This window comes from Burkholderia sp. Bp8991 (assembly GCF_003853795.1).
In the GTDB taxonomy this organism is placed as follows: Bacteria; Pseudomonadota; Gammaproteobacteria; order Burkholderiales; family Burkholderiaceae; genus Burkholderia.
In genome coordinates, this window is record NZ_QTQJ01000005.1 from 55,534 (window position 1) to 277,142 (window position 221,609).

The 221,609-nt window shown below is 67.5% G+C and carries 197 protein-coding genes, 2 tRNA genes and 1 riboswitch (1 of these 200 running past the window's edge); of the genes, 66 read left to right on the forward strand and 133 right to left on the reverse strand.

Annotated elements, in window-relative coordinates:
- Positions 1-171, reverse strand: the 5' end (the start) of a protein-coding gene (locus DIE02_RS07445) for an ABC transporter substrate-binding protein (RefSeq protein WP_124488389.1). The gene continues 1,491 nt to the left of window position 1, outside the view; 171 of the gene's 1,662 nt are visible here — the first part of the coding sequence; the start codon lies at positions 169-171; its stop codon lies beyond the left edge, outside the window.
- A gap of 360 nt (positions 172-531) precedes the next feature.
- On the opposite strand from DIE02_RS07445, the gene DIE02_RS07450 reads away from it, so the two are divergent.
- Together DIE02_RS07450 and DIE02_RS07455 are read left to right on the forward strand one after the other, a co-directional pair.
- The gene (locus DIE02_RS07450; RefSeq protein ID WP_124488388.1) at positions 532-939 is read left to right on the forward strand and encodes a DUF427 domain-containing protein; all 408 of its coding nucleotides are present in this window, start codon (positions 532-534) and stop codon (positions 937-939) included.
- A 207-nt stretch (positions 940-1,146) separates the two neighbouring features.
- Positions 1,147-2,139, forward strand: a complete 993-nt coding sequence (locus DIE02_RS07455) for a sulfonate ABC transporter substrate-binding protein (protein WP_124488387.1) — start codon at positions 1,147-1,149, stop codon at positions 2,137-2,139.
- Positions 2,140-2,159: 20 nt separating this feature from the next.
- Here the strand turns inward: DIE02_RS07455 and DIE02_RS07460 are convergent, their stop codons facing one another.
- Complete coding sequence (locus tag DIE02_RS07460; RefSeq protein ID WP_124488386.1) at positions 2,160-2,744, reverse strand: putative glycolipid-binding domain-containing protein; 585 nt, start codon at positions 2,742-2,744, stop codon at positions 2,160-2,162.
- 184 nt (positions 2,745-2,928) lie between these two features.
- On the opposite strand from DIE02_RS07460, the gene DIE02_RS07465 reads away from it, so the two are divergent.
- The gene (locus DIE02_RS07465) at positions 2,929-3,837 is read left to right on the forward strand and encodes a LysR family transcriptional regulator (protein WP_124488385.1); all 909 of its coding nucleotides are present in this window, start codon (positions 2,929-2,931) and stop codon (positions 3,835-3,837) included.
- Positions 3,838-4,010: 173 nt separating this feature from the next.
- Here DIE02_RS07465 and DIE02_RS07470 read toward each other — a convergent pair whose 3' ends face one another.
- Both DIE02_RS07470 and DIE02_RS07475 read right to left on the reverse strand, forming a co-directional pair.
- Complete coding sequence (locus DIE02_RS07470) at positions 4,011-5,168, reverse strand: iron-containing alcohol dehydrogenase (protein ID WP_124488384.1); 1,158 nt, start codon at positions 5,166-5,168, stop codon at positions 4,011-4,013.
- A complete protein-coding gene (locus DIE02_RS07475) occupies positions 5,165-5,500 on the reverse strand; it encodes a putative quinol monooxygenase (RefSeq protein WP_124488383.1) in 336 nt (111 codons plus the stop codon). Before DIE02_RS07475 ends, DIE02_RS07470 begins: the two co-directional genes overlap by 4 nt.
- 158 nt (positions 5,501-5,658) lie before the next feature.
- On the opposite strand from DIE02_RS07475, the gene DIE02_RS35445 reads away from it, so the two are divergent.
- The 4 genes from DIE02_RS35445 to DIE02_RS07495 all read left to right on the forward strand — a co-directional run bounded on the left by DIE02_RS35445 (position 5,659) and on the right by DIE02_RS07495 (position 8,310).
- The gene (locus DIE02_RS35445) at positions 5,659-5,880 is read left to right on the forward strand and encodes a hypothetical protein (RefSeq protein ID WP_185702604.1); all 222 of its coding nucleotides are present in this window, start codon (positions 5,659-5,661) and stop codon (positions 5,878-5,880) included.
- 134 nt (positions 5,881-6,014) lie between these two features.
- Positions 6,015-7,403 carry a nucleobase:cation symporter-2 family protein gene (locus tag DIE02_RS07485; RefSeq protein WP_124488382.1) on the forward strand — a complete coding sequence of 463 codons (1,389 nt, stop codon included), beginning with the start codon at positions 6,015-6,017 and terminating at the stop codon, positions 7,401-7,403.
- A gap of 98 nt (positions 7,404-7,501) precedes the next feature.
- A complete protein-coding gene (locus DIE02_RS07490; RefSeq protein WP_124488381.1) occupies positions 7,502-7,924 on the forward strand; it encodes an NUDIX hydrolase in 423 nt (140 codons plus the stop codon).
- An 86-nt stretch (positions 7,925-8,010) separates the two neighbouring features.
- On the forward strand, positions 8,011-8,310 hold the full coding sequence (locus DIE02_RS07495) for a hydrogenase maturation factor (protein WP_124488380.1): 300 nt from the start codon (positions 8,011-8,013) through the stop codon (positions 8,308-8,310).
- Between the two features lie 58 nt (positions 8,311-8,368).
- On the opposite strand, the gene DIE02_RS07500 is transcribed toward DIE02_RS07495, so the two are convergent.
- Positions 8,369-8,581, reverse strand: a complete 213-nt coding sequence (locus DIE02_RS07500) for a hypothetical protein (RefSeq protein ID WP_044843850.1) — start codon at positions 8,579-8,581, stop codon at positions 8,369-8,371.
- Between the two features lie 362 nt (positions 8,582-8,943).
- Here DIE02_RS07500 and DIE02_RS07505 point away from each other — a divergent pair, with 362 nt between their 5' ends.
- Positions 8,944-10,104, forward strand: coding sequence for a DUF4382 domain-containing protein (locus DIE02_RS07505; protein ID WP_124488379.1), 1,161 nt, complete (start codon positions 8,944-8,946; stop codon positions 10,102-10,104).
- Between the two features lie 291 nt (positions 10,105-10,395).
- On the opposite strand, the gene DIE02_RS07515 is transcribed toward DIE02_RS07505, so the two are convergent.
- The 7 genes from DIE02_RS07515 to fdnG form a co-directional block, all read right to left on the reverse strand.
- Positions 10,396-10,491: transfer RNA gene (locus DIE02_RS07515), tRNA-Sec, on the reverse strand.
- A gap of 31 nt (positions 10,492-10,522) precedes the next feature.
- Positions 10,523-12,448, reverse strand: a complete 1,926-nt coding sequence (gene selB / locus DIE02_RS07520; RefSeq protein ID WP_124486366.1) for a selenocysteine-specific translation elongation factor — start codon at positions 12,446-12,448, stop codon at positions 10,523-10,525.
- A complete protein-coding gene (selA, locus tag DIE02_RS07525; RefSeq protein WP_124486367.1) occupies positions 12,445-13,884 on the reverse strand; it encodes an L-seryl-tRNA(Sec) selenium transferase in 1,440 nt (479 codons plus the stop codon). Before selA ends, selB begins: the two co-directional genes overlap by 4 nt.
- A 73-nt stretch (positions 13,885-13,957) precedes the next feature.
- Entirely contained in the window at positions 13,958-14,893 is a 936-nt protein-coding gene (gene fdhE / locus DIE02_RS07530; protein ID WP_185702605.1) for a formate dehydrogenase accessory protein FdhE, read from the reverse strand.
- Between the two features lie 107 nt (positions 14,894-15,000).
- The gene (locus DIE02_RS07535) at positions 15,001-15,627 is read right to left on the reverse strand and encodes a formate dehydrogenase subunit gamma (protein WP_124486369.1); all 627 of its coding nucleotides are present in this window, start codon (positions 15,625-15,627) and stop codon (positions 15,001-15,003) included.
- Positions 15,624-16,538 (reverse strand): formate dehydrogenase subunit beta, encoded by a 915-nt coding sequence (gene fdxH, locus DIE02_RS07540; RefSeq protein ID WP_124486370.1) that lies wholly within the window; start codon positions 16,536-16,538, stop codon positions 15,624-15,626. The genes DIE02_RS07535 and fdxH overlap by 4 nt, the downstream gene beginning before the upstream one ends.
- Positions 16,539-16,548: 10 nt before the next feature.
- Entirely contained in the window at positions 16,549-19,620 is a 3,072-nt protein-coding gene (fdnG, locus tag DIE02_RS07545) for a formate dehydrogenase-N subunit alpha (RefSeq protein WP_148093142.1), read from the reverse strand.
- A 139-nt stretch (positions 19,621-19,759) separates the two neighbouring features.
- Here fdnG and DIE02_RS07555 point away from each other — a divergent pair, with 139 nt between their 5' ends.
- From DIE02_RS07555 to DIE02_RS07565, 3 genes are all read left to right on the forward strand, one after another.
- Positions 19,760-20,692: a YihY/virulence factor BrkB family protein gene (locus tag DIE02_RS07555; RefSeq protein ID WP_124486372.1), complete on the forward strand. Its 933-nt coding sequence runs from the start codon at positions 19,760-19,762 to the stop codon at positions 20,690-20,692.
- 421 nt (positions 20,693-21,113) lie between these two features.
- The gene (locus tag DIE02_RS07560; protein WP_124486373.1) at positions 21,114-22,274 is read left to right on the forward strand and encodes a porin; all 1,161 of its coding nucleotides are present in this window, start codon (positions 21,114-21,116) and stop codon (positions 22,272-22,274) included.
- Positions 22,275-22,753: 479 nt separating this feature from the next.
- Positions 22,754-23,227, forward strand: a complete 474-nt coding sequence (locus tag DIE02_RS07565) for a VOC family protein (RefSeq protein WP_044843835.1) — start codon at positions 22,754-22,756, stop codon at positions 23,225-23,227.
- 139 nt (positions 23,228-23,366) lie between these two features.
- On the opposite strand, the gene DIE02_RS07570 is transcribed toward DIE02_RS07565, so the two are convergent.
- Together DIE02_RS07570 and DIE02_RS07575 are read right to left on the reverse strand one after the other, a co-directional pair.
- A complete protein-coding gene (locus DIE02_RS07570) occupies positions 23,367-23,591 on the reverse strand; it encodes a hypothetical protein (RefSeq protein WP_185702606.1) in 225 nt (74 codons plus the stop codon).
- Positions 23,592-23,850: 259 nt separating this feature from the next.
- The gene (locus DIE02_RS07575; protein ID WP_011548077.1) at positions 23,851-24,300 is read right to left on the reverse strand and encodes an HU family DNA-binding protein; all 450 of its coding nucleotides are present in this window, start codon (positions 24,298-24,300) and stop codon (positions 23,851-23,853) included.
- Between the two features lie 268 nt (positions 24,301-24,568).
- Here DIE02_RS07575 and DIE02_RS07585 point away from each other — a divergent pair, with 268 nt between their 5' ends.
- A complete protein-coding gene (locus DIE02_RS07585; protein ID WP_124486374.1) occupies positions 24,569-25,687 on the forward strand; it encodes an acyltransferase in 1,119 nt (372 codons plus the stop codon).
- Between the two features lie 175 nt (positions 25,688-25,862).
- On the opposite strand, the gene galU is transcribed toward DIE02_RS07585, so the two are convergent.
- Complete coding sequence (gene galU / locus DIE02_RS07590) at positions 25,863-26,750, reverse strand: UTP--glucose-1-phosphate uridylyltransferase GalU (protein WP_124486375.1); 888 nt, start codon at positions 26,748-26,750, stop codon at positions 25,863-25,865.
- 229 nt (positions 26,751-26,979) lie between these two features.
- Positions 26,980-27,231: a hypothetical protein gene (locus tag DIE02_RS35785; protein ID WP_124486377.1), complete on the reverse strand. Its 252-nt coding sequence runs from the start codon at positions 27,229-27,231 to the stop codon at positions 26,980-26,982.
- A 105-nt stretch (positions 27,232-27,336) separates the two neighbouring features.
- On the opposite strand from DIE02_RS35785, the gene DIE02_RS07605 reads away from it, so the two are divergent.
- A complete protein-coding gene (locus DIE02_RS07605; protein ID WP_124486378.1) occupies positions 27,337-28,512 on the forward strand; it encodes an acyltransferase in 1,176 nt (391 codons plus the stop codon).
- A 539-nt stretch (positions 28,513-29,051) separates the two neighbouring features.
- Here DIE02_RS07605 and DIE02_RS07610 read toward each other — a convergent pair.
- The 4 genes from DIE02_RS07610 to DIE02_RS07625 all read right to left on the reverse strand — a co-directional run bounded on the left by DIE02_RS07610 (position 29,052) and on the right by DIE02_RS07625 (position 35,527).
- Positions 29,052-31,517, reverse strand: coding sequence for a glycosyltransferase family 4 protein (locus DIE02_RS07610; protein ID WP_124486379.1), 2,466 nt, complete (start codon positions 31,515-31,517; stop codon positions 29,052-29,054).
- Positions 31,514-32,980: a flippase gene (locus DIE02_RS07615; RefSeq protein WP_124486380.1), complete on the reverse strand. Its 1,467-nt coding sequence runs from the start codon at positions 32,978-32,980 to the stop codon at positions 31,514-31,516. The genes DIE02_RS07610 and DIE02_RS07615 overlap by 4 nt, the downstream gene beginning before the upstream one ends.
- A 46-nt stretch (positions 32,981-33,026) precedes the next feature.
- Entirely contained in the window at positions 33,027-35,219 is a 2,193-nt protein-coding gene (locus DIE02_RS07620) for a hypothetical protein (RefSeq protein ID WP_185702609.1), read from the reverse strand.
- Between the two features lie 104 nt (positions 35,220-35,323).
- Positions 35,324-35,527: a hypothetical protein gene (locus DIE02_RS07625; RefSeq protein ID WP_124486382.1), complete on the reverse strand. Its 204-nt coding sequence runs from the start codon at positions 35,525-35,527 to the stop codon at positions 35,324-35,326.
- Between the two features lie 185 nt (positions 35,528-35,712).
- Here DIE02_RS07625 and DIE02_RS07630 point away from each other — a divergent pair, with 185 nt between their 5' ends.
- From DIE02_RS07630 to DIE02_RS07640, 3 genes are read left to right on the forward strand one after another with little or no spacing between them, the layout of a single operon-like run.
- Positions 35,713-36,777, forward strand: a complete 1,065-nt coding sequence (locus DIE02_RS07630; protein ID WP_124486383.1) for an acyltransferase — start codon at positions 35,713-35,715, stop codon at positions 36,775-36,777.
- Between the two features lie 35 nt (positions 36,778-36,812).
- Positions 36,813-37,859: a GDP-mannose 4,6-dehydratase gene (gmd, locus tag DIE02_RS07635; protein WP_044843827.1), complete on the forward strand. Its 1,047-nt coding sequence runs from the start codon at positions 36,813-36,815 to the stop codon at positions 37,857-37,859.
- Positions 37,846-38,799, forward strand: a complete 954-nt coding sequence (locus DIE02_RS07640) for an NAD-dependent epimerase/dehydratase family protein (protein ID WP_124486384.1) — start codon at positions 37,846-37,848, stop codon at positions 38,797-38,799. The genes gmd and DIE02_RS07640 overlap by 14 nt, the downstream gene beginning before the upstream one ends.
- A 103-nt stretch (positions 38,800-38,902) precedes the next feature.
- Here the strand turns inward: DIE02_RS07640 and DIE02_RS07645 are convergent, their stop codons facing one another.
- The 20 genes from DIE02_RS07645 to DIE02_RS07745 all read right to left on the reverse strand — a co-directional run bounded on the left by DIE02_RS07645 (position 38,903) and on the right by DIE02_RS07745 (position 59,447).
- Positions 38,903-40,093 carry an O-succinylhomoserine sulfhydrylase gene (locus DIE02_RS07645; RefSeq protein ID WP_124486385.1) on the reverse strand — a complete coding sequence of 397 codons (1,191 nt, stop codon included), beginning with the start codon at positions 40,091-40,093 and terminating at the stop codon, positions 38,903-38,905.
- A 259-nt stretch (positions 40,094-40,352) separates the two neighbouring features.
- Positions 40,353-41,885, reverse strand: a complete 1,533-nt coding sequence (gene purF / locus DIE02_RS07655) for an amidophosphoribosyltransferase (protein WP_044843824.1) — start codon at positions 41,883-41,885, stop codon at positions 40,353-40,355.
- 51 nt (positions 41,886-41,936) lie between these two features.
- Positions 41,937-42,431: a CvpA family protein gene (locus DIE02_RS07660; RefSeq protein WP_044843823.1), complete on the reverse strand. Its 495-nt coding sequence runs from the start codon at positions 42,429-42,431 to the stop codon at positions 41,937-41,939.
- Positions 42,432-42,437: 6 nt separating this feature from the next.
- Positions 42,438-43,286, reverse strand: a complete 849-nt coding sequence (locus DIE02_RS07665) for an SPOR domain-containing protein (RefSeq protein WP_124486386.1) — start codon at positions 43,284-43,286, stop codon at positions 42,438-42,440.
- Between the two features lie 29 nt (positions 43,287-43,315).
- Complete coding sequence (gene folC, locus DIE02_RS07670) at positions 43,316-44,626, reverse strand: bifunctional tetrahydrofolate synthase/dihydrofolate synthase (protein WP_124486387.1); 1,311 nt, start codon at positions 44,624-44,626, stop codon at positions 43,316-43,318.
- Positions 44,627-44,726: 100 nt separating this feature from the next.
- A complete protein-coding gene (accD, locus tag DIE02_RS07675; RefSeq protein ID WP_044843820.1) occupies positions 44,727-45,599 on the reverse strand; it encodes an acetyl-CoA carboxylase, carboxyltransferase subunit beta in 873 nt (290 codons plus the stop codon).
- Positions 45,600-45,663: 64 nt separating this feature from the next.
- The gene (trpA, locus tag DIE02_RS07680; RefSeq protein WP_044843819.1) at positions 45,664-46,482 is read right to left on the reverse strand and encodes a tryptophan synthase subunit alpha; all 819 of its coding nucleotides are present in this window, start codon (positions 46,480-46,482) and stop codon (positions 45,664-45,666) included.
- Between the two features lie 41 nt (positions 46,483-46,523).
- On the reverse strand, positions 46,524-47,375 hold the full coding sequence (locus tag DIE02_RS07685; protein ID WP_124486388.1) for a site-specific DNA-methyltransferase: 852 nt from the start codon (positions 47,373-47,375) through the stop codon (positions 46,524-46,526).
- 9 nt (positions 47,376-47,384) lie between these two features.
- Positions 47,385-48,578 (reverse strand): tryptophan synthase subunit beta, encoded by a 1,194-nt coding sequence (gene trpB / locus DIE02_RS07690; protein ID WP_044843817.1) that lies wholly within the window; start codon positions 48,576-48,578, stop codon positions 47,385-47,387.
- Positions 48,579-48,633: 55 nt separating this feature from the next.
- Entirely contained in the window at positions 48,634-49,335 is a 702-nt protein-coding gene (locus DIE02_RS07695) for a phosphoribosylanthranilate isomerase (RefSeq protein WP_124486494.1), read from the reverse strand.
- Entirely contained in the window at positions 49,332-50,144 is an 813-nt protein-coding gene (truA, locus tag DIE02_RS07700; RefSeq protein WP_185500371.1) for a tRNA pseudouridine(38-40) synthase TruA, read from the reverse strand. Before truA ends, DIE02_RS07695 begins: the two co-directional genes overlap by 4 nt.
- Positions 50,144-52,246 carry a FimV/HubP family polar landmark protein gene (locus DIE02_RS07705; RefSeq protein ID WP_124486390.1) on the reverse strand — a complete coding sequence of 701 codons (2,103 nt, stop codon included), beginning with the start codon at positions 52,244-52,246 and terminating at the stop codon, positions 50,144-50,146. Before DIE02_RS07705 ends, truA begins: the two co-directional genes overlap by 1 nt.
- A gap of 563 nt (positions 52,247-52,809) precedes the next feature.
- Entirely contained in the window at positions 52,810-53,931 is a 1,122-nt protein-coding gene (gene asd, locus DIE02_RS07710; protein WP_057923940.1) for an aspartate-semialdehyde dehydrogenase, read from the reverse strand.
- A gap of 84 nt (positions 53,932-54,015) precedes the next feature.
- A complete protein-coding gene (locus DIE02_RS07715) occupies positions 54,016-54,135 on the reverse strand; it encodes a hypothetical protein (protein WP_006756675.1) in 120 nt (39 codons plus the stop codon).
- 118 nt (positions 54,136-54,253) lie between these two features.
- Positions 54,254-55,321, reverse strand: coding sequence for a 3-isopropylmalate dehydrogenase (gene leuB / locus DIE02_RS07720; protein WP_124486391.1), 1,068 nt, complete (start codon positions 55,319-55,321; stop codon positions 54,254-54,256).
- A gap of 75 nt (positions 55,322-55,396) precedes the next feature.
- Positions 55,397-56,047 carry a 3-isopropylmalate dehydratase small subunit gene (gene leuD, locus DIE02_RS07725; protein ID WP_044843811.1) on the reverse strand — a complete coding sequence of 217 codons (651 nt, stop codon included), beginning with the start codon at positions 56,045-56,047 and terminating at the stop codon, positions 55,397-55,399.
- A gap of 65 nt (positions 56,048-56,112) precedes the next feature.
- Positions 56,113-56,259, reverse strand: coding sequence for an entericidin A/B family lipoprotein (locus tag DIE02_RS07730; RefSeq protein ID WP_011658379.1), 147 nt, complete (start codon positions 56,257-56,259; stop codon positions 56,113-56,115).
- Between the two features lie 3 nt (positions 56,260-56,262).
- Entirely contained in the window at positions 56,263-57,672 is a 1,410-nt protein-coding gene (leuC, locus tag DIE02_RS07735; RefSeq protein ID WP_044843810.1) for a 3-isopropylmalate dehydratase large subunit, read from the reverse strand.
- 162 nt (positions 57,673-57,834) lie between these two features.
- Positions 57,835-58,593 (reverse strand): Tat pathway signal protein, encoded by a 759-nt coding sequence (locus tag DIE02_RS07740; RefSeq protein WP_124486495.1) that lies wholly within the window; start codon positions 58,591-58,593, stop codon positions 57,835-57,837.
- 32 nt (positions 58,594-58,625) lie between these two features.
- Positions 58,626-59,447: a hypothetical protein gene (locus DIE02_RS07745; RefSeq protein ID WP_124486392.1), complete on the reverse strand. Its 822-nt coding sequence runs from the start codon at positions 59,445-59,447 to the stop codon at positions 58,626-58,628.
- Positions 59,448-59,856: 409 nt separating this feature from the next.
- On the opposite strand from DIE02_RS07745, the gene DIE02_RS07750 reads away from it, so the two are divergent.
- Together DIE02_RS07750 and DIE02_RS07755 are read left to right on the forward strand one after the other, a co-directional pair.
- Complete coding sequence (locus DIE02_RS07750) at positions 59,857-60,189, forward strand: cupin domain-containing protein (protein WP_124486393.1); 333 nt, start codon at positions 59,857-59,859, stop codon at positions 60,187-60,189.
- 128 nt (positions 60,190-60,317) lie between these two features.
- Positions 60,318-61,043, forward strand: coding sequence for a glutathione S-transferase (locus DIE02_RS07755; RefSeq protein ID WP_124486394.1), 726 nt, complete (start codon positions 60,318-60,320; stop codon positions 61,041-61,043).
- A 120-nt stretch (positions 61,044-61,163) separates the two neighbouring features.
- Here DIE02_RS07755 and DIE02_RS07760 read toward each other — a convergent pair whose 3' ends face one another.
- From DIE02_RS07760 to DIE02_RS07780, 5 genes are all read right to left on the reverse strand, one after another.
- Entirely contained in the window at positions 61,164-62,696 is a 1,533-nt protein-coding gene (locus DIE02_RS07760; RefSeq protein WP_124486395.1) for an amino acid permease, read from the reverse strand.
- 137 nt (positions 62,697-62,833) lie between these two features.
- The gene (locus tag DIE02_RS07765; protein ID WP_124486396.1) at positions 62,834-63,298 is read right to left on the reverse strand and encodes an Lrp/AsnC family transcriptional regulator; all 465 of its coding nucleotides are present in this window, start codon (positions 63,296-63,298) and stop codon (positions 62,834-62,836) included.
- A gap of 101 nt (positions 63,299-63,399) precedes the next feature.
- Positions 63,400-64,158: a dimethylarginine dimethylaminohydrolase family protein gene (locus DIE02_RS07770; protein WP_124486397.1), complete on the reverse strand. Its 759-nt coding sequence runs from the start codon at positions 64,156-64,158 to the stop codon at positions 63,400-63,402.
- A gap of 229 nt (positions 64,159-64,387) precedes the next feature.
- Positions 64,388-65,641 (reverse strand): DUF1479 domain-containing protein, encoded by a 1,254-nt coding sequence (locus DIE02_RS07775; protein WP_124486398.1) that lies wholly within the window; start codon positions 65,639-65,641, stop codon positions 64,388-64,390.
- A gap of 110 nt (positions 65,642-65,751) precedes the next feature.
- Positions 65,752-66,141, reverse strand: coding sequence for a VOC family protein (locus DIE02_RS07780; RefSeq protein WP_124486399.1), 390 nt, complete (start codon positions 66,139-66,141; stop codon positions 65,752-65,754).
- 72 nt (positions 66,142-66,213) lie between these two features.
- On the opposite strand from DIE02_RS07780, the gene DIE02_RS07785 reads away from it, so the two are divergent.
- A complete protein-coding gene (locus DIE02_RS07785) occupies positions 66,214-67,203 on the forward strand; it encodes an AraC family transcriptional regulator (RefSeq protein ID WP_124486400.1) in 990 nt (329 codons plus the stop codon).
- A 90-nt stretch (positions 67,204-67,293) separates the two neighbouring features.
- Here the strand turns inward: DIE02_RS07785 and gltA are convergent, their stop codons facing one another.
- From gltA to DIE02_RS07820, 7 genes are all read right to left on the reverse strand, one after another.
- Positions 67,294-68,595: a citrate synthase gene (gene gltA / locus DIE02_RS07790; protein ID WP_014899964.1), complete on the reverse strand. Its 1,302-nt coding sequence runs from the start codon at positions 68,593-68,595 to the stop codon at positions 67,294-67,296.
- A gap of 65 nt (positions 68,596-68,660) precedes the next feature.
- On the reverse strand, positions 68,661-68,933 hold the full coding sequence (locus tag DIE02_RS07795; RefSeq protein ID WP_044843801.1) for a succinate dehydrogenase assembly factor 2: 273 nt from the start codon (positions 68,931-68,933) through the stop codon (positions 68,661-68,663).
- 8 nt (positions 68,934-68,941) lie between these two features.
- On the reverse strand, positions 68,942-69,643 hold the full coding sequence (locus tag DIE02_RS07800) for a succinate dehydrogenase iron-sulfur subunit (RefSeq protein ID WP_011658352.1): 702 nt from the start codon (positions 69,641-69,643) through the stop codon (positions 68,942-68,944).
- Positions 69,644-69,664: 21 nt separating this feature from the next.
- Positions 69,665-71,440 carry a succinate dehydrogenase flavoprotein subunit gene (sdhA, locus tag DIE02_RS07805; RefSeq protein ID WP_044843800.1) on the reverse strand — a complete coding sequence of 592 codons (1,776 nt, stop codon included), beginning with the start codon at positions 71,438-71,440 and terminating at the stop codon, positions 69,665-69,667.
- 3 nt (positions 71,441-71,443) lie between these two features.
- Entirely contained in the window at positions 71,444-71,812 is a 369-nt protein-coding gene (gene sdhD / locus DIE02_RS07810; RefSeq protein WP_006399546.1) for a succinate dehydrogenase, hydrophobic membrane anchor protein, read from the reverse strand.
- A 4-nt stretch (positions 71,813-71,816) separates the two neighbouring features.
- Positions 71,817-72,233 carry a succinate dehydrogenase, cytochrome b556 subunit gene (gene sdhC, locus DIE02_RS07815; RefSeq protein WP_012365678.1) on the reverse strand — a complete coding sequence of 139 codons (417 nt, stop codon included), beginning with the start codon at positions 72,231-72,233 and terminating at the stop codon, positions 71,817-71,819.
- 170 nt (positions 72,234-72,403) lie between these two features.
- Positions 72,404-73,234: a GntR family transcriptional regulator gene (locus tag DIE02_RS07820; protein WP_082088449.1), complete on the reverse strand. Its 831-nt coding sequence runs from the start codon at positions 73,232-73,234 to the stop codon at positions 72,404-72,406.
- Between the two features lie 288 nt (positions 73,235-73,522).
- Here DIE02_RS07820 and DIE02_RS07825 point away from each other — a divergent pair, with 288 nt between their 5' ends.
- From DIE02_RS07825 to acnA, 5 genes are all read left to right on the forward strand, one after another.
- Positions 73,523-74,509: a malate dehydrogenase gene (locus DIE02_RS07825; RefSeq protein ID WP_044843799.1), complete on the forward strand. Its 987-nt coding sequence runs from the start codon at positions 73,523-73,525 to the stop codon at positions 74,507-74,509.
- Between the two features lie 184 nt (positions 74,510-74,693).
- Positions 74,694-75,698, forward strand: a complete 1,005-nt coding sequence (locus tag DIE02_RS07830; RefSeq protein ID WP_124486401.1) for a CoA ester lyase — start codon at positions 74,694-74,696, stop codon at positions 75,696-75,698.
- Positions 75,699-75,921: 223 nt separating this feature from the next.
- On the forward strand, positions 75,922-76,431 hold the full coding sequence (locus tag DIE02_RS07835) for a hypothetical protein (RefSeq protein ID WP_044845313.1): 510 nt from the start codon (positions 75,922-75,924) through the stop codon (positions 76,429-76,431).
- 22 nt (positions 76,432-76,453) lie between these two features.
- Positions 76,454-77,905, forward strand: a complete 1,452-nt coding sequence (locus tag DIE02_RS07840) for a bifunctional 2-methylcitrate dehydratase/aconitate hydratase (protein ID WP_124486402.1) — start codon at positions 76,454-76,456, stop codon at positions 77,903-77,905.
- 52 nt (positions 77,906-77,957) lie between these two features.
- On the forward strand, positions 77,958-80,675 hold the full coding sequence (acnA, locus tag DIE02_RS07845) for an aconitate hydratase AcnA (RefSeq protein WP_044845311.1): 2,718 nt from the start codon (positions 77,958-77,960) through the stop codon (positions 80,673-80,675).
- 117 nt (positions 80,676-80,792) lie between these two features.
- Here the strand turns inward: acnA and DIE02_RS07850 are convergent, their stop codons facing one another.
- Genes DIE02_RS07850 through DIE02_RS07860 form a run of 3 tightly spaced genes read right to left on the reverse strand, consistent with a single transcriptional unit; the run spans position 80,793 to position 81,981 of the window.
- Positions 80,793-81,230: a DUF1801 domain-containing protein gene (locus DIE02_RS07850; RefSeq protein ID WP_124486403.1), complete on the reverse strand. Its 438-nt coding sequence runs from the start codon at positions 81,228-81,230 to the stop codon at positions 80,793-80,795.
- Entirely contained in the window at positions 81,227-81,658 is a 432-nt protein-coding gene (locus tag DIE02_RS07855) for an SRPBCC domain-containing protein (RefSeq protein ID WP_124486404.1), read from the reverse strand. The genes DIE02_RS07850 and DIE02_RS07855 overlap by 4 nt, the downstream gene beginning before the upstream one ends.
- Positions 81,655-81,981 carry a helix-turn-helix transcriptional regulator gene (locus DIE02_RS07860; RefSeq protein ID WP_044845308.1) on the reverse strand — a complete coding sequence of 109 codons (327 nt, stop codon included), beginning with the start codon at positions 81,979-81,981 and terminating at the stop codon, positions 81,655-81,657. Before DIE02_RS07860 ends, DIE02_RS07855 begins: the two co-directional genes overlap by 4 nt.
- A gap of 700 nt (positions 81,982-82,681) precedes the next feature.
- Between DIE02_RS07860 and DIE02_RS07870 the strand changes: the two genes are divergently transcribed.
- Positions 82,682-84,421, forward strand: a complete 1,740-nt coding sequence (locus DIE02_RS07870) for a protease pro-enzyme activation domain-containing protein (protein WP_124486405.1) — start codon at positions 82,682-82,684, stop codon at positions 84,419-84,421.
- 82 nt (positions 84,422-84,503) lie between these two features.
- Here the strand turns inward: DIE02_RS07870 and DIE02_RS07875 are convergent, their stop codons facing one another.
- The 5 genes from DIE02_RS07875 to DIE02_RS07895 all read right to left on the reverse strand — a co-directional run bounded on the left by DIE02_RS07875 (position 84,504) and on the right by DIE02_RS07895 (position 90,717).
- A complete protein-coding gene (locus DIE02_RS07875) occupies positions 84,504-85,994 on the reverse strand; it encodes an MFS transporter (RefSeq protein WP_260427255.1) in 1,491 nt (496 codons plus the stop codon).
- A 261-nt stretch (positions 85,995-86,255) separates the two neighbouring features.
- On the reverse strand, positions 86,256-87,092 hold the full coding sequence (locus tag DIE02_RS07880; protein ID WP_044845306.1) for an ABC transporter permease: 837 nt from the start codon (positions 87,090-87,092) through the stop codon (positions 86,256-86,258).
- A 37-nt stretch (positions 87,093-87,129) separates the two neighbouring features.
- A complete protein-coding gene (locus DIE02_RS07885) occupies positions 87,130-88,404 on the reverse strand; it encodes an ABC transporter permease (protein WP_044845305.1) in 1,275 nt (424 codons plus the stop codon).
- Positions 88,405-88,497: 93 nt separating this feature from the next.
- Positions 88,498-89,544, reverse strand: coding sequence for an ABC transporter substrate-binding protein (locus DIE02_RS07890; RefSeq protein WP_044845304.1), 1,047 nt, complete (start codon positions 89,542-89,544; stop codon positions 88,498-88,500).
- 78 nt (positions 89,545-89,622) lie between these two features.
- Entirely contained in the window at positions 89,623-90,717 is a 1,095-nt protein-coding gene (locus DIE02_RS07895; protein WP_044845303.1) for an ABC transporter ATP-binding protein, read from the reverse strand.
- 108 nt (positions 90,718-90,825) lie between these two features.
- Here DIE02_RS07895 and DIE02_RS07900 point away from each other — a divergent pair, with 108 nt between their 5' ends.
- Entirely contained in the window at positions 90,826-92,352 is a 1,527-nt protein-coding gene (locus tag DIE02_RS07900) for a PLP-dependent aminotransferase family protein (protein WP_124486406.1), read from the forward strand.
- Between the two features lie 21 nt (positions 92,353-92,373).
- Here the strand turns inward: DIE02_RS07900 and DIE02_RS07905 are convergent, their stop codons facing one another.
- From DIE02_RS07905 to DIE02_RS07930, 5 genes are all read right to left on the reverse strand, one after another.
- A complete protein-coding gene (locus tag DIE02_RS07905; RefSeq protein WP_124528862.1) occupies positions 92,374-93,408 on the reverse strand; it encodes a lipase secretion chaperone in 1,035 nt (344 codons plus the stop codon).
- A 3-nt stretch (positions 93,409-93,411) separates the two neighbouring features.
- Positions 93,412-94,506, reverse strand: a complete 1,095-nt coding sequence (locus tag DIE02_RS07910) for a triacylglycerol lipase (protein WP_124486408.1) — start codon at positions 94,504-94,506, stop codon at positions 93,412-93,414.
- 232 nt (positions 94,507-94,738) lie between these two features.
- On the reverse strand, positions 94,739-96,871 hold the full coding sequence (locus tag DIE02_RS07915) for a TonB-dependent copper receptor (RefSeq protein WP_124486409.1): 2,133 nt from the start codon (positions 96,869-96,871) through the stop codon (positions 94,739-94,741).
- 83 nt (positions 96,872-96,954) lie between these two features.
- Positions 96,955-97,323: a DUF2946 domain-containing protein gene (locus DIE02_RS07925; protein WP_044845298.1), complete on the reverse strand. Its 369-nt coding sequence runs from the start codon at positions 97,321-97,323 to the stop codon at positions 96,955-96,957.
- Between the two features lie 156 nt (positions 97,324-97,479).
- Positions 97,480-98,016: a cytochrome b gene (locus DIE02_RS07930; RefSeq protein ID WP_124486410.1), complete on the reverse strand. Its 537-nt coding sequence runs from the start codon at positions 98,014-98,016 to the stop codon at positions 97,480-97,482.
- A 231-nt stretch (positions 98,017-98,247) separates the two neighbouring features.
- On the opposite strand from DIE02_RS07930, the gene DIE02_RS07935 reads away from it, so the two are divergent.
- Positions 98,248-98,886, forward strand: a complete 639-nt coding sequence (locus tag DIE02_RS07935) for a Pr6Pr family membrane protein (RefSeq protein WP_124486411.1) — start codon at positions 98,248-98,250, stop codon at positions 98,884-98,886.
- A 54-nt stretch (positions 98,887-98,940) separates the two neighbouring features.
- On the opposite strand, the gene DIE02_RS07940 is transcribed toward DIE02_RS07935, so the two are convergent.
- Positions 98,941-99,675, reverse strand: coding sequence for a peptidoglycan DD-metalloendopeptidase family protein (locus DIE02_RS07940; protein ID WP_124486412.1), 735 nt, complete (start codon positions 99,673-99,675; stop codon positions 98,941-98,943).
- Positions 99,676-100,103: 428 nt separating this feature from the next.
- On the opposite strand from DIE02_RS07940, the gene DIE02_RS07945 reads away from it, so the two are divergent.
- A complete protein-coding gene (locus tag DIE02_RS07945) occupies positions 100,104-100,424 on the forward strand; it encodes a hypothetical protein (protein ID WP_044845295.1) in 321 nt (106 codons plus the stop codon).
- Between the two features lie 115 nt (positions 100,425-100,539).
- Here the strand turns inward: DIE02_RS07945 and DIE02_RS07950 are convergent, their stop codons facing one another.
- The 4 genes from DIE02_RS07950 to DIE02_RS07965 form a co-directional block, all read right to left on the reverse strand.
- The gene (locus DIE02_RS07950; protein WP_044845294.1) at positions 100,540-100,884 is read right to left on the reverse strand and encodes a DUF4148 domain-containing protein; all 345 of its coding nucleotides are present in this window, start codon (positions 100,882-100,884) and stop codon (positions 100,540-100,542) included.
- A 200-nt stretch (positions 100,885-101,084) separates the two neighbouring features.
- Positions 101,085-102,497, reverse strand: coding sequence for an NADP-dependent phosphogluconate dehydrogenase (gene gndA / locus DIE02_RS07955; protein WP_044845293.1), 1,413 nt, complete (start codon positions 102,495-102,497; stop codon positions 101,085-101,087).
- A gap of 97 nt (positions 102,498-102,594) precedes the next feature.
- Positions 102,595-103,236, reverse strand: a complete 642-nt coding sequence (locus tag DIE02_RS07960; protein WP_124486413.1) for a DUF938 domain-containing protein — start codon at positions 103,234-103,236, stop codon at positions 102,595-102,597.
- On the reverse strand, positions 103,233-104,129 hold the full coding sequence (locus tag DIE02_RS07965) for an NAD-dependent protein deacetylase (protein WP_124486414.1): 897 nt from the start codon (positions 104,127-104,129) through the stop codon (positions 103,233-103,235). The genes DIE02_RS07960 and DIE02_RS07965 overlap by 4 nt, the downstream gene beginning before the upstream one ends.
- Before the next feature lie 1,182 nt (positions 104,130-105,311).
- On the opposite strand from DIE02_RS07965, the gene DIE02_RS07975 reads away from it, so the two are divergent.
- Both DIE02_RS07975 and DIE02_RS07980 read left to right on the forward strand, forming a co-directional pair.
- On the forward strand, positions 105,312-106,271 hold the full coding sequence (locus DIE02_RS07975) for an LLM class oxidoreductase (protein WP_185702607.1): 960 nt from the start codon (positions 105,312-105,314) through the stop codon (positions 106,269-106,271).
- 352 nt (positions 106,272-106,623) lie between these two features.
- On the forward strand, positions 106,624-109,113 hold the full coding sequence (locus DIE02_RS07980; protein WP_124486416.1) for a mechanosensitive ion channel domain-containing protein: 2,490 nt from the start codon (positions 106,624-106,626) through the stop codon (positions 109,111-109,113).
- Between the two features lie 73 nt (positions 109,114-109,186).
- On the opposite strand, the gene DIE02_RS07985 is transcribed toward DIE02_RS07980, so the two are convergent.
- Positions 109,187-109,762, reverse strand: a complete 576-nt coding sequence (locus tag DIE02_RS07985) for a hypothetical protein (protein WP_124486417.1) — start codon at positions 109,760-109,762, stop codon at positions 109,187-109,189.
- A gap of 195 nt (positions 109,763-109,957) precedes the next feature.
- Here DIE02_RS07985 and DIE02_RS07990 point away from each other — a divergent pair, with 195 nt between their 5' ends.
- Both DIE02_RS07990 and DIE02_RS07995 read left to right on the forward strand, forming a co-directional pair.
- A complete protein-coding gene (locus DIE02_RS07990) occupies positions 109,958-110,143 on the forward strand; it encodes a hypothetical protein (protein ID WP_124486418.1) in 186 nt (61 codons plus the stop codon).
- Between the two features lie 241 nt (positions 110,144-110,384).
- Positions 110,385-112,220 (forward strand): protease pro-enzyme activation domain-containing protein, encoded by a 1,836-nt coding sequence (locus tag DIE02_RS07995; protein ID WP_124486419.1) that lies wholly within the window; start codon positions 110,385-110,387, stop codon positions 112,218-112,220.
- Positions 112,221-112,356: 136 nt separating this feature from the next.
- Here DIE02_RS07995 and DIE02_RS08000 read toward each other — a convergent pair whose 3' ends face one another.
- The 10 genes from DIE02_RS08000 to DIE02_RS08050 all read right to left on the reverse strand — a co-directional run bounded on the left by DIE02_RS08000 (position 112,357) and on the right by DIE02_RS08050 (position 126,595).
- Entirely contained in the window at positions 112,357-113,907 is a 1,551-nt protein-coding gene (locus DIE02_RS08000) for a phospholipase D family protein (RefSeq protein ID WP_124486420.1), read from the reverse strand.
- Between the two features lie 410 nt (positions 113,908-114,317).
- Positions 114,318-116,768 carry a glucose/quinate/shikimate family membrane-bound PQQ-dependent dehydrogenase gene (locus DIE02_RS08010; protein WP_124486421.1) on the reverse strand — a complete coding sequence of 817 codons (2,451 nt, stop codon included), beginning with the start codon at positions 116,766-116,768 and terminating at the stop codon, positions 114,318-114,320.
- Positions 116,769-117,398: 630 nt separating this feature from the next.
- A tRNA-Ile gene (locus tag DIE02_RS08015) sits at positions 117,399-117,477 on the reverse strand.
- Between the two features lie 138 nt (positions 117,478-117,615).
- Complete coding sequence (gene rpoD, locus DIE02_RS08020) at positions 117,616-120,033, reverse strand: RNA polymerase sigma factor RpoD (RefSeq protein ID WP_124486422.1); 2,418 nt, start codon at positions 120,031-120,033, stop codon at positions 117,616-117,618.
- A gap of 88 nt (positions 120,034-120,121) precedes the next feature.
- On the reverse strand, positions 120,122-121,993 hold the full coding sequence (gene dnaG, locus DIE02_RS08025; protein WP_124486423.1) for a DNA primase: 1,872 nt from the start codon (positions 121,991-121,993) through the stop codon (positions 120,122-120,124).
- 72 nt (positions 121,994-122,065) lie between these two features.
- Positions 122,066-122,512 carry a GatB/YqeY domain-containing protein gene (locus DIE02_RS08030; protein WP_059524656.1) on the reverse strand — a complete coding sequence of 149 codons (447 nt, stop codon included), beginning with the start codon at positions 122,510-122,512 and terminating at the stop codon, positions 122,066-122,068.
- Positions 122,513-122,697: 185 nt separating this feature from the next.
- Positions 122,698-122,910, reverse strand: a complete 213-nt coding sequence (gene rpsU, locus DIE02_RS08035) for a 30S ribosomal protein S21 (protein ID WP_006479415.1) — start codon at positions 122,908-122,910, stop codon at positions 122,698-122,700.
- A gap of 105 nt (positions 122,911-123,015) precedes the next feature.
- The gene (locus DIE02_RS08040; protein WP_124486424.1) at positions 123,016-124,236 is read right to left on the reverse strand and encodes an NAD(P)/FAD-dependent oxidoreductase; all 1,221 of its coding nucleotides are present in this window, start codon (positions 124,234-124,236) and stop codon (positions 123,016-123,018) included.
- A gap of 630 nt (positions 124,237-124,866) precedes the next feature.
- Positions 124,867-125,943: a TIGR03118 family protein gene (locus DIE02_RS08045; RefSeq protein ID WP_124486425.1), complete on the reverse strand. Its 1,077-nt coding sequence runs from the start codon at positions 125,941-125,943 to the stop codon at positions 124,867-124,869.
- Between the two features lie 235 nt (positions 125,944-126,178).
- Complete coding sequence (locus DIE02_RS08050) at positions 126,179-126,595, reverse strand: sulfocyanin-like copper-binding protein (RefSeq protein WP_124486426.1); 417 nt, start codon at positions 126,593-126,595, stop codon at positions 126,179-126,181.
- 777 nt (positions 126,596-127,372) lie between these two features.
- Between DIE02_RS08050 and tsaD the strand changes: the two genes are divergently transcribed.
- Positions 127,373-128,413 carry a tRNA (adenosine(37)-N6)-threonylcarbamoyltransferase complex transferase subunit TsaD gene (gene tsaD, locus DIE02_RS08055; protein ID WP_124486427.1) on the forward strand — a complete coding sequence of 347 codons (1,041 nt, stop codon included), beginning with the start codon at positions 127,373-127,375 and terminating at the stop codon, positions 128,411-128,413.
- A gap of 135 nt (positions 128,414-128,548) precedes the next feature.
- Here the strand turns inward: tsaD and folE2 are convergent, their stop codons facing one another.
- The 4 genes from folE2 to DIE02_RS08075 form a co-directional block, all read right to left on the reverse strand.
- Complete coding sequence (gene folE2 / locus DIE02_RS08060) at positions 128,549-129,358, reverse strand: GTP cyclohydrolase FolE2 (protein WP_124486428.1); 810 nt, start codon at positions 129,356-129,358, stop codon at positions 128,549-128,551.
- Positions 129,359-129,512: 154 nt separating this feature from the next.
- Entirely contained in the window at positions 129,513-131,417 is a 1,905-nt protein-coding gene (gene dxs, locus DIE02_RS08065; RefSeq protein WP_044845272.1) for a 1-deoxy-D-xylulose-5-phosphate synthase, read from the reverse strand.
- A gap of 80 nt (positions 131,418-131,497) precedes the next feature.
- Positions 131,498-132,382: a polyprenyl synthetase family protein gene (locus tag DIE02_RS08070; protein ID WP_124486429.1), complete on the reverse strand. Its 885-nt coding sequence runs from the start codon at positions 132,380-132,382 to the stop codon at positions 131,498-131,500.
- A complete protein-coding gene (locus DIE02_RS08075) occupies positions 132,379-132,672 on the reverse strand; it encodes an exodeoxyribonuclease VII small subunit (RefSeq protein WP_044845270.1) in 294 nt (97 codons plus the stop codon). Before DIE02_RS08075 ends, DIE02_RS08070 begins: the two co-directional genes overlap by 4 nt.
- Before the next feature lie 270 nt (positions 132,673-132,942).
- Between DIE02_RS08075 and DIE02_RS08080 the strand changes: the two genes are divergently transcribed.
- Complete coding sequence (locus tag DIE02_RS08080; protein WP_044845269.1) at positions 132,943-134,049, forward strand: aromatic ring-hydroxylating dioxygenase subunit alpha; 1,107 nt, start codon at positions 132,943-132,945, stop codon at positions 134,047-134,049.
- A 116-nt stretch (positions 134,050-134,165) separates the two neighbouring features.
- Positions 134,166-135,035, forward strand: coding sequence for a sulfurtransferase (locus tag DIE02_RS08085; protein ID WP_124486430.1), 870 nt, complete (start codon positions 134,166-134,168; stop codon positions 135,033-135,035).
- A 49-nt stretch (positions 135,036-135,084) separates the two neighbouring features.
- On the opposite strand, the gene DIE02_RS08090 is transcribed toward DIE02_RS08085, so the two are convergent.
- From DIE02_RS08090 to polA, 3 genes are all read right to left on the reverse strand, one after another.
- Positions 135,085-135,960 (reverse strand): dienelactone hydrolase family protein, encoded by an 876-nt coding sequence (locus tag DIE02_RS08090; protein ID WP_124486431.1) that lies wholly within the window; start codon positions 135,958-135,960, stop codon positions 135,085-135,087.
- A gap of 438 nt (positions 135,961-136,398) precedes the next feature.
- On the reverse strand, positions 136,399-137,733 hold the full coding sequence (locus DIE02_RS08095) for an NAD(P)/FAD-dependent oxidoreductase (RefSeq protein ID WP_044845266.1): 1,335 nt from the start codon (positions 137,731-137,733) through the stop codon (positions 136,399-136,401).
- 280 nt (positions 137,734-138,013) lie between these two features.
- Positions 138,014-140,767: a DNA polymerase I gene (gene polA / locus DIE02_RS08100; RefSeq protein WP_124486432.1), complete on the reverse strand. Its 2,754-nt coding sequence runs from the start codon at positions 140,765-140,767 to the stop codon at positions 138,014-138,016.
- A gap of 1 nt (position 140,768) precedes the next feature.
- Here polA and DIE02_RS08105 point away from each other — a divergent pair, with 1 nt between their 5' ends.
- Both DIE02_RS08105 and DIE02_RS08110 read left to right on the forward strand, forming a co-directional pair.
- Entirely contained in the window at positions 140,769-141,527 is a 759-nt protein-coding gene (locus DIE02_RS08105; RefSeq protein WP_044845264.1) for a TIGR00730 family Rossman fold protein, read from the forward strand.
- A gap of 394 nt (positions 141,528-141,921) precedes the next feature.
- On the forward strand, positions 141,922-142,212 hold the full coding sequence (locus DIE02_RS08110) for a hypothetical protein (RefSeq protein ID WP_044845263.1): 291 nt from the start codon (positions 141,922-141,924) through the stop codon (positions 142,210-142,212).
- Positions 142,213-142,331: 119 nt separating this feature from the next.
- On the opposite strand, the gene DIE02_RS08115 is transcribed toward DIE02_RS08110, so the two are convergent.
- On the reverse strand, positions 142,332-143,858 hold the full coding sequence (locus DIE02_RS08115) for an AMP nucleosidase (protein WP_044845316.1): 1,527 nt from the start codon (positions 143,856-143,858) through the stop codon (positions 142,332-142,334).
- A 140-nt stretch (positions 143,859-143,998) separates the two neighbouring features.
- Between DIE02_RS08115 and DIE02_RS08120 the strand changes: the two genes are divergently transcribed.
- The 5 genes from DIE02_RS08120 to DIE02_RS08140 all read left to right on the forward strand — a co-directional run bounded on the left by DIE02_RS08120 (position 143,999) and on the right by DIE02_RS08140 (position 147,497).
- Positions 143,999-144,406 carry a hypothetical protein gene (locus DIE02_RS08120; RefSeq protein ID WP_044845262.1) on the forward strand — a complete coding sequence of 136 codons (408 nt, stop codon included), beginning with the start codon at positions 143,999-144,001 and terminating at the stop codon, positions 144,404-144,406.
- Positions 144,407-144,513: 107 nt separating this feature from the next.
- Entirely contained in the window at positions 144,514-145,512 is a 999-nt protein-coding gene (locus DIE02_RS08125) for a homoserine kinase (RefSeq protein WP_124486433.1), read from the forward strand.
- Positions 145,503-146,312 carry a BPSS1780 family membrane protein gene (locus tag DIE02_RS08130; protein WP_124486434.1) on the forward strand — a complete coding sequence of 270 codons (810 nt, stop codon included), beginning with the start codon at positions 145,503-145,505 and terminating at the stop codon, positions 146,310-146,312. Before DIE02_RS08125 ends, DIE02_RS08130 begins: the two co-directional genes overlap by 10 nt.
- Before the next feature lie 159 nt (positions 146,313-146,471).
- Positions 146,472-146,924 (forward strand): MarR family winged helix-turn-helix transcriptional regulator, encoded by a 453-nt coding sequence (locus tag DIE02_RS08135; RefSeq protein WP_044845259.1) that lies wholly within the window; start codon positions 146,472-146,474, stop codon positions 146,922-146,924.
- A gap of 153 nt (positions 146,925-147,077) precedes the next feature.
- Positions 147,078-147,497 (forward strand): organic hydroperoxide resistance protein, encoded by a 420-nt coding sequence (locus DIE02_RS08140; RefSeq protein ID WP_040139352.1) that lies wholly within the window; start codon positions 147,078-147,080, stop codon positions 147,495-147,497.
- A gap of 108 nt (positions 147,498-147,605) precedes the next feature.
- On the opposite strand, the gene DIE02_RS08145 is transcribed toward DIE02_RS08140, so the two are convergent.
- Positions 147,606-147,782, reverse strand: a complete 177-nt coding sequence (locus DIE02_RS08145; protein WP_006753395.1) for a DUF3563 family protein — start codon at positions 147,780-147,782, stop codon at positions 147,606-147,608.
- Between the two features lie 96 nt (positions 147,783-147,878).
- Positions 147,879-148,973: a PHB depolymerase family esterase gene (locus tag DIE02_RS08150; RefSeq protein ID WP_124486435.1), complete on the reverse strand. Its 1,095-nt coding sequence runs from the start codon at positions 148,971-148,973 to the stop codon at positions 147,879-147,881.
- Positions 148,974-149,221: 248 nt separating this feature from the next.
- Between DIE02_RS08150 and DIE02_RS08155 the strand changes: the two genes are divergently transcribed.
- The 4 genes from DIE02_RS08155 to DIE02_RS08170 all read left to right on the forward strand — a co-directional run bounded on the left by DIE02_RS08155 (position 149,222) and on the right by DIE02_RS08170 (position 152,350).
- On the forward strand, positions 149,222-149,920 hold the full coding sequence (locus DIE02_RS08155; RefSeq protein WP_124486436.1) for a phosphatase PAP2 family protein: 699 nt from the start codon (positions 149,222-149,224) through the stop codon (positions 149,918-149,920).
- A 136-nt stretch (positions 149,921-150,056) separates the two neighbouring features.
- A complete protein-coding gene (gene modA / locus DIE02_RS08160; protein WP_124486437.1) occupies positions 150,057-150,854 on the forward strand; it encodes a molybdate ABC transporter substrate-binding protein in 798 nt (265 codons plus the stop codon).
- Between the two features lie 10 nt (positions 150,855-150,864).
- Positions 150,865-151,542: a molybdate ABC transporter permease subunit gene (gene modB, locus DIE02_RS08165; RefSeq protein WP_124486496.1), complete on the forward strand. Its 678-nt coding sequence runs from the start codon at positions 150,865-150,867 to the stop codon at positions 151,540-151,542.
- A 106-nt stretch (positions 151,543-151,648) separates the two neighbouring features.
- Positions 151,649-152,350, forward strand: coding sequence for a sulfate/molybdate ABC transporter ATP-binding protein (locus DIE02_RS08170; RefSeq protein WP_124486438.1), 702 nt, complete (start codon positions 151,649-151,651; stop codon positions 152,348-152,350).
- A gap of 182 nt (positions 152,351-152,532) precedes the next feature.
- Here DIE02_RS08170 and DIE02_RS08175 read toward each other — a convergent pair whose 3' ends face one another.
- The 3 genes from DIE02_RS08175 to DIE02_RS08185 form a co-directional block, all read right to left on the reverse strand.
- Positions 152,533-153,378 carry a TOBE domain-containing protein gene (locus tag DIE02_RS08175; protein ID WP_124486439.1) on the reverse strand — a complete coding sequence of 282 codons (846 nt, stop codon included), beginning with the start codon at positions 153,376-153,378 and terminating at the stop codon, positions 152,533-152,535.
- A gap of 48 nt (positions 153,379-153,426) precedes the next feature.
- Complete coding sequence (locus tag DIE02_RS08180) at positions 153,427-155,064, reverse strand: CHAD domain-containing protein (RefSeq protein WP_124486440.1); 1,638 nt, start codon at positions 155,062-155,064, stop codon at positions 153,427-153,429.
- Between the two features lie 139 nt (positions 155,065-155,203).
- Positions 155,204-155,587 carry a tautomerase family protein gene (locus DIE02_RS08185; RefSeq protein ID WP_124486441.1) on the reverse strand — a complete coding sequence of 128 codons (384 nt, stop codon included), beginning with the start codon at positions 155,585-155,587 and terminating at the stop codon, positions 155,204-155,206.
- A gap of 109 nt (positions 155,588-155,696) precedes the next feature.
- Between DIE02_RS08185 and DIE02_RS08190 the strand changes: the two genes are divergently transcribed.
- From DIE02_RS08190 to DIE02_RS08210, 5 genes are all read left to right on the forward strand, one after another.
- The gene (locus tag DIE02_RS08190) at positions 155,697-156,554 is read left to right on the forward strand and encodes a LysR family transcriptional regulator (protein WP_124486442.1); all 858 of its coding nucleotides are present in this window, start codon (positions 155,697-155,699) and stop codon (positions 156,552-156,554) included.
- 41 nt (positions 156,555-156,595) lie between these two features.
- The gene (locus tag DIE02_RS08195) at positions 156,596-157,519 is read left to right on the forward strand and encodes a DMT family transporter (RefSeq protein WP_124486443.1); all 924 of its coding nucleotides are present in this window, start codon (positions 156,596-156,598) and stop codon (positions 157,517-157,519) included.
- A 67-nt stretch (positions 157,520-157,586) separates the two neighbouring features.
- The gene (locus tag DIE02_RS08200) at positions 157,587-158,366 is read left to right on the forward strand and encodes a sensor histidine kinase KdpD (protein ID WP_124486444.1); all 780 of its coding nucleotides are present in this window, start codon (positions 157,587-157,589) and stop codon (positions 158,364-158,366) included.
- Between the two features lie 76 nt (positions 158,367-158,442).
- On the forward strand, positions 158,443-159,783 hold the full coding sequence (locus DIE02_RS08205) for a hemolysin family protein (protein WP_124486445.1): 1,341 nt from the start codon (positions 158,443-158,445) through the stop codon (positions 159,781-159,783).
- A gap of 22 nt (positions 159,784-159,805) precedes the next feature.
- Entirely contained in the window at positions 159,806-160,390 is a 585-nt protein-coding gene (locus tag DIE02_RS08210) for a thiamine phosphate synthase (RefSeq protein WP_124486446.1), read from the forward strand.
- 37 nt (positions 160,391-160,427) lie between these two features.
- Here DIE02_RS08210 and DIE02_RS08215 read toward each other — a convergent pair whose 3' ends face one another.
- Positions 160,428-162,077, reverse strand: a complete 1,650-nt coding sequence (locus DIE02_RS08215) for a DUF3459 domain-containing protein (RefSeq protein ID WP_124486447.1) — start codon at positions 162,075-162,077, stop codon at positions 160,428-160,430.
- Positions 162,078-162,378: 301 nt separating this feature from the next.
- Between DIE02_RS08215 and DIE02_RS08220 the strand changes: the two genes are divergently transcribed.
- Positions 162,379-163,089: a class I SAM-dependent methyltransferase gene (locus tag DIE02_RS08220; protein WP_124486448.1), complete on the forward strand. Its 711-nt coding sequence runs from the start codon at positions 162,379-162,381 to the stop codon at positions 163,087-163,089.
- Positions 163,090-163,333: 244 nt separating this feature from the next.
- Here DIE02_RS08220 and DIE02_RS08230 read toward each other — a convergent pair whose 3' ends face one another.
- Positions 163,334-163,987 carry a DUF1345 domain-containing protein gene (locus tag DIE02_RS08230; RefSeq protein ID WP_124486449.1) on the reverse strand — a complete coding sequence of 218 codons (654 nt, stop codon included), beginning with the start codon at positions 163,985-163,987 and terminating at the stop codon, positions 163,334-163,336.
- A gap of 136 nt (positions 163,988-164,123) precedes the next feature.
- Here DIE02_RS08230 and DIE02_RS08235 point away from each other — a divergent pair, with 136 nt between their 5' ends.
- Complete coding sequence (locus tag DIE02_RS08235; protein WP_044846585.1) at positions 164,124-164,849, forward strand: metallophosphoesterase; 726 nt, start codon at positions 164,124-164,126, stop codon at positions 164,847-164,849.
- A 100-nt stretch (positions 164,850-164,949) separates the two neighbouring features.
- Here DIE02_RS08235 and DIE02_RS08240 read toward each other — a convergent pair whose 3' ends face one another.
- Entirely contained in the window at positions 164,950-165,648 is a 699-nt protein-coding gene (locus tag DIE02_RS08240; RefSeq protein WP_124486450.1) for an RES family NAD+ phosphorylase, read from the reverse strand.
- A 2-nt stretch (positions 165,649-165,650) separates the two neighbouring features.
- Positions 165,651-166,070 carry an MbcA/ParS/Xre antitoxin family protein gene (locus DIE02_RS08245; RefSeq protein ID WP_044846587.1) on the reverse strand — a complete coding sequence of 140 codons (420 nt, stop codon included), beginning with the start codon at positions 166,068-166,070 and terminating at the stop codon, positions 165,651-165,653.
- A gap of 233 nt (positions 166,071-166,303) precedes the next feature.
- On the opposite strand from DIE02_RS08245, the gene DIE02_RS08250 reads away from it, so the two are divergent.
- Positions 166,304-167,086, forward strand: a complete 783-nt coding sequence (locus DIE02_RS08250) for an ABC transporter substrate-binding protein (protein ID WP_124486451.1) — start codon at positions 166,304-166,306, stop codon at positions 167,084-167,086.
- Positions 167,087-168,062: 976 nt separating this feature from the next.
- Here DIE02_RS08250 and DIE02_RS36420 read toward each other — a convergent pair.
- Entirely contained in the window at positions 168,063-169,535 is a 1,473-nt protein-coding gene (locus DIE02_RS36420; RefSeq protein ID WP_124486452.1) for a sigma-54 dependent transcriptional regulator, read from the reverse strand.
- A 432-nt stretch (positions 169,536-169,967) separates the two neighbouring features.
- A complete protein-coding gene (locus DIE02_RS08270) occupies positions 169,968-170,885 on the reverse strand; it encodes a metal-dependent hydrolase (protein ID WP_124486453.1) in 918 nt (305 codons plus the stop codon).
- Positions 170,886-171,476: 591 nt separating this feature from the next.
- On the opposite strand from DIE02_RS08270, the gene DIE02_RS08275 reads away from it, so the two are divergent.
- Positions 171,477-171,818: an FKBP-type peptidyl-prolyl cis-trans isomerase gene (locus DIE02_RS08275; protein ID WP_044846591.1), complete on the forward strand. Its 342-nt coding sequence runs from the start codon at positions 171,477-171,479 to the stop codon at positions 171,816-171,818.
- A gap of 26 nt (positions 171,819-171,844) precedes the next feature.
- Positions 171,845-172,612 carry an AraC family transcriptional regulator gene (locus DIE02_RS08280; protein WP_044846592.1) on the forward strand — a complete coding sequence of 256 codons (768 nt, stop codon included), beginning with the start codon at positions 171,845-171,847 and terminating at the stop codon, positions 172,610-172,612.
- Positions 172,613-172,906: 294 nt separating this feature from the next.
- Here DIE02_RS08280 and DIE02_RS08285 read toward each other — a convergent pair whose 3' ends face one another.
- On the reverse strand, positions 172,907-173,365 hold the full coding sequence (locus DIE02_RS08285) for a helix-turn-helix domain-containing protein (protein WP_124486454.1): 459 nt from the start codon (positions 173,363-173,365) through the stop codon (positions 172,907-172,909).
- A 158-nt stretch (positions 173,366-173,523) separates the two neighbouring features.
- Between DIE02_RS08285 and DIE02_RS08290 the strand changes: the two genes are divergently transcribed.
- The gene (locus tag DIE02_RS08290) at positions 173,524-174,759 is read left to right on the forward strand and encodes an MFS transporter (protein WP_124486455.1); all 1,236 of its coding nucleotides are present in this window, start codon (positions 173,524-173,526) and stop codon (positions 174,757-174,759) included.
- A 141-nt stretch (positions 174,760-174,900) separates the two neighbouring features.
- Here the strand turns inward: DIE02_RS08290 and DIE02_RS08295 are convergent, their stop codons facing one another.
- The 10 genes from DIE02_RS08295 to DIE02_RS08340 form a co-directional block, all read right to left on the reverse strand.
- A complete protein-coding gene (locus DIE02_RS08295) occupies positions 174,901-176,025 on the reverse strand; it encodes a glycosyltransferase family 4 protein (RefSeq protein WP_124486456.1) in 1,125 nt (374 codons plus the stop codon).
- Positions 176,026-176,066: 41 nt separating this feature from the next.
- Positions 176,067-177,251, reverse strand: coding sequence for a glycosyltransferase family 4 protein (locus DIE02_RS08300; protein WP_124486457.1), 1,185 nt, complete (start codon positions 177,249-177,251; stop codon positions 176,067-176,069).
- Complete coding sequence (locus DIE02_RS08305) at positions 177,248-178,714, reverse strand: glucose-6-phosphate isomerase (RefSeq protein WP_124486458.1); 1,467 nt, start codon at positions 178,712-178,714, stop codon at positions 177,248-177,250. The genes DIE02_RS08300 and DIE02_RS08305 overlap by 4 nt, the downstream gene beginning before the upstream one ends.
- Before the next feature lie 10 nt (positions 178,715-178,724).
- Positions 178,725-179,861 (reverse strand): glycosyltransferase family 4 protein, encoded by a 1,137-nt coding sequence (locus tag DIE02_RS08310; RefSeq protein ID WP_124486459.1) that lies wholly within the window; start codon positions 179,859-179,861, stop codon positions 178,725-178,727.
- 148 nt (positions 179,862-180,009) lie between these two features.
- Positions 180,010-180,969: a glycosyltransferase family 2 protein gene (locus tag DIE02_RS08315; RefSeq protein WP_044846599.1), complete on the reverse strand. Its 960-nt coding sequence runs from the start codon at positions 180,967-180,969 to the stop codon at positions 180,010-180,012.
- A gap of 62 nt (positions 180,970-181,031) precedes the next feature.
- Positions 181,032-183,257 carry a polysaccharide biosynthesis tyrosine autokinase gene (locus tag DIE02_RS08320; protein WP_124486460.1) on the reverse strand — a complete coding sequence of 742 codons (2,226 nt, stop codon included), beginning with the start codon at positions 183,255-183,257 and terminating at the stop codon, positions 181,032-181,034.
- Between the two features lie 50 nt (positions 183,258-183,307).
- Positions 183,308-184,486, reverse strand: coding sequence for a polysaccharide biosynthesis/export family protein (locus tag DIE02_RS08325; protein WP_044846601.1), 1,179 nt, complete (start codon positions 184,484-184,486; stop codon positions 183,308-183,310).
- Entirely contained in the window at positions 184,480-184,923 is a 444-nt protein-coding gene (locus DIE02_RS08330) for a low molecular weight protein-tyrosine-phosphatase (RefSeq protein ID WP_124486461.1), read from the reverse strand. The genes DIE02_RS08325 and DIE02_RS08330 overlap by 7 nt, the downstream gene beginning before the upstream one ends.
- A gap of 40 nt (positions 184,924-184,963) precedes the next feature.
- Positions 184,964-186,379, reverse strand: coding sequence for a UDP-glucose/GDP-mannose dehydrogenase family protein (locus tag DIE02_RS08335; protein WP_124486462.1), 1,416 nt, complete (start codon positions 186,377-186,379; stop codon positions 184,964-184,966).
- Positions 186,380-186,446: 67 nt separating this feature from the next.
- The gene (locus tag DIE02_RS08340) at positions 186,447-187,820 is read right to left on the reverse strand and encodes an undecaprenyl-phosphate glucose phosphotransferase (protein ID WP_124486463.1); all 1,374 of its coding nucleotides are present in this window, start codon (positions 187,818-187,820) and stop codon (positions 186,447-186,449) included.
- 426 nt (positions 187,821-188,246) lie between these two features.
- Between DIE02_RS08340 and DIE02_RS08345 the strand changes: the two genes are divergently transcribed.
- Positions 188,247-189,773: a mannose-1-phosphate guanylyltransferase/mannose-6-phosphate isomerase gene (locus DIE02_RS08345; RefSeq protein ID WP_124486464.1), complete on the forward strand. Its 1,527-nt coding sequence runs from the start codon at positions 188,247-188,249 to the stop codon at positions 189,771-189,773.
- A 129-nt stretch (positions 189,774-189,902) separates the two neighbouring features.
- Here DIE02_RS08345 and DIE02_RS08350 read toward each other — a convergent pair whose 3' ends face one another.
- From DIE02_RS08350 to DIE02_RS08390, 9 genes are all read right to left on the reverse strand, one after another.
- Positions 189,903-190,844 carry a transposase gene (locus tag DIE02_RS08350; protein ID WP_124486465.1) on the reverse strand — a complete coding sequence of 314 codons (942 nt, stop codon included), beginning with the start codon at positions 190,842-190,844 and terminating at the stop codon, positions 189,903-189,905.
- Between the two features lie 227 nt (positions 190,845-191,071).
- Positions 191,072-191,425, reverse strand: a complete 354-nt coding sequence (locus tag DIE02_RS08355) for a hypothetical protein (RefSeq protein WP_185640889.1) — start codon at positions 191,423-191,425, stop codon at positions 191,072-191,074.
- 151 nt (positions 191,426-191,576) lie between these two features.
- The gene (locus DIE02_RS08360) at positions 191,577-192,158 is read right to left on the reverse strand and encodes a DUF3501 family protein (RefSeq protein ID WP_124486466.1); all 582 of its coding nucleotides are present in this window, start codon (positions 192,156-192,158) and stop codon (positions 191,577-191,579) included.
- Positions 192,159-192,202: 44 nt separating this feature from the next.
- Complete coding sequence (locus tag DIE02_RS08365; protein WP_124486467.1) at positions 192,203-193,540, reverse strand: heterodisulfide reductase-related iron-sulfur binding cluster; 1,338 nt, start codon at positions 193,538-193,540, stop codon at positions 192,203-192,205.
- 125 nt (positions 193,541-193,665) lie between these two features.
- Complete coding sequence (locus tag DIE02_RS08370; protein WP_040140994.1) at positions 193,666-194,088, reverse strand: rubrerythrin family protein; 423 nt, start codon at positions 194,086-194,088, stop codon at positions 193,666-193,668.
- 245 nt (positions 194,089-194,333) lie between these two features.
- Positions 194,334-195,602 carry an RNA polymerase sigma factor gene (locus DIE02_RS08375; protein WP_124486468.1) on the reverse strand — a complete coding sequence of 423 codons (1,269 nt, stop codon included), beginning with the start codon at positions 195,600-195,602 and terminating at the stop codon, positions 194,334-194,336.
- Positions 195,599-196,015 carry a VOC family protein gene (locus tag DIE02_RS08380; RefSeq protein WP_124486469.1) on the reverse strand — a complete coding sequence of 139 codons (417 nt, stop codon included), beginning with the start codon at positions 196,013-196,015 and terminating at the stop codon, positions 195,599-195,601. Before DIE02_RS08380 ends, DIE02_RS08375 begins: the two co-directional genes overlap by 4 nt.
- Positions 196,016-196,050: 35 nt before the next feature.
- The gene (locus DIE02_RS08385; RefSeq protein ID WP_044846609.1) at positions 196,051-196,470 is read right to left on the reverse strand and encodes a YciI family protein; all 420 of its coding nucleotides are present in this window, start codon (positions 196,468-196,470) and stop codon (positions 196,051-196,053) included.
- 125 nt (positions 196,471-196,595) lie between these two features.
- Positions 196,596-196,949 carry a YciI family protein gene (locus DIE02_RS08390; protein ID WP_044846610.1) on the reverse strand — a complete coding sequence of 118 codons (354 nt, stop codon included), beginning with the start codon at positions 196,947-196,949 and terminating at the stop codon, positions 196,596-196,598.
- Between the two features lie 209 nt (positions 196,950-197,158).
- Here DIE02_RS08390 and DIE02_RS08395 point away from each other — a divergent pair, with 209 nt between their 5' ends.
- From DIE02_RS08395 to DIE02_RS08410, 4 genes are all read left to right on the forward strand, one after another.
- The gene (locus tag DIE02_RS08395) at positions 197,159-199,054 is read left to right on the forward strand and encodes an ExeM/NucH family extracellular endonuclease (protein WP_124486470.1); all 1,896 of its coding nucleotides are present in this window, start codon (positions 197,159-197,161) and stop codon (positions 199,052-199,054) included.
- Positions 199,055-199,392: 338 nt separating this feature from the next.
- Positions 199,393-199,779 carry a YqjD family protein gene (locus DIE02_RS08400; RefSeq protein WP_044846611.1) on the forward strand — a complete coding sequence of 129 codons (387 nt, stop codon included), beginning with the start codon at positions 199,393-199,395 and terminating at the stop codon, positions 199,777-199,779.
- Between the two features lie 51 nt (positions 199,780-199,830).
- The gene (locus DIE02_RS08405) at positions 199,831-200,415 is read left to right on the forward strand and encodes a YSC84-related protein (protein ID WP_124486471.1); all 585 of its coding nucleotides are present in this window, start codon (positions 199,831-199,833) and stop codon (positions 200,413-200,415) included.
- A 231-nt stretch (positions 200,416-200,646) separates the two neighbouring features.
- Positions 200,647-201,699, forward strand: coding sequence for an AI-2E family transporter (locus DIE02_RS08410; protein WP_044846613.1), 1,053 nt, complete (start codon positions 200,647-200,649; stop codon positions 201,697-201,699).
- 9 nt (positions 201,700-201,708) lie between these two features.
- On the opposite strand, the gene DIE02_RS08415 is transcribed toward DIE02_RS08410, so the two are convergent.
- From DIE02_RS08415 to DIE02_RS08445, 6 genes are all read right to left on the reverse strand, one after another.
- Entirely contained in the window at positions 201,709-202,212 is a 504-nt protein-coding gene (locus DIE02_RS08415; RefSeq protein ID WP_124486472.1) for a thioesterase, read from the reverse strand.
- A 172-nt stretch (positions 202,213-202,384) separates the two neighbouring features.
- Positions 202,385-203,401: an NADP-dependent oxidoreductase gene (locus DIE02_RS08420; protein ID WP_124486473.1), complete on the reverse strand. Its 1,017-nt coding sequence runs from the start codon at positions 203,399-203,401 to the stop codon at positions 202,385-202,387.
- 34 nt (positions 203,402-203,435) lie between these two features.
- Positions 203,436-204,224, reverse strand: coding sequence for an SDR family oxidoreductase (locus DIE02_RS08425; RefSeq protein ID WP_124486474.1), 789 nt, complete (start codon positions 204,222-204,224; stop codon positions 203,436-203,438).
- A 457-nt stretch (positions 204,225-204,681) separates the two neighbouring features.
- Positions 204,682-205,269 (reverse strand): phosphatase PAP2 family protein, encoded by a 588-nt coding sequence (locus DIE02_RS08435; RefSeq protein WP_124486476.1) that lies wholly within the window; start codon positions 205,267-205,269, stop codon positions 204,682-204,684.
- 80 nt (positions 205,270-205,349) lie between these two features.
- Positions 205,350-206,666, reverse strand: coding sequence for an Nramp family divalent metal transporter (locus DIE02_RS08440; protein ID WP_124486477.1), 1,317 nt, complete (start codon positions 206,664-206,666; stop codon positions 205,350-205,352).
- Positions 206,615-207,688: a helix-turn-helix domain-containing protein gene (locus DIE02_RS08445; protein ID WP_124486478.1), complete on the reverse strand. Its 1,074-nt coding sequence runs from the start codon at positions 207,686-207,688 to the stop codon at positions 206,615-206,617. The genes DIE02_RS08440 and DIE02_RS08445 overlap by 52 nt, the downstream gene beginning before the upstream one ends.
- A gap of 479 nt (positions 207,689-208,167) precedes the next feature.
- Here DIE02_RS08445 and DIE02_RS08450 point away from each other — a divergent pair, with 479 nt between their 5' ends.
- Both DIE02_RS08450 and DIE02_RS08455 read left to right on the forward strand, forming a co-directional pair.
- Entirely contained in the window at positions 208,168-209,088 is a 921-nt protein-coding gene (locus DIE02_RS08450; protein WP_124486479.1) for a LysR family transcriptional regulator, read from the forward strand.
- Positions 209,089-209,206: 118 nt separating this feature from the next.
- The gene (locus tag DIE02_RS08455; RefSeq protein ID WP_063551251.1) at positions 209,207-209,608 is read left to right on the forward strand and encodes an OsmC family protein; all 402 of its coding nucleotides are present in this window, start codon (positions 209,207-209,209) and stop codon (positions 209,606-209,608) included.
- A gap of 100 nt (positions 209,609-209,708) precedes the next feature.
- Here the strand turns inward: DIE02_RS08455 and DIE02_RS08460 are convergent, their stop codons facing one another.
- Positions 209,709-210,590, reverse strand: coding sequence for a Dyp-type peroxidase (locus DIE02_RS08460; protein WP_124486480.1), 882 nt, complete (start codon positions 210,588-210,590; stop codon positions 209,709-209,711).
- Between the two features lie 486 nt (positions 210,591-211,076).
- Here DIE02_RS08460 and DIE02_RS08470 point away from each other — a divergent pair, with 486 nt between their 5' ends.
- Together DIE02_RS08470 and DIE02_RS08475 are read left to right on the forward strand one after the other, a co-directional pair.
- Positions 211,077-212,939, forward strand: coding sequence for an ABC transporter ATP-binding protein (locus DIE02_RS08470; RefSeq protein WP_124486481.1), 1,863 nt, complete (start codon positions 211,077-211,079; stop codon positions 212,937-212,939).
- A gap of 229 nt (positions 212,940-213,168) precedes the next feature.
- The gene (locus tag DIE02_RS08475) at positions 213,169-213,882 is read left to right on the forward strand and encodes a riboflavin synthase subunit alpha (RefSeq protein ID WP_124486482.1); all 714 of its coding nucleotides are present in this window, start codon (positions 213,169-213,171) and stop codon (positions 213,880-213,882) included.
- A 93-nt stretch (positions 213,883-213,975) separates the two neighbouring features.
- Here the strand turns inward: DIE02_RS08475 and DIE02_RS08480 are convergent, their stop codons facing one another.
- The 6 genes from DIE02_RS08480 to DIE02_RS08505 all read right to left on the reverse strand — a co-directional run bounded on the left by DIE02_RS08480 (position 213,976) and on the right by DIE02_RS08505 (position 221,475).
- A complete protein-coding gene (locus tag DIE02_RS08480; RefSeq protein ID WP_124486483.1) occupies positions 213,976-215,217 on the reverse strand; it encodes a voltage-gated chloride channel family protein in 1,242 nt (413 codons plus the stop codon).
- Positions 215,218-215,296: 79 nt separating this feature from the next.
- A riboswitch (Fluoride riboswitch) is annotated at positions 215,297-215,400 on the reverse strand.
- A 60-nt stretch (positions 215,401-215,460) separates the two neighbouring features.
- Positions 215,461-216,480, reverse strand: a complete 1,020-nt coding sequence (locus tag DIE02_RS08485; protein ID WP_044846626.1) for a chemotaxis response regulator protein-glutamate methylesterase — start codon at positions 216,478-216,480, stop codon at positions 215,461-215,463.
- Complete coding sequence (locus tag DIE02_RS08490) at positions 216,477-218,792, reverse strand: hybrid sensor histidine kinase/response regulator (protein WP_124486484.1); 2,316 nt, start codon at positions 218,790-218,792, stop codon at positions 216,477-216,479. The genes DIE02_RS08485 and DIE02_RS08490 overlap by 4 nt, the downstream gene beginning before the upstream one ends.
- Positions 218,789-219,493: a chemotaxis protein CheW gene (locus DIE02_RS08495; protein ID WP_044849304.1), complete on the reverse strand. Its 705-nt coding sequence runs from the start codon at positions 219,491-219,493 to the stop codon at positions 218,789-218,791. Before DIE02_RS08495 ends, DIE02_RS08490 begins: the two co-directional genes overlap by 4 nt.
- A 45-nt stretch (positions 219,494-219,538) precedes the next feature.
- Positions 219,539-220,966 (reverse strand): protein-glutamate O-methyltransferase CheR, encoded by a 1,428-nt coding sequence (locus tag DIE02_RS08500; protein ID WP_124486485.1) that lies wholly within the window; start codon positions 220,964-220,966, stop codon positions 219,539-219,541.
- Positions 220,963-221,475, reverse strand: a complete 513-nt coding sequence (locus tag DIE02_RS08505) for a chemotaxis protein CheW (protein WP_124486486.1) — start codon at positions 221,473-221,475, stop codon at positions 220,963-220,965. Before DIE02_RS08505 ends, DIE02_RS08500 begins: the two co-directional genes overlap by 4 nt.
- Positions 221,476-221,609 lie beyond the last annotated feature (134 nt).

Sequence of the window (221,609 nt, forward strand, 5' to 3'; positions counted from 1 at the left end):
GGCCGGGCTGCCTTCGGTGCAGTACACGAGCGTCTTGCCGGCCGGCGCCGCGAACGCATGCGTGACCGTGCCGGCGAGCAGCAGCGATGCGGCCACGCCGCGCAGCACTGCAACGGCAACGGAGGTGTGCCGCGCACGATGCGCGGCCGATGAAACGAATGGAATCTTCATGGTGGCGGTCAGGGAAGGACTGTCATGCGAATGACGACCGCCGATCTTCGCGCGCCGCCCGCCGATCGCTTACCAATTAATTCCGCGTTGCTTATCGCCGCGGATGCATCCCGCTGCCGCCGCATGGAAACGTCCGCGCGAGCACCGCGGACATGCGTGCGAATGCCGCTGCAGCGGCCCGCCCCACGTCGTGCATCGACGCCGTTCGCGACGCGTCCTTCCGGCCCCCTGCAGGTTCTCCGGAATGGGCGCATCGTATCGGTTGGTCAACGCCGGCAGCGGTGCGCGGGGATACGCCCGGCGCACGCGTTCCGGCGCGGCGTGCCTGCCGGCGCGCCGCCCCTTCCTGGAGGACCCACGATGTCGCTCAACCCCGCTACGCCCTCTCGTCCCGTGAAGTCGCCGGGCCCCGATCATCCGATCACGATCGAACCGCACCCGTCGCGCGTCGTGGTCAAGGTGGCCGGCAAGATCGTCGCCGATACGCGCCGTGCGCTCGCGCTGCGCGAAGCCAGCTATCCGGCCGTGCTGTACGTTCCGCGCGAGGATGCCGACATGGCGCTGCTGCAACGCACCGACCATGCGACGTACTGCCCGTACAAGGGCGATTGCGCGTACTACTCGATTCCCGCCGGCGGCGCACGCTCGACCAACGCGGTGTGGACGTACGAGCATCCGAACCCGGCCGTCGAATCGATCCGCGCGCACCTCGCGTTCTATCCGGATCGCGTCGACGCGATCGAGGAAAGCCCGCTCGGCACCGATTGAGTGCGGCGCCGCGCCGGCGTTCACGTATTGTCCGCCCGCTGATTTGCATATGCGGATTCGTTGGTTGGCCGCCGGCCCGCGCGGCCGTATCGTCGTCCATCCGGCGCGGGCGCGGCCGGCCGCGCGCATCGACCGCATCCGGCTGCGTCCCGTGCCGGTCGCGCCGACAGCCCGCGCGACCCGTGAACCCGCCAGCAGGACGCCTCGATGAACGACCTACCGCACGCAGATCTTGAAACGACCCCGGCAAACCCGCGCCGCCGCCAGTGGCTGCACGGCGCGGCCGCCGGATTGGCCGGGCTCGCGCTCGGCCCGCTCGCGGGCATGCCTGCACTGGCTCAGGGCAGCGACAAGCGGCTGCGCATCGGTTTCCAGAAATACGGCAACTTCGTCATACTCAAGGCGCGCGGCACGCTCGAGAAGCGGCTCGCAAGCCAGGGCGTGGCGGTCCAGTGGCTCGAATTCCCGGCCGGTCCGCAATTGCTCGAGGGGCTGAACGCCGGCGCGATCGACGTCGGCACGGTCGGCGAAACGCCGCCGATCTTCGCGCAGGCCGCGGGCGTCGATTTCGTCTATATCGGCAACGAACCGCCCGCGCCGCACGGCGAGGCGATCGTCGTGCTGCCCGATTCGCCGATCCGCACCGTCGCGCAGCTGCGCGGCAAGAAGGTCGCGTTCAACAAGGGTTCGAACGTCCACTACCTGCTCGTGAAGGCGCTGGAGCATGCAGGCCTCACGTATGCCGACATCCAGCCTATCTACCTGACGCCCGCCGACGCGCGCGCCGCGTTCGTGCAGCGCAACGTCGACGCGTGGGTGATCTGGGATCCGTACCTGGCCGCGGCCGAACGGCAGCTCGGCGCACGCGTGATCGCGGACGGCGACGGGCTCGTGCGCAACACGCAGTACTACCTCGCCGCGCGCAAGTATGCGGCCGCGCAGCCGCAGGTGCTGCGCACGCTGCTCGAGGAAGTCGACGCGGTCGATCGCTGGGGGCGCGACCATGTTCCGGAAGTCGCCGCGCAACTGTCGCCGCTCGTCGGCCTCGATGCGCCGACGCTCGAAGTCGCGCTCAAGCGTGCCGGCTACGGCGTGCAGCCCGTCACCGATGCGACGCTGGCGTACCAGCAGGGCATCGCCGACGCGTTCAGCACGCTGAAGCTGATTCCCGGCAAGGTGACGGTCGCCAACGCGCGCTGACGCACCGCTGCCGCGACGCGTTACGGCGAACGCGTCGCGCCGATGCGCCGCCATTCGTCGTAATCGGTGACGAGCCCCGCGTCGTCGACCGCGATATCGGCTGCATACGTGCCGCTCTCGTAGCGGTACACGTGCTCCGCCGTGCGCGCATAGCGCTGCTCGCCTCGCACGATCTCGAACGACGGAAAACGCAGCCACGCGGTATGTATGACGGCCGATGCGCCGACCGCCAGCCCGAGACGCCGGATCGGCAGCGTATTGGTCGACGGACTAAAGCCGAGATCGATGTCGGTCGCGCCCGCGAGGGCCGGCGCTGCGTCGCCGTCGATCGTCCAGTGCCCCGCGTCGCATTCGATCGCGAGTGGCCGGGGCGGCGCTGCGCCGAGCCAGTATGTCACGCGCACCGAGCGCGTCAGCCAGTCGGCGCCGCATACGATCGCATAGTCGACGCGAAACGGCGTGCCGCCGATCGAGCCCGTCACTACTCCCGACAGGTCGATGCCCGCACGCGTCTCGGCGAGCCGGCACCATTCGGCCGCCTGCCAGGTCTGCGCGATCTGCCATGCGACGCAGCGCGTGCGCGCCGCTTCGTCCCGTTGTGTCATGTCGGCTCCCGTCGATCGCATGAGCCGGATTTTCGCTCACGGCGTCGATGATCTCACGGCCTTTGTCTGGCGCGTGCCTTGGTACCGATACCGAGTATCGGCTCGTCGCGCACCTTCGGTACCGGTCCTGCTTTGGTACCATCACCGCTCGGTATCACCCGAACCGGACAAGGGGCGTGATTTCATGGATTTGCTGGCGACGATGCGCATCTACGTCAGGGTCGTCGAGCGCGGCACGATGTCGGGCGCGGCACGGGATCTGGACATGGGCCAACCGGCCGTCAGCGAGCGCATCGAAAAGCTCGAAAAACGTCTCGGCACACGTCTACTGATGCGCAGTGCGCGTACGCTTACATGCACTGACGAAGGCCGCATTTTCTACGAACACAGCAAGGCGCTGCTCGAAGCGGCCGAAGCGTCGATCGCAGCGGTATCGAAAACGGAAAACACGCTCGGCGGCACGATCCGGCTCGCCGCGCCGCAATGCTTCGGCGAGGTCGTGATTCCGCAGGCGCTGATGCATATCCGCACCGCGTATCCGCAACTGCACATCGACCTGGTGCTGAACGACAACATCGTCGATCCGGTCACGGAAGGCGTCGACATCTCGATCCGCCTCGGCCAGCTCGACGACGGCGGATTCGTCGCGCATCCGCTCGGCCAGGTCGACCGCGTGCTCGTGGCCGCGCCCGCCTATCTCGACCGCCACGGCCCGATCGACACGAAGGCCGATCTGGCGAGCCACCCGTTCATCCGCGTCAAGGGCATCTTCGCGAACGAGCAGTTGCCGCTGCGGAGTGAAGACAAGACGCTCGAATACGCGCGGATCCAGACGGTGATGACGACGAGCCACTGGCGCCCGATGTTCGACACGATCCTGGCCGGCGGCGGCATCGGCGTCGTGCAGGCGCCGGCCTGCGCCCATGCGCTCGCGCACGGCAGGCTCGTCGAGATCCTGCCGCAATACACGATCCCCGCATTCGCGCTCAACGCGCTGGTCCAGGCGCAACGGCCGCTGCCGCCGCGCGTGCGGGTCGTCGTCGATCTGCTGAAGAAGGAGATTCCGGCGCTTTTGGACAGCAGCAAACCCTGAGCGCGCACACCCGCCCGAGCGGTACCGTCTGCTTTCCGGATAACTGAAGCCTCGCCTCGAAACCGTCCGTCGATTCGATCCGATTCGATCCGATTCGATTCCATGCGGCCACGCGTTTGCCGGCGCCGTCGCGTCGTTGCCCGTGCAGCCGCCACGCAGTCACGCGCGCCGCATCACCACGCCTGCCGATAGATCGCCAGCGCGTCGGCTTCCGTCACCTCGCGCGGATTGTTCACGAGCAGGCGCGTCTGCAGCATCGCGTCCGACGCCATCCTCGGCAGGTCGCCCTCGCCGATGCCGACCTCGCGCAGCGTGCGCGGAATGCCCGTCGCGACGATCAGGCGATCGATCTCGTCGATCAGCGCCTGCGTTCTCGCTTCGTCGCTCCCCGCGGCCGACGGCGCGACGATCGCCGCGAGTTCCGCATACAGCGGCGCGGCAGCCGGCGCATTGAAGCGCAGCACGTGCGGCAGCACGAGCGCGTTCGACAGCCCGTGCGGCACGTGGAACATGCCGCCGACCGGATAGGCCAGCGCATGCACGGCCGCGACCGGCGCGTTCGCGAACGCCTGGCCGGCGAACATCGCGCCGACCAGCATCGCTTCGCGCGCGCGGCGATCGTTGCCGTCGTCGCAGGCCTTCAGCAGGTTGCGCGACAGCAGCGTCAATGCGTGCACGGCCAGCATGTCGGACACCGGATTCTTCAGCCGCGACGACGTATAGGCCTCGATCGCGTGCACCATCGCGTCGATGCCCGTCGCGGCGGTTGCCGCGCGCGGCAGCCCGAGCGTCAGCTCGGCGTCGAGAATCGCGACGTCCGCGAACAGCTGCGGCGACACGACGCCCATCTTGCGCGCCTCGCCGACCGTGACGATCGACACGGCCGTCACTTCGGAGCCGGTGCCGGCCGTGGTCGGCATCTGCACGAGCGGCAGCCGGGACGTGGCAACCTTGTCGACGCCGTACATGTCGGCCAGCGCCTGCCGCCCCGGCGCGAGCACCGCGATCAGCTTCGCGACGTCCATCGACGAACCGCCGCCGAGGCCGAGCACGATCTCGGCATCGGCCGCCACCGCCCGCCCGGTCGCCTCGAGCACGACGTGCTCGGGCGGATCGGCAATCACGTCGTCGATCACGGTCACCTGCCAGCCGTGCGCGGCGAGGCTCTCCAGCGCGGGCGCGAGCACGCCGCTGCGATACAGGAACGCGTCGGTGACGACGCACAGCCGCACGAGCGACGGAAAGCGTTCGCGCAACAGCGCGCCGAGCCGGCGCGCGGCGCCGAATTCGACGATCTGCGTCGGCACGGTACGGAATTGAAACGGGTTCATCGGGTGCCTCCCGGTGGCGTCGCCGTGCCGGTGTCCGGCTGCACCATGTACTGCGTCACGTCGCGGCGATCGAGCAACGGAATGATCGCGCCGACACCGAGCCGCTGGAAATGCGGCGTTTCCCGATGCACGTCGAGGCCGTCGGCATCGCGGTAACGCTCGAGGATCACGATGTGGTCGGGATCGACCGGCGAGCGGAAGTACGCATAGTCGAGGTTCTTCGGCTCGGCCCGCGTGGCCGGCGCGAGTTCCGCGAGCAATTCGATCACGCGGTCGCCGTTGCCGGGTTTCGCGAAGAAATGGGCGATGACCTGCAGGTAAGGTTCGTTCATGCTGCGCTCCGTATTCGCCAGCGGCCCGTCATGACGGGCCGTCATTCGACCATGCGTGGTCGCTCGTCGAAGGCGGCAGTCGGCGGCCCGACACGGTGCCGACGCCTCGTCGTCGCATTGTATTGAATCGGTGCCGCTTGCGCCCGCACGCGTCATGCATGCGACGGCACGCTTCGCGCGAAGGGTTCACGGCAGGGCCGTCGAATGCCCGCGCGTCACACCAGCCGGCCGCCCCCGTCGACATGCAGGATTTCGGCATTCATGAAGCCGTTGCCCAGCAGGAACGCGATCGCTCCGTCGACGCGTCCGCCAGCTGTCCGCCGGTGAGCACGATCGAGCCGGTCGCGGGCATCAGCGGCAACGCGGCGCGGATCGCATGAACCGGCCCGGCGATACGCTCCTGCAGCGCAGCGAGCAGAATTCCGAATTCCGGCTATTGCATCGCCCCCGGAGCGGCGCCGGTGGGCCCTTCGGCTAAAATGCCGCACTTTCCACCTTGTCCGGCCCGCTCGCCATGCAACCCGCTTCCCCCGCCCGATCCACTACCCACGGCGCCGACGATGCAGACCTGTCGCACGACCTCGTCTACGGTCCCGACGACCGGCCCGCGCCGATGGTCGCCTTCGTCGCCGCGCTGCAGCACCTGCTGGCGATCATCGTGCCGATCGTCACGCCCGGCCTGCTGATCTGCCAGGCGCTCGGCGTATCGAGTCGGGATACGACCCTTATCGTGTCGATGTCGCTGGTGATTTCCGGCATCGCGACCTTCGTGCAGTGCAAACGCTTCGGCCCGCTCGGCGCCGGCCTCCTGATCGTGCAGGGCACCAGCTTCAACTTCGTCGGCCCGCTGATCGCCGGCGGCAGCGTGATGGTCAAGCAAGGCACGCCGGTCGAGACCGTGATGGCCGCGATCTTCGGCGTCGTGATCGCCGGTTCGTTCGTCGAGATGGGCGTGTCGCGCATCCTGCCGTTCGTGAAGCGCCTGATCACGCCGCTCGTCACCGGCATCGTCGTGCTGCTGATCGGCCTCACGCTGATCAAGGTCGGCCTCATCAGCATGGGCGGCGGCTACGGCGCGATGGCCAACGGCACGTTCGCGAGCGCCCAGAACCTGACGCTGTCGTGCCTCGTGCTCGGCACCATCATCCTGCTGAACCGCGTGCCGATCGTGTGGGTGCGCAGCACCGCACTCGTGATCGCGCTCGTGATCGGCTATGCCGCGGCTGCCGTGCTCGGCCGCCTCGACTTCACCGGCGTGCACCAGGCCGCGCTGTTCCAGGTCCCCACGCCGCTGCATTTCGGCATCGGCTTCTCGTGGTCGCTGTTCGTGCCGATGCTGATCATCTACCTCGTCACGTCGCTCGAAGCGATCGGCGACGTCACCGCCACCAGCAAGATCTCGAAGGAGCCGGTCGAAGGGCCGGTGTGGATGCGGCGGATCAAGGGCGGCGTGCTCGTGAACGGCGCGAACTCGCTGCTGGCCGGCGTCTTCAACACGTTCCCGAGCTCCGTGTTCGCGCAGAACAACGGCGTGATCCAGATCACCGGCGTCGCGAGCCGCTACGTCGGCATCTGGATCGCGGGCATGCTCGTGGTGCTCGGCCTGTTCCCGGTCGTCGCGGGCGCGCTGCAGGCCGTGCCGGAGCCCGTGCTCGGCGGTGCGGCAATGGTGATGTTCGGCGCGGTGGCCGCATCGGGCATCAATATCCTGTCCGGCATCCAGCTCGATCGCCGCGCGCTGCTGATCATCGCGGTGTCGCTCGCACTCGGCCTCGGCGTGTCGCAAGTGCCGGACATTCTGAACAGCCTGCCGCATGCACTGAAGAACGTGCTGGAGTCGGGTGTCGCGACGGGCGGCATCTGCGCGCTCGTGATGAACTGGTTCTTGCCGGAACAGAAGTAACGCTACGGACTCCATGACGACGCGGCCCGGCCGACGGGTCGCGTCGCGCTCGACGAGCCCGGCTTGGCCGGGCGCCCGACTCTCGCTAGAATCGGTTCATGCCTCAAGCCCCCGTCTCCACGAATGCGCCGGAAGCCAGTGCGGTCCCCGTCAAGGAACGCGCGACCGTCGTCTGCTACCGCGAACGGCAGGTCCTGCTCGTCGCGCGCGCATCGTCGCGCTGGGCGCTGCCCGGCGGCACGATCAAGCGCGGCGAAACACCGCTCGAAGCCGCGCATCGGGAGCTGCAGGAAGAGACCGGCATCACCGGCCAGGACCTCGTCTATTCGATGCAGTTCACGGGGCTCGCGAAGGTGCATCACGTGTTCTTCGCCGAAGTCGGCCCGGAGCACACGGCCCAGGCGAGCAACGAGATCGAGAAGTGCAAATGGTTTCGCATCGACAACGTCGACGAACTGCGCGCGAGCATCCCGACGAAACGCATCGTCGAGCTCGTCTACGAGCACGAAATCCTCGAGTAGGTAGACACCCCACCCCCGCCGGCTCGCGCGAGCCGATATGATGCGCCCACGGTCCATCACCGCGTTCCCTTCCGAGCGAGCTGCAGATGAACAGTGCGTACACCTACCGCGGGTACACGATCGATATCCGCTGCGAATTCCGGCTCGACGAATCGCGCGACGACGCGCCGCCCGCCCAGCTGCGGTTCGGGTTCGTCGCGGTCGTGCAGGTGCGCTCGGCCGGCAGCGCGCCGCGCCTGCTCGGACCGATTCGCCTCGCCGACGACGGCGGCCACCTGTTCCGCAACACCCGCAATGCGTTGCGCGCAGGCCGCGCGGCCGGCGAAATCCTCGTCGACGATCTGCTGGTCGATACGGGTCAGGCAAAAGGACGCGCGCATTCCTGAGCCGTCGATCGGCCCGGCATCATCTTTGCGGCGTTTTGCGGAGCGCGCGTGCCGGCGCTCAGTGCAGGCGCTTTCGTCGTAGTTCGTGTGTGGAATAGACGGCGAGGAAGATACCGAGCATCGCAACGCCGGACGCCAGGAAGTCGTTTGCGGTTCCCGTGCTATTCAGCGATTTCGGGAAGATGCCGAGACTCAGTCCTGCGGCAGCCAGAAACACGCCTGCCGCCACACCCCACACCGGTCCGGTGGTCTTTTCGATTGTGTTTTTCATACAGCACCCGTCTACAGTCTTTGCCTGAATGGCGGCGGCGCATGGCGCTCGCATCTACCATTCGTGATTCGACTATAGCGGCGAAATAATCAGGGCGGATTTAGTGCTTTCACCGATCAAGTTTTTGCCGATCGCGAACATGCCGTGTCCCGGCGACTCATGCCCTGCTCGATCGATCCGGACAGGATTCCCTCGCTGTGAGTCTTATTGCCTGCCATTGCGTCGCGAATATCGATCGACGGGCAGCGGTTCTTACGCTCCGACGCAGAATTTACGGTTCGTTTCAAAGCTGCTCATACTGTGGGCGTTCCCCGCGGCTATGCTTCGTTGCACGCACAATAACCTCGAAGGGGGACAAAACAATGAACAACACATTCTGGAAGGCCGCACTATGCGCGGCGGCGGTGCCGTTCGCACTCGCAGGATGCGGCGGCGGCGACGATGGCGGCAGCCCGCAAACCGGCACGCTGCACGTCGCGATGACCGATGCACCGTCATGCGGCTTCGATCACGTATTCGTGACCGTCTCTCAGGTTCGCGTCAATGCGAATGGGAATGCTTCCGATAACGACGCCGGCTGGTCGTCCATCACGCTGGCGACACCGCAGAAGATCGACCTGCTGTCGCTGACCAACGGCGTGCTCGCCGATATCGGCCAGACCGCCTTGCCGGCCGGCCAGTATCAGCAGATCCGCCTCGTTCTCGCGCCGAACCAGGGCAACACCCTCGCGAACTCGGTCGTCCCGACGGGCGGCACGGAACAGGCGCTCGCGACGCCGAGCGCGACGCAAAGCGGTTACAAGATCATCCAGCCTTTCACGGTCCAACCGAACACGCTCGTCGACCTCGTGCTCGACTTCAACGCGTGCAAGTCGATCGTCCAGCGCGGCAACGGCACGTATGCGCTGAAGCCGGTCGTCACCGCGATCCCGACCGTCGTGAGCGGCGCGATCTCCGGCTATGTCGCCTCGGCCGAAGCCGGCGCGACCGTGTATGCGGAACAAGGCGGCAAGGTGGTCCGCGGCACGGTTGCCGACAACACCGGAAAATTCGTGCTGTCGCCGCTGATCCAGAGCTCGACGCAAGGCAACTACGACGTCGTGATCGTGCAGAACAACTTCGCGTCCGGCATCGTCCGCTCGGTTCCGGTCGTGGTGAACACGACCACGGCCGTGTCGGCGTCGACTGCCCCGATCACGCTGCCGGCATCGACGATGAGCACGGTCAGCGGCACGGTGACGGCAAGCGCCAATGCGTTCGTGCGCGCGTTGCAGACCGTCGATGCGAATGCGTACGAGATCACGTCGATCAACGCGAACCTGGATACGGGTACGTATGCGCTCAACGTGCCCACGGCCGCGCCGATCGTCGGCACGTACTCGGGCTCGCTGCCGGTCGCGCTGGCCGCGTCGCCGACCGCCGCGGCACAATACACGATCGAAGCGGACGCAGCGTCGGGCGCAACGCAATCGACGAACGTCAACGCGACGACCAGCCAGTCGAACGTCAATTTCAGCTTCTGACGCATCTGCAGCATCATCGAAAGGGCCTCACGGCCCTTTCCTCAATAAACGGGAGAACGAAGTGAAGAAAGGGGTTATCGCATTGCTCGCCGCGGCGAGCGTGGTCGGCGCGCTCAGCGGATGCGTCGCATACGTGCCGGGGCCGCCGGTCGTCGTGGCACCGCAGGGCGGACCGGGGAACGGGTTCTGCCCGCCCGGACAGGCGAAGAAAGGCAATTGCTGATTGCACGAGGCCCGCGTACGCGGGCCTTTTTCATGGTCGGTCGCTGCATGACGGGCATCGCGGCGGAATGGCGGAAGGCAGCCGGAGTCGAACCGACCCGGGAGTGTCTGACACCCCCAACCGGGTTTGAAGCCCGGCCGTACCACCGGATACGAATGCCTTCCGTGGGGAAAAAAACCAAAGAACGACGAGCGCCTACGCCTGTACACCCACCCAACCGCTGTCAGGCCGCAGGAAGTGAAGATCGCGGTGGAAGCGAGTATACCCAACCCGATCGAAGAACTCGAGAATCTGGATCGCGCGCTTGCGGCCGAGCCCCGTCGCATCGCGAAACGTCGCCGCGTCGAGCCCGCCGCCGCGCGTCGGCGCGAGATGCGCGACCAACCCGGCCAGCTCTCGCACGACATCCGCGTGATAGAACAAGTCGCGCACGATCTGATGCACGTCGCCGCGCCGCGCGAGCTTGCGCAGCAGCGTGCGCACGGCCTCCTCCTGCGCGCCCGTGTCGCGCGCCAGATCGCGGACCCACGGCGGATCGAAGCGCCCCGCATGAATCAGCGGCAGCAATTGCCGCGCCAGCGCTTCCTCGCGCGCATCGAAACTCACCGAATGCGACGGCAGATGCAGCCACGGCCCGCTTCGCGCCACCTCCCCGCCGTCCACCAGCGCATCGACCAACGCACGCCACAGCGCATCGCCGACGAGCGGCGCCGCCATCCGCCGCAGGCGCGCCGCATCGAGCCCCTGCTCGTCCGGCACGCGTTCGTGATACGCGCGCAGCGTATCGATCGCCCGCGCCTGCAGCGCGTCCCAATGCACTCGCGCGATCACCGTGCCGTCGTTCGACGCGCGCTCGCGCTGGCCGATCGCCAGTGCGTCGTCCGGCAACGCCAGCACGTCGGGCGCGAAGCCCGTCAGGTGCGTGAGCATCGCGCGTGCGATCCCGAGCGGCGCCTGCGCGAGCAGCGCATCGAGCCGCCCTTCGTCGAGCCAAGCGGCCAGTGCGTCGAGCCACGCACGGCGCGCGGGCGTGCGACGCTTGCGTGCAGGACCGAACGGATCGAGCACGCGACCGCCGCCGACGGTGCGCGTCGCCTGCGGATTGCGGACGATGAAGCGATCGCCCGGCAGCGCGAACACGGGTTCGTCGAACACCAGTTGCACGCGCATCATCTGGCCCGCCGCGAGCGTATCGCCGTCGAGCAGCGCGACGTGCGCGACGCGATGCAGCGTGCCGAGATGCACGTGCAGCGGCGCCCAGTGCGTCAGCGTGAGCCCCGCATCGGCCAGGAGCGTCAGTTCGACGTCGAGACGCGGCGACGTCGCGACGAGCCGCGCATCCGCGACGGTATCGCCACGCTCGACGTCCGCACGGTCGACGCCAGCCAGGTTCAGCGCGCAGCGCTCGCCCGCGCGGCCCGCGTCGACCGGCCGGTTCTGCGCATGGATGCTGCGCACGCGCGCCGCACCGCCGGTGCGCACGACCGCGAGCGTGTCGCCCGTCGCCACGCGGCCCGCGAACGCGGTGCCCGTCACGATGGTCCCCTGCCCGGCGAGCGTGAACACGCGATCGACCGCGAGCCGGAACAGGCCGTCGTCGCGGCGCGCACGCCACGCGAGTGCCGCATCGGCGAGATGACGCTTCAATGCGGCGACGCCCGGATCGTCGTCGCGCGTCGCGCAGGTCTCGAAGATCGGCGCGCCATCGAGCGTCGAGCCGTGCAGCCACGCAGCGATCTCGTCGCGCACCGCCGACAGGCGCGCGGCGTCGACCCGATCGCACTTCGTCAGCGCGACAGCACCATGCGCGACGCCGAGCAGTTGCAGGATCGCGAGGTGCTCGCGGGTCTGCGGCATCACGCCGTCGTCCGCGGCGATCACGAGCAGCGCGAAGTCGATCCCGCTCGCACCGGCCGCCATCGTATGAATCAGCTTCTCGTGGCCCGGCACGTCGATCAGGCCGAGCACGTCGCCATTCTCGAGCGGCGTGTACGCATAGCCGAGCTCGATCGAGATGCCGCGCGCCTTCTCTTCCTTCAAGCGGTCGGTGTCGACGCCGGTCAGCGCGCGCACGAGCGTCGTCTTGCCGTGATCGATGTGTCCCGCGGTACCGACGATCATGCAGCCGGCCCCGCGGCCTGCACGCATTGCGCGACGAATGCCGCTTCGTCCGCCGCTTCGAGGCAGCGCAGGTCGAGCCGCAGCGCATTGTCGGCGATGCGGCCGATCACCGGGCGCGGCCATTCGCGCAACCGTTTCTCGAGCTGCGCGAGCGCACGGCCGCCGCGCTTGCCGTCCGGCGTGCGCACGACGAGCCCGGCGCTCGGCAACTGGTCGACCGGCAGCGCGCCGCTGCCGATCTGGCTGAACATCGGCTCGACCTGCACGTCGAAGCCGCCGCCGAGCGCGGCCTGCAACGCCGGACGCACGCGCTCGGCGGCCTCGGCGATCTCGCGCTGCGGCCGCGTCAGCAGACGCAGCGTCGTGAGCCGCTCGCGCAGGAATTCCGGTGCCTGGTACAGCCGCAGCACGGGTTCGAGCGCGGCGAGCGTCAGCTTGCCGACGCGCAGCGCGCGCTTGAGCGGATGTTTCTTGATCTTCGCGACGAGCGCGCGATCGCCGACGATCAGCCCGGCCTGCGGGCCGCCGAGCAGCTTGTCGCCGCTGAACGTGACGAGGTTCGCGCCGGCCGCGACGGTTTCCTGCACGGTCGTCTCGTGCGGCAGGCCCCATTGCGACAGATCGGCGAGCGTGCCGCTGCCGAGGTCGACCGCCACCGGCAGGCTGTGCTCGCGCGCGAGCGGCGCGAGTTCGGCCAGCGTCACTTCCTTGGTGAAGCCGCTGATCGCGTAGTTGCTGCAGTGCACCTTCATCAGGATCGCCGTGCGCGGACCGATCGCGTCCGCGTAGTCGCGCAGATGGGTGCGGTTGGTGGTGCCGACCTCGCGCAGTTTCGCACCCGCACGGCTCATGATGTCGGGAATGCGGAACGCGCCGCCGATCTCGACGAGTTCGCCGCGCGACACGATCACTTCGCGTTTCGGCGCAAGCGCCGACAACACGAGCAACACGGCCGCGGCATTGTTGTTGACGACGGTCGCGGCTTCCGCGCCGGTCAGTTCGCACAGCAGATCGTCGATCAGGTCGTCGCGGTCGCCGCGGCGGCCGGTGGCGAGGTCGAATTCGAGGTTGACGGGCTGCGTGAGCGCGTCGACCACCGCGCGCACCGCGTCGTCGGGCAACAGCGCGCGCCCGAGATTCGTGTGCAGCACGGTGCCGGTCAGGTTGAACACCGCGCGCACGGTGCCCGCGCTCTGCTCGGCCAGCGTGCGGGCGACGGCCGCCGCGATGCGCGGCTCGTCGAGCGTCCCGGCCGCCGGCGGATCCTGCTGCGCGGCGGTGCGCCAGCGTTCGAGTTCGGCGCGCACCGCGTTCAGCACGCGCGTACGTCCATAGTCGGCGAGCAGCGGCTGCAGCGGCGCCGACGTCAGCACGCGCTCCACCGACGGCACGCGTGCGAGGACGGCATTCAGTTCATTCAAACCCGGTTCGGTCACGTAATGGTGGCTCCAATTCCATGCGCGGCAGGCAGCCGGCGCAGGCGCTCGCGCGCGCCCCGGCTCCGTACCGTCATTCCGCTTCGCGCGACATGTCCGGCCACAGCAGCGGGTTCGGCGAACTGCGCTGGTAGCCGGCTTCGTTCATCAGCAGGTCGAGCGTGAGGCTCGCGAGATCGTCCGCCAGCGGCTCGAACTCGTAGTCCTTCTCCTGGTAGCCGATCTTGCGATAGGTCTTGCATTCGTCACAGGACTCGGCCTTGACGGCTTCGCTGCCGCCTTCGATCCCGTGGTAAGCGATGCCCTTGGTCGAATCGCAGTGCGAACATTTCGTGCGCACCATGTGCCACTCGGTCGTGCACAGGCCGCACTGCAGGAAACGGTAGCCCTGGTACTGGCCGCCGACGCGCACGACGCTCGCGACCGGATGCGTGCCGCACACGGGGCACAGCCCCGGCTGGTCGAGATACGGGACGTCGGCCGGTGCCACGCGGCTCGCGAGATCGGTCCAGACGACCTGCAGCGCGGCCATCAGGAACGGCGCGGTGGCCGGGTCGACTTCGGCGAAGCGCAACGCGAGGATCGCGTCGGCCTGCGCGTCGAGTCCGGCGGGCGCCATCAGGCGCAGCCGGTCGAGCAGCTTCGCGAGCGACGGATTGACGAGCCCGGCGCTTTCGACGCGGTCGAGCAGTTCGTACAGCACGGCCCGCCACTGCGGGTTGCGCTCGCCGTCGAGCGCCGGCACGAGGGGCATCGAATGCTGTTGCGCGCGTGCGATCGCTTCGGGCGACGGCAGCGGCAGTTCCAGCGCCTGCAGCGTCGCGTGCTGCGCGTCGGCAACGGTCGCCATCAGCCGCAGGTAGCCGCTGATCGGGTTCAGGTCGGCAAGCTTGCGCAGCCGGGCGGCACGCGCGGCGAACGCGGTGCCGCGCTCCGGCAGGCGAAAGCGCGGAATGGCCGAATGATCGAGCGCCGAAATCTCGGTCGGTTCGAGAATGCGTTGTGTCACGAAAATGTCTTCCAAATAAACAAGCGCCGACAGGTCGGCGCTTCAGGCGGTTCCGACGGCTGACGGAACGGCCCGCCGCGATCGGCGAGCCGCCCCGCTCCAGTGCGTTATTTCACGCTTTCACGGAACCACTTCGGGTGATGCTTGCGGGCCCAGCCCAGCGTGACGGTGCCGCGCACCATCGCCCCGATCGAGCCCTTCACCCACAACGCCGCATAAATGTGCACGATGATGCTCGCGATCAGCACGAAGGCCGCCACGGCATGCACGACGGCCGCCGCGCGGATCACCCCGATCGGGAAGTAGAACGAGAAGTAGCGCCGCCAGATCACGATCCCCGACAGCAGGAGCAGCAGCAGGCACGCCACCAACGTGAAGAATAGCAGCTTCTGTCCGGCGTTATAGCGCCCGACAGGCGGCAGCCTGTCTTCCTGGTTGGTCAGCACGTCGCCGATCTGCTTCAGCCATTGGCGGTCGTCCGCGTCGAGCGTGTTGTGATGCCAGAAGCGCACCACGAGAATCGCGAACGACACGAACATCACGAGACCGACGAACGGATGCAGGATCCGCGTCCACTGGCCCCCGCCGAACAGCGCGGTGAGCCAGAACATCGACGGATGGAACAGCGCGAGCCCGGACAGCGCGAGCAGCACGAACGTGATCGCGGTGATCCAGTGGTTCGTGCGCTCGTTCGGCGTGTAGCGGACGATCAGGTTGGGGTCGTCGTGCTTCATTTTGCGTCCTCCTTGATGCGTCGCGCCTCGTCGCGGGCGGCGGCTTCCTCTTCCTCGCTGACCTCGTTCGGACCGACCCGGGTGTAGTGGAAGAACCCGGCCAGCGCGGTCAGCGCGAGGCCGGCGACCGCGAGCGGCTTCGCGATGCCCTTCCACAGCTTCACCATCGGGCTGATCGACGGATTGTCGGGCAGCCCGTGGTACAGCGACGGTTTGTCGGCGTGGTGCAGCACGTACATCACGTGCGTGCCGCCGACGCCCTGCGGGTCGTACAGCCCCGCATGCTCGAAGCCGCGCTCCTTCAGGTCCTCGATCCGCTCGGCCGCGTGCTGCTTCATGTCCTCCTTGGTGCCGAACACGATCGCGCCGGTCGGGCAGGTCTTCACGCAGGCCGGTTCCTGGCCGACCGCGACGCGGTCGGAACAGAGCGTGCACTTGTACGCGCGATGATCCTTCTTCGAGATCCGCGGCACGTTGAACGGGCAGCCGGTCACGCAATAGCCGCAACCGATGCAGTTCTCCTCGTGGAAATCGACGATCCCGTTGTTGTACTGCACGATCGCGCCCGGCGACGGACACGCCTTCAGGCAGCCCGGATCCTCGCAGTGCATGCAGCCGTCCTTGCGGATCAGCCACTCGAGGTCGCCGGCCGAGTTCTCGTATTCGGCGAACCGCATCACCGTCCACGAGTGCTCCGACAGGTCGGCCGGGTTGTCGTACACGCCGACGTTGGTGCCGACTTCGTCGCGCAGGTCGTTCCACTCCATGCATGCCGTCTGGCATGCCTTGCAGCCGATGCACTTCGATACGTCGATCAGCTTCGCGACGCTCCCGGTCACCGGTTCGCGCGCCGTGGGCGGCGGCGTCGTGGTGGCCGAGACGCGCTTGATATCCAGCGATTGCAATGCCATCTCTTCCCCCTTACGCCTTTTCGACCTTCACCAGGAACGACTTGAATTCCGGTGTGTACGAGTTGCCGTCGCCTACGGACGGAGTCAGGGTATTGGCGAGATAGCCGGGCTTCGTCAGACCCTTGAAGCCCCAGTGCAACGGGACGCCGACCGTCTGGACCTTCTTGCCCTCGATCGTCAGCGGCTTGATCCGCTTCGTGACGAGCGCGACCGCGACGATGTAGCCGCGCTTGGACGACACCTTCACGCGATCGCCGTGCGCGACGCCGACTTCCTTCGCGAGGTCTTCGCCGATCTCGACGAATTGCTCGGGCTGGATGATCGAGTTCAGCCGCGCATGCTTGGTCCAGTAGTGGAAATGCTCGGTCAGCCGGTACGTCGTCGCGACGTGCGGGAACTCCGATGCCTTGCCGAACGACGCGCGGTCGTCCGGGAACACGCGGGCAGCCGGGTTGTTCAGCGCCTGCGGGTTGTCAGGGTGCAGCGGGTTCGCCGCGAGCGGCGTCTCGAACGGCTCGTAGTGCTCGGGGAACGGACCTTCGTTCATTCCCGCGCGAGCGAAGAAGCGCGCAACGCCTTCCGGGTTCATGATGAACGGCCCCATCCCGTTCTCGGGCGGTTCGTCCGCCTTGAAGTCCGGAATGTCGGGGCCCTTCCACGCGCTGCCGTTCCAGCCGATCAGCTTGCGGGTCGGGTCGAACGGCTTGCCGGCGACGTCGCACGATGCACGGTTGTACAGGATCCGCCGGTTGGCCGGCCAGGCCCACGCCCAGTTCAGCGTCTGGCCGATGCCGGTCGGGTCCGAGTTGTCGCGCCGCCCCATCTGGTTGCCGGCCTGCGTCCAGGCGCCGCAGAAGATCCAGCAGCCGCTCGCGGTCGTGCCGTCGTCCTTCAGCTGCGCGAACGCGGCGAGCTGCTCGCCCTTCTTCACGAGCGTCTTGGCCGGATCCTTCGGGTCGGGCAGGTCGGCGAGCGCACGGCCGTTGAACTCCATCGCGAGCTCTTCGGGCGTCGGGCTTTCCGGGTTCGCGTACGGCCAGGTGAGGTTCACGATCGGGTCCGGATACTTGCCGCCGTCCGTCTGGTACATCTTGCGCATGCGCAGGAACAGCCCCGCCATGATCTCGAGGTCGCTCTTCGCCTCGCCCGGCGGCTCCGCGCCCTTCCAGTGCCATTGCAGCACGCGGCTCGAACTGACGAGCGAGCCGTTTTCCTCCGCGAAGCACGTGGTCGGCAGCCGGAACACCTCGGTCTGGATCTTCGACGCATCGACGTCGTTGTAGTCGCCGTGATGCTTCCAGAACTCGGACGTCTCGGTCGCGAGCGGATCCATGATCACGAGCCACTTCAGCTTCGCGAGGCCGGCCGCCGTCTTCACCTTCGACGGCGCCGCCGCGAGCGGGTTGAAGCCCTGGCAGATGTAGCCGTTCATCTTGCCGGCATTCATCAGCTCGATCGCCTGCAGCAGGTCGTACTGCTTGTCGAGCTTCGGCAGGTAGTCGTAGGCCCAGTTGTTCTCGGCGGTCGCGGCGTCGCCCCACCACGACTTCATGAAGCTGACGTGGAACGCCTTGTAGTTCTTCCAGTAGCTCAGCTGGTTCGGCCGCAGCGGCAGCTGCACGCGCTTCTTGATGTAGGCGTCGAAATCCTGCTCGGCCTGCATCGGCAGCGTCATGTAGCCCGGCAGCAGGTTCGACATCAGCCCGAGGTCGGTCAAGCCCTGGATGTTCGAGTGGCCGCGCAGCGCGTTCATCCCGCCGCCGGCGATGCCGATGTTGCCGAGCAGCAGCTGCACCATCGCGCCGGTGCGGATCATCTGCGCACCGACCGAATGGTGCGTCCAGCCGAGCGCGTACAGGATCGTGCCGGCGCGGCCTGGCACGGCCGTCGTCGCGAGCATCTCGCACACCTTCAAGAATTTCTCCTTCGGCGTGCCGCAGGTCTGCTGGACCATGTCCGGCGTATAGCGCGCGTAGTGCTGCTTCAGCAGGTTGTAGACGCAGCGCGGATGCTGCAGCGTCGGGTCGACCTTCGCGAAGCCATCGTCGCCCCGCTCGTAGTCCCAGCTCGATTTGTCCGGATACGCGTGCTTCTCGGCGTCGTAGCCGGAATAGATGCCGTCGTTGAACGCGAAATCCTCGCGCACGATGAACGAGAAGTCCGTGTAGTTCTTCACGTACTCATGCTGGATCTTGTCGTTCGTCAGCAGATAGTTGATCACACCGCCCAGGAAGACGATGTCGGTGCCGGTGCGGATCGGCGCGTAGTAGTCGGCCACCGAGGCCGTACGCGTGAAGCGCGGGTCGACGACGATCAGCCGCGCCTTGCGGTGCGCCTTCGCCTCCGTTACCCACTTGAAACCGCACGGATGGGCCTCGGCTGCATTGCCGCCCATCACGAGAATCACGTCCGCGTTCTTGATGTCGACCCAATGGTTCGTCATCGCTCCACGGCCAAACGTCGGGGCAAGACCTGCCACCGTCGGGCCATGTCAGACACGCGCCTGATTGTCGAATGCGAGCATCCCCAGACTGCGGACAGTCTTGTGCGTGAGATAACCGACTTCGTTGCTGCCCGCCGATGCGGCCAGCATGCCGGTGGTCAGCCAGCGGTTGACCTTCGCGCCGTCTTCCGCCGTCTCGACGAAGTTCGCGTCGCGGTCGGCCTTCATCAGCTTCGCGATCCGGTCGAGCGCGTCGTTCCAAGAGATGGGTTCCCACTTGTCCGAGCCGGGCGCACGATACTCGGGGTGCGTCAGGCGGTTCGGGCTGTGGATGAAATCGATCAGGCTCGCACCCTTCGGGCACAGCGTGCCGCGATTGACGGGATGGTCGGGATCGCCTTCGATATGGATGATGCTCGGCTGCGCATTCTTCGCGCCGTCACCGAGGCTGTACATCAGGATGCCGCAACCCACTGAACAATAAGGACAGGTGTTGCGCGTTTCGACTGTGCGCGCCAGCTTGTACTGTCGGACCTCGGCGAGCGCTTCCGTCGGAGAAAAGCCCAGCAGGGCAAGACTCGATCCGGCAAGCGACGTGGCCGTCACCTTCAGGAACTGGCGCCGGGACATTTGTAGCATGATGGTCTCGGCGTTTTTGTGGGGTGGGGTGAAACTGAAAGGAATTATAGACAGTTCAGGCAACTATGATCGATTCGTCGGATCAATACCGATTTGCCGATCCACCGATGTCCTGCGTTCAACGCACAACCGAACCGTCATGAAACGACAGATCACGTCCGAGGCGACCCGCCTCGCGCAACAACAGGCCAACTGGGCACTCAACGCGTTCAGGCGCTTCTCCTCCGACCGCTGCTCGGCGATGGCCGCGAGCATCGCGTTCTTCTCGGCGTTCTCGCTCGCGCCGACGCTCGTGATGGTGATCGCCGTGGCCGGCTGGTTCTACGGCGACGATGCCGCACGCGGCCAGGTGTTCGAGCAGGCCCACCAGCTGATCGGCGACGATGCGGCGGCCAGCATCCAGACGATCGTGCAGAACGCGCATCGCGCGGGCCAGCGCGGCGGCATCGCGACGCTGATCTCGTTCGCCGCGCTCGCGATCGGCGCGTCGGCGACGTTCGCGTCGCTGAACACCGCGCTTTCCGTGATCTGGCCGAGTACGGAAAGCCGCTGGTCGAGCATGCTCGGGCTCGTGCGCGTGCGGCTCATTTCGTTCGGGCTCGTGCTCGGCGTCGCGTTCCTGCTGATCGTGTCGCTCGTGCTCGATACCGCGATCACGTTCATCGGCACCTGGCTGCTCGGCGATTCACCGTATGTCGCGATCACCAACCTGTTGCAGTTCTTCGTCGGCATCGCGGTGCTCGCGGGCGCGTTCGCCGCGCTGATGAAGTTCCTGCCCGATGCGCGCGTCGCATGGCACGACGCGACGATCGGCGGGATCGTGTCCGCGATCCTGTTCTCCGGCGGCAAGAAGCTGTTCGCGCTGTATCTCGCGCACGCGGGCACGGCCAGTGCGTTCGGCGCGGCCGGATCGTTCGCGGTCCTGCTGATGTGGCTGTACTTCTCGGCGGCCGTGCTGCTGCTCGGCGCGGAATTCGCGGCCGCGCGCGGCGATGCGCATCGCCGCAACGGCAACGTCCCGGCCGCGGCCGCGCCGACGGATCGCGCCGCCGATCGCTCAGGCGGCAACTGAATCCCCACGTATTTTTTTCCGCGCGGCCGCGCGTCGCGCGCGCCGCATCGTCGCCCTACGCGACTGCCTTCGCTTGCGCAACCCACCCGGCCGCCGCGCGTTGATGCGCTCTTTGCATCAGCGCGCGATGCAGCCTGCAACAGCAAACGTTTGCACGCGTGAATTTCCGTGCGCCAACCGGCCAAACCCGCCCCTCCGCCGCCGAACGCACCAACCGCTGCAACAATCGCGGCGCAGCAATTGTCAACTATTTCAAAAAGAGGAACAGTCCTTGATGTGCTTGATATATATAGACTTTTTCTCGCTGTTACCTTTTCGAGACACTTTATTTTTTAAGCTTTCTTGCAGGTATGGCACTGAGCTATTCTCCAATCCGCAACAAATAATGAATGACGAATCATTTGCGTGGAGATACTCAACGATGAAGAAACTCGCACTCTCGACCCTCTCGCTCGCCCTGCTGGGCGCCGCTGGCGCTGCTCACGCTCAGTCGAGCGTGACGCTGTACGGCGTGATCGATACGTCGATCGCATGGGTCCACGGCAACGACGGCCAGGCCAACAACTCGTGGCAAATGCTGTCGGGCAACCTGCAAGGCAGCCGTTGGGGCCTGAAAGGTGCTGAAGACCTCGGCGGTGGCCTGAAGGCGATCTTCCAGTTGGAAAACGGTTTTGATCCGGGCACGGGCCACCTGAACCAGGGCGGTCGCATGTTCGGTCGTCAGGCATACGTCGGCCTCGAGAGCGCCCAGTACGGTACGCTGACGCTCGGCCGCCAGTACGACCCGCTGGTCGACCTGGTCCAGGCAGTCACGGCTGACAACTACTTCGGCAGCGTGATGGCAACGCCGGGCGACGTCGACAACAACGACAACTCGCTGCGCGTCAGCAACGCAATCAAGTACACGTCGCCGGTCTGGGCAGGCTTCCAGGTCGAAGGCATGTACGCCCTCGGCGGCGTTGCAGGCAAGACGGGCGCAGGCCAGACGTGGTCGGTCGCAGCTGCCTACAACAACGGCCCGGTCGGCGTTGCAGCAGGCTACTTCTACGCAGCCAACCCGTCGCCGACGACGGCGATTGCACGCGGCGGCTGGGGTTCGACGACCTCGGACAACATCATCGACGGCCCGATCAACTCGGGTTACGCAACGGCGAAGTCGATCGCGATCGCACAAGTCGCAGGCCAGTACGCACTCGGCCCGGTGACGTTCGGCCTCGGCTACAGCAACGCACAGTACAAGCCGGACGCATTCTCGGGCTTCGGCTCGACCGAAAAGTACAACACGGGCCGCGCGTTCGTGACGTACCAGGTCACGCCGCCGCTGCTGCTGGGCCTCGGCTACTCGTACACGAAGGCGAGCGGCGATACGGACGCGAAGTACCACCAGGTCGGTATCGGCGCGGACTACTCGCTGTCGAAGCGCACGGACATCTACCTGGTCGGCGCATACCAGCACGCGAGCGGCACCCAGCGCGTGGACGCGACGACGACGCAAAGCGCGCAAGCGTCGATCGCTTCGTACGGCTTCGCTGGCAAGAGCTCGGCCGAACTGGTCGCACTCGGCATTCGCCACAAGTTCTAAGAAGTACGTTTCCGGTGTGCATGGCGTCTCCGACGCCGTGCCGCCGAACTGCAAAACCAGTCACCGGTTTCGGCCGTGGCTGGTTTTTTTTCGTCCGTTGCCGGCGCCGCCCTGGCGAGCCGCGACCGTGGTCGGCACCCGTGGGTACGGCGACCGGCCGGGAGCGGCGTCTGGGCCATCTGTCGCGCGCCGGAAGCGTGTCCGGAGGCATCCGGATACCCTGCACGGTCGGACCGTGGCATACGGCCGGTCAGGCGCATGCCGCGCTGGCTGCCACCGCGCTCCCATATTCCTCCTGACGCGCGCCTGGAGGATCCGGCGTCGCAACGGACGCATGCGTGTCCACCCTGCCGATTTCGATACCGCGACGCAAAGCACTATGCTTCGACGTGTCGATTTCGACGGCCTTCGTCCGTCGTATCGATGGCGGCACGCAGATTGCCCCGTTCCTCACCGACACACCCGAAAGGAGACGCTCCATGACGATTCAGAAGATCACGCCGTTCCTCTGGTACTCGACGGAAGCCGAAGAAGCCGCGGCCTTCTATGCGGGCATTTTTCCGGACTCGCGCGTCGTGCGCGTCACGGCGGTCGCCGGCACCAGCGGCACCCGGATGGTCGAGTTCGAGCTGTTCGGGCAGCCGTTCATCGCGATGAGCCACCCGCGCACCGAGACGTTCAACCATGCGATCTCGCTGATGATCAGTTGCGCCGACCAGGCGGAACTCGACCGCTACTGGAGCGCGCTGCTCGACAACGGCGGCACGGCCGACGGCTGCGGCTGGCTGCGTGACCGCTTCGGCGTCTCGTGGCAGATCGTGCCCGACGCATTGATTCCGATGATGGCCGACCGCGACGAGGTCAAGGCGGCGCGCGTGGCCGCTGCCATGATGCAGATGACGAAGTTCGACGTCGCCGCGCTGAAGGCCGCATACGCCGGCACGGCGGGCTGACGAAGTCACGGACGCTGCGTGCCCTTCGCGCGGGCAGCAGCACGCATGTGCAGCGCGCGCGGTTCGCGCACGACCGCGGTCGTCCACCGGATTGCATCGCGCCGCGACGCAATCGCAGGAAGCGGTCGCGCGCGCACCGCTACGTCGACAGCATCGCTTCGACGATCCACCGCGCGTAGCGCGCGAACGCGGCGACCGTCACCCGCAGGTCGATGTCGCTGCGCGGTGTCGGCCCGCCGTCGCACGCCGAGCCGAATCCGAACGGATGCATCGCCTGCGGCATCGCGCCGGGATGGCGCTCGATCGCCGCACACGCGGCAGTCGCCTGGTCGGCGATCCCGACGGGAACGATCGCTGCGTTCATCACGCGAGACTCGCGCGACACCCGCGCAATGCGCAGCGATACAAGACCGCGCGCCGGCACGAACACGACGATCCGGCCATCGGCGCAAGCGTCCCGCGACACCGGATGCGCGTCACGTCATGCCGTATCCGCGCTGTGCGATGCCGACGCGGCCGCTCGATTTGCGCGGCGCAATAAAAATCCCCGTACGCTCTCGCGTACGGGGATCGTCGGACATCGCAACGGCCGCCGACCTGCAATCGGCGACCGTTACGCGGCATTACGCAGCCGCGTCCTTCAGCTTCTTCAGCGCACGTGCCTTCACGCGCACGCTGGCCGGCTTTGCCGGGAACCAGCGCTCTTCGCCCGTGAACGGATCCTTGCCGAAGCGCTTCTTCTTCGCCGGCACGACTTGCGCCGTGATCTTCAGCAGACCCGGCAGCGTGAACTCGCCTGCGCCCTTCTTGTGGACCGAGCCCAGCACGACGTTCTCGAGCGCGACGAGCACTGCCTTGACCGCCTTCACTTCGACAGCTGCACGCTCAGCGATGTGCGTTGCGAGCGATGCCTTCGTGAACTTGTCCTTCAGCGGCGTCGGAGCGGCCGGTGCTGCCTTCGCGACAGCCTTCTTGGCCACTACTTTCTTCGCGGGCGCAGCCTTTTTGGCAGCCACTTTCTTGGTGGCCGGTGCGGCAGCCTTCTTGGCCACCTTTTTTGCGGAAGTCGCCATGTTTCTCCTACCAGGTGTGGTCGTTGGATACACGAAGCGTGCAACGCGCGCGCTTCAACGCCGGATTCTACAAGCGCCGTGACGCTTCGTGCAGTACTTTTATGCGTTTTCGCGGGGTTTCCCGCAGGTTTTGTTGCGCGCGACCGACTTCGCCGACGCTCGAGCAACGAAAAACGCCTTCACGTATACGTCGAAACGCGTCCGAACGCGAATTACGTTCGATATTTGCGCACCTATACTGACCTCGCTCAGTGCCCCGGATGCCTTCATGCGCGAAGTCAGATACGTCAAAGGACTCGACGGCCTGCGAGCCCTCGCCGTCATCCTCGTTTTCCTGTCCCACAAGGGCCACGTCCTCGCTGTCGACGTGGGCAAGCTCGGTGTGTGGACGTTCTTCTTCATCAGCGGATTCCTGATCGTCGGCGAACTGCATCGCAACCGTCAGGCAATCGAGAGCGGCACGATGACGCGCCGCCATGCGCTGGCGCTGTTCCTCGCGAAGCGCGCGCTGCGGATCTTTCCCGTCTACTACCTGCTGCTCGCCGCGCTCGCGATCGCGCACGCGCTGTTCTACCAGCGCGGCGTCAATCTCGGGCTCGCGTGGCACGCCACGTTCCTGTCGAACTACTGGATCGGCGTCGTCAAGGACGGCTGGCCAGGCTCCACGTCGCACTTCTGGAGCCTCGCGGTCGAGCAGCAGTTCTATCTGATCGCGCCGCTCACGCTGCTCGCGGTGCCGGCCGCGCGCCACGTCGCGCTCGGCGTCGCGGCCGTCGCGCTGTGCGCGCTCGCGCATCTCGCGCTCTACGCGGTCGACGCATCGCCGGTGCTGATCTACGCGTTTTCCCCGTGGAATTTCGCGCTGATCGCGCTGGGCGGCGTCGGCGCAATGGCTCTCGCCGATCGCGGCGAGGACGTCGTCCGCCGCATTCCGCCCGGCTGGCTCGGCGCCGCCGGCGTCGCGCTTTTCCTCGCGCTGCCCGCGCTCACGACGCTGCCGGACGTCGTCACGGGGCTCACGGATCTCGGCCTGTCCGCGTCGCTCGGCGCGCTGATGCTGTGGATCGTCACCGAACCCGACCACCCGGCCGTGGCACTGCTCGACTGGGCGCCGCTCGTCTATCTCGGCACGATCAGCTACGGCTTCTACCTGTTCCACAACCTGATTCCGGCACGTCTCGGTGAGATGCCCACGCTGTTCGCGCGCGTGCCGATGCCCGCAATCGCCCGGGACGTGCTGCCGGAACTGCTGCAGTTCGCACTCGCCGTGCTGCTCGCGCATCTGTCGTGGCGCTATCTGGAAAAACGCCTGCTCGACTTCAAGAAGCCGATCGCCGCGATGCTGGCCCGGTACTTCGTCGCACGGCCGGGCACGTCGCCGCGCTGAGCGGCACACCGGAATCGTCGCGCACGCACCCGTTCGACGCAGCCCGGATTCAGCACCGCGGATCAGCCGCCGCCCCACGCCTGCGCGGCGAATGCACGCAAAAAAGCCCCGGCGCACAAGGCCGCCGGGGCCAACGGAACAACCACCACCTGAAACAGCGGAGCAGCGCGGCTGCTTATGCGACAGCAGCCAGCGCGGGCAGGCAGGTACGCAGGTACGCCTCGAATTCGCGGCTCACTTCCGGATGCTGGAGCGCGAGTTCGACGGTCGCCTTGAGGTAGCCGATCTTGCTGCCGCAATCGAAACGCGTGCCGTAGTAGCGATACGCGAGCACCTGTTCGTTCGCGAGCAGCGACTGGACGGCGTCGGTGAGCTGCAGCTCGCCGCCCGCGCCCGGCTTGAGCTTGCGCAGGTGATCGAAGATCGTCGGCATGAACACGTAGCGGCCGACCACGCCGAGGTTCGACGGCGCGTCTTCCGGCGCCGGCTTCTCGATGATGCCCGACAGCTTGATGATGTCCTCTTCCCACTCGCGGCCTTCGATGACGCCGTACGAGCGGCTGTCCTCGCGCGGGATCGTCTCGACCCCGATCACCGAGCTGTGATAGTGATCGAACACGTCGACGAGCTGCTTGAGCACCGGCTGTTCGCCATGCAGCAGGTCGTCGGCGAGAATCACCGCGAACGGCTCGCCGTGCACGAGCTTCTCCGCGCACAGCACCGCATGGCCGAGGCCGAGCGCTTCCGGCTGGCGCACGTAGAAGCAGTTCACGTGGCTCGGCTTGATGCCGCGCACGAGTTCGAGCAGCTTTTCCTTGCCGCGCGCCTCGAGTTCGGCCTCGATCTCGTACGACTTGTCGAAGTGATCCTCGATCGCGCGCTTGCTGCGACCGGTCACGAAGATCATCTCGGTGATACCGGCGTTGATCGCTTCCTCGACCGCGTACTGGATCAGCGGCTTGTCGACGACGGGCAGCATTTCCTTCGGGCTCGCCTTCGTTGCCGGGAGGAACCGCGTGCCGAGACCGGCGACGGGGAACACGGCCTTGGTGACTTTCAACATGTTCGCATCCTGATTGCGTTGACTGCGCCGCGTCGCTGGACGACCCGGCGCGATTGTTTTCCGAACGGCATATCGAGAACCGGCGGCACGGCCAATTCCACTCCGCTCATTTTCGATATGGACCGATTGCCCATGTTTTCCGGAAAAGAGATAAACTGCGCATCCGGTCGATATTGCCGAACCCGGCGCCGATACAGAAACAAATTACCGATTTTCCGGATACAAATTCTTACGATTCGAATTCCTCGATATACGGGACGCCGCCCCGCTCGAGACCCGGGCGAATCGGCTCGTTCTTCAGCGCCTCGCGGTACGCCGACAGCACGGCCATGACCAGCAGTACTGCCGCGCTCGCGATCCAATGCATGTCCATCTTGCCGCTCCTTGCATCAATCAACTGGAGCTTCAAACTATCAGAAAAAAATCGGCAAATAATTGTGGCGGCGGCGAAACCGCTTTCAGACCGGAATAACACCACCATCTGAAATACCACTATTTCCCGGCGCGATTTTTTTATTCATTCGAGCGAATTCTTGCGCATTACGATTGGACCATCCCCTTCATCCGTCGCAAGGAATCGAATCGCATGCAAGCTTTCAGCGGATCGTCTTTGACTGCGCCGCCCGTCGCCGACCACAAGGAACACGTGATCGACGCGATGCGCGGGTTCGCGGCGCTGCTCGTCGCCTATTTCCACTGCCGCCAGGTCGTCTGGGTCGGCATGCAGAGCTTCCATCACGCTTACGGTCATGCGCTGAGCCCGAGCGCAATCGCCGGCTACCTGACCTTCCCGTTCGCATGGGGCTCCGCCGGCGTGCCGATCTTCTTCGTGATCAGCGGCTACTGCATCCACCGCAATGCAGCGCTCAAGCTCGCGGCCAACCCCGCGTACCGGCTCGACGCGCCGAACTTCTGGGCGCGCCGCTTCGCGCGCATCTACCCGGTGCTGCTCGCCGCGCTGCTGTTCACGCTCGCGATGGACGCGGTCAGCCTGCAGATCGCGCCGGTCAGCCACAAGATCCGCGACGTCGGCATCACCGCGTTCCTCGTGAACCTGTTCTCGCTGCAAGGCATCGCCGGCTACACGTACGGGTCGAACGGCGCGCTGTGGACGCTGTCGCTCGAAGTGCAGTTCTACGCCATCTACCCGCTGCTGTTCGCACTGCGCCGGCGCATCGGCATGCCGGCCATCGTGGCGGCCGTCGCGCTCGTCAACGTCGCGTCGGCGTGGCTGCTCGAACGGCACGACCTGCAGTTCTTCACGTCGTACTGGCTGTCCTGGACCGTCGGCGCGTGGATCGCCGACGTGCGCGCGCAGCCGGTGCGCGGCACGGCCGCCGTGCCGTCGCGCGCGTGGTACCTCGCGGCGGCCGTGCTGCTGGCCGCGGGCTGCGGCGCGTTCCATTTCGGCCAGTACGGCGCGTTCCAGCTGTGGGCGGCCGGCTTCGCGTGCTTCCTGTACCGCGCGCTCGCCTGCCCGCCGCGCCCGACGCCGCTGCTGCGCGTGCTCGGCTGGTTCGGCGACTTCAGCTACTCGCTGTACCTGATCCATCTGCCGCTGTTCGTCTGCCTCGGCTCGGTGCTGTTCCACTCCGAACTGCAACTGTCGATCTGGCCGTCGATCGCGTTCATGGCCGCCGCGATTCCGGTCGCCTACGTGTTCTACCGGCTGTTCGAACGCCCGGCGATGGTGTGGGCGGCCAGCCTGAAGCCGACCCGCACCGCCCGCGTCGTCGCACCGGCCCCCGAACGGGCCGCCTGAACGGCGCCGTTCGCGCGCTCGCGGCCCCCGCCCGGCGTCAGGCTGGGCGAGGGCTTTTTTACGGGCAGGATGGCGCGGGGATGCATTTGCGCGTCGCGACGCGGCGGGCACGACGTACCGAAGTACGCAAGCCGCGGCGTCATGCGCCGCCTGGGCGGCTGCACGGCGGTCGCGTCGCCCGACCCCTCACGCGATCCGCGGCAGGACCGCACGGCGCCGCTCCTGGCGTCCCGCGCAGCGATTCCGAACCGGGCGGCGGCCGGATTCACGCCCGCTGCGACGCATCGCTCCGCCGCCCGAGTGCATCGTCGTTGCAGCCCGCATCCCGCGACCCGGGCCGGCCCCGCATTCCGCCGCTCACGCTCACGCAATCGCTCGGCTTTGCGCAGATTACGGATTCGTCACGTGCGGCGTGCCCGGTGCGCGACAGCGCTCGGCCGCGCCCAAAGCGCAAAGCCCCCATGCAGCGCAACGCCGCATGGGGGCCCGGTTCCGCCGGTTCACGACGACACGCTTCACATGCCGCAGCAAGCCGCCACCTACCGCTTCTTCGCCTTCGCGGCCTTCGCGGTATCCGCGAGGATCTTCTCGACCCGCGCTACATAGGTTTCGGTGCCGAACCGGCGCACCGCGGTCGCCCGCCCGCTCACGACGAGCCGCTCGCGCAGCGCGGCGTCGCGCTGCAGCCTGCCCAGCGCGTCGGCCAGCGCGGCCGCGTTGCCCGGCTCGCAGAGCAGCCCGTTTTCGCCGTCCTCGATGATCTCGACGACCCCGCCCGCGCGGGCCGCGACCACCGGCCGCCGCGCGAGCATGCCCTCGACGATCACGCGCCCGAACGGCTCCGGCGTGATCGACGTATGCGCGACCACGTCGACCGCCTTCATGCACGCGGCCACGTCGCGCTGGAAGCCGAGGAAATGGACACGGTCGTCCATCCCGTGACGCGCGACGATCTCGTGCAGCTGCGCCGCGTATTCGTCCTCGCCGAACAGCGGCGCGCCGACCAGTACCACGTGCATGCCGGGATGGCGAGCCGCGGCCTCCAGCAGCAGGTGCTGCCCCTTCCAGTGCGCGAGGCGGCTGAACGAGCCGACCAGCCATGCGTGCTCGGGCAGCCCGAAGCGCGCGCGCAGCGCGGCCTGGCTCGCATCGTCCAGCGCGTCGAACGGTTCGGCCGAAATGCCGTTGAACACGACGTCGACGTGCTGCGGCGTGAAGCCCGTCAGCGCACGAAATGCCTGCGCGGACGCGTCGGAGTTCGCGATCACGCGCGTGACGCCGAACCGCGCGCAGTACTTGATCGCCATCAGCTGCTTGCTGCCGAAATGGTCGCCGCTGACGATGTCGCGCAGGTGCCAGACCACCGGCTTGCGCGCGAGCCGCCCGGCCAGCGCGGCGACCACCATCGCGCGCTGCGTGTTCGCGTAGATCACCTCGGCGCGGCGCGCGCGCCGTGCGACGTCGCGCACGAGCGCGACCAGCTGCTTCAACGCGCCGGCCGACACGCCGCCCTGCTTGCGCACCCCGGCGAGCGCGCCCTGGTCGAGCACGTCGACGCGCGCGCCGATCTCGTCGAGCGCCGCGCGGAACGGGCCGTCGTCGAACAGCAGCACATCGGCGTTCGCGCGCATGTGCTTCATGATCTCCAGCAGCGACAGCTCCGCACCGCCGAGCACGCCGCTCTGATCCAGCACGAGCGTCGCCGGGCCGCGCGCGGCCGGCATCGGCGCGACGGCCGTGCCGCGCTGCGCGGTCGAGCCGGGCAGCGCCGTCTCCACGTAATCGAGAAAGCGCCGCCGAAAGGTGTCGGCCGAAAAGCGCTCCGCATTCGCGCGGCACGCGTGCGCCGTGAAGCGCTGCGGTGCGCGCTCGAAATCGTCGACCGCCGCGACGATCGCATGCGGCGTCTGTTCGTCGAAGAACAGCCCGGTCGGCTGCGCGTGCGAGCGCGGCTCGAGCACGGTCTCGAGCGCGCCGCCCTTGCCGTACGCGATCACGGGCGTGCCGCACGCCTGCGCCTCGACCACCGAAATCCCGAAATCCTCCTCGGCCGCGAACACGAACGCCTTCGCGCGGCGCATCCGGTCGTGCAGCACCGCGAACGGCTGGTAGCCCATGATCTCGACGTTGGGGCCCGCCTTCGCGCGGATCTTCTGCATCTCCGGGCCGTCGCCGATCACGACGAGCTTGCGCTCCGGCGTGCGCGAGAACGCTTCGACGATCAGGTCGATCTTCTTGTACGGCACCATCCGCGACGCGGTCAGGTAGAAATCGTCCTTCACCTCGTTCAGCGAGAAGCCGTCCACGTCGACCGGCGGGAAGATCACCGCCGCGTCGCGGTGATACACCTTGCGGATGCGGCGCGCGATGAACGCGGAGTTCGCGACGAAGCCGTCCACCGCGTTCGCGGTGCGCGTGTCCCAGTTGCGGATGTAATGCAGGATCATCCGCGCGAGCAGCGACTTCGGCCCGTGCGTCAGGTTCGACTGTTCCAGATACTGGTGCTGCAGGTCCCACGCGTAGCGGATCGGCGAATGCACGTAGCTGATGTGCATCTGGTCCGGCCCGGTCAGCACGCCCTTCGCGACCGCGTGGCTGCTGGAGATCACGAGGTCGTAGTCCGACACGTCGAGCTGCTCGATCGCGAGCGGCATCAGCGGCAGGTAGCTGCGGTACTTGGTGCGTGCGAACGGCAGCTTCTGGATGAACGAGGTCGTCACCGGCTTGCCGCGCACGAACGCGCGGTCGTCGAGAAAATCGACGAGGCTGAACAGGTCCGCGTCGGGAAAGCACGCGACGATCTGTTCGAGCACGCGCTCGGCGCCGGCGTACGTGACGAGCCAGTCGTGGACGATCGCCACGCGCAGCGGGCGCGACGCATCGCGTGCGCTCGCCTGCCCGGCCGGTTTGCCCCGGCGCAGCGTAGCGGCGTCGCCGGCTTCGGCCGCGGCGGCATCGGCCGTGGCGACGTTCAGGATGGCGTGTTCCGCCAGATCGCGATTCATACGGTTTTCCTCGCATTGAGACGGACGAACAAGTCACGCACCAGCGCGCGCAAGGCCGGCGTCATCGTGAACGACCACGCCAGGTTCAGCGCCAGCACGACCGCGCAGAGGCCGATCGACTCGCCGAGCCCCGACCACGCTTGCGCGAGAAACAGGCTCGCGAGCAGGAAGGCGAGATGCGCGAGCATGTCGAGCACGATCGCGCGCATCCGGATCGCCGACAGGTAAAGCAGCACGCCGTAGTCGACCAGCGCGCGGGTCGCGACGACCACTGCCGCGCCGATCAGCCCGAAGTGATGGATGCCGAACCACAGGCCGCCGACGAAGAACGGCATCTCGATGAGCCCGGCGAACGCGGCGCGCGCCGGGTTGACCTGCGACTGGATCAGGATCCGCGTGACGCTCGCCTGGCCGACGAGCCACACGCTGATCACCAGCACGCGCCCGACCGGCGCGGAATGCGCGGCGAGATCGGCGCCGACCCACAGCGTGAGGAACGGCGCGAGCGCGAAGATCGCGACGATGCCGACCGGCGTGAACACGCCGTTCAGGAATTCGAGCGACTGGCGCGCGAGCGTGTCCGCGTGATCGCGGCCGACCGCCGACAGGCGCGGGAACAGCGTGCGCACCAGCGCGTTCGGCAGCATGTTCAGCCGCGTGACGAGGTTCTGCGGAACCGTGTAGTAGGTGACGAACTTCGCGCCCATGCCGGCGCCGAGCATCACGCGATCGAGCGTGTCGGCGATCATGCTCGCCATGCTCGCGATCAGCATCCAGCCGCCGAAGTTGAACAGCCCTTTCGCGGTGCCCCACTGCGGCAGGTCGATGCGCCGGATCCCGAGCACCTTGATGCTCGCGTGACCGAGCATCACCGCCGCGATCAGCCGCGCGACGACCGCGGCGGCGAGCACCGTCTGCAGGTTCGGCGCGATCCACCACGCGGCGCCGAGCGGCAGCAGCTGGAACAGGAACGTGCCGATCGTCTGGTTCGTGTTGAACACGCCGAACCGTTCGGCGCCGTTGATCGCGCCGGCGAACACCCACGACACGTTCGCGAGCGGAATCGCGAGCGCGAGCCACGGCAGCGCGAGATACACCTCGTGCTGCATCGCCGCCGACACCTTCGTGAAGTACTCGGTGTAGATGAACGCGCCGAAATAGATCAGCAGCCCGCCGACGATGCCGGTGCCGAGATTCAGCCAGAACGCGCTCCAGAACACGCGCGCGCTTTCGTCGGCGTCGCCACTCGCGAGCGCCTTGGAGATGTGGTTCTGCGCGGCCATGCTCATCCCGAGATCGAGGATCCCGAAATAACCGATCAGCGTCCACACGAGGCTGACGACGCCGTAGCGCTCGACGCCCAGCGCGTGGATATACGCGGGCACCGTCACCAGCGACACGAAGGTCGGCAGGATCAGCCCGATGAAGTTGATCGAAACGTTCTTGAGTATGCCTTTGTCCATGCTTCTGCCTTGTGTGACGGCGACTGCGACGACGGTGCGCCGCCCGTCACGGTTTCCAGCGATACATCAGCACCTTGCCGCGCGCGTCTTCCTCGACGAACACCAGGTATTCGCCGTTCTCGCGCCGGAACGCGCTGATGCCGAACGGCACGTCGACCCAGCCCGACGCCTTGCCGACCTCGGCGCCCGGGCTCATCACGCCGACCTCCTTGCCGGTTTCCTTGTCGTACACGTGGATCTTCCCGACCGGCTCCACCGTGAAGATGTAGCGGCCCTCGACCGTGATCCCGATCAGGTCGAGGATCGGCTTCGCGTCGAGCTGCCACGGCAGCGCGACCGTATAGCGCACCACCGGCGAGCCGCTCGACCACTTGTCGAAGCGCACCAGCACGCGGCCGACTTCCTTGTTGATGCCGGGCTGCGGCGGCGCGTCGGCCGTGTAGCCCGTCACGTACAGCGTGTCCGTCTGCGGCTCGTAGATCGCGCGGCGCAGCTGCGTGAACGGCTGCGGCATCGGATAGGTCGTGACCTTGTCGTACGAATAGATCGGGTTGCCGGCCTTGTCGACGCCGCCGTAGCCGAAGCGATGAATCCCGCGCACGTCGCTCGTGCGCCAGATGTCGCCCTTCGTGTCGACCCACCAGCCCCAGCCGCCCGCCTTCGCCTTGCCGGTCGTGTTGGTCGTGAACTCGTCCTCGTCGAGCCGGCCGTTGCCGTTCGCGTCGCGCCAGATCCAGTCGCCGCCCGGCGGCTTGTTCGGCACCTTGTCGACCGGCCGCGCACGGCCCGCGATCAGGCCCGACGGAATCGCGACCTCGCCGTCGCGCTTCGCGTCGAAGCGGTAGATCTTCAGGTGATCGGCGTACATGTCGGTCAGGTACAGGAACGTGCGGCCGTCGACGCGCCGCGCGAACGGCATGCCGGGGTACTGGTCCATGTGGAACACGGGATCGTCCGGATACTTGAAGCGGTTCGACAGGAAGCCGGCGTATTTCCAGTCCTGGCCGGGCGGCTTCGACAGGTCAAGCTCGAAGCGCTTGTTGCCCGTGTACACGCTGTTCGGCCGTGCGGGATCGAGCCACGCGCCGTCGACGAACAGCAGCCCCTGCACCTGCCAGCGCAGCTTGCCGTCCGGCGTGTAGCTCTCGAGCACCGCGCCGAGCCCCGCACCGATCGTGTCGTGGCGCGGCCCGATGCCGTTCATCGACACGTACACGTTGCCCGCGCGATCGACGCCCACGCTCGTCAGCCCGTTGAAGCGTTGCGGCCCGGGGCGGCCCGGCACCGGGCCCGCGAAGATCCCGCCGCGCTCGCCGAGCGTGCCGGACGGCGCATAGCCGTTGCCGCCTTTCGAGAAAATCAGCACCTGCTGGCGCGGGCCGTTGTCCGCGACCAGCACGCGCCCTTTCGCGTCGACCGCCACGTCCACCGCATCGGTCCCCTCGGGCAGCGCGGGCGCGTCGTCGAGCTTGCGGCCGTCCGCGCGCACGTGCACGAGGTGCGCGGGCCCGTTGAGCGTATCGGTGAGCAGCCACAGCGTGCCGTCGCCGGCGAGCGCGATGCGGCCCGGCTCGTGCGCACTCCACGTGCCCTTCTTCTGCATCGTTTCGGCGTCGTACACGTCGACTTCGTCATGCGAAGGATTCGTCGCGAACAACGTCTTGTCGTCGGCCGCGAGGCCGCCCACTTCCGCCTTCAGCTCACCGACTTCCGACCGCGCGGGCGCCGCCACCTCGTTCATCACCATGAAGCTCGCGGCCATCCGCGCCCGGCCGGCATCGGCGCGCCCGCCGGGCGCGACCTGCGGCGCCGCGCGGAACGGCGCGGGCTGCTTCATGTCGCCGATCGTGCGCCGCGAAATGCCGTACCACTGCTTGCCCTTGTCCGGCCAGATGCCCGGCGACTGCAGATGGCCGCGCTCGTTGCCGACGCCGATCGCGACGTACGCATACTTGCCGTTCACCGCGACCGCGTTGCCGCCGAGATTGCCCCAGCCATGCGTGCCGCCGGCGAAGCCGAGCATCTTCCCGTCCTGGTAGACGCTCGCCTCGGCGCCGCTCTCGTCCCACGGCGCGTTCGTATACACCTTGCCGTCGGGCGTCACCGCGATCGCGCGAATGTCGATCTGCGTCCAGCTGCCGTCGCCGTAGCCGAACGTGTTGCCGATCCACGACGTGGTCGCGGGCAACACGGTTTCAGCCGGTGCGGCGCTCGCGGACAGCGCCGCGCATACCGTCATGCCAACCAGAATCAGACGTCGCAATGCGCTCTCCAGACTCGATGCAAAAGCGACCGGCGCCCGCGGCGTGCTGCGTGCCTGGATGACCTGTCGCTAAATGGGTTTCAAACGTCGCGATGCAGGTTACAAGCAAAAATAATCACAAGAAATTTGGAAATATTTGGGGATGTTTCCGCCTGAAATATTGAACCGGAATCGTCCGGAATAACCCCGGCGAAGCGGAAATAACGACCGCCTTTCACGCGACGATCCGTAGAAAATTCCGCTCCGGCCCGCCCGACGGCCTCCCTGGCCTGCAAATCTTTCATCTCGTGATTGAAACGACCGGCATTTGAATGTTTTCAGCCGAATAAATGACATGCGTTTTTTTGCCGATTTCTTTTCCCTAGAATCGATTTCGAATCAATATTCCCTTTAAACGCATGCATTACGTTCACGCATCGAATGCGCGGCGCGCGTCGGCATCGGCCGCGCGTCGCGAAGGAGCGGCGCGATGACGGGCATCTCGCGCACCGCCGACCTCGCCCCGCCGCAACACGGCCGCATCGTGCAGCTCGACGGGCTGCGCGCGATCGCCGTCGGCGCCGTGTTCCTGCAACACGCGCTGAAGGCGCCGCTGTGGATGGGCGTCGACCTGTTCTTCGTGCTGAGCGGCCTGCTGATCACCGGCATCCTGCTCGAGCGCAAGGCGCGCGGACAGTCGTACTTCAGCCACTTCTACGCGCGCCGAGTGCGCCGGATCCTGCCGCCGTACGTGTTGCTGCTGGTCGTGTCGACGCTGCTGTTCGGCGCGAGCTGGCTGCCGCACTGGCCGTGGTTCGCGTTCTTCTCGACCAACATCGGGCTGTCGCTCGGCAGCATCGGCCACGACAGCCTGAACGTGCTGTGGTCGCTCGCCGTCGAGGAGCAGTTCTACATCTTCTGGCCGTTCGTCGTGCTGTGGTGTTCGGAGCGCGCGCTGCTGTGGATCGCCGCCGCGCTGATCGTCGCGGCGCCCGTGCTGCGCGCGATCGCGACGCCGTGGTTCGATTCGTTCTGGCCGATCTACTACCTGACGCCGTTCCGGATGGACCTGCTCGCCGCTGGCGCGCTGCTCGCGATCGTGCTGCGCCGCGACCGGCGCGCGCTGGAGCCGTTCTATCCGCTCGCGATCGTCGGCGCGCTCGTGTCGCTCGCGATCCTCGGCTGGCTGCACCTGTCGTTCCCGCGTTTCCGCGCCGCGAACACGCCGCTGTCGAACGCCGCGCTCTACAGCATCTCGCTGCTGCTGTGCACGTCGATCGTCGTGATCGCACTGCGCGGACGCGGCGTCGTGCAGCGCGTGCTGACGAACCCGCTGCTCGTGTACGTCGGCACCGTCAGCTACACCGTCTACCTGATTCACCTGAGCGTGCTGTACGCGCTGTGGCCGCTGCAGCTGAACCGCTTCGTCACGGCCGCGCTCGCGCTGGCCATCACGCTCGTATACGCCACCGTGAGCTGGTACGGCTTCGAGCGGCGCCTGACCCGCGGCCCCGCGCGCAGCACGGTACCCGCCGCCGCGCGCACGACCGCCTGACTTTCTCAATCCATCGTTTCGACCAGGACATTGCCATGAGCCAAACTCGCAAGAAGGCCATCATCACGGGGATCACCGGGCAGGACGGCGCCTACCTGACCAAGCTGCTGCTCGACAAGGGCTACGAAGTCACGGGCACCTACCGCCGCACCAGCTCGGTCAACTTCTGGCGCATCGCCGAGCTCGGCGTCGACACGCACCCGAACCTGTCGCTCGTCGAGCACGACCTGACGGATGCAGGCTCCAGCCTGCGGCTGCTCGAACGCACGCAGCCCGACGAGCTGTACAACCTGGCCGCGCAGAGCTTCGTCGGCGTGTCGTTCGACCAGCCGGCGACGACCGCCGAGGTCACGGGCGTCGGCCCGCTGAACCTGCTCGAGGCGATCCGCGTGGTGAGCCCGAAGACGCGCTTCTACCAGGCGTCGACGTCCGAGATGTTCGGCAAGGTGCAGGCGATCCCGCAGACGGAAACCACCGCGTTCTACCCGCGCAGCCCGTACGGCGTCGCGAAGCTGTACGCGCACTGGATGACCGTGAACTACCGCGAGTCCTACGGCCTGTTCGGCTGCAGCGGCATCCTGTTCAACCACGAATCGCCGCTGCGCGGCCGCGAGTTCGTCACGCGCAAGATCACCGACACCGTCGCGAAGATCAAGCTCGGCAAGGCGACCCGGCTCGAGCTCGGCAACCTCGACGCGAAGCGCGACTGGGGCTTCGCGCTCGAATACGTCGAAGGGATGTGGCGGATGCTGCAGGCCGACGAGCCCGACACCTACGTGCTCGCGACCAACCGCACCGAGACCGTGCGCGACTTCGTGCAGATGGCGTTCGCGGCCGCCGGCTATCAGATCGAATGGACCGGCAAGGGCGAGCAGGAACGCGGCCTCGACGCGTCGAACGGCGACGTGCTCGTCGAAGTGAATCCGAAGTTCTACCGCCCTGCCGAGGTCGACCTGCTGATCGGCTCCGCCGACAAGGCGAAAGCCAAGCTGGGCTGGGCGCCGGAGACGACGCTCGAACAGCTCTGCCAGATGATGGTCGAAGCGGACCTGACGCGGAACCGGCACCATGACACGTACTGAAGCCAGGCGCCCGTCGCGCCGGGCGTTCGTCACGGGCCTGGCGGGCTTCACCGGCCGCTACATGGCGCAGCGGCTCGCTGCGGCCGGCTACGACGTGTGGGGCACCGTGGCGCCCGGCGCGGCGCGGCTCGACGATCCGGCGCTCGCCCACTGCACGCTGCTGCCGGTCGACCTGCTCGATGCGGACGCGACCCGTGCGGCGCTCGCCGATGCGCGGCCCGATGCGGTCGTGCACCTCGCCGCGCGCGCGCACGTCGCGCAGGACGAGCCGTCGCAGACCTACGCGGTCAACATCGTCGGCACGCGCAACCTGCTGGCCGCGCTCGCGGGCCTCGACCGCCGCCCGTCGGCGGTGCTGCTCGCCAGCAGCGCGAACATCTACGGCAATTCGACGGCCGGCGTGCTCGACGAAAGCGTCGCGCCCGCGCCCGCGAACGACTACGCGGTCAGCAAGCTCGCGATGGAATACGCGGCGAAGCTGTGGGCCGACCGCCTGCCGATCGTGATCGCGCGGCCGTTCAATTACACGGGCGTCGGCCAGGACGACGCGTATCTGCTGCCGAAGCTGGTATCGCACTATGCGCGCAACGCGCCGCGCATCTCGCTCGGCAATCTCGACGTGAGCCGCGATTTCTCCGACGTGCGCGACGTGACGGCCGCCTATCTGAAGCTGCTCGAAGCCGCGCCGGCCGGCGAGACGTTCAACATCTGCTCGGAGCGCGCGTATTCGCTGAAGGAGGTGCTGGCGATGCTGTCGCGAATCGCCGGTTACGTGATCGACGTGACGATCGATCCGCGCTTCGTTCGGCATAACGAAGTAAAGAGCCTGAGCGGGTCGCGCGACAAGCTGCGGCGCGCGGTGGGCGAGCTGCCCGTGACGCCGCTCGACGAAACCTTGCGCTGGATGATGGACGCGATGCGCGACGCGCGGGCCGGCTGATTCCGGCAACGCAACACGCGTTCGTCGCCGACTGAAAAGAAAACGGGCCGCCCTGTCTGAGCGGCCCGTCGTCATGCCGGCCCTGAAACCGGCGTCGCCGCGCTCAGCCCTCGAGGCCGCGCGCGAGATCGTTGCGCAGGTCGCCCGCGTTTTCCAGGCCGACCGCGAGGCGGATCAGCCCTTCGGTGATCCCCGCGGCCGCACGCGCTTCCGGCGTGATGCGCGCGTGCGTCGTCGTCGCCGGATGCGTGATCGTCGTGCGCGTGTCGCCGAGGTTGCCGGTGATCGAGACCAGCTTCGTGCTGTCGATCACGCGCCACGCGTTCGCGCGCTGCTGCTCCGGCGTGTCGCCCTTCAGCTCGAACGATACGATCGCGCCGCCCGCCTTCTGCTGGCGCTTCGCCAGCTCATGCTGCGGATGCGATTCGAGCCCCGGATAGAACACGCGCTTGACCGCAGGATGCGAATCGAGCCAGCGCGCGATTTCCAGCGCGTTCGCCGACTGCTTCTCGACGCGCAGCGACAGCGTCTCCATCCCCTTCAGCAGCACCCACGCGTTGAACGCCGACAGCGTCGGGCCCGCGCTGCGCACGAACGGGAACACCTTGCCCATGATGAACTCCTTCGAGCCGACCAGCGCGCCGCCGAGCACGCGGCCCTGGCCGTCGAGGAACTTCGTCGCCGAGTGCATCACGACGTCCGCGCCGAGCTTCAGCGGCTGCTGCAGCACCGGGCTGCAGAAACAGTTGTCGACGACGAACAGCGCGTTCGCGGCCTTCGCGATCTTGCCGATCGCCTCGATGTCGGCAAGTTCGGTCAGCGGGTTCGACGGCGTTTCGAGGAAGAACATCTTCGTCTCGGGCCGCACCGCTTCCTGCCAGGCGTTCAGGTCGGTCGGATCGACGAAGGTCGTCGTGATGCCGAACTTGCTGAAGATCTGCGAGAACATCCCGAGCGTCGAGCCGAACAGGCTGCGCGAGCTGACGAGGTGATCGCCCGCCTGCAGCGCGGACATCACGACCGACATGATCGCGGCCATGCCCGACGCCGTCGCGATACAGGCCTCGCCGCCTTCGAGCGCGGCGAGACGATCCTGGAACATGGTGACGGTCGGGTTCGTGAAGCGCGAATAGGTGAAATAGTCTTCCGAATTCGCGAAGCGCTCGGCTGCCTCGGCCGCGCTCGTGAAGCAGAAGCTCGACGTGAGGAACAGCGCTTCCGAGTGCTCGTTGAAGTCGCTGCGCAGCGTGCCCGCGCGCACGGCGAGCGTGTCGAAGTTGAGGGAGTCGTCCATGTTCCGTTATCCGTATTCGAGGGTCGCGCCGACGGTCGTGCGTCCGGCGCGCGCCCAGCCACAAAAATCAGGCCAAAACAAAAAGCCCGCTATGCGTCGGCATCAGCGGGCTTCGGTGCGGTACGACAGCGATCGACTCGGGCCGGCTGCCGCCGGCCTTCGCTTTAGCTGTTTTGGGAAGTCGCCCCGCGTCCGCAAGCTGAATCAAATCGACGCAAGGCCACATCCTATCACGCTTCATCCGAAGCGTGCGCCGGTATCACTCGACCGACAGCTGCAGGTTCATCTGCGAACGCGCGGTGTCGCCTGCCGTGTCGCGATCGGCCTGCGACGCCGGTGCGAGACGGGCGCGCTCGATCGCGTCGAGGTACTCGGGCGTAACGGCGCCGGTGATGTAGTTGCCGTCGAAGCACGACGCCTCGAAGCCCTCGAGCTTCGGGTTGATGTCGCGCACCGCGCGGCGCAGGTCGTCGACGTCCTGATAGATCAGGTGGTCGGCACCGATGATCTTCGCGACTTCCTCGTCGGTGCGGCCGTGCGCAACCAGCTCGCCGCGCGTCGGCATGTCGATGCCGTACACGTTCGGGAACTTCACGGGCGGCGCCGCCGACGCGAAGATCACCGACTTCGCGCCCGCATCGCGCGCCATCTGCACGATTTCGTGCGAGGTCGTGCCGCGCACGATCGAGTCGTCGACGATCAGCACGTGCTTGTCCTTGAACTCGATGCTCATCGCATTGAGCTTCTGGCGCACCGACTTCTTGCGCACGGCCTGGCCCGGCATGATGAAGGTACGGCCGACGTAGCGGTTCTTGAAGAAGCCTTCGCGATACTCGACGCCGAGCTTCGCGGCGACCTGCATCGCAGCCGGACGCGACGAATCGGGAATCGGCATCACGACGTCGATCGGCACGTTCGGCAGCTCGCGCTTGATCTTCTCGGCGAGGTAGTCGCCCATGCGCAGGCGCACGTTGTAGACGGGCACGCCGTCGAGGCACGAATCCGGACGTGCAAGATACACGTATTCGAACATGCACGGATTCAGCGTCGGGTTCTCCGCGCACTGCTGGCTGTGGAAGTTGCCGGCCTTGTCGATGAAGATCGCTTCGCCCGGCTGCACGTCGCGCACGAATTCGAAGCCGATGCCTTCGACCGCCACCGACTCCGACGCGACCATCCATTCGGTGCCGTGTTCGGTCTCGAGCTTGCCGATGCAGAGCGGGCGGATGCCGAACGGATCGCGGAACGCGACCAGGCCGTATCCGGCGATCAGCGACACGATCGCGTACGAGCCCTGCAGGCGGCGATGCACGCCCTCGACCGCCTTGAACAACGCGGCCGGATCGAGTTCGAGGCCCGTCGTCGACAGCTGCAGCTCGTGCGCGAACACGTTGAGCAGCACTTCGCTGTCGGAATTGGTGTTGATGTGCCGGCGGTCGATCCGGAACATCTCGTCCTTCAGCTGTTCCCAGTTCGTCAGGTTGCCGTTGTGCGCAAGGATGATCCCGAACGGCGCGTTCACGTAGAACGGCTGCGCCTCGGCTTCGCTCGACGCCGAACCGGCCGTCGGATAGCGGACCTGGCCGATGCCGAAGGTGCCGGGCAGGCTGCGCATGTTGCGCGTGCGGAACACGTCGCGCACCATGCCGTTCGCCTTGTACATGTGGAAATTGCTGCCGTCCGCCGTCGCGATGCCCGCTGCGTCCTGACCGCGATGCTGCAGCAGCAGCAGGCTGTCATAGATCAGCTGATTGACGGGGGCTTGGGAGATAACACCTACGATGCCGCACATGGCATGTCCTTCAAGATGACAAAATCGGTTCCGTCCTGCCCGGCCGCGTCGTCACACGCGTACATACTGGGCCATGCCGTCGGGCAGGAGCTGCTTCAGCTCGTGCACGCCCTGTTCGGCGAAAGGACGCAATAGCGCATTGCGCCAGAAATCCTGTTTGGGCAATTCGGTCAGCCCGGCCGCCGCGACCAGCAGCACCACCAGCACGCAGCCGCGGACGAGCCCGAACATCATGCCCAGCGAGCGATCGACCCCGCCGAGGCCCGTCGCCTGCGCGATCCGCGACAACAGTGCGTTCGCGACACCCGCGACGAACACGACGCCGATCACGATCAGCGCGAACGCGATCACCCACTGCGTCAGCGCGCCGCCCGGCCAGTTCGCCGGGATATACGGCACGACCAGTCCGACATAGCGGGCGGCGATCGCGATCGCCGCGATCCAGCCGATCAGCCCGAAAATCTCGGAGACGAAACCGCGCCACGCGCCACGCAGCGCAGACAACGCGATCACCGCCAATACAGCGTAGTCGAAAGCCGTCAGCATCGCACGTTACTGCGTGAGTCCGGCTTCGCGCACCTTCGCGATCGCGGCGGACGCCGCCGCGCGATCCGCAAACGGTCCGGCACGCAGCTGGCTAGCCGTGCTGCCGTCCGCCTGCTTGCGATGCTCGACATATGCGGGCACGCCCGCCGATTTCAACTTGGTGGCCCACGAACGGGCCGTTGCGTCGTCCTTGAACGAGCCGAGCTGCACCGCGAAGCGCGCACCGGCCGGCGAGGCCGGCGACGACGCATCGCCGCTGTCGGCCGCGGCGTCGGCGTTCGCGACCGCCGCGGGCGCCGGCTTCGGCAAGGCCGGCTTCGGCGCAGGTGCGGGTGCGGCCGCGGCTGGCTTGGCAGCGGGCTTCGGCGGCGTCACGCTCGCCGTGGTCGTCGAGGGTTCGGGCTTCGCGGCCGGCTTGGCCGTGTCCTTCTCGGCGGGGGCCGGAACGGCCGCCACCGCGGCGTCGGGGGCCGGCGGCTCGTCGTGCGCGACGCCCGCCTGCACGTCGGACGCATCGTCGTCACGCGGCGCGACCGCCTGATGCGCGGGCCGGTTCGGAATGTCGATCGCGATGTCGTCCGTCACCGGCTTCGGGTGCGAATCGAGCACCATCGGCAGCACGATCACCGCGGCGACGACGAGCGCGATCGCGCCGACGAGGCGCCGGCGGGCGCGTTGCTTTTCAGGAAGGGTCGGATCGAGGAGCAGCGCGTCCGATTCCGGACGCTCGGTGCGACGCGTGCGCCGCTCGACGCGTTCAGTGCGCTCCGTGCGCACGTTCCGGGAGGCCCCGGTACGACCGCCGCGCCGCGGGGGCGCGTCGTCGTCTTTCTTGCCGAACGAGAAAATTCCCATGAATGGCTGAGTCCGAAACTGCCCTTCAGTCAGTGTTGCTGCGATTTCCGGTAGGCCATCACACCCGCCACCGTATGGAAACTGCCGAAAACCACGATTCTATCATTCTCGGATGCTCTTTTTAGTGCATCGCGAAACGCTTCGGCGGGCGACGCGTACCGCGTCACGCTCGAATCGGCCCCGTCCTCCACGCCGGCCTTCCGCAGCGCGGCTTCGAGCTGCTCCGCGCTCGCCGCGCGCGGCAGCGGCAGGTCGGTCACGCACCAGTGGTCGATCTCGCCCTTCAGGTGCCGCAGCACGCCGTCGATGTCCTTGTCGTGCATCGCACCGAACACCGCGTACGTGTATGGGAAGAAGCCCATGTTGCCCAGATTCTGCTCGAGCACGGCCGCCGCATGCGGGTTGTGCGCGACGTCCAGCACGATCGCCGGCTTGCCGGGCAGCACCTGGAAGCGCCCCGGCAACTCGACGTTCGCGAGCCCGAGCCGGATGTCCTGCGCGGACACCGGCAGCACCGGGCGCAGCGCCTCGAGCGCGGCCAGCGCGGCCGATGCATTGATCAGCTGGTTCGCACCGCGCAGCGCCGGGTAAGCGAGCGCCGGATAGCGCTTCTCGCGGCCGAGGTAGCTCCATTGCTGGCGCTCCGCGCCCGGCTGCGCTTCGTAGCGAAAATCGCGGCCGACCAGCCACAGGTCGGCGCCGATCGCTTCGGCATGCTCGACCAGCGTGTTCGGCACCGCGGGATCGCCGCAGATCGCCGGCTTGCCCGCGCGGAAGATCCCCGCCTTCTCGAACGCGATCTTCTCGCGCGTGTCGCCGAGGTATTCGGTATGGTCGATGTCGATACTCGTGACGATCGCGCAATCGGTATCGATGATGTTGACCGCATCGAGCCGGCCGCCGAGGCCGACTTCGAGGATCACCGCATCGAGCCCGCGCGACGCGAACAGGTGCAGGATCGCGAGCGTCGTGAATTCGAAGTACGTGAGCGACACCGGCTCCGGCAGCGACGTGCGCGCCGCTTCGACGGCTTCGAAGTGCGGCAGCAGCTCGGCGTCGCTGACCTGCTGGCCGTTCACGCGCGCTCGCTCGCCGAATTCGAGCAGGTGCGGCGACGTGTGGCAGCCGACCTTGTAGCCCGCGTGAACGAGGATCGCCTCGAGGAACGCGCAGGTCGAACCCTTGCCGTTCGTGCCGCCGACCGTGATCACGGGGCACGTGAATTCGAGCTGCAGCGCCGCCTTGACCTGCCCGATGCGGGTGAGGCCCATGTCGATGCCGACCGGGTGCGCGCGTTCGAGATGCGAAAGCCACGCGTCGAGAGTGGGAAAAGTGCTCATCGGATCAAATCTGAATCGGTACCGCCACTACGCCAAAAAACGAAACGCGCCGCCCGGCGGTTCAGCCGGGCGACGCGCGCAGTTCACAACGCCGCGCCAATCAGGCCAGCGCGTCGGCCGGCTGTCGCTGCAGCAGCGCGAGCAGTTGCGCGATCTCGTCGCGCATCTTGCGGCGGTCGACGATCATGTCGATCGCGCCCGTCTTCAGCAGGAATTCCGCGCGCTGGAAGCCTTCCGGCAGCTTTTCGCGAACCGTCTGCTCGATCACGCGCGGGCCGGCGAAGCCGATCAGCGCCTTCGGCTCGGCGATCACGACGTCGCCGAGGAACGCGAAGCTCGCCGACACGCCGCCCATCGTCGGGTCGGTCAGCACCGAAATGAACGGCAGCTTGGCTTCGGCCAGCTTGGTCAGCATCGCGGTGGTCTTGGCCATCTGCATCAGCGACAGCAGGCTTTCCTGCATCCGGGCGCCGCCCGAAGCGGTAAAGCAGATGAACGGCACCTGCTGCTCCAGCGCGTTCTGCGCGCCGCGCGCGAAGCGCTCGCCGACGACCGAGCCCATCGAGCCGCCCATGAACGAGAACTCGAAGCAGGCCGCGACGACGGGCAGCGTGTGGATCGCACCGCCCATCACGACCATCGCGTCGGTCTCGCCCGTCTCGTCCATCGCTTCCTTCAGACGATCGGGGTACTTGCGGCTGTCCTTGAACTTCAGCGAGTCGACCGGCACGATTTCCTGGCCGATTTCATAGCGGCCTTCCGGATCCAGCAGCCCGTCGAGGCGCTCGCGCGCGCCGATGCGCATGTGGTGATCGCACTTCGGGCACACGTGCAGGTTCGCGTCCACGTCGTTGCGGTACAGCACGGCCTCGCAGGACGGGCACTTGACCCACAGGCCTTCCGGAATGCCCTTGCGGCTTTTCGGGTCGGTCTGCTTGATCTTCGGCGGCAACAGTTTGTCGAGCCAGCTCATCGTATGGTTTCCTGTTCCGTGGCGGGGCGGGCCGACCGGCCCGTTCCCGCTTCCTGTGTTGTGTTTATCGCGCCGTGTTGCCGGCGCCGTCCAGGGCGGCGCGCAGCTCGGCGATGAAAGTCTTCAGCGCGGCGGCGGCGCCCTCCGGCGCGGCGCTCTCGAGCAGCTGCACCAGGCGGCTGCCGATCACGACGGCGTCCGACACTTCGGCCACCGCGCGCGCCGTTTCGGCGTCGCGGATGCCGAAGCCGACACCCACCGGAACCGGCACGCGCGACTTGATGGCCGGGATTTTACCCGCAATGCTCGAAACATCCAGATTTCCGGCGCCGGTCACGCCCTTGAGCGACACGTAGTACACGTAGCCGCTCGCGATCTTGCCCACGTCTGCGATGCGTTCGTCGGTCGACGTCGGCGCGAGCAGGAAGATCGGATCGATCTGCGCGGCACGCATTTTCTCGGCGAACACGCCCGCTTCCTCGGGCGGATAGTCGACGACGAGCACGCCGTCGACGCCGGCCGCCTGCGCTTCGGCCGCGAACGCGTCGACGCCCATCCGCTCGATCGGGTTCGCATAGCCCATCAGCACGACGGGGGTTTTCTGGTCGGTCTCGCGGAAGCGCTTCACGTCGGCGAGCACGCTCTTCAGCGTGACGCCGCGCGCGAGCGCGCGTTCCGACGAGCGCTGGATCACGGGGCCGTCGGCCATCGGGTCCGAGAACGGCACGCCGAGCTCGATCACGTCGGCGCCGCCTTCGGCGAGCGCGTGCATGAATTCGACGGTCTTCGCGGGATCGGGGTCGCCGGCCGTGATGAACGGGATCAGGCCCTTGCGGCCTTGTTCGGCGAGTGCGGCGAAGGTCTGCTGGATACGGGAGGACATGGCAATTTTCCTTGATGCGATCGGCGACTCGGCGGCGCGACTCACGCGCACGCCGGCGCGACGAGCGCGCTCACGCGCTCATGCGCGATCGCGCAATAACTTTCGTTGATCTCGTAGCCGACGAAGTCGCGCCCCTGCCGTGCGCAGGCCACCGCGGTCGTGCCGCTGCCCATGAACGGATCGAGCACGCGGCCGCCCGGCGGGCAGCTTGCGAGCACCATCCGCTCGATGATTTCCAGCGGCTTCTGGGTCGGATGATCGACGCGCTCCGCATGCTGCCGATGCAGGCGCGAGACCGACCAGACGTCCTTCGGGTTGTAGCCCATCTCCAGCCACTTGCTGCCTTCGAACAACTTGCGCGAGCGGGCCTTCTTCGTGTCGGCGTCGTACGGGATGCGGACCGGATCGAGATCGAAGTAATACGCTTTGGAAACCGCGAAAAAGCCGATGTTGTCGTGCACCGACGTGAAACGGCGCGTCGTGCCGCCCATGCTCGGCACGCGCCGGTCCCAGATGATCTCGTTGACCATCGTGAGCTTCGTCTTCAGGAAGCTGAAGATTTCCGGCGCGTACTGCCACGTGCAGAAGATGTACATCGACCCGCTCGGCTTGAGCTTCGGAATCGCGAGCTCGAGCCACTCGCGCGTCCACGCGAGGAAATCGTCGCCCGAACGCTTGTCCGAGTCGTTGCCGTAGTCCTTGCCGAGCCCGTACGGCGGATCGGCGACGATCAGGTCGATCGACGCATCCGGCAGGCGCGCGGCTTCGGTCATGAAATCGCGGTTGTGCAGCTCGATCCCGGACGGCCGTGCGCGCGGCACGGCGACGGCAGGCTGCACCGCCTCCGCTTCGCTCGCGGCGCCGCCGCCCGGTTGTTCGATCAGGTCACGCATCGGTCGGGGTCAGAGCGCGATGCCCGATCGCTCGGCGACCGTGTGCATGTCCTTGTCGCCGCGGCCCGACAGGTTGACGAGCAGGATCTTGTCCTTCGGCAACGTCGGCGCGAGCTTCACGCCGTACGCGATCGCGTGGCTCGACTCGAGCGCGGGGATGATCCCCTCGATCCGGCAGCAGTCGTGGAACGCCTTCAGCGCCTCGTCGTCGGTGATCGGCACGTACTGCGCGCGACCGCTGTCCTTCAGCCATGCGTGCTCGGGGCCGACGCCCGGATAGTCGAGGCCGGCCGACACCGAATGCGTCTCGATGATCTGGCCGTTGTCGTCCTGCAGCAGGTACGTGCGGTTGCCGTGCAGCACGCCGGGGCTGCCGGCGATCAGCGACGCCGCGTGACGGCCGGTGTCGAGGCCGTCGCCGGCCGCTTCGACGCCGATCAGCTGCACGGAAGCATCGTCGATGTACGGATAGAAGATGCCCATCGCGTTCGAGCCGCCGCCGACGCACGCAATCACCGCGTCCGGCTGCCGGCCGGCGAGTTCCGGCATCTGCACCTTGCACTCGTCGCCGATCACGCGCTGGAAGTCGCGCACCATCGCCGGATACGGGTGCGGGCCCGCCACCGTGCCGATGATGTAGAACGTGCTTTCGATGTTCGTGACCCAATCGCGCATCGCTTCGTTCAGCGCGTCCTTCAGCGTGCGCGAACCCGATTCGACCGGCACGACCGTCGCGCCGAGCAGCTTCATCCGGTAGACGTTCGCGGCCTGGCGGCGCACGTCCTCGGCGCCCATGTAGACGATGCACTCCATGCCGAAGCGCGCGCAGATCGTCGCCGTCGCGACGCCGTGCTGGCCGGCGCCGGTCTCGGCGATCACGCGCTTCTTGCCCATCCGCTTCGCGAGCAGCGCCTGGCCGATCACGTTGTTGATCTTGTGCGCGCCGGTGTGGTTCAGGTCCTCGCGCTTCAGGTAGATCTGCGCGCCGCCGAGCGTCTCGCTCCAGCGCTGCGCGTGATAGATCGGCGACGGACGGCCGACGAAGTACTTCAGTTCGCGCTCGTACTCGGCGACGAAATCGGGGTCGTTCCGGAATTTTTCATACGCCGTGCGCAGTTCGTCCAGCGCGTGAATCAGCGTTTCGGCGACGAACACGCCGCCATACGGGCCGAAGTGGCCGCGATCATCAGGAAGGTTGTACATGGTGTCACTCTCGATCGGTCGGTGCGCCCCGCTGTCGGGGCCGCACCTTCTTGCATCACCCGGCGTCCGCTTCGCGCACCGCGCGTACGAACGCCGCCATCCGGGCGTGATCCTTCACGCCCTTCGCGCCCTCCACTTCGATGCCACTCGAGACATCGACAGCAAACGGACGCAACTGGCGAATCGCATCACCGACGTTTTGCGCGCTCAAGCCACCACTCAAAACGGCCCGATGCGCGAGCTCTGCGGGAATAAGAGACCAATCGAAGACCTTGCCGCTACCACCGTAGTCCGGCACCAGGGTGTCGAACAGGAGGCCGCGCGCTTTCGAATAATGAAGAGCCGATTCTACCAAATCGGCCGGCTGCGTCGAGGGGCCGACGCGCACCGCGCGCAACCACGGCAGGCGCGCCGCGCGGCCGAGGGCGTCGCACTGCTCGGGCGTCTCGTCGCCGTGCAATTGCAGCATCGTGAGCGGCACGTCGCGCACGACCGCCTCGATCTCCGCTTCGGTCGCGTTCACGAACAGCCCGACCACCGACACGAACGGCGGCGCGAGGCTCGCGAGTTCGGCCGCCTGCGCGATCGACACCGCGCGCGGGCTCTTCGGATAGAACACGAGGCCGATCGCGTCGGCACCGAGCGCGGCGGCATGCAGCACGTCCTCGGGGCGCGACAGGCCGCACAGCTTGATGCGCGTGCGCGGCGCGAGGCCGGCCGCGGCAGAGGTCGAAGAAGACACGGCGTGATCCGTCATGGTTGTGGGTCCAGATCGGCCCAGACGCTGCTCCACGGCACGCTGCCGAGCTGCGCGGGCGGGACGGCGAATTCCGCCGGGTAGCCGACATGGGCGAGGTACAGCCCGTCGGCCATGAACGTGGGCGCCGCGAGATTGCGATCGCGCCCGGCCAGCACGTCGGCGAGCCAGTCGGCCGGATAGCGGCCGCGCCCCACCGCGACGAGGCAGCCCATCAGGTTGCGCACCATGTGGTGCAGGAACGCGTTCGCGCGGAAGCGGAAATGAATGAAGTGGCCCGCGCGCCGCACGTCGATCTGGTACAGGTGTTTGACCGGCGTCTTCGACTGGCATTCCGACGACCGGAACGACGAGAAGTCGTGCTCGCCGATCAGATGCGCGGCGGCCGCGCGCATCGCGTCGTCGTCGAGCGGCGTGTGGATCCAGCCCGCGCGGCCGGCCAGCATCGGCGAGCGCACGGGATGCACGTACAGCGCGTAGTAGTACGTGCGTTCGAACGCCGAGAAACGCGCGTGGAACGCGTCCGGCATCGGCTTCGCCCACTGCACGGACACGGTCGGCGGCAGAAATGCGTTGGTGCCGCGCACCCACGAGAAATCCGCGCGATCGAGCTCCGTATCGAAATGCACGACCTGTCCGAGCCCGTGCACGCCCGTGTCGGTCCGCCCCGCGACCGTCGTGTGCAGCGGCACGCATGCGAACGCGCCGAGTGCGCGCTCGAGCGCATCCTGCACGGTCTTGCCGTGCGGCTGCGCTTGCCAGCCGCAGAACGCGGCGCCGTCGTACTGAATCCCGAGCGCGATCCGCATCACGCCTCTTCCGCGAGTTTCGCGAGCAGCGCACGCGCATCGTCGCGCGTGGCGGCGTCGTTCGCGTCGACCACTTCCTGCAGCAGCGTGCGCGCGCCGGACAGATCGCCCAGTTGCACGTACTCCGACGCGAGATCCAGCTTGTTGCGGGCGATGCGGGCGAGTTCTTCCGGCGTCAGCGCGGGCAGCACGGCACCCGGCGCGGACGGCAGGTCGAGATCGAAATCCAGCTTCAGCGCGCCGAACTGCGCGACGCCGAGCGGCGGCAGCGACGACGGCGCGGCGGCACCGCCCGTGTGAGGCGCTGGCGTTGCCGCGTCCGGATCCCAGTCGAACTCGTCGTCGTGGCCGGCCGGATGTTCCGGGGACGGATCGGTCGCGCCAACTGGCGGGTGCGCGGCGGATTGACCGTTAGTTGCGATTTGCTCGCCTTCGGCTTGCCCTTCCCGTGCGGACGGCTCATCGGCCGTACGCGGCGGCAGCGGCATGTCGAGGCTGTTGAGCGCGCTGATCGCGTTCTGCATCAGCGCTGCGTGCTGGGCGTCGTTCGTCGCGGGTGCTGCGGCGGGCGTGACGAGCGGCTCGTCCGCGGCCGGTTCCGCGACAGGCTTCTCGTCGTGCGGGGCCGGCGTTGCTTCGCTGTCGGGTGCGATGCGCGCGGACGATGCTTCCGCCTGAACGTCGTGCGGCTTCGCCGTTTCCAACGGCGACGGGATTTCGGGTTCGGACGTCTCGAACGTCTCCGCCGCTGCGGCCGCGGCCGTGACCAGACTCAGATCGGCGGCCGCGTCGCGGGCCAACGGCGTCTCGGGGAGAATCGGCGGCACTGGCTCGGTGGATGCGACCGGCGACGACGATGCACCGCCGTCGGCAACAGCCGTCCCGCCGGATGCCGGTGCGGTTTCGTCGGTCGGCCGCGCTTTCCGGCGCTTGCGCCACGCAAAACCGGCCGCCAGCACGACCACGGCGGCGCCGGCCGCTGCGGCCGGACGCCAGTCGATCTGTTCCGAACCGCGTGCAGGCGCGGCGGTCGCCGCCGGCACGGCCGGCTGCACGGGCGCCGATGCCGGCTGCACCGCACTCGCGGCCACGCCGGACGACGCTTCGCTCGCAGCCGACGACGACGCGGCAGCTGACGCCGCCGCATCATTCACGCCGTTCGCGACGTTCGCGACGTTCGCGCCGTTCGCAGCGGGACGCGGCGCAGCGGGCGCCGGCCCCGGTGCAACGTTGTTCGTGGCGGCCGGCTTCCCTATCCCGTGCTTCTGCAGTTCCATCAGCACGCGGTTCTTCAGCGCGAGCAATTGCTGCAGGCTCGACGGCCGCGGCTGCGACGCACCCGCGACGGGTGCTGCCGCGGACGGTTCGTGCATCCCTTGAGCCGCACCGCCCGGTCCGGCCTGCGTCACGGCCTCGCTGGCGGACGACGGTGCGGACTGGATCGCGCCGTTCCACACGTGCGGCCCGCTTGCGCCGGCCGCAGCCGCTGGCGACTGGACGGATTCGACCGTCGACGCGCCGTGCGCGGCGGACGCGCCGCTCGAAGCCGACGCGCCTGCCGCTGCCCCGGCTGCGACCGTGACGCTCGCCCCGCTGACCGGCGCCGTATGCGCGGCCGATACGGCCGGCGCGGTTTGCACGGCCGCCCCAGGATGCGGCGCCGACGCGCCATGCTGCGCGCCCGCCGCCGTGCCCGACGCGGCAACCGGCGCGGACGCAGCCGACGCCCCCGACGCAGCAGCCGGCACGAGCGCCGCCCCGGTCGCATCGAGCGCCGGCACCGTCAGCGTCGCGCCGACTTTCAGGCGGCTCGGGTCGTGCTTCATGAACGCCTGCGGATTGGCGTCGAACAGCGCGCGGCCGGCGCGCGCGAGCACGCCCGGATCGTGCGATTGCGTCGCGGCTTTGGCGAGGTCGTTCAACGATTGGCCCGGCTGGACCGTCACGTTGAGCGGCGCGGCACCGCCGGCGGCGGGCGCCGGCAGCTCGCCGGAACCGGCCGCCCAGGCCGAAGCGGCCGCGCCGAGCGCCAGGATCGCCAGCGCGCCACGCACGGCGCGCGACAGACGGGACTGACGCGGAAACAAGGAAATTCGGGACATCGTAGGCTCTATCGCCGCGCGCGGGCGCGGCTCGGATTCGCGTAGGGAAGCGTCAATAAAGTCGCCGCAGAAATGCAAAAGCGTCGCGCAGAACGCGACGCTTTGGGCGGCTCTGCGCGTCGTAACCGCATAGTTTACTTCACACGATCGCGTTCCGGCCGAATTCGTCGCCTGCGGATGCGGCCGTCCGCGCCTGCGCCGCGACCTTACGGCCGACCGCGTCGGGCCGTCGGTGCGCGAATCGCGCGAAGGCATCGCCGATCCGGGCACAGAATCGCACGCGCCGGTTTTGTCAAAAGAGGATCATCAATCGATGAAAAACCGGACGACGGCATCGGGTTCCTGAACGAATTCGGCCCCTCCTTGTACTTCGCGTCGCATCGATTCCTCATGCCAAAGGATGGCGATGCGGAAAAGCCCCGGCCGCGCGAGCGGTTCGGGACTTTCGCGCAATCGGCGGTCCGCACAAGACCTGACGCCGGACAAAAAAAAACGCCTGCCGCCCCGCGAAGGGCTGGCAGGCGTTTCGCGTCACGCGCGCACCGCGCGCGGCGCGGCCCGACTTACTTGTCGAGCAGGATGCGCAGCATGCGGCGCAGCGGCTCGGCCGCGCCCCACAGCAGCTGGTCGCCGACCGTGAACGCCGACAGGTATTCGCCACCCATCGCGAGCTTGCGCAGGCGACCGACCGGCACCGTCAGCGTGCCGGTGATCTTCGCCGGCGACAGGTCGCGCATCGACGCTTCGCGCTCGTTCGGCACGACCTTCACCCAGTCGTTCGCCGACGCGAGGATGCCGTTGATTTCGTCGAGCGGGACGTCCTTCTTCAGCTTGATCGTCAGCGCCTGCGAGTGGCAGCGCATCGCGCCGATCCGCACGCACAGGCCGTCGACCGGGATCGAGCCCGGCTCGCCCATGGCCGGCTTGCCGAGGATCTTGTTGGTTTCCGCGCCGCCCTTCCACTCTTCCTTCGACATCCCGTTGCCGAGATCCTTGTCGATCCACGGGATCAGCGAGCCGGCGAGCGGCACGCCGAAGTGGCTCGTCGGCATCGCGTCGCTGTTCATCGTCGCGAGCACGCGGCGGTCGATGTCGAGAATCGCGGAAGCCGGATCGGCGAGTTGCTCCTGCACCGAACCGTGCAGCGTGCCCATCTGCGACAGCAGTTCACGCATGTTCTGCGCGCCCGCGCCCGATGCGGCCTGGTAGGTCATCGCCGTCATCCAGTCGACGAGGTTCTCGCGGAACAGGCCGCCGAGCGCCATCAGCATCAGGCTGACCGTACAGTTGCCGCCGACGAAGTTCTTCGTGCCCTTGACGAGCGCGTCCTTGATCACGTCGAGGTTGACCGGATCGAGGATGATGACCGCGTCGTCGTTCATCCGCAGCGACGAGGCCGCATCGATCCAGTAGCCGTTCCAGCCGGCCGCGCGCAGCTTCGGGAACACGTCGTTCGTGTAGTCGCCGCCCTGGCACGTGATGATCACGTCGCACTTCTTCAGCTCGTCGACGTTGGTCGCGTCCTTGAGCGTAGTCTCGTTTTTCGCGAACGACGGCGCCTTGCCGCCCGTGTTGCTGGTGCTGAAAAACACCGGTTCGATCAGGTCGAAATCACCTTCTTCCTGCATGCGCTGCATCAGCACGCTGCCGACCATGCCGCGCCAACCTACGAGACCTACGTTCATGACTAACCCTTTGCTTGAATGGAGCTTCCCCGCCATTTCCGTCCCCGCGTGACCGCGCGGGGAAACAGGCGGGCACGACGGCGATCAGCGTTTAATGATCGTTTTCGTGGTAATGGTTTTCGTGATGACGATGGCGCGCGCACCCGCACGGGCAGTGTTGCCGTGGAGTTTCAGGACCGGGGAGATCAGGGAAATCAGCGCCATCGTTCGAGTCTACACAAAGCCGGTTGCCCGCACAACGGCCAACCGCGCGCGAACCGGCCGATTTCCCGGCCCGTTCGCGCCCTTTTCTATCTTGACTGCCTGTTGCCTTGCCGCGCGCTTACAGCGCGGCGACCACCGCGTCGCCCATCGCCGCCGTGCCGACCTGCTGGCAGCCCGGCGTCGCGATGTCGCCGGTGCGGTAGCCTTGTTCGAGCACCGTTTTCACGGCGCGCTCGATGCGATCGGCCTGCTCCGCGCGATTCAGCGAATAGCGCAGCAGCATCGCGGCCGACAGGATCGTCGCCAGCGGATTCGCGATGCCCTTGCCCGCGATGTCCGGCGCCGAACCGTGCGACGGCTCGTACAGACCCTTGTTGTTCTTGTCGAGCGACGCCGACGGCAGCATGCCGATCGAGCCCGTCAGCATCGACGCTTCATCCGACAGGATGTCGCCGAACATGTTGCCGGTCACGATCACGTCGAACTGCTTCGGCGCCTTCGCGAGCTGCATCGCCGCGTTGTCGACGTACATGTGCGACAGCTCGACGTCCGCGTATTCCTTCGACACGTCGATCATGACGTCGCGCCAGAACTGCGACGTCTCCAGCACATTCGACTTGTCGACCGACAGCAGCTTCTTAGCGCGCTTTTGCGCGGCCTGGAACGCGACGTGCGCGATGCGGCGCACTTCCGGTTCCGAGTAGCGCATCGTGTCGAAGCCTTCGCGCGCGCCGGCGAACGGGCCGTCCGGTGCCGCGCGCACACCGCGCGGCTGGCCGAAGTAGATGTCGCCGTTCAGTTCGCGCACGATCAGGATGTCGAGGCCCGCGACCAGTTCCGGCTTCAGCGGCGACGCATCGACGAGCTGCGGATAGCAGATCGCGGGACGGAAGTTCGCGAACAGCTCGAGATGCTTGCGCAGCCCGAGGATCGCCTGCTCGGGGCGCAGCGCGCGCTCGAGCGAGTCGTACTTCCAGTCGCCGACCGAGCCGAACAGGATCGCGTCGGCTTCCTTCGCGAGTTTCAGCGTCGCGTCCGGCAACGGATGACCGCTCGCCTCGTAGCCCGCGCCGCCAACCGGCGCCTGCTCGAGCTCGAACTTCTCGTCGAGGGCGTTCAGCACCTTGACCGCTTCGTTGACGATTTCCGGACCGATGCCGTCGCCGGGCAGCACTGCAATCTTCATGCGTTATTCCTGACTGGATAGGTATGGGTGGCAGGTCGGCGAGCGCGCGTCATGCGCGCCCGCCCGGAGGCAATCTCAGCCGACCAGCTTGTTGTTGAGCCACGGCTGCTTCGCGAGCCGCTCGGCTTCGAACTGGCGGATCTTGTCCGCGTGACGCAGCGTCAGGCCGATGTCGTCGAAACCGTTCAGCAGGCAGTACTTGCGGAACGCGGTGATGTCGAACGCATACTCGCGGCCGTCGCCCGTGCGCACGACCTGCGCATCGAGGTCGATCGTCAGCTGATAGCCGTTGAACGCATACGTGTCGTTGAACAGGTGATCGACCTGCTGCTCGGTCAGCACGATCGGCAACAGCCCGTTCTTGTAGCAGTTGTTGAAGAAGATGTCGGCGAAGCTCGGCGCGATGATCGCGCGGAAGCCGTACTGCTGCAGCGCCCACGGCGCGTGCTCGCGCGAGCTGCCGCAGCCGAAGTTCTTGCGTGCCAGCAGCACCGATGCGCCCTGGTAGCGCGGCTGATTCAGCACGAAGTCCGGGTTCAGCGGGCGCTTCGAGTTGTCCTGGCCCGGCTCGCCGTGGTCGAGGTAACGCCATTCGTCGAACGCGTTCGGACCGAAGCCCGTGCGCTTGATCGACTTCAGGAACTGCTTCGGGATGATCGCGTCGGTGTCGACGTTCTCGCGATCGAGCGGCGCCACGACGCCGGTATGTACAGTGAATTTTTCCATGATCCGTCTATCCGGTTGGAGGGCCGGCAGTCAGCCGGCGCACATCGACAAATTCTCGGTGGGCGTCAGTCCGCGGCGCGCTGCAGCGCATTGCCGGCGGCGTTGACGTCCTGGCCGAAGCCTCGGACGGTATTGCAGCCCGCGAGGCCGAAGCCCAGCCCCGCGAGCGCCAGCGCGGCCACCAGCCGCGCGATGAGCTTCGATGCCGTCACGCGTTACCCCAGCTGGCGAATGTCGACGAAATGGCCTTCGATCGCCGCCGCCGCCGCCATCGCGGGGCTCACGAGGTGCGTGCGACCGCCCGCGCCTTGCCGGCCTTCGAAGTTGCGGTTCGACGTCGACGCGCAGCGCTCGCCCGGCTCGAGCCGGTCGGCGTTCATCGCGAGGCACATCGAGCAGCCCGGCTCGCGCCATTCGAAGCCCGCATCGGTGAACACCTTGTCGAGCCCTTCGCGCTCGGCCTGCGCCTTCACGAGGCCCGAGCCCGGCACGACCATCGCGAGCCGCACGTTCGACGCAATGCGGCGGTTCAGCTTCTTCACGACGTAGGCGGCTGCGCGGATATCTTCGATGCGCGCGTTCGTGCACGAACCGATGAAGATCTTGTCGACCTTGATCGACTCGATCGGCGTGTTCGGCTCGAGCGCCATGTAGGCCAGCGCGCGCTCCATCGCGTCGCGCTTGACCGGATCCTTCTCGCGCTCGGGGTCCGGCACGCGACCGTCGATCGACGTGACCATTTCCGGCGACGTGCCCCACGTGACCTGCGGGACGATCTCGGCCGCGTTCAGCTCGACGACGCGGTCGAACTGCGCGCCTTCGTCGGACTTGAATTCGCGCCAGTACTCGACGGCCTGGTTCCATTCCGCGCCGGTCGGCACGAACGGACGACCCTTCAGGTAGTCGATCGTCGTGTCGTCGACGGCGACCATGCCCGCGCGCGCGCCGGCTTCGATCGCCATGTTGCAGACGGTCATCCGGCCTTCCATCGTCAGCGCGCGGATCGTCGAGCCGCCGAATTCGATCGCGTAGCCCGTGCCGCCGGCCGTGCCGATCTTGCCGATGATCGCGAGCACGATGTCCTTCGCGGTACAGCCGCGCGGCAGCGTGCCCTCGACCTTCACGAGCATGTTCTTGCTCTTTTTCTGCAGCAAGGTTTGCGTCGCGAGCACGTGCTCGACTTCCGACGTGCCGATGCCGTGCGCGAGCGCGCCGAACGCGCCGTGCGTCGACGTGTGCGAGTCGCCGCAGACGATCGTCATGCCCGGCAGCGTCGCGCCCTGCTCCGGCCCGATGATGTGCACGATGCCCTGACGCACGTCGTTCATCTTGAACTGCGTGATGCCGAACGCATCGCAGTTCGCGTCGAGCGTGTCGACCTGCAGCTTCGAGACCGGATCGGCGATGCCGTGGCTTCGATCCGTGGTCGGGACGTTGTGGTCCGACACGGCCAGGTTCGCGCTGATGCGCCACACCGGGCGGTGCGCGACGTTCAGCCCTTCGAACGCCTGCGGGCTCGTGACTTCGTGCAGCAGCTGACGGTCGATGTAGAGCAATGCCGTGCCGTCGTCCTCGGTGTGGACGACGTGGGTATTCCACAGTTTGTCGTAGAGAGTCTGTGCCATGGGTATGCGGGGTCGTTGTGACTACAAGCCTTGCGGATGCGGTCGATTATGCCACGCAGAACGCGCCGCGGCGCGGGCGCGGCGCGAAAAAACCCATTAAAAACAGTGGTTTGGCTGGTAGTGTCAATACCTGTATCGGCATTACCAGCCAAACGGGGAACGTCAGCCGTTCGGGTATTCGCGGTTGATCAGCGCGAGCCGCAGCATGCCGAGCTGCACGCCCGCGCTGCTCAGCAGGTAGAGATCGCGACGCCGCAATGCAGGCAATTGCGCGGCGCTGTCGTAGAACACCGGCAGCGTCAGCCCGGCCGGTACCGCGGCCTGCATTCCCGCAGCGCTCGACACGCGCACGGCGAGCGACGCCTGATCCCGATGCGTGACGATGCCGACCTTGCCGAGCGCCGCGGCCGAGCCGGCCTGTCGGACGATCGCGGCGACGACGCCGTCGGGGGTCGGGATCGGGCTGCCGGCGGCCGGCGCCCGCGTCGCGATCGACGTCACGCCGGCCGTCAGTCCGTACTTCGACGCGAGCACGCTCGCGACTTCCTGCTGCGCGTAAATCGGCGCCGCGGCCTTTTGCCGAAGCTGGAACACCGCATCGGCGATCGCCGCGTTCACCGGGCCCGGGACGGGCGCGGCACCGGACGCGCCCGCGCGGCTGCCGAAGCCGAACGCGGCGATCGTGTTGATGGCGGCCGCATCGACGCCCGGCGGCGTCCATGAGAACGACGTGTCGAGCAGGTAGCCGGTCTCGTCGGCCGCGGTCGCGCGATCGTTCAGTTCGTCGGTCAGCTTGCCGAGCATCTGGCGCTGGAGTTCCGCATCGGACACGGGAGCACCGCTCGCGCGCGCGGGCGCGACGGCGGCGCACGATGCAGCGAGCAGCGAAGAGGAAGCGAGGAAATGGCGGCGGGTCGTCATGGTCATGAGATTCGAGTGGAGAACGGCAGACGTCAGCCCTTCGGAAACGCCTGCATCGTCGCGGCGATCGCGCGGCTCAGCATCTGCGCATACATGTCGTGCACGAGGTAGAGGCTGCGGTTGCGCGTCCACGGCTGGCCCGATTGCGGGTCGTACACGGTCGGGAGCGGCACCTCGGCGACGGCGGCCGCCTTCATGCCGGCCTGCTGCGAGGTCTGGATGCAGCGCTTCGCATGGTCGCGATGGCCGACCACCGCGACGGTGCCCATCGCAGCCGCGCCGCCCGCACGCGTAACCGCCTCGGCCGCGACGCCGGCCGTGCTCAGGTACACGATCGTGCCGTCGCTCGCGATCACCGACTCGACCGACGACAGCACGTCGGCGCCCATCCCGTATTTCGACACGAGAAAGCGCGCGATTTCCCACTGCGCGTAGACCTTGACCGGCTTCAGCTGGCGGATGCGGTACACGGCGTCCGCGAGCGCTTCATTGACGGGCCCCGGATCGGGCAGCGCGGACTGGTTGCCGCCCGTGCTCGACGTGTTGCCGCTCACGGCGTTCGGGCGATTGCCGAAGCTGTACGCGACGATCGCGCCGATCTGCGCGGCCGGCACCATCGGCAGGTCCCAGGTGAAGCCGACATCGGTCAGCGCGGGCAGGATCGCGTCGACCGTCGCCGCATCGCCGAGCTGCGCGTTCAGCTTCGCGGACATCTGCGCGGCCAGCGCCGCATCGGTGAGCGGCGCCGATGCGACGTCGTCGCCACCGCATGCGCTCAACAGCGGCACCGCTGCGATACCGGGTGCGGCGGCAAGGAATTTTCTGCGTGAAGCAGTCGATGCATTCGAATTCATAAGAAATGCGAAACAATGCGAATCGCATGCGGCGGCATGGCGCGGCGGTGCAATTCGCGGGGTCAGGGGAAATGGCAATCTGGCGAATCGCGGAGATCCGCGACGGGCGGCAGCGTCGAAGCGTGAAACGCAGCACGACGCTCCGTCGATTGACGATGCGCGATCGTAGTGCGCGTTTATTAAATTGCGGTGAAGCTGTCGCACACATGCCGACGATCGCCGCGCCGTTTCACCGGCGGACCGATTCGTTTCATCGGTGGTGAGATCGTGGTGCCGCCGTTTCATCGATGGCGCGCGACGCGATTCGCAGGCAGGGTCGCGCACCGCCGGCCGAGCTCCGGATTTCGCGCTACGATGGTGCAATCCGCATGCCCTCGTTCCCACGATCCGTAACCCGGAGCCCACGACGATGAAGCTCGGCATCAACGAATCGCTCGCCCGCCTCGACGATGAAGGCACGCTGTTCACCACGCTGTTTCGACACGGCACGCTCGACATCGAGCTGTACCGGCCGCGCGGCGAGGATCTGCAGACGCCGCACACGCGCGACGAGGTCTACGTGATCGCCGCCGGCACGTCGCGGTTCATCGTGGACGGGCGCGAATGCGGCGTCGCGACGGGCGACGTGCTGTTCGTCCCCGCATTCGCGTCGCACCGCTTCGTCGGCTTCTCCGACGACTTCTCGACCTGGGTGTTCTTCTACGGCCCGGAAGGCGGCGAGCGCGACGAGCGCGATGCGTGATGCGCGGCAAGCACCGCACTTCCCGCACGATCTCCTAGACTGTCTATTCGCAACGGGCGGCGCGCGCCGCCCTTCCCGCCATCACGATGCTGGCATCGCCCGACGCATCGACCGGACAGGAGCATTGCATGCGATACGAACTCTATTACTGGCCCGAAATCCAGGGCCGCGGCGAGTACGTGCGGCTCGCGCTCGAAGCGGCCGAGGCCGACTACGTCGACGTCGCGCGCGAATCGGGGCGCGGCATGGGCGTGTCGGCGATGATGCGGCTGATGGACAGCACGAAGGCCGAATGCGTGCCGTTCGCGCCGCCGTTCCTGAAGGCCGGCGACATGGTCGTCGGGCAGGCCGCGAACATCCTGCTGTTTCTCGGCGCGCGGCTGGGGCTCGCGCCCGACGACGAAGCCGGCCGGCTGTGGGTGCATCAGCTTCAGTTGACCGTCGCCGATTTCGTCACCGAGATCCACGACACGCATCACCCGATCGGCAGCGGCCTTTACTACGAGGACCAGAAGGCCGAAGCCGCCGAGCGCGCGGCCGATTTCCTCGAACATCGGCTGCCGAAATTCCTCGGCTACTTCGATCGCGTGCTCGCGCAGAATCCGCACAAAGGCGGGCACATCGCCGGCAGCGCGCTCAGTTACGCGGATCTGTCGATCTTCCAGCTGATCGAAGGCCTGCGCTACGCGTTCCCGAAGGCGATGAAGCGCGAGGAACGCAAGGTCGCGGGGCTCGTCGGGCTGCACGACCGCGTCGCGGCGCATCCGCCCGTCGCGCGCTATCTCGAGTCGGAGCGCCGCATCCCGTTCAACGACATGGGGATCTTCCGGCACTACCCGGAGCTGGACAAGTAGCGGCGCCACGCCTCCCGCGCGGGTGGATTTCATGAAGGCGCAGCGGCAGCACGCCTGCTTCACCGGAGCCGGCCGCGTTGCGCGAGCCGGCCCCGTCGCCGCGCATGCGCCGCGTCACGCTCAGTGCGGCTGCCCGTGCTGCGCGACCGCCGCATCGACGGCCTCGACCGAGCGCGTGAGCCACGGCCCGATCTCCATCTCCTCGTAGCGCACGAGCCGGCTCTTGCGCACGCGGCGATACGCCCACCAGATCGCGACGAACAGCGGGATCCACACATAGATCGACAGCACTTCCATCCAGTCGACGCGGGCGGCGAAGAACGCCTGGTAATCCTGCCCGAGCGAGATCACGATGCAGATCGCGATCGCGAACAGCGGCCCGAACGGGAACCACTTCGCGCGATACGGCAGCTGCTCGAGCCGGTAGCCTTGTTTCAGAAAGCCCTTGCGGAACCGGTAGTGGCAAACGGCGATGCCGAGCCACGCGATGAAGCCGGTGATGCCGACCGTATTGAGCAGCCACAGATAGATGCTCTGGTTGTTGGTCAACGACGTGAGGAAGCACAGCCCGCCCACCGCCATCGTCGCGTACAGCGCGTTGCGCGGCACGCCGCCCGGCGACAGCGTCGCGAACATCGCGGGCGCACGGCCTTCCGCCGCGAGGTTGTACAGCATCCGCGTGGCCGCATACGTGCCCGAGTTGCCGGCCGACAGCACGGCCGTCAGGATCACGAGGTTCATCGCGCCCGCGGCGAGCGGAAAGCCCGCATGGCTGAACACGAGCGTGAACGGGCTCACGCCGATATCGGTCACGTCGCTCTTGAGCAGGTTCGGATCGGTGTACGGCACCAGCAGGCCGATCACGAAGATCGCGAGCACGTAGAACAGCATGATGCGCCAGAAGATCTGCTTCACCGCGCGCGGGATCGTCTTGCGCGGGTTTTCCGACTCGCCCGCCGTGATCCCGACCAGCTCGGTGCCGAGGAACGAGAAGCCCGCGATCAGCGCGACGCTCATCATCGCGTGCACGCCGCCGACGAACGGCGCGTCGCCGGTCCTGAAGTTGCGCCAGCCGACCGGCTGCCCGTTGCCGAGCAGGCCGACCGCGATCAGCAAGCCCGCCGCGATGAACGCGATCACGGTGACGACCTTGATCAGCGAGAACCAGTATTCGGATTCCCCGAAACCGCGCACGGACAGCGTGTTCAGCAGGAAGATCAGCACCAGGAACCCGGCGCCCCACCACACGCCCGGCACCGCCGGAAACCAGTAGCGCATCACGATCTGCGCGGCGACCAGCTCGATCGCGATCGTCACGGCCCAGCTGTACCAGTAGGTCCAGCCGAGCGCGACGCCGAAGCCTTCGTCGACGTACTTCTCGCCGTAGATCGCGAACGAGCCCGACACCGGCATCAGCGCGGCCATCTCGCCGAGCCCGGTGACGACGAAGTAGACCATCAGCCCGATCGCGATATACGCGGCGATCGCCCCGCCCGGCCCCGCCTGCGCGACCGACGCGCCCGACGCGACGAACAACCCCGTGCCGATCGAGCCGCCGATCGCGATCATCGCGATGTGGCGGCTCTGCAGCCGGCGCTTGAGCGCCGTTCCGGACGGCGCGGCCGTCTGCGCTGCCGCTTGCAAAGCATCCATAGTGTTCACCCTGTTGGATTCGGGCCGCTCGAATTGATTCGGAATACCAATCGATCGGCCCGGTTATCCGCGTCAAAAAATGGTCCTGCCGCCGGGTCGCGCGTCCGATGCCGGCGGCCCGGACGCGCACGGCCGCGTCAGACGACGCTGCGCTTGATCGCCTGCAGCTCGGCCGTCGTCACGATCTTCTCGATCCGGAACCGCGGGCTTTCCAGCCACGCGTTCGCGATCCGCCGGTATTCGTCGAGATCCTCGCACGCGAGCCGCACGAGAAAATCGAACGTGCCGCTGACGAGCCAGCAATCGAGCACGGCCGGATTGGCCCGCATCTCGTCCTCGAACGGCGCCTGCGAACGCCCGTGGTCGGCCAGCACGATCTGCGCGATCACGACGATCGGCTTGGTCGCGCGCGGCGCGTTGATCACCGCGCGGTAGCCTTCGATCACGCCGAGCGCCTCGAGCCGCTCCACGCGTGCCTGGCAGGGCCGCGGCGTGAGGTTCACGAGCTCGGACAGCTTCCGGTAGGAAATCCGCCCGTCGGTACGCAGGATGTCGAGGATCCGGAGATCGATCTTGTCGAGCTGCATCTTCTTGTCGGTCATCCGCGTTCGCTCCGGTCGGGTCGTGGCTGGTGCGCGGAGCGTCTCCTCCGGTTCCGCGCGGGGGCCACATTATCCGGCCGAAGCGGCCGCGCGCCAATCGGCTAGAACCGCAGCGACAGGCAGGTCAGGCCGCCGTCCATCTTGCGGAACTCGCTCGTGTCGATCACGTGCAGCGGCATCCCGAGCGACTGAATCGCGTCGTGCACGCGCGGATAGCCGGCCGGCGTGATCAGCGTGCCGTTCACGCGCAGCGTGTTGCCGGCGTATTCGTCGGCGGCCGAGATCGCGATGCGGCGATAGTCGGCGAACGCCGGATGCGCGGCCAGCGCCTCGGTCACGAGCAGCGTGTCGTCGCCGAGCGCGTTGACGACCGATTTCAGATGCAGCCCCGCGCCAACCGGCACCGCGACGACCGAATAGCCGTAGCGGGCCACCAGCGACTCGAATGCGGCGATGCCCTCGGCATCGGTGCGGCCCGTCAGGCCGATGTAGAAGCGCTTGCCGACCTGCATCACGTCGCCGCCGTCGAGACGGCCTTCCTGCATCGGCAGCAGGTCGCGATGCGCGCCGAGCGCCGCTTCGATGTGCACCGTCTCGCCGCGCCGCGCGGGTGCGCCGGGACGCGTGATCACCGCGAATTCGGGCGTGACGACGGCGACGTCCTCGACGAAGTGCGAATCGGGAAACGCGTCCAGCGGCGGCAGCTCGGTCAGCTCGACGCCGAGCCCGCGCAGCGCGTCGCAGTACGCGTGGAACTGCGTGAGCGTCTTGTCGTAGTCGGGCGCGCCGAGCGCGGCGGTGGTGAGACCCGCGCCGCAGGACGGCGCGGGACGGCGAACGATCGCTTGCGTGAATTGCATCGACTCCTCCATGGTCACGCTGCCCCCGTGCGGCGCACGGGGCAGCTGCGTTGTGTCCGGACCATTATCGGAAGCCAAATTGCGCAATTCGCGTCGAATTCGGGCGCGCCCGCAGCCGATCGCGTCGAATTGCAGGCGGGATGCAGCGGATTCGGCAGACGGCCGCCGGGCGCGGCGCAAACGGCCGTTCCGCGCGGTGCGGATGCGGCCGATGCATGCGGCGCGTCCGTCATGCGCTGACGGGCGCGAACCCCATTTGCGCACGGCCCAGCGGCGTGAGATCGCCCTCGCCGCCGCGTCCGTCGAAGTCGACCTCGAAATGATCGGCCGGGAAATCCGGCGGGCTGTCGCCGCGCAGGAATGCGAGCCGCTGGCGCTGCAGGTACGCGTCGTTCTTCGCGCACCCGGGCGCGGCCGCGATGTACATCACGTTGCTGTCGCCGCTGCCGCGATGCGCATCCTCGACCGCATGCACGACGTCGCCGTGCCAGAACACCGCGTCGCCCGCCTCCATGTGCGGGATCGGCACCAGCGCGTCGAGCAGCAGCGCGTGCCATTCGGGCAGGATCGACAGCGCGCGGCCCGGACGCGCGCCGCACAGGTCGTCGTCGGCGACGTCGTCCTGCAGTGCGCGCAGCACGACATACGCCATCGCGTTCGCGACCGGAATCAGCTGCAGGGTGCCGTCGCCAGGCCCCTGCGGCGTCAGCGCGGTCCAGCCCTGGAACGTGCGGAACATCGAGCACACGGCCGGCGATGGAATCTCCTCGACGTCGGGGCGGAACGCCGCGTCGAACGGATCGTAAGCGCGCCAGCGGCCGGCCAGCACGTGACGATAGACCTGCCGGAAATTCGCGCCGAGCCAGCGCTCGACAGAGCCGCCGTCGACATGCGGCGACAGCCCGAGCGACGTCGAACCCGGCGGCCGGCGGCGGATCCGGTCGGCGTAGGCCGGCACCTGGTCCGGGTCGAAATGCCTGCGCGCGCCGTCGGCATGACGCCACAGGCTGTTCAGGAACACGCGCGCCTGCGTGAGGGCCGGCGACTGCCGCGCGGCCACCTGCGGCTTCGACCAGTAGACGCCGTAGATCTGCGGCTTGCCCGATGCGAGATTGCCGAAGTAGCGGTCCTCGGCGCGTGCATGCAGCCGCTCGGCGAAGCGGTTCGCATCCAGATAGGCGCCGATCTCGTCGTTCCAGTCGCGCGCCTGCTGCGCGTCGAATACGCCGCGGATCACCGCGGCGCCGTGCGTGCGGATCGCGGCGATCGCCTGCGGATCGACGGTGCCGTTCGCGATATCCGCGAATCGCAATACCGGGATCACGTCGCGGCCGTGCGCGTGCGCGCGACGGATCGCGTCGACCTGCCGCGCGATATCGCCCTCCAGTTCGCGGAACGTGGCCGCGTAACCGGGCAGATCGGCGCGCAGCGCCCTTTTCGCCGTGCGGATCGCAACCGGCAGATCGTCAATCGTCAGGTGCATCGTCGTCTCCTCGCTGAATCGTGTGGTGAGGAGCATTCAGCGTACGGCGGACGCATCGCCGCCATCGGCACTATCCGGCCAACTATCGATACAATCCTGACAACCACCTGCTACTCCGGACGATGGCAGACCACGCACAGCTTGTTGCCGTCCGGGTCGCGGAAATACGCGCCGTAGTAGTCGGGGTGATAGTGCGGCCGCAGGCCCGGCGGCCCTTCGCAGGTGCCGCCCTGCTGCAGCGCGAGCGCGTGGCAGCGGTCGACCTGCGCGCGGGTCGGCGCGTCGAATGCGATCGTATGGCCGTTGCCGGGTTCGGGCGCGCGGCCGTCGAGCGGCCGGCCGAAGAAGAACAGCGGCCGGTCGGTGTCGGCCGGCATCCAGCCCGACCAGCCGTCCGGCTCGCTGAACTTCAGCCGCAGCCCGAGTTCCGCGAACAGCGGCGCGTAGAAGTCGTACGCGCGCGCGGTATCGCTGACGCCCACGCAAACATGTGAAAACATGGCATCGCTCCGTCGTGACGATCGATCACGATCATGCCACGGCGCGCTGCCCGCCCTCGCCCGGAGGCCGCGATGAAACCGCAGTACGAGCACGTGACGTTCGCCCCCGGCTGTTCGATCCGCGTGTACCACCGCCAGCTCGCGCGCATTCCGTTCGAATGGCACCGTCATCCCGAGTACGAACTGACGCTGACGCTGAACAGCCGCGGCCAGCGCTTCATCGGCGATCACGTCGCGCGCTATGCGGACGACGATCTGGTGCTCGTGCCGCCCAACCTGCCGCATACGTGGTCGTCGAATGCGCGCATCGATCGCGCGGCGCCGGAAGTCGCGCTCGTCGTCTGGTTCGACGGTGACTGGGCACGACGCGTGGCCGACTGCTGCCCCGAGTACGCGCCGCTGCGCTCGCTGCTGCGGCGCGCGGCGCCCGGCCTTGCATTCGACGCCGATACGGCCCGTGCGATGCGCGCGCGGCTGCCGCAGTTGCTCGACCCTTCGCCGCGCATTCGCCTCGCGGCCGCACTCGACACGCTCGCCGATCTCGCGGACGCCGGCGGAGAACCGCTCGCCACCGCGCAGGCCTACGATCAACCCGATGCAGCGTCGCCGTCCGCGAACGCCGCCGCGCCCGAAGCAGAGCGGCTCGATCGCGTGCTCGACGCGATCGACCGGCAGTTCCACGAGCCGCTGCGCGTCGATGCGCTCGCGGCCGTCGCGCACATGTCCGAACGCACGCTGCAGCGGTTGTTCGTACGGCACCTCGGCGAAAGCGTCGGCCGCTACGTGCAGCGGCTGCGGCTCGCGCATGCGTGCCGCCATCTGGTCGGCACCGACTGGCCGATCGCGACGGTCGCCGCGCGCTGCGGCATTCCGAACGCCGCGAACTTCAACCGCCAGTTCCTCGCCGCGCGCGGGATGACGCCCGGCGCATACCGGCAGTTCTTCGCTCAACACGGCCACGCGCCCGACAGCGACCCCGGCACCGACTCGCCGCCGCTCGACACACGCCCGCCGTCGCTGGAACGCCGCGCCGGCTCGGGCCAGCGTCGGCCGCGCAAATGAAAACACCCCGGCGGGATGTCCCACCGGGGTGTCGGGGCGTTGCAGTTGCCGGACGCGAGCGGCCTTGCGGCCGTTCGCGCCGCGCACGACTTAACGTGCGTTGATCGGCTTCGCTTCGCGCGGCGTGTCGCCGATGAACAGCTGACGCGGACGGCCGATCTTCTGTTCCGGATCCGCGATCATTTCGTTCCACTGTGCGATCCAGCCGACCGTACGTGCCATCGCGAAGATACACGTGAACATCGACGTCGGGATGCCCAGCGCGCGCTGGACGATACCCGAGTAGAAGTCGACGTTCGGGTACAGCTTGCGCGACACGAAGTATTCGTCTTCCAGCGCGATCTTCTCGAGCTGCATCGCGAGCTTGAACAGCGGGTCGTCGTGCAGGCCGAGTTCGTTCAGCACTTCGTAGCACGTTTCGCGCATCAGCTTCGCACGCGGGTCGTAGTTCTTGTACACGCGGTGACCGAAGCCCATCAGCTTCACGCCCGAATTCTTGTCCTTCACCTGCTTGATGAATTCGGGGATGTTGTCCGGCGAACCGATCTGCTCGAGCATGTTCAGCGCGGCTTCGTTCGCACCACCGTGCGCCGGGCCCCACAGACAAGCGATACCGGCCGCGATACACGCGAACGGGTTCGCGCCCGACGAGCCGGCCAGGCGGACCGTCGACGTCGATGCGTTCTGCTCGTGATCGGCGTGCAGGATCAGGATGCGGTCGAGTGCGCGGACGAGCACGTCGTTGACCTTGTACTCTTCGCACGGGTTCGAGAACATCATGTGCATGAAGTTCGCGCTGTACGACAGCGAGTTCTTCGGATACACGAACGGCTGGCCGATGCTGTACTTGTACGCCATCGCGACGAGCGTCGGCAGCTTCGCGATCATGCGGATCGCCGACACTTCGCGGTGACGCGGGTCGTTGATGTCGAGCGAGTCGTGGTAGAACGCGGACAGCGCGCCGACCGCGGCGACCAGGATCGCCATCGGGTGCGCGTCGCGGCGGAAGCCACGGAAGAAGAAGTGCATCTGCTCGTGCACCATCGTGTGCTTCGTGACGGTGTCGACGAATTCCTTCTTTTGCGCCGCGTTCGGCAGCTCGCCCTTCAGCAGCAGGTAGCAGGACTCGAGGAAGTCGGCGTTCTGCGCGAGGTTGTCGATCGGGTAGCCGCGGTACAGCAGTTCGCCCTTGTCGCCGTCGATGTACGTGATCGCCGAATTACAAGCTGCCGTCGACATGAAGCCCGGGTCGTACGTGAACTTGCCGGTCTGGCCGTACAGCTTGCGGATGTCGATCACGTCCGGGCCCATCGTGCCCTTGTAGATCGGCAGTTCGACGCTCGGCGAGTTGTCGCTGAACGATAGCGTGGCTTTAACATCAGACGGAGTCATGGCACATCCTCAATCGAAAATAGAAACGGGATTCGATAACGGGCACAGCGCGTTACACCTTGGCGTTACACGTTGCGCAGCATCTCCAACAGCCGGTGAATATCCTGGCTGTCTAGGTCGCCCTCTGGTTCCTTGCGCGCGAGGAGCAAGTCCATCAGGTCGTTGTCGCTCAGATCGAGCAGGCGCGACAACGCGCCTACGTCTGCATCGGTGAGGTCATGCTCGTATCTGCTGAAGAAACGCTCGAATACGATGTCGTTTTCCAGCAGACCCCGCCGCGCGCGCCAGCGGAGGCGCGCGCGACGGTGCGGGTCGGATTGATGCGAATCGTCGCTCATCACAAACTTTAAACCGCGCGGCGAACCATCAGTTCCTTGATCTTGCCGATCGCCTTCGTCGGGTTCAGGCCCTTCGGGCAAACGTCGACGCAGTTCATGATCGTGTGGCAACGGAACAGACGGTACGGGTCTTCCAGGTTGTCGAGACGCTCGCCGGTGGCGGTGTCGCGGCTATCCGCGATGAAGCGGTAAGCCTGCAGCAGGCCGGCCGGGCCGACGAACTTGTCCGGGTTCCACCAGAAGCTCGGGCACGACGTCGAGCAGCTCGCGCACAGAATGCACTCGTACACGCCGTCGAGCTCGTCGCGTTCTTCCGGCGACTGGAGGCGTTCCTTCTCCGGCGGCGGCGCGTCGTTGATCAGGTACGGCTTGATCGAGTGATACTGGTTGAAGAAGTGCGTCATGTCGACGATCAGGTCGCGCACGACAGGCAGGCCCGGCAGCGGGCGCAGCACGATCTTCTGCGGCAGGTCGTTCAGGTTCGTCAGGCACGCGAGACCGTTCTTGCCGTTGATGTTCATCGCGTCCGAACCGCACACGCCTTCACGGCACGAACGGCGGAACGACAGCGTCTCGTCGACGGCCTTCAGCTTGACCAGTGCGTCGAGCAGCATGCGCTCATGCTGGATCTCGAGCTCGTACGTCTGCATGCGCGGTGCCGCGTCCTTGTCCGGATCGTAGCGGTAGACTTCAAAAATGCGTTTTGCCATTTCGGATTCCTTTGACTCGGCTTAGAACGTGCGCGGCTTCGGCGGCACGGAGTCGACCGTCAGCGGCTTCATTTGAACCGGCTTGTAGTCGAGGCGATCGCCTTCGCTGTACCACAGCGTGTGGCGCAGCCAGTTGTCGTCGTCGCGGTGTTCGTAATCGCTGTGCGCGTGCGCGCCGCGGCTTTCCTTGCGCGCTTCCGCCGACACCATCGTCGCGCGGGCGACTTCGATCAGGTTCTCCAGCTCGAGCGCTTCGACGCGCGCGGTGTTGAACACCTTCGACTTGTCCTTCAGGTGGATGTTTTCCACGCGGGCCTTCAGGCCGGCCATCTGGTCGACGCCTTCCTTCAGCAGCGCCGACGTGCGGAACACGCCTGCGTGCTTCTGCATCGTCGCACGGATGTCGTTCGCGACGTCCTGCGTGTACTCGCCCGAGCTCGACTTGTCGAGCTTGTTCAGACGCGCCAGCGAGAACTCGCCTGCATCGGCCGGCAGCGGCTTGTGTTCCTTCTGGTTCTTCACGTGCTCGACGATGTGGTTGCCGGCCGCACGGCCGAACACCACGAGGTCCAGCAGCGAGTTCGTGCCGAGGCGGTTCGCGCCGTGCACGGACACGCACGAGCACTCGCCCACTGCGTAGAAGCCGTTGACCGGATCCTTGTGGCCGCGCGACGTGCCGACGACCTGACCGTGGATGTTGGTCGGGATGCCGCCCATCTGGTAGTGGATCGTCGGGACGACCGGGATCGGTTCCTTGATCGCGTCGACGTTCGCGAACTTCAGCGCGATTTCGCGGATCGACGGCAGACGCTTCATGATCGTCTCGGCGCCGATGTGCGACAGGTCGAGCAGCACGTGATCCTTGTTCGGACCGACGCCGCGACCTTCCTTGATTTCCTGGTCCATCGAACGCGACACGAAGTCACGCGGCGCCAGGTCCTTCAGCGTCGGTGCGTAGCGTTCCATGAAGCGCTCGCCGTTCGCGTTGCGCAGGATACCGCCTTCGCCGCGCACGCCTTCGGTGATCAGCACGCCCGCGCCGGCCACGCCGGTCGGGTGGAACTGCCAGAACTCCATGTCCTGCAGCGCGATGCCCGAGCGGGCAGCCATGCCGAGGCCGTCGCCGGTGTTGATGAACGCGTTGGTCGATGCCGCGAAGATCCGGCCTGCGCCGCCCGTCGCGAACAGCGTCGTCTTGCCTTCCATGATGTAGACGTCGCCCGTCTCCATCTCGAGGGCCGTCACGCCGAGCACGTCGCCGTCCGCGTCGCGGATCAGGTCGAGCGCCATCCATTCGACGAAGAACTGCGTCTTCGCCTCGACGTTCTGCTGGTACAGCGTGTGCAGCAGCGCGTGACCGGTACGGTCGGCGGCCGCGCATGCGCGCTGGACCGGCTTCTCGCCGTAGTTCGCGGTGTGGCCGCCGAACGGACGCTGGTAGATCGTGCCGTCCGCGTTACGGTCGAACGGCATGCCGAAGTGTTCCAGTTCGTACACGACGTTCGGTGCTTCGCGGCACATGAACTCGATCGCGTCCTGGTCGCCGAGCCAGTCGGAACCCTTGATCGTGTCGTAGAAGTGGAAGTGCCAGTTGTCTTCGCTCATGTTGCCGAGCGACGCGCCGATGCCGCCCTGTGCGGCCACCGTGTGCGAACGGGTCGGGAACACCTTCGACAGCACGCCGACCGACAGGCCCGCGCGCGACAGTTGCAGCGCTGCGCGCAAGCCCGAGCCGCCCGCGCCGACGATCACCACGTCGAACTTGCGGCGCGGCAGGGAAGTTTTGATTGCAGCCATTCTTTACACTCTCCAGAGAATCTGCGCGGCGTAGCCCGCACATGCGAGCAGCCAGACGATGGTCAGCGATTGCAGCAGCAGGCGCACACCGACGGGCTTCACGTAGTCCATCCAGATGTCGCGCACGCCGACCCATGCGTGGTAGAAGAGGGAAAGCAGCGTCACGAAGGTCGCGAGCTTCATCCATTGCGCGGAGAAGATCGATGCCCAGCCTTCGTACGAGAAGTCATGCGCGCCGAAGAACAGGACGAGCAGAATGACCGTGTAGACCGCCATGATCGTGGCGGTGACGCGCTGCGCGAGCCAGTCGCGCAGGCCGTAGTGAGCGCCGACGACGAGGCGCTTCGAGCCGATTCGGTTATTGGCTGCCATTTTCTTAGAATGCTCCGAACAGTTTGAGTGCCATGGCGATCGTCAGCGCGATCGAGACGACAAAGACGACGACGGCCGTCCGCTTGCCGCCTTCCTTCGAGACGGCGTCGTGGTTGACGTCCATCAGCAGGTGGCGAATGCCGGCGCAGAAATGGTGGAGGAACGCCCAGGACAGCGCGAGGACGATCAGCTTGACGACGATGTTGGAGAGGAAAGCCTTGAAGACTTCGAAGCTGAGCTCGGAGGTGAGGCTCTGGTCGAAGAGGAACAGCAGGAACGGCAGGAACAGGAACAGCAGCGCGCCGCTGACTCGGTGGAGAATCGACAATATCGCCGCCAGCGGCATGCGATATTTCAAGGTGATGTCGCCGATTCCGATGTTCCGGTATTCCGGCCTCGGCTTTCTTACTGCGTCAGTCATGCTAGACCCCTACTATGTTGTCACACTAATCCGCGATTTTAGCGCCTTTTTATATCGCGCTGCAGCGAAAGTCTGCTCTGGATCATTACGCGAACGGGAATAAAGGCGGCCCGAAACGTGCTACGCGAAAACGGGAAACCCGCGTGCACGCTGCTTGTGCCGATCCGTCGTCAGCTCAAGTCATTCTGATAGTAATACCCGGTTGTGACATACCAGCCGCGCCGCACTTCCACCGGCCGGTCTCCGTATGTATAGGACACGCGCTCGACCGACAGCAACGGAAAACCCGCCGGCACGTGCAGCAGGTCGGCCACCGCCGGCTCCGCCGCCACCGCGCGGATCTTCTCCGTCGCGCGGATCATCCGCGTGCCGAATTCCGTCTCGAACATCGCGTAGAGCGGGCCCTTGTACTCGCTCAGCCGCTCGAACGTCAGCCCGCGGAACATCGCGCCCGGCAGCCAGATCTCGTCGAGCACCGTCACTTCGTTCTCGAATTCCAGCAGGCGACGCACCTGCACGACCGGATCGGCCGGCTTCAGGTCGAGCTGCCGCGCGATCTCGGCCGGCGCGCGCAGGCGCCGGCATTCGAGCAGGCGGCTCACGTGCGGATGCTCGGCGCCGTCGTCGGCCAGCAGCCGCAGGAAGCGGAACTGCGCGCGATCTTCATTGTGCGTCGCAACAAAAGTACCTTTGCCCTGCCGCCGGACCACGAGGTTTTCCGCGGCCAGTTCGTCGATCGCCTTGCGAACGGTGCCCTGGCTGACCTTGTAACGGGCAGCCAGCTCCACCTCGCTCGGGATGATCTCGCCCGGCTTCCATTCACCGGATTCGAGACTTTGCGTGATCAATGACTTGATCTGCTGGTATAACGGACTGAAGGTCGGCGACGGCGAAGCGGCAGGCGCAGGCGCCGGCACGGAATCGCCCGCGCCCGGCTGCCCTGGGCCGCCTGCGCCGGTCGGATTCGCGTTGTTCGCCTGGTTCGATGTCATGGCGCGCATTTCATCACAAACCGCGCTTTTCCGTCCACTCAAATTCCGCAAAACATCTGTCTTATATAAGACATATGATACCGTTTGACTTTGGGTCCATCGGCTCCTACACTCCGGGGCGAGCAAGGGTTCGCGGGTGCAAAATGCGTCCCCGGCTACGTGCCACGGCCGTCTCCAGGTTCACCGCGTCTGCCTTTCGCGAATCCTCCGCCCTGCTTCAATGCAACGCTACGCGTAACGCGCATAGAATGGCGTTTTGCCTAGCGTCCACCGCTTCACCCGTCCTGGAGATTTTCAATGGCTAAGCCCGCAAAGCGCGTTGCCGTCACCGGCGCCGCAGGTCAAATCGCTTACTCCCTGCTGTTCCGCATCGCGAACGGCGACCTGCTCGGCAAGGACCAGCCGGTCATCCTGCAACTGCTCGACCTCCCGCAAGCCCAAGCCGCCGTCAAAGGCGTCGTGATGGAACTCGACGATTGCGCGTTCCCGCTGCTCGCGGGCGTCGTGATCACCGACGATCCGAAGGTTGCATTCAAGGATGCAGACGTCGCGCTGCTGGTCGGTGCACGTCCGCGCTCGAAGGGCATGGAGCGCAAGGACCTGCTGTCGGCGAACGCCGAGATCTTCACGGTCCAGGGCGCTGCGCTGAACGAAGTCGCGAGCCGCGACGTGAAGGTGCTGGTCGTCGGCAACCCGGCGAACACCAACGCGTACATCGCGATGAAGTCGGCACCGGATCTGCCGAAGAAGAACTTCACGGCGATGCTGCGCCTCGACCACAACCGCGCGCTGTCGCAGCTCGCCGCCAAGTCGGGCAAGCCGGTCGCGTCGATCGAGAAGCTCGCCGTGTGGGGCAACCACTCGCCGACGATGTACCCCGACTTCCGCTTCGCGACCGTCGAAGGCGAGTCGCTGCTGAAGCTGATCAACGACGACGTGTGGAACCGCGACACGTTCATCCCGACCGTCGGCAAGCGCGGCGCGGCGATCATCGAAGCGCGCGGCCTGTCGTCGGCGGCGTCGGCAGCCAACGCGGCGATCGACCACGTGCGTGACTGGGTCCTCGGCACGAACGGCAAGTGGGTCACGATGGGCATCCCGTCGGACGGCTCGTACGGCATCCCCGAAGACATCATCTACGGTGTGCCGGTCACGTGCGAAAACGGTGAGTACAAGCGTGTCGAAGGCCTCGAAATCGACGCGTTCTCGCGCGAGAAGATGGACGGCACGCTGGCCGAGCTGCTCGAAGAGCGCGACGGCGTCGCCCACCTGCTGAAGAACTAAGCAGGCTGCATGGCCGGGCCGCCTGCGGGCGGCCCGGCCACGGCACGGGCGGCGGGGCTGCAACCGGCCCCGCCGCCCGATCCGATCCGGGCACGTTTTGCCGCTCCAGGCGCCCCGCGCGCCGGCCCAGAACGTGCCCGAATCCGATTTTCTCCACGTTGCCCGCTTCCTTGACGTAGAAGAGATGTCCGCGCTCACTCCTGCACAAGTGCTGTACGACGGGGCGTCCCCGCCCGCGATCCTGCCCTGCTGCGATCACTACGCGGGCAGCGAGAAGCTGATGCGCAAGTCGCTCGCGCTCCAGGCCGAACTCGGCCCCGTGTTCGACATCACGCTCGACTGCGAGGACGGCGCGGCCGTCGGCCAGGAAGCCGCGCACGCGCAGCTCGTCGCCGAACTCCTCGGCGGCGCCGAGAACCGCTTCGGGCGGGTCGGCGTCCGCATCCACGACTTTTCCCATCCGCACTGGCGCGACGACGTGCGCATCGTGCTGCGCGCCGCGCGCGCGCCGGCCTACGTCACGCTGCCGAAGATCGCGAGCGCCGCCGACGCGGCCGAGATGGTCGCGTTCATCGAAGGCACGCGCCGCGAGCTCGGCCTCGCGCAGCCGATTCCGGTGGATGTGCTGGTCGAGACGCACGGCGCGCTCGCCCAGGCGGCCGCCCTCGCCGCGCTGCCGCTGGTCGGCACGCTGAGCTTCGGGCTGATGGACTTCGTGTCCGCGCATCACGGCGCGATTCCCGATGCGGCGATGCGCTCGCCCGGCCAGTTCGACCACCCGCTCGTGCGCCGCGCGAAGCTGGAAATCGCCGCCGCCTGCCATGCGCACGGCAAGACGCCGTCGCACAACGTGACGACGGAAGTGCGCGACATGGCCGTCGTCGCCGGCGACGCACGCCGCGCGCGCGACGAGTTCGCGTTCACGCGGATGTGGAGCATCCATCCCGCGCAGATCCGCCCGATCGTCGACGCGTTCGCGCCGCGCACCGATGAAGTCGCGCTAGCCGCCGACATCCTGCTGGCAGCGCAGGCCGCCGACTGGGGCCCGACGCGCCACGGCGATACACTGCACGATCGCGCGAGCTACCGCTATTACTGGTCGGTGCTGCGCCGCGCACGGGCGACCGGCCAGCCGGTGCCGGCCGAGGCCGCGCCGCTGTTCGGCCCGGCCGCCGGAGACGCGCGGTGAGCGCGCGCCGACACACGAATTTCATCGAATCACCGGGGCGCGAACCCGAGACGGGTTGGCGAAACGACAAAAAACGTAACGGAGCCCGAAAACCTGATATGAGCGCGGCCAAATAGGTGAAAATAGCGGCCGCTGCGCGCTTCCGGGGCGCGTGCAGTTTCAAACCGGCCGGCGGTGTCAGCTGCCGGCCCTTGTCAACTGATTATCGAAAGGTTCTGACTCCATGAAGAAACTCCTGATCGCTACCGCCATCGGCGCCTTGTCCGCCACGATGCTGGTGTCGGCTCCGAGCGCGTTCGCCCAGGATACGGCGACGACTGCGAAGAAGACGGCCAAGCGCCCGGCGCCGGCCAAGCGCATCGTTCCGCGCAGCAAGAAGGCACAGGCGCGTGCCGCGGCCAAGGTCGATCCGGTACCGGACGGCGCGGCCAAGTGGTCGTGCAAGGACGGCCTGTCGTTCGACCTCGCCGGCGACATGAAGCGTGACCAGGTCGTCACGGTTCACTGGGCGAAGAAGAACTACAAGCTGCCGCGTCAGGCCACGACGACGGGCGCCGACACGTTCTATGATCCGGCAGCAGGCTTCAAGCTGGTCGTGATCCCGAGCAAGGCGATGCTGTTCAGCGACGCGAACGGCGGCGAGCGTCTCGCCGACGAATGCGTGACGCCGGAAATGGCGCAAGGCACGCCGGCTCCGACGCAATCGAACGAGCTGAAGCCGGCAACGAACTAAGCGCGCTCTCCCGAGCTCCTCGATGTCCGCCTCGGTCTCCAACGTCCGCCCCGCTCCGGATACGGTACTCGTCGATATCGTCGACTACGTGCTGAACACCGGCATCGACAGCGCGCTCGCGCTGGAGACGGCGCGTCATTGCCTGATCGACACGCTCGGATGCGGACTCGAGGCGCTGTCCTACCCGGCCTGCACCAAGCTGCTCGGCCCCGTCGTGCCGGGCACGATCGTGCCGAACGGCGCGAAGGTGCCCGGCACGTCCTTCCAGCTCGATCCCGTCCACGCTGCTTTCGACCTCGGCGCGATGATCCGCTGGCTGGACTTCAACGACACCTGGCTCGCCGCCGAATGGGGTCATCCGTCCGACAACCTCGGCGGGATCCTGGCGACGGCCGACTGGCTGTCCCGCACGGCCGTCGCGGCCGGCAGGAAGCCGCTTGCGATGCGCGACGTGCTCGTCGCGATGATCCAGGCCCACGAGATCCAGGGCTGCCTCGCACTCGAGAATTCATTCAACGCAGTCGGGCTCGACCACGTGCTGCTCGTGAAAGTGGCGTCGACGGCCGTCGTCGGCCGCCTGCTCGGGCTCACGCGCGACGAGCTGATCAACGCGGTATCCAACGCATTCGTCGACGGCCACGCGCTGCGCACCTACCGCCACGCGCCGAACACCGGTTCGCGCAAGTCGTGGGCGGCCGGCGACGCGACGTCCCGCGCGGTGCGCCTCGCGCTGATCGCGAAAACGGGTGAAATGGGCTACCCGTCGGCGCTCACCGCGAAAACCTGGGGCTTCTACGACGTGCTGTTCGACGGCAAGCCGTTCCGCTTCCAGCGCCCGTACGGAACGTACGTGATGGAAAACGTGCTGTTCAAGATCGCGTTTCCCGCCGAATTCCATGCGCAGACGGCCGCCGAGGCCGCGCTGCAGCTGCACGCGCAGCTCGCCGCGGCGGGCCGCACGACCGACGAAATCAGCCGGATCACGATCCGCACGCACGCGGCCGCGATCCGCATCATCGACAAGCAGGGCCCGCTCGCCAATCCGGCCGATCGCGACCACTGCATCCAGTACATGGTCGCCGTGCCGCTGCTGTTCGGCCGGCTGACCGCGGCCGATTACGAAGACGCGGTCGCCGCCGATCCGCGCATCGACGCGCTGCGCGCGAAAACCGTGTGCGTCGAGGATCCGCAGTTCACGAAGGATTACCATGACCCGGCCAAGCGGTCGATCGCGAATGCGCTGACGATCGAATTCGCGGACGGGTCGACGCTTGCCGAAGTAGCGGTCGAATACCCGATCGGCCATCAGCGACGCCGTGCGGACGGCATCCCGCTCCTGGTCGAGAAGTTCCGGACCAACCTCGCCCGCCGTTTCCCGGCAAAGCAGCAACAAGCGATTCTCGACGTGTCGCTGGACCAGGCAAAGCTCGAAGCGATGCCGGTCGATGAGTACGTCGACTTGTATGTGATATAGCCGTCATCTACAGGACTCTTTGTTTCCTAGCCTTAAACCCAGGAAAATCACCATGGCCCACAATCTCCACAAGACCCTCAAGGAATTCGACAGCGGTTCCGGCAAAGGCAAGTTCTACTCGCTGCCGCAGCTCGGCAAGGAACTGAAGACGAAGATCGAGCGCCTCCCGGTGTCGATCCGTATCGTGCTCGAGTCCGTGCTGCGCAACTACGACGGCAAGAAGATCACCGAAGAACACATCGAGCAGCTCGCGAACTGGCAGCCGACCGCGAAGCGCGTCGACGAGATTCCGTTCGTGGTGTCGCGCGTCGTGCTGCAGGACTTCACGGGCGTGCCGCTGCTCGCCGACATCGCGGCCATGCGCGGCGTCGCGGAGCGTTCGGGCAAGAATCCGAAGAAGATCGAGCCGCTGGTCCCGGTCGATCTCGTCGTCGACCACTCGGTGCAGATCGACTACTTCCGCCAGAAGGACGCGCTCGACCTGAACATGAAGCTGGAATTCCAGCGCAACAACGAGCGCTACCAGTTCATGAAGTGGGGCATGCAGGCGTTCGACACGTTCAAGGTCGTGCCGCCGGGCGTCGGCATCGTCCACCAGGTGAACCTCGAATATCTCGCGCGCGGCGTCCACAAGAAGACGGACGGCGGCGACACCGTGTACTACCCGGATACCCTCGTCGGCACGGACAGCCACACGACGATGATCAACGGCATCGGCGTGGTCGGCTGGGGCGTGGGCGGCATCGAGGCCGAAGCCGGCATGCTCGGCCAGCCGGTGTACTTCCTGACGCCGGACGTCGTCGGCGTCGAGCTGAAGGGCAAGCTGCGCGAAGGCGTGACGGCCACCGACCTGGTGCTGACGATCACCGAAATGCTGCGCAAGGAAAAGGTCGTCGGCAAGTTCGTCGAATTCTTCGGCGAAGGCACGAAGTCGCTGTCGCTGCCGGACCGCGCAACGATCGGCAACATGGCGCCGGAATACGGCGCGACGATGGGCTTCTTCCCGGTCGACGAAAAGACCATCGAATACTTCGAAGGCACGGGCCGCACGAAGGCGGAAATCGCCGCGTTCGAGAACTACTTCAAGGCCCAGAAGCTGTTCGGCATTCCGAAGGCGGGCGACATCGACTACACGAAGACGGTCACGCTGGATCTCGCCACGGTCGCCCCGTCGCTGGCCGGCCCGAAGCGCCCGCAGGACCGCATCGAGATCGGCAACGTCAAGTCGACGTTCACCGAGCTGTTCTCGAAGCCGGTCGCGGAAAACGGCTTCGCGAAGAAGGCGGACGACCTGAACGCGCAGTACACGACGAGCAACGGCGTCGACGTGAAGAACGGCGACGTGCTGATCGCCGCGATCACGTCGTGCACGAACACGTCGAACCCGAGTGTGCTGCTGGCTGCCGGCCTGCTCGCGAAGAAGGCCGTCGAAGCCGGCCTGACCGTCGCGCCGCACATCAAGACCTCGCTCGCGCCGGGATCGCGCATCGTCACCGAATACCTGACGAAGACGGGCCTGCTGCCCTACCTCGCGAAGCTCGGCTTCGAAGTCGCCGCCTACGGCTGCACGACCTGTATCGGCAACGCGGGCGACCTGACGCCGGAACTGAACGAAGCGATCACGAAGAACGACATCGTCGCGGCAGCCGTGCTGTCGGGCAACCGTAACTTCGAGGCGCGCATCCACCCGAACATCCGCGCGAACTTCCTCGCGTCGCCGCCGCTGGTCGTCGCCTACGCGATCGCCGGCAACATCACGCGCGACCTGATGACCGAGCCGGTCGGCAAGGGCAAGGACGGCTACGACATCTACCTCGGCGACATCTGGCCGACGAGCGAGGAAATCCACGCGCTGCTCAAGTTCGCGCTCGACCCGAAGAAGTTCGAGGACAACTACTCGAAGCTGACCAAGAAGGGCGACCTCTGGAGCAAGATCGAGGGCGAGACGGGCCAGGTCTACGACTGGCCGAAGTCGACCTACATCGCGGAGCCGCCGTTCTTCGGCAACGACTTCTCGATGGAGCCGGCCGATTCGATCCCGACGGTCAAGGGCGCGCGCGCGCTGGGCATCTTCGGTGACTCGGTCACGACCGACCACATCAGCCCGGCAGGCTCGATCAAGGAAGATTCGCCGGCAGGCAAGTGGCTGAAGGAGAACGGCGTGCAGAAGGCCGACTTCAACAGCTACGGTTCGCGCCGCGGCAACCACGACGTGATGATGCGCGGCACGTTCGCGAACGTCCGGATCAAGAACCTGATGATCCCGGCGAAGGCGGACGGCACGCGCGTCGAAGGCGGCCTGACGATTCACCAGCCGAGCGGCGAACAGCTGTCGATCTACGATGCGGCGATGAAGTACGTCGACGCCGACACGCCGACCGTCGTGTTCGCGGGCGAAGAGTACGGCACGGGCTCGTCGCGCGACTGGGCCGCGAAGGGCACGCAGCTGCTCGGCGTGAAGGCCGTGATCGCACGCAGCTTCGAGCGGATCCACCGCTCGAACCTGGTCGGCATGGGCGTGCTGCCGCTGCAGTTCAAGGGCGCGGACAGCATCCAATCGCTCGGCATCACCGGCGAAGAGACCTACGACATCGAAGGCCTCGGCGACGACTTCAAGCCGCAGCAGGACGTCACGCTCGTGATTCACCGCAAGAACGGCGAAACGACCCGCGTGCCGGTGCTGCTGCGCATCGATACGCCGATCGAAGTCGACTACTACAAGCACGGCGGTATCCTGCCGTTCGTGCTGCGCTCGCTGCTCGCAGCGTAAGCGCGCGGCTTTTGCAGGTGCCGCAGCCGCCTCGCGGCGGTTGCGGCCGATTTGGAAGCCCGACCTCGTGTCGGGCTTTTTTTTACCTGCGGGGCGGTGTACCGGCGCGCCGCCGCGTCATGCGGCCTTGTCGGCGCGTGTCCTGCCGCCTGCGGCCGGCCGCGCATTCTTCTTCAGGTGCGCGCGGTTGTAGTCGATCGCCGCGCGAACGAGACGCTTCAGCGCCCGTTTGTCGAGCTTGTCGCCTTCGAGGAAATCGATCGCACGCCGCGCATTGCCTTCAAGGCCCGCATTGAACAGCCCGTCGGGATCGGACAGGTGCGCGCCATGCATGAACGTGAGCTTCACCTTGCCCTTGTGCGCGTTCGCGACCGCGATCATCCCGTCGCACGACCATACCGGGCTGCCCATCCATTTCCATTCCTCGACGATGTCCGCTTCGGCGTCGAGGATTGTCTGGCGGAGATCGGCGAACGTCTTGCCGCGCCAGTCGGCAATACCGGCGATCAGCGCGTCGATGCGTTCCGACGGGCTCGGGTCCGATGCCGCGCTCATGAGCGGGCCTCCGTGCCTTCGTCAGGACGGGCCAGCACCTGTTCGAGCGACTCGAAGAACCGCGCCCACCCGTGCTGCGCACCGCGGTACGCCTGCTCCTGATCCGCGCGGAAACCGGCCTGCTCCATCCGCAACAGCGTGCCGACCGGCGTCGGCGTGAGCGTCCAGGTGACGACGCTTTCCAGGCCGTACGCGGCCCACGTGTAGGACAGCACGCGCTGCGGCTCGATCGTCAGCAACGTGCAGTCGACCGAACCCCAGTCCGCGCGGAAGCTGAACGCGCGGCCCGCGACGGGCTCGAAATCGCTCTGCATCAGCCATGCCTCGATCAGATGCGGTTGCGTGAGCGCACGCCAGACCTTCTCCGGCGGATGCGACAGTTCCCGTTCGACGACGACGGTGCGTGTTTCAGTGGTGGCCTGGTTCATGACTGATCCATCCTCTTGAGCAGATCTTCGAGCGCGTCGAACCGGTTCTGCCAGAAGCCTGCCATCTGGCTGGTCCAGTCGATCAACGGAGTCAGCGCTTGCGGCTGTGCGCTGTAGTGCGTCTGCCGGCCTTCGTGACGGTCGCTCACGAGCCCGGCCTGCTTCAGTACCCCCAGATGCTTCGATACCGCCGGCTGCGTCACGCCTGCGTGCGCCGTCAGCGCGGCAACCGTCAGCTCGCCCTCCTCGCACAGCCGCTCGAAGAGCGCGCGGCGGGTCGGATCGGCAAGCGTCCTGAACAGCATGTCGGGAACGTTTTGCATGGCTTGATTCATAACCCGATAGTTATGGATTCAAGAATATCCCCGGATCGACGCACGTCAAGGAGCGATTTCGCAGGAAGCATCAGGCGATCCTGCAGCGGGGCCGTTCGCCGGAACGGACGGAATGGCGGCGAATCGGCTTGCGAAGAACATCACGCGCGCGTCGAGGCAGCGCCACCGTCCGATTCGAGCGTTTCTTCTAATCTGCTCGCCGGACGCTCCAACCGAAAGCACGCTGCAAGACTCGCCACTACGTCGTTCCACAGTTCGGGAAACGCGCGCGATCGACGGGTTCCGTTTTTATGCATTCGCGCATTCGTACGTCGTCGCGCCGGCCGCGCGGCAACGCCTGACCACATATTGCAACGCGCAATGCGTTCACGCGCGATCGAAAGCGCCGCTCACACACGGTCCTTCGCTCTGCAATCGCGCGCAATCCACTGCCGAAACGAACGAGTCGTGCGCGCAATCGCCAGCGACCGATGCGCGGTCGCGTGGCGAACCGGTTCCCTTTGCCGCGGGCCGCTGCCGCATGCATGAACGACGCATCGCCGGCACGCGAGCACGCCGATGTCAGAACTGACAGCTATGGAAACTGGCAGCTACCTGAACGGCACCGACGCCCTACGCTCGTCACCGCTCGCGGCCCCACAAGGGCCGGGGCTTCCAGCAACGTCGTCTCTCCTAAAAAGGACTCCCGATGAAAAGGAACGCCTGGTTTGCCCTTCCCCTTCCGTCGCCGCGCCGCCTCGCGTGCGCGTGGCCGCTCGTGCTCGCCGCCGGCGCGGCACATGCGGCGACGGACTGGGTCGACACCCACACGAAGGCCTTTCTGACCGGCCCGCAATTGATGGCGCGCAGCGCCGCACCGTCGCTCGAACTCGCGGCCGGCGAAACGGCCGACATCGTCGTCAGCCTGAAGCTGCGCAACGCGGCGCAGCTCAAGCAGCTCGCGCACGACGTGAACCGGCCCGGCAACGCGCATTACCGCCAGTACCTGACGCACGAACAGTTCCTCGCCAGCTACGCGCCGACCGACGCGCAAGTGAAATCGGTCGTCGACTATCTGCGCAAGAGCGGCTTCGTGAACATCGAGGTCGCGCCGAACCGGCTGCTGGTGTCCGCGCGCGGCACGGCCGGCACGGTGAAGACCGCGTTCAACACGTCGCTCGTGCACTTCGAGTACGCGGGCCGCTCGGGCTTCGCGAACGCGTCGGCCGCGCAGGTGCCGCGCGCGCTCGGCGACGTCGTCGGCTCGGTGCTCGGGCTGCAGAACGTCGCGCGCGCACGGCCGATGCTGCGCATCGGCAACGTCGCGAAGCCGCAGGCGCTCGCGGCCGGCACGGCCACCGGCCACTATCCGAAGGAATTCCCGGGCCTCTACAACGCGACCGGCGTGCCGACCGCGGCCGGCGTGAGCGTCGGCATCATCACGATCGGCGGCGTATCGCAGACGCTGCAGGACCTGAAGCAGTTCACGTCGAGCAACGGCTACGGCACGGTCGCGACCCAGACCGTGAAGACCAACGGCACCGGCACGACCGGCAGCTACAGCGACGACCAGGACGGCCAGGGCGAATGGGATCTCGACAGCCAGTCGATCGTCGGTTCGGCCGGCGGCCAGGTCGGCAAGCTCGTGTTCTACATGGCTGACCTGAACGCCGCCGGCAACACGGGGCTCACGCAGGCGTTCAACCGCGCGGTGTCGGACAACACCGCGAAGGTGATCAACGTGTCGCTCGGCTGGTGCGAGACCGACGCGAACGCGGACGGCACGATCGACGCCGAAGAGCAGATCTTCACGACGGCTGCCGCGCAGGGTCAGACGTTCTCGGTGTCGTCGGGCGACGAAGGCGTGTACGAGTGCAACAACCGCGGCTATCCGGACGGCGCGAACTACACGGTGTCGTGGCCGGCCGCGTCGCCGCACGTGCTCGCGATCGGCGGCACGACGCTGTACACCACGTCGGCGGGTGCGTTCTCGAACGAAACGGTGTGGAACGAAGGCCTCGACGGCAACGGCAAGCTGTGGGCGACGGGCGGCGGCGTCAGCACGGTGCTGCCGGCGCCGGCGTGGCAATCGGGCAGCAATCGTCAGTTGCCCGACGTATCGTTCGATGCCGCGCAAAGCACGGGCGCGTACATCTACAACTACGGCCAGTTGCAGCAGATCGGCGGCACGAGCCTCGCCGCGCCGATCTTCACCGGCTTCTGGGCGCGTCTGCTCGCGGCGAACGGCACGGGTATCGGTTTCCCGGCTGCGAAGTTCTATGCGGACATCCCGTCGAATCCGTCGCTCGTGCGCTATGACGTCGTGTCAGGGAACAACGGCTATCAGGGGTATGGCTACAGAGCAGGCACCGGCTGGGATCTGACGACCGGCTTCGGCAGCCTGAACATCGCGAACCTCAATAAGCTGATCCAGACGGGCGGCTTCTGAGCCCGACGCGACGGCCGGCGCGCGGCGGTCGTTCGCCGCGCACCGGCCGGGAAAGATTCGGGCAGCGGGCGGGCGCGGAGCCCTACTCCGTCGCCCGCTCGTTCGTCGCTGTCGTCGCTGTCGTCGCTGTCGTCGCTGTCGTCGCTGTCGTCGCTGTCGTCGCTGTCGTCGCTGTCGTCGCGACCGACGCGACCGGCGCGCCGGCCCGGTGCGATGGCGCGAAGAGCCGCAGCCCGCTCGCCACGCTCGCCGCCCCGGCAAAACCCGCCCCGAGCATCAGCGCGAGCGTCGGCCCGTGACGCCCCGCGATCCCGAACGACAGCGCGACGAGCGCCGCGCCGGTCGCCTGCCCGATCAGCCGCGCGGTCGCGATGATCCCGCTCGCACCGCCGCTGCGCTCGGGCGGCGCGCTCGACATCAGCGCCTTCAGGTTCGGCGACTGGAAGAAGCCGAAGCCCGCGCCGCACAGCATCATCCGCCAGCCGATGTCGACGACGCTCGGCGCTGCCGGCAACGCGGCGAGCGACACCATCCCCGCGCTCAGCAGCGCGAGCCCGATCGCACCGAGCAATCCGGGCGGATAACGGTCGGACAAGCGGCCCGCGATCGGCGCGGCGAGCGCGACGATCGCCGACCACGGCGTCATCAGGAATCCGGTCTCGACCGCGTCGCGATGCAGGACGGTTTCGAAGTAGAACGGCAGCGACACGAACGCGAGCCCCTGCGCGGCAAACGCGCACACGGCCGTCAGCGCGGACAGCGTGAACACGGGTCGGCGAAACAGGTCGACCGGGAGCATCGGCGCCGGGTGCCCGGCCTGGCGGCGGATCAGCAGCCAGCCGAACGCGAGCGCGACCGCGGCGGCCGCGAACACGACGGACAGCGGCCCGCGCTGCGCGAACTCTCCGAGCGCGAAGATCAGCGACGCGAACGTGATCACGTTGAACAGCGCGGCGAGCGGATCGAATGCGTGCTTGCCCCGCGCCGTCTGCGGCAGCGACGGAATCGCCACGGCAAGCGCGAGCACGCCGAGCGGCACGTTCACCGCGAACAGCCACGGCCACGCGGCCAGCGACAGGATCAGCGACGCGATCGTCGGCCCCACCGCGAACGACACGCCGACGACGAGCGCGTTGAAGCCGACGCCGCGCCCGAGCCGGTGCGCGGGAAACAGGTTGCGGATCAGCGCGACGTTCACGCTCATGATCGCGCTCGCGCCGAAGCCCTGCACGATCCGCGCCGCCGTCAGCTGCGGCAGCGTCGCCGCGAGGGAGCAGCCGAGCGACGCGAGCGTGAACACCGCGAGGCCGCCGACATACACGCGCTTGTGGCCGACGATGTCGCCGAGCGACGCGAGCGGCAGCAGCGTCGCGACCATCGCGAGCTGGTACGCGTTGATGATCCACACCGACGCGGCCGGAGACGCGTGCAGGTCGGCGGCGATCGCAGGCAGCGCGGTGTTCGCGATCGCGGTGTCGAGCGTCGCGAGCGCGACGGCCAGCAGCACGGCGGACATCGCGCGCCAGTTGACGGCCGGCTCCCGGGTGCCGGCGGGGGATGCGAATTCGGACAAGATGAGGCTCGGCTGACTGACGAGCGACGCGCGGCGTCGCGGATTGAGCGGCGCGGCAACGGGCGCTCCGTGCGTGCGACGGCAACGGAACGCGCGGCACCACGAGCCGTATTGTTGCAGAGCCGCATCGAACGTGCAGGCAACCGCTTCGTCAGTCAGCGAAACGAAAGCTTCGCCGCGCCGGGTCAGGCGCGCGGCTTCGTCGAGAACGCAACGATCGCCGGCCCGGCAGCCGGCTCAACGTCACGCATCCGGCCGCCGTTACGACACCGCGCGCCGCGCGTTGCGGCCGCGCAGCCATTCGAGCGCGAGCAGCAGGCTCGTCGAGAAGATGATCAGGATCGTCGCGAGCGCGGCGATCGTCGGGCTGATGTTCTCGCGAATGCCGGTGAACATCTGGCGCGGCAGCGTCGTCTGGTCCGCGCCCGCGAGGAACAGCGTGACGACGACTTCGTCGAACGACGTCGCGAACGCGAACAGCGCGCCCGACATCACGCCCGGCGCGATCACCGGCAGCGTCACGCGGAAGAACGTCGTGACGGGGTTCGCGCCGAGCGACAGGCTCGCGCGCACCAGGTTCTGGTTGAAGCCCTGCAGCGTCGCGGCCACGGTCGTCACGACGAACGGCACGCCGAGCGCCGCGTGCGCGGCGATCAGGCCGGTGTAGGTGTTCGCGAGCCCGAGCGGCGCGAAGAACAGGTACATGCCGACGCCGACCACGACGACCGGCACGATCATCGGCGACAGCAGCACGGCCATCAGCAGCCCCTTGCCGCGGAAGTCCGCCTTCGTGAGGCCGATCGCGGCGAGCGTGCCGAGCACGGTCGCGACGACGGTCGCCGACGGCGCGACGATGAAGCTGTTCTTCGCGGCCATCCGCCACTCGTCGGATGCGATCAGGTTCTCATACCAGCGCGTCGAGAAGCCCGGAATCGGATAGACGAGGAACGTGCTCGACGAAAACGACAGCGGCACGATCGCGAGCACCGGCAGGATCAGGTACAGCAGCGTCAGCACGACGAGCACGCGCAATGCGACGTACCACGCGCGCTCGGCGAACGACATGTGCGGCGCGAACAGCGGCCTGGCGAGTTTCATGGTCGGCTTCCCCTTCCCGTTTTCCTGTCCCCGGCGCTCAGCCGAGGCTCACGTTGGTGCGCGTGAAGCGCCCGTACACCGCATACAGCACCAGCGTCGCCGCGAGCAGCAGCCCGCCGAGCGCGCACGCCATGCCCCAGTTGATCGTCACGTTGGTGAAGTACGCGACGTAGTAGCTGACCATCTGGTCGTTCGGCCCGCCGAGCAGCGCGGGCGTGATGTAGTAGCCGATCGCGAGGATGAACACGAGCAGCGCGCCCGCGCCGACGCCCGGATAGGTCTGCGGCACGTACACGCGCCAGAACGCGGCGAACGGATGGCTGCCGAGCGACACGGCCGCGCGCTGGTAGGTCGGCGGGATCGACTTCATCACGCTGTACAGCGGCAGGATCATGAACGGCAGCAGGATGTGCGTCATCGAGATGTACACGCCGACGCGATTGAACAGCAGCGTCAGCGGATGCGAGATCAGCCCGGCGCCGATCAGCGCGGTGTTGATCAGCCCCTCGCTCTGCAGCAGCACGATCCATGCGGCGACGCGCACCAGCACCGAGGTCCAGAATGGAATCAGCACGAGGATCATCACGAGGTTCGCGCGGCGCTCGGACAGCGTCGAGATCCAGTACGCGAGCGGATAACCGAGCAGCAGCGCGAACAGCGTGACCGCGACGCCGATCACGAACGTGCGGCCGAAGATCGCCAGATAGATCGACTGGTCCGGATCGGCCCGCACGATCTGGCCGAAGCCGTCCTGCTTGTGGTCGAGCGCGGCGAGCAGGTAGAACGGCGACACCTGGCTGCCGTTCTTCGCGATCGCCTGCCAGTACGCGGGCTCGCCCCAGCGCGAATCGAGGTCGATCAGCTTCGCGCGGGTCTGCGCGGGTGTCAGCGCCGCGGTGCCCGCGCCCTCCTCGCCCTTCAGCGGCATCGCGCGCGCCGTCTTCGCGACGAGCGAGCGGTAGCCGGGAATCTCGGTGTTCAGGCGCCGCGCGAGCGCGCCCATCGCCTCGCTGTCGGCGACCTTCGTCATGTCGGCCGCCAGTGCGGCATACGCGGCATCGGCCGGCGGTGTCTTGCGGTCCCAGCCCGACAGCGCGGCCACCGTGTTCGGCAGCGCGGTCGCGATCTCCGGGTTCTGCACCGCGCGCGTGAGCAGCGTGCCGATCGGCACGACGAAGATGAGCAGCAGGAAGATCGCGAGCGGCGCGATCAGCAGCAACGCCATCGTGCGCTTGCGGGCCTCGGCGGCCTTCAGCTCGCGCTTGAGCGCGGCTGTCGACGGCGAGGAAGGAGCGATCGTCATCGTGTTCAACGGTTCTCTCCGGCCGGGCTCGATCCGGCGGAATGCCGCGCGACGCGTTCGACGCGCCGCGCGGCAGGTTGCATCAGGACACCTGAGTAGCGGTTACTTCGTCGCCCACGCGGCGAAGCGCTGCTCGAGCTCGTCGCTGTGGTCGGTCCAGAAGCCGATGTCCTCCAGCACCGCGTTCTTGCCGTTGGCCGGCGAGTTCGGCAGGTTCGCGAGCGTCTTCGCGTCGAGCGACTTGATCGCCGCGACGTTCGCGGGGCCGTACGCGATGTGATGCGCATACTCTTGCTGCGGCTTCGGCGTCAGCGTGTACGCGATGTACTGTTCGGCCAGCGCCTTGTTCGGGGAGCCCTTCGGAATCGCCCAGTAGTCGAGGTCGTAGATGCTGCCGTTCCACACGACCTTCAGGTTCTTGCCTTCCTTCTGCGCGGCGTCGATGCGGCCGTTGTACGCGGTCGACATCACGACGTCGCCGGCCACGAGGAACTGCGGCGGCTGCGCGCCCGCTTCCCACCACTGGATGTACGGCTTCAGTTCGTCGAGCTTCTTGAACGCGCGATCCTGGCCGGCCTTCGTGCCGAGCACCTTGTATACGTCCTTCGTCGAGACGCCGTCGGCCATCAGCGCGAACTCGAGGTTGTAGCGCGCGCCCTTGCGCATCCCGCGTTTGCCGGGGAATTTCTTCACGTTCCAGAAATCGGCCCAGCCGGTCGGCGCGGTCTTCAGCTTGTCGGCGTTGTACGACAGCGCGGTCGACCACACGAAGAAACCGACGCCGCACACCTGCGGCGATTCCGGAATCAGGTCGGACTTCTTCGCGATCTTCGACCAGTCGAGCTTCTCGTACAGCCCTTCGTCGCAGCCGCGGTTCAGGTCGCCCGACTCGACTTCGACCACGTCCCAGTTGACGTGCTTCGCCTCGACCATCGCCTTCACTTTCGCCTGCTCGCCGTTGTACTCGACGGCCGTGACCTTGTTGCCGGTCGCCTTCTCGAACGGCTGGTTGAATGCGGCCTTCTGTGCGTCGCCGTTCGCGCCGCCGAAGTTGACGACCGTGAGTTCGGCCGCCGTGGCCGATGCGCCGACGACGGCGAGCGCCAGTGCGAGCGCGGTGCGACGCGCGGTAGTGCTTGCTCCGTTCATGATGGTTCCTCTCCTCTCGTGGTGGAAGTGGGCAGTTGTTGTTGACGACGTGCAGCGATAAAGCGGGAAAACCCTGTGTCAGGCGAACACGCGCAGGTGCTCGGGCGCGAATGCGAGCGATACCGGCGCGCCGGGCGAGAACGCGTCGAGCGCGCCCGTGCCGAGCGGCACCTTCACGAAGCATTCGTCCTGGCCCGGCAGCGCGCAGCGCATGCGCACGTGATCGCCGAAATAGATGAGGCTGCGCGCCTCGCCGGTGACGCGGTTGGCGGTGCTGCCGTTCATGTGCCCGTTCGCGAGACTCATGCGTTCGGGGCGGATGCACGCGACGGCCGGCGCGCCTTCGGCCGCGTCGCCGATGCGGCGCCCGACGAGCTGCGTACCGTCGTCCAGCCGGAATTCGCAGAATTCGCCGTCGACGCGCGCGATGGTGCCGCGCAGCCGGTTGCTGTCGCCGATGAAGTTCGCGACGAATTCGTTGCACGGCGATTCGTACAGGCGGTCGACGGTATCGAGCTGCTGCACGATGCCCTTGTCGAACACGGCGACGCGATCGGACATCGTCAGCGCCTCGCCCTGGTCGTGCGTCACGTACACGAAGGTCACGCCGAGCTTCTCGTGCAGCGCCTTCAGTTCGTACTGCATGTGTTCGCGCAACTGCTTGTCGAGCGCGCCGAGCGGCTCGTCCATCAGCACCAGCTTCGGCTCGAACACGAGGGCACGCGCGAGCGCGATGCGCTGCTGCTGGCCGCCCGACAACTGCGCCGGATAGCGCTTCGCGAAACGCTCCATCTGCACCATCTTCAGCGCATGCGCGACGCGCTCCGCGCGCTCGGCGGCCGCGAGCTTGCGCACCGTCAGCGGATACGCGACGTTCTGCTCGACCGTCAGGTGCGGAAACAGCGCGTAGTTCTGGAACACCATGCCGATGTTGCGCTTGTGCGGCGGCACGGTATTCAGCAGTTCCCCGTCGAGGCGGATCTCGCCGCCCGTCGGGAACTCGAAGCCCGCCAGCATCATCAGGCAGGTGGTCTTGCCCGAGCCGGACGGCCCGAGCAGCGTCAGGAATTCCCCTCGGTGGATATCGAGGTCGAGCGATTTGACGACCAGCGTCTCGCCGTCGTAGGTCTTCCGCACGCCGCGAAAGCTGACGATCACATCATCGGACTTCATCGTGGCTGTCCCCTTGCTGCGCGACAAACGTTTTTGAGATGCGAGCCACTATAAGGCGCGCACGGTTCTATACTAGGGAACCATTTCAATATTCCTAGTAGGACCACTTTGGATACCGTGATCCTGGGCGACTGGCTCTCGGCCCGTCTCGACCGCGGCTCGTCCGAGCCGATGTACCGCCAACTGCTGCAACTGATGCAGCAGGCCATTCTCACCGGGGAATTAGGGCCAGGCACAAAGCTGCCGAGTTCGCGCACGCTCGCGGCAGACCTGTCGATCGCGCGCAATACCGTGCTGCACGTGTACGACCAGCTGACGGCCGAAGGCTATGTGCTGACGACGACCGGCAGCGGAACCTACGTGGCCGACACGCGGCCGGACGCGGCCGCGATCCGCGTGCCGGGCGCCGCCGCACCGGCGCCGTCCGATGCCGATGCGGCGCTGCAGCAGGACGCACAAGGCGGCCTGTCGATGCGCGGCCGGCAGCTGATCGAGCACGCGGGCGTGTCGCGGCGCCAGTGGGGCGCGTTCATGCCGGGCGTGCCGGACGTGTCGGAATTCCCGAGCCGCACCTGGAGCCGCCTGCAGGCGCGCCTGTGGAAGGAAGCGAATCCCGAATTGCTGACCTATGCGCCGGGCGGCGGCTACCGGCCGCTGCGCCGCGCGCTCGCCGACTACCTGCGCGTCGCGCGCTCGGTCAAATGCACGCCGGACCAGGTGATCATCACGACCGGCATCCACCAGTCGATCGATCTCGCGGTGCGGCTGCTGTCCGATATCGGCGATCGCGCGTGGGTCGAGGAGCCGTGCTACTGGGGCGTGCGCAGCGTGCTGCAGGCGACCGGCCTCGCGCTCACGCCGGTGCCGGTCGACCAGGAAGGCCTCGATCCGAGCGCGGGCGACATGCAGCATCCGCCGCGGCTCGTGCTCGTCACGCCGTCGCATCAGTATCCGCTCGGGATGGTGATGAGCCTCGCGCGCCGCCGGATGCTGCTCGAGTACGCACGCCAGCACCGCTGCTGGATCATCGAGGACGACTACGACAGCGAATTCCGCTATGGCAGCCGCCCGCTCGCGTCGCTGCAGGGGCTCGACGACGGCGGCCGCGTGATCTACGTCGGCAGCCTCGGCAAGATGCTGTTCCCGGGCCTGCGGATGGGCTACATGGTCGTGCCGGAGCATCTGGTCGACACGTTCCGCACCGGGCTGTCGGAGCTGTATCGCGAGGGCCAGCTGATGCAGCAGGCCGTGCTGGCCGAGTTCATCATGGACGGGCACCTGACTTCGCACGTCAGGCGGATGCGCACGCTGTACGGCGAGCGCCGGCAGTTGCTGATCGATGCGATCCATGCGCGCTTCGGCGACGCGCTGCCCGTGATGGGCGACGAGGCGGGACTCCATCTGGTGCTCGGCCTGCCCGACACGTGCGACGATCGCGCGGTCACGCAAAGCGCATTCGACGCGGGCGTGATCGTGCGCCCGCTGACCAGCTACTACAGCAGCCTGGACACTGCGCGGCGCGGGCTGCTGCTCGGCTACGCGTGCGTCGCGCACGAACGCATCGGCCCCGCGTTCGGCACGCTCGCGGCCACCATCGAACAGCATCTGCCGCGGCGCTTCACGCGCGCGGCATGAGCGCGTGCGCGATTGCGCGCATTACTGCGCGGCAGCCGCGCCGCGGTCGAGCGACGCCGCGCGCAGCGCTTCGCCGGGCTTCGTGAACATGCGCTGCCGCAGCGCGGCGATCTGCGCGTCGCGATCCTGCGGCGACAATCCGGCCGCGCCGATCTGCGCACGCTGCGCCGCATAGTCGGCGTAGCGGCTCTGCCACGACGCGTCCTCCAGCTGCATCTGCGCGACGCGCGCGGCGGCTTCCGGGCCGAGTGTCTGCGTCAGTTGCGCGCGCATCGCATCGGGCGTCGCCCCGCTCTTCCGTAATTGCGCGATCTGGTCGATCGTGGCTTGCTGCCGGTCGGCCTTCTGCCGTGCCGCGCGTTCGTCGGCCGGCATCTGCTGCGCGAGCGCCGCGAGCCGCTCCGCCTTTTGCGCCTCCGTCAGCGCAGGGTCCTGCGTAATCTTCAGCCGCGCGAGATCGTAGCGCTGCCGCCACTGCTCGGTGCCGAAGAACGGCTGGCTCCAGTCGCCGAGCGTCCGATACGCGATCGACGCGCGCTGGTCGAGCGCGAGTTGCAGCGCGCCGAGATCGGACTTGTCGACCGCACCCGCCTCCGGCAGCTTCGCGAGCGCGTCGAGATACGCGCGGTATCGATGCCAGACGTCGAGCGCCTCGGGTTGCGCGACCGTGCCGTCGAGCTGGGCGGCGATCTCGCGCACGACGAGCGCATCGAGCGCGAGCGCGCTCAAGTCGCTCCGCGCGGTCAGGCAGTAGTCGAAGAAATCGCGCACCGCGCGCGACTTCGCGAGGTGGCCGCCGGTGTCGAGCGGCAGCCGCGGCGCACTGGAACCGGCGAGCGGCGGCGGCAGGCCAGCGCTCGCCGGCAATGCGGGCTGCGACGGCGCGGGGTTCACGCCGCCGAGGGCTGCGGCATCCGCCGACGCATGCGTCGCGTCGGCACCGCGATGCGATGCCGTGCCGGTCCAGATCGCGACGCCGGCGATCGCCGCCAGCCCCACCACGCCGTAGACCACGACGCGCCGCGCGAGCGGCGCGCGTCCTTCACGTGTCGTCATCGATCACACGCCCGCGAGCTGCAGCCGGTTCGCATGCGTGCGGATCACCGCGACCGGATCTTCCGCATACGCACCGCGCACGCCGAGCAACTGGTTGATCTCGTCGAGATGGTTCCACTTGTAGCTCGTGCCCAGCACCTTCCCGTACAGCGCGCTGCACTTCGACACGAGCCCGTCGTTCTGGCCTGAGCCGCGATTGATCATCACCGTGCCCGTGCCGAACAATGCGAGTGTCGACAGGTCGAGCGCATTCGCCGGATCGATCACCGGGATCGTGCTGGTATCCGTCGCGCCCGTGACGCCGAATGCGGAAACGGTCGGCTGGACCGCCGTGCCGGCCCACGAATACAGCAGGTGCGTATTGCCGCCGACGGTCTCGGTCGGCGCGCCCGTCTGGCAACTGCCCGGCGCGCCGAGCCCGGCACTCGGGTAATTCCGGTTGTACGCGGCGGCCTGGGCGGTCGTCAGCGTCTTCAGTGCGGCGAGCGCGTCCTGGTTCGTGTTGTTGCTGCTGCTCGTCAGGATGCCGAACACATTGACGAACGCGGCGATCACCGACGACGACAATCCGGTCGGATCGTAGGCGAGCACGCCCTGCACGAAATCGGCGAACTCCGAGCCGCGATGCGGCGTGCCGATCGTCGTGACCGACGCGACGAGATCGGGCGCGACGGCAGCGACATAACGCGACGTGAGGCCGCCCTGGCTATGACCGACCAGGTTCACCTTGGTCGCGCCGGTCGCGGCAAGCACCGTCTTCACGTAAGCGAGCAGCTGTTCGCCGCGCCCGTTCGGCCCGTCGTCGCTCTGGAACCCAGACAGGTTCGCGACGTAGACGGTCGCGCCGTGCTGCTGCAGGTCCTCCTGGATGCCGTACCAGTACTCGAGCACGCCCGCGTACTTGTCGGTGCCGGTGAGCCCGTGCACGAGGATGATCGGGTAACGCGTCGCCGCGTAATTGTCCGCCGGCGCGGTTGCCGCCATCGCCGCGTGCGTCGTCGCGAGCGTCATCACCGCGGCCGTCCCCGCGAACGGCGCGACGCTCATCGCGCATGCCACTGCCCCTGCCACCATCCTGGAACGCATCGATCTGGCCATGCATGTTCTCCTGATTATTGTGCTGCCGGTGCGAATGAGATCGGATCGACGCGCACGGCACGTCGCGAACGGTCGCGGGTACCGTGTGCATCGAATGCGGGAGTGAATCACGAGTCGCGAACGTTTGCGCCCTGACTAGATACGGTTCTCTAATCGGTTGACGCGCCCCGCCCGTTCGGGCGGGGGCTGCATTCACGCGCCCGCATGCTGCATCGCACACGCGCGCCGCACGTCACAGTTTCGCGCTCACGCGCACCCATGCCGTGCGCCCCGGCTCCATTACCGGCGCATTCGCCGGATAGCCGAAGCCCGCGTTGCCGGCGAGGTTGAGGTGCTCGGTGTAGGCCTTGTCCAGCACGTTGTCGACGCCGATCGAGATCTGCACCTTCTTGCTGACGTTGTACTGCGCATGCAGCGACAGCACGCCGAAGCCGGCGCTCGGGCCGAAGTCCTTGCCGACCACGTTGCCTTCGTTCACCGCATAGCGATGCTGCGGCGCAACGACCCGCCACAGCCCGCCGGCCGACCATGCGCCGCGCGTGTACTCGAGCCCGAAGCGCGCCTCGAGCGGCGGCATCTGCGGCAGCGGATCGCCACTCGTCGCGTTGCGCCCCCACGCATACGCGAGCGACGTCTCGACGCGCAGCGGCGCGACCGGCCGCCACGATACGCCGGCTTCGCCGCCCATGATCTGCGCGTTGACGTTGGTTGCCTGTGTGGTCGTTCCCATCATCCCGGCCGCGTAGTTGAACAGGATGTAGTCCTGTACATATCCCGCGTAGGCCGACACCCATGCATCGAACCGATCGCTCTTGTACTGCGCGCCGATGTCGAGCTGCGTGGTCTTCTCCGGCTGCACTGCCGAGAACGCGTTGATCGAGCCGGCGGGCCCGCGCTTCGCGGAGAACAGCTCCCAGTAGTCGGGATAGCGTTGCGCATGGCCGATCCCCGCATACCATGTGACCGGCAGCGACGCGAGATCGCGCTCGTAGCGCACGAATCCGCTCGGCAGCACGCGCGCGCGATCGTCGTCGAAAGTCGGATTCGGCTTGCTCGCCATCATCCCGCTCGTCGTCGCCCGCTTGTCGCGCGCGCTCGCGTAGTCGACCCGCGCGCCGCCGATCACGCGCGACGCATCGCTCGCATACCACGTCAGCTCGCCGAACGCACCGGCGTTCCACATCGTCGCCTGCGCATTCCACGGCTGGTCGCCGTAGTTCTGCCGCCCCATCGCCGAGCGCGCGTCGAGCCGGTTCGACTGTGCGTCGACGCCGGTCACGAGCTTGAAGTCGTCACCGAAACGGAAGGTCGCCGCCGCCCGCGCGCCGAGCGTGCGGCGCCGCACCTCGGATGCCATTCGCATCGGCATGCTGCTGGTCGGGTCGGGCTGCCGCAACGTATAGTTGTCCATCACGTGGTCGGCTTCGTTGTAGTACACGCGCGCCTCGATCCGGTCGAGCACGTCGCCGAGATGCCGCTTGTCGAACGACAGGCCGAACGTCTCGCGGCGGAAATGCGCGCCGTCCATCCCGCGCCCGGCGTAGCGCGCGTAGCCGTCACCGGTGCCCGCCGTCAGCTCGACGCGTGTGTGATCGTCGGGGGTCCAGCCGAGCGCCGCGTCGGCGTTCCACTTGTCCCATTGCGACGGCACCGTATTGCCGTTGCCGTCGTCGTAGTCCTGCGCATGCGCGTGGTTCGCGGTCACGCGGCCGTAGACGTCCGGCGTGCCGGCCGTCACGTCGACGTTCTGGTCGTTGCGGCCGAACGAGCCGCCGACCACGCTGCCGTCGAACCGCATGCCGGGACGCTCGAAACGCGGCGTCACGCGTTCGAACAGCACGGTGCCGGCCGAGGCGCCGGGGCCGTACAGCACGGTCTGCGGGCCCTTCACGACGGTGACCTTGTCATAGCTTTCCGGCGCGATATACGAAGTCGGCGCGTCCATCCGGTTCGGGCAGGCGCCGAGCGTCGGCATCCCGTTCGCGAGGATGTTCAGCCGCGAACCGAACATCCCGCGCAGCACGGGGTCGCCGTTCGTCCCGCCGCTGCGGATCGACGTGAAGCCGGGAATCGTCTTCAGGTAGTCCGCGCCGTCGCTCGCCGGCAGCGGCTGGCGCGGCGTCTTCGGATCCGTGACGACGACGAGCGGCGTCGTCAGCGGCGACGCAACGACTTCGACGGGCGGCAGCAGCGTGGCCGCGTCGTCCGTGGGCGCCCCGGACGCACGTGCGGATTCGGTCGCGGCCGCCGCCGCGGTCATCGCGCCGACGGCGAGCGCGGGAACGGTGAGTTTCAGCATGCGCGGCACGCGCCGCACACGGGAATGGCGCGACGCCCTCGGCGCGCGCAAGGAAAGAATGGTCATGATCGAAAGCCCGAGTGACGCCCTCCACGCGGCCTCGACGGACCGCACGGATATCGGCGATGAAAGAAACGGAAGGCAGCGCGTCAGGCGCGCTCGGGCGGTGCGCGTGGATATGCGCGCGGGTAGCGGTCGGCGCGCGCCGCGACGGCATGCGGCGCGGCGGCGGAAACGGCATGAGCGGGGACGAAGGCGAACGATACGGCGGCCGCGCCGCCGATCGCTGGACTGTGCGCGAAGAAGCCGCAGTAGCCGCACGCATCGAGATGCCGCGCATAATCGTGCGCGTGGCCTGCATCGGGCGCACGGTGCGCACCATGCTCTGCACTACAGACGATTGCATCGGGAGTCGTCGCCTGCGCGATGCGCCACTGCGACACCAGCGGCGCCGCGATCGCGAGCCAGATCGCGAACACGCCGAGCCAGGCGGTCAGGTGACGATGTCGGTGCAGCATGCGCGGCGATGCGTAAGCGGAACGTAAAAACAGCCGAGATGTTACAGAATGTTCGCCGCGATGGCCAGCCGCGCATCGGGGTAAACGGATCGGGGGCGCATGGTTGCGTCAACAACCATGCGCCCCCGGATGCTGCGCGGCTTCAGCGCGCGGCGATCACGGCGCCATGCGTCGCAGCACGTCGTCGCGCCGGATGAAGTGGTGGTAAAGCGCGGCCAGCGCATGCAGGCCGATCACGAAGTAGAACGCGTTGCCGATCAGTTCGTGCGCTTCCTTGATCGTCGGCCGCAGCGCCTTGTCGGGGCCGAACAGCGTGAACGACACGCCGATCCAGTCGAGCGACACGGGCTTGCCGCCCATGTTGACGAGCATGATGCCGAGCAGCGGCTGCGCGATGATGAAGACATACAGCGCGACATGGGCGAGCATCGACAGCCACTTGAGCAGCGTCGCCTGCGGAATCGGGTCCGGCACGCGGCTGATCATCCGCCATAGCACGCGCAGCACGGACAGCACGAGCACGAACGTGCCTGCCAGCAAGTGCACGTTCATCCAGAACACGCGGCTGTCGCTGCCTTTCGGTCCGCGAATCTCGATGGCCAGGTAGGCGAGTGCCACCAACAGGAAGATGACCCAGTGGAAGAAAATTGCGGGCGCGCTGTAGCGCGTCTGTTTCGCGAGGATGTTTTTCATGCGTTGTCTCGTGTTTCTCGTGTGGTATGCGGGGGAGGCCCGTGCCGGGCTGGCCGGTGCCCGGCGGCTGCCCCGATTGTAGCCTCGCGCGTGGCCGGCGTTGTGCGACCGGATCAAATATCCGACGAATCCACGCGGCCCGATCCACGGTGCCGCCATATGGAAAATCCGCATCGCGCGCGTGCGCGGCTGTGGCACGATGAAGCTTTGGTGCGACGTTGCGCGGGCATCATGAGCAAAGCGATCTTCGTTGCGGCCTACCGGCTGATCGCCGCGTTGCTCGCGGTGTCCACCACGCTGCACAGCGTCGCCGGCAACTGGGGCATGCCGGCCTTCCATCTCGGCAACTACCTCAGCTACTTCACCCAACTGAGCAGCCTGTATGCAGCGGCCATGCTTGTCGCGGGGCTGTCGCGCATCACGCGTCCCGGCTCGGCCCGCTACGAATCGATGCGCGGCGCCGCCGTGCTCTACGTGCTGATCACCGCGATCGTCTACGAACTGCTGCTCGCACGGCTCGATGCGCTGCGCCACGTCACGCCGGCCCTCAACAACTGGGTCCTGCACCGGATCGTGCCGCTCGTGGTGCTGTGCGACTGGCTGTACGTGGAGCCGCGCTCGCCGATCCCGTGGCGCAGCGCGGTCGCGTGGCTCGGCTTTCCGGTCATCTATCTCGGCTATACGCTCGTGCGCGGCGCGCTGGAGAACTGGTATCCCTATCCGTTCGTCGATCCGCGGCCGCACGGCTACCTGCCGGTCGCGATCCAGTGCTCGCTGATCGCGCTCGGCGCGGCAGGGCTCGCGCTAGGCATCCGCTGGCTCGGCAATCATGCGAGGCAGTCCGACGCCGCGGCGCTCGAGGAAGGGTGAAGGCCGGAGCGGGAGCGTGTGCGCCGCACGGCGCACACGTCGTGAAGCGGCGTGTCAGCCGCCGTTGCGCGGCAGGAAGTTCATCGGGTCGACGACCTTGCCGTTCTGCCGGACTTCGAACTCGAACGTCGCGCGGCCGCTCGCGTCGGTGCCCATCTCGGCGACCGGCTGGCCCGCGCGCACCGCGTCGCCTTCGTTGACGAGCAGCCTGCCGTTGTGCCCGTAGGCCGTGATGAGCCCGTTGTCGTGCTTCAGGATCACGAGCGGGCCATACGCCTTGACGCCGGAGCCGGCGTACACCACCCGCCCGTTGGCCGCGGCCCGCACCGAACGGTCGGGCCCCGACGCGGCGATCACGATGCCGCGCGTCTTGCCGGCCGAGAACGGCGTCGCGACGATACCCGTGGCCGGCCATGCCAGCGAGCCCGGCTGCGCGGCCGCCGCGGACGGCTGCCCGAGCGACGTCGCCGCAGGCGGCGGCGCGACGCGCAGCACCTGGCCGGGATACACGGCGTCATTCGGCGACATGTGGTTCCAGCCGGCCAGGTCCTGCACGCGCTGCCCGTAGGCGGCGGCGATGCCAGCGAGCGTGTCGCCCGGATTTACGCGGTAATAGCCGGCGATCACGCCCGGCGTGGCGACCGACGCAGGCGTCGACGGCCGCACCGGCTGCCAGCTGTCGGTCCACGGCGTCATCGTACAGCCCGTCAGCGCGGCGGCCGCGGCGACGAACGCCGCCTGCGGCAACCAGCGCGTGAGCGCATCGTGGATCGGAATCGTTTTTCTCAAGGGTCCTCCCGGATTTGCGTCGTTGCGCCGCCCACCGCCCTCCGGCGTGCGACGCACGATGTCCGGCCGAACGGCCGGACCAACCAGTATCCGACCGCTCTCGCGGCCGTCAGTTTCCACCGCGGGACGTCGACGCGAAAGGGCTCACCGGCCCCTTTTTCGCGCCATTTCCGCGTCGTCCCGACCGGCAAAGATACCATTTGTCGCGGTCAGGACCGCGGCAGGCGCCCCAGCCGGCAACAATCTTGCGGCGCCACGAACGGGTACCGGCGGGCTGCGGGCCGCGCCGCGCAGGGTGTCCCGCGGACTTCGGGCCGGCCGTCCCGCGGCGGGCAGCCGTATCGCGCCCATGAGCGCCGCCCCGCTGCCGGCCGCCTCCTATACTCGGAGGAGCACCACACGTTCCAGCGATAACGAGGAGAAAAACCATGAACAATGCGACGTTTCTGTCCGTGCAGCTCAACGCCGAGGATTTCGCCGGTTCCAGCGGCCTCGTCGAACTGCTCAACCGGCACCTGCTGTTCGCGACGGACGTCGCCGAAGCCGCTGACGCCCTCGTCCAGTTGGCGAGCGTCGCGCACCTGAGCGGCGCTACCCGGCACAGCGTCGAGCTGCCGGTACTCGCAATCGAGCGGCTGCGCGATGCGCTCGACACGCTGAGCGGCTACGACGAAGCATGGCTGCAGGCGCTGGAACCGGGCGACGCGCTGTTCCGGGACATCGGCCGCGGCCCGCGGCCGCTGCACTGACGCGGCGGGCGCCGCCAATGAATACAGCCCGTCGTTCCGTGATTCGGAACGACGGGCTGTGTGTACTGCGCAGGGGTCAGATCAGGCCGCCCATGCGGCCGGCGATCGATGACGCTCAACGACCCTTGTAGACCGGTGCACCGTCCGACACGCGCTTGACCTGCCAGCCGGTCTTGGCAGCGGCCGGAGCGCCCGATTCTTGCTGGGCGGCCGGTTGCGCACCGTAGCCGCTCGTATCGGCAGCGGCGACGTTCTGTTGCGGGTTTACGCGGGCTTCAGCTGCCTGGATGCTTGCCGGGTAGTCGGTACGGTCGCTGCCCAGCTTGTAGCCGGCCTGTTGCAGCTGGGCCAGTTCGGCCTTCACCTGCGCACGGGTGACGGGGGCGTTCTGTTGGGCGAACGAGACGGCGGGAACGGCGAGGACGGCAGCTGCAGCGAACGTTGCGATCAGCGATTTCATGATTACCTCCGGGATTTTTTTGCTCCGCCGCACACACCATGTCTGCAGCGATGGAACAAAGTTTAGCCCCGAGATCACCTAGGGAAAACCATGAAAGAGCGAAAACACTGTTTCCTCGGAACCAACAATTGCGGGATCCGGGAACGAAAAACCCTACTCAAGGAATAGAATTTCGCAACAATACCGTCCTCGCCTGCCGGTTACGACCAGTTCGCGTGGAAGCTGCCCGGCTTGTCGGTACGCTCGAACGTGTGGGCGCCGAAGAAGTCGCGCTGCGCCTGCACAAGGTTCGCCGGCAGCCGCTCGGAACGGTAGCTGTCGAAGTACGCGACCGCCGACGCGAACGCCGGCACCGGCACGCCTGCCTTCACCGCGGCCACCACCACGTCGCGCAGCGACGCCTGGTAATTCGCGGCGATGTCCTTGAAGTACGGGTCGAGCAGCAGGTTCGCGAGCGCCGGATCCTTCGCGTACGCGTCCGTGATCTTCTGCAGGAAACGCGCGCGGATGATGCAGCCCGCGCGGAAGATCTTCGCGATCGTCCCGAGATCGAGGTTCCAGCCGTACTCTTCGGATGCCGTGCGCAGTTGCGCGAAGCCCTGCGCGTACGAGATCACCTTGCTCAGGTACAGCGCGCGGCGCACGGCTTCGACGAACGCGGCACGATCGCCGTCGAACGGCGCGGCGGCCGGGCCCGACAGGATCTTGCTGGCCGCGACGCGCTCGGTCTTCAGCGACGACAGCACGCGCGCGAACACCGACTCGGTGATCAGCGGCAGCGGCACGCCCAGGTCCAGCGCGTTCTGGCTGGTCCACTTGCCGGTGCCCTTCTGCGCGGCGCGATCGAGGATCACGTCGACGAGGTGCTTGCCGGTCTCTTCGTCCTTCTTGCCGAAGATCTTCGACGTGATCTCGATCAGGTAGCTGTCGAGCTCGCCCTGGTTCCACTCGGTGTAGACCGCGCCGAGTTCGTCGTTGGTCAGGCCCGCGACGTCCTTCAGCACCGCATAGCTCTCGGCGATCAGCTGCATGTCGCCGTACTCGATGCCGTTGTGGACCATCTTCACGTAGTGGCCCGCACCGTCCGGCCCCATGTACGCCACGCACGGCTCGCCGTCCGACGGCGCCTTCGCGGCGATCTGCTTGAGGATCGGCTCGACCAGGTCGTACGCGTCGCGCTGGCCGCCGGGCATGATCGACGGGCCGCGCAGCGCGCCCTCTTCGCCGCCCGACACGCCGGTGCCGATGAAATGCAGGCCCGATTGCGCGAGCTCCTGGTTGCGGCGGATCGTGTCCGTGAAGTGCGTATTGCCGCCGTCGATCAGCACGTCGCCCTTCTCGAGCAGCGGCTTGAGCGATGCGATCGTCGCATCGGTCGCTTCGCCGGCCTTCACCATCATCAGGATCCGGCGCGGCGTCTCGAGCGACGCGACGAACTCCTCGAGCGTATAGGTCGGCACCAGATTGCGGCCGGGGAATTCGGCGATCAGTTCGTCGGTTTTCTCGCGGCTGCGGTTGTACACCGACACCGCGTAACCGCGGCTCTCGATATTGAGTGCGAGATTGCGGCCCATCACCGCCAGCCCGATCACACCGATTGCTTGTTTGCCCATTAGTCAATTCTCCGGAAAAAACGGGGCGCGACCCGAGCCGGGCCGCGCGCACAGGCGAAAGGATAGTGGAAACCCGGCCGCGATGCGCGCTTGCGTGTCATTGCTCCGCGTGCTGCAGGCGCCGGAACACGACGCTCAGGTTGTTCGCCGGCATGTCGACGACCTCGATGCAGTCGAGCCCGCGGTCGAGGCCGAGCGCGACGACTGCCTCGAGATCGCGCACGCCCCACGACGGATCGCGGCTGCGCAACTGCTGGTCGAATGCCTCGTTGGACGGCGCAGTGTGCCGGCCTGCGCGGCGATACGGGCCGTACAGGAACAACACGCCGCCCGGACGCAGCACGCGCGACGCGCCGGCGAACAGCGCATCGGTGCAGGCCCACGGCGAGATGTGGATCATGTTGATGCAGACGATCGCGTCGAACGCCGCGGCCGGCCACGACGCGTCGCGCACGTCGAATGCCAGCGGCTCGGCCAGGTTCGCGAGGCCGGCATGCGCGACCCACGCGGCGATCGAGCGGCGCGCGTGCGCGTCGGGATCGCTCGGCTGCCAGCGCAGCCCCGGCAGCGCCTGCGCGAAATGGACCGCATGCTGCCCGGTGCCGCTCGCGATCTCGAGCACGTCGCCGGTAGCCGGCAGCACGCGGCGCAGCACGTCGAGGATCGGCCCGCGATTGCGCTCGGCCGCCGGTGCCGACAGCCGCGCGGACGGATCGGACGACGACGTCGGCCCGGTCACGATGCGTGCTCCGGCGCGCTGCCGGCGACGCCCAGCCGCGCGTTCAGCGCGTCGAGCGCGGGCGCACAACGCGCCTCGACCTTCAGCGTCAGCATCGGATCGGCACGCGTATGGCCGAGGTTCAGCGCGGCGACGGGCTTGTTCTGCGCCTGGGCCCACACGCAGAACCGGTAGCCGGAATACACCATCAGCGACGAGCCGACGACGAGCAGCGCATCGGCCGCATCGAGCGCCTGCGACGCCAGCGCGACGCGCTCGCGCGGCACGTTCTCGCCGAAGAACACCACCGCCGGCTTCAGCAGCCCGCCGCAGGCCGGGCAGGCAGGAATGCGGAACGTGTCGAGCGCGGCCCATTCGAGATGCGCGTCGCCGTCGGCGGCGGGTTCCGCGTGCGCGCCGAGCAGCTCGGGGTTGTCCGTTTCGAGCACGGCCTGGATCGTCGCGCGCGCGTGATGCGCGCCGCAGTCGAGGCACGTGACGCCGTTGATGCCGCCATGCAGTTCGATCACGTCGCCGCTGCCCGCACGCTGGTGCAGCCCGTCGACGTTCTGCGTGACGAGGCGCTCGATCCGGCCGGTGCCGCCGAGCCGCGCGAGCGCGACATGCGAGCGGTTCGGCTGCGCACGGCCCACCACGGGCCAGCCGATCATGCTGCGCGCCCAGTAGCGGCGGCGCGCAGCGTCGGAACCGAGGAATTCGTGGAGCTGGATCGGCGGCGAGCGCATCCATTGACCGTTGCGGTCACGATAGCCGGGAATGCCGGAATCCGTGCTGATGCCCGCACCGGTCAGCACGAGCAGCCGCGGATGGCGCTCGACGAACGCGTGCAGCGCATCGAGCGCGGCCGGTTCGATGCCGGCGGATGAGGGGTCGGGCAAGGCGATGTCGTTCATGTTGGCGGCGCGTGATCGGGCGCGGTGGCCGGCCGTGCGGCCGGCGCGCCAGCACATGATACAGAACGCCGCGCGATCCGGCCGGCGGTCCGCGCGCGACACCGGCGCCGCAAAAAAAGACGCCCATCGACCACATGGCGATGGGCGCATCAACAATTGATCCATCGGGGTAGTGGATCAACTGACAGCACAATGTCGTCGGATCCGCCGCAGCGCTGCCGGCAGACCTTCCCCGGGACTACACCTTCGAATTCCTGAAATTTGCCCTGATGTTTGCGAGGATCGCCGCGCGGCACGGCGCACGGCACACGCACGCATGCTTCGCGTGCGGCGCGCGTGCGTTTCGCGCGTCGGCATGACGATCCGGAAGTCATGGTCGCCCATCCGCGCACCGGCGGTTCATCCCCGACGGCCGACCGGCACGGGTCGGCCTCGCGCTTCACGCCTGCACGTCGTCGTTCGGAACGAACCGGATGGGTCCGGATGAAGCAAAAAGCCGCGCGCTCATGTCGCCGTAATCAACGGCGACGCGAAATCACGGGCAGGTCGGCGATTCATGTTTGCAACATGGCACGTTGCGATTCGGTCTGTTCTCATTCTCTTGTCCCCGTCTTCGATGCGTCCGACCTACTGAAGCGACGGCCGGGCCCCTGCTGCGCCCGGCGATCGCGCTCACGGCGCCTACAGACATGCAAGGAGCGCACCATGCTTCGCCGTGCAAGGCCGCGCGGGCCGTGAAACGACCCCGATGCAAATCGCACGACGACAGACAGGCGCGAACGTTTCGAAAGTGAAACGAGGGGAAACGGCCCGCGCGATCGATCGCACCGGATGCGACGCCGGTGTTGCACGCATGTGACGCGTGCGCGGGCGGCGCGTTTGCGTCGGTTCGATGCCGACGATCCGCTTACAGTCGCGCGACCCTGGTCGCGCATGCATGGTTGAACGCGCTCGTCGAACCTGTGAGCGCCGCCTGCAACCACGGACAGCACGCTGCTCGCCGCAAGACCGGCCACCACGCGCTGACGTACGTTCATGCCGATTGATTGCCGGATGACCGAAGGTGCCGATCATGCCAATACCGCCGATGCCGCCGCGCGCCGCAAGCGGCGCGCAAACACGTTAGCATTCGGACACGGTGCGGCGCGCGCACCGGCTTCGCCCCGTCTCCAAGGAATGGACATGACCCTGCCCGCCTCCGGCCGCGCCGACGTCGCGCGGCGCGTCTTCTCGGCCGAGCGGCTGTCGATCGGCCTGACGCTGCCGCTGCTGCGCAGCGGCCGTACCGTCGCGGATTTCAACGAGCAGCTCGAACTCGCGGCGCTGGCCGATTCGCTCGGCTTTCGCGCACTGTGGGTTCGCGACGTGCCGCTCAACAGTGCCGATTATCCCGACCCGGTCGGGCATCTCGATCCGTGGGTGCTGCTCGGCGCGCTCGCGTCACGCACGCGCCGGATCGTGCTTGCCAGCGGCGCGATCGTGCTGCCGCTGCGTCATCCGCTGCATATCGCGAAAGGCGCGCTGTCGGTCGCGACGCTGTCCGGCGGGCGCTTCCTCCTCGGCCTCGGCTCGGGCGACCGGCCACCCGAATATGCGGCGTTCGGCGTCGACGCGCAAACGCGGCGCGACCGGTATCGCCGGCATTGGGACATCGTCGCGGCCGCGCTCGGCGTGCCGTCCCGTGTGCTGCCCGACGAGACTCCACCCGACGCGCCCGAGTTCACGCTGCTGCCGCTCGGCGACGACGCGGTGCCGATGCTTGCCGTCGGCTCCGGCGGACAGAGCGTCGACTGGATCGCACGGAACGCGATCGGCTGGATGACCTATCATCGCGACCCGGACACGCAGCGCGCTCGTTATTCAATGTGGCGCGCGGCCGTCGACCGGCTTGCACCGCCGGGCTTTCGCGCGTTCGGCGTATCGATGCGGCTCGATCTCGATGCGAATCGCGATGCACCGCCCACCGCGCTGCCGCTCGGCTATGCGACCGGTCGGAATGCGCTCATCGACATCCTGCGGGACATGCGGGCAGCCGGCACGCACCACGTCACGCTGAATCCCGGCTCGGACCGGCCCGTGCGCGAGGTCATCGAGGAAATCGCCGAGCATGTATTGCCGGTCTTTCACGACGATCGCGGTTGATTCATCAGGAATCCGGAATTCTCCACCCATGGCCCACAGTCGAAGCCACGGTTGGCCATCCATCGAGTCACCGGCGAGCACGTTTCGTTCCCGATCCTGCGCTTTCGCTTGCGGCGGGACCGCATGCCAACACCCGACGACCCGCCCTCATCATGGATCGTGAACGGCCGGCGCTAGACACCGCCACGCGAAAGGAACCGCACGGCAGCGCGCAAACGCCCGCACCGCCTGCCGCATGCCCGATTCGAATATTCGTCGACGGAACTATCCGGTTCCGATGGCAATCATGTTAACTTCCGTCCATCGTCCAGACCGGCGGGTCACGTTCCGATGCGCGCCCGCACGCCTACCCATGCGATATTTCCTGCTCGGCTGGCTGCTCGCCGCCGTCGTATCGGCCGCCCACGCGGCCGCCCCTGCCCCGGCCGCCGCCTCGGCCGCCTCCGGCGCCGTGCCCGCGCTGACGCCGCAGCAGGCGCAGCAGGCCCTCTCCGTCCTGCAAAACCCGCGCGAGCGCGAGCAGGTCGAAACGACATTGCGCGCGATCGCGGCCGTCGGCGTGCTGAGCACGCCCGCGCTCGCGGCGAGCGCCGCGGCGCCGGCCAGCGCGGCATCGGCTGGCACCGCTCCGGCCGCACTCACGACGAACGGGCTCGCGTCGATGCTCGTGCGGCAGGGATCGCGCTGGGCCGGTGAAATCGGCGGCGCGCTGAACGAATCGCTGCGCTCGCTGCTCGACGTCGGCTCGGTCGGCAACTGGTGGCACGAGCGGCTCGTACGCGCCGACCAACGTGCCGATCTCACGCGCGCGATCTTGATCATCCTCGCCGTGCTCGTGCCCGCGCTCGCCGTCGAATGGTTCGCGAAGCGGCTGCTGCGGCGCGCGCTGGCCGCGCTGAGCGCGCGCCGCACCGAATCGTCGCGCCGGGCCGATGCCGATGCCGATGCAGATGCCGACGCCGATTCAGCTGAACCCGAACCGCCCGGTCCCGGCGACCGCGCTTCGACGCCGGAACCGGCCGCCACCGCTGCCCGCGCCGACGGCACCGGCACGCCCGATACGTCGTCGCAAGGTCGCGGCCATGCGCGGCGCCACACCACGCTGCTGCGCCGGATGCCGCGCGCGCTGGTCAGCCTCGCACTGCGGGTGATACCGCTGCTGGTATTCGTCGGCGTCGCGAGCCTGACGATGTCGGTCCTCGACGGCGCCGGCACGCCGACCCAAACGGCACTCGAATCGCTGATCGACATCTACGTGATCTGCCGCCTCGTGACGATCGTCAGCCGGCTGTTCTTCCAGCCCGACGCGCGGCAGCTGCGGCTGCTGCACATCAGCGACGCATGGGCCGCGTTCGCGCAGCGCGCGATCGCGCGGATCGTGACGGTCGTCGGCGCCAGCACGGCCGCGGTCGAGATCGCCGCGAGCTTCGGCCTCAGCGACGCCGGTCACGTCGCGCTGCTGAAGGCGGTCGCGCTCGTCGGCCACTTGATGATCTCGGCGCTGATCCTCCGGTGCCGCCAGCCGGTCGCCGCGCGCATCCGCGCGGCCGGCGAGGATCGGCCGGCCTTCGCGATGGTCGGCAACGCGCTTGCCGACGCGTGGGCACCCGTGTCCGTGTTCGTCGTGATGGCGTTGTGGTTCGTGTGGGCGCTCGACGTCCACAACGGCTACCGCGTGCTGATCACGCTCGGTGGCCGCTCGATCGCCGTGATGATCGGCATGCGGATCGTGTCGATCGTCGTGTTCGGCGCGCTCGCGCGGGTGTTCCAGCGCCGCGACGACGACCGCACGCTCGTCCACCTGCACGCGTACCGCTACTACCCGCTGGTGCGCCAGGTCGTGTCGGCGGCGATCGCCGTCGTGACCGTCGTGCTGCTGCTGCAGACCTGGGGCGTGCCGATCTTCCACGCGTTCGCGACCGGCACGATCGGCCATCGGCTCGCGTCGGCGCTGATCACGATCGCGATTGCAGCCGTCGTCGCGCTGATCGTCTGGGAAGCCGCGAACATCGCGATCGAGCGCCGCCTGCAGCAGTGGACACGCGAAGGCAACCTCGTGCGCGCGGCGCGCTTGCGCACGCTGCTGCCGATGCTGCGTTCGCTGCTGTTCATCATGATCGCGCTCGTCGTCGTGCTGACCGGCCTCAGCGAAATCGGCGTGAACATCGGTCCGCTGCTCGCCGGCGCCAGCATCTTCGGCGTCGCGCTCGGCTTCGGCTCGCAGAAGCTCGTGCAGGACTTCATCACCGGGATCTTCCTGCTGATGGAGAACGCGATGCAGGTGGGCGACTGGGTCACGCTCGCCGGCGTATCCGGCACGGTCGAATATCTGTCGATCCGCACCGTGCGGCTGCGCGCGGGCGACGGGTCGCTGTACACGATCCCGTTCAGCTCGGTGACGACCGTCAACAATACGAATCGCGGGCTCGGCAACGCGGCCGTCAAGGTCAGCATTGCCTACGGCCAGGACATCGATCGCGCGATCGCGACACTGAAGGAGATCGGCGCCGCGTTGCGCGACGATCCGGATTACAAGGACGGCATCCTGTCGGACTTCAGCTACTGGGGCATCGACCAGGTCGACGGCGCGGCGATCGCGCTGGCAGGACAGATCCAGTGCAAGGACTCGGCGCGCTGGGGCGTGCAGCGCGAATTCAATCGGCGCATCGCGGTGCTGTTCCGCGAACGCGGAATCCGGATCGCGAATCCGCAGCGCAGCCTCGTCGCGTATGACGACGGTTCGCGGCCCGTTGCGCCCGAGAACGATGAGAACAGCGACCACGCCGCCGGCACGCCGGCCGAGCCGCCGCCGCCCGTTGCGCCGGAGCGCAAGCCGGACTGATCGTACGGATGCCGCTGGCGCGACCACCGCCGGTCGCGCCGTGCGCGCGCCAACGAACGACGGATAGCCGCGCTCAACGCGCGGCGGTTTTCTTCGCGCGCCGAACGCGCTTCGCTGCGTTCGCCGGCGCGGCCGGCGTCGCGCCGGCATCCCGCTCACCGCCGCGCACGCTGCCGGCCGGATCGTCGCCGACGATCTTTCGATGCGCGCGGTTTACCGCGACGGTTGCCCGAGCGCCATGTCGCAATTCATCGAGGACTTCAATGCCATGACCGCTCGCCTCAAGCACGCAACTGCCTTCGAAACGACCTCGCCCGCCGATGCGGACTGCATCGTGCGCGCCCCGCTTGCGGAACTCGAAACGCGGCTCGACGAGATCAAGACACTTGCGTCGGCAAGCGGCGACGCGCCGGACGAACGCCTGCTGCACTGTATCGACGGCCTGTTCCGGCTCGTCGACGACCTGCAGGCCGTCGAGCGGCACGACACGCCGAAGCTCGAGCTTCGGCGACGGGAGCGCCGTTGAAGTTTCCGTGCGGATGGCAGACCGGATTGCGTTACGCATTCGCCGGCGAGCGCGCTGCGCGACGCGTGACCGGAGCAGCCGGCGTCTGCGGCTCGAATGTTTCCTCCACAACCATTCGCTCATTACGAATGGAATCGTCAATTATCCGGCGCGCCGATCCGTCATTACATCCGACAGTGTCTTTGAAAATTACAAAATACCCCGAAACTTTTCAAAATCATTTCATCTTATTCAATTTAATTTTGTTTCATATAATCAGAAAAAGTTTGACACCGAACTTTCGTTCTTGATACCGTCCGATTCAAGCAATCTGACGAATTGTCCATCACGCAATCGATTCCGCTCGACGCATTGCGCTTGCGCCGCACCGACGTTCTCGCCGCCGACCGCCTCTTCTTCCGTTGGCGCATGCAACATCCCGATGCAATTGATTGGGCAGCTGCCGTCCGGCAGCAGGCCGAAGGACCGAACCGAATGAGCAGGATACCGAAACTGTTGCTCTAGTCATCCCGCCTGCATCAAACCCGCTGGCGCGGCCGCCCTGCATCGCGGCGCAGCGCCTCCATTGCCGAGCATTCCAGCATTTCGCCCCCGGAGGATCACCACCCCTGCGGATCGGGCGAAAGGCCCCGTCGCGTCCGCGCCATCCGCGCGAGCGCGGCGGATATCGGCGGCGCACGATCCGCGCCGCTGTCGACCGTCGTTGTTCGTGCCGTTCGATGTTCAACCGGAGGGGTAATTCAACATGAATCAGGTTGCAGACAAGAAACAAAAGCACATCCGCTTCGTCAAGCTCGCCTTCGCCGCCGCGGCAGCCGCTTCGTTCGGCATGGCGAGTGTCCATGCCGCACCGGCCGCCGGCTGGACGGAAACGCGCACCAAGGGCTTCCTGCCGCTCGTCCAGCAAGGTGAAAGCAGCAGTACCGCCGGCGCGCCGGCGGCCAGCACCGCCGCCGCTGCCGCGGCTGCCACCGAGATGGCGCCCGGCGAATCGGTCGACATCGTGCTCGGGCTGAACCTGCGCAACGAAGCGCAACTCGACCAGTACCTGCACGACCTGCATACGCCCGGCTCGCCGCACTACAAGCAGTTCCTCACGCCGGCGCAGTTCGCCGCGCAGTACGCGCCGACCGACCGGCAGGTCGCCTCCGTCGTCGCGCACCTGCGCCAGGCCGGCTTCGTCAACATCGTGGTTGCGCCGAACCGCCTGCTCGTGTCCGCCTCCGGCACCGCGGCAACGATCAAGTCGGCGTTCCGCACGACGCTCAAGCGCTTCACGCGCAACGGCCGCAGCGTCTACGCGAACACCGATGCCGCGCAGGTGCCGAACGCGATCGGCGGCATCGTCGGCGCGGTGCTGGGCCTGCAGAACGTCGAACTCATGCACACCGGCGCGGGCAGCAAGCCGCAAGGCAACACCAGCAACCTGACGATCCCCGCGGGCGCATCCGCGGTGCCGCACAACCCGACGGAATTCTCGTCGCTCTACGGCGGCGACGGCACGCCGACGGCCTCGCAGACCACGGTCGGCATCATCGCCGAAGGCGACCTGTCGCAGACCGTCAGCGACCTCAACACGTTCGCCGCGAACAACGGTCTCGGCACGATCAGCAGCAGCGTCGTGCCGACGGGTCCGTCAGGCAGTTCGTACACCGATACATCCGGCACCGTCGAATGGAACCTCGACAGCCAGTCGATCGTCGGCGCCGCCGGCGGCAGCGTGAAGCAGGTCGTGTTCTACGTGGCACCCTCGATGACGCTCACGGCGATCACCGCCGCGTACAACAAGGCGGTGAGCGACAATGTCGCGAAAGTCATCAACGTGTCGCTCGGCGTGTGCGAATCGTCCTCGTACAGCACCGGCTCGCAGGCGACCGACGACACGATCTTCAAGCAGGCCGTCGCGCAGGGGCAAACCTTCTCCGTGTCGGCCGGTGACCACGGCGCGTACGAATGCGCGAGCGGCACGCCGTCGCGCTCGACCTACACCGTGAGCGAGCCCGCGACGTCGCCGTACGTAATCGCGGTGGGCGGCACGACGCTGTTCACCACCACGTCGACCAATGCGTACAACAGCGAAATCGTCTGGAACGATCCGAGCTGGCAGCCGGGCACCGTGTGGTCGACGGGCGGCGGCTACAGCAAGTACGAAGCTGCGCCGACGTGGCAATCGTCGAGCCTCACCGGGTCGACCAAGCGCGCGCTACCGGACGTCGGCTTCGACGCCGACCTGCGCACCGGCGCGATCCTCGTGGTGAACGGCCAGACGTCCGACACGCTGTGGGGCTCGGGCTACCTGAACAACGAAGGTGGCACGAGCCTCGCCGCGCCGATCTTCACCGGCATCTGGGCGCGGCTGCAATCGGCGAACAACAACGCGCTCGGGTTCCCGGCGTCGAGCATCTACAAGTACTTTCCGAGCAATGCGGCGCTGCTGCACGACGTGACGTCCGGCAACAACGGCAGCGGCACGTACGGCTACAAGGCGAAGGCCGGCTGGGATGCGACGACGGGCTTCGGCAGCGTGAACATCTCGAAGCTGAACGCGTTCATCCAGAGCACGGCGGATTTCGCGCGCTGATCGTGCGATGAGGTGCGGTTCCGGGTGCATGTCGTTGCGCGCACCCGGAACCGTGTCGGCGGCTGTGCATGCGGCGCGTCCCGATCGACGACGACCGTCGGCACACGTCGCCCGCGGCTGTCGCGCGCAGGCGAAATCACAGCTGCGATTCGATCGGAAACAAGCCGAGAAACCACACTTCCATGCGCCGCGCCGCCGACACTTCCGGTTCGTGATCGAGTTCGGTCACCTTCCCGTCCGCGTCGGTCTGAATCCACTTGAGGCGCCCTTTCCCGGCCGGATCGGTCCGCAACTCGATGCGCCACGCGATTCGATCGAGCCGCGGCTCCAGATCCATCGCGACTTCGGATGCAATCGCCGGGCTCTCGCAGTAAACGCCGATCTCGGTATTGAGGTTCAGCGAGCGCGGGTCGAGATTCATCGACCCGATGAAGATGCTCTTGCGATCGAACACATACGTCTTCGCATGCAGCGATGCGCGCGACGAGCCGATGATGACCTGCTTCGAGATGCTCTTGTCGCCGGACGGGCGTCGCTCGTAAAGCCGCACGCCGGCTTCGACGAGATCGCGCCGATAGCGCCTGTAGCCGGCATGCACGGCCGCGACGTCGGTCGATGCGAGCGAGTTGGTCAGGATCGTCACTCGGACGCCGCGCGCCGTGAGCGCACGCAGCCGTTCGACCATGTCCTTGCCCGGCACGAAGTACGGCGACACGATCAGCAGCTCCTGCTCGGGCCGCAGCGCGAGTGCGCGCAATTGCGGCATCAGGTGCCCGTCGCTGTCCTTCGGCGAGCGCGCGATCTTCGCCGGATCGTCGTACAGGACCGTCGCCTGCCCCCACGACAGCTCGGTCCCCTGCCCGTGCACGATCTGGTCGAGCCGTTGCCGCGCTTCGAGCACGTACGGATTGTCCTCCATCGCGCGCAGGTAATCGCGCAGCCGTTCGCGCTCCCGGTCGAGGCCGCCGGGCGCCGCGTCGTGCCCGACCAGCGCATCGACCGGATATGCATACGGCGAATTCCAGAACGTATCGAATTCGGTCGAGATGTCGTTCACGACCGGGCCGTGCACGACCACGTCGAGATCGCCGAACTCCAGCATCGACGACGCGCCGAAGTACTCGTCGCCGATATTGCGGCCGCCGACGATCGCCGCCTGGTTGTCCGCGATCATCGCCTTGTTGTGCATGCGCCGGTTGACCCGCGAGAACTCGAGCACCGTGCCGATCTTCTTGAAGTGGCGCGTGGCGACCGGATTGAAGAGCCGGATCTCGATGTTCGGATGCGAGCTGATCTCGAGCAGCTTGCGGTCGTCCGCGTTCGTCCCGAGATCGTCGAGCAGCGCGCGCACGCGGACCCCGCGATCGGCCGCGCGGATGATCGCATCCGCGAGCTCGTGTCCGGTCAGGTCGTCGTGCCAGATGTAGTACTGAAGGTCCAGCGAGCGGTCCGCGCGATCGGCGAGCAGCACGCGCGCGTCGAGCGCATCGACCGGGTCGCGCAGCAGATGAAACGCATCCTGCCCGGGATGGGTGGCGGCCTGCTGGCGGAACGCCGCGCCGAGGCGCGTGTTCTCGGTATCGGAGAACGCATGCGTCGGCGCACGATCAGCCTGCGGCGGCAGGCTGGCGCACGCGGCAAGCATCAGCAACGCAAGAATCGCACTCCACGAACGCAACATGATCATGATGGCCACCCCACGGTCGGGCGAAGTCTGTTTGTGTTTGTTCTGGCTGCCGGACGGGGCGCGGCGCGGATCCCCGGTCCGCGCGCTGGACGAATCCCGAGCGCGCGCGCCGGTCGCGCCACAGCATACTTCGATTGACATCGGGACGGCACGCGCTCCGTGTTTCCCGGTGGCGGCGATACGACATGCGACACGGACGTGAACACGTTCGACACGTTCGCCACGTTCAGGCGGCGCGCAAAAGAAAAACCCGCGAGGCCTTGCGGCGTCACGGGTTTCGAGATTTTGCCGAAGGCCAAAGAGTCGCCAGAAAGCGGGAAAAAAAGCGGCATGCCACGCATGCCGTTTCGGGGATCGGACCGTGCGCAGCGATACCTCTGTCCGGCGCTCCGTGCGAACAGCAACGCGTGTTAGTTCGGCAGCGCGTAAGCGATCACGTAATCGCCGAGCTTCGTGCCGAAGGAGCCGTGGCCGCCTGCGGCGATCACGACGTACTGCTTGCCGTTGATCGAGTAGCTCATCGGCGTGGCCTGGCCGCCTGCCGGCAGGCGGGCTTCCCAGAGTTGCTTGCCGTTGTTCACGTCGAACGCGCGGATGTAGTTGTCCGCCGTTGCGCCGATGAACGCCACACCACCGGCCGTGATCATCGGGCCGCCCAGCATCGGCATCCCCATCTTGAACGGCAGCGGGATCGGCGAGCTGTCACGCACCGTGCCGATACGCTTCTTCCAGACGATCTCGTTGGTCTTCAGATCGATACCGGCGATGTAGCCCCATGCCGGTTGCTTGCAGGGCAGGCCAAGCGGCGAGAGGAACGGGTTCAGCGTCACGCCAAACGGCACGCCGTACTGCGGCTGGATACCCGATTCCGTACCGCTCCCCTTGGCACCCGATGCCGGTTCGATCGGGTTGCCCGGACCGCGTGGGATCAGACGCGACACGAACGGCAGCGCAATCGGGTTGGCGATGGCGATCTGACGATCGGTGTCGAGCGCAATGCCGCCCCACTCGAACATGCCCAGGTTGCCCGGGAACACCAGCGTGCCTTGCAGCGACGGCGGCGTGAAGGTGCCTTCATACCGCAGCTTGTGGAACATCACGCGGCAGACCAATTGGTCGTACATCGTCGCGCCCCACATGTCCTTGTCCGTGAGCAGGTTCTTCGGACGGAACGTGAGTTCGGAGAACGGCTGCGTCGGCGAAGTACGGTCGCCAGGCGCGGCGCCTTGCGGCACCGGCAGTTCCGGAGCCGGCACGACGGTTTCGCCGGTGCGGCGGTCGAGCACGAACAGGTTGCCGGTCTTGGCCGGCCCGTACACGACCGGCACGGTCTTGCCGTCCTTGGTCGTGATGTCGGCGAGCGTCGGCTGCGACGGCATGTCCATGTCCCACAGATCATGGTGAGCGGTCTGGTAGAACCAGGCCAGCTTGCCCGTCGACGCGTGCAGCGCGAGCAGGCCGCTTGCGTATCGCTCCATCTCCGGCGTACGGTCGCCGCCCCAAATGTCCGGCGTACGCACGCCCATCGGCAGATAGACGATGTCGAGCTTCGCGTCGTAGGCGGCGGGCGCCCATGAGTTCGGCGAGTTCCAGGTGTAGTGCTCGTCCGGGCCCGGGATATGGTTCGGATCACTCGCGCCCGGATCGAACGCCCACATGAGCTGGCCCGTGCGCACGTCGTAACCACGGATCACGCCCGACGGTTCCCGATTCGAGAAGTTGTCTTCCACCGCGCCCGCTACGACGATCACCTTGCTGGTAACGACCGGCGGCGAAGTGGGCTCGTACATACCCGGCGTGGTGACCGGCATGGCATGCTGGAGATCGAGGTCGCCATTGCTGCCGAAGCCCGCGCAGCGCTCGCCTGTCAGTGCGTCGAGCGCGTACAGGTGGCCGTCGTTGACCGGCAGGTAGATACGGCGCGAGCACGCCCCCGTAGCCGATACGGCTGCGTCGCTTGCCGGTGCGGCGGCCTGCGGCGCCGAAGCAGCAGCGTCGCTAGCCGGAACAGCCGTTGCCGATACATCGGCGCTCGCCGTCAGATCGACATACGACACGCCGCGGCAAGTCACGTGCTGGAACGACGGATCGGTCTTGAGCTTCGGATCGAAGGTCCACTTGAGTGCGCCGCTCTGTGCGTCGAGCGCGAAGAGCTTCTGGTGCGGCGAGCACAGGTAGAGCAGATTGCCGATCTTGATAGGCGTGACTTCGTCGGTGATTTCACCCGGATCGTTCGGGCCTTTCATGTCGTTCGTGCGGAACGTCCAGGCCACCTGCAGGTTCTTCACGTTGTCCCGCGTGATCTGCTGCAGCGGCGCGTAGCGCGTGCCTTCCTGAGTGCGGCCGTACGCGGGCCAGTCCGAGGCGTCGATGCCGTTGGCGTTCGCGGCGGGCGAACCGACAGACGAAGCCATCGTGCCATTGACCGTCTGCGGATCGTTGAAGCAGGCGTACACGAGCACGCCCGCCCAGATCACCAGCGCGCCGACGAGCGACTGCACGCCGAACTTGCGTGGCGCGTCGAGACGCCAGCTCACGAGCAGCAGCAACCACACGCCGAACACGACGAGCACCCCCGAGCGCGGCGCGAGCGCCCAGAAGTCGGGACCCGACTCCCACAGCGACCAGATGGCAGTGCCCCCGAGCACGAGCGCGTAGAGCACGAGCGCAGTGGGACTGCGGCGATACAGCAGCCACGTCACTGCCAGCAGCACGACGCCGGTCACGACGTAATACGCCGAGCCACCGAGCGAGAGCAAGTACGCGCCGCCTATCAGCAGAAAGAGCGATGTAAGCGCGATAAACAGGAGCGTTACGACGCCGATGAACCCCGGCGATGATGATTCGCTTGATCTGGTCATGATGATCTCAACCTTCTTTTGAGGACGGCGCCAGCATCGCTTGTCACGCGATGCCTGTGGCGAGGCTCGCCCGCGCGAACACCGGCGAGTCGTCCAGCCACTGCGCTGTGCCCGCAGTGGCCGGCTGTGCGGAAAACGCTCCGCGAAACGGCCTGTTGCTTTAGAAGACGTGCATCATCCCGACGTACGCGCCGGTTTGCCCTTCGTCCATGTTCGGACGGGTCGGCGAGCTGGAAGCTGGAATCGCGAGCCGTCGCAAACACCGGGAATTTACCGTTCTTGCTGTTGTCCACGTGTGCGACCGTGCCGTACAAGGAGGCGCGCTTGCTCGGATTATAGGTGGTAGCGAGTGCGTCGAGCTCGCCTGCGTATGCCGATGGTCGGCTTCGATGCGCACCGGTCTGTCGTCGAATACGCAGACAAGCGATCGCTCGCCGCGAAATCTTCGGGAAGGCAGTTTAGGGATGGGGAACACGAACGGTCCCTACCCGTTCGGGTAGTCCGGAGCCATGGATTGCCCGGATCCGACGCGTTGAAGCCCGGAAACGAAAAAGCCGGCCCACCGGGCCGGCTTTTCGCGTCCAATCGCGGTCGGTTGCACCGCGTGGAAACTCTCGAACAAAGCGAATCTGGTGGGCCCCCCGGGAGTCGAACCCGGCACCAACGAATTATGAGTTCGCTGCTCTAACCAAGCATGAGCTAGGGGCCCAGACGGGAAGCAACCTGTGCTACACGCCACCCCGGCAACGAAGCCGGGCCGGCATTGTAACAACAAAGCCGCTAAAGAGGACAAACGCCACCGGCATCACGCGGATACCGGCGGCGTTCGCAAGTGAGACGCTGGAAATCAGTTCCCTTCGAGGAACGACTTCAGCTTGTCGGAACGGCTCGGGTGACGCAGCTTGCGCAGCGCCTTGGCCTCGATCTGACGGATCCGCTCGCGGGTAACGTCGAACTGCTTGCCGACTTCCTCGAGCGTGTGATCGGTGCTCATCTCGATACCGAAGCGCATCCGCAGAACCTTCGCCTCACGCGGCGTCAGCGAATCGAGCACGTCCTTCACGACGTCGCGCATGCTTGCATGCAGCGCGGCATCCGCCGGCGCGACCGTGTTGTTGTCCTCGATGAAGTCGCCGAGATGGGAATCGTCGTCGTCACCGATCGGCGTTTCCATCGAGATCGGCTCCTTCGCGATCTTCATGATCTTGCGGATCTTGTCTTCCGGCATCTCCATCTTCTCGGCGAGCGTTGCCGGATCCGGCTCGAGACCGGTTTCCTGCAGGATCTGCCGCGAGATGCGGTTCATCTTGTTGATCGTTTCGATCATGTGAACCGGAATACGGATCGTGCGCGCCTGGTCCGCGATCGAACGCGTAATGGCCTGGCGGATCCACCACGTCGCATAGGTCGAGAACTTGTAGCCGCGACGGTATTCGAACTTGTCCACCGCCTTCATCAGGCCGATGTTGCCTTCCTGGATCAGGTCGAGGAACTGCAGGCCGCGGTTCGTGTACTTCTTCGCGATCGAGATCACGAGACGCAGGTTCGCCTCGGTCATTTCACGCTTCGCCTGACGCGCCTTCAGTTCGCCGGCCGCCATCTGGCGGTTGGTTTCCTTCAGGTCCTTCAGCGGCAGCACGACGCGCGCCTGCAGGTCGATCAGACGCTGCTGCTGCTCGCGGATCGCCGGAACGTTACGCGACAGGACCGCGCTGTACGCATGGCCTTCGGCCGCGATCTTCTCGGCCCAGTCGAGATCCGTCTCGCTGCCGGGGAAGCGCGCGATGAATTCCGAACGCGGCATGCCGCACTTGTCGACGACGATGTGCAGGATCTGACGCTCGACCTGACGCACTTCGTCCACTTGCGCACGCAGCGTGTCGCACAGACGCTCGACGGTACGCGCGGTGAAGCGGATCGTCATCAGTTCGGTCTGGATCGTTTCCTGCGCCTTCAGGTAGGACTTCGACTTGTAGCCTTCCTTCTCGAACGCGCGGCGCATCTTGTCGAACCACTCGCTGATCTGCGAGAACTTGTCGAGCGAGGCACGCTTGAGGGCTTCGAGCTGGGCGGCATTGGCCGACGCCTGAGCGGCACCGTCGTCTTCCTCCTCTTCCTCTTCTTCCTCTTCCTCTTCGGCTTCCTCGTCCTCGTTCTCGATCGCTTCCGCTTCCTTCGCGGAGAAACCGTCCGTATCGGCGGAGTCCGAAGCATTCGGATCCAGCAGGCCGTCGACGAGCTCGTCGACGCGGATCTCTTCGTTCGCGACGCGCTCGGCCATCGCGAGGATGTCGGCGATCGTCGTCGGGCACGCGGAAATCGCCATCACCATGTGGCGCAGGCCGTCCTCGATCCGCTTCGCGATCTCGATTTCGCCTTCGCGCGTGAGCAGCTCGACCGTGCCCATCTCGCGCATGTACATCCGGACCGGATCGGTCGTGCGGCCGAATTCCGAATCGACGGTCGACAGCGCGACTTCCGCTTCTTCCTCGACTTCATCGTCCGACGACGCGGCCGGCGCGTTGTCGTTCAGGAGCAGCGTTTCCGCGTCCGGAGCCTGCTCGTAAACCGCCACGCCCATGTCGTTGAACGTGCCGATGATGCCTTCGAGGGCTTCGGTCTCGGTGAAGTTGTCCGGCAGATGGTCGTTGATTTCGGCATACGTGAGGAAGCCGCGCTCCTTGCCGAGCTTGATCAGCGCGCGCAGTTTCACGCGGCGCTCTTCGAGCTCCTCGGCCGTGCCGGGCGTGCTCGTCGCGAACGCTTCCTTCAGCAGCGCCTTTTCCTTGGCGCGACGATCGCGCACCTTGGATTTGCCCGGGGCAGCCGCGGCTGCGGGCTGCTCGTCGCTCTGATTTGCGTCGTCATCGACGGATACTTCGTTCAGCTTTTTGGTCATGGAGTTCGCCGTACCGGCTATATCGACTCGCGGCTGCTGGACGACAGCCGGTTGAACCGTAGGTGCATGAGTAGTACGTACTGCCGTTTCGTCCGCGGCGGCAGTCGTGTCCCTTGCGCTTTTCGCACTTGCCCGCTTCGCCGCCGGCTGGGCCGGCCCGGAGTCGGGTCTGGCGGCAGCCCGTGTTCTGGCTGCCGGCGCCGGCGCAGCCTGAGCAGTGCCGGCCGCGGTTTTCTTTCCTGCAGGGGCTGACGTGGCTGAAGACGTTGTCCTGGTGGAAGAAGCAGACTTGGCCGCTGTGACCTTGGTGGTCGGCTCCGTCGAGCCCTTGCCTGTTGCTTTCTTTCCGCCTGTCGTCTTTGCCATCGCGAATCTCGCCTCTGCTTAGAAAACAAACCGCTGGAAACCTTATATTATAGCACGCTGGGGCGCCCTCTCTCAGCGCCCCGGCCGCCTACAGCCCGAGCCGACGTTTCATGTCGGTTCGCTGCTGGTTCAATTCCGTCAATTCGGCCAGTTCCTCGGGTGTGAAGGTCGATTGCCGCGCCAGCCGATCGAGCCGGTCGCAGCAGGCGTCATAGCGCATCTTGAGCACCGCGGCCTGCAGTTCCTCCCCCGCGATCCGTTCCTGTTCACGCTGCCGCTCGGGCACCGTCTCGTCTTCCGGATTCTGTAACAGCAAATCGCGGACGTTTTCATCATAGTCCAGAATTTCGCGGAAGATTTCCTCGTAAGTCGCGCCGTTCGAGGAGGTCCGCAGGACATCGGACAGCAGCCGGAACTCCGCGCCGTCACCCAGCGCACGCGCATGCTCGACGACTTCGGCGAACAGCTCGCCGATCCGCGGCAGCGCGCGCAGGGTCGCAAGCTGTTCGTCGTCGAGCTGCGACGCGATCCGCGGATGCATCACGAGCGTGCGCAACGCGCGCTTTTCGCTGTCCGTCACGCGCCGCCGCTCGCTGCGCGCGGGCGCCTGGCGCGGCGGCGCCGCGATGCGCGCATCGACGTCCGACAATCCCGCGACTTCCTCGAACGGGATATCGAGACGGTCGGCGAACATGTGCATGATCTGCGCGCGCAACGCGTTCGCCGGCAGCGCCTGCAACAGCGGCTTCGCGTCGAACAGCGCCTTCGCGCGACCTTCCGGCTGATCGAGCGCCTTGCCCGCGATTGCTTCGTTCAACAGAAATTGCGACAGCGGCATCGCGCGCTCGACCTGCTCGGAGAACGCGTCCGCACCGAATTCGCGTACATAGCTGTCCGGATCGTGCTCGGCCGGCAGGAAAAGGAATCGGATCGTCCGGTTGTCCGCCGCATGCGGCAGGCACGCTTCGAGCGCGCGGCGCGCCGCGCGCCGGCCGGCCGAGTCGCCGTCGAAGCTGAAAATGACCGTGTCGGTCTGGCGCAGCAACTTCTGTACGTGGATCGGCGTGCATGCCGTGCCGAGCGTCGCGACCGCGTTCGGGAAGCCGAGCTGGGCGAGCGCGACGACGTCCATGTAGCCTTCGACGACCAGCACGTACTTGCGCTCGCGGATCGCGAGGCGCGCCTCGAACAGCCCGTACAGTTCGCTGCCCTTGTTGAACAGCGGCGTTTCCGGCGAATTCAGGTACTTCGGCTCGCCGCTGCCGAGCACGCGTCCGCCGAACCCGATCACCTGCCCCTTCACGTTGCGGATCGGGAACATGATCCGCTCGCGGAACCGGTCGTAGCGTCGCGCCACACCCTGCGCGTCGGTTTTCTCGCTGACGATCACGAGCCCCGATTCGACGAGCGAGTCGTCGCGATAGTCCGGGAACGCCGTTTCGAGGTTCTGCCAGCCGTCCGGCGCATAGCCGAGCCCGAAGCGCGCGGCGATCTCGCCGGTCAGGCCCCGGTTCTTCAGGTACTGGATCGCGACGGTCGCGCCACGCAGTTGCTTGCGGTAGTAGTCGCACGCGGCGGACATCACGTCGGACAGCGCGGTCGCGACCGATTTCGACACGGGCGCCGGATAGTCGCCGCCGCCTCCACCGCCGCCGCCGCGCATCGACGGCTCGTGCGGCACGGTCAGCCCGACCGACTGCGCGAGCTCCTGCACGGCTTCCGGGAACGTGAGCCCCGCATGCTCCATCAGGAAGCCGATCGCCGTGCCGTGCGCGCCGCAGCCGAAGCAGTGATAGAACTGCTTGGTCGGGCTGACGGTAAACGACGGGCTCTTCTCGTTATGGAACGGGCACAACCCCATGAAGTTGGCGCCGCCCTTCTTGAGCTGCACGTACCGGCCCACCACGTCGACGATATCGACGCGGTTCAGCAAATCCTGCAGGAACGAATGCGGAATCACCGTGGGATCGAGCGAAAAAAAGACAATACGACGCCCCGGCGCACGCGCATGCGACGCGCCGGGAAGCGGGTTTTACTTCGACAGCGCGGCCTTGACCTGCGCGGAAACGGCCGTCATGTCGGCGCGGCCGGCGAGCTTGCCCTTCAGCACGCCCATCACCTTGCCCATGTCCTGCGGGCCGGCTGCGCCGGTTGCCGCGACCGCGGCCTGGACTTCGGCGGCCACTTCGGCGTCCGACAGCTGCGCGGGCATGTAGGCGCCCAGCACCGTCAGTTCGGCCTGCTCCTTCGCGACGAGATCGTCGCGGCCGGCGGCCTCGAACTGGCTGATCGAGTCCTTGCGCTGCTTGATCATCTTGTCGATCACCGCGGTGATGCCCGCGTCGTCGAGGGTCACCCGATCATCGACCTCGCGCTGCTTGATCGCGGCCATCAGCAGGCGAATCGTCGCCAGACGCTCGCTTTCCTTCGCGCGCATCGCGGCCTTCATGTCTTCGCTGATCTGCTCTTTCAAACTCATCTTGCACCCGGGATGGAAACGTGACTTCGACGCCCGCGAACGGGCGTCAACACAAAAACCCGCTTGGGACTAAGTCTCAAGCGGGTTGCTCGAATCCGGCATCGGCGACTCGCGGCCCCGGAACGAGGCCGATCGTGCGGAGGTCGCCGGTGCGCCGCTCAGCGAACCGCGCGGCGCTCAATCGTTCAGTACAGCTTCTTCGGCAGCGTCTGGCTGCGAATCCGCTTGTAATGACGCTTCACCGCAGCAGCCTTCTTGCGCTTGCGCTCGGCGGTCGGCTTTTCGTAGAACTCCCGCGCACGAAGCTCGGTCAGCAGACCGTTCTTCTCGATCGTGCGCTTGAAGCGACGCATGGCGACTTCGAACGGCTCGTTTTCTTTAACGCGAATGATCGTCATGATCCGACACGAATAAAGGTTTGCAGGGAAGACTTACGAGTATAGCAGAGCGTCGTGCAAAGACATAAGGGCCGGGTCCCGTCAACGGCAGGGCGCGCAGCCGTGTCAGGCGCCGCGCGAGAACTCCGCCGCAGCCTGCCCGGCCGCCGTGCCGGACGCCCATGCCCACTGGAAGTTGTAACCGCCGAGCCAGCCCGTCACGTCCACCGCCTCGCCGATGAAGAACAGCCCCGGCACCCGCGCGCTCATCATCGTCGCCGACGACAGTTCGCGCGTATCGACGCCCCCTTTCGTCACCTCGGCCTTCTTGTAGCCCTCGGTGCCGTTCGGTGTCAGCGTCCAGCCGGACAGCGCGTCGCCGATCTGGCGCAGCGTCTTGTCGGGCAGGTCCGCGAGCCGCGCGTCGGCCGCGACGCGGTGCGTGTCGAGCCAGACGTGGGCGAGGCGCGACGGCACCCAGTCCGCGAGCAGCGAGCCGATCTGCCGCTTCGACGTGTGCTTCGCGTCGAGCAGGTCGGCCACCGCGTCGCGCTGCGGCAGCAGGTCGATACGGATCGGGTCGCCCGACTGCCAGTAGCTGGAGATCTGGAGGATGCCCGGGCCCGACAGGCCGCGATGGGTCAGCAGCAGGTCCTCGACGAATTCGCCGCCGCGCTTCTTGTCGCCGGTCGACACGCGCACTTCGAGCGACACGCCGGACAGCGCCGCGAACGGCTCCCAGTCCTGCGACGCAAAGGTGAGCGGCACGAGCGCGGGCCGCGTATCGACGAGCTTGTGGCCGAACTGCTTCGCGAGCCGGTAGCCGAAGTCGGTGGCACCGATCTTCGGGATCGACAGGCCGCCGGTGGCGACGATCAGCGCGCGTGCGCGGATCGGCCCCGCCTGCTGCGTGTCGAGCGTGAAGCCGTCGGACGGCGCGTGGCGCACCGCGTCGACCACCACCGGCCGGCGCCAGGCGATGCCGCCCGCGTCGCATTCATGCTTCAGCACGTCGATGACCGCGTCGCTGCCGTGATCGCAAAAGAGCTGCCCCTTGTGCTTTTCGTGCCAGGTCACGTGGTGGCGCTTGAGCAGCCCGAGGAAGTCGCGCGGCGTGTAGCGCGCAAGCGCCGAGCGCGCGAAATGCGGATTCGACGACAGGTAGTTGTCGGGACCCGCATGGAGGTTCGTGAAGTTGCAGCGGCCGCCGCCCGAGATGCGGATTTTCTCGGCGAGCCGCGGCGCATGGTCGATCAGCACCACGCGGCGGCCGAGTTGCCCGGCGACCGCGGCGCTCATCATCCCGGCGGCGCCCGCGCCGATCACGGCGATGTCGTAAGTTTCCATGGCGCGGTTTGTTCAGGAACTTTGCATAGGCTAGGAATTATGCATATTTATCAGCCACTTAGAGGTAGGCGACTGATGAATATCTTGAGGAAGGGCGAATGATACATGCGACGGCGGAGAACGCAACGCTTGGATGGTGGCGCAGCCTCGATTCGCAGGTGGCGCTCGCAACCGTGAATCGACGGCCCCCATCCTTGCTGGTCGGCAGGAGAACCTGAATGCGGCTGATCTCATCCACCAGCGACTTCCTCGTCAGCAGCCGGCCCGATCCCGGGTTCCCGATCCTGCTTTGGGACAACATGGACGGTTGCCGTCCAGAGACACTCTCGGATTCGGTTCGGACGATGCGATTGTTCTCTTTCCGTTGACCGCACGGTATTTGATTGTTTTTAGTGGAAGTCAAGGTCGCATTGGAACTGGCTCCGCACAGCCTCGGCAGGTTGAGCGAGTCAATGAGGTCACTTGTGAAGCTGCGAGGCGCTTACGAAAATTCACTTGCCCCTGCAGATCGACCGCCCCAATCGATGAATGAGGTGACATTTGGCCAAACCGACGCTTATGGATTTCGGCTGCCCGATCAAGTCTCGGCGCGGCTCGCTCCTGAGTTGGCTGCTGAGGTCATCCTGGCGATCACGGCCCCACGTCGATGCGGCCATAGAGACCATCCGCTTCGTCGTTCGTGCCGGCCGCGAAGAACAGCGTATTAGTGGGCTGACTGTTGAGCCCATTCCCGAATGCGATGCCCCACAGTCCAGCCTCGACGATTGCGCTGCCGTCAGCGTGCTCAAGGGTCCCGAGCATGGTCCCGGAAGTCGCATCGAACGCGTGGATCATGCCATCGCCAAAGTTGCCGATCAGGACGGCGTTGCTGAAGCGTCCAAAATTCGCGGGAGCCAGTGCCATACCCCACGGTGCATTCAGCGACCCGCCGGTAGCGAAGCGCTGCAGGAATTGTCCCGACGGACTGAACACATCTATCACGCCGAAGCCTGCGCCCTTGACGTCATCATGTGCTGCCGCATCCTGCTTCGCGTAGGCGACGAACAGTTTCGAGCCGAGTGCCTGGATGCCGAATGGCGCGAATCCCGCAGGTAAAGCGGGATCCTGAAACGCGCCGACTGGCGTGACTTTGGCGAAGTTCCGGTCGAACACGTCGATCCGGTTGTTGTGGAAGTCCGTCGCGTACAGGAAATTCGCCCCGTTGTTACTGGCAATCGCGAGCCCCTTGTAGACGGCGGCGCCGCCGCTGTCGAACACCGTGATTGCCGACGTCGGGTTGACCGCGGGCGACCATGCGGTCATGGTCCCGCCCTCGCCAACGAAAATGAACGCTGCAGGCCCCGATTTGGCGCCCTGGGTCACCATGAAGTCATTCGTGCCATTGAACACGATCCCAGTCGGAGCGGGGTCGCCGCTCGTGCCGGGCGGGATCGTCACGACGAGCGATTGCGGCACGCCGTTGCCATCGTAAAGCGTCGCGTGCTGCGTGCCGTTATCCGCGACCCAGACGAAGCCCTTGGGATTGAAGGCAATGCCCCATGGATTCTTCAGTTTGGCATCCACATGCGCAGCCGGAACGGCGCCGTCGGAGACCAGCGCACTGACCGCGTACTGTCTCTCGTGAGACGAACCGCCGCCACACGCCACGACGCTCGCCAGCACGACAGCCGACAACGCAGCACCGAACGCCGCATGGATCTGTTTCATGATGGAACTCCGAACGTGGAAGAGCAGCTAGTAAACGAATCGGCAACCTCGTTTATTCCGCCCGTCTCGCCCGCGCATCATGAATTTTCGAAGCATGGTCACCGAAGCGGGCGAACTCGCTCCGATCGATGTCGATCCATAGTTCTCGACGCAAGCCGAACGCCGATGCACGTAAGTCTCCTCATATCGACACGTGTCGTTGACGGCCATTGTTCGAGCAAGCCCGCGTTGCAATTCACGGTGCCACGACAAGCACTGTGTGCATGCCGGATTCATAGTGCCCCGGCTTGTTGCAGATCAGCACGTAGTGGCCGGGTGCGAGCTTGAATGACACACGCTTGCTCCTGCCGGGCGCGATATCTTCGACTTCCCCGATTTTCGCCAGCCTGTGCTCCATTACCTCTCCTTTTCTGACAGGGAGCGCATCGTCAGACAGATCCGTCTTGAGCACGACGAGCTCATGTTCCATGTTGTTGTCAGCGGCATTTTTGACATCAAGCGTGACCCGACCAGACTTCACGGTGTGCGTCTTGAGCTGAATCGAGTTGGATAGCAATGTCGCGTCGACTGTATGCTGCGCCCAGCTTGCCTGCGGCGTCACACCAAGGACGGCCGCGCCCGCGACGACGATGACTCTGCAAATGGCATACATGGCTCCCTCCATAGACATTGAAGCGTCGCGTCTGCCGCGAGTTGAGCGACTGCGTGCGCCATTCATCGAGCACGCAAGACCCCCGCCTGTGTGACGGCATGAACGTTCTCGGTGGCGCGCGATACCTAAACGTACGCATCGGGGCACTTATTCCCGGAGCCGCGCAGGGGCGGCGCCGTCCATTCTCGCCGCGTTCATCACGGTACTGGCCACCGTCTTCCTGCAATGGTCGTTCCGTGCAACGCAGGTGCGTAGCCGCCAACTCGCACATGTTGGCTGGCTCCATGCAGCCTTTGCCGCGATGCTGTTCGCCATCTGACGAAATCGGCGGCGGCATCGACGCGTGAAGATCGATGCCGTCGCGCAAGTGTCCGACAACTCGCTTCAGCTCGATTTCACCGGAAACGCGCTGCATCGGCCGTCAACCTGGCCGTCGTGTGCCGGCTTGTGCGCTCGCGCGACTCATACGTCTTCCCCGGTACAGGGAGGCGATCTGGAACATGGCCTACTCCGAGCCTCCACGAGAACGCGGCCGAGAGTCTTGACGTCTATCGCCACAGAGCCATCCGTCGTCGACCGGCGCGGATTGGAACCGCGTTGAAGCGGCAGCATCCTGTTCGACATGTGAACCGACCCGACGAAGGTTACAGAAGCGTTGAACCTGCCCGGCCTGCGGCCCGGGCCGCGCAAAGCGGCGATCGACCCTCGCCTGCTATAATTTGCGGTTACGTCTACCTTCCTGCGGCGCGCTCGATGCAGCGCGCCCCGCCCTGACCCATGCTCGTTCTCGGCATCGAAAGCTCCTGCGACGAAACCGGCCTCGCGCTCTACGACACGCAGCGCGGCCTGCTCGCGCACGCGCTCCATTCGCAGATCGCGATGCACCGCGAATACGGCGGCGTCGTGCCCGAGCTCGCGTCGCGCGACCACATCCGCCGCGCGCTGCCGCTGCTCGAGGAAGTCATGGCGCAAAGCGGCACGCGCCGCGACGACATCGACGCGATCGCATTCACGCAAGGCCCCGGCCTCGCCGGCGCGCTGCTGGTCGGCGCGAGCATCGCGAACGCGCTCGCGCTCGCATGGAACAAGCCGACCGTCGGCATCCATCACCTCGAAGGCCACCTGCTGTCGCCGCTGCTCGTCGACGAGCCGCCGCCGTTCCCGTTCATCGCGCTGCTGGTGTCGGGCGGCCACACGCAACTGATGCGCGTGACCGACGTCGGCGTGTACGAGACGCTCGGCGAGACGCTCGACGACGCGGCCGGCGAAGCGTTCGACAAGACGGCGAAGCTGATCGGCCTCGGCTATCCGGGCGGCCCGGAAGTGTCGAAGCTCGCGGAAACGGGTACGCCGGGCGCGGTCGTGCTGCCGCGCCCGATGCTGCATTCGGGCGATCTCGACTTCAGCTTCAGCGGCCTGAAGACGGCCGTGCTCACGCAGATGAAGAAGTTCGAAGCGGCGAAGCTGGAGGGCGTTGCGCTCGAGCGCGCGAAGGCCGATCTCGCGCGCGGCTTCGTCGACGCAGCCGTCGACGTGCTCGTCGCGAAATCGCTCGCCGCGCTCAAGAAGACGAAGCTCAAGCGCCTTGTGGTCGCGGGCGGCGTCGGTGCGAACCGCCAGTTGCGCTCGGCGCTGTCGGCCGCTGCGGCCAAGCGCGGCTTCGACGTGCACTACCCCGATCTCGCGCTCTGCACCGACAACGGCGCAATGATCGCGCTCGCCGGCGCACTGCGGCTCGGCCGCTGGCCCGAGCAGGCGAATGCGGACTACGCGTTCACGGTGAAGCCACGCTGGGATCTCGCGTCGCTCGCACGCTGAGTCGCGCGGCGCTGCGCAACGTCGCTCGCACACCCGCACGCGCCGGACGGAAAACAAGAAGGCCGCTCGATTCGAGCGGCTTCTTCATTGCAGCGGCAAGTCGACGCAGCGCCGCAGCGCCGCAGTGCCCCGACGTTACGCAGCGTGTCGCTTGTCGCGCTCGATCAGCGCATACGCGCTGTGATTGTGGATCGATTCGAAGTTCTCGGCTTCGAGCACGTAGGCAATCACGCGCTCGTCCGCGTCGAGACGCTGCGCGACGTCGCGCACCAGATCCTCGACGAACTTCGGGTTTTCGTATGCGCGCTCCGTCACGAACTTCTCGTCCGGACGCTTCAGCAAGCCCCACAGCTCGCACGACGCCTCTTCTTCCGCGATGCGGATCAGCGCCTCGACCGGCAGGTCGGCTGCGAGTTCGGCATCGATCGTCACGTGCGAGCGCTGGTTGTGCGCGCCGTACTGCGAAATCTTCTTCGAACACGGGCACAGGCTCGTCACCGGCACGAGCACCTTCAGGAACAGGCGCGTTTCGCCGTTGCGGCATTCGCCCGCGAGCGTCACTTCGTAGTCGAGCAGGCTCTGCACGCCCGACACCGGCGCCGTCTTGTTCACGAAGTACGGGAACGTGACCTCGATGCGGCCGGCCTCGGCTTCCAGCTTCTCCAGCATCGACGCGAGCATCGCGCGGAAGCGCTCGACCGTCAGCGGCGCACGGTTCTCTTCGAGCAGCGCGACGAAGCGCGACATGTGCGTGCCCTTCTGATCGGCAGGCAGGCGCACGTCGAGATTCCAGACGCCGACGCTCGGCTGCACGTCGCCGCTCTCGGTGCACACCGTCAACGGATGCCGGACCGCCTTCACGCCCACGCGCTGAATCGGAATCTGGCGGGTATCCACCGTGCTCTGCACGTCGGGCATCACGAAGGCGGGATTCATCTGGTTCATCTTGTTCAATCCTTGTAAGCCGCGCGTTCGACGACGCGCACGCCGCGTCACGCGGCAGCCGGAAAAGCAACATGGGCCCGCAGGCCCATGTTTTCCGCATCAATGTAGACCGGTTGCGCCAGTCGCACCGACGCCGCCCGCAGGCGGCGCCAGCTTATGCGACGCGCTTCGCCTGATCGGCGACATCGGCCGCCGGGCTCAGGAAGCGTTCGCGAATCGATTTCGCGATGCCCGCGCCGTCGAGGCCGCATTGCGACAGCAGCTTCGCGGGATCACCGTGATCGATGAACTGGTCAGGGAGGCCCAATTGTATTACGGGTCGGATAACCCCACTCTCCATCAGGGCTTCGACGCAGGCCGAGCCCGCACCGCCCATCACGCAGCCTTCCTCGACCGTGACGAGGTAGTCGTGCGTCTCGGCGAGTTCACGCACGAGCGCCGCATCGACCGGCTTCACGAAACGCATGTTCGCGACCGTGGCGTCGAGCTCCTCGCCCGCCGCGAGCGACGGCGCGACCATCGTGCCGAACGCGAGGATCGCGACGCGCTTGCCTTCCGGCTGCGACGTACGGCGACGCACTTCACCCTTGCCGAGCGGGATCTCGGTGAATTCCTTCACCGTCGGCACGCCGGTGCCCGCGCCGCGCGGATAGCGCACCGCGGTCGGGTTCGGCTGCTGCAGCGCCGTGTGCAGCATCTGGCGGCACTCGTCCTCGTCGGACGCGGCCATGATCGTCATGTTCGGGATGCAGCGCATGAACGCGAGATCGTATGCGCCCGCGTGCGTCGCGCCGTCGGCGCCGACGAGGCCCGCGCGGTCGATCGCGAACACGACCGGCAGGTTCTGCAGCGCGACGTCGTGGATCAGCTGGTCGTACGCACGTTGCAGGAACGTCGAGTAGATCGCGACGACGGGCTTCAGCCCTTCGGTCGCGAGACCGCCCGCGAACGTCACCGCGTGCTGCTCGGCGATGCCGACGTCGTAGTAGCGATCCTTGAAACGCTTCTCGAACTCGACCATGCCCGAGCCTTCGCGCATCGCGGGCGTGATGCCGACGACGCGCGTATCGCGCTCGGCTTCATCGCACAGCCATTCGCCGAATACTTGCGTATAAGTCTTTTTCGCAGGCGTGGCCGACGGCTTGATGCCTTCCGCCGGGTTGAACTTGCCGGGGCCGTGATAGAGCACGGGATCCGCTTCGGCGAGCTTGTAGCCCTGGCCTTTCTTCGTCACCACGTGCAGGAATTGCGGGCCGCGCAGTTCGCGGATGTTCTGCAGCGTCGGGATCAGCGAATCGAGATCGTGACCGTCGATCGGGCCGATGTAGTTGAAGCCGAACTCCTCGAACAGCGTGGCCGGCACGACCATGCCCTTCGCGTGCTCCTCGAGCTTGCGCGCGAGTTCGAGCACCGGCGGCGCCACGCTCAGCACGCGCTCGACGCCCGCACGCGCGGCCGCGTAGAAGCGGCCCGACATCAGGCGCGCGAGATGGCGGTTCAGTGCGCCGACCGGCGGCGAAATCGACATGTCGTTGTCGTTGAGGATCACGAGCAGCTTCGCATCCTCCGACACGCCCGCGTTGTTCATCGCCTCGAACGCCATGCCGGCCGTCATTGCGCCGTCGCCGATCACCGCGATCGAGAAGCGGTCGTCGCCGTTCAGCTGGCTGCCGATCGCCATCCCGAGCGCCGCCGAGATCGACGTGCTCGAGTGCGCGGTGCCGAACGTGTCGTATTCCGACTCGCTGCGGCGCGGGAAACCCGAGATGCCGTCGTACTGGCGCAGCGAATGCATCTGGTCGCGGCGGCCCGTCAGGATCTTGTGCGGGTAGGTCTGGTGACCCACGTCCCAGACGATCCGGTCGTTCGGCGTGTTGAACACGTAGTGCAACGCGATCGTCAGCTCGACCGTCCCGAGGTTGGACGACAGATGGCCGCCCGTCTTCGACACGCTGTCGAGCACGAACGCGCGCAGTTCATCCGCGAGCGGTTGGAGTTGGCGACGATCGAGGCGGCGCAGATCCGCCGGGTCGTCGATGGTTTTCAGCAAGTCGTACATCGTCGTTCCATTGTAGGAAATCAAACGCGCCCGCATTCTATTGCACGCACCGTAGCGTGTGCGCAGCGGCGGGCTTCGCGTCAGCTGACCCGGTTCACCACCAGGTCGGCAAGTTCGGCGAGACGCTGTGCGCGTGCGCCGAACGGTTTCAGCGCATCATGCGCTTCGGCGCGCAGCTGGGCTGCGAGCTCACGCGACGCGTCGAGGCCGAGGATCGATACGTAGGTCGGCTTGTCGTTCGCCGCATCCTTGCCGGCCGTCTTGCCGAGCGTCGCCGAATCGGTCGTGACGTCGAGAATGTCGTCGACGACCTGGAAGGCCAGACCCACGGCCCCCGCGTAGACGTCGAGCGCGGCCATCGCCTCCGCCGACGGCGTGTCGCCCGCCAGCGCGCCCATCCGCACGGCCGCGCGCAACAGCGCGCCCGTCTTCATCCGGTGCATCGTCTCGAGCTGCTCGCGCGTCAGCTTGAGGCCGACGCTCGCCAGGTCGATCGCCTGCCCGCCGGCCATGCCGATCGAGCCGCTCGCCAGCGCCAGCTCGCGCACGAGCGCGGCCTGCTGCACCGGCGACAGCGCGGCGGCGTCGGTCAGCGCGACGAAAGCCTGCGACTGCAGCGCATCGCCGACCAGCAGCGCCGTCGGCTCGTCGTACTGCACGTGCACGGTCGGCTTGCCGCGTCGCAGCGCGTCGTCGTCCATGCACGGCATGTCGTCGTGCACGAGCGAGTAAACGTGGATCATCTCCAGCGCCGCCGCTGCCGCGTTGCGCGCCGCTTCGGTCGCGCCGGTCAGTTCGCCTGCTGCATGGCACAGCAGCGGGCGAACGCGTTTGCCGCCGCCGAGGACCGCGTAGCGCATCGCTTCGTGGAGTTGCGTGGGCACCACGTTGTCAGCCGGCAAATAGTGGTCGAGTGCGTCCTCGACACGGTCGAGCACGGACCGCATCCATTGTTCGAATGTCATAGATCGTCGTCTTCGCCGTCCGTGGCGGCCGTTCCGGACGAAAGCGGCTTCAGCGTCGCGCCGTCGAGCACGCGAACCTGCTGTTCCACTTTCTCGAGCTGCTGTTGGCAAAACGCAACGAGAGTCGCACCGCGGCGATACGCAGCGAGCGAATCCTCGAGGCTCAACGTGCCGCCTTCCATCCGGGCAACCAGCGTCTCGAGTTCCGCGAGCGCCGTTTCATAGTTGTCCGGCAACGGTTCGGTGCCATTGCCGGGCGGGGTGGCGCCTTGGGATGCGGTTTTCGCCATGGACGAGGGTGTCAAATTTCAAAACAAGTCGGACATTCTACGGCAAAAGAGAATTTTCCGACCTGCCGACTTGGCACCCTGGCACGCATTCGGGCCCCTTCTTCGACACACATTGTGCGCCACCCGATCGCCGCCGGACAAAAAATTGACACAAATCAGGCACTTAATCCTAGCCTTGCGAGGCGAACCGGGTATAATTCCGCGTTTCCCTAAATCGATTTTTCGATGGTTGGGTTGTTCACTGCTTTCACGCTAACACCGGGAGTGGGAATGTCCAATCTGAGCGATGCGCTTCAGTTGAAGTCGGCTCACAGCCAGCTTCCAGTCACTGCATACTTCGATGAGGCGCTGCTCGAGCGCGAGATCGAAACCCTCTTCAAGAAAGGACCTCGTTACGTCGGGCACGAGTTGATGGTGCCCGAGGCGGGGGATTATTTTGCGCTGCCGTCCGAGAAGGAAGGCCGCGTGCTGGTCCGCAACCCGGCGAACCAGATCGAACTGCTGTCGAACGTGTGCCGCCACCGGCAGGCGATCATGCTGAACGGGCGCGGCCACACGCAGAACATCGTGTGTCCGCTGCACCGCTGGACGTACGATCTGGAAGGCCAGCTGCTCGGCGCGCCGCACTTCCCCGACAAGCCGTGCCTGAACCTCGGCAAGAGCCCGCTGCAGAACTGGCAGGGGCTGCTGTTCGAGGCCGAAGGCCGCAACGTCGCGCGCGATCTCGCGAACCTCGGCACGAAGCATCACTTCGACTTCTCCGAGTATCACTTCGATCACGTCGAAGTGCACGAGTGCGATTACAACTGGAAGACGTTCATCGAGGTCTACCTCGAGGATTACCACGTCGTCCCGTTCCACCCGGGCCTCGGCAGCTTCGTGTCGTGCGACGATCTCAAATGGGAGTTCGGCGACTGGTACAGCGTGCAGACGGTCGGCGTGCACAACGCGCTCGCGAAACCGGGCAGCGCGACCTACAAGACTTGGCACGAGCAGGTGCTCAAGTTCCGCAACGGCGTGCCGCCGGAGTTCGGCGCGATCTGGATGGTCTACTACCCGGGCCTGATGATCGAATGGTATCCGCACGTGCTCGTCGTGTCGTGGCTGATTCCGCGCGGCCCGCAGAAGACGACCAACATCGTCGAGTTCTACTACCCCGAGGAAATCGCGCTGTTCGAGCGCGAGTTCGTCGAGGCCGAGCGCGCCGCCTATATGGAAACGGCCATCGAGGACGACGAAATCGCGATGCGGATGGACGCAGGCCGCCGTGCACTGATGGCGCGCGGCGAATCGCAGGTCGGCCCGTACCAGAGCCCGATGGAAGACGGCATGCAGCACTTCCACGAGTTCCTGCGTCGCCATCTCGGCGATCTCTGACCTGCGCGCGGTGCTTGCGCGCCGCACGGCATTCGGCATATGAAAAGACGGGTTCCGGCCCGTCTTTTTTTGTTTAGACTTGGAGTATCAGGCCGTTTGCACTCCAGGGAGCCGTCATGCCACATACCCACTACACCACGCTCATCTCAGCAACCAATCTCGCCGAGCGCCTGGCCGCGGCGCCGGGCAGCGTTGCCGTGTTCGACTGCCGCTTCGATCTCGCCGATCCGGGCGCAGGCGAAGCCGCCTACGCTGCCGGCCATATCGCGGGCGCACAGTATCTCCATCTCGACCGCGACCTGTCCGGCCGCAAGACCGGCACCAACGGCCGCCATCCGCTGCCGACCCGCGACGCGCTCGCCACGCTGCTCGCCAGCCGCGGCGTCAAGCAGGGCCAGCAGGTCGTCGCCTATGACGCACACGGCGGCGCCTATGCGGCGCGCCTGTGGTGGCTGCTGCGCTGGCTCGGGCACGATTCCGTCGCGGTGCTCGACGGCGGCCTGCAGGCATGGGAAGCAGCCGGCCAGCCGCTGACCGCCGACGTGCCGCACCCGGCCGCCGGCGACTTCCGCGCGGCAGCCCCGCTCGAATCGACGGTCGACGCGGCGGCCGTGCTCGCGAACGTGACGTCGGCCCAGCGCGTCGTGATCGATGCGCGCGCGCCGGATCGCTATCGCGGCGAAAACGAAACGATCGATCGTGTCGGCGGCCATATTCCCGGCGCACGCAACCGGTTCTTCAAGGACAATCTGGCTGCCGACGGCCGCTTCAAGACCGGCCACGAACTGCGCGAGACGTTCACCGCGCTGCTGGCCGGCACCGAACCGAACAACGCGATCCTGCAATGCGGATCCGGCGTGACCGCGTGCCACAACGCACTCGCGCTCGAGATCGCCGGGCTTCACGGTGCGTCGCTGTATCCGGGCTCGTGGAGCGAATGGAGCGCCGATCCGTCGCGGCCGATCGCGACCGGCCCGAACCCGTAAGCACCGGCGCGACACGTCGACGAGGCGACGGCATCTGCCGCCTCGTCGCTTACATCACGCCGTACTTGTGGAACCACTCGATCGCGCGCTTCCAGCCGTCCTCGGCATCGCCCTTCACGTAACTCGGCCGGTAATCGGCGAAGAACGCATGACCGGCATCCGGATAGACGACGATCTCCGATTGGCGCGCGAGCTTCGAATCGCTCGCCTGGATCGCCTTGCGCATGTTCGCGAGCGCCGCCTGCGTGATGTTCGTATCCTTCTCGCCGTACAGCCCGAGCACCGGCACCTTCAGCAACGACGCATGATCGACCGGATTGAACGGTGTCATCTCGTCGGTCTTGCCTTCGACGAACCCGTACCACGCGACGGCCGCCAGCACGTGCGGATTGTGCTCCGCATACAGCCACGCCTGGCGGCCGCCCCAGCAGAATCCCGTCACGCCGAGACGCGACAGGTCGCCGCCGTTCTTGCCGGCCCACGCGACGGTCGCATCGAGATCCTCGGTGACCTGACGGTCCGGCACCTTGTTGACGATGTTGTCGACGAGCGCCTGGATGGTCGGATACTTCGACGCGTCGCCCTGGCGCGCGAACAGGTCGGGCGCGATCGCGAGATAGCCGAGCTTCGCGAAGCGACGGCAGACGTCGGCGATATGCGCATGCACGCCGAAGACCTCGTGGATCACGATGACGACCGGCAGGTTCGTCTTGCCGACCGGCTGCGCGCGATACGCGGGGATGCTCGCGTCGCCCGAGCGGATCTCGATGGTGTCGACGTCCAGCCCGGCGCTGTCGGTCGTGATCGTCTGCGCCGACACGGGCAGCACGGCCGCCGCGAAGGTGCCGCCCAGCGCGGCCTGCATGAACTTGCGGCGCGAGAACGGAACACGGGGAACCAGGCTGTCGACTTCGGGTTTCAACATGAATGCACTCCTCGATTGGGCGCCGCCGTCACGGTCATGGCTTGGACCTGACGGGGCATCGCGCCGGCGGACGGCGCGGATGTCGCGGCGGTTGACACTCCGCCGCAAGCGGAAACCCGCACAAGATGCCCAATAATCCGTTGTCACGTCAACTGTCAGATGTGTAAGACTCGATTACGAAGGCGTAATCCGGCGGCGTCCGTAACGGTATCGACAACCGCGATCCGGCCCGGCAAGTTCATCCGCGGCGCACATGCGGCAAGCGCCTTCACGCGCTCGAATGCTTGCGGGTCGGCACGAAACGACGCGCAATAGAGATGTGCAATAAACAGGCCCGGCACGCGAACGCACGACCACCCTGCACTTGAAACGACAACGGGCAGGAAATGCGCGCGATGCGCATTTCCTGCCCGCCCGGCGCACGAACGTGCGGCCGCGTCAGTGCAGCTTGACGCGCGGCAGCGTCGTGCGGCGCAGCCAATGCGCGACCGTATCGAGCATCATGCGCGGATAGCCGTGCAGCGCCGCGATGTGCAGCCGGTACAGCGACATGTACATGAAGCGCGCGAACAGCCCTTCGATCAGCATGTTGCCGCCGATCAGCCCGCCCATCAGGTTGCCGACCGCGCTGAAATGACCGAGCGACACGAGCGATCCGAAATCGCGATACGTGAATTCCGGCAGCGAACGCCCGTCGAGCCGGCAACCGATCGCCTTCAGCAGGAAGCTCGCCTGCTGGTGCGCCGCCTGCGCGCGCGGCGGCACGTTGCGCTCGTTGCCGGGCCATACGCAGGCCGCGCAATCGCCGAGCGCGAATACGTTGTCGTCGGTGAAGGTCTGCAGCGTGCGGCGCACGTCGAGCTGGCCGAGCTTGTTGACCTGCAGGCCGTCGAGATTCGACAGCACGGACGGCGCCTTGATGCCGGCCGCCCAGACCGTGAGATCCGCACGCACCGTCTTGCCGCTCGCGGTGTGCACGAAACCCGGCGCGACTTCGGTCACGCGCTCGGCGAGCATCAAGCGCACGCCGAGCTTTTCGAGCAGCTCGGCCGTTGCCGTCGATACGCGCTCCTGCAGCGCGGGCAGAATCCGCGGCCCCGATTCGATCAGCACGATGCCGACGTCGTGCTGCGGGTCGAGCTTGTGCAGCCCGTAGACGGACAGCACCTGCGCGGTATTGCGCAGCTCGGCGGACAACTCGACGCCCGTCGCGCCGCCACCGACGATCACGACCTGGATGCGCGGTTCGGCCGCCGCCCCGGGCGCGGGCTGCGCCGGCGCCTGATGCTCGGCGCGCATGCACGCGGCGATCAGGCGCTTGCGGAAGCGCTCGGCCTCGCCGACCGTATCGAGCGCGATCGCGTTTTCGGCCGCGCCCTGCACGCCGAAGAAGTGCGTCGTGCTGCCGATCGCGATCACGAGCGTGTCGTATTCCAGGTCGCGCGCCGGCAGCAGCTCCGCGCCGTCGCTGTCGTTGACGGGCGACAGCGTGATGCGCTTCGCCGTGCGGTCGAGCGCGGTCAGTTCGCCCTGCTGAAACTCGAAGCCATGCCAGCGCGCCTGCGCCGCGTATTCGAGCTCCTGCGTGAACGGGTCCATGCTGCCGGCCGCGACCTCGTGCAGCAACGGCTTCCAGATGTGAGTCGGATTGCGGTCGACGAGCGTGACGAGCGCACGTGCGGGACGATTGCCGCGCGCGCCGTAACGGTCGCCGAGCCGCGTCGCCAGTTCCAGGCCGCCTGCGCCGCCGCCTACGATGATGATCCGATGCATCTGATTCCCCCTTTGCGATTCGAAACTGCTGCCGCCGCACGAGGCAGACGCGATGCGTTCGCGCCGCCCGTTGGATTAACCGGTTCGGACATCATCGATGTGCAGTTCGAAACACTTCGATGCGTCCGATGCCGGAACACGGGGCGCGCTGCCCCCGCGACAATGACCTGACTGACTTGCATTGTCCGGGAGCTTGCGCGTTGACCACAAGCAAACCATCTCGATATTCAGCATCCCTGCAACAATATGCCGCGGGAAACGGGAATCGCACGGGGGTGCGTCAGTGTGCCTCTTCCCAGTTCGCGCCGGCGCCCACTTCGGCGACCAGCGGCACCTTCAGCTTCGCCACGCCGCACATCATTTCCGGCAGCTTCTCGCGCACGAGCGACAGTTCTGCGTCGGGCACCTCGAGCACCAGTTCGTCGTGCACCTGCATGATCATCCGTGACGCGAGCCGGTCGCGCGTGAGCCAGTCGTCCACCGCGATCATCGACAGCTTGATCAGGTCGGCCGCCGTGCCCTGCATCGGTGCATTGATGGCGGCGCGCTCGGCGGCCTGACGGCGCGGGCCGTTGCCGCCGTTGATCTCCGGCAGCCACAGGCGGCGGCCGAAAACGGTTTCGACGTAGCCCTTCTCCTTCGCCACCGCGCGCGTGTTTTCCATGTACTGCGCGACGCCCGGGTAGCGCGCGAAATAGCGGTCGATGTAGAGCTTCGCCGCATCGCGCGTGATGCCGAGGTTCGACGCGAGGCCGAACGCGCTCATCCCGTAGATGAGCCCGAAGTTGATCACCTTCGCGATCCGGCGCTGGTCGGAATTGACCTCCAGCGGCGTCACGCCGAACACTTCGGCGGCGGTTGCGCGGTGGATGTCCTCGCCCTGCGAGAACGCGCGCAGCAGCGACGCGTCGCCGGAAATGTGCGCCATGATCCGCAGCTCGATCTGCGAATAGTCGGCCGACACGATGCGGTGCCCCGGCGATGCGATGAACGCCTCGCGGATCCGCCGGCCTTCGGCCGTGCGCACCGGAATGTTCTGAAGATTGGGATCGTTCGACGCGAGACGGCCCGTGACCGCGACCGCCTGCGCATAGTTCGTGTGCACGCGGCCCGTTGCGGGATTCACCATGCGCGGCAGCTTGTCCGTGTAGGTCGACTTCAGCTTCGACAGCCCGCGATGCTCGAGCAGCAGCTTCGGCAGCGGGTAATCCTCGGCGAGCTTCTGCAGCACTTCCTCGTCGGTCGACGGTGCGCCGCTCGGCGTCTTCTTCACGACCGGCAACTGCAGCTTCTCGAAGAAGATCTGCCCGATCTGCTTCGGCGAGCCGAGATTGAACTCGCCGCCCGCCAGTTCGTACGCCTGGCCCTCGAGCTCGATGAGCCGCGTCGCGATCTCGCTGCTTTGCGCCTGCAGGCGTGCGTCGTCGATCAGCACGCCGGTGCGCTCCATCTTGCGCAGCACGAGCGACACCGGCATCTCGATCTCGCGATACACGCGCTCGAGGCCCGCCTCGCGCGCGACCTGCGGATACAGCGCCTGATGCAGCTGCAGCGTGATGTCCGCATCCTCGGCCGCATACGCCGCGGCCTGCTCGAGCGCCACTTCGTCGAAGCCGATCTGCTTCGCGCCCTTGCCGGCCACGTCTTCATACTTGATCGTCTTGACGCCCAGATGACGCAGCGCGAGGCTGTCCATGTCGTGCGTCCGGTGCGATTCGAGCACGTACGATTCGAGCAGCGTGTCGTGCTCGATGCCGTTCAGCGCGATGTCGTAGTTCGCGAGCACCTGCGCGTCGTACTTCAGGTGCTGGCCGACCTTCTTGCGGTCGGCCGATTCGAGCCACGGCTTCAGGCGCGCGAGCACGTCGTCGATCGGCAGCTGCTCGGGCATGTCGGGGCCGCGATGCGCGACCGGCAGATACGCGGCCTTGCCCGGCTCGACCGAGAACGACAGGCCGACGAGCCGCGCGGTCATCGGATCGAGCGACGTGGTTTCGGTGTCGAACGCGGTCAGCGCGGCCGCGTCGATCTTCGCGAACCATGCGTCGAACTGCTCCCAGGTCTGGATCGTGTCGTACTCGCGGACGATGTCTGCGGCCACCACCGGGGCGGGGTCACCTTCCGGCGCATCGGCGCCGCCGCCTTCGGCGGGCGCGCTGTCGACTTCGCGCAGCCACGTCTTGAAGCCGTAGCGCGCGAAGATGTCGCGCAGCAGGTCGCGTGCTTCGCCGTCGCTCTTCAGCGACGCTTCGATCGATTCGAGATGCGGCGCGAGATCGCAGGCCGTGTCGACGGTCACGAGCTTGCGGCCGAGCGGCAGGAAGTCGAGCGCGCGGCGCAGGTTGTCGCCGACCACCCCCTTGATCTCGCCTGCGTGTTCGATCACGCCGTCGAGGCTGTCGTATTGCGACAGCCACTTCACGGCCGTCTTCGGCCCGCACTTCTCGACGCCGGGCACGTTGTCGACGGTGTCGCCGATCAGCGCGAGGTAGTCGATGATCCGCTCGGGCGGCACGCCGAACTTCGCGACCACGCCGTCGCGATCGAGCGTCTCGTTGGTCATCGTGTTGACGAGCGTGACGTGATCGGTGACGAGTTGCGCGAGGTCCTTGTCGCCGGTCGATACGATCACGTTCATCCCGTGCCGTTCGGCTTCGCGCGCGAGCGTGCCGATCACGTCGTCGGCCTCGACGCCCTCGACCATCAGCAGCGGCCAGCCGAGCGCGCGCACGGCGCCGTGAATCGGTTCGACCTGCAATGCAAGATCGGGCGGCATCGACGGACGGTTTGCCTTATAGTCGGCATAAAGGTCGTCGCGGAACGTCTTGCCCTTTGCATCGAACACGCAAGCGCTATACTCTGCACTGACTTCCTTGCGCATACGACGCAGCATGTTGATGATTCCGTAGAGCGCTCCGGTCGGCTCCCCGCCAGGGCCACGCAAATCAGGCATCGCATGGTAAGCCCGATACAGATAGCTCGAACCGTCAACCAATAGCAGGGTCTTACCTTCCAGATTTCGTTCTTCAGGCATTATGAACAAGAGAAAAGTGATTCCGAGTCTGCGTTCGCTCGCAGATCAAGAACGCGCGACGGCCAAGAAGGCGCGCGCATCGTGGCAGATGTTCACGATTATGGCAGAGTTTATCGAGGCGACCGAGTACCTGTCGGAGATCCGCCCGGCCGTCAGCATCTACGGTTCTGCCCGCCTGAAGCCCGATACGCCGCACTACAAGTTGGCCGTGCAGATCGCGCGCAAGCTGTCCGACGCCGGCTTCGCGGTGATCTCCGGCGGCGGCCCCGGCATCATGGAAGCCGCGAACAAGGGCGCGCACGCCGGCAAGGCGCCGTCGGTCGGCCTGAACATCGAGCTGCCGCACGAACAGGCCGGCAACCACTACCAGGACATCTCGCTGCGCTTCCGCCACTTCTTCACGCGCAAGGTCACGTTCGTGAAGAACTCCGACGCGGTGATCGTGATGCCGGGCGGCTTCGGCACGCTCGACGAACTGTCCGAAGTGCTCACGCTGATCCAGACGAAGAAGTCGCGCCTCGTGCCGATCATTCTCGTCGGCAGCACGTTCTGGCAGGGGCTGCTGCAATGGTTCCGCGACCAGTTGATCCCGAACGGCCTCATCAATCCGGAAGACATGGACCTGATGCAGGTGATCGACGATCCCGACCAGGTGCTCGACGCCGTGCTCGCGTTCTACGAGGACAGCGGCGAGGAAGAAGGCGCGGACGGCGACGATCATCCGCCGCGGCCCGAAGAAGACCGCATGTTCTATCTGTAATTCGATCGGCTCGATGGCCGGCCGTCGCGGCCGGCATCCCGCTTCCCGCGCGGCAGGCATGGCGATTCCGCCACCTGCCGCGCGTCATTTTGTAACGCCGCGTTAATCCCGCAACGCGGCGACGCACCGTCGAATGTCAAATTCGGGCGGCCGGTGCCGCACAACGCCTTCGACGCGTGCCACGCCCGGGACCGACCATTGTCAAATCACGCTGCCGTCCATCGGTCCAGCCGGCCGGCCTGACGTCAATCTGCCGTAACAAATGCCGCTCGCCTTTTCCGTGCGGCGCCCGCACACTGCCTCTTGTCGGCGTGGCGTCCCCCCGGTGGAACGATCCCCCCTCGCGTCCATCGCGTCGCGCCGGCCTTTTGACAACGACATCACGGAAAACAACATGAAACGTTCGCTGATCGCCCTCGCCTTCGCCGGCCTCGGTGTTTCGCTGTCCGGCCTCGCCCACGCCGTCAACGTCGACGTCAACATCGGCACGCCCGCGCCGGTCGTCGTCGCGCCCGCGCCTGTCGTGGTCGCACCGGCTCCCGCGGTCATCGTCGGCTGGCACGGCGATCGTTACTGGGACGGCCGCCGCTACTGGGAACGCCGCGAGTGGGAAGATCACGAGCGCCATCATGGTCACGGCGGCTATCACTGCCCGCCGGGACACGCGAAGAAGGGTGAGTGCTGAGCATCCGAGTGCGGGTTCGATCGGGCTCGCGCACTGCAGGACAAAGAACAAGGCCGCACGTGAACGAAAGTTCGCGTGCGGCCTTTGTCGTTACGCCCGCGGCTTGCGCGGCGTTCACATCACTGGAACGCCACTTCCGCGAAGCTCCGCAGCTTGCGGCTATGCAGCTTGTCGAGCCCGTTCGTGCGCAGGATCTCCATCGCCTTCACGCCGATCTGCAGATGCTGGTCGACCTGCCCGCGATAGAACGTGTCGGCCATGCCCGGCAGCTTCAGCTCGCCGTGCAGCGGCTTGTCGGACACGCACAGCAGCGTGCCGTACGGCACGCGGAACCGGAACCCGTTCGCGGCGATCGTCGCGCTTTCCATGTCGAGCGCGATCGCGCGGCTCTGCGACAGCCGCTGCACGGGTTCGCGGTGATCGCGCAGCTCCCAGTTGCGGTTGTCGACGCTCGCGACCGTGCCCGTGCGCATCACGCGCTTCAGTTCGGCGCCTTCGAGACGGGTGACCTCGGCCACGCCGCGCTCGAGCGCGAGCTGCACTTCGGCGAGCGCCGGGATCGGCACCCACAGCGGCAGGTCCGCATCCAGCACGTGATCCTCGCGCACGTAACCGTGCGCGAGCACGTAGTCGCCGAGGCGCTGCGTGTTGCGCAGGCCCGCGCAGTGGCCGAGCATCACCCACGCGTGCGGTCGCAGCACCGCGATGTGATCGGTGATCGTCTTCGCGTTCGACGGGCCGACACCGATGTTGACCATCGTGATCCCGCTGCCGTCCGCGCGCTTCAGGTGATATGCAGGCATCTGCGGCAGCCGCGGCGGCGCGGCGCCCTCGGCCGGCTCGCTGCCGAGGTTCGCGTTGTACGTGATGACGTCGCCCGGCTCGACGAACGCGCTGTACTGGCTGCGGTACGCGCGCACCTCGGGATCGTCGCTCTCCGTCATCATCGTGCGGCCGAGCTTCACGAATTCGTCGATGTAGAACTGGTAGTTCGTGTAGAGCACGTAGTTCTGGAAATGCGTGGGCGACGTCGCCGTGTAGTGACGCAGCCGGTGCAGCGAGAAGTCGACGCGCGCGGCGGTGAACAGCGCGAGCGGATGCGGCTCGCCGGGCGCCGGCTCGAACGTGCCGTTGACGATGCGGTCGTCGAGGTACGACAGGTCGGGCGTGTCGAAGATGTCGCGCATCGCGAGCAGGCGGTCGCGGTCGAGCTCGCCTTCGAGGTGGATGCCTTCGGGAAACGCGAAGTGAACCGGAATCGGCTGCGACGACACGCCGATCTCGATCTTCACATGGTGATTCTTCGACAGCAGGCGCAGTTGCTCGCGATAGTAGTTCGCGAACAGGTCGGGGCGCGTGACGGTCGTCTCGAACACGCCGGGACCCGCGACGAAACCGTACGAACGGCGCGAATCGACGTGCGTGTTGACGTCGGTACGAATCCGCACGAACGGATAGCACGCACGCACGTGCTCGGTGATCGGTTCGTGGCGGCGATAACGCGCGAAGGCATCGCGCAGGAAGCCCGTGTTGGTGTCGTAGATGGCCGACAGCCGCGCGACGGCGGCGACGGAATCGTCGAATGCTTCGACGGGCGGACTCTCGGGCGTCAGCACCCGATGCCGGCGGCTCAAATCGTTCTTCATTTTCATCACCTCGTCTGATCGAACGACATTACCACGGAACCCGGTCATGCTCATGGCCACTCGCTTGCACGCCGCTTGCACGCGAGGGCCGGGCCGCGCGCAGTATTTGCTAAAATCGGAAGGTTCACTGGAGACTCATCATGAAGCCGCTCATTCTCGTCGCCGCTGCCGCCGTGTTCGCGGGCACGTTTGCCGCTGCCGGCGCCGCTTACGCCGCCGGCGGCACGCCCGACGCCGACGCGCAGGCCCGGGCCGAGGCCAACGAGGCCGCCGGCCTGCCCGATCTCCGCAAGATCAACCGGCCGGGCGCCGAAGTCACGTCGAAGGTCGACTTCGCCGACATCCGCCGCACGCCGAGCTTCCACGCAAAGAGCAAGAGCGGCACCGAGGTCACCGAGTATCGCGATCGCGGCAAGCCGGTCGAAATCGACGTGAAGTCGAACTTCGGCACGCGCTACCAGATGAGCTCGACGCTCGACACGTCGCCGAAGCCGCACGACGCGGGCGTCCCGATCACGCGCCTGCCGTCGGTCAACCTGCGCTACTGATTTCCTGCCGCGCCGCGTCGGTCCCGACGCGGCGCGCCGGCATTCCCTTCACCTCCTGTCGCGCCGCACGCCGCGCGCGTGCCGACAACTGACCAGACGCATCTCGCATGGCCGTTTTCACCGCTGTTTCCGACTCCGATCTCGCGCAATGGATGCGCCACTACGAACTGGGCGACGTGCTGGCGTTCCGCGGCATTCCGTCCGGCATCGAAAACAGCAACTTCTTCCTGACGACGACGCGCGGCGAGTACGTCCTGACGATCTTCGAAAAGCTGACGGCGGAACAGCTGCCGTTCTACCTCGACCTGATGCGCCATCTGGCGAGCCACGGCGTGCCGGTGCCGGATCCGGTCCCGCGCGACGACGGCGCACTCTTCGGCGAGCTGCACGGCAAGCCGGCGGCGATCGTCACGAAGCTCGACGGCGCCGCCGAACTCGCGCCGGGGGTCGAACACTGCATCGAGGTCGGGCAGATGCTCGCGCGCCTGCACCTCGCGGGGCGCGACTATGCGCGTCACCAGCCGAACCTGCGCAGCCTGCCGTGGTGGCAGGAGAACGTGCCGGCGATCGTCCCGTTCGTTTCCGACGCGCAGCGCACGCTGCTCGAGGACGAACTCGCGCACCAGGCCGCGTTCTTCGCGTCGGACGACTACGCGGCGCTGCCGGGCGGCCCGTGCCACTGCGACCTGTTCCGCGACAACGTGCTGTTCGCGCACGCGGCTCCCGGCACCGGTCATGACGTACGGCTCGGCGGCTTCTTCGATTTCTATTTCGCGGGCTGCGACAAATGGCTGTTCGACGTCGCGGTCACCGTCAACGACTGGTGCGTCGACCTCGCGACGGGCGTGCTCGACGTCGCGCGCGCCGATGCGCTGGTGCGCGCCTACCAGACGGTCCGGCCGTTCACGGCCGAGGAGCGCCGCCACTGGTGCGACATGCTGCGCGCGGGCGCGTACCGCTTCTGGGTGTCGCGCCTGTACGACTTCTACCTGCCGCGCGCGGCCGAAATGCTCAAACCGCACGATCCCGGTCATTTCGAACGCATCCTGCGTGAGCGTATCGTCCACACGCCCGCGCTTCCCGAGACCCATACCGCATGCAACTGATCGAAGTGCCCGCGAAAGCGGGCTATGTCTGGTTCCGACAAGGCATCTGGCTGTTCCGCCGGAACCCGCTCGCGTTCATCACGCTGTTTTTCACGTACCTGCTGGCGATCACGCTGGTGTCGATGGTGCCGGTGATCGGCGCGGCGCTGCCGCTGCTGTTCATCCCCGGCATCGCGGTCGGCTTCATGGCGGCATGCCGCGACACGGTGGCCGGCAAGCCGGTGATGCCGACGATCCTCATCGACGGCTTCCGCTCGTACGGCACCGCGACGACGCAGCGGCTGCTCGTGCTCGGCGTGGTCTATGTCGCGCTGATGGTGCTGGTGTTCGCCGCGTCGTCCCTCGTGGACGGCGGCGGGCTGCTCCAGATGATGCTCGGCGCCACGAACGAAGCGAGCCCGACGCCGGAAACGCTCGCCGCGCAAGGCACGCTCGGCGCGCTGCTGCTGGCGACGCTGCTCTACGCGCCGGTCGCGATGCTGTTCTGGTTCGCGCCGGTGCTCACCGCGTGGCACGACATTCCGCCCGCCAAGGCGCTGTTCTTCAGCATCGTCAGCTGCTGGCGCAATCGCGGCGCATTCGTCGTGTACGGGCTGCTGTGGTTCGGCGTCGCGCTCGGCACGTCGTTCGGCCTGTCGCTGCTGCTGCAGGCGCTCGGCGCCGGCGCCTATGTGCTGACGATCATGATGCCGGTGACGATCCTCATCGTCACGATGATGTACTGCTCGTTCTACGCGACCTATCGCGGCTGCTTCGGCGTGCAGGAACCGGGCGCCGCGACGCCCACCACCGGCCGCTGACGCCGTTCGGCCGGCGCCCGCCGCCGGCCGTCCATCCCTCCTCCCGGCCGGCCCGGCGCGGATCCCCGGCGCCACGCCCCACCCCTGTTCAACCGAATCTTTTGCGCGCAAAATAATTTGCGTACAAATCGTTAGCGCGTCCGCCGCGCCGCCCGAATCATGGACCGCCTGCCCCCGCTGCCCCAGACGCTCGACGAGCAACTGTGCTTCGCGCTCTACTCGACATCGCATGCGATGACGAAGGCGTACAAGCCGCTGCTCGACAAGCTGTCGCTGACCTATCCCCAATATCTGGCGATGCTCGTGCTGTGGGAGCGCGACGATATTGCCGTAAAGGACATCGCCGCCCGCCTCGACCTCGATCCGGCCACCGTCACGCCGCTGCTGAAGCGGCTCGAGGCACTCGGCTACGTCGAACGCGTGCGCAGCGTCACCGACGAGCGCATCGTCAACGTGCGCTTGACGACGGAAGGCCGCGCGCTGAAGGACAAGGCGCGCTCGGTGCCCGCCGATCTCTTTTGCGCGATGCAGCAAACGCCCGAGTTCCTGGTCAGGCTGCGCGCGGATCTCCAGCAGTTGCGCCACGCGCTGTCGGCCGCCAACGAAGGCTGACGAACCCGCGGTCGCAAACGGCTCGGCACTGCCGGGCCTTTTCTTCAAAATTTCATTTGCACACAAATCATTTGTGTTCTATATTTTCCTCGTGGCCGGCGACACCCGTCCGACCGGACCGCTTCCTCCCATTCTTCCGACAGGAGCTGCACCATGAACATTCTGTACAAGACCAGCGCCACGAGCACGGGCGGCCGCGACGGCCGCGCGGTATCCGCCGACAACCGGCTGGAAGTGAAGCTGGCCGCGCCGCGCGAGCTCGGCGGCACGGGCGCGGAGGGCACGAACCCGGAACAGCTGTTTGCCGCAGGTTACTCGGCCTGTTTCCTCAGCGCGATGAAATTCGTCGCGGGCCAGAACAAGCAGACGCTGCCGGCCGACACGCAAGTGACCGCGGAAGTGGGCATCGGCCCGAACGACGCAGGCGGCTTCGGGCTCGACATCGAACTGCGCGTGTCGCTGCCGGGGCTCGACAAGGCCGATGCGCAGGCGCTGGTCGACAAGGCGCACCACGTGTGCCCGTACTCGAACGCGACCCGCAACAACGTGCCGGTGCGCCTGACGGTCGTCTGACGCGACGCACGACGTCGAATGCAAAAAGGGCGTGTGCGGCTGCTTGCCGCACACGCCCTTTTGCGTGATTCGCCGGACCGGCTGACATGCCGGCCCGCGCTGCGCTGCTTAACGCGAGCCGAACGAGAACGGACGGTTCATCGCCGCTTCGCGATCGATCTTGCGCATGCGGAATTCGAGATCGTAGATGTCGGTTGCTTCGGAAAGGTACGCGTCGGCGCGCTCTTTCGCGGCCTTTTCAGCGTTCTTGGTCAGCATCAGGAAGAGGTGGCTCAGCAGGTACATGGTCGATCTCGCAATCCAAAGGTTCTTTGACTAGGGTTTTCCCGAATTATAGGGAAAACCCTAGCCTTTGGCCAGCGTCGATCGGAAGGTGCGTCGTCAGGTCGCCACAGTGCGGCGATTCTCTTCGAAAAAGGTCCAGATCATTGCGCTCGCATCGGGGCCTACCGCCGCGTGGAACGGCACCGCCTCGTCGCCGCCCGACCATGCATGATCGAGCCCTTTCACGTGACAGAGCCGCACGATCGACTCACCGTCGCGACGCACGTCGGTGATCTGCGCGCCGGCCTCGCGCGTCTCCACCCGCTCGCCGCCGCGCAGTGCGCCGCGGCTGTCCGCGAGCCCGTTCAGGCGCATGAACTGCACCGTCAGCTGGTCCGCATTCTTCGGTGCGACGACATGGTCGCCGTCGCCCTGCACGATCAGCACCGGCATGCCCGGATAGGCCCCGGTGTCGACCAGCGTGTCGACCACCGCAGCCGGGTTCTGCCGCAGGCCGCGCCGCATCACGTCCATCGCGCTGATCCCGGAATTCGCCTCGCCGAGCGCGGGGCCCGAATGCAGCGCGACCGCCGCGAAGCGGTCCGGGTGATGCAGCGCGAGCAGCGCCGCCAGGCCCGCGCCGGCAGACAGCCCGGCGACGTAGACGCGCGATGCATCGAAGCCGTGCTCGTCGACGAGCGCATCGACGAGCGACGCGACCGCATCCGCCTCGCCGCGGCCCGCGCGGTCGGTGTCTTCATACCAGTGCCAGCAGCCGTGCGCATGCGCACGCAGCGACTGCTCCGGATACAACACCGCGAAACCGTACTTGTCGGCCAGCAGGTTCATCCGGGTGCCCTGCGCGAACTCGTCGACCGATTGCTGGCAGCCGTGCAGCATCACGACCAGCGGTATCGCGCCGCGCCGGCGGCCAGGCGGGACGTACAGGCCATAGGCGAGCTGCTGGACCAGGCGGCCCAGCGCGGGCGCCATCGGATGCTCGCCGCGCGTCCACTCGCCGGCCGCCCAGGCGGCCGCGCGCGGACGCACGCGCGACTCACGTGGCGGGGACAGATCGGTTGCGGCGGGCGATGCGGCGGCCTCGAGCGTATCGCGCGCGATCCGCTGGGCCTCGCGCGCCGCGCGTTTGGCGGCCGGAGACAGCATTCGTTTCATGCCGCCTAGCCATACCTTCGTCAGACTTTTGGTCATCAATCGGGCTCGCAGTCAGGAAAAATAGGGATACGACACGGGGTGCATCATTCGACTTTGTGCAATGCACCATAACATTGTTTCTGGGATTTTTCCTGCGCGCGGAGAGTTCCCCTCGGCGCAAAAAACGGGCCTCGAACACACGCGGCGCTATACTGGGGTTTGGCCGCTTGTATCCGTTGTAGTCGTTCTTCCCGGCTCGCGCGTTGATTTAAGCATTCGTTCCGCCCCTGCTCGTTCCCCTCCCGATGTTCGACCTGCCCTCTCACCTGTGGATCACGATCACCGCGTTCGGTGGCGCCGGCCTGACCTTGCCGCTCGCGATCACGATCGCCGTATGGCTCGCGCTCGGCTACTCGTGGCAGCGCGCGGCCGCGTGGCTCGGCGTGCTCGCGGCCGCGATCGGGGTCGTCGCGCTCACGAAGATCGCCTTCCTCGGCTGGGGAATCGGCATCCGCGCGTGGGATTTCACGGGATTCAGCGGCCACGCGATGCTGTCGACGTCGGTCTATCCCGTCGCGATCTTCCTCGCGCTGATCCGCACGCGCACGCCGGTGCGGATCGCCGGCATCGCGCTCGGGCTCGCGGCCGGCATCGCGGTCGGCGTGTCGCGCGTCGCGCTCGACGCGCATTCGCCGTCCGAATCGATCACCGGCTGCATCGTCGGCGCGATCGCCGCGCTGGCGTTCATCGCCGGCTCGTGGCACGCGGTACCGCACCGCTGGTCGGTGGCGGCGGTCGTCGCGAGCCTCGCGCTCGTCACCGTCGCGCTGCACGGCATCACGGTGCCGTCGCACCGCTGGGTCACCAAGGTCGCGCTGGAGCTGTCGGGGCACGAGCGGCCGTTCGTCCGCGCCCGCTGGAAAGCGAATCCGAACTACCGGCCGGCATCGCAGCCGTCGTCGCTGCAGCGCACCGATTCGTCGCAGCCGCTGCTGCACGCGTGACGGGCCGCACGCACGTCATCCGGTCACCGTTCAAGTCTGAAGATCCTCATGCGCGCCATCGCATGAACGGTATGTCGAGCGTTATAACCCGCCCTATATTACGATTACGGTTTCCAACCATTCAAACGCCCCGACCATGCGCTCGACCGTTCGCCCGCTTCGCCGCACCCTGCTCCGCCTGCTGCCGCTCGCCGCGCTTGCCGCGGGCATCGCGTTCAGCGCGCCGGCTTGCGCTGCCGACGAACTGGTCGTGTCGGCGGCCGCGAGCCTGACGAACGCGTTCAAGGCCGTCGGCGATGCGTTCCAGAAGCAACATCCGGACACCAAGGTGCTGTTCAACTTCGGCGCGTCGGACGTGTTGATGCAGCAGATCGCCAAGGGTGCACCGGCCGACGTGTTCGCCTCGGCGGACCAGAAGGCGATGGATCGCGCGGTCAGCGAAAAGGTCATCGTGCCGGGCACGCGCCGCGATTTCGCGGCGAACTCGCTCGTGCTGATCGTGCCGGCGGACAGCCGTGCGGCCGCGCCGACGTCGCTGAACGACCTGGCAGCGCCCGGCGTGAAGCGCATCGCGTACGGCGACCCGGCGTCGGTGCCGGTCGGCCGCTACACCGAAGGCGCGCTGCGCGCGGCAGGCGTGTGGGACGCCGTCAGCGCGAAGGGCGTACTGGCCGCCAACGTGCGCCAGAGCCTCGATTACGTCGCGCGCGGCGAAGTCGACGCGGGCTTCGTGTTCGGCACCGACGCGGCGATCATGCCGGGCCGCGTGAAGGTCGCGCTGACCGTGCCGACGCAGACGGCCATCACCTATCCGATCGCGGTGGTCAAGGACAGCCGCCATGCCGCGCAGGCGCAGTCGTTCATCGACTTCGTCGCGTCGCCGCAGGGCCAGGCCGTGCTGGCGACCTTCGGTTTCAAGCCCGCGGGCAAGTGAGCGCAGCATGATGCAGGACGCCTGGGTACCACTGCTGTTGTCGCTGAAGGTCGCCGGCTGGGCGACCGCGCTCGACATCGTGCTCGGCGTCGCCGCCGCCTTCGTGCTCGCGCGCTGGCGCTCGCCGCTGCGCGACGTGGTCGATTCGCTGCTGACGCTGCCGCTCGTGTTGCCGCCGACGGTGCTCGGCTATTACCTGCTCGTGCTGCTCGGCCGGCACGGCGTGTTCGGCGCGTGGCTCGACACGCTCGGCATCGAACTCGTCTTCACGTGGCAGGGCGCGGTCATCGCGTCGATGGTCGTCGCGTTTCCGCTGATCCTGAAATCGGCGCGCACCGCGTTCGAAAGCGTCGATCCGCATCTCGAGCGCGCGGCACGCACGCTCGGGCTCGGCGAAGCTGCGGTGTTCTTCCGCGTGACGCTGCCGCTCGCCACGCGCGGCATCCTGGCCGGCGCGCTGCTTGCCTTCGCGCGCGCGCTCGGCGAATTCGGCGCGACGCTGATGATCGCGGGCAACCTGCCCGGCCGCACGCAGACGCTGTCGGTCGCGATCTATGCGGCGGTGCAGGCCGGCGACGACAGCACGGCCAACTTCCTCGTGCTGGTGACGTCGATCACCTGCGTGCTCGTGCTGCTCGCGACCGGCTGGCTCGTGCCGTCGCGTGCCGGACGGAGCCAGCCGACATGACGCGCCGGCCGCATCCGCACCGCTGCGCGGCACCGGTCGCGGCAACACGCCGTCCCGTCGGGCGGCCGGTTTCGCGCACGCACGGCGCGGCACGACGGAGGCCCGCATGAGCGTCGCCGTCGATATCCGCAAGACCTACGCGAACGCCGAGCGCCGCTTCACGCTCGATGTGTCGTTTACGGCCGGCACGCAGCGCGTCGTGCTGTTCGGGCCGTCCGGCGCCGGCAAGAGCATGACGCTGCAGGCGATCGCCGGCTTGCTGTCACCCGACGAAGGCACGATCACGCTGAACGGCGAAACGCTGTTCGATTCCGCGCGCGGCATCGACGTGCCGACCCGTGCACGCCGCGTCGCGTATCTGTTCCAGGACTATGCGCTGTTTCCGCACCTGAACGTGCGCCAGAACATCGCGTTCGGGCTCACGCCGGGCCTGCGCAACCCGCGTGCGAAGGCGGTGCCGCCCGAAGTCGCGTACTGGCTGCAGGCGTTCGAGCTCGACACGCTCGCCGGGCAATTCCCGTCGCAGTTGTCGGGCGGGCAGAAACAGCGCGTCGCGCTTGCCCGCGCGCTGGTCGCGCAGCCGCACATCCTGCTGCTCGACGAGCCGTTCGCGGCGCTCGACGGCGCGCTGCGCCAGCGCATGCGCCACGAGCTCGCCGAACTGCAGGCGCGGCTCGATATCCCGATGGTGCTCATCTCGCATGACCCCGACGACGTCGCCGCGTTCGGCGACCAGGTCGTGCAATTGAGCGAAGGACGCGTGCAGGCCGCAACGCCGCACGCCGAGTGGCCGACGCGCGTCACGTGATCGCGCGAAGGCGGTGGCCCACGCGGCCACGTTTGAGCCTGAGAGAAGCCGCACGGGCGGCAGAAGCTGGAACGAGCTGAAAACGGGATCGAAGCCGGCGCCTCGTGCATGTCGGGCGGCGCCGGTTTCGCCGCGTCCGCCCACGGTCATCGACAGGGACGGCGCGCGCCGCCGTCGTGCGATCAGCCCGTCACCGCGAGAATCACGCTCGATGCCTTGAACAGCGCGATCGCCCGCCGGCCGGCGTCGAGTTGCAACGCGCCGACACTGTCGTTCGTGACCACGGCCGTGAGCGTCCCGCCACCGTCGAGCGCCAGCGTCACCTCGCTGTTCACCGCGCCCGCCGTGACCGTTTCGACCGTCCCGTGCAACTGGTTGCGTGCGGACACCTTCAAGGTCGCGTCGGCTCCGCCGTCGTCGTCGACCGCCAGCACGACCCACGACGCCTTCACGAGCGCGCACGCATCCGCGCCCGGCTGCAGGCCGAGCGCGTCGGCGCTTTCGTGCGTCAGCACCGCGACGATCGCCTGCCCGCCCGGCAGCACGAGCGTCACCTCGTCGTTCACCGTGCCGCGCACGATCGACTCGACCTTGCCGAACCACTGGTTGCGCGCGCTCGTCTTCATCCCGATCCGGCCGATCAGCGCCCAGTCGACGTCGAAGCCGGACACCGCCGCGCTCGCGGCGTCGATGAAGCGGCGATGCTCGCGCTCGATCGTGCGGAACGCGGCGATCAGCGACGTCGCGCGCGGCGTCAGCGTCGTGCCGCCGCCGCCCTTGCCGCCCGTCGAGCGCGTCACGAGCGGCTCGCCGGCCAGGTTGTTCATCGTATCGATCGCCTCCCACGCGGCCTTGTAGCTGAGCCCGACGGCCTTTGCCGCGCGCGTGATCGACCCGGTGTCGCCGATCGCCGCGAGCAGCGCGATGCGGGTGGCGCCGCCGAGCGTCTGCTCGCCCGCGCGCAGCCACAGTTCGCCGCCCAGTTCGAGCGGCCCGGCGGAAGAGGAAGGAGGCGATGCGTCGCTCATCGGTCTGTCGGAAGAAAACGGGTGGCCATTATAGTGAGCGCGCGCCGCTCAACGCGGCTTGCCGTCGAGCTTCGGCGGGCGCAGGCTCGCGAGCAGCGCCTCGGCGTCGCGCGCGGCGCGTTGCTCGAGCGCCGCACCGTAGCCGCGCACGAAACCGAGCTGGTACGCGGGCGCCGCCAGTTGCTCGAGATGATGCAGCGCGACGATCGTGTCGTTCGCCTCGCCGAGCACGCTCTGCACGCGCGCGAGCGTCTTGACCGTTTCGTTGCGCGTGCGGCGCGAGGCCAGCGACGCGAAGAACTCGAGCGCGTAGCGCAGCCGCTTCGCGTCGATCCGCACCTGGTGCCGCGCGGCCGTGTCGAGCGACGTGAGCGACGGCGATGCATACAGGTGACCGAACAGCCGCCGCACGCGCTTGGTCGCGTGGCGCCGCAGCGACGGCGTGTCGTCGTCGCCGGCGGCCGGCGGCAGCGCGAGCGCGCTCAGCCATTCGAGCCAGCCGAGCGTCAGGCGCGCATAGCGCGCCGAATGCAACGCCTGGCGCAATTCGACGCGCGCCGCCGTCGCCTGGACGCGCGCGGCGTCGAGCGTGCCGTCCCAGTCGGCGCTGCCGCCGTCGGCCGCGATCAGCGCGGGCAGGCTTTCGGTCGAGAACACGTCCCAGTCGCGCACCGTGCCGAGCAGCGACGCGACCCAGCGCAAGTCGGCGCCGAACGTGTTCTTCCATTGCTCGTCCGCGAAGCGTGGAAAGAAGCGCATCAGCGTGCGCAGCCGGCGCAGCGCGACGCGCATCTGGTGCACGAACTCGGGATCGTCGCGATCGAGCACACCGCCCTCGTTGCCGAGCCATTGCGTGGCAATGTCGCCGGACAGCGCGAACAGCGCGGCCCGCTGCGTGCGGATGCCGGTCAGGTCGACGAGTTGCGCCTTGACCGGCCCGGCGACGGCGGGCTCGCCCGCGCACGCGCGATCGATCACGCTGGTGAGCTGCACGAACGCGGGCCATGCGCCGCTGAGCTCGCGCGCGGCGGCGAACAGCGCGCGCAGCGCGGCCGTGCGCGCGGCGACGGTATCCCAGTCGGGCGCCGCGAGGCGCAGCTCGACATGGCGGCGCGGTGGTTCGGTGCCACGGTGCAGAATGATGTCGTCGAGCGTCATCTCGACCACCACGCCGCTGTCGTCCGCCCAGCGCCCGCGCCGCCGCTCGCTGACGAGCCGCAACGGCGCCGGCCCGGACGATGCGGCGCTCGCCGCTTCGGCAACGGCGTCGGGCGTCACGCGGTCGCCCTCGCCGGTCGCCTGCGGGGCATCCGCATCCGCATCGGCGATCGGCGCCGATGCGGGCGTGGCCACCGCGATGCCCGCGTGTTCGGCATCGAACAGTTCGCGCTCCACGACGCCGGGCGCGAATGCCTTCGTGCGCGACGCGACGACCCGCCGCCCGTGCGCGTTCGACTCGATCCACGTCCACCAGCACTCGCCGGGGCTCGGCTCGGCTTCCTCGACCTGGCATGGCTCGATCGTCACGCGTTCCTGGCCGCGCCGCATCCGCACCTGCGGACAGATCCGCCACGCACGGACGAGTTCGGCGCCGAAGTCGCGCTGCTCACCACGGGCCCGGCTTCCCGCCCTGACCGGCCAACCTTCCAGCGACAGGCACAACACGATTTCCAGCACACGCGACATGGAGGCTCCTGCACATGAAGAATCGCCGGCACGTCCTCCGTGCCGGCGTCGTCCGTGAAGCAGCTTCCATAGTACACGCGGCCAACATGCGCTGGCGACGATCTGGCCCTGTCGCCCGTGTCACGCATCAAACGACGTATCAGACGGCGTATTGCGCGATGCCGTTGCCGAACGACCAGTCCTCCTTCAGCACTTCGACGAGACTGATGAAGACGTCCTGCGGCCGCACGCCGGGCTGCCGCGCGAGATTCTCGGCGATGGTCCGGTACAGCGCCTGTTTCTGCTCGAGCGTACGCGTGTTGTTCGCCGTGATCTGGACCATCACCAGATCGTCGCTGCGTTCGATGTCGAGGTAGTGGCGGCCGAAGAAGAAGTTCTCGGCCGAATGCTCGGTCACGACCATGAAGATGTCGTCTTCGGGCACGTTGAACGTGTGCATCAGCGCACGGTGCACGCCGTCGACGAGCGCCGCACGGTAGGCGGCCGGTTTGCCTTCGCGCACTGCGATACGGGTGAATGGCATGGTCCTGCTCCTTTCGGTGACGTTGAGAATCGGAAACGCAACGTCAGGTTAGGCGCGCAGAACTATAATGAACAGTCATCATCCGATATTTCATTCATTTACATTTGCAATGAAAGTCCTCGACCTCGATGCAGTGCGCGCATTCGTGCTGGTCGCCGATCTCGCGAGTTTCACGCGCGCCGCCGACGCGCTCGGCACCACGCAATCGGCCGTCAGCCTGAAGCTGAAGCGGCTCGAAGCACACCTCGGCAAGCCGCTGCTCGCACGCACGCCGCGCGTCGTCAAGCTGGCGGCGGACGGCGAGAACTTCCTGCCGGCCGCCCGCGCGCTGCTCGACGCGCACGACCAGGCGCTCGGCGCGATTTCGGCCGGCACGCACCGCCTGTCGCTCGGTGTCAGCGAGCACGTCGCGGTGCCCGACCTGCCGGCCGTGCTGACGAGCCTGCACCGGCAGGATCCCGGGCTGTCGCTGGAGATGCATCTGGGCATGTCGGCGAGCCTGCTCGCGCAATACGACGAACGCCGGCTCGACGCGGCGATCGTGCGGCACGAACCGGGCGAGGATCCGCCGCGCGACGACGGCACGCTGCTGTTCACCGAACCGCTCGCATGGCTCGCCGCGCCCGACTGGGCGCCGCGCGCGGGCGAGCCGCTGCCGCTCGCGGTGCTGGCCGGGCCGTGCGGCGTGCGGGCCGCCGCGCTGCGTGCGCTCGAGCATGCGGGGCGGCCGTGGCGCGAGCGCTTTACGGGCGGCGGTGTCGCGGCGGTCACGGCCGCCGCCGCGGCCGGGCTCGCGGTCTGCCCGCTGGCCCGGCGGGTCGCGCCGCGCACGCTGGTCGACGTTGGCACGAAATTCGGCCTGCCGCCGCTGCCGCATTCGCAGGTCGTGCTGTATTCACGCGTGCGCGACGCCCGCGCGGCGGCCGCACTTCGCAGGTTTTCCGACAGCCTTGCAATCTCAGCGTAAACTACGCGGTTCCGCTGCCCGCAATCCCCTGACGAATTCCGATGAAACCCGACGCCCGCAAGCACCTCCGTGCCAACCTGCTGATGCTCGCCGCCGCCGCGATCTGGGGCTCGGCGTTCGTCGCGCAACGACTGAGCCTCGACGTGATCGGGCCGTTCCTGTTCACGGGGCTGCGCTTCCTGCTCGGCGCGCTGGTGCTGCTCCCGCTGCTGATGGTCAACGCGGGCTCGCGCGCGCAGTTCGCGGCGATTCGCCGCGAGCCGGCCCTGCTCTCGCCGGGCCTCGCGCTCGGCGTGCTGCTCGCCGTATCGATCTCGCTGCAGCAGGTCGGCCTGCAGTACACGCGGGTCGCGAACGCGGGCTTCATCAGCTCGCTGTACGTCGTGATCGTGCCGCTGATGGGCGTGTTCGTCCGCCACCGGATCGGCGCCGGCACGTGGTTCGGCGCGCTGCTCGCGGCGCTCGGCCTGTACTTCCTCAGCATCGACGAGCATTTCTCGGTGCTCTACGGCGACTGGTTCCAGCTCGCGGGCGCCGTGGTCATCGCCGCGCACGTGATGACCGTCGGCCATTTCGCGAAGCGGCACGATCCGCTCGTGCTCGCGTTCCTGCAATTCGTCGCGTGCGGCGTGCTGTGCCTCGCGGCCGGCCTCGCGATCGAGCCGGTCAACCTCGCGATGCTGAAGCGCGCGCTGCCGACGCTGCTGTACGGCGGGCTGCTGTCGGTCGGCGTCGGCTATACGCTGCAGGTCGTCGCGCAGCGCGATGCGGCGCCGGCGCACGCGGCCGTGATCTTCAGCATGGAGGGAGTGTTCGCGGCCATCGCCGGCTGGGCCGCGCTCGGCGAGACGCTGACGCTGCGCGCGCTGGTCGGCTGCGCGCTGATGCTCGCCGGCCTGCTCGCCTGCCAGTTGCTGCCGAACGGCGACGCACGGAAAAAGGACGAGGACGCGCTGCCGGCGTGACACGCACGATCCCTATAATGGCGGTTCGCGTGCTTTTCATGCCAACCGCTTCCGACAGGCCAGCCCCGTGACGTCCACTCCCGTCGATCCCGCCGCCGACCTGCTGCGCGAACGCGCAGCGCACTATGCCGCCGAGGCCGCGCTGTTCCAGCGCGACCAGGCGCTGTCCATCGCTTCGCACGACCTGCGCAGCCCGCTGAACGCGATGCACAGCTGGGCGTACGTGCTCGAGCGCCAGCTCGCCAGCGCCGACCCGAACCTGCAACGCGCGCTCGCGGGCATCCGCGCGGGGATCGACCAGCAGGTCGCGCTGATCGACGACGTGCTCGACGCACCGCGCGCGGCCACGCGCACCCTGGCGATCGCCGCACAGCCGTTCGCGCTGCGCCCGCTGCTCGACGACACGCTCGCACTGGTGCGCTGCGCACTCGCCGACGCACGACAGGTGAGCGTCGACGCGACGCTGCCCGACGGCGAGCCGTCGCTGACCGCCGACCGCGAGCGCATCGCGCAGGCGCTCTGGACGATGCTGACGACGGCCGTCGAAGCCAGCGCCGCCGGCAGCCGCGTGACGTTCACGTGCGCGCGTGACGGCGCGCAGTACGTCGCGCACGTCGCCTGCGACGTGAACGCCGCCGCCCTCGCCGATCCGGCGCTGCCGCATGCATTCGAACCGTTCGCGCGCCGCGAGATGCTGCACCCGCGCGACGCGAAGCGCGTCGCAGCGGCGCTCGCGCTGTGCCAGCGTGTCGCGCTCGCGCACGGCGGCTCCTTCACCCACGCCCCGTTCGCCGACGGCGCCGCCGTCACCCTGTCGCTCACCGTCCCCTGCGAGGCGCCGGTGTAAGCCATCGGCCGCCCGACACATTACATTTCCCTTTCCGGCCCTATACTGTTGGGCCTGTCATGACTGGAGCGATTCTTTGTTACAGATCTTCGCGCTCATCGGCGCGTTGTTCCTGGTGGCCCTCAACGGGTTTTTCGTCGCAGCCGAATTCGGCCTCGTCAAACTGCGCGCGACGCGCGTCAAGACACTTGCCCGCAAGCACGGCCTGCGCGGGCGCATCCTCGCGATCGTGCACGGCCGGCTCGACGCGTATCTGTCCGCCTGCCAGCTCGGCATCACGCTCGCGTCGCTCGGCCTCGGCTGGGTCGGCGAGCCGGCGTTCGCGGAACTGATCGGGCCGCTGCTCGACCTGATCGGCGTGCAGTCCGAGCGCATCGTGCACCTGATTTCGCTCGTGTTCGCGTTCTCGCTGATCTCGTTCCTGCACATCGTGGTCGGCGAGCTCGCACCGAAATCGATGGCGATCCGCCAGTCGGAGAAGGTCGGCCTGTGGGTCGCGCTGCCGCTCTACGCGTTCTACTGGGCGATGTATCCGGCGATCTGGGTGCTCAACACCAGCGCGAACGCGGTGCTGAAGCTCGCGGGCCTGTCGGCCGACCACGGCGGCGATGCGCACTACTCGACCGACGAGCTGAAGCTGATCCTGCGCAGCCGCCGCAGCGCGGGCAACGCGGCCCAGCCGGCGCGCGGCACGTACACCAACGACGAGTGGAACACGCTCGCGCACTCGCTCGATTTCTCGTCGATGACGGTGTCGGACCTGATGCGGCCGGCGCATGAAATGATCGGCCTGCGCCGCGACCTGCCGCTGCCCGACAACATGGAAATCGTCGCGCGACACCGCTTCAGCCGCTATCCGCTGTTCGAGGATGCGTCGCGCGAGCAGGTGAGCGGGCTGATCCACCTGAAGGACCTGCTGCTCGCGCGTCACGCCGGGGCGGCGCTCGAAGACCTGTCCGACTACGTGCGCCCGGTGCAGTACGTGAAGCCCGACACGCCGGCGCTGGAACTGTTCCGCCGCTTCCGCAAGGGCGCGCCGCACTTCGCGCTGGTCGGCAACAAGGGCGAGAAGCCGATCGGCTTCCTGACGCTCGACAACCTGCTCGGTGCGCTGGTCGGCCAGATCCACGACGAGTTCCGCCAGGGCGACGCGGACTGGAGCCGCCTCGACGACGGCACGCTGATGGGCAAGGGCAGCCTGCCCGTCGTGTCGCTCGAGCAGGCGCTCGGCATCGACATCGACGAAGGGCGTGCGGAATCGGTCGGCGGCCTGGTGATCCAGGCGCTCAGCGATCTGCCGACCGAAGGGCAGCGCGTGTCGTTCGATCGCTTCGACGTCGTCGTGAAGAAGATGAACGGTCCGCGCATCGTGCTGGTGCGCGTCTATCCGAAGATCGCGAAGGAGGCCGACGAATGACGGCCGCCGCGGGCCGCGCGCGATGACGCCGACGCTGCCGCGCTGCTGCGTGATCACGCCGGAGCCGGCGTCCGCGTCGACCGCCGATTGCCACGCATTCCTCGACACGCTGTCGGCCGTGCTCGCGCGCGGCGAGACGCTCGTGCAGCTGCGCGTGAAGTCGTTCGACGCGGCCGCGTTCGCGCGGCTGGCCGCCGATGCGCTCGCGCGCTGCGACGCGGCCGGCGCGCAACTGATGCTCAACGGGCCGATCGACGCGGCCGGCGTGATGCGGCTCGACGGCGCGGGCTGGCATCTCGACGGCGCCGCGCTGCGCGCCGTCGCGCAACGACCGCTGCCGGCCGCTCGCCGCATGTCGGCCGCCTGCCATGCGGCCGACGATCTCGTGCTGGCCGCGCGTGCGGGCGTGGATTTCGTTACGTTGTCGCCCGTGTTGCCGACGCTCAGCCATCCCGGCGCGCCGACGCTCGGCTGGACGCAATTCGCTGCGTTGGCCGCGCAGGCCGCGATGCCGGTCTATGCGCTCGGCGGCATGACGCGCGCGCATCTCGACGACGCGCGCCGCCACGGCGCGTACGGCGTCGCGGGCATTCGCGGTTTCTGGTAAGGGCGGCCGGGCGCGCCAGCGCCCGACCCTCCGGGCATCACGCGTGCGGAACAGGACGCATCGCGCGCCATGCGCGGTCGTCGATCCGACGCACGTCGTGCGTCAGCGCGTACTGGTTGACGTCGCCCGTCAGCCACGCGACGAGCGAATACGGCGGCAACTCCCCTTCGTCGACCCGGTCGCGTGCGCGTGCCGGCGTCTCGAACACGACCTGCCCGCCCGGCGCATCGAAAGGCACCGCGTCGGGCGACAGGTTCAACGCGATGGTCAGCGTCTCGTCGTCGGCGAGCCGCCATGACGCGAGCAGCGCGTCGGCATCGCCGTCACCGCTCGCCTTCAGCGCATGCGCGTCCTGCGGCCGGCAATCGGACAGCCGCGGCGCGATCAGCTTCGCGCGCACCGCGAGCGCCGACTGCACGAAATGCGCACGATCGACATCGCGCGCGGTTTCGTCGAAGATCAGCGGGATCTGCGGCGTGAGCAGCGACAACGCAAGCGCCGCGAGGCCCGCCGCCTGCTCGCTGTCGCGCTGTTCGCTGTCGCGCCACGCGCCGTCGGACAGCACCAGCGACGTGAGCGACAGCCCTTCGGCGCACGGGCCGTCGCCCGCCGTGGCCGGCTGGAACGCCGCGCCTGCCGCGGTCAGCGCGCGCGCGAGCGTGTGGATCGACTGGTGGGGCGAAATCCCTTCGTGCGCCGACGTGTCGCGCCCCGTCAGCCGGTGCAATGCGCGTTCTCCGCAACCGTTCCACTGCGCATCGAAATGCGTATCGGCCAGGTGCACCGGATGACGCTCGCTGCCGAGCACGAGGTGGATCATCCGGTCGGCCGGCACGGCCGCGCGCACGCGGTCGGCGATCTCGCGCAGCCACGACGTGCCGATCCGGTCGGCCTCGCGCAGCCGCAGGCCGTCGCAACGGTATTCGTCGATCCAGTACAGCGCGTTGTCGCAGAAGAAGTCGCAGACTTCCGGATGGTCGAGCGCAAGCGGCGCCGCCTGCAGCGGATCGTCGCGCGTATGGAAGAACGGCACGGCGTAATGGCGCAGCGCGTCGGTGCCGCTGCCGAAGCGCGCGTAATCGAGTTCCAGCAGCACCGCGAGACCGTAGCCGTGCGCGGCGTCGATCAATGCCTTCAGCGCGTCGGGGCCGCCCTCGGACGCGAGCGGCGCGAACGGCAGGCTGTCGTGCGGCGACGCGAGCAACTCCAGCGCGGTCACGCCGAGGCGCGCGAGCTGCGGCAACCGGCGGCGCACGCCGTCGAAGCCGCCCACCGCGTGCGGACGAATCGCGTACAGCGCGATGTCTTCCCACGGGCGGCCGCGCCAGAACGTGTTGCGCCATGTGAACGCGCGCGGATCGACGACCTCGCTCGGGCCGTTGAGCCCGTCAGGTTGCGAACGCGACGCGGGATCGGGAATCGACACGACATCGTCGAGCCGGTAACGGTAACGCGCGCCCGCACCGCATTCGACGAACACTTCGAACCAGTGTGGACCGGCCGCCATCATCGGGACGAGCGTCGGGCCGGAGCCGGTATCGAGTTCGAGCTGAACATGCGTGCTGCCCGGCGCCCACACGCGGAAATGCGTGCGCGGCGACGTGCCGAGCGCACCGCAGGGCTGCGCGCCGGACGGCAGGCAGTGTATGAAGTGCTGCGCATACGGATCGTGCGGACAATCTGACATGATGCGCTCCTCGTGCGTGCCGAGCGGCATGGCCGCGCGATTCGCGCGGCGCATCGGGCCCGGCATGCGACGGCCAGGCAGGGGGGAAGAAAAGTATGCGCCGCTTTCACGATCGCGACGCATCGAATCCTCACATTTTTAAATGCGAATCGACCCCGGCATCGATTGCGTCGCGATGCGCGCAGAATCGGGTAGTTCGCATACCGGAATGGCTGCTCGCCTTGTTGCGCCGCAGCCCCGCGCTTACGCTCGGTGCGATGCGCGTGAGCACCCCGCCCGCGCCCGAATTCGAGGAATCTCCATGTCGCTCCCCGCCAGCGCCGCGAAGTTCGATCCGGCACGCGCGCACGAATACGCCGAACAATCCCGCATCGCGCTCGCCGGCTACGACGCGTGCCACGAACTCGCCGCGTGCATGCTCGCGTCGGCGATCGGTGTACGCGATGCGCGGCTCCTCGTCGTGGGCGCAGGCGGCACGGGGCAGGAAATCTGCGTGCCCGCGGCGCTCGAACCGGGCTGGCAGTTCACGGCCGTCGATCCGTCCGCGCCGATGCTCGCGCTCGCGCGTGCCAACGTCGAAGCGGCGGGGTTCGCCGCCCGCACGCAATTCGTCGAGGCCGGCGTCGACGCACTGCCCGATGCGCCGGCGTTCGACGGCGCGACGCTGATCGGCGTGCTGCATCACGTCCCCGGCGATGCGGCGAAGGCCGCGCTGCTGGATGCGATCGCGCGCCGCCTGAAGCCCGGTGCACCGCTCGTGATCGCGGCCAACTATCGCCGCTATGCGGAGCACCCTCGCCTGCTCGACGCTTGGCAGCAGCGCTGGCGGATGAAGGGCGCGACGCCCGACGCCGTGCGTGCGCAGCTGGCGAAAATCCTGCAGGGCGCCGATCCGCCCGCTGCCGAGGAAACCGTCTTCGCGTTGCTGCACGATGCGGGCTTCGATGCGCCGCTGCGCTTTTTCTCGAGCCTGTTCTGGGGCGCGTGGATCGCGGTGCGGCGCGGCGCGTGACGGCGTAAGTTGGCGCGTGACGACGCGTGACGGCGTAAGTCGGCGTGAGGCGGCGTGAGGCGGCGAGCCGCAGCGTCAGCGCGGCCACCATCCGGACGAGCTTTCCGCTCGAAGCCGCGATGGCGCGTGGCGACGGCGGCACGCATCCGCCGATCGCTCGCTGTCTCGATAGCGAGCCACGCGCGGGCCGCCGACCACCGAGCTCGAGCGCGGCGATCGGTAAGAACGGCTCAAGTCATCCGCGTCAGCTCAGCAACCCTGCCGCGACGTTGATCGACAGCCCGAGCACGGCCATGTTGAAGTAGAACGACAGGATCGACTGCGCGAGCACCGCGCGGCGCGCGGAGCGATTCGCGAGCGACACGTCGGCCGTCTGCGACGCGACCGCGAGCGTAAAGGCGAAATACAGGAAATCCCAGTAGTCGGGCTCGGGGTTGCGGTCGGGAAACCGCAGCGCGCGATCGCTGCTCGGCGAGCCGTAATAGAGCCGCGCATAGTGCAGCGTGAAGATCGTCGGGATCAGGAACCATGCGCCGAACAGCGTCGCGCCCGTGACCGCATAGTGGCCGAGCCCGGCACGAAAGCCGACGTTCTTCGCGGTGGCGAGCTCGATCGCGATCGCGGCGACGCTCGCGACCGTCGCGATGCAGATGACCGTCAGCACGGTCGTCGCGTTCTCGTCCTCGCGGATCGCGATCTCGCGCACCTGGTGGTGATGTGCGGTGACCATGCGCCCCCACATCAGCACGAGATACAGCCAGACCGTGCAATCCCAGCCGATCAGCGCACGCGCGGTCGGTCTCAACTGCAACGGCAGCAGCAACGCGCACAGCACGCCCGCGGCGAAGGCGGCGACCATGCGCGGCCGGTTGCGTAATACCTGCGGATAAAGCGTCATCGTGTGATTCCGAAAGCGGATGGAAAGGGTTCGGCCCGCGTGCGAACGGCCCGCCGGGCAGCGCCGGCGGGTACCGCCCCGATTATCGCCATTCCTGCATGACGTTGCGACTGGCGTGAGCGCCTAAGATATCGGGATGACTCCCGTCCTCTGCCACCATCCCGCGAACGCGGCCGGCCGCGACTTCGTCGTCGGCGATCTGCACGGCTGCGTGGATGTGCTGCGCGCGCTGCTGCACGACATCGGCTTCGATCCGGCTCGCGACCGGCTGTTCTCGGTCGGCGATCTCGTCGACCGCGGCCCCGCGTCCGAAACCGCGCTCGAGCTGCTCGACCGCCCGTGGTGCCACGTGGTGCGCGGCAATCACGAAGAAGTGCTGAGCCTCGTCGCGCGCGGCAAGCTGTCGCACGATGCGTGGCGCGGGATCGGCGGCGACTGGGGCGCCGACCTCCCGCCGGAACGGCTGCACGCGCACGCGGCGCGCGTCGACGCGCTGCCGCTCGTACGCGTGATCGGCGACGGCCCCGCGCGCTTCAACGTGCTGCATGCGGAATTCCTCGGTCCGGACGCCGAACTCGACGCGGGCAGCTATTCGCCCGACGTGCGCGAGCGGCTGATCTGGGGGCGCGACCTGGTCCAGGGGCTCGTCGACCCGGCCCGGCAGGCCGGCCTGTCGCTGACCTGCACCGGCCACACGCCGGTGCGTGCGCCGCAGCGTATCGGCGCGCAATGGTTCATCGACACCGGCGCGTTCGCACCGTCGGGACGCCTGACGATCGTCGAGCCGCGCACGGGCGACACGTGGTCGCTGACGCAGGCCGACGCGCGCGCGCGTCATGCGGGCGACCTGCCGCTGCCTTAGGCCCACGTTCACGCCGATAACGGGCCTGCGCAGGCCGCGGGCCGGCAACCCTCGGCGGACTCACGCTCACGCGCGCGCGTTTGCGTGCGCGAGCACTGCGCTAACCCACCTGGTTCAGCTCGAACACCGCGTCGATCGCGGATCCGTTCCAGTTGTATTCGAGATACGCAGCGTGATGACAATCGCGCAGCAGCGTCGTGCGAAACGCCGCGAGGCACTCGCCGCGCGGGTCGCGCACCGACGGATAGACGATCCCCGCGCCGCCCGCGTTGCGCACCGCGCGGCCGAGTGCCTGCCCCGCGCCGTAATCGAGCGGATCGAGCAGCGCCGGGCTGCGCTGCGGCCACGTGCGCACGTCGGCGACGTCGCCCTGCGCATACACCGTGTAGAGCCGCATCTGCTGACGCATCGGCGCCTCCTTCGTCGCGGCCAGGAACAGCCCGCTGTGATAGCGCGTTTCGGCGATCGCCGTATCGCGCGACCGCCCGCAGTAGAACACGCCGTAGCTGCCGTCCGAGAAGCGGCTGCCCTGCGGATTCAGATGCGTGAACGCGGCCATAATCGGCCCCCAGCCCGTGCCGTAGCGACGCTCCGCCGGCGGCACGAGTTCGAGCGTGCCGACTTCGTTGCGGATGCGATCGTTGGTCAGCGATTCGAGCGCATAGAGCGCATCGAAATCCTCGGCGGACGCGACGCGGTCGAACAGGTTGATGGCTGGAAAACGAGTGGGAATCACGCGATAGGCAGGTGCCCAGTCGACGACGGTCATGGGCCAGTGCTGTACTGCTTCGATCGGCATCGTCACGCCCAGCCACCCCGCATCGCGTCGAGATATTGACGGACGGCGACCAGGTCGCCGACGTTGCCGGCGAGCATCCGGTCGAGCGCGCGCTTGCCGCCGAACGGCGCGGCGTCGTTCGGCCGCTTGACCCAGGTGTCGGCCGCGGCCGGCTGCGGCAGCAGGATCTGCAGCGCCTTGTAGATGCCGAGCAGCAGCGATAGCCGCTCGAGCGTATCGCGCGGCAGGCGCGCCGATTCGGGCGACGCCTTCCACTTGAAGAACGTCGAGCGGCCGGGCGAGCCGAGCAGGACGATCTGTTCGTCGATCGTCAGTTCCCAGTCGCGCGCGATGTTGAAGAACGCGCGCAAGCCGGCCGCCGACATCTGCGCGACCGAAGCCTGCCGCGGGGCGGAATGCGGATCGAAGGCGGGCTGTGACATGATCGTTAGTCTCGAAACGAATTTACTAACAAGATTAGTCCATTTTCGTATTTTTGCAAGGGTCGTCCCCCGACGTGCCGGCATTCCTCCCGAAGGATCGATATTTTTTGTCCATTCTGGACTGCGATTTTATTTTCTGCGTTAATGTCCGTGCGGACAGCGCACCGGGACGCGGTGCGTCCCCGCAGCAACCGTGTCGCCCAGAACCGGATAGACCACGCCAAGGAACCACCATGAAGAGACTGATTGCCGCCGTTTCGATCGCCCTGCTTGCGGTATCGACGGGCCCCGCCGTCGCGAAGGACTGGACCACGCTGCGCTTCGGCACCGACGCCAGCTACGCGCCGTTCGAATCGAAGGCGCCCGACGGCAAGCTCGTCGGCTTCGACATCGACCTCGGCAACGAGATCTGCGCACGGCTGAAAGCGAAGTGCGTGTGGCTCGAGAACGATTTCGACGGGATGATCCCGGCGCTGAAGGCGAAGAAGTTCGACGCGGTGCTGTCGTCGATGTCGATCACGCCGCAGCGTGCGGAACAGATCGGCTTCACGACGAAGATCTACAACCAGCCGACGCGGCTCGTCGCGAAGAAGGGCTCGCCGCTGCTGCCGACGGCCGAATCGCTGAAGGGCAAGTCGATCGGCGTCGAACAGGGCACGACGCAGGAAGCGTATGCGAAGGCGTACTGGGCGAAGCAGGGTGCGAACGTCGTGTCGTACCAGAACCAGGACGGCGTGTATGCGGACCTGACGTCGGGCCGCCTCGACGCCGCGCTGCAGGACGAGGTGCAGGCCGCGATCGGGTTCCTGAAGTCGCCGCGCGGCGCGGGCTACCAGTTCGTCGGGCCCGAACTCGTCGACGAGAAGGTGCTCGGCATCGGCGCCGGTATCGGGCTGCGCAAGGAAGACGCCGACCTGAAGGCGAAGATCGATCGCGCGATCCTCGACATGGTCAAGGACGGCACCTACAAGCGGCTCGCGTCGAAGTACTTCGACTTCGACATCTACGGCGGCTGAAGCGGCGCCGCGCGCGCACGGGTGCGATGCCCGTCGCGCGCGGCCCGACCGCCCCTCCCCTGCTCGCCGGACGGCGACGCCTCCCTGACGTCTGCCGTCGCACCGGTTTCATCGTCCGTATCGCGCAACCGGATGCCGCACATCATTCGCATGGCAAACGGATCGCCTGCGCTGGCGACCGCAGGCGCTCGACGTCGTCAATAAGCGAAGACCGGGCGCCGGGGTATCGGCGCCCGCGTGCACATCCCCATGCGGACCGGATTGGCGAGCGGGAAAGCACCGGCCCGGCGCGGATGACCGGGTATCAGCCGGATCCGCCTCGCACCGGGCGCGGAGAGGTGGCCTGTCGACGCGTGCCGGCCGGCAGCAAGGTGCGCGGTCGACCGGCGATGGGTCGAATCACTGCGATCGCGGCCTGCCGGCCGCGGCGTGTTGAGATCGTTCATTTTTCTACCCCGTATTCGAGTCGTTGCTTGTGCCGGCAACCGGACACCGCCGGTGCTCCGACGATCCGACGACGACGGCCCATGCCGCCCGGAACGGGGCCATGTTGCCCGTCCGGCCGTCATCCCCGCGGACTGCGTCCTAGCCGGTTCTCGAATGGTTCGCTGCCGAACCGGCCGGACGTCGCGTCGTCGACTCTCGCACCCCAACCTGTGCAAGGAGCGCGCCAGCTTCGTTCGGGGCCGGCGGCACAAGCCTTTCATCGGACCAGTGTGCGGCCCGGACGGGCAGGACATGCCGGACGTTGCGAAACTGAAACATGCCGGGCGCGAGCGGCCTCGGTCGCGTGGCGGCAACGCCTTGCCGGACAAGGCGCGCGGACGAGCCGGAAAATTTTCCCGGCGCGGGCCGCGCGTCGCCGCCCGCGTTTGCCGGGGCTTTTTGCACAGCCGCCGGCAGGAAACGTTTCACGCCCTTTACATGCCGCCGGACGCCCGCGCACGGACCGGCCGCGGACGCTTCCGGGCCGCCTTCAGCCGACTCGCTGGTGGTCGGCGTCGTCGGGCGGCGAGCCGTCCTTCCCGCCGTTGTCGCCGGTGTTGTCGTGGTCGTTGAGTCCGTGCTCGATCATCATCCGGTACAGCGTCACGCGCGAGATGCCGAGTTCGGCGGCGGCCTTGTTGATCCGGTGATCGTTGCGCAGCAGCGCGTTCTCGATCGCGACGCGCTCGGCGAGCGAACGCGCCTGCTCGAGGGTCACGGGCTCCGTTTCACCCGGAACCTCGAGCCCGAGATCGTGCGGCGTCAGCAGCCGGCTCTCGGCCATCACGATCGCGCGGCGCACCCGGTTGATCAGCTCGCGCACGTTGCCGGGCCACTCGTAGCGGCGCATCGCGTCGAGCGCGGCCGACGTGAAGCCGCTGATCTTGCGGCCGCTGTCGCCCTTGAATTTCTGCAGCACGTAATGCGCGAGGATGTCGATGTCCTTGCCCCGCGCGCGCAGCGGCGGCTCGTGAATGCGCAGCACGCAGAGCCGGTGATAGAGGTCCGCGCGGAAGCGGCCGGCTTCGACCGCGCCGTCGAGGTCCACGTGCGTCGCCGAGATGATCCGCACGTCGACCGGAATCGATTCCTGGCCGCCGAGCCGCTCGATCTTCCCTTCCTGCAGGAAACGCAGCAGGCTCGCCTGGCTTTCGACCGGCATGTCGCCGATTTCGTCGAGAAACAGCGTGCCGCCGTTCGCCGACTCGATCCGGCCCGCGCGCCGCTGGTTCGCGCCGGTGAACGCGCCGCGCTCGTAGCCGAACAGTTCCGACTGCAGCAGGTGATGCGGGATCGCGCCGCAGTTGATCGCGACGAACGGCCCCTTGCCGCGTGCCGAGCGCTCGTGGATCGCGAGCGCCGTCAGCTCCTTGCCGGTGCCCGACTCCCCGGAGATGAACACGCTCGCGTCGGTTTTCGCGACCTTGCGGATCGTGCTGAACAGCTGCTGCATCGCTTCGCAGTTGCCGATCATCCCGTGCTCGCCGATCGATGCCGCGTATGCGGCGCCGTCGACGCGATCGAGCGCGGCCATCCCGCGCGCGTGGCCGAGCACGTGCGAAATCCATTCGTACGGCAGCGGCAGCGTCACGTAATCGAAACAATAGCTGCGGATCAGTTCGCGCACGGCAGCGCCGATCGTGATGCCGGCCTGCGCGATGGAAATCCAGCCGATCGCCGGCTGGCTCAGGCACGCCTTCAGCGCGGGATAGTCGCGCGACGTGAAGCCCGAGAAATCGATGAGCCCGGCGGCGACGTTCACGCCGGACGTCATGTTCTGCGCGGCGCCGGCCGTCTTCGCGACCGAGATATCCCAGCCGAGCCCGCGCAGTTGCGCCAGCAACGGCTCGTCCGGCGAACGCATGATCACGAACAGCTTGCGTCCGGCCTCGGGAGCGGTGACGGATACGAGCGGCGTCTCGGACGCCGCCGTCCCGCTTGCGTCGGGTGACCTTGCAACCATCGTTGTTCCCCGCTTGGCGTTGGTATCGTGCGCTGGCTCGCCGCCGCGTCCGACGGACGTCGATCGAACCGACATATTGGCCGCATTTTCGTCCGAATAAAATCCCCCCGGGGAATAATCGCGTGCCGGGCGAACCCTTTCATGAACGGTATATCGACGCCGCCGACGCGCGGCTAGATGGGTGTTATCCCGGTGGCGCGGCGGGCGCGAAGCGAGGCCGGACCAATCGCGAACACCCGACGCCGCGCCGGTGCTGGCGCGCGGGGACGGCACGCGAGGCCGGGCACACGGGATCGGACCGGCGTCACGGGCCGGCACGCCCGGTCGGCCGCACCGGCCCGGTACCCGCAACCGTTTCCGCTTGATGCCGGTCAATCGTCGGATAAAACGGGGATGATGCAGGAATGCAACACGCGCAGCGCGGCGAGCGGGTCAGCGTCCCGATGCGAGCGGCGCGAGCGCGTTGGCGCGACCACGGCCGGCCGACGCGCCGTCGTGTTCGCCGTACGCGGCGACGAGCGCGTCGACCCGCGCGAGGTGATGGCGGTTGTCACGGTCCCACGGGTGGAAGCCGGGCCGGAAAAAGCTCAGCCACTCGCCCGCGATCCGCGGAAACAGCCCACGACGCGGCCCGTACAGGAACGCGAGCATGCGCAGCATGCCGCGCACGCGATGCTCGATGTCGCGATCGCGCGACAACAGCGTCGCGTGCAGCAGGAACACAGTCGGCCAGAACGTCAGCGTCGTCAGCAGATAGACGCCGATGCGGATCAGATAACGGCGCAGGCCCGGCTTCATCGCGACGTTCCAGACGTCGAACGACACGGCCTTGTGTTCGGTTTCCTCGAGCGCGTGCCACACCCACATCTGACGGTAGCCGTCGACCGAGCCTTCGAGGCGCGTCGGATCGCGCAGCAGCCAGTCGGCGAGCATGGCCGTGTAGTGCTCGGCGGCGACCGTATGCGCGAGCTGCACCGAATGCGGCAGCTTGCGCTTCATGTAACCGAGCACGGTCCAGATGCGCTTGTCGAGCTTGCGCGCGGGCAGGCGGTTCGCCTGCATCAGCTCGTTGTATTCGACGTGCTCGCGCGTATGCATCGCCTCCTGCCCGATGAAGCCGAGCACCTGCCGCTTCAGCACCGGATCGTCGATCCGGTCGCGATAGTGGCGCACGGAATCCATGAAGAATCGTTCGCCGGCGGGAAACAGCAGCGACAGCGCGTTGAAGAAGTGCGTCACGTGCGGGCCGAGCGCGTGCCAGTCCTTCGCGCGTTCGACCGGCAGGTCGAAGCGCAGGTCGCGGCGCACCGGCATCACCTCGGCCGCGATGGCGGAAGCGGCTGACTTCATGTTCGTCGTTCTCCTTGTTTCCGGGCGGCCCGGCCGGCGGTTGCGGCCATTGCGACCGTACCGGCGCGGGCCCGGGCAGCGCATCGCGCAACGCCCGGATCTTGACATCGATAGCTGTAAAGATAGGCGCCGGCGAACGCCGCGCGCAAGCCGCGCGGTAGATGCGCGCTTCCAAACAGGGCACGTTCGGCAACGCGACAAAAGCGGCGTTCGGGTGGCGTTCGGGCGGGTCGCGATTCGAACGCGCGCATCCGTGCGCAACCGGCAGGCGGGCGACGCGCGCGCGAATCGCAATCGGCGCGCAAGCCCCGTGCGACGGGCGTTTGCGGCGTCGCGCGACGGTTTTTCGACGCGACGCCGAGCGGCCGGATAGCGCCGATTCATACGCGCGCGACGTTCGCGCGGCGCAACCCCTTCGAGCCGGTCCGCGAACGATTCAAACATGCGTTCCATTCGCGTATCACGCGAGATGCGTCAGCACCGCCGCGACCGGCGCGCGACAGGCACGCGGCCGTGCCCTCGCCGCCTGCGGCGGCCCCCTGCGCGCTCGCCTACAATAGCGGTTTTACCCAACCCCTTTCAGGAGAAGTCATGTCTGTCACCACGACCGCATCGGGCCTCAAGATCGAAGAGCTGACCGAAGGCACCGGCGCGGAAGCGCAAGCCGGCCAGACCGTCAGCGTCCATTACACGGGCTGGCTGACCGACGGTCAGAAATTCGACTCGAGCAAGGACCGCAACGACCCGTTCGCGTTCGTGCTCGGCGGCGGCATGGTCATCAAGGGCTGGGACGAAGGCGTGCAGGGCATGAAGGTCGGCGGCGTGCGTCGCCTGACGATCCCGCCGCAACTCGGCTATGGCCCGCGCGGTGCAGGCGGCGTGATCCCGCCGAACGCGACGCTCGTGTTCGAAGTCGAACTGCTCGCCGTCTGACGACGCCGCCGGCCGACGTCCTTCCGATGGAACGCATCCCGTCTCCCGCCATCGCGCTGCGCCGTTACGACACGTGCGAAGCGTCCGACGTGCACGACTTTCACCAGGTCGTGCTCGGCGTCGACGGCGCGATGGTGATGGCGGTGGACGGCGTCGGCCAGCGCATCGACCGGCACGCGGCCTGGCTGATTCCGGCCGGCTCGCGCCACGATTACGCGGGCCTCGGCGACAATCGCCAGCTCGTGCTCGACCTGCCCGCCGCGTCGCTCGCGGTGCCGCAGCGGCTGTTCGACAGCGCGCGTGCCGTGTCGATCGACCCGGCGCTGAAGTCGCTCGTCGCGCAGGTCGCGACAGCGGCCGCGCAGCTCGACGGCCCGGCCGGCGACACGCGGCACGCGCATCGCTTCCAGTGGCAGGCCGCCGCGCGCCTGTGCGACGCGCTGCTCGGCGACGCCAGCCTCGCCGCGCCCGCGGCGGGCCTCGATTTCGCGCGCATCGACCGCTGGCTGCGCGCGCGGCTCGCGGAGCCGCTGCGCATCGCCGATCTCGCCGCGCACTGCGGCTACGGGATGCGCCGGTTTCACCAACTGTTCGTCGACGCGTTCGGCGAAACCCCGCATCGCTACCTGCAGCGGCTGCGGCTCGACGCCGCCGTCGTGCTGCTCGCCGACGGCCGCCATCCGCTCGTCGACATCGCCGGCATGGTCGGCTTCGCCGACCAGAGCACCTTCACGCACGCGTTCACGAAACGCTTCGGCGTCGCGCCGGGGCGCTGGCGCGGCGAACGGCACTGAGCGGCCGGACGCCACCCGTTTTCCTGCAATAGCGAACGCGACTGCGCCGATCGCGCCCATGCGTCATGGCCGGATGGTTTTCGACAGTCGTTGTCATCGCGCGCGACATCGTGGCGCGCATGAAAGCGGTGCGCACCGGGCGGGGTCTGCAGCCGCTTGAACGGGACTCTCGGCCGCCACCGGGCGCGCGACCGATGCGGCGACGCCGCGCAACGGTAAAGACACGGTCCTTGCGTCGCACGGCGTCCTGGGCACGGCGTCCGGGGTCATCACGTCCGGATCATCACGCCCGTATCACCCCCGCTCGTCGCCCACTTTCCGCACGACCGTATCCGCCGCCTTCAACGGCCGACCATCGTCGTGCCGCAGCGCGAGCTTGCGGATCGCACGCCCCGTCTTGCGCTCGACCAGGACCGAATGCGGCTCGCCGCGCTCGAACAGGTTCGCCTCGCCCCACTGCCGCAGCATCACGATCACCGGAAACAGCCCCTCGCCCTTCTTCGTCAACGCGTACTCCTGATACGCGCTGCCGTCCGACGCGGGCACGACGTCGAATACGCCCGCGTCCACCAGCATCCTGAGCCGGTCCGACAGGATGTTGCTCGCGACGCCGAGGCTCGCGCGGAAATCGCCGAACCGGCGCACGCCGTCGAACGCGTCGCGCACGATCAACAACGCCCAGCGATCGCCGACGATATCGGTCGCCCGTGCCACCGGGCACGGCGAATCCGCAAGACTTTTCTGCCTGGCCATGTTGTTCTCCGCTGTCGCGCCGGTCGCCTTCGCACGCGCCCGGCACGTCGGTGCGCGGACCCGTTGCCCGCCGCCCCACAAGTTGCATTTTAAAACTACTTTTCCTACACTCACACTGGTTTCAAATTGCAACTACTTAAGCGAGTGCGAGGCAGCCCATGGAATCGTCTTGTCGTTCGGGAACCGTCGCGTCCAGCGCGACATCGCGTGCCGCGCGCCCGGCCGATCGCGCGCGCGTATCCACGGCGCTCGTCGCGCTGCTGGCCGTCTGCTGCGCGGCAAGCGTCGCAAACGTGTACTACGCGCAGCCGCTGCTCGATTCGATCGCCCGCGATTTCCGCGTATCGCAGGCGACGGTCGGCGGCGTCATCACGGCGACGCAGCTCGGCTGCGCGCTCGCGTTGCTGTTCGTCGTGCCGCTCGGCGACCTGCTGAACCGCAAACGCCTGCTCGCCGTCCAGCTTCTGCTGCTGACGGCGGCCTGCATCGGCGTGGCCGCCGCGTCGACGCGCGTCGCGTTGCTGGCGGGCATGGTCGCGGTCGGGCTGCTCGGCACCGCGATGACGCAAGGGCTGATCGCCTGCTCGGCCGCGCTTGCGGGGGCCGGCGAGCGCGGCCGCGTGGTCGGCGCGGCACAGGGCGGCGTCGTCATCGGTCTGCTGGCCGCACGTTCGCTGGCGGGTGTCGTCACGGATATCGCCGGCTGGCGTGCGGTCTACCTGGTGTCGGGCGCACTTGCGATCGTGATGCTGATCGCGCTGGCGCGGCTGTTGCCCGATGCGGACGCGCCGCGCGAGCGCATCGGCTACGCAGCGCTGCTCGGTTCGATGGTCACGCTGCTGCGCAACGAGCGCGTGCTGCGTGTGCGCGGGGCGATCGCGCTGCTGATGTTCGCGGCGTTCAGCATCTTCTGGAGCGCGCTCGTGCTGCCGCTGAGCGCGCCGCCGCACGCGATGTCGCATACGCAGATCGGCGCATTCGGGCTCGTCGGCGCACTGGGTGCGGCGGCCGCCGCGCGCGCGGGCCGGCTCGCGGATCGCGGGCTCGGCGAAGCGACGACCGGCGCCGCGCTCGCACTGCTCGCATGCTCGTGGCTGCCGCTCGCGTTCACCGGTACGTCGATCGCGCTGCTGGTCGTCGGCATCGTGCTGCTCGACGTCGGCGGGCAGGCCGTCCATGTCGTGAACCAGAGCATGATCCTCGGCGCGCGGCCCGATGCGCATGCGCGCCTCGTCGGCTGCTACATGCTGTTCTATTCGATCGGTAGCGGACTCGGCGCGATCGCGTCGACGATGACGTATGCGCACGCGGGATGGATCGGTGTCTGCGGGCTCGGCGCGGCAGTCAGCGCGGCCGCGTTCGGCGTATGGGCCGTGACGCTCGGGCGTGCCTGAACGAAGCGTGTCGAGCACGGCGCGCGAGCCGCCGCATGCCCGGCTTCGAACGACAAAAGCCGGCTCGCCCGGATCGGGCGGCCGGCCTGCGAACCGGACGTGTATGCCGGCTCGACCGTCGCGACGATGCGTCGCGTTCGCTTACCCCGCCGCCTGGATCGCCTCTTCGTACACGCCGGCGACGCGTCGCGCGATCACCGCGTTGTCGAAATGGTCGCGCGCGTAGCGCTTGCACGCCGCTTCGTCCGGCAACGCGATCGCGCCCGACAGCGCGCCGCCGAGCCCTTCCGCGATCGCGTCCGCGCCCGTCGACGGCAGCACGAGGTCGTTGGACAGCCCGGCGACCGCCTCCGGCAGCCCGCCGACCGGCGTGACCAGCACCGGCGTGCCGGACGCGAGCGATTCGACGGTGATCAGCCCGAAGCCTTCGAGCGCGACGGTCGGCACGACGCTGACCGTCGCCGCGCGGTACAGCGCCGCGAGATGGTTGTCGGGCACGAAACCGAGCAGCTTCACGTTGTCCTGCAGCCCGGCTTCGTCGATGCGCTGCTGCAGTTCCTCGCCGATCTTGCCCTTGCCGGCGATCAGCAGCAGCACGTCCGGGTGACGATGCTTGACGAGGCCGATCGCGTCGATCAGGTCCTCCAGCCCCATGCGCCGCACGAGCCGGCGCACGGCCAGCACGATCGGCCGGTCCTGCGGCAGTTGCAGCTTGTGCCGCGCCTCGGCCGGCGTGAGCGGCGTGTCGAACTGCGCGGTATCGACGCAGCCGGGAATCACGCGCACGCGCGACGGATCGATCCCGTAGCGGTTCGTCAGGATCTGGCCGAATGCCTGCGACAGCACGATCAGGCGCGACGAGCGCGTATAGACGGCCTGTTCGAGATAGCGCTTCGCGCGCTGCCCGAGCGATGCGGCGCCCTCGACCTGGCTTTCGTCGGCCCACGGCCCCTGGAAGTGCGACACCTGCGGAATGCCGCGCGTGACGTCGAGCCCCGGGAACGTGTACAGCGCGAAGTGCGACGAAATCACGTCCGGCCGCTCGCTGCGGATCTCGTCGCGCAGCGCGCGGCGCGCGGCGAGCATGCGGCGCGCGAGCGGCTGCGACGCAGGTCCGAAGCCCTGGATCGCACCGCCCGTGTCGTCGGCGACCTTCGGCGAGCCGGCGACGAGCCCGCGCACCGCGACGCCCGCGCCCGGCAGCGCGCCGACGAGCGAGTAGTACATCCGATCGAGGCCGCCCGCGCGTTCGGGGAACCAGTGCATGCCGATTTGCAACGATTTGATCGGCCGGGAAGATTGAGACGTCACGGTTGCTCCTGCGTGATTGCATGCTCGACCCGCTCGAAGGCGGACGGCTGCGTGGGTTGGCCGATGCGCCGGTAAAGCGCGACGTACTGGGCGCCCATGTGGGCCCAGCCGAAACGGGTCATCAGTTCGCGGGCCGCGTCGCCCATCGCGCGACAGGTGTCGCGCGACGCCGCGAGCGAGCCGATCGCCTGCGCGAGCGCGGCCGGATCGTCCGGGTCTTCCAGCACGATCCCGCAATCGCGCGTGATGATCTCCGCGCCGCCGGCGGTGCGCGCGGTGACGACCGGCAGCCCGGCCGCCATCGCTTCCAGCAGCGACAGGCTCATCGCTTCGTAGCGCGAAGGAAACACATACGCGTCGACCGAGCGCATCAGCGTCGGCATGTTCTTCACGAGCCCGAGGAAATGCACGCGCGACGCGATGCCGAGCGCGCGCGCCTCGTCCGGATACGGGCTGCCGGGCAGATAGCCGGCCACCGCGAGATGGACGTTCGCCGGCAGTTTCGTCAGCGCCTTCAGCACGGTGCCGAGGTTCTTGCGCGGCGTGCGCAGGTCGCCGACGAACAGCAGCAGGAACGCGTCGTCCGGCAGCTTGAACGCCGCGCGATCGGCCTGCGCGCCCGCGAACGCGCTGCCGTCGACGCCGTTGTAGATCACGCTGATCTTGCGGCTGTCGATGCCGAGCCCGGCGATCTCGTCGGCCACCTTCTGCGACACGGCCGTGATCGCGCGCGAACGCTTGTACGCCCAGCGCTCGAGCGCCGTATTCACGCGCGTATAGACGTACTGGTACGCCGACCACAGCCCCTTCGTCGGGCCGAACGGGTAGTACGGGCTCTTGAACCAGCCGCCGTGCACGAAGTGCGCGGTGTTCACGTCGGCCTTGATCCACGAGATGAAGCCGTTCACGTGCAGCACGTCGTATTCGCCGCGATGCGCGCGCAGCCAGGCCGCGCTCTTGAGCGCGAACACCTGCTGCTTGACGAGATTCGACGGCCAGAAACCGCCGACCTTGACCGGCACCCAGCGCACGCGCGGGTCGGCCAGCAGCTCGGGCGCGACGTGCGACGCGACCAGCGTGACCTCGTAGTGTTCTGCCAGCGCCGCGCGCGCGATTTCGTAATTGACGCGGCCCTGCCCGTCGTTATGTCGCACGACGTGCGTGACGATCGCGATTCTCAATGGTCGCCTCCCCGTGAACGCGCGGCGGCCAGCAGGCGCTGTGCCTTTTGCCAGTGCGCCGCGGATAGTATGGAAAAAATGGCCGTGAACAGCAGCAGGCCGCCCGTGCCGATCAGCGAGTTCGTGAACACGAGCATCGCGAACACCGACAGGCACAGGCTCAGGCATGCGCCGACGAACTTGTCCTCGCGCAGCTTGAACGCCGCGCGCAGCGTGCGGGCGAGCAGCATCACGACACCCGACAGGTACAGCAGCGTGCCGGGCCAGCCGAGCACGAACGGCACGTTCATCACGCCGCTGTCGAAGCTGCCGTACTTGCCGAGCTCGCCGCTGTCGCTCGACAGCTTGGTGGACGCGCCGGTCGCGCCCATCCCTTCGCCGGCGACGTCGGTGAACGCCGTTTGCGCGAAGGTTGCGTAGAACTTGTTGCGGTCGTCATAGCTTCGGTCGTCCTTCAGGTTCGTGATCGACTGCAGGCGCGCGCCGAGCCGGTCGGCCACCGGCCCGACGGTCAGGAGCGGCACGCACAGCCCGACCAGCACGACCCCGCTGATCAGGATCCGCATCCGCACGCGGTTGCTCGACTGCACGAGCTGGATCGCGAGCGCGATCACCCAGCCGCCCCAGGTCGAGCGCACGAGACACAGCGCGAACGACACGAAGCCGGCGGCGCCCGCGAACCAGCGGACCTTCTGCGGTGCCGCGAACACGAACACCAGCGCGCCCATGATCGCGAACGCGAACGGCCCCGACGAGTTCATCGTGCTGAATACCCGCACGCCGTACGGCACCGGCTCGCCCTGCGAACCCATGTCCGAGCCGATCATCCACAGCACGTCCCACTGCGGCATCACGAAGTACTGCACGACCCCGTACACGCCCATCACGAGCATGCCCCACATGAACGTGGACAGCAGCACGTCGCGGTACTCGGGATAGTCGCGCGCGTTGACCATGATGTGAAAGCCGATCAGCACCGGGTACACCCAGTTCGCGAGGTCGTAGGTCGCGGCCATCACGCCGCTCGACACGATCCCGACGAGGTACGCGTACGTCAGCCCGAACAACATCAGCAGCACGGGAATCCCGCGCCGCTGGGCAAGCACGCGGTAATGCCTGAGCAGCCCCAAGCCGGCGATCATCGTCACCGCGAGCGGCGCGACCTGGATCAGGCTCGTCGGCGTGAACGCGCCCTTCGACCAGTCGGCGAGACGCCGCACTTCGGGGCTCAGGAACCACACCCACCACATGAAGCCGACGTAGCGCGCCGGGCTCTTGAAATACAGCCAGATGCCGACCGCGATCGCCAGCACCGGAAACGCGAGCGTCAGCACCTTGCCCTGGTGAATGGCGATCAGCGCGGCGGTCAACGTCCACAGCCCGGCCTGCCCGACCCAGTGCTTCGGTTCGGGTAACCGGCTGCGGTTGCGCGACGGTGCGCGTTCGGCGGCAATCGTACTCATCGATCCGCTCTCACCGCGACGACGGGCGCGAATCCGCGAGCGGCATCGCGAGACCGGCGGCCGCCGACGTGCGACGCCGGCGCAGCAGGTCGCGCGTGATCCGCACGTGCTGCTCGGCGAACGCCTGCGTGGTCAGGTCGCGCTCGCGCAGGCACGCGGCCGCGGCACGCGCGCATTCGAGCGCGGCGGCCGGATCGGCCACGAAGCGATCGGCGGCCTGGCGCATCGCCGCTGCGTCGAACGCCGGCACGTAGGCGGCCGTGTCGTGCGGGAAGTAGTCGCTGAGGCCGCCCACGTCGGACACGATCATCGGCTTGCCGACCGCCGCCGCCTCGAGCATCACGGTGATGCCCGACGCATGGAAGTTCGGCCGCAGCGGCACGACGATCACGTCGGCCCATGCGTACAGCTCGTGCTGCTTCGCGAGGCCCGATGCCGAGCCGATCTTCACGTTCGGCGCATGCCACTCGCGCGGTACGCGGCGGCGCGTCGCGAGCCGCACGTCGTAGCGCTCGTCGCCGCCGAACGCGGCGAGGAACGTGCGCCAGTCGCGGTCGCGGTCGTTGCCGATCGCGGCGATCCGCAGCGGCCGGTTCGGCTTCCATTGCTGCGGTTCGGCCGGCGGGAAGTCCTGCGTGTTCAGCCCGTAGTAGACGAACTCGGCTTCGCGCCCGAGATAGCGGCGGCACAGCTCGGCGTTGTCGCGGGCGAGCGTCGTCAGCGCGTCGGCGCGCGCGAGCAGCTTGCGGTACAGCCAGCGGCGCGGGCCGCCGAAGGTGTTCCACTTGTCGAACAGCCACACGCTCTGCGCGAGCAGCAGCGGGCGCTTGCCCTGCGCGCCGGCGAGCTTCAGGACCAGCGCGGCGGCCAGGTGCTCCTGCTCGGTGTGCGTCCAGATCACGTCCGTGCTCAGCAGCGCGGCGCGATTGCGCCATGCGTGCACGACGTCGAAGCCGAGCGCCGCCTTCAGCGCACGGCGCGCGAGACTCGCGACGCGGTTCTCGCGGCGGTCCTGCGAATAGGTCAGCCGGAATTCGTCGGATTCCGCGTGGTGATAGCCGTACAGGCAGCCGATGTTCTCGCCTTGCCGATAGGTACGCGGATCGGCGCCGTAAAACAGGTGAACGTGAACCTTCGTCGAAGTCATGTCAGCCTCCGCCAGGCCGTCGGATGCACCGACGGGCAAGCTTTAGGGAGCTGGAGGGGCTGCGCCCCTCCAAGCGAATCAAGTGAGCGCGGGAGTCGGACCATTTCATGCCCTTCGCGGGTGGCCGTGCATCGTGCGCGCGGCCCGTTCAAGACGTCACCGGCGGCATCGCCGCACGGTGGGGGGCAAGATTCGCGCGGCGCGCCTCGCGCGCGCCGCGGCGCACCGCGCGCCAGTGGTCGCGCACGCGGTCGCGCCGCGCGGTGTGCAGCGACAGCAGCACGTGCGCGAAACCCGGGTAGACGCGCGTGCCGACCAGCGTCCACCACCACCACGCGATCTCGCGCCGCAGCGGCGGCAGATGCTCGCGCAGGATCAGGTGCAGGTTGTACGCGCCGTTGCTGATCGCATTCAGCGACGCGGCGTCGCGCCGGTCGTCGTCGAAACGCTCGGCCGGAAAATGGTCGACCGCGATCGCCGGGTCGTAGACGAGCTTCCAGCCGTCGCGCTGCACGTGCATGCTGAAACCCATGTCGTTGTGCACCTGTGCACCGGCGCCGCGCAGCCGCGTGTCGAAGCGCAGCCGCTCGATCGCGGCACGGCGGTAGCTCATGTTCGCGCCCTTGAGCATGTCGACTTCGCGCGCGCCGCCGACGCCCAGGTGATGGTTGCCGACGATCTTGCCGGACAGTGTGAGCTGGCCGACCAGTTCGCGCGATTCGTCGAGCACGCGACCCTTCTCGTGCACCCAGTCGCGGCCGCCCACCGCGCCGACGCGCGGGTCGGCGAGGAACACGGCCTCGATGCGCGCGAGCCAGTCGGCGTGCGGCGCCGCGTCGTCGTCGGTGATCGCGACGATGTCGCCGTGCGCCGAGTCGAGCCCCTTGTTCAGCGCGGCGACCTGCCCCGGCACGTCGACCGGCACGATCCGCAGCGGCAGCGCGCCGCCGACCGACGGATCGGCGAGGCGCTCGTGCGTGGCATCGTCCTCCGGGCGCGCGACGACGATCACCTCGTCGGGCAGCCGCGCCTGGCGCTGCAGCGCCAGCAGGCAGCGCGCGAGGTCGGCGGGACGCCGGTAGGTCGGAACGAGCACGGAAATTTTCATCGAAAGTTCTCCAGTCGGCCGGGCCGATGCGGCTCGCGCCGGCCCGGTTTCGTGCAATGCGGTCAGGCGCTCAGGTATTCGTGGACGGCCGCATAACCGCGGCCGTAGCCGCGTGCCTTCGGCGGCACGCCGTTGAAGATCCCGCCTTCCAGATCGACGCCCGCGGTGCGCAGACGCTTGATCGCGTCGGCGATCTCGCCTTCGGTATGCATGCCCGAGCGCAGCACCAGGAAGGTCGCACCGGCCATGCGGCCGATGATGGTCGCGTCGGTCACCGCCAGCACCGGCGGCGAGTCGATCAGCACGACGTCGTAGCGCTTGCCGAGCCCCTCGAGGTATTGCGGCAGACGGGTCGACATCAGCAGTTCCGACGGGTTCGGCGGGCGCGTGCCGGCCGAGATAAACGACAGGCCCTGCACCGGCGTCTCGCGGATCGCCTCCTCGAGCGGCGACTGGTCGCTCAGCAGCTCGGACAGGCCCGGCTGCGCGGTGAGGCCGAAGTAGCGGTCGAGCATGCCGCGCCGCATGTCGGCGTCGACCAGCAGCACACGCTTGCCGGAATGCGCGAGCAGCACCGCGAGGTTGACCGTCAGGAAGCTCTTGCCGATGCCCGGCGTCGGGCCGGTCAGCACGACCACGCGGTTCTTCGCGTCCATCATCGCGAACTGCATCGCGGTGCGCAGGCTGCGCATGCTTTCGACGCTCAGGTCCTTCGGACGCAGGCTCGCGAGGATCGGCCGCGCGCGGCCGCCGCCCTTCTCGGCCATGGCGTCGAGCTTCACCTGCTCGGCGCTTTGCGGCACCAGCCCGTACAGCGGCAGGTTGAACGTGCGCTCGACGCGGTCCGGATCCTCGATGCCCTGGAACAGGTTGCGGCGCAGGAACACGATGCCGGTGCCGAGAATCAGCCCGAGGAACACCGCCGCCGACAGGATCAGCACCTTCTTCGGCTTGACCGGATCGCCCGGGCGCAGCGCCGAATCGACGAGGTGGATGTTGCCGCCCGTGCCGGCCTTCTGCACCGACAGCTCCTGCACGCGGTTCAGCAGCAGCACGTAGATGTCCTCGGCCACCTTCGCGTCACGCTGGAGCTGGACGGCCTTCACTTCGGTGGCCGGCAGGCTGCGGAAGCGGTTGCTGAACTTGTCCTTCTCGCCCTGCAGTTCCGCGAGCTGCTGCTTCGCGGCGATCACCATCGGGTGCGAATCGGTGAAGCGCTGCGCGAGCGACGCGAGCTGCAGGCGCTGCGCGGCGATCTGCTGCTCGTACTGCACGCTGCCTTCGAGGTAGACCTTCGCCTCGTCGCTCGCGTTGATCGAGCCGGACGTGCGCTGGTACTGCGTCAGTGCGGCTTCCGCGCGCTCGAGGTCGGACTTCAGGCGCGGTTCCTCGCCCTTCAGGAAGTCGAGCATCTTGGTCGCTTCGGCCTGCTTCGCGATCACGTGCTGGTTCAGGTACGACTGCGCGAGCGCGTTCGCGATCGCGGCGGTCTGATCCGGGTCCTTGCCTTCGAGCGAGATCTGGACGACGCCCGTCTGCTTGCCCTGCTCGGACACCTGGATGCCCGACTGGAAGCCGGTGATCGCATCGAGATCGTTGTAGCGGACCACCGTGAATTGCGTGCCCGGACGCGCGACGAGCTTCTGCACGAGCAGCGTCACGCCGCCTGCCTGCTCCGATTCGCCGACACGGCCCGACAGAAGACGGTTGCCGTTCTGGTCGACCAGCGTGTAGGTGCCGTTCGGGCCGGCCGTCAGCGTCAGCTTCTTGCCTTCGAGCGCGGGCACGACGTTGATCGTGTCGATGTCGGCGACTTCGCCGCCCCATGCGTACGAGCGCAGGCCGAACCACGCACGCGCCGGTTCGCCCGGCGTCGCGACGCGCGCGGCCAGGCTGCCGAGCACCGGCAGCGTCTTCGGCGCGACCGAGAAGTTCAGCTTGAACTGCTCGACGACCGGCGCGACGACGCCGCGGCTCTTGATGATCTCGATTTCCGCTTCGGTCGGCGCCTGCTGCGGACCGCTGTTGATCATCGCGCCCGTCTGCGTCTGGGTGAGCGCCTGCGACGTGTTGTCGTTGCCCTCGACCCGCACGTGCACGTCGGCCTGATAGACCGGCTTCGCGATGTAGCAGTACAGGCCGGCCATCGCGATGACGGTCACCGCGATGCCGAGCAGCAGCCAGATGTCGTCCATGAGCACCTGGAGCAGCTGGCCGAGGACGACGTCCTCTTCCTCGGTTTTCGCGGTCAGATCCGCGTAGGAGTGTTTCGCTTGCGTGTTCACCATTCGTTCCCGCTTGAGTGGTGCCGGGGGGCAGGCGCCGCCCCGGCGGGCTATCAGCGCGTGATTTGCCGCATGTAGAAGATCGTCTGGATCGTCGGCAACACCTGCTGCAGCACGCGGTTGAACTGCACCGAGCCGGCCGTGCTGACGTAGACGACGTCGAGCGGCTGGAGCGGGAAGCGGCTCGACAGCATCAGCGCATCCGGCTGCGTCATGTCGAGGCGGAACACTTCCGGCTTCGTCGGGTTGTCGCGCATGCCGCGCATCACGTAGATCTTGCGCGGGTTCGCGTCGGTGTCGAGGATGCCGCCGCCGGCCGTCAGCGCGTCGGCGATGGTCAGCTTGCCCTTGAGCATCGGCACGGTGACCGGCGTCTTGACCTCGCCCATGATGAACACACGGCTGTCGCTGCGGTCCGGCACGTTGACGATGTCGCCCGGCTGCAGCATCACGTTCTGCTTCACTTCGCCGCGATCGAGCACGCCGTTCGCGTCGAGCGTATAGAGCTTGCCGTCGCGCGTCAGGCGCACGCGCTGCAGGTCGGCCTCGTTGGTCGAGCCGCCCGAGCGCGAGATCGCGTCGACGAGCGTCAGCGGCACGTCGCTCACCGCGAGCGGGCCCGGCTGCTTCACCTCGCCCGTCACCTGCACCTTCTGGCTGCGGAACGACAGCACGCGCACGTCGAGCTGCGGATTCTTCACGTAGCGCGCGAGGGTCGATGCCATCTGCTCGCGGATCTGCGCGACCGTCTTGCCCGCCACGCGGATGCGGCCGACGAACGGGAAGAAGATCGTGCCGTCGGCGGCGACCGTCTGGCCGTATGGATCGGCCTGGCCCGGCAGCGCGGTCGTATACGGCTGCTGCAGCGCGCCTGCGACCGACTGCGTCGTGTTGCCGCCGCTCGAGAACGACTGGCCCTGCGGCGTCGTCAGCTCGGGGTGATCCCACACCGTGACGCCGAGGATGTCCTGCGGACCGACGCGGTACACGTACTCCGACGGATCGGTGTATCGGCCCGGCGGCAGCGGATGCTCGACCTGCTGCTTCTGCAGCTGATCCATCACCAGCTTCGCGTCGATGTAATGAACCGGATAGGTTTCGGCCTGCCCTTGCCGGCCTTCGTCCTTCAGGTTCGACGAGTCGAGATAGTTGCCGGGCGCGCTCGCGCAGGCCGACAGGAATGTCGTCATCGCGACGGCGAGCGCCAGCGGGCGCATGGGACGTTTCAGCATAGTTTTTGCAGCCATCCTTGAACCAGACGTTCGATCAATGAGTAGCTCTCGCGATAGTCGGCCTCGGGGCCGCCATGCGGATCCGCGATCTCGGCGTCCTCCCACTTGCCCAGCAGGTGGACCTTGCCGCGCGCGAACGGATCGACCGCCTCGACGGCCTTGATCTGTTCGCGCTCGCTGACGAGAATCAGGTCGGCGTCGCGCACGATCCGGCGCGACAGCCGCCGCGAACGGTGCGTCGTCGCATCGACGCCGCGCTCGGCGAGAAGTTGGCGCATCACCGGATCGATGCCGTCGCCGTCGTTGGCACGGACGCCGGCGGAGTGGAACGTCACGCGCGGGCCGCCACGCGACGCCGCGTGCGACTTGAACAGCAGTTCCGCCGCCGGGCTGCGGCAGACGTTCGCGTGACAGACGATCAGGATGTTCCGGAACATGGCGTCTCGATTCGGGTGACGGGTAACGGCGCCGCGCGCGTCAAGCGTTCGCGCGCGCGGCGCCCGGCACGCGCGCGGCGACGGCCTGGCGCGAGCCGGGGCGGCCGATCGGGTGGTATTCGATGCCCTGCTCGCTCATCGTCTCCGGCTCGTACAGGTTGCGGCCGTCGAAAATGACCGGCGACTTCCACAGGCGGCCGAGCGCGACGAAATCCGGGCTCTTGAATGCCTTCCATTCGGTGACGATCACGAGCGCATCGGCGTCGCGTGCGGCCTGCGCCTCGTCGTCGACGAAGCTGAGGCGCTCGAGCCAGCTCGGGTGATCCGCGAGATCGAGCGCGAGCACGCGGCGCGCTTCCTGCTGCGCGACCGGGTCGTACGCGGCGATGCGCGCGCCGCGCGACAGCAACTCGGCGATCAGCTCGCGGCTCGGCGCTTCGCGCATGTCGTCGGTGTTCGGCTTGAACGCGAGACCCCAGATCGCGAACGTGCGACCGGTCAGGTCCTCGCCGAAGCGCGCGACGATCTTGTCGGCCAGCACGCGCTTTTGCGTCGCGTTCACCGACGACACGGCCTTCAGGATCTGCAGCGCCTGGCCGTGCTCGTCGGCGGTGCGGATCAGCGCCTCGACGTCCTTCGGGAAGCACGAGCCACCATAGCCGCAGCCCGCGTACAGGAAGTGATAGCCGATGCGCGGATCGGAGCCGATCCCGCGGCGTACGGCCTCGATGTCGGCGCCGAAGCGGTCGGCCAGGTTCGCGAGCTCGTTCATGAACGAGATGCGCGTCGCGAGCATTGCGTTGGCCGCGTATTTCGTGAATTCGGCCGAGCGCACGTCCATGTACAGCGTGCGTTCGTGGTTGCGGTTGAACGGCGCGTAGAGCTTCTTCATCAGCTCGCGCGCGCGTTCGCCCGGCACGTCGTCGTCGCAGCCGATCACGATGCGGTCCGGCCGCGTGAAATCGTCGACCGCCGCGCCTTCCTTCAGGAATTCCGGATTCGACACGACCGAGAACATCGGCGCGTCGCCGCCGCGCTTCGCGAGTTCCTCGGCGACCGCCGCACGCACGCGCTCGGCCGTGCCGACCGGCACCGTCGACTTGTCGACGATCACCTTGAAGCCTTTCATATAGCGGCCGATGTTGCGCGCCGCCGCGAGCACGTACTGCAGGTCGGCCGAGCCGTCCTCGTCGGGCGGCGTGCCGACCGCGATGAACTGCACGTCGCCGTGCGCGACCGCGGCCTCGATGTCGGTCGAGAAGCGCAGGCGGCCGGCCGCGCGATTGCGCGCGATGACTTCCTTGAGGCCCGGCTCGTGGATCGGCACGCCGCCGTTGTTCAGGACGTCGATCTTCGCCTGATCGACGTCGAGGCAGAACACGTCGTGCCCGATGTCGGCGAGACAGGCGCCGGTGACAAGACCTACGTAACCGCTGCCGATGATAGTCAGATTCATGATGTGTCGGACCTCGTGACCAATGATTCGAAATTCGTGAAACCGGGGTGTCCGCGCGCGTTGCGCGTCAGTAAGCGTTGCTGCCGGTGAAGCCTTTCCAGAGCGTCAGCACGACGATCTTGATGTCGAGCCAGAACGACCAGTTCTGCATGTAGTACAGATCGAGCTTCACGCGTCCCATCATCTTCTCGATCTGGTCGGTCTCGCCGCGAAAGCCGTTGATCTGTGCCCAGCCGGTGATGCCCGGCTTGATCCGGTAGCGGAACATGTAGCCCTTCACCAGATCCTTGTAGATGTCGTCGTGCGCGAGCGCATGGGGCCGCGGGCCGACGACCGACATCTCGCCCTTCAGCACGTTGATGAACTGCGGCAGTTCGTCGAGGCTCGTGCGGCGCAGGAACCGCCCGACCGGCGTCACGCGCGTGTCGTTCTTGGTCGCCTGCGTGACCTGTCCCGCGACTTCGTGATGCACTTTCATCGAGCGGAACTTGTAGATCTCGAACTCGTGCCCGTCGATGCCCTTGCGCTTCTGGCGGAAGAACACCGGCCCGCGCGACGTGAGCTTGATCAGGCACGCGATCAGCACCATCACCGGCGCGAGCGCCGTGAGCGCCGCCAGCGCGAACAGCCGGTCGAACACGAACTTCGGCAGGATCCGCACGTCGGTGATCGGCGACGCCGCGAGGTTGATCGCCGGCACGCCGAGCACCTCGACCACTTCCTGGTTGAAGAACGACAGCGTGCGCACGTCCGGGATGAAACGGATATTCACGAAGTCGTGGCGGAACACCGTCACGATCTGGTGAATCCGGCGCTCCTCCGTGATCGGCAGCGTGAGCCACAGCTCGCTGATCGCGCGGCTGCGCACCAGCCACACCAGCGATTCGAACTGCCGCTCGATGCGCACGTCGTCGAGCGCGACTTCGCCCGGCGCTTCGCTTTCGTCGTATACGCACACCGGGTTGAAGCCCGCTTCCGGCCGCGAGCGCATCTGCGCGATCAGCCGCCGCGCCGCCGGCGTGCCGCCGACGATCGCGACCGCCTTCAGGTTGTAGCCGCCGCGGCGCAGTTGTCGCAGCACGACGTGCACGCAGGCCTTCGAGCCGGCGAGCAGCGCCATCGTCACGACTGCCCAGTAACCCAGCCACAGCCGCGACAGGTCGCCCGACTGGTGAAAGCTGAAGCTCATCAGGATGCCCGCGAGCTCGACCACCAGCCACGCGAACGCCACGCGCCCCACCAGCCCGACGAGACGCTTGCCGCGCCACGACTGGTAGATGCCGATGGCCGGAAAGAACACGACCACCAGCAGGCAGTCGAACAGCACCGTCGTGCGCTGCAGGTCGTTGAGCCAGATGCTGCCGCCGTGCAGCGCGGCGGCGATCAACGCCCCCAACACGACCATCGCGATATCGATGACTCTCGCCAGCACGCTCAACATGTCCGCTTCCTCTTTGAACAGGCGTTTGCCGAACAGCTCCTCGTGCAGCCCGTGCCGCACCTTCGATTCAAACGTTGCATGACGCTATTGAAGCGGTAAGAAAATCCCTTCTCAAGCGCACAAGTATTTCGAAAAATAATCGGAAATTATTGCCGCGACATTCTCGAATTAATTCGGCACGTTTTCCCGAATCGATCGTGAATCGGGATTTTTTCGGAAACTTTACGGTTCCCGGCATCCCTTTACGGGAAAGGGCTCCAGCGCGCTCACCCGAATTATTTTTTATTTTTTTATTTGCAGCGGATGCTATCGCGGAAAATTTTCCCGGATCCGTGCGCGACGAATATCTTGCAAAAGGTCCGGTTTTATTGTCGATTTACTTCATGCTACAAACAGGCACTGACTTCAATCGAGGAGAGTGTCATCATGAATGCTCCGGCCGTGGCAGCCGATACGCGCCCTTCTTCTTCCGCCGCCAGCGACGCCAGCCTGCGCGTCGCGGTGCAGCCGGTGATCCTTGCCGGCGGTTCGGGCACGCGTCTGTGGCCGATGTCGCGCGAACACTATCCGAAGCAGCTGATCGGCCTGCTCGGCGATCATTCGCTGCTGCAATCCACCGCGCTGCGGCTCGACGGCCTCGCGACCGGTCATCCGCTGAACGACGACGTGCTGATCGTGTGCGGCGAGGATCACCGCTTCACGACCGCCGAGCAACTGCGCCTGACCGGCAAGCGTGCGTCGATCATGCTCGAGCCGCTCGGCCGCGACACCGCGCCCGCGCTGACGCTCGCCGCGCTGCGGATCGTCGCCGGCGGCGGCGATGCCGTGATGACCGTGATGCCGGCCGACCACGCGGTGGCCGACCAGCCGCGCTTTCATGCGGCCGTCGCGGCCGGCGTGCACTGCGCGGCCCAGGGCAAGATCGCGACGATGGGCATCGTGCCGGGCCGCGCCGAAACGGGCTACGGCTACATCCGCGTCGGCGCGCCGCTCGGCGATGCCGGCACCGGCAACCTCGACGTGCGCCGTCTCGACCGCTTCGTCGAGAAGCCGCATCTCGAACTCGCGCAGCAGTACGTCGCCTCGGGCGAATACTGGTGGAACAGCGGGATCTTCATCGTGCGCGCATCGGTGTGGCTGAACGCGATCCGCCAGCTCGAACCCGAGATCCTCGCGGCCTGCGAGCAGGCCGTCGCACGCGGCAAGGACGACGGCGACTTCTTCCGCGTCGACCGCGACGCGTTCGCGTCCTCGCCGTCGAACTCGATCGACTACGCGGTGATGGAGCGGCTCGTGAACCTGCCGCAGCTGTGCGAAAGCGTCGTCGTGCCGCTCGACGCAGGCTGGTCGGACGTCGGTTCGTGGGACGCGATCTGGCAGATCCTGCCGAAGGACGATGCCGAGAACGTCGGCCGCGGCCACGTGCTGTTCGAGAATGCCGAATCGACCTTCGCGCATTCGGAAAGCCGGCTCGTCGCATGTGTCGGCACGCAGAATCTCGTCGTCGTCGAAACGCCCGACGCCGTGCTCGTCGCCGACAAGTCCTGCGTGCAGGACGTGAAGAAAATCGTCGGGCGCATCAAGGCCGAACGCGGCGCGGAAGCGACCGATCACCGCAAGGTCCATCGCCCGTGGGGGCACTACGACTCGGTCGACATGGGCGAGCGCTTCCAGGTCAAACGCATCGTCGTGAAGCCGGGCGCGCGACTGTCGCTGCAGATGCACCACCACCGCGCCGAGCACTGGATCGTCGTGCGCGGCACCGCGCGCATCACGCGCGGCGACGAAACCTTCCTGCTGTCCGAGAACGAATCGACGTACATCCCGCTCGGCGTGTCGCACCGTCTCGAGAACCCCGGCAAGATGCCGCTCGAGCTGATCGAAGTGCAGTCGGGCGCGTACCTCGGCGAGGACGACATCGTCCGCTTCGACGATACCTACGGACGCCAGTGACGCAATGCCTGCCGGGCGCGCCGTCGCAACGGTGCACCCGGCATCACGGGCAATGGAAGCGACAAAAAACAACGCGCGGGCGCCGTGACACACGACGGCCCGCGCGTTTTCTTTTCGTGCGGACGACGATCAACCTACACGGTACGCGTATTCGCGGCGGTCCGACTGCACCGAGTCGTTGCGGCTCTCGGACAGCGCGCCCGCGCGACGCTCGGCGATGAAGCGCTTGATGTCCGACTCGGCCCGCGCCAGCGCGGACAGGCCGGCCAGCACCTCGCTTTGCGGCGCACGCACCGGTTCGTCGCTCGCACCGTGGCGATCGATCCACTGACGCGCCCAGTCGAGCGCGTACTGCTCGGCTTCCTCCGCATCGGTGAAGCGCGGGCCGATCAGGCCCGAGCGCTCGACGCGCCGATCGTCCTGCATGATCTCGGCCCACGCGCGATACATCAGGTTCTGCACCGGCTGCGCACTGCCGCAGATCGTATAGCCGCGGTATTCATCGACTTGCGGCTCGGCCGCGGCAAAGCTCGCGGCGGACGGACGCCCGTGGCGCAGCCCCGCGGGCTGCGCGCCCGGGACCGCGAACGACGCTCCGGACGACGCGTGCGCTGCGTCGTTCGGCATCGCGGACAGCGTCGCGCCCTCGCCATCCCAAACGTTTGCGTGCGCGACCGGCAGTTGCCACGACTCGGGGTTCTGCCAGAACACGCCGCGCAGACGATCGTTGTCGGGCGCCGGCTCCGCACGGCATGCCGGCGCGACCGGCGCCGGCGGCGGCGGCACATACGCGAACGTGCGCCCGCTGAACTGGGTCAGCACGTCGATCATCTGCAGCAACGTGCCGTTCGCGAGCCACTCCTCGTAGCGGCGGCGGCACGTCGGCCCGGACGGATAGCGCCCGGGCAGTTTGGACCACGCTTCACCGGTCGTCAGGATCCAGAGGACCGCGTTGGCGACGACGCGCGGTTCCGCGCGTGGACGGCCTCGACGGTTCAGCCGAATCGGCTCGTCGGCGATCAGCGTTGAAAGACGAAACCACTCTTCATCGTTAAGCTCATCGAAGAACATAGTTGTTTCTCCACACAGCCAGGCCGGGGCTGCGATTGTCGGCGCCGCCGTCACGCATCGCGTCACGGGGCGGCCCGGTTGCACATTATGGTTATCCGCTTGTTGTGCATGCCGGCGCGACACCGCACTTTCACGGTGCCGCCATTCCCGGCAATGGCGCACAAATCACGGTCTCACTCCAATGTGGGAATTTTTGTGCACGAAGCATACCATCCTCAGGGTTTATCTCAATATGACAATGACTTAATGTTACGCACTGAAACAACCTGCCATGGATGCGCAATCCATTTACCGTTGAATTTTTTTACGCGATCGTTATGCGCAACGCTGGGAAGCCCCGTCTGGCGGGGCTCTGCGGGGTGCGGCCGCACCCCGCCCGGCAAGCGATCCGCCATGTTCCGACCCTTGCCGGCAACCACCCCGCGAATGCCCGGCCAAAATCGGTAAATCAGGGAAAATTTCGTAACAAGATATTCACGGATCGGTAAATCATTCAAATTGCCTTGAACCGAAATTTCTCCGTGCACAATCTTTTTATTGTTTCTCGGCGAGTAATGAAAGCGATCGGACAGGCGATGCACATTGTTTCCCGGCATGCAAGCGTGGACGGGCCTGTTACATCTTCGGCGGTAATGGGCAGGCGACAGCGGCGGGCGCGACGGTCGGGCGCCGCGTTTCGCGGCCGGACGACGTGCGATCCGCGCGATATGGAGCGCGGCGCCCGGCCGCGCGTCAGCGCAGATCGCCGGCCAGCGACGCGGCCACGTCCGCCGCGATGCGTTGCGGCGACACCGTATAGGCCGGGTGATCGCAGCCGATCGACAGCGTCGCGCCGTCCTTGAGCGCCGCGCGCATCGGCCCGCTCAGTTCGAAGCGCACGAAATGCACGGCCGAGGTCTTCTCCGCGTTGTCGCGGTCGAGATCCTCGTCGGCGATCGCATAGACGTCAGGGTGCCCGTCGACCCGCAGGTACACGCGATCCTCGACGCCGATCAGCCGCGCGAGCGCCGCGCGCCGCTCGGCTTCGTGCTCGTATTCGATCTGCAGCGTCGCCTTCAGGTTGGTGCCGTCGGGCACGAGCGGCAGATAGGCTTCCAGTTCGCCTTCGATGCCGGCCTCGTCGAAGATCTTCTCGATGTGCAGCATTTCCTGGATCTGGTAGCGGATCGTGGTCTCGTCCTCGAACAGGAGGCGCAGATGGTTGCCGAGCGCCACCGCGCGGCGGCGCTTGTGCGCGACGAGCCGCGCATGTTCGGTCTTGCGGATCTTCGCGTACGCTTCGAGCGTCAGCAGCGAGTCGCGGGTGAGCGTCATGGGATGTCCTCGGATAGCGTCGATGTCGTCGTGAAGCGGCCGGTTCAGATGCCATACGCGCGGCGCAGCAGCGTCAGCGGATGCGCGAGCGGCGCGGCCGGCAACCCTTTCTCGTCGATGCCCTGCACGATGTGATGGCCGGCGAGCGCGCAGTCCGACGACACGAAATCCGGCTTCGGCTCGGCCATCGCCTTGAACACCGGCGCGCCGATCCGCATCGCGTCCGCATGGAAGGCCTTCTTCACGCCGAACGTGCCCGCGTGCCCGGAACAGCGCTCGACGACGTTCACGCGCGTATCCGGCACGAGCGACAGCGTGTCGGCCGTCTTGCGGCCGATGTTCTGCACGCGCGCGTGGCACGGCACGTGATACGACACGGTGCCGAGGCCCTGCTTGAAATCGGTCTTCAGCAAACCGTCGCGATGCCGCGCGATCACGTACTCGAACGGATCCCAGAATGCATCGGCCACCGCGCGCACGGCTTCGTCGCCGGGGAACATCAGCGGCAGTTCGCTCTTGTACATCAGCACGCAGCTCGGGATCGCGCCGATCAGCGCATAGCCCTCGCGCGCATAGCGCTCCAGCACCGGCATGTTCACGGCCTTCTTCGCGGCGACGCCCGCGAGATTGCCCTGCTCGAGCAGCGGCATCCCGCAGCACGCTTCGCGCGTGACGAGTTCGTACGGGATCTCGTTGTGCGCGAGGATCGCGAGCAGGTCGTGGCCGATGCCCGGCTCGTTGAAGTTCACGTAGCACGTCGCGTAGATCGCGACCTTGCCGGGCGTGCGTTCGCCGTCGCGAACCGGCGGGCCGTCCGAGCGCTTCGCCGCGCGCCGGAACTTGCGCGGCGCGAACTCCGGCAGCCATGCGTTGCGATCGACGCCGAGCGCCGCTTCGAGCGCGTGGCGCGCGGGCGGCGTGCGATTGACCGCGTTCACCGTCTGCGTGACGATCGGAATGCCCGCGAAATGGCCGAGCGCGTCGGTGTTCGACAGCACCTTGTCGCGCAGCGGCGCCTCGCCGCGCTTGTAGCGCGCGGCCTTGCCGCGCAGCATCAGGTGCGGGAAGTCGACGTTCCATGCATGCGGCGGCACGTACGGGCATTTCGTCATGTAGCAGAGGTCGCACAGGTAGCACTGGTCGACGACCTTGCCGAACGCGTCCTTCGGCACTTCCTCGATGTCGCCCGTCGGCGTGTCGTCGACGAGATCGAACAGCGCGGGAAACGCGCCGCACAGCGACACGCAGCGCCGGCAACCGGCGCAGATGTCGAACACGCGCGTCATTTCCGCATCGATCGCGGCCTGGTCGTAGAACGCTTCGGACTGCCAGTCGAGCGGATGCCGGGTCGGGGCTTCGAGACTGCCTTCCTTGTGGGGCATGAGGCGCTCCAGCGTGGCGCGCATGCGCGCGAACGCGCCGCCCGCGCGGCGCGGGCGGCGATCAACGCACGGCCGGCCGCGGGACCTGCCCGGCCGGGCCGTGCGGCCTCGGGGCGACGCCCGCGTCAGTCGACGAGCGCGTCCAGCGCTTTCGTATAGCGGTTCGCGTGGCTGCGTTCGGCCTTCGCGAGCGTCTCGAACCAGTTCGCGATTTCGTCGAAGCCTTCTTCGCGCGCCGTCTTCGCCATGCCCGGATACATGTCGGTGTACTCGTGCGTCTCGCCGGCAATCGCCGATTCGAGGTTCAGCCGCGACGAGCCGAACGGCAGACCCGTCGCCGGATCGCCGACTGCTTCGAGGTATTCGAGGTGACCGTGCGCATGGCCCGTTTCGCCTTCGGCAGTCGAGCGGAACAGCGCGGCGACGTCGTTCTGGCCTTCGACGTCGGCCTTCGAAGCGAAATACAGATAACGCCGGTTCGCTTGCGATTCGCCCGCGAATGCGGCCTTCAGATTCTCTTCGGTCTTGCTGCCCTTGAGTTGAGCCATGTGCGCCTCCGTTCGAGTCGGCGCGGCCGCGTGCGAAGCCGGGCCGATGATGGATATGGGGAACGATGCGTACGCCGGACACGCACGCTTCGTGCCTTTTAATCTAGGCGCTGGCGTTCGCATCCCCCAATAGGCTTTTTCAATCCGTCCGATAGCGGGGAGCGGGAATGAGGGACGGGTGGAGGCGGGGGCGCTGGCGTTCGATGCGACGCGCGGTGTACGCACACCGGCGTCGCCCGTCTGCGTCACGCATCCGTCGCGCGCTTCAACAGCAATTCCCTTTCGCGCTCGTTGCGGGTCAATTCCGCCGCGCGGCGGAACTCGACCTTCGCCTCGTCAGCGCGGCCGAGCTTCGCGAGCAGGTCGCCACGCACGCTCGGCAACCAGTGATAGCGCGCGAGCGCCGGATCGTCGCGCAGCACGTCGACGATTTCCAGCGCCGCGGCAGGACCGAACGCCATCCCCACCGCCACCGCACGGTTCAGCTCGACGACCGGCGACGGCGCGACTTCGGCGAGCGCGTCGTACAGCGCGACGATCTGCGCCCAGTCCGTGTCCGACGCGTGCCGCGCGCGTGCATGACACGCCGCCAGCGCGGCCTGCAGCGCATACGGGCCGCGCACGCCGCCGAGCTTCGTCGCCCGCTCGAGCGCCGCGAGGCCGCGCCGGATCAGCAGCGGATCCCAGCGGCTGCGGTCCTGGTCGAGCAGCAGCACGGGCCGCCCCTGCGCATCGGTCCGCGCATGCATGCGCGACGCCTGCAGTTCCATCAGCGCGACGAGCCCGAGCACTTCGCTTTCGTCCGGCACGAGCCCGGCGAGCACGCGGCCGAGACGCAGCGCCTCGTCGCACAGCGCCGGGCGCGTCCAGTCGTCGCCCGCGGTCGCCGCATGGCCTTCGTTGAACACGAGATAGATCACTTCGAGCACCGACGCGAGCCGCGCGGACCGCGCGTCGGCGGCCGGCACCTCGAACGGCACGCGCGCCGCCGCGAGCGTGCGCTTCGCGCGCACGATGCGCTGCGCGATCGTCGGCTCGGGCGACAGGAACGCACGCGCGATCTCGCTCGTGGTCAGCCCGCCGAGCAGCCGCAACGTCAGCGCGACGCGCGCATCGGTCGACAGCACCGGATGGCACGACGTGAAGATCAGCCGCAGCAGGTCGTCGCCGATATCGTCGTCGCGCGCGTCGGCGAGCGCCTCCGCGATGTCGGGGACGACGTGCGCCTCGAGCGCGTCCATTTCATGGCCGAGCTGGTCGCGCTTCGCCGCATGCAGCGACTCCTGCCGCACCCGGTCGAGCGCGCGCCGCTTCACGGCCGTCATCAGCCATGCGGCCGGATTGTCGGGCACGCCGTCGACGGGCCAGTGCTCGAGCGCCGCGACGAGCGTGTCCTGCGCCAGTTCCTCGGCCACGCCGACGTCGCGCACCACGCGCGCGGCGCGCGCGATGATCTTGGGCGCCTCGATCCGCCAGACCGCTTCGATCGCACGGTGAGTCGCCTCACGCGTCACGACGCTTGCCCCTGGGCGGACACATCGAGCGGCATGGCCATCAGCTCCCATGCGTGGCCGTCCGGATCGTCGAACCCGTGGCCGTACATGTTCGGATACTCGCGCGGCGCTTGCGGCGCGGACCCGCCGGCCGCGAGCGCCTTCGCGACGATCGCGTCGACCTCGGCGCGGCTGTCGCACGACAGGCACGACAGCGCTTGCACCTGCGTCGCCGGATCGACGATGGTCTTGCCGGTGAAGGTCTGGAAAAACGGCCGCACGAGCAGCATCGCGAAAATCGTGTCGCTGATCTTGATGCAGGCAGCCTGATCGTTGGTATAGGCCGGTACGACTTCGAAACCGAGTGCCTGGTAGAACGTCTTCGAGCGCGGCAGGTCGGCCACGGGCAGGTTGATGAAAACCATCTTGTGCATGACGGGTGCTCCGGTGAGATTGGCTTGGGGTGGAGTCAGGCGTGGCCGTGCCCGACATTGAGTTCGCGGAACCGCTCGACCGCCTCGCTGGGCGTCAGGTCGTCGAGTTCGAACAGCGGCCGCACCTCGATCTCGCAGTCCATCTCCGCACCGAACGGCGCGGGAAACCGGCGCGTCCATTCGAGCGCCTCGTCGCGCGAGCGCACCTGGATCAGCGTATAGCCGGCAATCAGTTCCTTCGTCTCCGCGAACGGGCCGTCGACCACCGTGCCCTTGCCACCTGAGTAGCGCACGCGCCAGCCGCGCGCGCTCGGCCGCAGGCCGTTCGCATCGAGCAGCACGCCGGCCTTGGCCAGCTCCTCGTGATAGACCGTCATCGCCTCGACCAGCCGGTTGTCCGGCAATGCGTCGGATTCGCTGACGGCGTTCGCCCGGATCATGATCATGAATCGCATCGTTCACTCCTTGTCATCGGTGGAAAGGGGCGTCCGTTCGTCGGCGCCTTATCCCTACGACGGGCGGCAGACTGCCGGATCGACGTACGGCGCGACGAATCCGGGTTAACACCGAGCCGTGGCCGTCACAGGAAGCACGGGCCGACCGCGCGCACTTCGACCGTGCACCATTGCGCGGCCGGGCACTGGCGCGCGATCGCGATCGCTTCCTCGCGCGTGTCGACGTCGACGATGAAGAACCCGCCGACCATTTCCTTCGCCTCGGCGAACGGGCCGTCGACGAGGCGCGTCTCGCCGTCGCGCACCTGCACACGCGTCGCGCGCTCCGAGCGCTCGAGCGACTCGACGCCGCGCAGCACGCCGCGCGCCTTCAGCGTCTGCGCGAAATCGACCATCCGCGCGTACAGCGCCTGCCCCTCCTCGAGCGTGCGTTCGGCGCGCTGGCCGGTCGGTTCGACAATCAACAGCATGTAGGACATGGAACTCTCCAGTGGGGGGCCGTGCGCAAGAAGCGTTCGGATCGCAGGCCGGAATGACACGTCAGATGCGAAGCGTAACAGCCGCGGGCGGCCCTGCCGTCATCGTTGGCCGTTCGACACTGGCCTGATGGCCAATTCGATCGCAGCACGCGATTTTGCCGTCAAGATGCTTGCCCGAACCTTCGAATTTTCTTCCTGTGGAGCACTCCATGTCACGCCTGCCGCCGCCGCTCGCGCTCGCCGCATCGCTCGCCCCGCTCGCCCCGCTCGCCCCGCTTGCCTCGTTTGCCTCGTTTGCCTCGTTTGCCGCATTTGCCGCATTTGCCCTTTCAGCGCCGGCCGCCACCGCCGCCACCACCGCCGCCGCCACCGCGCCTCCGGTCAGCGCGGGCTGCGGCGGCCCCACGACGGCAATCGCCGACCTCCGGCATTCCGGCGGCCGGTCGCCGCTGGCCGGGCGCTCCGCGTCGATCGAAGCGATCGTCACCGCGGCATTCGGCGGCGCCGACGGCTTCGGCGGATTCTTCGTCCAGCAGGCGGATGCGCAGCGGCGCCACCGGCCGGGCGTCCCGGAAGGCCTGTTCGTCTACGCGCCGCACGCGCGTGTCCGCCCGGGCGAACGCGTGCACGTCACCGGCAGGATCGAGCAGAAGTACGGCCGCACGCAACTGGCTCTGTCGGGCCGCGTGGCCGTCTGTGCGCGCGGGCAGACCGTCACGCCGGCCGCGCTCGTGCTGCCGGTCGACAGCGAGTCAGTATTCGCCGCGCATGAAGGCATGCGCGTGCGCTTTCCGCAAACGCTGACCGTCAGCGATACCTACGACCTCGGCCGCTACGGCAGCATCGTGCTCAGCCACGGTCGCCTCTACATGCCGACGCACGTGGTGCCGCCGGCCGACGCCGCCGCGCAGGCGGCGGCCAATGCCCGCAACCGCATCGTGCTCGACGACGGTTCGAGCCGCGTGAACCCCGCGACCGCCCGCTATCCGCCGCCTGCGCTGGGCGCCGCCAACACGCTGCGCGCGGGCTACACGGTGCGCGGCGTCGAAGGTGTGCTCGAGCAGCGCTACGGCACGTGGCGAGTGCAGCCCGTGCCGGCGTCGGCGCCGGTCTTCGACGCTGCATCGAATCCGCGGACCGATGCACCGCCGCGGCATCCGCAAGCCGACGTGCGGATCGCGTCGTTCAACGTCTTCAACTATTTCAACGGCGACGGAAGCGGCGGCGGCTTCGACGATCCGGCCAATCGCGGCGCGAAGACGCCCGCCGTCTTCGCCCGCCAGGAAGCGAAGATCGTCGCCGCACTGCGCGCACTGCGCGCCGACGTGATCGGCCTGATGGAAATCGCGAACAACGGCCACGGCCCCGCGAGCGCCGTGCAGCGTCTCGCGGCGCGGCTCGGCGACGGCTGGCGCGCGGTCGACCCCGGCACGGCGCGACTCGGCCGCGATGCGATCGCGGTCGCGTTGCTGTACGACAGCCGGACGATCGAACCCGTCGGGCGCGCCGCGACCGTCGCGCTCGACGGCGGCAATCGCCCGCCGCTCGCGCAGACGTTCCGGCGCATCGGCGGCACCCGCGCATTCACGGTCGCGGCCAATCACCTGAAATCGAAGAACTGCCCACGTGCGACCGGCCCGGATCTCGACCAGTCGGACGGTCAGGGCTGCTGGAACGCGACGCGCACGCGTGCGGCCGAACGCATCGCCGCGTGGCTCGCCACGTCGCCGACCGGCGCCCCGGCCGACGGCGTGCTGCTGATCGGCGACCTCAACAGCTACGCGAAGGAAGACCCGCTGCGTGCGCTCGAATCGCGCGGCTACACGAACCTCGTCGCCCGCTTCGCCGGCAACGCCGGCTACAGCTACGTATTCCGCGGCGAAGCGGGCAACCTCGATCACGCACTCGCCACGTCGCCGCTCGCCGCGCGCGTGAAGGCCGTGCATGCGTGGCACATCAATGCCGACGAACCGGTCGCGCTGCAATCCGTGCCCGATTACAAAACCGCGGCGCAACGGGCGGCCTATTACGCACCCGATGCCTATCGCTCGTCGGATCACGACCCCGTCGTCATCGACCTCGCGCCGGACGAAGGCGCCACCTGAGCCATCGCGGGCACAAACCGTGCTCCATCAAGAGACGGGCGATTAGTGCAATTGCATCAGCATGATGCGTGCAACGGCACTATTTACCTGGCGCATCGGGCGACGCCATATTTACCGGACTTTCACGTCGCGCCAACGGCTTGCTGGTCGCTTCGCCCAAAAGCGCGAAATTTTTTCAACCGCCGCCCCGCCCCATTGCGCGGGGCTTTCCGGGAAATTTGCCGGCGAATTGAAAATTTGTCTCGAAACTCAATTGGCTGATGTGAATCACATTGGTTGCTGGGATTCGTCTTATCTTCAAATTGGCCTGCAAATCAAATCGAAGGAGGATAAACACCATGGCGCTCACCGACTCGATCGAACACAAGCTGGACCGCGGCCTGTCCGACATCCGTCGCACCGGCCGGCGCGTGGGACGCACGACGCGCTCGGCGGCTCGCGACCTGCATGCGGACGTGTCCGACGATCTGCGCGGGCTGGTCGATGAACTGGAAGACCTGCTGAAGAACGACGGCGACGGCGATATCGCCGCGTTGCGCAAGCGCGTGCAGGCGCGGCTCGACGAAGCGCGCAGCACGCTCGACTACGCGTCGGGCACCGCGGTCGCGCGGCTGCGCGATTCGGCCGAACGCGTATCGCAAGCCGTGCACGACAATCCCTGGCAGACCGCAGGTGTCGTCGCGGGCCTCGCGTTCGTCGCCGGCCTGCTCCTTTCCCGCCGTTGAACGGGGCGACCACCCCGTCCGTCCTCACCCCGACAACGAAGGAGAAACGCCATGCAGAAGTCCCTCGCCCTGAAAGCCGCCGCCGCCGTCATGCTCGGCAGTCTCGCACTTGCCGGCTGCACCACCACCCCCAACAAACCCGACAACGCATCGGCCAGCGCGTCGAAACGCGAGTCGATCGACGCGAGCGTGAACGCGACGTTGTCGCGCCTCTATTCGACGGTGCCGGGCTCGCGTGAACTCGTCGCGAAATCGCGCGGCGTGCTCGTGTTCCCGAACGTGCTGCAGGCCGGCCTCATCGTCGGCGGCCAGTCCGGCAACGGCGCGCTGCGCGTCGGCGGCAGCACCGTCGGCTACTACAACACGTCGTCGCTGTCGGTCGGCCTGCAGGCCGGTGCGCAATCGAAGGCGATCGTGTTCCTGTTCATGACGCAGGATGCGCTCGACTCGTTCCGCAAGTCCGAAGGCTGGTCGGCCGGCGCCGACGCCTCCGTCGCGGTCGTGAAGATGGGCGCGAACGGCGCGATCGACTCCAACACGGCCACCGCACCGGTCGAGGTGCTGGTGCTGACCAACGCGGGCCTGATGGGCGATCTGTCGGTCAGCGGCACCAAGGTCACCCGGCTCCACATCTGACGATGCGGCACGGCCCCCGGGCCGGTTCGCTTCCCGGCAACGCCGCGGCCCCGGCCGCGGCGTTTTCTCGTGCGCCGCGCGCGGCGGGTATGATGGCGGCACCTTTGCGGGCATACTGCCGATCAGGCCGCCCTGCCGCGCTGCGCCGCGACATCCGTGACGTTCGCGAGCCGATCGCGCCCGAGGCAACGAAATTCAATCAAACCAGGCATCAATCTGCGCGAACCATCCATGGATAGCGGACACGATCACCAAAAATTCTTCTATTTCCTGCTGTTCGCGGTCACCGTCGGACTGTGCTGGATACTCGCGCCGTTCTCCGGCGCCGTCTTCTGGGGCACCATTCTCGCGATCCTGTTCCAGCCGGTGCAGCGCTGGCTCGCCGCGCGCTTCGGCAAGCGGCGCAACCTGGCCGCGCTCGTGACGATGTCGCTGATCATCCTGATCGTGATCCTGCCGCTCGTGTTCGTCATGGCGACGCTCGTGCAGGAAATCGCGTACGTGTACCAGGAACTGAAGAGCGCGCAGCCGAATTATTCGCAGTACTTCCATGACATCATTCATGCGCTGCCGACGTCGATCCAGAACCTGCTGCAGAAATACGGGCTGACCAACATCCCCGGCATCCAGAAGAAGCTGACCGACGGCGCCGCGCAGATCAGCCAGTTCGCGGCGACCCAGGCGCTCAGCATCGGCCAGAACACGTTCCAGTTCGTCGTCAGCTTCGGCGTGATGCTGTACATGGTGTTCTTCCTGCTGCGCGACGGCGGCGAGATCGGCCGCCGCGTGCGCCGCGCGATGCCGCTCGACGAAGAGCACAAGAACCTGCTGCTCGCGAAGTTCACGACGGTTGTGCGCGCAACCGTGAAGGGCAACATCGCGGTCGCGCTCGTGCAGGGCGCGCTCGGCGGCCTGATCTTCTGGATCCTCGGGATCGAGGGTGTCGTGCTGTGGGGCGCGCTGATGGCGTTCCTGTCGCTCCTGCCGGCGATCGGCGCGAGCCTCGTGTGGGTGCCCGCCGCGCTCTACTTCCTCGCGATCGGCGCGATCTGGAAATGCGTGATCCTCGTCGCGTTCTGCGTCGGCGTGATCGGCCTCGTCGACAACCTGCTGCGCCCGATCCTCGTCGGCAAGGACACGAAGATGCCCGACTGGGTCGTGCTGATCTCGACGCTCGGCGGGATGGCGCTGTTCGGCATCAACGGCTTCGTGATCGGGCCGCTCGTCGCTGCGCTGTTCATGGCGAGCTGGGACATCTACGCGCGCGCCGAACAGGGGGAGTGACGCCGCGCGTCACGGATGACGAATCCTGATCACGACGGGCGCCACGGCGCCCGTTTCCATGTCCGGCCCCGCGATCGTCAGCACCCCGCCATACGGCCCGACACGATGCGCGCGCCCCGCTTCCAGCGGCACGGCTCGATCGTCGCGCGCATCGTGCCAGGTTGCGCGAACCGCAGCGCCCGCAGGCTGCGAAAGCGGCTGGCCGTCCGGCCCCACGAGCGCCAGATGCGCACCGGGCAAGCGCCGGCCATGCGCATCGAAGCGGAGTGCCGCCGCGCTCGCGCTGCCCGACGCCCCGAGCGACGGCGTGTCGAATGTCACGTCGTACCGATCGACGAGCGCGCCGGTGAAGCGCACGATGCCAGCCGCGCCCGCGTGCCCGGCCGCACCGGCGCTCGACACTGCGAGCGCGATACCGAACCCCGCTGCCGCCATCCGCGCCCGGACACCGATGCGCCGCTTCGTTCGATCGCGCGCCGCCGTCGGTGCCGCCCATGTCGTCTTCATCTGCATGTTCCGCCTCCCTTCCCGCTTCTCGCCGCTCAAATGAAAACGGCGGCGTGACGCGCAGGTCACGCCGCCGCTTGCCGGCAATTACTTTAGGGAGAGCGACCGGAACAATAAATGAGACAAGTCCTAAACTGATACCGGAATATTCGGACTCAATGCGCGCGAGCGCGACGGCTCATGCGTCCGGATCGACGCGCAGCACGAGCTTGCCGCGATGGTCGCCGTCGAACAGGCGGTTCAGCACGTCGGGGGCGTTTTCGAGCCCGTCGGCGACGGTTTCCTCGGCCTTGAGCCGGCCGTCGCGCAGCCATCCCGCGAGCGTCTGCACCGCTTCGCGGCTCTTGCGGTAGTCGAGGATCAGGAAGCCGCGCATCGTGATCCGCTTCGAGATCAGCACGCCGACGTCGTCCGCCGCGCGGCCGCTGTTGTAGTTCGAGATCACGCCGCACAGCGCGACGCGCCCGCCGATCACCATCCGCGACAGCACCGCGCGCATCACCTCGCCGCCGACGTTCTCGAAGTTCACGTGCACGCCGTCCGGCGTCGCCGCCTTCAGCTGCTCACGGAAATCGTCGGCCTTGTAGTCGACGGCCGCGTCGAAGCCGAGCGTCTCGGTCAGGTAGCGGCACTTGTCCGCGCCACCCGCGATGCCCACCACGCGCGCACCGTGGATCTTGCCGATCTGGCCGGCGATCGAGCCGACCGACCCGGCCGCCGCCGACACGACGAGCGTCTCGCCAGGCTGCACCGGCGCGATGTCGGTCAGCCCGTAGTACGCGGTCAGGCCGCTCATCCCGCACGCGCCGAGCAGCGTCGGCAGCGGCAGGCCCGACTGCGCGGGCAGCTTCACGAGTTGCGCGGCCTGGTCGGCCGGCACCCGCGCATAGTCCTGCCAGCCGAGCAGCCCCTGCACGAGATCGCCTTGCGCGAACCCCGCGTGGCGCGACCCGACCACGCGCCCGATGCCGAGCGCACGCATCACTTCGCCGATCGCGACGGGCGGCAGGTATTGCGGCACGTCGCTCATCCACACGCGGTTGGTCGGATCCATCGACAGATACAGCACACGCACGAGCACTTCGCCGTCGGCGAGCGCCGGCACCGGCGTTTCGACGAACGAAAAGTGTTCGCGGCCGACCCGGCCTTCCGGGCGTGTCTTCAGCAGCAGCTGGCGGTTCACGGGTGTCGACACGATGTTCTCCTCCGGTTGTGTTTATCGATGCGCGTCAAACTGCGCACATGCCGCCGTCGATCACGAGTTCGGCGGCCGTCACGAAGCGGCTTTCGTCGGATGCCAGATAGACGGCCGCATGCGCGACGTCGTCCGGTTCGCCGAGCCGGCGCAGCGGAATGCCGCGCGCGAGCTTGCGCGTCGCATCGCGTTCGCCGAGCGACTGGAACAGCGGCTCGACGATCCCCGTGCGAATGAACGCCGGGTGAATCGAGTTGCAGCGCACGTCGAGCTCGCGGCGCGCGCAGTCGATCGCGACCGACTTCGTCAGCGACGCGACCGCGGCCTTCGACGCGTTGTACGCGGTGAAATCCGGCTCGACCTTGAACGCGGCCACCGACGAGATGTTGATGATCGATGCGGGATGGCTCTCGGCCAGATACGACAGCGCATGCTTGCAGCCGAGCACGATGCTCTCGACGTTGACCGCCATCACGCGCCGCCATTCGTCCAGTTCGATCTGCGCGGGCGAGCCGATCGAGCCGACACCCGCGTTGTTGACGAGCACCGACAGCCCGCCCATCGCATCGACCGCCTGCGCGAGCAGCGCTTGCCAGCGCGCTTCGTCGCGGACGTCCTGCGTCGCGGCAAACGCGACCGGCGTCGCGTGGCCCGCGTTGAGTTCGTCGGCGAATGCATCGAGCACCGCCGCGTCGGCAACGTCGGTCAGGAACACGCGCGCGCCCTGCTCGACCATCCGGCGCGCGATCGCGCGGCCGAGGCCGCCGGCGGCGCCCGTGATGTACGCGCACTTGCCTGCGAGGCGCGTGGAAACGATTGTCATGGGACCTGCTCCTGTCGTGAGTCGTCGCGGCGGACCGGTGCCGCGACGGCGGTTGCCGTGCGCCGGCCGACGGCCGCGCGGTATGCGCGAGTATAGCGAGCCGGCCGCACCGGGCCGGACGAATCCGGCGGCCGGCCGCTGCCGGCCCCGCTCGAACGAACGCCAGCGTACGCGATTGCCGCCAATCGATGAAATGAATCTTCGTAATGCCCGGTCATAGACATCACTCATGACCTTCGGATCCGCGGGCGGCGGGACGGGCGGGCGGGCGGACGGGCGGGCGGGCACAGCACAGCACAGCACAGCACGGCCGATCATCGCCGATGTCGGCTCGATAACGATCGGGAAACGGCTTTTGACAATAACCAAGAAGGAATGGGACGGGACTCGGGGGGCCACCGCCGCGGCGACGACCGCATCCGGCACCGGCGCACCGACGCGCGGCAACGAACAGCCGTCAGAACCCGTCGCCGGACGCGCGCATGAACGCGCAGAACTGCGGGGAATGCGTGTCGATCATCTGCTGGAACGGTGCGCGATGCCCGTACGCGATGCCGGACACGAGGAGCAGGCAGACGGCCGCGATGCGCGGCGAGAACGCGCGCTTGTGCGCCCGCCGGTAGGCGCGCAGGAACACCAGCGCGACCAGCGCGCCGAGCAGCCAGCCGACGACGACTTCCGGGACCGTGTGCGAATGGTCGAACACGCGCGCGACGCCCGTCAGCGCGCCGACGACGAGACCGGCCGCCACGCCCGGCTCCTTGCCCGGACGGAATGCCTGCCACAGCATCGACAGCGCGACGGTCCACACGGACGTCGACAGCATCGTATGGCCGCTGATCACGCGGAAATCGAACTGCGGGATCTCGACCCCGCAGCCCGCATAGAGAATCTTGGTCGCCCCGACCAGGCTCATGCCGGCCGCGAGCAGCACGATCCAGCGCACCGCGAGCCGCCAGTTGGACAGCGCGAGCCAGACGGCGCAGGTCAGCGCGACCGGCAAGGTCAGCGCGGCATCGCCGATGTTGCTGATTTCACTCCACATGACGGACGTCGAACGGCTGGCAAAAGGCGCAGTTTAACGCAGGCGCGCCACGCGCCTGTTTCAGCCTGTGACAAGCTGTATCAGCCCGCGACACCCGTGATCAGCAGCAGGTTCGTGGCGGTGATGACGGCGAACAGCACCCAGGCGGCGGCCTGCATCCTGCGGCCGATCGCATGCTCGCCCATCGTGTTGCGATCGCTGACCGACCGGATCAGCGGCCACATCGCGAACGGCAGCTGCAGGCTCAGCAGCACCTGGCTCCAGACGAGCAATTGCCCGACCGAGTTTTCGCCGAGCCACAGCACGCCGATCAGCGCGGGCACCAGTGCGAGCCCGCGCGTGATCAGCCGGCGCTGGTAGCACGGGATTTTCGTATGCAGGAAGCCGTCCATGATCACCTGGCCGGCGATCGTGCCGGTCAGCGTCGAGCTTTGCCCCGACGCGAGCAGCGCGATGCCGAACAGCAGCGCGGCCGCGCCGCCCGCGATCGGCGTGATCAGCCGGTACGCCTGTTCGATGTCGGTCACGTCGTGCTGGCCGGTCGCATGGAACGCCGCGCCTGCGACGACCAGGATCGCCGCATTGACGAGCATCGCGACGAACAGCGACACGCAGGTGTCGATGCGCACCAGCGCGAGCGTGTCGCGGATCAGGCCGCGCGCGCCGCCGACGACATGGCGCGTCTGCACGACCGACGAATGCAGATACAGGTTGTGCGGCATGATCGTCGCGCCGACGATGCCGAGCGCGAGCACGATCGCGTCCTTGCGGTCACGGCCCGGATCGCCCGGCACGAGCCCCTTCGCGACCGCATGCCAGTCGGGCGGCGTGATCGCGACCTGCGCAACGAAGCAGAACGCCATCGTCGCGATCAACCCGAGCACGATCGCCTCGATCTGCCGGACGCCCTTGCCCTGCAGCCCGAGCACGATGACCGTGTCGAGCGCGGTCAGCACGATCCCCCACGCGAGCGGCACGCCGAGCAGCAGCTTGAACGCGAGCGCGCAGCCGAGCACTTCGGCGATGTCGCACGCGATGATCGACACCTCGGCGGTCACCCACTGCACGATGCGGCCGAAGGTGCCATAGCGGTCGTAGCTGGCCTGCGCGAGATCCTTGCCCGCGACGAGGCCGAGCCGCGCGGCGAGCATCTGCAGGAAGATCGCGGCGAGGCTCGAGAACGCGACGACCCACAGCAGCGAATAGCCGAATTGCGAGCCGGCCTGGATGTCGGTGGCCCAGTTGCCGGGATCCATATAGCCGATCGCGACCAGCAGGCCCGGGCCGAAGAAGCGCTTGAGCTTCATCCAGCGCGACGCGCCGGCGTCGATCGTGATGCTGCCCTTTACTTCCGACGGGCAGAAGGGGGCTGTGGCGGTAGTGGGAAGCAAGGGCATGGAAACCGGGGATCGTGATCGCGACACGGTGATTTTACGTTCATCCGCCCCGCTTTCTCCCGCGCATCGCCGCGCACACCCCGGCTCGCCCGCTCGCCGTCGGCAGTCGCGAGCCGCGGCGCGGGCTGCCGATCGGCCTGCGGGTGCGGCGTCCCGGCACCGTTCGTCAGGATCCGCTCGCGCTCGGCGACGCGAAATTCGGTCGGCGACACCAGCAGGCGCTGGCGAAACAGCTTGGCCAGACGCTCGCCGCTGCCGAAGCCCGTGCGCCGCGCGACCTTGTCGGCCGGCAGCGTCGTGTGGACCAGCATGTGGCAGGCGCGCTCGAGCCGCACGTGCTGCACGAACTCGGTCGGCGTCACGCCGATTTCCTTCTTGAAGCGCCGCAGGAAATTGCGCTCGCTCATCGCGACCGTCTGCGCGACTTCCGCAACCGAAATGCGGTTCGCGCTCTGCGCGCGCAGCCGCTGCACCGACATCCGGATCGACGGGCTCGCGCTCAGTTCGCGAAACGCCCACATCGACTGCGCATAGCGCTGCTCGACCGGCTGCATCAGGTTGCTGGCGATCTCCTGTGCGGCGCTGTCGCCGAGATCGGCGCGGAACATGTCGAGCACGGTCGCGAACACGTCGGCCTCGCCGGCCTGCAGTTCGATCGTGGCCGCCGCACCGCGGGCGCGATCGGTTCGCGCGCGATCGGCTTCCGTCTGCCGCTGCGACGCGGCGAGCGTCGACAGGCCCATCGCATCGACGATCCAGCGCGCATGGCGGCGGATGTCGCTCAGGCGGCGCCGCAACGCATCGTTCCAGTTGATCGACGCGCGCTCACCATGAAGATGAAAGAACGCGTGTGCACGATGGCCATGCTCGTCGCCGAGCGAATCGGCGGCGATCTGCACACCGGACGACGACTGCAGCAAGCCCCCCTTTTCGGATACGTACTTCAGCTGGTAATCCGCATTGAACGCGTTCAGGCGATTCGCCAGGTTGAAGGCCTCGCTCAGACGCGCGGCCTCGGCCAAGGAAAACCCCGTACTCAAATAGATTACGACCCACCTCTGATCTGCTGCTTCCACTGGCCAAGCCCCCGGACTGTTTCGACTTCTTTTAATTGCCGTCGAACTGTCAGGCTTATATTTGGTTTGAACACGTGCGACAGGGACGGCTATCTCGAAATATGAAGCGACGGCATCTTAGCCGAACTAGCCGAACGGGTCGTCTCTTTGTCACGAAATGGCCGACCGGGACAGCATGATGGCGGATTTTTACAGGCTATCGCCGACCGATGATCTGGCCGCGCGGAAATGCGCGTGTCGACGGGCGGACTCGCATCGTGACGCCTGCCTCGCATCGCGCATCGGCTCCACGCACGCTCGCGTAGCGGGACGATCGTCATCGGCATGCATCGGACGGCATCGGTCGCCGGTACAACGCGCACCCGCGTTCCGTTGTTCGCGCATCCATTAGAATCGCCCCACCGCCCACCACGCCGCCTTCGTCCGTGCCCGCCGATCATCGTCTCGACCTGAACCTGTTCCGCGTGCTCGATGCGGTCTACGTGCACGGCGGCATCGGCGCGGCCGCCCGTGCGCTGCACCTGACGCAGCCGGCCGTCACGCATGCGCTCAACCGGCTGCGCGCGCATTTCGACGACCCGCTGTTCGTGCGCCAGGGCAACCGCGTCGTGCCGACCGAGCGCACGCGCGCGATCATCGCGGACGTGCAGCTTCACCTCGCCGGCCTGCAGCGCGCCGCGCGCGACCCGGCGGCATTCGACCCGGCGACGCTCGACCTGAGCATCGCGGTCGGCATTCGCGACGTGCTCGAATCGATCGCGCTGCCGCAGATCGTCGCCGCGTTCGCCGGCGCAGCGCCGGGCCTGCGATTCGTGAGCCGCCGCGTCGCGGTGCACGACATCGAACGCGAACTCGCGTCGGGCAATCTCGATCTGGCCGTCGATCGACGCGTGCAGACCGGCCCGCGCATCGTGACCGAGCACCTGCTCGACGATTCGCTCGTCGTCGCGATGCGGCACGATCATCCGTTGACCGGCGGTCCGCTGCGGCGCAGCGACTATTTCGCCGCGCGGCATGTCGCGGTGTCGTCGCTCGGCGAACCGCAATCGCTCGACGTGCTGCTCGGCAACGACGGGCGCTTCCGTCACATCCAGCTCGTCTGCCAGCATTACTTCGCCGCCTGCCAGATCGCCGCGGCGGGCGACCTGCTGCTGACGCTGCCGCGCACGTATGCGCTGCGCATGGCGGCGATGCTGCCGATCGCCGTGCAGCCGCTGCCGCTGCGGCTCAAGCCGTTTCCGCTGCTCGCGTACTGGCACGAGTCGCGCGAGACCGACCGCGGGCACCAGTGGGTGCGCGAACGCGTCGCCACGCTCGTGCGCCGGAGTGCCGGCGTCGCCGGCTGATCCCGGCGAGCCCCGTCGACGCGCGTGGCGCCCGCGTTTTTCGTCGAGACGGTATGCTGACGGCTCGCACGCCGCGCATCGTCGCGGCCGCCTCTTACCCGCTTACCGGAGACTTGCCATGCCGCTCATCCACGCTGCCGCCACCCTCGCCGCCGACGCGCCCGACTACGTCGTCCAGCTGCAGGCCGGCACGCACGCGCTGACCGGCGACGAAGCGCCGCGCGAAGGCGGACAGGGCCTCGGGCCGGCGCCGTTCGAGTTCGTGCTGGCCGGCCTCGCGCAATGCACGGCCGCGACGCTGCGCATGTACATGCAGCGCAAGACGTGGCCGGCCGCGCGCATCGACGTGCGCACCGAACTGCATGCCGATCGTGAAGGGCAGCAATACGTGCGCCGCGTCGTGACGCTCGACGGCCCGCTCGACGATGCGCAGCGCCAGCGGCTCGCGGAAATCTGCGAGAAGACGCCGGTGACGCTGTTCATCAAGCGCGGCACGCGCATCGAAACGACGCTGAACTGACGGGCGGCGTACCGCGCCGCACGCGATCGCCGCGTCACAAGCAAAACGGGCGGGCCGCGCGCGATGCGCGGCCCGCCCGTTTGCGGATCTCGTCCGACGCTCAGAGTCCGAGCGCGGACAGGTCCAGCTTGCCGTCCTTCACCGGCGGGCACCAGAAATACGCGCCCGTCAGCGGTCGCGTGAAGCGGAACAGGCCGTCGACGATGCCGTCGTCCGCGCCGCTCATCCGGCGCATCTGCACGTCGAACGCGCGGAACGAACGGCCGAACGCGACGAAGTAGAGCCCCGCGCGGCGCGCATCGGACCACGGCGACGAACGGCGCAGCATGAATGCCTCCGGCTCGAAGCTCTCCTGCGCGGTGCGCTTCACGTGCGCGAACTCGGGCGCGTCGTCGAGTTCCTCGTTGTCCGAGCGGCGGCGGCCGATGATGTGATCCATGTCGCCCGACGCAATGCGCTCCATCTGGTCGAAGTCGTGCAGCCATTGCTGAACCGCGACGAAGCTCGAACCGTCGAGCCCCGCGCCCTGCCCCGTGACGACCGCCGCGGCCAGCGCGTCGTCGCCGGTCGGGTTCTCGGTGCCGTCCTCGTAACCCGACAGGTCGCGATCGGTCGAATAGCGGAACCCGTCGACCGCGTCCTGCAGCACGAACGCCGGCGCGAGCGCCCGCTCGATCGCCCGCGCGCGCAGCACGAGTGCGCCGCGATCGTCGCCGCGCAGCCAGACCCAGACGTCGGCCGGCGTGATCGGCAGCGTACGGTCGTTCACCGCGAACGCCGGGTATTCGGTGAGCCCCGGAACCGGGCGGCCGAGATGCGCGGCCAGCGCCTGCCCGAAGCCTGCGACCGCGTCGCGCCCGTCGACGAGCTCGCGCAATGCCGCGAGCGCCGCGGCCACATTGACGTTGTTCGAAATCGTGAAAGTGAGGTATCGGGCCGCCGTGTCGATCGGAGCCAGGATGCCTTGCTGAACGTCGCTCATCGTTTCCTCAGGAGTGTATCGGGGTGAATCCGCGGGGCCGCAGCGGCCGGCGCGCAACGGCAGAGTGTAATCGATGCCGCCCGCCGCCCCGTGCGGCACCGCACCGCGGAACACGCACGAAAGAGGGCCAAAACCCCGAATACTAACCGCATCGCTGCTGCAACGCCGCATTCGTCAGACGTTGCGGCGCGTCCGGCTCTGCTGATAAAATTCCTTCACGTCTTTTTCGGCGTCCTTTCAACCGTTCACTTCAGGGAGGTGCAGATGTTCCGAATGCCAGCAACCTTCCCGAACGTGGTCCCACGTCGCGGCTGATCCAGCCCGTCGTCCGCGCCGGCTTCCGGGTGCTCCGCTAACCCGCCCGCCCGCGCAATTTCCCGACAGCCCGTTTCGTTTCGCCCGCGTCGTGCGCGCGGTCCGGCTGTCGCGTTTTCGACGTTCTCCGAACCGGAAAGTCCCGTCGCGCGATGCGCCGGGCAACGATACATGACCAGAAAAACCACCCATCTGGGCGGCCAGGCATTCCAGGCCGTCTTCAGCTTCACGTTCCGCTACTGGCGCAAGCAGCCGGTGCGCATCGCGACGATCACGACGCTGGCGCTGCTCGGCGCGCTTGCCGACGTGCTCACGCCGCTGTTCGCCGGGCGCCTCGTCGATGCGCTGTCGAGCGGCCTGACCGACCGCGCCGCCGCGTGGCATGCGGCCGTCACCGCGTTCGGCACGCTGGCCGCGCTCGGCATCGGCGCGACGCTGCTGCGGCAGGGCGTCTACCTGAACATCATCACGCTCACGCTGAAGATGATGAGCGAGATCGCCGCGGCGTCGTTCCATCGCGTGCAGCGTTTCTCGACCGACTGGCACGCGAACAGCTTCGCGGGGTCGACCGTGCGCAAGATCACGCGCGGGATCTGGGCACTCGACCTGCTGAACGACACGGTGCTGATCGCGCTGCTGCCGTCGGTCACGATGCTCGTCGGCGCGACCGTGCTGCTCGGCACGCACTGGCCGGTGATGGGGCTCGTCGTCGGTGCGGGTTCGCTGCTGTACATCTCGGTAACGGTCGCGGTGTCGCTCGGCATCGTCGCGCCGGCCGCGCGGCTCGGCAACCTGTGGGACACGCGCATGGGCGGCGCGCTCGCCGACGCCGTGAGCTGCAACGCGGTCGTCAAGGCGTTCGGCGCGGAAACGCGCGAGGAAGCGCGGCTCGATCGCGTGATCGGCAAGTGGCGCCAGCGCACGCGCCGCACGTGGGTGCGCGGCACGTTCAACGGCGGGCTGCAGGGCGCGATGCTCGTCGCGATGCAGGCGGCGATGATCGGCGTCGCGCTGCGGCTGTGGGCGAACGACGAAGCGAGCGTCGGCGACATCGCGTTCTCGCTGACGATGTTCTTCATGCTGCAGGGCTACCTGCGCGACGTCGGCATGCACATCCGCAACCTGCAACGCTCGGTCAACGACATGGAAGAACTCGTCGCGCTCGAGCGCCAGCCGCTCGGCATCGACGATCGACCCGGCGCGCCCGCGATCCGGATCGGGCAAGGCGAGATCCGCTTCGAGCACGTGACGTTCCGCTACGGCAACCATCCGGTGCCGCTGTACGACGACTTCTCGATGCGCATCGCGCCCGGCGAACGCGTGGGCCTCGTCGGCCATTCCGGGTCGGGCAAGACGACGTTCATCAAGCTGATCCAGCGCCTGTACGACGTGTCGGGCGGCCGCATCACGATCGACGGCCAGGACATCGCGCAAGTGCGGCAGGATTCGCTGCGCAGCCAGATCGCGATCGTCCAGCAGGAACCCGTGCTGTTCCACCGCACGCTCGCGGAGAACATCGCGTATGCGCGCCCCGACGCGAGCCGTGCGGAGATCGAGCGCGCCGCGCGTCTTGCCAGCGCGCACGACTTCATCGTCGCGCTGCCGGACGGCTATGACACGCTCGTCGGCGAGCGCGGGATCAAGCTGTCGGGCGGCGAACGCCAGCGCGTCGCGATCGCGCGTGCGTTCCTCGCGGATGCGCCGATCCTGATCCTCGACGAAGCGACGTCGAGCCTCGACAGCGAAAGCGAGGTGCTGATCCAGCAGGCGATGGAGCGGCTGATGGTCGGGCGCACGACGCTCGTCGTCGCGCACCGGCTGTCGACGGTGCGCACGCTCGACCGTCTGATCGTGCTCGAGCGCGGCAAGGTGATCGAGGAAGGCAGCCACGACGCGCTGATCCGCATCGACGGCGGGACGTATCGCCGGCTGTTCGAGCGGCAGGAGCTGGAACTCGCCAAGGGCCTGATCGATCCGCCGCGGCGCACGGCGGACGGTCATGCCGGGCCGCTTGGGGAGCCGGCGCAAGCCTGAAGGCGCCCCGATCGCAACCGGATGCGCGGCGCACCGCCGCCGCGGCCGGTTGCGTCATGCGGGACGTCGATGCGATCGTGAGGAATTCACGAGGCCGTTGCGTGCGTCGTCGATTCCATTCGATGGCGCCACGCGAGCCGCCGTGCGCTGCCCGGCAAACCCGTTGCGAACGAGGCGAGCCGGGATCACTTATCATACCGGCCAGGCAATTTGCGACGAAAGGCAGATCATGTTTACAGGCATTGTTCAGGGTGTTGGCGTCATCAAGGCCATCAAGGATCACGGCGAACTGAGAACGTTCAGCATCGAATTCCCCGAGCGGTTCACCACCGACATCGAGATCGGCGCGAGCGTCTCGGTCGACGGCGTCTGCCTGACCGTGACGACCATCCACTCGCCCGAGCTGATCGACTTCGACGTGATGTTGCCGAGCCTGCGCATCACCACGCTCGCCGACCTCACGACCGGCGCCCGGATCAACGTCGAGCGGGCCGCGAAGGACGGCGCTGAAATCGGCGGACATCCGCTGTCCGGACACGTCGACTTCATGGGAACGATCGCGAACATCGCGTCGTCCGAACACAACCGGATGATCCGCATCGGTGTGCCGGCCGATTTCAGGCGCTACGTGTTTGCGAAAGGCTATATCGCGATCAACGGCTGCAGCCTCACCGTGTCGGACGTCAATCGCGACGAAGGCTGGTTCGACGTCTGGCTGATTCCCGAAACGCGACGCGCGACCACCTTCGATGCGAAGGGCGTCGGCGACAAGGTCAATATCGAGATCGAGCGCAGCACGCAGGTCGTCGTGGATACGATCCGCGAGTCGGTCAAGGAAACCCTCGGGGAATTGACCGGCGTCGTCACGACGTTGCTCGCGGAGAAGGGCATCGATATCGAGGAACTGCTCGCGCGGAACGTCGCGAAGCTGCCGAAGGCGTAACGGCGAAGAGCGCCGCCGTTCCCGCTGATGCCCGGGATCACCGGGCGTCGGCTTCCGTCGCGATGCGCCCGGTCGGCCGCCCCGCACGCCGCCTTACTCCGCCTCCGCCTGCGCCCCCTTCCCCACCGCCACCCGCTGCGCGCGATAAATCCCCGCGTGTCCGGAAAACAGATAGGCGACCACGCAGGCGACGATCGCATACACGCCGACATCCGCGCCGAACAGTTCGATCGCCATGATCGTCGACGCGATCGGCGTGTTGGCCGCGCCCGCGAACACCGCGACGAAACCGAGCCCCGCCAGCACGGGCACCGGCAGCGCCAGCACCTGTCCGAGCGCGTTGCCCAGCGTCGCGCCGATGTAGAACAGCGGCGTCACTTCGCCGCCCTTGAACCCCGACGCGAGCGTGACGACGGTGAACGCGAACTTGCCCGCGAAATCGTAAGCCGGCAGCGGCCCGTGAAACGCGGCTTCGATCGTCGGAATCCCGAGCCCGAGGTACTGCGGCACGTTCAGCACGGTGGCGGCCACCGCGACCAGCAGGCCGCCGAGCACCGGCTGCAGCGGCGCATGGCGGATCACGCGGCGAAACCACGCGGTCAGCGCATGCGTCGCGAACGCGAACAGCCGGCCGACGACGCCGAACGCGACACCCGCGACGACCGTCGCGGCCAGCCTCGTCGCCGACACGGCCGGCACGAACGGAATCGCATAAGCGGTGTGATGCACGCCCCACGCGCGGCACACGACATCCGCGACGATCGCCGACGCGACGCAGGTCAGCAGCGCGTCGTACCGTACGCGCCCGATCGCGAGCACCTCGAGCCCGAACACGGCGCCCGCGAGCGGCGTACCGAACACCGACGCGAACCCGGCCGCGATGCCGCCCATCAGCAGCACGCGCCGATGCTCGCGATCGAGCCGGAACAGGTGCGTGACGCGATCGGCGAGCGCGCCGCCCATCTGCACGGCCGTGCCCTCGCGGCCGGCCGACCCGCCGAACAGGTGCGTGACGACGGTCGCGACGAGCACGAGCGGCGCCATCCGCTTCGGCACCAGCGCCTTCGGGTCGTGAATCTCGTCGATCAGCAGGTTGTTGCCGCGCGCGACCGACTGGCCGAACCGGTGGTAGACCCAGCCGGTCGCCAAACCGGCGGCCGGCAGCCCCCACAGCAGCCAGGGATGCGCGACGCGCGTGCCGGTCGCCCAGTCGAGCGCGATCAGGAACAACGCGGAAGCCGTGCCGGCCAGCGCGCCGAGCAACGCAGAGAGCGCGAGCCAGCGGCACACGTAGCGCACGGTCGCGAAAAAATCGGCAGAAGTCGAGAAAAACATGATTTCCAGATTCGACGGGACATCAAAACCTGGGCGGCAGAATACCGCATGGACGGCCTGCGACCTCCTGACGACCCAGGAACACGCAGGCATCATCAGCCGGGCAAACCGGCGGTTGAGGGCCGAACCGCGCGCGACGCGCCGGGATCGACCGCAGGGAGGCATGCCATCTCCGCAGGCGGCAATTGTACGCGACGCCGCGCGGCGCGCGCAATGCGGCCCCGCCGGGGCCGCGGCGCGCCGTCAGTCGAGCGGCATGCGCGTCACGCGTGAAATCAGTTGCGGCGCGATCCGGTCGAGCGGCAGGATCGCCGACGCCGCGCCGATCGCCGCGGCCGCCTTCGGCATCCCGTAGACGGCGCTCGTCGCCGCGTCCTGCGCGATCGTGTAGCACCCCTTCGCGCGCATCGCCTTCAACCCGAGCGCGCCATCGCGCCCCATCCCGGTCAGCAGCACGCCGAGCGCGTCGCCCTCCCAGCCGTCGGCGACGCTGTTGAAGAACACGTCGATCGACGGCCGGTACGGCGTCTCGGCCGGATGCCGCGTATAGCCGAGCACGCCGCGCGGCGAGATGTACAGGTGATCGTTGGTCGCCGCGAGCAGCACCTCGCCCGCCTGCGGCACGCTGCCCTGCCGCGCGACGCGCACGGGCAGCCGCGTATAGCCGTCGAGCCACTCCGCCATGCCGACCGCGAACGCCTGGTCGACGTGCTGGACGATCACGAGCGCAGCCGGAAAATCGGCCGGCAGCGCGCGCAACAGCGCGGTGAGCGCGGTCGGGCCGCCCGCCGACGCGCCGATCGCGATCAGCGTCGGCTGGCCGCGCGCGGGTGCCGGCCCGGGCGGCACGAGCGTCGTGGTCCGGCTTTCGAGCAGCCGGCCGATCTGGTCGATCTTCGCGAGCAGCGGCTGCGGCGCCGCATCCGACGGCAGGCCGAGCGCGAGCGTCGGCGTGTCGACCGCGTCGAGCGCGCCGGCCCCCATCGCCTCGTAGACCGACGACGTGTTCGCGCTGACGCTCGCGGTCACGATCAGGATCGCGCACGGCGCGCGCGCCATGATCTGCCGGGTCGCGGCCACGCCGTCGAGCTTCGGCATCACGAGATCCATCAGCACGAGATCGGGCGGATGCGCGACGCAGAAATCCACTGCCTCGTCGCCATCGGTCGCCACCCACAGCACGCGGTGATCCGTGCGCAGCGCGATCACGCGGCGCAGCGCCTCGACGGCAAGCGGCAGATCGTTGACGATGCCGATGTTCATCCGCGTGCGTCCCCGATCAGGTCGTGCACCGCGTCTAGCAGCGCCTCGTCGTGGAAACTGCTCTTCGCGAGGTAGTAGTCGGCACCGGCATCGAGCCCGCGCCGGCGATCCTCGTCGCGATCCTTGTACGACACGATCATCACCGGCACGCGCTTGAGCGTCGGATCGCCCTTGATCAGCGTGACGAGTTCGATCCCGTCCATGCGCGGCATGTCGACGTCGGTGACGACCAGGTCGAACGCGTCGCTGCGCACCGCATTCCAGCCGTCCATCCCGTCGACCGCGATGGTCACGTCGTAGCCGCGCTTTTCCAGCAGCTTGCGCTCGAGCTCGCGCACCGTCAGCGAATCGTCGACGACGAGCACGCGGCGGCGCCGGTCGGCGAGCGCGAGCTGCCGGTCGCGCGTGAGTTTCGCGAGCTGTCCGCCGCGCACGAGCTTGTCGACGGAGCGGATCAGGTCCTCGACATCGACGATCAGCACCGGGTCTCCGTTCTCGAGCAACGCACCGGCCGCGATGTTCTGGATCTTGTGCAGGCGGCTGTCGAGCGGCTGCACGACGAGCATCCGTTCGCCGAGGAAGCGGTCGACGGCGACACCGTAGAGCTCGGGCTCGCCACCGACGACCACGACCGCCGTGCTCGCGCGCGCGACGCCGGGCTCGCCGGCATCGAGCAGCTGGTGCGCGGCGACGAGGCCCGCGCGCCGGCCGTCGAACGGAAAATGCGGCTGGCCTTCGAGCACGTCGATGTCGTCGTGCGACAGTTCGAGCGTGCGGCGCACGTGCGCGAGCGGGAACGCGTACGGCTCGCCGCCGACCTCGACCAGCAGGCTGCGGATCACCGACAGCGTGAGCGGCAACTGCAGCACGAAGCGCATGCCCGCGCCGGGCTCGTTGAAGATGCGCACCGCGCCGCGCACGCCGCGCACCATCTCCTGCACCGCGTCGAGGCCGACGCCGCGCCCCGACACGTCGGTCACCGCATCGCGCATCGAGAAGCCCGGCAGCAGCAGGAATTCGAGCAGTTCGGGATCGGACAGCCGCGCGGCCGTCTCGTCGTCGGTCAGGCGCTGGCGCACCACCGCAGCGCGCAACGCATCCATGTCGACGCCCGGCCCGTCGTCGATCACGCTGACGAGCAGCGAGCCGGCGCTATGCCGCGCTTCGAGCGTCACGCTCGCCTCGGCCGGCTTGCCGCGCGCGAGGCGAGCGTCGGGCGCTTCGACACCGTGGTCGATCGCGTTGCGCAGCAGGTGGCCGAGCGGTGCGTCGAGCAGGTCGAGAATGTCGCGGTCGACCTGCGTGCCTTCGCCGACGATCGAGAAGCGCACCTGCTTGCCGAGCGAGCGCGCGAGATCGCGGACGATCCGCGGATACGCGCGCGTCGCGTCGCCGAACGGCCGCATCCGGCACTGCAGCGCCTCGTCGTACAGCTGTTCGGCGATATGCGTGCTGCGCCGCTCGAAGCGGTCGAATTCGTCCATGCGCTCGGCGAGCGAACGCTGCAGGTCGTTGAGCATGTGCCGCACTTCGTTCACCGATGCGAGCACGCCCGCGTCGAGATCGTCGGCAAACTGTTCGTACAACAGATCGAGCGAACGGGCCGCGTCGCGCTGCGCGCGCTTCACGCGCAGCATCGACTCCGCGAACGGCTTGAGCCAGCGCGATTCGACGAGCGACTCGCCGGACAGGCTCAGCAGCCGGTTCAGCGTATCGGCCCGCACGCGGCGCATCGCGCCCGCGCCGGCCGCGCGGCCGGCCTGGACCGGATCGGGCACGGCCGCCGGCAGCGCGAGCGGCGGCACCGCGGCGCCGGCCCCCACGGGCTCGTTCGCGGCGCCGTCGTGCTCGCGAGACGGCACGACGGACGGCGCCGCGGCCGCCGGCGGCGGCGCGAAAGCCGGTGCCGGCATCGCGTGCGCGCCGTCGGCGCCCGTCAGCGCCAGCGCGAACGCCTCGATCTCCGCCGGCGACACGGGCTGCGCCTGCGGATCGGCGACGCGCACCAGCAGGTCGACGCCGGCCAGCAGCACGTCGACATGCGTGGCCGTCAGCGCGATCGTACCGGCCTGCGCCGCGACGAAGCATTCTTCCATGCGCCCCGCGATGTCGACGCCGAGCGGCACGCCGACGATGCGCGCGGCGCCCTTCAGCGAATGTGCGGCGCGCATGCACGCCTCGAGCGCGACGGAGTCGGGCTCGCCCGATTCGAGCGCGAGCAGGCGCTCGGACAGCGCCTGGGTCTGCGTGCGCGTCTCCTCGCGATACAGCTCGAGCAGCGACAGTTGGCTCAGATCGTCATCGCCGCTCATCGCATGCTCCGTGTCACGGCGTCGAACAGCCGATCGTCGTCGAGCAAGCCGATCGACTTGCCGCGCCACGACAGCACGCCGCGCGACAGGCCGGCGCTCGCGCGCCCGACCGTCGCCGGCACGGGCACCCATTCGGATGCGCCGAAGCGCAGCACGCCCTCGACTTCGTCGACCGGGAACACCACCGGCTCGCCCTGGTGCGCGGCGACCAGCAGCCGCGTGAAACGGCCGTCCGCGCCACCCTCGCGGCCCTTGCCCGCGTCGAGGCCGAGCAGCGCGCCGATCGAGATCGCGATGCGCAGCGTGCCGCGAATGTTGACCACGCCGCGCACGGCCGAATGGCGACGATGCGGCAGCGAATGGATCGGACGCGTGCCGGCAATCTCGCGCAGCACGCCGATCGGCAGCGCGAGCCATTCGTCGGCGACGCGAAACGCCAGTGCCGCCTGATGCGTATCGTCGTCGCCGTGCGCGCGGGTCGCGTCGAACGCGCTGATCCGCTGCGTGGCGTCGGCCAGCTCGGCGGCGCCAAGCGGGCGTTCGAGCAGTTTCGCCGCGTGATACGCGTAGACCGGGCAGTTCAGGCAGCGCAGGCAATCGGCCAGCCGCTCGCACGAGCGGTCGCCGTGCGTGCCGATCCGGTTCCAGCAATCGTCGACGCCGATCGTCGTGTCGTCAGTGGCAACGGCGTCGCGGTTCATTCGTTCCTCGGTCATCCCGATGTCGGCTCCCAACCCGTACTCTCATTATCCGGCCGAGCGCCGCGCACGCTCGAGCAGCCATTGCGCGCCGGCGCCGTCGCCGCCGACGTCCAGCAAGGTCGCGAGATGCGTCAGCGCTTCGTGGTGCGTCGGCCGCAGATACAGCGCCTTCCGGTAGAAATCGCCCGCTTCCGCGACCCGCCCGCGCGCATCCGCGATCAGCCCGTTCAGGTAGAACGCGTCGGCGTGCGGCCCGGCGTGCGCGGAGAACTGCGCGAGCACGCGCTCGGCCTCGTCGAATGCGCCCGCATTGGCCAGCGCCTGCGCTTCCTCGAGCGTCGGCGCGGCGCCGTCGGCGGCCGCCGGCGCGGGCGCGGGCGTGTCGGCCACGTTCGCCGCATCGCCCAGCGGATCGACGCGCGCGTCGGCCCGCGGCCCGAACGCCGTCGGTCGCCCGGCCGGTTCAAAGGCAGCGCGCGACGGCGCGGCATCGCTCCACGCCGGCGGGACGACGGCCAGCAGCGGGCGCGTCGCAGCCGGCGGCGCCACGGCGAAACGCTCGGCGCGCCGGTACGGCGCAATCGCGGGTATCGGCGCCGCATGGCGGGCCGCGTACCCGTCCGCCGCGGCGCCATCGCGCCCGCGATGAAACGCGAACGCGAGCGGCACGCGGGCCGAACGCATCCCGTGCCGCATCGCGACGCCCGTTTCGGCCGGCCCGACGAACAACATGCCGTCGTCGGCGAGCGCGCTTTCGAGCGAACCGATCACCCGGTCCTGCGCGTCGCGGTCGAAATAGATCAGCACGTTGCGGCAGAACACGAAATCGTAGCGGATGCCCGTATCGGTGCCCGGTTCGATCAGGTTCGCCTGGCGAAACTGCACGCACGCGCGCACGCGCTCGTCGAGCAGCCAGCCGTCGGCGACCGGCGTGAAGTAGCGGCCGCGGAACTCGGTCGCCGTGCCGCGAAACGCATTGCGCCCGTAGCAGCCGAGCCGCGCCTGTTCGATCGCGCGCGGGCTCAGGTCGAGCGCGTCGATCGTGAAGCTGGCCGGCTCGAGCCCGGCGTCGAGCAGCGCCATCGCCGCCGAATACGGCTCCTCGCCGGTCGAGCACGGCGCGCTCAGCACGCGGATCACGCGCCCGGGCGTCGCGGCGAGCCGCTCGGCCGCGTGCCGCGCGAGCGTCGCGAACGCCTCGCGATCGCGGAAGAACCACGTCTCCGGCACGATGAACAGCTCGATCAGCGCGCGCCGTTCGTCGGCCGACGCGTTGAGGTGCTGCCAGTACGCGTCGAGCGCTTCCGGCGTGACGGGCGGCCGCGCCGCCGACGGCAGCCGCTCGCCGTCGCCCTGCAGCACCTGCACGCGCTCCGTCAGCGCGCGGCTCAGAAAATCGTTGCCGAGCGAATCGGGGTCGATGCCGGTCTCGCGCAGCAGCCAGCCGCGAAATCGCGAATCGGACTCTTTCATGCGGATTCCCCTCCGTGGCCCGGCAGGCCGTCGAACAGATACAGGCGCGCAACGTCGTCGATCAGGTCGGACACCGAGACCTGCTGCACGATCCCGTCGGGCGTGTTCGCGACGCGCCCGAGCCAGCGCGTGCGCGCGGTCGATACGCCGCTGGCGCGGAACGCCGTGCGGTCGATCCGCAGCGTCTGCGTCGCGCGCTCGATGATCAGGCCGATCACGCGCTCGCGGTCGAGCTGCCCGGCGCGGTAGCGGACCATCACCAGCCGCGTCGAACGCAACGCATGCGCGCGCCGTCCGAGCGCGAGCATCGGCACATCGATCACGGGCACCGGCTGGCCGCCGCGCATCAGCAGCCCGGCGATCCATTCGGGCGCGCCGGGCACGGCCTTGGCGGTCGCGAGCGGCAACACCTCGTCGATGTCGGCCGCGTCGAGCGCGTAGCGCTCGCCGTCGAGCTCGAACATCAGGAACAGCGCGTGCGCGGCGCCGTGCGACTCGACGCGCGTCACGCGTCGACCTTGAAGCGCGACACGCTGGTGCGCAACTGGTTCGCGACGAGCGTGAGGTCGTCGATCGCCTGCGACGACTGGCGCAGCGATTCGGCCGTCTGCTGCGCGGCTTCCGACAGCTGCGACAGCGCCTG

Excerpts from the sequence above, each read along its gene's own strand:
- DIE02_RS07450 (WP_124488388.1), top strand. The coding sequence starts at position 532 with ATGTCGCTCAACCCCGCTACGCCCTCTCGTCCCGTGAAGTCGCCGGGC.
- DIE02_RS07455 (WP_124488387.1), top strand. The coding sequence starts at position 1,147 with ATGAACGACCTACCGCACGCAGATCTTGAAACGACCCCGGCAAACCCG.
- DIE02_RS07460 (WP_124488386.1), bottom strand. The coding sequence starts at position 2,744 with ATGACACAACGGGACGAAGCGGCGCGCACGCGCTGCGTCGCATGGCAG.
- DIE02_RS07465 (WP_124488385.1), top strand. The coding sequence starts at position 2,929 with ATGGATTTGCTGGCGACGATGCGCATCTACGTCAGGGTCGTCGAGCGC.
- DIE02_RS07470 (WP_124488384.1), bottom strand. The coding sequence starts at position 5,168 with ATGAACCCGTTTCAATTCCGTACCGTGCCGACGCAGATCGTCGAATTC.
- DIE02_RS07475 (WP_124488383.1), bottom strand. The coding sequence starts at position 5,500 with ATGAACGAACCTTACCTGCAGGTCATCGCCCATTTCTTCGCGAAACCC.
- DIE02_RS35445 (WP_185702604.1), top strand. The coding sequence starts at position 5,659 with ATGCGACGGCACGCTTCGCGCGAAGGGTTCACGGCAGGGCCGTCGAAT.
- DIE02_RS07485 (WP_124488382.1), top strand. The coding sequence starts at position 6,015 with ATGCAACCCGCTTCCCCCGCCCGATCCACTACCCACGGCGCCGACGAT.
- DIE02_RS07490 (WP_124488381.1), top strand. The coding sequence starts at position 7,502 with ATGCCTCAAGCCCCCGTCTCCACGAATGCGCCGGAAGCCAGTGCGGTC.
- DIE02_RS07495 (WP_124488380.1), top strand. The coding sequence starts at position 8,011 with ATGAACAGTGCGTACACCTACCGCGGGTACACGATCGATATCCGCTGC.
- DIE02_RS07500 (WP_044843850.1), bottom strand. The coding sequence starts at position 8,581 with ATGAAAAACACAATCGAAAAGACCACCGGACCGGTGTGGGGTGTGGCG.
- DIE02_RS07505 (WP_124488379.1), top strand. The coding sequence starts at position 8,944 with ATGAACAACACATTCTGGAAGGCCGCACTATGCGCGGCGGCGGTGCCG.
- selB (WP_124486366.1), bottom strand. The coding sequence starts at position 12,448 with ATGATCGTCGGTACCGCGGGACACATCGATCACGGCAAGACGACGCTC.
- DIE02_RS07535 (WP_124486369.1), bottom strand. The coding sequence starts at position 15,627 with ATGAAGCACGACGACCCCAACCTGATCGTCCGCTACACGCCGAACGAG.
- fdxH (WP_124486370.1), bottom strand. The coding sequence starts at position 16,538 with ATGGCATTGCAATCGCTGGATATCAAGCGCGTCTCGGCCACCACGACG.
- DIE02_RS07555 (WP_124486372.1), top strand. The coding sequence starts at position 19,760 with ATGAAACGACAGATCACGTCCGAGGCGACCCGCCTCGCGCAACAACAG.
- DIE02_RS07560 (WP_124486373.1), top strand. The coding sequence starts at position 21,114 with ATGAAGAAACTCGCACTCTCGACCCTCTCGCTCGCCCTGCTGGGCGCC.
- DIE02_RS07565 (WP_044843835.1), top strand. The coding sequence starts at position 22,754 with ATGACGATTCAGAAGATCACGCCGTTCCTCTGGTACTCGACGGAAGCC.
- DIE02_RS07570 (WP_185702606.1), bottom strand. The coding sequence starts at position 23,591 with ATGAACGCAGCGATCGTTCCCGTCGGGATCGCCGACCAGGCGACTGCC.
- DIE02_RS07575 (WP_011548077.1), bottom strand. The coding sequence starts at position 24,300 with ATGGCGACTTCCGCAAAAAAGGTGGCCAAGAAGGCTGCCGCACCGGCC.
- DIE02_RS07585 (WP_124486374.1), top strand. The coding sequence starts at position 24,569 with ATGCGCGAAGTCAGATACGTCAAAGGACTCGACGGCCTGCGAGCCCTC.
- galU (WP_124486375.1), bottom strand. The coding sequence starts at position 26,750 with ATGTTGAAAGTCACCAAGGCCGTGTTCCCCGTCGCCGGTCTCGGCACG.
- DIE02_RS35785 (WP_124486377.1), bottom strand. The coding sequence starts at position 27,231 with ATGGTGGTGTTATTCCGGTCTGAAAGCGGTTTCGCCGCCGCCACAATT.
- DIE02_RS07605 (WP_124486378.1), top strand. The coding sequence starts at position 27,337 with ATGCAAGCTTTCAGCGGATCGTCTTTGACTGCGCCGCCCGTCGCCGAC.
- DIE02_RS07610 (WP_124486379.1), bottom strand. The coding sequence starts at position 31,517 with ATGAATCGCGATCTGGCGGAACACGCCATCCTGAACGTCGCCACGGCC.
- DIE02_RS07615 (WP_124486380.1), bottom strand. The coding sequence starts at position 32,980 with ATGGACAAAGGCATACTCAAGAACGTTTCGATCAACTTCATCGGGCTG.
- DIE02_RS07620 (WP_185702609.1), bottom strand. The coding sequence starts at position 35,219 with ATGACGGTATGCGCGGCGCTGTCCGCGAGCGCCGCACCGGCTGAAACC.
- DIE02_RS07625 (WP_124486382.1), bottom strand. The coding sequence starts at position 35,527 with ATGAAAGATTTGCAGGCCAGGGAGGCCGTCGGGCGGGCCGGAGCGGAA.
- DIE02_RS07630 (WP_124486383.1), top strand. The coding sequence starts at position 35,713 with ATGACGGGCATCTCGCGCACCGCCGACCTCGCCCCGCCGCAACACGGC.
- gmd (WP_044843827.1), top strand. The coding sequence starts at position 36,813 with ATGAGCCAAACTCGCAAGAAGGCCATCATCACGGGGATCACCGGGCAG.
- DIE02_RS07640 (WP_124486384.1), top strand. The coding sequence starts at position 37,846 with ATGACACGTACTGAAGCCAGGCGCCCGTCGCGCCGGGCGTTCGTCACG.
- DIE02_RS07645 (WP_124486385.1), bottom strand. The coding sequence starts at position 40,093 with ATGGACGACTCCCTCAACTTCGACACGCTCGCCGTGCGCGCGGGCACG.
- purF (WP_044843824.1), bottom strand. The coding sequence starts at position 41,885 with ATGTGCGGCATCGTAGGTGTTATCTCCCAAGCCCCCGTCAATCAGCTG.
- DIE02_RS07660 (WP_044843823.1), bottom strand. The coding sequence starts at position 42,431 with ATGCTGACGGCTTTCGACTACGCTGTATTGGCGGTGATCGCGTTGTCT.
- DIE02_RS07665 (WP_124486386.1), bottom strand. The coding sequence starts at position 43,286 with ATGGGAATTTTCTCGTTCGGCAAGAAAGACGACGACGCGCCCCCGCGG.
- folC (WP_124486387.1), bottom strand. The coding sequence starts at position 44,626 with ATGAGCACTTTTCCCACTCTCGACGCGTGGCTTTCGCATCTCGAACGC.
- accD (WP_044843820.1), bottom strand. The coding sequence starts at position 45,599 with ATGAGCTGGCTCGACAAACTGTTGCCGCCGAAGATCAAGCAGACCGAC.
- trpA (WP_044843819.1), bottom strand. The coding sequence starts at position 46,482 with ATGTCCTCCCGTATCCAGCAGACCTTCGCCGCACTCGCCGAACAAGGC.
- DIE02_RS07685 (WP_124486388.1), bottom strand. The coding sequence starts at position 47,375 with ATGCGTGACCTGATCGAACAACCGGGCGGCGGCGCCGCGAGCGAAGCG.
- trpB (WP_044843817.1), bottom strand. The coding sequence starts at position 48,578 with ATGTACAACCTTCCTGATGATCGCGGCCACTTCGGCCCGTATGGCGGC.
- DIE02_RS07695 (WP_124486494.1), bottom strand. The coding sequence starts at position 49,335 with ATGACGGATCACGCCGTGTCTTCTTCGACCTCTGCCGCGGCCGGCCTC.
- truA (WP_185500371.1), bottom strand. The coding sequence starts at position 50,144 with ATGCGGATCGCGCTCGGGATTCAGTACGACGGCGCCGCGTTCTGCGGC.
- DIE02_RS07705 (WP_124486390.1), bottom strand. The coding sequence starts at position 52,246 with ATGTCCCGAATTTCCTTGTTTCCGCGTCAGTCCCGTCTGTCGCGCGCC.
- asd (WP_057923940.1), bottom strand. The coding sequence starts at position 53,931 with ATGAACGTAGGTCTCGTAGGTTGGCGCGGCATGGTCGGCAGCGTGCTG.
- DIE02_RS07715 (WP_006756675.1), bottom strand. The coding sequence starts at position 54,135 with ATGGCGCTGATTTCCCTGATCTCCCCGGTCCTGAAACTCCACGGCAAC.
- leuB (WP_124486391.1), bottom strand. The coding sequence starts at position 55,321 with ATGAAGATTGCAGTGCTGCCCGGCGACGGCATCGGTCCGGAAATCGTC.
- leuD (WP_044843811.1), bottom strand. The coding sequence starts at position 56,047 with ATGGAAAAATTCACTGTACATACCGGCGTCGTGGCGCCGCTCGATCGC.
- leuC (WP_044843810.1), bottom strand. The coding sequence starts at position 57,672 with ATGGCACAGACTCTCTACGACAAACTGTGGAATACCCACGTCGTCCAC.
- DIE02_RS07740 (WP_124486495.1), bottom strand. The coding sequence starts at position 58,593 with ATGACGACCCGCCGCCATTTCCTCGCTTCCTCTTCGCTGCTCGCTGCA.
- DIE02_RS07745 (WP_124486392.1), bottom strand. The coding sequence starts at position 59,447 with ATGAATTCGAATGCATCGACTGCTTCACGCAGAAAATTCCTTGCCGCC.
- DIE02_RS07750 (WP_124486393.1), top strand. The coding sequence starts at position 59,857 with ATGAAGCTCGGCATCAACGAATCGCTCGCCCGCCTCGACGATGAAGGC.
- DIE02_RS07755 (WP_124486394.1), top strand. The coding sequence starts at position 60,318 with ATGCGATACGAACTCTATTACTGGCCCGAAATCCAGGGCCGCGGCGAG.
- DIE02_RS07760 (WP_124486395.1), bottom strand. The coding sequence starts at position 62,696 with ATGGATGCTTTGCAAGCGGCAGCGCAGACGGCCGCGCCGTCCGGAACG.
- DIE02_RS07765 (WP_124486396.1), bottom strand. The coding sequence starts at position 63,298 with ATGACCGACAAGAAGATGCAGCTCGACAAGATCGATCTCCGGATCCTC.
- DIE02_RS07770 (WP_124486397.1), bottom strand. The coding sequence starts at position 64,158 with ATGCAATTCACGCAAGCGATCGTTCGCCGTCCCGCGCCGTCCTGCGGC.
- DIE02_RS07775 (WP_124486398.1), bottom strand. The coding sequence starts at position 65,641 with ATGCACCTGACGATTGACGATCTGCCGGTTGCGATCCGCACGGCGAAA.
- DIE02_RS07780 (WP_124486399.1), bottom strand. The coding sequence starts at position 66,141 with ATGTTTTCACATGTTTGCGTGGGCGTCAGCGATACCGCGCGCGCGTAC.
- DIE02_RS07785 (WP_124486400.1), top strand. The coding sequence starts at position 66,214 with ATGAAACCGCAGTACGAGCACGTGACGTTCGCCCCCGGCTGTTCGATC.
- gltA (WP_014899964.1), bottom strand. The coding sequence starts at position 68,595 with ATGACTCCGTCTGATGTTAAAGCCACGCTATCGTTCAGCGACAACTCG.
- DIE02_RS07795 (WP_044843801.1), bottom strand. The coding sequence starts at position 68,933 with ATGAGCGACGATTCGCATCAATCCGACCCGCACCGTCGCGCGCGCCTC.
- DIE02_RS07800 (WP_011658352.1), bottom strand. The coding sequence starts at position 69,643 with ATGGCAAAACGCATTTTTGAAGTCTACCGCTACGATCCGGACAAGGAC.
- sdhA (WP_044843800.1), bottom strand. The coding sequence starts at position 71,440 with ATGGCTGCAATCAAAACTTCCCTGCCGCGCCGCAAGTTCGACGTGGTG.
- sdhD (WP_006399546.1), bottom strand. The coding sequence starts at position 71,812 with ATGGCAGCCAATAACCGAATCGGCTCGAAGCGCCTCGTCGTCGGCGCT.
- sdhC (WP_012365678.1), bottom strand. The coding sequence starts at position 72,233 with ATGACTGACGCAGTAAGAAAGCCGAGGCCGGAATACCGGAACATCGGA.
- DIE02_RS07820 (WP_082088449.1), bottom strand. The coding sequence starts at position 73,234 with ATGCGCGCCATGACATCGAACCAGGCGAACAACGCGAATCCGACCGGC.
- DIE02_RS07825 (WP_044843799.1), top strand. The coding sequence starts at position 73,523 with ATGGCTAAGCCCGCAAAGCGCGTTGCCGTCACCGGCGCCGCAGGTCAA.
- DIE02_RS07830 (WP_124486401.1), top strand. The coding sequence starts at position 74,694 with ATGTCCGCGCTCACTCCTGCACAAGTGCTGTACGACGGGGCGTCCCCG.
- DIE02_RS07835 (WP_044845313.1), top strand. The coding sequence starts at position 75,922 with ATGAAGAAACTCCTGATCGCTACCGCCATCGGCGCCTTGTCCGCCACG.
- DIE02_RS07840 (WP_124486402.1), top strand. The coding sequence starts at position 76,454 with ATGTCCGCCTCGGTCTCCAACGTCCGCCCCGCTCCGGATACGGTACTC.
- acnA (WP_044845311.1), top strand. The coding sequence starts at position 77,958 with ATGGCCCACAATCTCCACAAGACCCTCAAGGAATTCGACAGCGGTTCC.
- DIE02_RS07850 (WP_124486403.1), bottom strand. The coding sequence starts at position 81,230 with ATGAGCGCGGCATCGGACCCGAGCCCGTCGGAACGCATCGACGCGCTG.
- DIE02_RS07855 (WP_124486404.1), bottom strand. The coding sequence starts at position 81,658 with ATGAACCAGGCCACCACTGAAACACGCACCGTCGTCGTCGAACGGGAA.
- DIE02_RS07860 (WP_044845308.1), bottom strand. The coding sequence starts at position 81,981 with ATGCAAAACGTTCCCGACATGCTGTTCAGGACGCTTGCCGATCCGACC.
- DIE02_RS07870 (WP_124486405.1), top strand. The coding sequence starts at position 82,682 with ATGAAAAGGAACGCCTGGTTTGCCCTTCCCCTTCCGTCGCCGCGCCGC.
- DIE02_RS07880 (WP_044845306.1), bottom strand. The coding sequence starts at position 87,092 with ATGAAACTCGCCAGGCCGCTGTTCGCGCCGCACATGTCGTTCGCCGAG.
- DIE02_RS07890 (WP_044845304.1), bottom strand. The coding sequence starts at position 89,544 with ATGAACGGAGCAAGCACTACCGCGCGTCGCACCGCGCTCGCACTGGCG.
- DIE02_RS07895 (WP_044845303.1), bottom strand. The coding sequence starts at position 90,717 with ATGAAGTCCGATGATGTGATCGTCAGCTTTCGCGGCGTGCGGAAGACC.
- DIE02_RS07905 (WP_124528862.1), bottom strand. The coding sequence starts at position 93,408 with ATGACGACACGTGAAGGACGCGCGCCGCTCGCGCGGCGCGTCGTGGTC.
- DIE02_RS07910 (WP_124486408.1), bottom strand. The coding sequence starts at position 94,506 with ATGGCCAGATCGATGCGTTCCAGGATGGTGGCAGGGGCAGTGGCATGC.
- DIE02_RS07915 (WP_124486409.1), bottom strand. The coding sequence starts at position 96,871 with ATGACCATTCTTTCCTTGCGCGCGCCGAGGGCGTCGCGCCATTCCCGT.
- DIE02_RS07925 (WP_044845298.1), bottom strand. The coding sequence starts at position 97,323 with ATGCTGCACCGACATCGTCACCTGACCGCCTGGCTCGGCGTGTTCGCG.
- DIE02_RS07930 (WP_124486410.1), bottom strand. The coding sequence starts at position 98,016 with ATGAAAAACATCCTCGCGAAACAGACGCGCTACAGCGCGCCCGCAATT.
- DIE02_RS07935 (WP_124486411.1), top strand. The coding sequence starts at position 98,248 with ATGAGCAAAGCGATCTTCGTTGCGGCCTACCGGCTGATCGCCGCGTTG.
- DIE02_RS07945 (WP_044845295.1), top strand. The coding sequence starts at position 100,104 with ATGAACAATGCGACGTTTCTGTCCGTGCAGCTCAACGCCGAGGATTTC.
- DIE02_RS07950 (WP_044845294.1), bottom strand. The coding sequence starts at position 100,884 with ATGAAATCGCTGATCGCAACGTTCGCTGCAGCTGCCGTCCTCGCCGTT.
- gndA (WP_044845293.1), bottom strand. The coding sequence starts at position 102,497 with ATGGGCAAACAAGCAATCGGTGTGATCGGGCTGGCGGTGATGGGCCGC.
- DIE02_RS07965 (WP_124486414.1), bottom strand. The coding sequence starts at position 104,129 with ATGAACGACATCGCCTTGCCCGACCCCTCATCCGCCGGCATCGAACCG.
- DIE02_RS07975 (WP_185702607.1), top strand. The coding sequence starts at position 105,312 with ATGACCCTGCCCGCCTCCGGCCGCGCCGACGTCGCGCGGCGCGTCTTC.
- DIE02_RS07980 (WP_124486416.1), top strand. The coding sequence starts at position 106,624 with ATGCGATATTTCCTGCTCGGCTGGCTGCTCGCCGCCGTCGTATCGGCC.
- DIE02_RS07985 (WP_124486417.1), bottom strand. The coding sequence starts at position 109,762 with ATGAGCGAATGGTTGTGGAGGAAACATTCGAGCCGCAGACGCCGGCTG.
- DIE02_RS07995 (WP_124486419.1), top strand. The coding sequence starts at position 110,385 with ATGAATCAGGTTGCAGACAAGAAACAAAAGCACATCCGCTTCGTCAAG.
- DIE02_RS08000 (WP_124486420.1), bottom strand. The coding sequence starts at position 113,907 with ATGATCATGTTGCGTTCGTGGAGTGCGATTCTTGCGTTGCTGATGCTT.
- DIE02_RS08010 (WP_124486421.1), bottom strand. The coding sequence starts at position 116,768 with ATGACCAGATCAAGCGAATCATCATCGCCGGGGTTCATCGGCGTCGTA.
- rpoD (WP_124486422.1), bottom strand. The coding sequence starts at position 120,033 with ATGGCAAAGACGACAGGCGGAAAGAAAGCAACAGGCAAGGGCTCGACG.
- DIE02_RS08030 (WP_059524656.1), bottom strand. The coding sequence starts at position 122,512 with ATGAGTTTGAAAGAGCAGATCAGCGAAGACATGAAGGCCGCGATGCGC.
- rpsU (WP_006479415.1), bottom strand. The coding sequence starts at position 122,910 with ATGACGATCATTCGCGTTAAAGAAAACGAGCCGTTCGAAGTCGCCATG.
- DIE02_RS08040 (WP_124486424.1), bottom strand. The coding sequence starts at position 124,236 with ATGGAAACTTACGACATCGCCGTGATCGGCGCGGGCGCCGCCGGGATG.
- DIE02_RS08045 (WP_124486425.1), bottom strand. The coding sequence starts at position 125,943 with ATGAAACAGATCCATGCGGCGTTCGGTGCTGCGTTGTCGGCTGTCGTG.
- DIE02_RS08050 (WP_124486426.1), bottom strand. The coding sequence starts at position 126,595 with ATGTATGCCATTTGCAGAGTCATCGTCGTCGCGGGCGCGGCCGTCCTT.
- tsaD (WP_124486427.1), top strand. The coding sequence starts at position 127,373 with ATGCTCGTTCTCGGCATCGAAAGCTCCTGCGACGAAACCGGCCTCGCG.
- folE2 (WP_124486428.1), bottom strand. The coding sequence starts at position 129,358 with ATGAACCAGATGAATCCCGCCTTCGTGATGCCCGACGTGCAGAGCACG.
- dxs (WP_044845272.1), bottom strand. The coding sequence starts at position 131,417 with ATGTACGACTTGCTGAAAACCATCGACGACCCGGCGGATCTGCGCCGC.
- DIE02_RS08070 (WP_124486429.1), bottom strand. The coding sequence starts at position 132,382 with ATGACATTCGAACAATGGATGCGGTCCGTGCTCGACCGTGTCGAGGAC.
- DIE02_RS08075 (WP_044845270.1), bottom strand. The coding sequence starts at position 132,672 with ATGGCGAAAACCGCATCCCAAGGCGCCACCCCGCCCGGCAATGGCACC.
- DIE02_RS08080 (WP_044845269.1), top strand. The coding sequence starts at position 132,943 with ATGTCCAATCTGAGCGATGCGCTTCAGTTGAAGTCGGCTCACAGCCAG.
- DIE02_RS08085 (WP_124486430.1), top strand. The coding sequence starts at position 134,166 with ATGCCACATACCCACTACACCACGCTCATCTCAGCAACCAATCTCGCC.
- DIE02_RS08090 (WP_124486431.1), bottom strand. The coding sequence starts at position 135,960 with ATGTTGAAACCCGAAGTCGACAGCCTGGTTCCCCGTGTTCCGTTCTCG.
- DIE02_RS08095 (WP_044845266.1), bottom strand. The coding sequence starts at position 137,733 with ATGCATCGGATCATCATCGTAGGCGGCGGCGCAGGCGGCCTGGAACTG.
- polA (WP_124486432.1), bottom strand. The coding sequence starts at position 140,767 with ATGCCTGAAGAACGAAATCTGGAAGGTAAGACCCTGCTATTGGTTGAC.
- DIE02_RS08105 (WP_044845264.1), top strand. The coding sequence starts at position 140,769 with ATGAACAAGAGAAAAGTGATTCCGAGTCTGCGTTCGCTCGCAGATCAA.
- DIE02_RS08110 (WP_044845263.1), top strand. The coding sequence starts at position 141,922 with ATGAAACGTTCGCTGATCGCCCTCGCCTTCGCCGGCCTCGGTGTTTCG.
- DIE02_RS08115 (WP_044845316.1), bottom strand. The coding sequence starts at position 143,858 with ATGAAGAACGATTTGAGCCGCCGGCATCGGGTGCTGACGCCCGAGAGT.
- DIE02_RS08120 (WP_044845262.1), top strand. The coding sequence starts at position 143,999 with ATGAAGCCGCTCATTCTCGTCGCCGCTGCCGCCGTGTTCGCGGGCACG.
- DIE02_RS08125 (WP_124486433.1), top strand. The coding sequence starts at position 144,514 with ATGGCCGTTTTCACCGCTGTTTCCGACTCCGATCTCGCGCAATGGATG.
- DIE02_RS08130 (WP_124486434.1), top strand. The coding sequence starts at position 145,503 with ATGCAACTGATCGAAGTGCCCGCGAAAGCGGGCTATGTCTGGTTCCGA.
- DIE02_RS08135 (WP_044845259.1), top strand. The coding sequence starts at position 146,472 with ATGGACCGCCTGCCCCCGCTGCCCCAGACGCTCGACGAGCAACTGTGC.
- DIE02_RS08140 (WP_040139352.1), top strand. The coding sequence starts at position 147,078 with ATGAACATTCTGTACAAGACCAGCGCCACGAGCACGGGCGGCCGCGAC.
- DIE02_RS08145 (WP_006753395.1), bottom strand. The coding sequence starts at position 147,782 with ATGTACCTGCTGAGCCACCTCTTCCTGATGCTGACCAAGAACGCTGAA.
- DIE02_RS08150 (WP_124486435.1), bottom strand. The coding sequence starts at position 148,973 with ATGACCAAAAGTCTGACGAAGGTATGGCTAGGCGGCATGAAACGAATG.
- DIE02_RS08155 (WP_124486436.1), top strand. The coding sequence starts at position 149,222 with ATGTTCGACCTGCCCTCTCACCTGTGGATCACGATCACCGCGTTCGGT.
- modA (WP_124486437.1), top strand. The coding sequence starts at position 150,057 with ATGCGCTCGACCGTTCGCCCGCTTCGCCGCACCCTGCTCCGCCTGCTG.
- modB (WP_124486496.1), top strand. The coding sequence starts at position 150,865 with ATGCAGGACGCCTGGGTACCACTGCTGTTGTCGCTGAAGGTCGCCGGC.
- DIE02_RS08170 (WP_124486438.1), top strand. The coding sequence starts at position 151,649 with ATGAGCGTCGCCGTCGATATCCGCAAGACCTACGCGAACGCCGAGCGC.
- DIE02_RS08175 (WP_124486439.1), bottom strand. The coding sequence starts at position 153,378 with ATGAGCGACGCATCGCCTCCTTCCTCTTCCGCCGGGCCGCTCGAACTG.
- DIE02_RS08180 (WP_124486440.1), bottom strand. The coding sequence starts at position 155,064 with ATGTCGCGTGTGCTGGAAATCGTGTTGTGCCTGTCGCTGGAAGGTTGG.
- DIE02_RS08185 (WP_124486441.1), bottom strand. The coding sequence starts at position 155,587 with ATGCCATTCACCCGTATCGCAGTGCGCGAAGGCAAACCGGCCGCCTAC.
- DIE02_RS08190 (WP_124486442.1), top strand. The coding sequence starts at position 155,697 with ATGAAAGTCCTCGACCTCGATGCAGTGCGCGCATTCGTGCTGGTCGCC.
- DIE02_RS08195 (WP_124486443.1), top strand. The coding sequence starts at position 156,596 with ATGAAACCCGACGCCCGCAAGCACCTCCGTGCCAACCTGCTGATGCTC.
- DIE02_RS08210 (WP_124486446.1), top strand. The coding sequence starts at position 159,806 with ATGACGCCGACGCTGCCGCGCTGCTGCGTGATCACGCCGGAGCCGGCG.
- DIE02_RS08215 (WP_124486447.1), bottom strand. The coding sequence starts at position 162,077 with ATGTCAGATTGTCCGCACGATCCGTATGCGCAGCACTTCATACACTGC.
- DIE02_RS08220 (WP_124486448.1), top strand. The coding sequence starts at position 162,379 with ATGTCGCTCCCCGCCAGCGCCGCGAAGTTCGATCCGGCACGCGCGCAC.
- DIE02_RS08230 (WP_124486449.1), bottom strand. The coding sequence starts at position 163,987 with ATGACGCTTTATCCGCAGGTATTACGCAACCGGCCGCGCATGGTCGCC.
- DIE02_RS08235 (WP_044846585.1), top strand. The coding sequence starts at position 164,124 with ATGACTCCCGTCCTCTGCCACCATCCCGCGAACGCGGCCGGCCGCGAC.
- DIE02_RS08240 (WP_124486450.1), bottom strand. The coding sequence starts at position 165,648 with ATGCCGATCGAAGCAGTACAGCACTGGCCCATGACCGTCGTCGACTGG.
- DIE02_RS08245 (WP_044846587.1), bottom strand. The coding sequence starts at position 166,070 with ATGTCACAGCCCGCCTTCGATCCGCATTCCGCCCCGCGGCAGGCTTCG.
- DIE02_RS08250 (WP_124486451.1), top strand. The coding sequence starts at position 166,304 with ATGAAGAGACTGATTGCCGCCGTTTCGATCGCCCTGCTTGCGGTATCG.
- DIE02_RS36420 (WP_124486452.1), bottom strand. The coding sequence starts at position 169,535 with ATGGTTGCAAGGTCACCCGACGCAAGCGGGACGGCGGCGTCCGAGACG.
- DIE02_RS08270 (WP_124486453.1), bottom strand. The coding sequence starts at position 170,885 with ATGAAGTCAGCCGCTTCCGCCATCGCGGCCGAGGTGATGCCGGTGCGC.
- DIE02_RS08275 (WP_044846591.1), top strand. The coding sequence starts at position 171,477 with ATGTCTGTCACCACGACCGCATCGGGCCTCAAGATCGAAGAGCTGACC.
- DIE02_RS08280 (WP_044846592.1), top strand. The coding sequence starts at position 171,845 with ATGGAACGCATCCCGTCTCCCGCCATCGCGCTGCGCCGTTACGACACG.
- DIE02_RS08285 (WP_124486454.1), bottom strand. The coding sequence starts at position 173,365 with ATGGCCAGGCAGAAAAGTCTTGCGGATTCGCCGTGCCCGGTGGCACGG.
- DIE02_RS08290 (WP_124486455.1), top strand. The coding sequence starts at position 173,524 with ATGGAATCGTCTTGTCGTTCGGGAACCGTCGCGTCCAGCGCGACATCG.
- DIE02_RS08295 (WP_124486456.1), bottom strand. The coding sequence starts at position 176,025 with ATGCACTGGTTCCCCGAACGCGCGGGCGGCCTCGATCGGATGTACTAC.
- DIE02_RS08305 (WP_124486458.1), bottom strand. The coding sequence starts at position 178,714 with ATGAGTACGATTGCCGCCGAACGCGCACCGTCGCGCAACCGCAGCCGG.
- DIE02_RS08310 (WP_124486459.1), bottom strand. The coding sequence starts at position 179,861 with ATGACTTCGACGAAGGTTCACGTTCACCTGTTTTACGGCGCCGATCCG.
- DIE02_RS08315 (WP_044846599.1), bottom strand. The coding sequence starts at position 180,969 with ATGAAAATTTCCGTGCTCGTTCCGACCTACCGGCGTCCCGCCGACCTC.
- DIE02_RS08320 (WP_124486460.1), bottom strand. The coding sequence starts at position 183,257 with ATGGTGAACACGCAAGCGAAACACTCCTACGCGGATCTGACCGCGAAA.
- DIE02_RS08325 (WP_044846601.1), bottom strand. The coding sequence starts at position 184,486 with ATGCTGAAACGTCCCATGCGCCCGCTGGCGCTCGCCGTCGCGATGACG.
- DIE02_RS08330 (WP_124486461.1), bottom strand. The coding sequence starts at position 184,923 with ATGTTCCGGAACATCCTGATCGTCTGTCACGCGAACGTCTGCCGCAGC.
- DIE02_RS08335 (WP_124486462.1), bottom strand. The coding sequence starts at position 186,379 with ATGAATCTGACTATCATCGGCAGCGGTTACGTAGGTCTTGTCACCGGC.
- DIE02_RS08340 (WP_124486463.1), bottom strand. The coding sequence starts at position 187,820 with ATGTTGAGCGTGCTGGCGAGAGTCATCGATATCGCGATGGTCGTGTTG.
- DIE02_RS08345 (WP_124486464.1), top strand. The coding sequence starts at position 188,247 with ATGAATGCTCCGGCCGTGGCAGCCGATACGCGCCCTTCTTCTTCCGCC.
- DIE02_RS08350 (WP_124486465.1), bottom strand. The coding sequence starts at position 190,844 with ATGTTCTTCGATGAGCTTAACGATGAAGAGTGGTTTCGTCTTTCAACG.
- DIE02_RS08360 (WP_124486466.1), bottom strand. The coding sequence starts at position 192,158 with ATGACGCTCACCCGCGACTCGCTGCTGACGCTCGAAGCGTACGCGAAG.
- DIE02_RS08365 (WP_124486467.1), bottom strand. The coding sequence starts at position 193,540 with ATGCCCCACAAGGAAGGCAGTCTCGAAGCCCCGACCCGGCATCCGCTC.
- DIE02_RS08370 (WP_040140994.1), bottom strand. The coding sequence starts at position 194,088 with ATGGCTCAACTCAAGGGCAGCAAGACCGAAGAGAATCTGAAGGCCGCA.
- DIE02_RS08380 (WP_124486469.1), bottom strand. The coding sequence starts at position 196,015 with ATGCACAAGATGGTTTTCATCAACCTGCCCGTGGCCGACCTGCCGCGC.
- DIE02_RS08385 (WP_044846609.1), bottom strand. The coding sequence starts at position 196,470 with ATGCGATTCATGATCATGATCCGGGCGAACGCCGTCAGCGAATCCGAC.
- DIE02_RS08390 (WP_044846610.1), bottom strand. The coding sequence starts at position 196,949 with ATGTCCTACATGCTGTTGATTGTCGAACCGACCGGCCAGCGCGCCGAA.
- DIE02_RS08395 (WP_124486470.1), top strand. The coding sequence starts at position 197,159 with ATGTCACGCCTGCCGCCGCCGCTCGCGCTCGCCGCATCGCTCGCCCCG.
- DIE02_RS08400 (WP_044846611.1), top strand. The coding sequence starts at position 199,393 with ATGGCGCTCACCGACTCGATCGAACACAAGCTGGACCGCGGCCTGTCC.
- DIE02_RS08405 (WP_124486471.1), top strand. The coding sequence starts at position 199,831 with ATGCAGAAGTCCCTCGCCCTGAAAGCCGCCGCCGCCGTCATGCTCGGC.
- DIE02_RS08410 (WP_044846613.1), top strand. The coding sequence starts at position 200,647 with ATGGATAGCGGACACGATCACCAAAAATTCTTCTATTTCCTGCTGTTC.
- DIE02_RS08415 (WP_124486472.1), bottom strand. The coding sequence starts at position 202,212 with ATGCAGATGAAGACGACATGGGCGGCACCGACGGCGGCGCGCGATCGA.
- DIE02_RS08425 (WP_124486474.1), bottom strand. The coding sequence starts at position 204,224 with ATGACAATCGTTTCCACGCGCCTCGCAGGCAAGTGCGCGTACATCACG.
- DIE02_RS08435 (WP_124486476.1), bottom strand. The coding sequence starts at position 205,269 with ATGTGGAGTGAAATCAGCAACATCGGCGATGCCGCGCTGACCTTGCCG.
- DIE02_RS08440 (WP_124486477.1), bottom strand. The coding sequence starts at position 206,666 with ATGCCCTTGCTTCCCACTACCGCCACAGCCCCCTTCTGCCCGTCGGAA.
- DIE02_RS08455 (WP_063551251.1), top strand. The coding sequence starts at position 209,207 with ATGCCGCTCATCCACGCTGCCGCCACCCTCGCCGCCGACGCGCCCGAC.
- DIE02_RS08460 (WP_124486480.1), bottom strand. The coding sequence starts at position 210,590 with ATGAGCGACGTTCAGCAAGGCATCCTGGCTCCGATCGACACGGCGGCC.
- DIE02_RS08470 (WP_124486481.1), top strand. The coding sequence starts at position 211,077 with ATGACCAGAAAAACCACCCATCTGGGCGGCCAGGCATTCCAGGCCGTC.
- DIE02_RS08475 (WP_124486482.1), top strand. The coding sequence starts at position 213,169 with ATGTTTACAGGCATTGTTCAGGGTGTTGGCGTCATCAAGGCCATCAAG.
- DIE02_RS08480 (WP_124486483.1), bottom strand. The coding sequence starts at position 215,217 with ATGTTTTTCTCGACTTCTGCCGATTTTTTCGCGACCGTGCGCTACGTG.
- DIE02_RS08485 (WP_044846626.1), bottom strand. The coding sequence starts at position 216,480 with ATGAACATCGGCATCGTCAACGATCTGCCGCTTGCCGTCGAGGCGCTG.
- DIE02_RS08490 (WP_124486484.1), bottom strand. The coding sequence starts at position 218,792 with ATGAGCGGCGATGACGATCTGAGCCAACTGTCGCTGCTCGAGCTGTAT.
- DIE02_RS08495 (WP_044849304.1), bottom strand. The coding sequence starts at position 219,493 with ATGAACCGCGACGCCGTTGCCACTGACGACACGACGATCGGCGTCGAC.
- DIE02_RS08500 (WP_124486485.1), bottom strand. The coding sequence starts at position 220,966 with ATGAAAGAGTCCGATTCGCGATTTCGCGGCTGGCTGCTGCGCGAGACC.